Consider the following 227,299-nt stretch of genomic DNA (forward strand, 5'->3'; position numbering starts at 1 on the left):
CCAGGAGCATCGCAGCGAGGAACGAGCGAGGAGCGGACTGGGGCGCGGAAGCGGACCAGAGCCATCGTCCGCTGACAGCCCCAGGAGCATCGCAGCGAGGAACGAGCGAGGAGCGGACTGGGGCGCGGAAGCGGACCAGAGCCATCGTCCGCTGACAGCCCCAGGAGCATCGCAGCGAGGAACGAGCGAGGAGCGGACTGGGGCGCGCAAGCGGACCAGAGCCATCGTCCGCTGACAGCCCCGGGAGCGGCCGTCCGCCGCCGGCCCGGCATGTCGCCGGGGACACGCCGGTCACCCGCTCCCCGCGCGTGGGATGCCCTGGCCCACCGGCGCACGCCGCTGCCACGCTGCCGCCGCGACGGACCCGGAGGTCCCGTGGTCCGGCACCGAGGAGGTCGCGATGAGGACGAGGACGGTCCGGCGGGCTCTCGCCGTCGTGCTGCTGGCGCTCGTGTCCGGGGGGACGGCGACCGGGGCGGCCGCGGCCACCGAGGAGCGGATCGGGTTCGCCACCACGGGGCTCGACGGCGTGGACGCGCGGACCGGGTGGACGCTGCACAGCGCCCCCCAGGTGTTCGACCCGCCGGACGAGGAGCCGTTCGGCGTGACCGACTTCTTCGTCGCCGGCCCGTTGCCCGGCGGCGGGGAGGGCGTCCTCTACGAGTGCACCACCGAGGACCGGGTGCGGGCACGGCTGGACGGGGTGCGCTCCGCGGTCGCCAGCGGCGTCCTCCAGGTCGACTGCTCCTCCCCCGTCGGACTGCCGGACCGGCAGGGCTACGCCGTCGTGGACGTGGCCTGGCGCGGGACCGGGCCGGTGGAGCAGCACGTCTTCCAGCGTGGGGAGTGCACCGAGTACCTCGACGTCCGCGCCGCCCGGGTCGCCGGGGGCGCCCGACTGGTCGTGCGCGACGTGGCCGTGGGCCGGTTGGTCAACCTCGACCCCGCCGAGAACGACCTGCGCCAGCAGCGGATCGTCTGCGGCTGAGTCCTCGGGGCAGCTGGTCGAACGCCCGGACCGGTCTGCCGAGGCATCCGGGACGTCGGCCCTACTGCGGGTCGACGCCCGGATCCCCCGGGGTCCGCTGCCGGGCGGGGAGGCGCCCGCGGCCCGCCGGTCGGACGAGTGCGCCTCGCGTGGGGAGCTCGTCGTCCGGTCGCTCGCGGGGAACCGCCCGGGCGCTGCGCAGCACGAGCGCCACACCGACCGCGCAGACGAGGATGCCGGGCAGCGCCGTCGGGCCGGGGGCCTGCCCGAACATCGCCCACGCCCACAGCGCGGTCGCCGGCGGCGTCAGGTACAGCAGCGTGCTGGCAGTCGTGGCGCCCGACCGGCGCACCACGAACAGGTAGCTGCCGTAACCCCCCACGGTGGAGAGCAGGACCAGCCAGGCCATCGCCACCCAGAACGCCGGCTCGGCCGGCGGGGAGAGCTCCCCTCGCGCGCCGGCCACCGCACCGAAGACCAGCGCCGCCACGGCGGACTGCAGGGCGAGCGCGACGGCCAGCGACTCCGCCGGTGCCCACCGCCGCTCCAGCAGCGTGCCGGCGGAGAGACCGGCCAGGGCCACGACCGGGAGCAGGAAGGCCACGGGCGAGGCGCCGCCCGCACCGAGATCGCCCACGACCACGAGCGCGACGCCGCCCGCACCGACGAGCAGCCCCACCCGCTGGCGCGCCGTTGTCCGCTCCCCCAGCAAGGGTGCCGCGACGACGGCGACGACCAGCGGCTGGAGCGCCGCGACCAGCGCCGACGTGCCGGCCGGGACGCCCGCGCCCGCGGCGGCGAAGACGCCACCCAGGTAGACCGCCTGCACGAGGAGGCCGAGGCAGGCCTGGCGCAGCAGGGAGCCGGGCCGCAGGCGCTCGCCCCGCAGCAGCACCCAGCCGCCGAGGAGAGCCGCCGCGAGCCCGGTGCGCCAGGCGAGCACCGTCGCGACCGGAGCGTCCCGGGTGGCGAACTCCGCGCCGACGAAGCCGGACGACCAGCACACGACGAGGACGCCCGCGGCCACGGCGTCGGTACGGCGATCCCTCACCCGGCCGAGGTAACCACACCGGTCGGTATACTCGCAGTGCACCGATCGAGAGGAGCGGACATGTCCGACGTGATCGCAGCACCGACCAACCTGACCCCCGCCGCAGAGCGGCTGCTCGACGCCGCCTCGCGACTCTTCTACGCCCACGGCATCCGGGCCGTCGGGGTCGACGCCATCGCGGAGGCTGCGGGCACCACCAAGAAGACCCTCTACGACCGGTTCGGCTCGAAGGACGCGCTGGTCGCCCTGTACCTGGAGCGCCGGGCCTGGACGTGGCAGCAACTCCTCGAGGCCGAGATCGCGGCACGCGCCCCGGGCAGCGACCGGGTCCTCGCCGTCTTCGACGCGGCGCGCCGGTGGCGGGAGGAGCAGCAGCGGGGCTGCGCGTTCGTGAACGCCTACGCCGAGATCGGCGGCACGGACCACCCCGCACTCCCGGTGATCCGCGCCGAGAAGGAGTGGATGCGGCGACGGTTCACCCAACTCGCCACCGAGGCCGGGATCGCGCACCCGGAGGCGATCGCGGCGACGCTCCACCTGCTCTACGAGGGCGCGCTCGTCGCCTCCACCGCGGGCGACGACCCCGAGGCGCTGACGACGGCACGTGAGGCAGCCGCGCGCCTGGTCGGTTAGGTTCGCGGCCATGCTGGCTGCCTTCGTCTCCACCCCGAACCCGAAGGACCCGCTCTCCGTGCTGGAGATCGGCGAGCGCCCCGAGCCGGAGGCTCCCGACGGCTGGACGACCATCCAGGTCAAGGCGGTCTCGCTGAACCACCACGACCTGTTCAGCCTCCAGGGCATCGGCCTGCCCGCCGAGCGGATGCCGATGATCCTCGGCACCGACGCCGCCGGCATCGACGCCGACGGCAACGAGGTCGTCGTCCACGGGGTCATCTCCACCCCTGACTGGATGGGCGACGAGACCCTCGACCCGAAGCGCTCGCTGCTGTCGGAGGTGCACCAGGGCTCGATGGCGGAGAAGGTCGCCGTCCCGAAGCGGAACCTGCTGCCCAAGCCCGCTGAGCTCTCCTTCGCCGAGGCCGCCTGCCTGCCCACCGCATGGCTGACCGCCTACCGGATGCTGTTCGTGAAGTCCGGCCTGCGCCCGGGGCAGACGGTGCTCGTGCAGGGCGCCAGCGGCGGCGTGGCGACGGCGCTCATCGTGCTCGGCCGCGCCGCCGGCTACCGGATCTGGGTGACCGGCCGCAGTGAGGAGAAGCGGGCCGCAGCCCTCGCGCTCGGCGCCGAGCAGGCGTTCGAGAGCGGCGCCCGGCTGCCCGAGCGGGTCGACGGCGTCATGGAGACCGTCGGCGAGGCCACCTGGAGCCACAGCATCAAGTCGCTGAAGCCCGGCGGCGTGCTCGTCACCTCCGGCGCGACCACCGGGTTCAACCCCGGCGCCGAGCTCAACCGGGTCTTCTTCACCCAGCTCTCGGTCATCGGCTCGACGATGGGCACGAAGGCCGAGCTGGAGGCGCTCATCCAGATGTGCCGGGTCACCGGCATCCGGCCGCAGATCGACGTCGAGCTCCCCCTGGCGCAGGCCCGGGAGGGCTTCGCCCGGATGCTCGAGGGGCGCACCAACGGGAAGATCGTCTTCACGCTCTGAAGGGGCCACCGGTGATCGCTCGCATGTGGCGCGGTCGGGTCCGCACCGCGGACCGCGACGCCTACGTCGACTACATCGAGGGCACCGGCATGGCCGAGTACCGGCAGACCCCGGGGAACCGGGGCGCGCACATGCTCATCCGCGATCTGGGCGACGGGCACACCGAGGTGGTCACGCTCAGCTTCTGGACCGACCGGGACGTCATCCGCGGCTTCGCCGGCGAAGACATCGAGCGGGCCGTCTTCTACCCCGAGGACGACCGCTACCTGGTGGAGCGCGAGGAGACGGTCACGCACTTCGAGGTCGCTCCCGGCGGCTGACCGGGGTCAGTGCACGACCTTGAGCCCGATCACGCAGCCGACGATGCCCGCGAGCAGCAGAACCCGCACCAGCGACACGGGCTCGAGACCGGTCACCATCGCGTAGGCGACCGTCAGGACGGCGCCGATGCCCACCCACACCGCGTAGGCCGTGCCCAGCGGGAGCTCGCGCATGGCGTAGGCGAGCCCGCCCATGCTCGCGACCAGGGCGACGCCGAACACCACCGAGGGCACCGGCCGGGTGAGGCCGTGCGAGCGGTCGAGCGCCGCCGCCCAGACGGCTTCCAGCATCCCGGACACGACCAGCACCACCCACGACATCGCGGCCTCCTCTGGCGCCGTCTTGTCGCACACCGGGTACGGCACCGCTCGTCCGGGAGCCGGGGAGCGGCTCCCCTCCAGCCTCGCACGTGTCAACGTCAGTTGACACGGCGGCGGTGTGCAACTTAAGTTGACAGCCATGGCGGACACGGCACAGGTGGCTTCGGCAGCCAGCAGCAAGGACCCGGCGGTGGGGCTCACGGCGGTCCGGTCGCTGCGCGTCCTCGTCGAACGGCTGGAGGCGCTCCAGGTCGACAACGCCCGCGACCAGGGCTGGACCTGGGAGCAGATCGCCCATCAGCTCGGCGTCAGCCGGCAGGCGGTGCACAAGAAGTACTCACGCGGCCGCGGGCCGCTCCGACGGAGGGACTGACGATGTTCGAGAGGTTCACGCAGGACGCCCGGGACGTCGTCGTCGGGGCCCAGGCCGAGGCGCGCGAGCTCCGGCACCCGCGCGTCGGCACCGAGCACCTGCTCCTGGGCATGCTGGCCCGGCCGGCGACGACGGCGGCCCGCGCGCTCACCGGGCACGGGATCACCCACGACGACGTCGTGGCGGCGGTGCGGGCGAACCGGGGCGGCGACGAGCTGGACGCCGACGCGCTGAGCAGCCTCGGCATCGATCTGGACGCCGTCCGCGACCGGGTCGAGGAGGCCTTCGGGCCCGGCGCCCTGGACGGCCCGCGGCGGAAGGGGGCTGCGGGGCACATCCCGTTCACCCCGCGGGCGAAGAAGGTGCTAGAGCTCTCCCTGCGCGAGGCCATCGCGATGAAGTCGCGGACGATCACCGACGGGCACGTCCTGCTGGGGCTCCTCCGCGAGGGCGAGGGGCTGGCGGTGAAGGTGCTGCACGACCGCGGCGTCGACCTCCCGGCCCTCCGCGACGACCTCAGGCTCGGGCTGGACTCCTGACCGGCCCTCCGCGGAGCAGGACCAGCGCCGCCACCGCGGCCAGCGCGGAGGCGATCGCCGCGCCGGCGAAGACCGTGTGCAGCTGCGTGAGCACCGCCGCCTCCGTGGCGGCGTCGTAGGCGGCACAGTCGGCGGGGGTGGCAGGGCACAGCTCCATGGGGGTGCCGATCGCCGCCACCTCGGCGGTGAAGCGGCGCAGGGCGACGGCGGTGAGCAGCGACAGCCCCGCCAGCATGCCGACGGTGCGCGCCACGACCGCCAGCGAGCTCGCGCTCCCGTGCACCCGGGGCGGGGTGACCGCCAGCAGGACCGCGTTCACCGGCGCGATGGCGAGGCCGAACCCGAGGCCCGCGGCGACCAGCACGACGGTGGAGCCGACGCCGTCCAGCGACCGCTCGTCCCACCCGGTCATCGCGGCGAACGCCGCCGCGGTCAGCGCCATCCCGGCACCGGCGACGGCACGCGGCGGCACCACCCGGCACAGCCAGCCCCCGGCCACCGCCCCCACCGGCACGGCGACCAGCAGCCGCAGCAACACCAGCGCCGCCGCCAGCTGGTTCCCGGGCGCGGTCGTGGCCCGGGCGAACAGCGGGACGTCGACGAGCGCGGCGACCAGCGCGGCGCCCACGAAGACGTTGACCACCAGCGCGCCCCAGGCACCGACCGGGCGCAGCGCGGCCAACGGCAGCACCGGCTCGGGCGCCCGCCGCTCGTGCAGCACGAACAGCAGGCCGGCGACCGCGGCCACCGGCAGCAGCAGCCGGCCGTGCGCCACGACCTCGCGGGCCGGGTCGGCGGCGGCGAAGGCCCAGACCAGTGCGCCCAGCGACACCACGGCCAGCGCCGAGCCGACGACGTCGACCTCCCGGGCCAGCCGGCCCAGCCCGCGCAGCGGCAGCACCGCACCGGCGGGCCGGGCGATGCCGCGCGCCACCAGGGCGCCGGTGGCCAGCACGGTGAGCAGCAGCAGCGGCGCCGTCCACCCCCACCCGTCGGCCAGTGGGACGTAGAGCAGCCCGAGGGTGACGTCCTCGGCGAGCGCGGAGGGCTCGGCGAGCAGCAGCCCCAGGGCGGTGGCGGCGACGACGGCCAGCGCCACCCCGATCGGATCCGGTCGCCGCACCCGGCCGGTGACGACGACGCCGGCGGCCAGACCCACCCCCAGGAGCAGGTTGAGCCAGAAGATCGCCCGCCAGTCGGCGACGGCCAGCACGGCGGCCCCCGCAAGCGGCCCCAGGACGGCGCCCGCCTCCTGGACCGCGCCCACGATGCCGAGCGGGACCGCCCGGCGCTCGGGCGGCCACCGGTCGGCGACCAGCGCGAGCGTGGCCGGCACCAGGCCGCCGGCCCCGATGCCCTGGAGGCCGCGACCGGCCACGGCCGGGCCCAGCGTCTCCGCCGTCGCCGTCAGCAGCGAGCCCAGCGCGAACAGCAGCAGGCAGCCGATGAGCACGGGCGCCCGCCCGCGGAGGTCCGCCAGCCGGCCGAGCAGCGGCAGCGTGGCGGTGTAGCCGAGCAGGAAGCCCCCGACGATGGGGGTCGCCCGCTGCAGCTCGTCCAGCCCGACCCCGACCCCGGTGAGGATGTCGGGCAGCGCCAGGACGACGACGTAGGTGTCGGCGGCCGTGACCAGCACGGCGAGGGTGGCGAGGGCGATCGCGGCCGGCCCCGGGACCGGCCGGGAGGGGGCGACCGCAGCCTCAGCCGGTGGCCGGCGCGGTGATCTCGACATCGGCCCCGAAGTCGCTGAGCTCGAGGAGGTAGGTGGCGTCGGTGCCGGCTTCGAAGAAGGGGCCGGTCAGCTCCGCCCGGCGCAGCTCACCGCTGTCGGTGGCGATCGAGAACCGGGCCTGCACCGGCTGGGACGGGTCCTCGCTGGCGAGCACCTGCTCCACCAGGTCGCCGGGCAGCTCGGCGGTGACCTCGCGGACGACCTCGCCGTCGACCCGGCTCTCCTCGCCGAGTTCGGCCGAGGTGGCCTCGGCGAGCAGCTGCGAGATGCCCGTCTCAGGGTCGAGCAGCGCGCCGGGGTCGCCGAAGCCGAACTGGGCGGGGTCGATCACGCTGAACCCGCTGGTGAACGGCAGCTGCGCGTACACGGTCCCGTCGACGGAGACCACCTGCAGGTCCAGCGTGGAGCCCAGCGCCAGCACCTGGAGCGTGCCGTCGAAGGAGGCCGGGCGGGCGATGTCGCCCTCGCCGCCGACCAGCACCGTCCCGGTGGTCGGGGCGCCCTCGCTGGCCAGGTCGAAGTGCGCGCTCTCCGCCTCGTCCAGCGTCTGCTTGGCCCGCTCCAGCAGGCCGTCCGCCGACACCTCGGGCTCGTCGGACCCGCAGGCGGCGAGCACCGGGCCGACGACGATCACCAGCGCGAGCAGCGGCACGCCGGATCGGCGCAGCAGCATGACGTCCTCCCGTCGCGGCAGGGCTCCCCCGCCGTCGCGGCGGACACTAGCGCGCCGTCACGACTAGAGGATGGGCGTGACCCGCCTGGCGACCTTGCCAGCAACCTTCGCGCGGACCCTGTCGGGCAGATGGGGCAGCGCCGGCTCCAGCTCGGCGATCCGGTACTTCTGGGTCGTCAACGCCCGGAAGGCCAGTCCGACGGTCACCTCGTGGTCGGGTCGGAACACGAGCTCGACGGCGTCGCCGGCACCGACGTCCCCGTTCTCGAGCACCCGCAAATAGGCGCCCGGCGCCCCGTGCGCGGTGAACCGCTTGACCAGCTGCGGCTCGTCCCAGAAACGGGCGAAGTTGGCGCACGGGATCCGGGGCGCGGTCACCTCGAGCAGCGTCGTCCCGACCCGCCAGCGCTCGCCGAGGACGGCGTCGGTGAGGGCGAGCCCCGTCGTCCGCAGGTTCTCGCCGAACATGCCCGGCGGCAGCTCGCGGGCGAGTTCCGCGATCCAGAAGTCGGCGTCCTCCTGGGCGTAGGCGTAGAGCTGCTGGCCGTCCCCACCGTGGTACTTCCGGTTGACCTGAACGTCGCCGTCCAGCCCCCGCTCCCCGACGGCCACCCGACCGACCACCGGCCGCTTGGCGATCCCGCTGCGGTCGGGCCGACGACCGGGCAGCGGGAGGAGGTCGGTCCCGGACACGCAGACGGCGTCGACCCGCCCGGTCACTTGGGCTTGGCGGAGGCGGTCGACTCGTTGGTGGAGAGCGCGGCGACGAACGCCTCCTGGGGGACCTCGACGCGGCCGACCATCTTCATCCGCTTCTTGCCCTCCTTCTGCTTCTCCAGCAGCTTCCGCTTGCGGGTGATGTCACCGCCGTAGCACTTGGCGAGGACGTCCTTGCGGATGGCGCGGACCGTCTCGCGGGCGATCACCCGGGAGCCGACCGCGGCCTGGATCGGCACCTCGAACTGCTGCCGCGGGATGAGCTCGCGCAGCTTGCCGGCCATCATCACGCCGTAGCTGTAGGCCTTGTCCTTGTGCACGATCGCGCTGAACGCGTCGACCGCCTCGCCCTGCAGCAGGATGTCCACCTTCACCAGCGCCGACTCCTGCTCGCCGGCCTCCTGGTAGTCCAGCGAGGCGTAGCCGCGGGTGCGGGACTTCAGCGCGTCGAAGAAGTCGAAGATGATCTCCCCCAGCGGCAGGGTGTACCGCAGCTCGACGCGGGACTCGCTGAGGTAGTCCATGCCGCCGAGCTGGCCGCGCCGGCCCTGGCAGAGCTCCATGATCGCGCCGGTGTAGTCGCTGGGCGCGATGACCGTGGCGTTGACGATCGGCTCGTAGACGCGGTCGATCTTGCCCTCGGGCCAGTCGCTGGGGTTGGTCACCGTGTGCTCGGTGCCGTCCTCCATGATCACCCGGTAGACGACGTTCGGGGCGGTGGAGATCAGGCTGATGCCGGCCTCGCGCTCCAGCCGCTCGCGGACGATCTCCAGGTGCAGCAGCCCCAGGAAACCGACGCGGAAGCCGAACCCGAGCGCCGCCGACGTCTCCGGCTCGTAGACCAGCGCCGCGTCGTTGAGCAGCAGCTTGTCCAGCGCCTCGCGCAGCAGCGGGTACTCGCTGCCGTCGATCGGGTAGAGGCCGGAGTAGACCATCGGGCGCGGGTCGCGGTACCCGCCGATGGACTCCGCCGCCGGCTTGTTCGCCAGCGTCACGGTGTCGCCGACGCGGGACTGGCGGACGTCCTTCACGCCGGTGATGAAGTAGCCGACCTCGCCGACGCCGAGGGAGTCCACGGGCTTGGGCTCGGGCGAGATGACGCCGATCTCGAGCAGCTCGTGGGTCGCGCCGGTCGACATCATCTTGATCTTCTCGCGGGCGGAGATGCGCCCGTCGACCACGCGCACGTAGGTGATGACGCCGCGGTAGATGTCGTAGACCGAGTCGAAGATCATCGCCCGCGCCGGCCCCTCCGCGACGCCGGTGGGCGCGGGGATCTCCTCGACGATGCGGTCGAGCAGCTCGGGCACGCCCTCGCCGGTCTTGCCGCTGACGCGGAGGACGTCGTCGGGGTCGCAGCCGATGATGTGCGCGATCTCCGCGGCGTACTTCTCCGGCTGGGCGGCCGGCAGGTCGATCTTGTTGAGCACCGGGATGATCGTGAGGTCGTTCTCCAGCGCCAGGTAGAGGTTCGCCAGCGTCTGCGCCTCGATCCCCTGCGCCGCGTCCACCAGCAGCACCGCGCCTTCGCAGGCGGCCAGCGACCGGGACACCTCGTAGGTGAAGTCGACGTGCCCGGGGGTGTCGATCATGTCGAGGACGAACTCACCGCCGGCGTGCTCACCGGAGCGCTGGGTCCACGGCAGGCGGACGTTCTGCGCCTTGATGGTGATGCCGCGCTCGCGCTCGATGTCCATGCGGTCGAGGTACTGGGCGCGCATCTGCCGGGCCTCGATGATCCCGGTGACCTCGAGCATCCGGTCGGCCAGCGTCGACTTGCCGTGGTCGATGTGGGCGATGATGCAGAAGTTCCGGATGCGGGCCGGATCGGTGGCAGCAGGAGTCGTCACAGTGCCGCCATCGTCCCACGTCCCGGCCCGAGGCCCTAGCCCGGCGCGGCGAGGGGCTCGCGCGGGGTGTGCGGGAGGTCGCCGGACGGCGGGTTGGGGTGGCCGGCCGGACGCTGGTATCTTTGCAGGCCGGTCCTGTGGCGCATGCCCGGACGCAGATCTTCAGCACCATTGTCAGAAGTACTCCCTCCTGTCGAGACACCGAGGCTCACGCGTGGCGAACATCAAGTCCCAGATGAAGCGGATCAAGACCAACGAGAAGGCGCGTCAGCGCAACGTTGCCGTCAAGTCCGCCCTGAAGACGGCCGTCCGGCGGGTGCGCACCGCCGCCGAGTCCGGGGACGCCGCGGCCGCGACCGCCGCCTACCAGGCCGCTGCCAAGCAGCTGGACAAGGCCGCCAGCAAGGGCGTCATCCACAAGAACCAGGCCGCCAACCGCAAGTCGGGTCTGGCGAAGCTCACCGCCGGTCTCTGATCGGCCCGCGTCCACCCGGACGCGCACGCTCGACGACGAGCCCCCTCCCCTCGCGGGGACGGGGGCTCGTCGCGTTCCCTGCTGCCGCAGCACCCTCCTACCGCCCTCAAGGACTGCCCGTGACCTCCCCCGGACGCCGCTTCCTCGTCCTGCACGGGTGGCAGAACCGCCGGCCCGCGCACCACTGGCAGTGGCAGCTCGTGGAGTCGCTGCGCGCCGCCGGCGAGCAGGTCCTCTATCCCCAGTTCCCGGACCCGGACCGGCCGGTGGTCGGCACCTGGACCGAGCTGCTGCGCGCCGAGCTGGCCCAGCTGGGCGCCGGCGAACGCGTCGTCGTGGCGCACTCCCTCGCCGTGCCGCTGTGGCAGCACGCGGCGTCCCTGCTGACGCCGGCGGAGCGCGTGGACCGGGTGCTGCTGGTCGCCCCGCCCGCGCCCGAGGTGCTGGCCGGGTACCCGGAGGTGGCCGCCTTCGCCGCCTTCGGCCCTGATGCGCACCAGCTGAGCCGTGGGGCCGGCTCGGTGCGCCTGGTGGCGAGCGACGACGACCCGTACTGGCCCGGCGGCGGTGCGGTGCCCGTGTACCGAGCGCTCGGTGTCGACGTCGACCTGCTGCCGGGTCAGGGGCACCTCGACCCGGAGGCCGGGTACGGCCGCTGGCCCGCCGTCGAGGCGTGGTGCCGCGACCCGTCGACCCGCCTGGCCCGCGCTGATCCGCCGCGTCGGGCCGGTCACGGCCCGCCCCGGCCGGGAGGTGGAGGTCGCGCGGCCTCAGGTGCGCGGCACGAGAGCTGCCGGGACGACGACCGTGCGGGCGAGGCGGTCGTGCAGCGCCCGCCTCCGCGGATCGCGCCAGGCCATGCCGAGGCTGAGCAGCGGCAATAGCAGCGACAAGGCGTAGCTGACGCCCATGACCACCCACTCGTCGCTGCCGAGGATGGCTCGTGCGACGGCGAGGTGCGCCAGCTGCCAGGGCAGCCACTTCACCGCATTCCGCCAGGCCGCTCGCCCGATGCCGGGGCCGACCGGTTCCGCGGGCAGATCGGCCTGCGGCGTCGTGTCGTCGACCGCCACCCGCAGGCCGGCGCGCTCCTTGCCCGGACCGGCATGCCGGGCACCGGCTTCGCGGAGCGTGAAGTACAGCCACACGGGCAGCACGGTGGCCGCGAAGACGCCCAGGTCGGCGATCACCAGGTCGACCGGGTCGCGCTGACCTCCCTCCGGGACGAGACCCGACAGTCGCGCCCCCGCCGCCACCGCCGCGAGCACGGCGAGCCACCCGAGGATGACGACGTAGTCCCAGCCGGCCGCCCTCCAGCGCGCGACAGCCGACCACGTTCCGGGACCGTCGGGTTCCATGGGCGACAAGCTAGCGGTTCGTCCTCCGGAGCGGTCTCGACGCGCCCGCCTCGGCGCTGGGCTCAGCGGCCGGTGCGGGCCGGTCGGCCCCGACCCGTCTCCGCCCGGATGGTGACGATGCGGCGGATGGCCCGCTCGAGGGCGTAGTCCGCGCTGGCCGCGACACCCTTGACGTCGGCGTTGAGGTCGGCGGCCACGCCGAGGGCCAGCTGGAGGCCCTCGATGCTCCAGCCGCGCGCCTGCGCCTGCGCCTTCTTGACCTTCCAGGGCGGCATCTTCAGCGTGCGGGCGAGGTCGCCGGGGTTGCTGGAGCTCAGCGAGGCCACCCGGGCCGCGGTGCGCACGCCGTCGGCGATGGCGTCGGCGATCAGCACGTGGGCGACCCCGCGCTCGAGCGCCCAGCGCAGCATCTCGATCGAGCCCGCCCGGTCACCGGTCAGCACGCGCTCGGCCACGGTGAACCCGGTGACCTCGGCCTGCCCGCGGTGGAACCGGGCGACGTCGTCGGCATCGATGCTGCCGCCGAAGTCGGAGACCAGCTGACCGGCGGCCGCCGAGAGCGCGCGCAGGTCGGCGCCCACGGCGTCGACCAGTGCGGTGACCGCATCGGGGGTGATCCGGCCGCCGAGCCGGCGCACCTCGTTGCGCGCGAACGCGATGCGGTCGCCGACGGAGGAGACCTTGGGGCACTCGTCGACCGCCGCACCGGCGGCCTTGAACGCCTTGACCAGGGCCTCGTTCCGCTTGCCACCGGAGTGCACGATCACCAGCGTCAGGTCCGGGTCCGGTTCCTTCGCGTAGCCGGCCAGGGCATCGGCCAGCGCGCCGGCCGACTCCTGCACCCCGGTGACGACGACGAGCCGGTGCCCGCCGAACAGCGACGGCGCCAGCACGTCGGCCAGCTCCCCCACCGGCAGCCCCATGGCCGCCAGTTCGTGCACCTCGGCGTCGGGGTGGCGGGCGAGGATCGCCCGGCGCACGGCCCCGACGGCGCGGGAGCGCAGCAGCTCCTCCTCGCCGATCACCACGCGCAGGTGCGACGTGGGCTCGACGGGGGCGGCAGGCACCTCCGCATGGTGCCACGCGGGACCGACGCTCCGCGGTGGCCGCCCGGGAGCCCGGGACCGGGGCGTCGATGGCTCCGGGTCCGCCTGCCGCCGCCTGGCCGCCGGGGTCCGCGCCCCGGGCGGCGATCCCCCAGTTCCCGGCCCGGCCGACCACCGCGAGGTCGCCGTCCCGGTCGGTGCGGTGCACCCGCGTGCCGGCGTCGGCCAGCCACCCCAGCAGCCGCGGAGCGGGGTGCCCGTAGGTGTTGTCCGCCGCCACCGAGATGAGCGCGGCTCGCGCCCCGGTGGCGGCGAGGAACGCCGGGTCGGCGTCGCCGCTGCCGTGGTGGGGCACCTTGAGCACGTCGGCGCGGAGATCCGTGCCGTCGCGCAGCAGCGCGGCCTCCTCGTCGGCACCGATGTCGCCGGTGAGGAGCAGGCGCACCCCCGCGGCGGTGACCCGGACGACGAGCGACAGCCCATTGGGATCGGCCGCCGCGGTGGCCCGGCGCGGATCGGGCGCGAGCACCTCGATCTCGACCCCGGCAACGCTGCGGCGGTCGCCCGGCACGAGGAGCTCGCGGGTGCCGCCGGCGCGCCGCACCAGGGCGTCGATGCCCGAGGCCCGGTCGTCGGCCGGCGAGAGGGTGCCGCTCGCGACGACGCCCACCGTGCGACCGCCCAGGGCGCCGGCGAGGCCGCCCACGTGGTCGGCGTCCAGGTGAGAGAGCAGCACGAGGGGCAGGTGGTCGATCCCGAGGCGGTCGAGGCAGCGGTCGATCGGGGCGACGTCCGGGCCGGCATCGACCAGGATCCCCCGGCCGTCGCCCACGGGGAGCACCAGGCCGTCGCCCTGCCCCACGTCGCAGGCCACCAGCAGCGCTCCGGCCGGCGGCCAGCCGTCCAGCTGCTGGCGCAGCGGCCAGCCCACCGCGACCACCCCGACGAGAGCCGCGAGCGCGAGCAGCCGCGCCCGGGGGAACCGCCACAGCAGGTACCCCAGGGTCAGCAGGAGGCCGGTGAGCAGCAGCGCCCCCACCGTCCCGGCCGGCCAGCCGGCGACGGCGTCCGGCGCGGCCGCCGCCCGCTCCGCCACGAGCACGATCCAGCGCACCGGCCACCCGGCGAGCCAGACCAGAGCGTCGCCGGCCCAGGGCCAGGGCACCCCGAGGGGCGCGGCCAGCAACCCGAGGACGGTCGCCGGCGGCACGGCCGGGGCCGCCAGGAGGTTGGCCGGCACCGAGACCAGGCTGACCGTGCCGGTGAGCCCGGCGATCACCGGAGCGGTCGCCAGCCCGGCGGCGACGCTCACCGCCACGGCGTCGGCCGGCCACCCGGGCCAGCCGTGCCCGCGCAGCCGGCGCGCCCACGGCGGGGCCAGGAGCACGATGGCCGCGGTGGCCGCGACGGACAGCGTGAAACCGGCGTCCCGCGCCAGCCCCGGCTGGACCAGGAGCAGCACGGTCACCGCGGCACCGAGCGCCGGCAGCGCGGCCCGCGACCGCCCGGAGGCGAGTGCGAGCAGGGTGACCGCGCCCATGGCGGCGGCCCGGAGCACGCTGGCGCTCGGCCGGGCCAGCACGACGAAACCGACGAGCGCCAGCCCGCCCACCAGCGCCTGGATCCGGCGGTCGACGGCCCGGCGCCGCAGCGGCCGGAGGATGCCGGCGATCACGATCGCCACGTTGGCCCCGGAGACGGCGGTCAGGTGCGCCAGCCCGGCCTGCTGGAACTCCTCGTCCAGCACCGGGTCCATCCGGCTGGTGTCACCCACCACCAGCCCCGGCAGCAACCCGCCGGCCCGGTCGTCCAGCACGCGGTCCGCGGCGGCGGCCAGGGCGTGCCGCAGCTCGCCCGCCACGCGCTGGACGGCCCCGGGGCCGCCGACCGGCTCCGGCGGACCGCGGGCCGACAGCACCGCCACCACGTCGTCGCCCTCTCCGGGGAGTGCCAGCCCGGCGCGCACCCGGAGCTGCTGCCCGGGCAGGAGCCCGGACCAGCCGTCGGCGGGTGCGAAGACGAGGACGGCCTCCTCCAGCCGGTGAACCGCGCCGCCGTCGGCGAGCACCGTGACGTCCGCCTCGAGGAGGACGCGCGACGCACCGCCGCCGCCCGCCAGCGCCCGGGGATCGGTCCGCACGGTCACGGTCACCTGCGCGGTCCCGCCCTCCGCGGCGGCTGCGCGCAGCGGGGACGCCTCGCGCGCCGCGCCGCGCACCGCGCCGGCGCCGGAGGCCACCGCGAGGCCGGCCAGGACGACGAGGGCGACGCTCGCCGCGGGACCGCGGGCACGCGCGAGGAGGACCGCCGCACCGAGCGCGGCCCCACCCAGGGCGGCCAGCACCGGCCACCGCACCAGCGGCGCCCCCAGCGTCACCATCCAGACCGCGCCGGCGAGCGGCCAGAGCCGCAGGTCGAGGAAGCGCCAGCGGTCGAGCGCCGCGCTCACACCGACACCAGCTCGGCGAGCTCGGCCGCCTTCGCCGGGCCGATGCCCGGCACGTCGTCGAGCTCCTCGACGCTGCGGAAACCGCCGCTGCGGGTGCGGTGCTCGACGATGCGCTGGGCGAGGACCGGGCCGATGCCCGGCAGCGCGTCCAGCTCCGCCACCCCAGCGGTGTTCAGGTCGACGCGGCCCCCGCCGCCCGGGGGGCCGCCCGCGGGCGGCCCCTCCGCGCCCGCACCGGGCACACCCACGGCGACCTGCTGCCCGTCGGAGAGGAGCGCGGCCAGGTTCACCGAGGCCGGGTCGGCCTCGGGCAGGAGCCCGCCGGCCGCCTCGACCGCGTCGGCGACCCGGGCGCCCGCGGTGAGCGTGACCAGACCCGGCCGCGCCACCTGCCCCACCACGGAGACGACCACGGTGCCGGCGGTCTCGGCCACCTCCCCCACCGGGGGCTCGCCGGCTGCGGGGGTGGCCGGCGCGGTGGGCGAGGGCAGCGGCGCCGCCGCCGGCTCCACCCGGGGCCGCTGGGACCACGTCCAGACCAGCAGGAGCAGGACCGCCACCACCGCGGCGGCCCACACGGCGCGCCCACCGGCGCGGCCGGCGTCCCAGCGGGGCGTCGTGCCGGGTGCCCGGTGCCGCCCCACACCGGCGGGTGGGTCCGGGCGCCCCGCGACGTCGACCGGCACGGTGATCCGGTCGTCCGCCGGCCAGGGCGGGTCGTCGTCCTCGGGGACCCAGCCGTCGGCGGCGGGGCGCGGCTCGGCCAGGACGGCGCGCAGCCGGGCACGGATGACGTCGGCGTCGTCGTCACGGCGGGCAAGCAGGCGCACCCCGGCGACGCTAGGGAGCGCGGCCGCCCTCTCCCGCGGTCACGACGCCGGCTGTGGACGGCTGCCCGGGGTGTGGACGGCGCGCGGGCCCGCGCGGACGCCGGCTCGGGGGGGCTCGGGGGAGGTTCGGGGGGGGCGTGGCCTGCAGCTCCTGACGGCGACTGGGCCGCCGTCAGGAGCAGTTCCTCACGCTGCGCGGCGTCCAGGCAGACCCGAGAGGGAATGGGCGTGCGGGCCGGCTGCGGCGAAGGTGGCGGCGGTGACGACCAGCGGCAGGGTGCTCATCGGCAGCGTCCGCTGGTTGCCCCCGTGCCCGCAGGAACTTGCCCTGGGGCCGCTGCTCACGCGGTCAGAAGGTAGGGCCCGCCTCCGGTGTGCGCCAGTGGCTGCGCCGCGGCAGCGGAAAGGGGGAGCACCAGGGCCACCCAGGGGCCTTGGCGGAGGCCTCCGCACGCCGGAGACTGCGCTGGGACATCCAGGAGCGGAGGACAGATGCGGGTCGAGGTGACCGACGACACCGGGCAGCACCGGTACGAGGGGCGGATCAACGGGGAGCTGGCCGCGATCGCGGAGTACATCCGGACGGCACAGCTCGTGGTGTTCACGCACACGGAGGTGCTGCCCGGTCACGAGGGTCAGGGCGTCGCCTCGGACCTGGTGCGCCAGGCGCTGGACGACGTGCGCAGCCAGGGCCTTGCGGTGCTGCCGTTGTGCCCGTTCGTGGGCGCCTGGATCGGGCGCCACCGGGCGGAGTACGGCGACCTGGTCTACCACTCGCGCACCACGGTCACCCCGGAGGCCGACGCCGCAGCACGGTGACCGCGGAGCCCTCGCCGGCCGGGAGCCGGTGCCGAGGGCGTCGACGGCCGGGCGGTCATGGGCCGTATGGACAGCGACCGCTCTGCGGAGCGGCGGACGGGCCGTGGGACTGCCGCCCGGCACGCCGTCCGGTGAGCCCTGCCGCTCACCGCGGGTGCTGGTCCCCCACGTCCAGAGGCTCCCCGGCATGCCGGGACACGACCACGCCGACGGCTCCCGGGCCGACGTGCGCGCCGATGGCGGCACCGAGCTCGCTCACGTGTAGCTCCTGCACCCGGGGGACGCGGGCCCGCAGCTCGGTGACCAGCCGGTCGGCCCGCTCGGCGGCGGCGAGGTGGTGCACGGCGAGGGAGACCTCCCGGTCGCCGGCGTGCTCGACGACGTGCTGGACCAGGCGGGCGAGCGCGCGCGCCGAGGTCCGTACCTTCTCCAGCGGCACGACCCGGCCGTCGACCACGTGCAGCACCGGCTTGACGGCCAGCGCCGAGCCCAGGACCGCGGCCGCGGAGCCGATCCGCCCGCCCCGGCGCAGGTGCTCCAGCGTGTCGACGACGAACAGCGTGCGGGTGCGGGCGGCGGCGTCCCGGGCGACCTGCGCCACCGTGGCGCCGTCGGCCCCGCAGGCCGCTGCGCGGGCGGCCGCCAGGACGGCGAACCCGGTGCCCATCGCCGCCGAGCGGGAGTCGACGACGGAGACGATGTGCTCCCCCACCTGCGACGCGGCGACGCGGGCGGCGTCCCAGGTGCCGGAGAGCTCCGCGGACAGGTGGACCGAGACCAGCCGGTCGGCCCCCGCGTCCAGCGCGGCGCGGTAGGCGGCGACGAAGTCCCCGGGCGTGGGCCGCGACGTGGACACCCGCTGGCCGCGGGTGGAGAGCGCCTTCGCCACGTCCTCGGCGCTGATGTCCTCGCCCTCTCGCCCCGAGCGGCCGGCGAGGACGACGTAGAGCGGGACGACCCGGACGCCGTACTCGTCGGCGAGCGGGCGGGGCAGGTAGGCCGTCGAATCGGTGAGGACGGCGACGGGCACCCGGCGAGGCTAGCTGCCGACCGCGCGCCGTACGGAGCGTGGTGCTCGGGCCGGTCAGCCGACGGCGTCGGCGTCCTGGGCCGGGCCCGGGTCCGGCCGGTCACCGGCCGCTCCGGGAGCCCCCTGTTCGGGATCCGCGCGGAGCCGGTCCGCCGCGGGCGCGGCGAGCCCCTCCAGCAGCGGACCGGCCGACGCGTTGTGCCGGAGCAGCCGCCACCGGCCGCTCTGCCGGGCCAGCTCGCTCCACCCGCAGTTGTCCAGCGGACCGAACACGCGCCGGTGGTCCGGCCCGAGCTCCAGCAGCGCCTCGATCAGCCGGCCGCTCGTGCCCCCGTGGGTCACCACCACGGCCACGTCCGCCGGTGGCAGGTCGGCGAGCCCTGCGACCACCCGCGAGACGACCGCCGGGGCCTCCTCCCCACCGCGGCCCCGCACCGGCCGCCCGGCCAGCCAGTCCGCGTACTGCTCGGGGTACCGGTCGGCCACCTCCTCGCGGGTGAGGCCTTCCCACGCGCCCATCCCGTGCTCGCGGAACCTCGGGTCCAGCCGCAGCGGCACGTCCAGCAGCGAGGTGAGTGCCCGCGCGGTGTCCGCGGCGCGGCCGAGGTCGCTGGCGACCACCGCCGTCGACCGGGGCGTCAGCCCGGCCGAGGCCACGAGGTGCGGTGCGGCGTGGACCGCCTGCGCCCGCCCGACCTCGTCGAGCGGTGGGTCGAGCTGCCCCTGGAACCGTCCGGCCGCGTTCCACCCGGTGCGCCCGTGCCGCCAGACCACCAGCCGGGTCACCGGCAGCTCGGGCACGGCCGGGGAGGTCACTGGCCGGCCGTCTCCGCGACCGACGGGGAGCCGGCGTCCGCCGGGGCGCCCGGGGCGGACCCGGGGTCGGCCGCGTCGGTGAAGGGGATGGACGGGCAGTCCTTCCAGAGGCGCTCGAGGGCGTAGTAGGCCCGCTCCTCGGCGTGCTGGACGTGCACCACGACGTCGATGAAGTCCAGCAGCACCCAGCGCGCCTCGGCCACGCCCTCGCGGCGCACCGGCTTCACGCCGTGCTCCCGCAGCCGCTCCTCGACCTCGTCGACGATGGCCTGGACCTGCCGCTCGTTGGGTGCGGACGCGAGGACGAAGGCGTCGGTGATGGCGAGCCGCTCGCTGACGTCGACGATGGTGACGTCGGTGGCCAGCTTGTCCGCGGCGGCCTGGGCGGCGAGCAGCGCGGTCTCCCGGGCCTCGGGCGAGGCGGTCATTCGGGCACCTCCTGGAGGTGGGACGTCGTGGGTGGGGTGCGAGCACCGTCGGGGCCGGTGGTGTTCCCGGGCCCGGTCGGGGGTGGGCGGTCGTAGGTGGGGCGGTCACCCGCCGGGCGCCCGTCGCGGGCCTGCCCGGGGGCAGGGCGCCGCGCGGGCTCGCGGTAGAGGCCGCGCTTCTCGATGTACTGGACCACGCCGTCGGGCACGAGGTACCAGACGGGCATGCCGCGGCCCACCCGGTCGCGGCAGTCGCTCGAGCTGATGGCAAGCGCGGGGATCTCCACCAGGCTGACCCCGCCCTCGGGCAGGTGGCTGTCGGCCAGCGTGTACCCGGGGCGCGTGACCCCGATGAAGTGCGCCAGCTCGAAGCACCGGGCACCGTCGCGCCAGGTCATGATCTGGGCCAGGGCGTCGGCGCCGGTGATGAAGAACAACTCGGCCCCCGGACGCTGGGCCTGCAGGTCGGTGAGCGTGTCGAAGGTGTAGGTGGGCCCGCCCCGGTCGATGTCGACCCGGCTCACGGAGAACCGCGGGTTCGACGCCGTCGCGATCACGGTCATGAGGTACCGGTCCTCGGCCGGGCTCACCACCTGGTCGCTCTTCTGCCACGGCTCACCGGTGGGCACGAACACCACCTCGTCGAGCCCGAACAGCCCGGCGACCTCGCTGGCGGCGACCAGGTGCCCGTGGTGGATGGGATCGAAGGTCCCACCCATCACGCCGACTCGTCGTCCCGCCACCGGCCGAGCGTATCCGGGGGTGCCGACCCCGCGCCGCGAGGACCGGCCCGCGCACCCCACCGGGCCGACGGCGACGGCGACCGGCTCCCCCGTGCAGCCGGTCGCCGTCCGGCCGCACCGGTGCGGCCGGCGGGTGACGACACGTCGGCACCGCGTTGTCCAACGGAGCCGGCAGCGTGCGGTTACGCACCGACCCGGAAGCACCTCGGGGCCGCCGGCGCACCGGCACGTCGGTCCCTTCTCACAGGGTGGTGACGAAGTCGGCGAGCTGAGCGGCGTTGCGGCACTCGACCATGTCGATGACCTCGCCGTACCGGTCGGCGGCGGAGTCACCGCTCCCCCAGAGCCGGCGCGGCTCGGGGTTCAGCCAGTGCGCCGAGCGGGCCTTCGACACCAGGCCGGCCAGCACCGGGACACCCGGCTGCCGGTAGTTGGTCCGCCCGTCGCCGAGCACGAGCAGCGACGTCTTGGGACCGATGGCCGAGGCCCAGCGGTCGGCGAACACGTCGAACGCGGTGCCGTAGTCGCTGTGCCCGTCGAAGCCCACGACCTGGGCCTCGCGGCCGATCCGGGCGATGGCGTCGGCGACGTCCACACCCGGCCGGAAGAACCGGGTGACCTCGTCGGTGGAGTCGACGAACGCGAACGCCCGCACACCGGTGAAGTGCTCCCGCAGCGCCTGGGTGAGCATCAGCGTGAAGTGGCTGAACCCGGCCACCGAGCCGCTGACGTCGCAGAGCACCACGAGCTCGGGCTTGTGCACCTTGCGCGGCCGGTGGTGGGTGACCACCGGGACCCCGCCGGTGCCGAGCGAGGCCCGCACGGTCTTGCGGAAGTCCAGCCGGCCCTGACGCCCGAGGCGCCGGCGGGCGGAGAGCCGGACGGCGAGCCGGCGGGCCAGCGGGGCCACCGCCCGGCGCAGCTCGGCGAGGTCGGCCGACTGGGCGCGGAGGAAGTCGACCTGGTCGGCGAGCGGCCGCACGGCGTTCTTCGCGACCCGGTCGCGGCCCTTCTCCGCCGCCGTCCGCCGGCGGACCTCCGCCTCGACCGCGGTCCGGAAGGCCGCCAGCCGGTCGCGCACCGTCTGCCGCGCCACCTGCTCGGCCAGGCCACCACGGCCGGACTCCCCGAGCAGCCCGGCGAGCAGCTGGGCCACGAGCGTGTCCGGCGAGAGCGCCCGCATCACCCGGTAGCTGAAGTACGACTGCCCCGACGGGGTGGGCTGCCCCTGCCCCAGGAGGTCGACTGCTTCGCGGGCGAACCGGCGCAGGGCCTCGGGGTCGCCGTCCTGCAGCAGCTGGAGCAGCTCGTCCCGCATCTGCGCGGCGAGCGCGGCGTCGTCGGGGACGTCGAGGGTGGACTCCCCCGGCTCGCCCGGGCCGTCGCCGTCCCCCGCGTCGGGCACCGGGCGGTCGCCGAGCGGCCACCACAGGTCGAACAGGACGTCGTAGGCATCGCGTTGCGCGGCGCGCTGCAGCAGCACGGCCGCGAGCCCGTGGCGCAGCTGCTCGCGGTCGAGCAGGTCGATGACGGTCAGGATCTCCGCGGCGTCGACCGCCTGGCTGATGCCCACCGGGATGCCGGCCTCGCGGACCGCCCGCACGAACCCGTCCAGGTGCCCGGCCAGCCCGCCGGGCTCCCGCCCCGGTGCCACCGGCGCGGCCATCAGTTCAGCCGCAGCTCGGCCGCGGCCCGCGTCTGGTCGCTGGCGTGCTTGAGCACGACGCCGAGGGTCGCGGCCATCGCCGGCTCGTCGAGGGTGTCCAGCCCGAGCTCCAGCAGGGTCTGCGCCCAGTCGAGGGTCTCCGAGATCGACGGCGACTTCTTCAGCTCCAGCCCGCGCAGCGCCCGCACGGTGGCCACCAGCTGGTCGGCCAGCCCCGCGGCGAGGTCGGGCACGCGGGACAGCACGATCTCCCGCTCCCGCTCGGCCGACGGGTAGTCCAGCGCCAGGTACAGGCAGCGCCGCTTGAGGGCCTCGGAGAGCTCGCGGGTGGCGTTGGAGGTGAGGACGACGGTCGGCCGGCGGGTGGCCGCGATCGTGCCGAGCTCCGGGATGGTGACCTGGAAGTCGCTGAGCACCTCGAGCAGCAGCCCCTCGACCTCGACGTCGGCCTTGTCGGTCTCGTCGACGAGCAGCACGGTCGGCTCGGTGCGGCGGATCGCGGTCAGCAGCGGCCGGGAGAGCAGGAACTCCTCGCCGAAGATGTCGTCGTGCACGGTGTCCCAGTCGGCGCCGCCCTCGGCCTGGGACGCCTGGATGCGCAGCAGCTGCTTCTTGTAGTTCCACTCGTACAGCGCGCGTGCCTCGTCCAGGCCCTCGTAGCACTGCAGGCGGATCAGCTCCGACCCGGTGGCCGCGGCGAGCGCCTTGGCCAGCTCCGTCTTGCCGGTGCCCGCCGGTCCCTCGACCAGCAGCGGCTTGCCGAGGCGGTCAGCGAGGAAGACCGTCGTCGCGATCTGCGCGTCGGGCAGGTAGCCGGCGGTGGACAGCCGCTTGCTGACGTCCGCGACCGACGAGAAGTGGGGGGACTGCGACGGCGGGCGGGGCATGCGGCTCCTCGGGAGGCGGCAGGGTCAGCGCGTGTGGCCGGACCCCGTGACGACGTACGTGGTGGAGGTCAGCTCGGGCAGGCCGAGCGGGCCCCGGGCGTGCAGCTTCTGGGTGGAGATGCCGATCTCGGCGCCGAAGCCGAACTCGCCGCCGTCGGTGAACCGGGTGGAGGCGTTGACCAGCACGGCGGCGGCGTCGACCCCGGCGGTGAAGTCGGCGATGGCGCGGGCCGAGTCGGCCACGATGGCCTCGGTGTGGCCGGTGCTCCACCGCGCGATGTGCTCCAGGGCCTGCGGCAGGTCGTCGACGATCCGCACCGCCATGTCCATCGAGAGGTACTCGGTGCCCCAGTCCTCGTCGGTGGCTGGGACGACGCCGTCATGCGCGGACCGGGCGGCGTCGTCACCGTGCAGCGTGACGCCGGCGCCGGCGAGCGCGGCGAGCAACCGGGGCAGGAACGGGACGTCGCGGTGCACCAGCAGCGTCTCCGCGGAGTTGCAGACGCTCACCCGGTGGGTCTTGGAGTTGAGCACCACCGCCTCGGCGATCTCCGGGTCGGCGGAGGCGTCGACGTACACGTGGCAGTTGCCCTCCCCGGTCTCGATGACCGGCACCCGCGACTCGCGCACCACCCGCTGGATCAGCGAGGCGCCGCCGCGCGGGATCACCACGTCGACCAGACCGCGGGCGTTCAGCAGCTCCCCCACCGACGCGCGGTCGGCCGGGAGCAGCTCGACGAACCCGGCGGGCAGCCCGGCCTTCTCCCCGGCCTCGGTGAGGACGGCGAGCAGCGCGGCGTTGGTGCCGAACGCCGACGCCGACCCGCGCAGCAGCGCCGCGTTGCCGCTCTTGAGGCACAGGCCCGCGGCATCGACGGTGACGTTCGGGCGCGCCTCGTAGACGATCCCGACCACGCCGAGCGGGACGCGGACCTGCTTCAGCTCCAGCCCGTTGGGCAGCCGGGAGCCGCGCACCACGTCGCCCACCGGGTCGGGCAGCGCGACCAGCTGGCGCAGCGCGTCGGCGACGCCGGCGACGCGGCCGGCGTCCAGGCGCAGCCGGTCGACGATCGCCTCCGGCGTGCCGTCGGCCCGCGCGGCGGCGACGTCGGCCGCGTTGGCGGTCAGGATCTCGTCGGTGCGCTCGACCAGCGCGTCGGCCATCGCCGTCAGCGCGGCGTCCTTGGTGTCGGTCGGCAGGGTGCGCAGCACGCGGGAGGCGGCCTTCGCGCGCAGCGCGGCGGCACCGATCAGCGGCAGGCCGGAGACGTCGGACACGCCCGTGAGGGTACGCGGCGGGGCGCCCCGTCCCACGTCCGTCCGGGCCCCTGGACCACCCACGTACCCAGCGTGAGAGAATGATTCTCATGCGCATCGCCGCCTCCCGGGTCGCCCTCACCGCTCTCGCCACCACCGGCGTGCTCCTCGCCGCCGGGTGCGCCTCCGACGGCGGGGGCGGTGCGAGCGGCGACGAGGTCTCCGTGGTCGCGGGCTTCTACCCGCTGGAGTGGGCCGCGGCCCGCGTCGGCGGGGAGCGCGTCTCCGTCTCCTCGCTGACGCCGTCGGGAGCCGAGGCGCACGACCTCGAGCTGACCCCGCGTGACGTCGCCGCCGTCGGGGACGCCGACCTGCTCGTGTACCTGGAGGGCTTCCAGCCGGCGCTGGACGAGGCGGCCGCCTCCGAGGCCGGCGACGCCGCCTGGGACGCCGGCCAGGCCGCGGACCTCGTCGAGGGTGAGCACGCGGGGCACGCCGAGGACGAGCACGCCGAGGACGAGCACGCGGACGACGAGCACGCCGCCGAGGAGCACGCCGCCGAGGAGGAGCACTCCCACGGCGACGAGTCGACCGACCCGCACTTCTGGCTGGACCCGACCCGGCTGGCCGCCGTGGGCGACGCCCTGGCCGAGCGCCTGACCGAGCTGGACCCCGACGGCGCGTCGACCTACGAGGAGAACGCCGCCGCCCTGCGGGCGGACCTGGAGTCCCTCGACGAGGAGATGCAAGCCGGGCTCGCCGACTGCGCCGTCGACACCCTGGTCACCAGCCACGACGCCTTCGGCTACCTCGGCGAGCGCTACGGTCTGGAGGTGGTCGGCATCAGCGGGCTGAGCCCGTCCCAGGAGCCCAGCCCTGCGCAGCAGGCCGAGATCGCGGACCTGGTCCGGGAGCACGGGATCACGACCGTCTACACCGAGACCCTGGTCGACCCCGCGGTCGCCGAGACGGTCGCGGAGGAGGCGGGTGCGCAGGTCGCCGTGCTCGACCCGATCGAGGGGCTCACCGACGAGTCCGCGGGCGAGGACTACCTGCAGGTGATGCGCGCCAACCTTGCCACGCTGCAGGAAGGCCAGTCCTGTTCATGACCGCACGCTCCGGCGCCGCCGTCCGGCTGCGCGACGCCAGCATCGGCTACGACGACGTGCCGATCGTGACGGGCGTCGGGCTGACGGTGCGGCACGGCGAGGCGGTGGCGATCCTCGGGTCGAACGGTTCGGGGAAGACGACCCTCGCCCGAGGGCTGCTGGGCCTGGCCACCGTGCTCGACGGAGAGGTCGAGGTCCTCGGCGCGCCGGTGGGCCGGCTGCGCGAACGCGGGCGGATCGGCTACGTGCCGCAGCGGCACACGGTCAGCGGAGCGGTACCCGCCACCGTCCGCGAGGTCGTGTCGGTCGGCCGGCTGGCCAGGCTGGGCCTGTTCCGGCGGCTCGGAGCGGCCGACCGCGTGGCGGTCGGCGAGGCCGTCGCCGCCGTCGGGCTCGCGGACCGCATGGAGGAGCCGGTCGCCTCCCTCTCCGGCGGCCAGCAGCGCCGCGTCCTGGTGGCCCGGGCGCTGGCCGCCCAGCCCGAGCTGCTGATCATGGACGAACCGACCGCCGGGGTGGATGCCGCCAGCCAGCACGCGCTGGCCGAGGTGCTCGGCCGCGTGTCGGCGACCGGCACCACCCTGCTCGTGGTCACCCACGAGACCGCGCCGCTGGCCGGCGTGCTCACCCGCGCGGTCGTGGTCGACCACGGGCGGATCGCCTACGACGGGCCGCTGACCGGCGCGGAGCCGGCCACGGGCCACGATCACCACTGCGGGGAAGCGGCGGAGCCGGAACGGCCGGGGTACCGGCTCGACCAGCCGACCGTGACGGCGCGGACGGCGAAGGGGAGCCGCTGACGTGGAGATCCTCGAGTACGGGTTCATGCAGCGCGCCCTGCTCGCCTCGCTGATGGTGGGGCTGGTCGCGCCGGCGGTGGGGGTCTTCCTCGTCCAGCGCCGGCTCTCGCTGCTCGGCGACGGTCTCGGGCACGTCGCCCTGACCGGGGTGGCGATCGGGGTGCTCACCTCCACCGCCCCGGTGGGCGCGGCCCTGGTCGCGGCCGTCCTGGGCGCGGTGCTCATCGAACTGGTCCGCGCCCGCGGCCGCACCAGCGGCGACGTCGCGCTCGCCGTCCTCTTCTACGGCGGCATCGCCGGTGGCGTGGTGCTGCTCAGCCTCGCGCCGAGGGGCCAGGCCACGAACCTCGACGCCTACCTCTTCGGCGCCATCACCACCACCGGCGCCGGCGACCTGGTCGTCTTCGCGGTCATCGCGCTCACCGTGCTCGCCGCCGTCGCCCTGCTGGGCCAGCGGCTCTACGCGGTGAGCGACGACGAGGAGTACGCCCGGGCCGTCGGCCTCCCGGTCCTCGCCCTGAACGTCGTCCTCGCCGCCCTGGTCGCCGCCACCGTGGTGCTCTCCATGCGCATCGTCGGCCTGCTCCTGATCAGCGCGCTGATGATCGTGCCCAGCGCGGTGGCGCAGCTGCTGGCGCGCAGCTTCCGGCAGGCGCTCTACCTGGCGTGCGGCATCGGCCTGGTGGTCAGCGTCTCCGGGACGACGGCGTCGTACTACACCGGCACCCCCTCGGGCGGGACGATCGTGCTGCTGGCGATCGCGGTCTTCCTCGTCGTGTCCGGCGCGGTGGCGCTGCGGGAGGCCACCGCGCGCCGTCGGCACCGGCGGCGCGGCCCGGTCCACGGCGCCCATCCGCACGAGCACGGCGAGGGGTGCGGCCACCGGCCGGTACCGCACGGCGACCACGTCGACTACGACCACGACGGCCACCTGCACGCCCCCCACCTGACCGGCGCGGGAGTCCACTACGACGAGCACGGCACGGCGACGGTCCCCGGCGGGCCCGGGACGGGAGGTGCACGGTGAGCACAGCCGACCAGACCGACGGCAGCGCCCGGCGGCCGAGCCGCCAGCGCAGCGCGGTCCTCGCGCTGCTGGAGGAGCTCGACGGCTTCCGCAGCGCCCAGGACCTGCACGCACTGCTGCGCGAGCGCGGTGACTCGGTCGGGCTGGCGACGGTCTACCGGGCACTGCAGGCCCTCGTGGACGACGGCCAGCTCGACGTGCTGCGCAGCCCCGACGGTGAGGCGGCCTACCGCCGCTGCTCCCCCAGCCACCACCACCACCTCGTGTGCCGCTCGTGCGGCATGACGGTGGAGGTCGCTGACCCCCCGGTCGAGCGCTGGGCCGCCCGCATCGCCGCGGAGCACGGCTTCGCCGACGTGCAGCACGATCTCGAGGTGTTCGGGACCTGCGCCGACTGCGCGTCGTCCCGCGGCTGAGCCCCCTGCGCTCGACCCGTCGGACCGCGCCGGATCAGCGGTCGCGCAGGGCCCGCAGCGCGGCCTTCCGGGCGTCGCCGGTGAGCCGGTCGAGGAACACCTTGCCGTCGAGGTGGTCCACCTCGTGCTGGAGGCAGCGGGCCATCAGCCCTTCGCCCTCCAGCCGCAGCGGCTTGCCGTCGACGTCGAACCCCTCGGCGACGCAGCGCATCGCGCGCACGGTCGGCGCCCAGATCCCCGGCACCGACAGGCAGCCCTCGTCGCCGTCCTGGATCTCCTCGGACCGCTCGACGATGACCGGGTTCACCATGTGCCCGATGACCCCGTCGATGTTGTAGGAGAACGCGCGGACGCCTACGCCGATCTGGGGAGCCGCCACCCCGGCCCGGCCGGGGTGGTCGACGGTGTCCTCGAGGTCGCGGATCAACGCGGCCAGCCAGCCGTCGAAGGCCCGGACCGGGTCGGAGGGGGTGCGCAGCACCGGGTCACCGAGTTCGCGGATGGGGCGGATGGTCACCCGGGCAGTCTCTCAGCCGGGCTGCAGCCCTCAGCGCAGGCGTCCGACCAGGACCATCTCGTCGCGGTGCACGACCTCCCGGCGGTGCTCGGGCGGCAGGTCGCCGGTCTTGCGCCCGAGGAGCGACGGCAGCTCGCGGGCGTCGTAGGCGACCAGCCCGCGGGCGACGACCACGCCGTCCGGCCCGACCAGCTCCACCGGGTCGTCGGCGAGGAACTCCCCCACGACGCCGGTGATTCCCGCGGCCAGCAGCGAGGCGTGCCGCTCCCGGAGAGCGGCCACCGCGCCGTCGTCGAGGACCAGGCGGCCGCGGGGGCGGCTGGCGTAGCGCAGCCAGAACTGGCGGGCGCTGGGCCGCTTGCCCATGGGGGCGAACAGCGTGCCCACCCGGTTCCCACCGAGCGCGGGGGCGGCCTGGGGCGTGGAGGTCACGACGACCGGGACGCCGGCGTGCGCGGCGATGAAGGCCGCCTCCACCTTGGTCGCCATGCCGCCGGTGCCCACGCCGTTGCGGCTGGCCGAGCCGAGGGCGACGGCGGCGAGGTCCGCCGGGTGGCGCACGGTGTCGACCAGCTGCGCCGGGCCGATGCGCGGGTCGCCGTCGTAGACGCCGTCGACGTCGGAGAGCAGGACCAGCGCGTCGGCCCGCGCGACGTGGGCGACGAGCGCGGCCAGCCGGTCGTTGTCCCCGAAGCGGATCTCCTCGGTGGCCACGGTGTCGTTCTCGTTGACCACCGGGAGGACGCCGAGGCTGAGCAGCTTGTCGACCGTCTGCTGCGCGTTGCGGTAGTGGCTGCGCCGGGTCAGGTCGTCGGAGGTGAGCAGCACCTGGCCGACGGTGATCCCGTGCCGGGCGAACGCGTCGGCGTAGGTCTGCACCAGGCGCAGCTGCCCGACGCTCGCCGCCGCCTGCGCGGTGGCGAGGTCACGAGGGCGCCCGTCGAGGCCGAGCGGCGCCAGCCCCGCGGCGATCGCGCCCGAGGAGACCAGGACCACCTCCCGGCCCGACGCCCGGACGGCGGCGAGGGCGTCGACCAGCGCGGTGAGGCGTGCGACGTCCAGGCCCCCGGGCAGCGTGGTCAGCGAAGAGGAGCCGACCTTGACCACGACCCGGCCCGCGCCGGCGATCGAGGGCCGGGCCGCGGTCTCGGCGGCCGCGCGGGTCACCGGGGGTCCTTCCCGGGCAGGTCGTCGTCCATCCCCTCGAGGTCCTCGTCGGTCCAGCCGTCCTCGGTGACCTCGAAGGGCACCCGGCGGGCGCGCTTGGCCGCCAGTCGCTCGGCCGCCCCGATGCGCTCGGTGACCTCGAGCCGGTTGTCGGTCCCGCGGCCACCCAGGCCCGCGGACTCCTCGGCGGTGAGCGTGCCCGCCGGAAGCGTCGGCGCCCAGTCGAAGGTGACGTCGCCGATGGTCACGGCGTCGCCCTCGCGGGCGCCGGCACGGGCCAGCTGCTCCTCCACCCCGAGGCGGTTGAGCCGGTCGGCGAGGTAGCCGACGGCCTCGTCGTTGGTGAAGTCGGTCTGCCGGACCCACCGCTCGGGCTTGACGCCGCGGACGACGAACGCCTCCGGGTCGGCAGGGTCGCGCTCCACGGTGAAGCCGGAGTCGTCGACCGCGCGCGGGGTCAGCGTCACCCGCACCGGCTCGGGCGCCGGGAGCGAGGCACGGTGCTCCTCGACGGCCGCGGCCAGCGCGTACCCGAAGGCCGCCAGCCCCTCGCCGGTGACGGCGCTGATCGGGAACACCTGCAGGCCGCGCTCCTCGAGGGCGGGGCGGACCAGGTCGACCAGCTCGCGGCCGTCGGGGACGTCGATCTTGTTGAGCACGGCGATCCGGAGCCGGCCGACGAGGTCGAGCTCCTCCCCGCCGTACTCCGCGAGCTCGTGCTCCAGCGCGTCGATGTCGGTCTCGGGGTCGCGGCCGGACTCCATGGTCGCCATGTCGATGACGTGCACCAGGACGGCGCAGCGCTCGACGTGCCGGAGGAACTGCAGGCCCAGCCCCTTGCCGGCCGAGGCGCCCGGGATCAGGCCGGGCACGTCGGCCATCGTGTAGACGGTGTCGCCGGAGCGGACCACGCCGAGGTTGGGCACCAGCGTGGTGAACGGGTAGTCGGCGATCTTCGGCCGGGCCGCGGACATGGCGGCGACCAGCGAGGACTTGCCGGCCGACGGGTACCCGACGAGGCCGACGTCGGCGATGCTCTTGAGCTCCAGCACCGCGTCGAACGCCTCGCCCGGCTCACCGAGCAGCGCGAACCCCGGCGCCTTGCGGCGGGGGTTGGCCAGCGCGGCGTTGCCCAGCCCGCCCTTGCCGCCGTGGGCGAGCACCACGCGGGTGCCGGCGCCCACCAGGTCGGCGAGCACGCGGCCGTCGGGGGTGCTGACCACGGTGCCCTCGGGCACCCGCAGCACGCGATCCTCGCCCCGGGCGCCGTGCCGGTTGCTGCCCGCACCGGGGCGGCCGTTGGCCGCCTTCTGGTGGGGTCGGTGGTGGAAGTCCAGCAGGGTGTGCACGTTCGGGTCGACCTCGAGGACGACGTCGCCGCCGTCCCCGCCGTTGCCCCCGTCGGGCCCACCGAGCGGCTTGAACTTCTCGCGGTGCACCGAGGAGACGCCGTGCCCGCCGTTGCCGGCAGCGACGTGGATGGTGACCCGATCGACGAAAGCGGCCATGGGTGTCGAGCGGACGAGTCCGCGCCGCCTCCTACCTACCTGTCAAGCGCGACGAGCGCACGGGCCGGTCGGCCCGTGCGCTCGTCGCGAAGCGAACTGCTTGTCGGCCCCGTCCAGAGGAGGACGGGGTCCTCTTTCAGGCCTCGACCGCAGTGATGGAGACGGTCTTGCGTCCCCGTCGCGTGCCGAAGGTGACCGAACCCGGCGCGAGCGCGAACAGCGTGTCGTCGCCGCCGCGGCCGACGCCGAGGCCCGGGTGGAAGTGGGTTCCGCGCTGGCGGACGATGATCTCGCCGGCCTTCACGACCTGGCCACCGAAACGCTTGACGCCGAGGCGCTGCGCGTTCGAGTCGCGGCCGTTGCGGGAGGACGAGGCGCCCTTCTTGTGTGCCATGTCGGCGTCAGCCCTTCGAGATGTCGCGGACCACGACGCTGGTCAGGGGCTGACGGTGCCCCTGCCGCTTGTGGTAGCCGGTCTTGTTCTTGAACTTGTGGATGTGGATCTTCGGGCCCTTGCCGTGCTCGAGGATCTCACCGGTCACGGTCACCTTCGCCAGGGCCGCCGCGTCGCTGGTGACGGTGTCGCCGTCGACCAGCAGGATGGCCGGGAGGGCGACGGTGTCGCCCGCCGCGCCCTGCAGGCGGTTGATCGTGAACGTGTCGCCCACGGCCACCTTGTGCTGGCTCCCGCCGGCCTTCACCACTGCGTACACCACTGACTCCTCGTTAGCTTCTTCACGTCGAGCTCTGTGTCCGGCGCGCACGACCGGGGGGCGCCGGGTGCTTGGACGGGCTGCGCACGCCGTCCCGGCGGCACCCGGAGGCGCCTGCGCGGTGGCGCAGCAACCCGACCAGCGTACCCGAGGCTGCCCGCACCGGTCGACACGCCCCGGCTGTGGCCCTGGCGACCCCGCTCCCCCGGGCCCGCGCCCCCGTCCGGGGCCGCCGGACGGGGCCGCGGGGCACTGCCAGGGACTAGGACACCGGCGGACCGGCCGGCCGGCTGGCCGCCCGGCGGCGGCGCGGCCGGGCAGCCGCGGCCGGCGCCTCGCCGTCGCCGGCGGCCGGCTCGGCCGGTGCTGCCGGGGTCTCGGCCCCGGCGTCGGCGGCGTGCGCCACCCCGCCGGGGACGACGTCGGCCGTCGTCGTCGCCGGGGTGATCGGCTGCGCGGACTCGGCCGGCGCCTCGACGGCGCCGACCTCACCGGCCGGGAGCACGTCCTCGGCCTCGGTCTCCGCGACCGGCACCGGGGCGGGCGCGGTCTCGGGCAGCGGCTGGACCGTCGTCACCCGCGCGTCGACCCGCTGTGCGGGCGGCACGACCACCGGCGCCTCCGGACCTGCCGGCGCGTCGTCCGGGCCGGTCCGCCCGGGCTCCGGCGAACCGGCGACCGGGGCCGGGACGACCGGATCGACGTCCTCGACCGTCTCGGCCGAGCCGTCGGCCACGGGCTCACCGGCGGGGGTCCCGTCGTCGGCGCGGGTGCCGGCGAGCACGGCGGCGTCCTCGGCCGCGCGCTCCTCCCCCGACTGCCCGCGGTTGCGCCGGCCACGGCTGCGACGTCCTCCGCCGCGACCGCCCTCGACGGCCTCGCCGTCACCGGCGGGCGCCTCGGCCGCGCCCGCGCCGGTCGCCTCGACCTCCTCGGCCTCCTTCGCGACGGCGTCCTTGCCGCCGCGGCTGCGCCCGGACTCCTTGCCACCGGCGTCCTTGCCACCGGAGTCCTTGCCGCCGGAGTCCTTGCCGCCGGAGTCCCGGCCGGAGTCCTTGCCGCCGCCGGAGTTGCTCCCGCCGCCGTTGCCACCGCCCCGGCGCTTCTCGTCCACCGGGTCGAGGTGCACGACGATGCCGCGCCCGCGGCAGTGCTCGCAGGATTCGGAGAAGACCTCCAGCAGGCCCTGGCCCACGCGCTTGCGGGTCATCTGCACCAGGCCCAGCGAGGTCACCTCGGCGACCTGGTGCTTGGTGCGGTCGCGGCCCAGGCACTCGGTGAGCCGGCGCAGCACGAGATCACGGTTGCTCTCGAGCACCATGTCGATGAAGTCGATGACGATGATGCCGCCGATGTCGCGCAGCCGGAGCTGGCGGACGATCTCCTCGGCCGCCTCCATGTTGTTGCGCGTCACGGTCTGCTCGAGGTTGCCGCCCGAGCCGGTGAACTTCCCGGTGTTGACGTCGACGACGGTCATCGCCTCGGTGCGGTCGATCACCAGCGAGCCGCCCGACGGCAGCCAGACCTTGCGGTCCAGCGCCTTCGTCAGCTGCTCGTCGATCCGCAGGTCGTGGAAGACGTCGCCCTGGCCGGTGTAGCGGGTCAGCCGCGCGGTGAGCTCGGGGCTCACGTGCGCGACGTAGGCCTCGACGGTGTCCCAGGCGTCGTCGCCCTGGACCACGAGCTCCTTGAAGTCCTCGTTGAAGACGTCGCGGATCACCCGGATCGCCAGGTCGGGCTCGCCGTAGAGCAGGGTCGGCGCGTTCGACGTCGACTCGGACTTCTGCTTGATGACGTCCCACTGCGCCTTCAGCCGGTTGACGTCGCGGGTGAGCTCCTCCTCCGAGGCGCCCTCCGCGGCGGTCCGGATGATCACGCCGGCGTCCTCGGGGACGATCCGCTTGAGGATGTCCTTGAGCCGCTGGCGCTCGGTGTCGGGCAGCTTGCGGCTGATCCCGGTCATCGAGCCGCCGGGCACGTAGACGAGGAAGCGACCGGGCAGGTTGATCTGCTGGGTCAGCCGGGCGCCCTTGTGGCCGATCGGGTCCTTGGTGACCTGCACCAGGATCTTGTCGCCGGACTTGAACGCCTGCTCGATCGAGCGCTGCTTGCCCGAGAGCCCGACGGCGTCCCAGTTCACCTCACCGGCGTAGACGACGGCGTTGCGGCCCTTGCCGATGTCGACGAACGCCGCCTCCATGCTGGGCAGCACGTTCTGCACCCGGCCCAGGTAGACGTTGCCCGCGAAGGACGTCGCGGAGGCCTGGGTGACGTAGTGCTCGACGAGGATGTCGTCCTCGAGCACGGCGATCTGCGTCCGCTCGCCGCGCTGGCGGATCACCATCTTCCGGTCGACGGCCTCGCGGCGGGCGAGGAATTCCGACTCGGTCAGGATCGGCTGGCGACGGCGCCCGGTGTCCCGGCCGTCCCGGCGGCGCTGGCGCTTGGCCTCGAGCCGGGTGGAGCCGGCGATGCCGCGGACGTCGTCGTCGCTGGTGCTGCGGCCGTTGCGCCCGGCCCGCTCGGGACGGTCGTCGTCGTCGGTGTCGTCGGAGGACTCGTCCGCGCCGGAGCTCCCGCCACGGCGACGGCGGCGCCGCCGGCGGCGGGTGCCCGACCCGGTTGACCCCTCGTCCTCGCCCTCGTCCTCGTCGGTGTCGGTCGCAGCACCGGAGGTCTCGTCGTCCTCGGTGTCGTCGGCCTGCGGTCGCTCGTCGCCGCCGTCCTCGTCGGAGTCGGCGTCCGAGGAGTCCTCGCCGCTGCGGCCCCGCCCGCGGCCGCGCCGGCCCCGGCGGCGACGCCGGCTCGCCGACGAACCACCCTCGTCGCGGTCCTCGCCGGACTCGTCGCGGTCGTCGGTGTCCTCGGCCTGCTCGTCCTCGGTGTCGGCCTCCGCCCGCTCCGGCTGCTCCTCCGCGGGGCGGCGGCGGGACCGGCTGCGGCGGGAGCGGGGCGCCTCGTCGGCGGTCGCGTCCTCGCCGTCCTGGTCGCCCGCGGCGTCGTCGACGTCGGGTTCGGGGGACTCCGCCGGACGGCGGCTGCGCCGGCGGGGCGCGGGCGGTGCGTCGTCGGGCGGCGCCACGAAGCTCACGAACGCGGGGATCGGCGCGGCCGCGACGGGTCGGACGGCCTCGACGTGGTCGGGGTCGGCCGCGGCGGCCGGCCGGGTGGCCCGGCGGCGGGGGCGGGCCACGACGGCCGTGGGCTCCGGTGAGCTGAATTGGGCGCCGAACCGCGGTCCGGCCGGTTCGGGCTCGGGCGTCTCGGCCGCGGCGCCGTCCGGGGCATCCGCGGTGTCGTCGGCGGCCGCCGTCTCGTCGGCGTCCTCGGCGTCCGGCGCCCCTTCGTCGGGGGTGGCCGGCGTGCCGGTGACCTCCGCCTCGGCGGGCTGCGGTGTGTCCTGCGGGACCGCGGTCTCCTGCGTGTCGTCGTTCTCGGTGGTCGGGTGGTCGGTGTCAGCCACGAGGGCTCTCGCCTCCTGTGCTGCTCCCGGGCGCCGATCGAGAGGACTGGCGGCCGCGCAGGAGCACGGGTTGGGCGGGGCGGGCCGCCGCGCGGGGTACGGCGGACTGGCTCGCCCTGCGAAGTCTGTGGGCGGCTCCCGCGCGACGGTTGCCGCGGCGGGGAGCCGGATGTGGTGGTGCGCACCTCCGGTGACGCCGGGGGTGGTGGTGCGGGTCCTGCGGTGGTCTGGGCATCCGGGCCGGGTGGCCTGGAACGGGCGCGTCACGTCTGGCAGCCGTGGCGCTCGACAGCGCGCGGTCTCCGGGCGTCCGCCGGTCAGACCGTCGCGTGCTCCCCCTGGCAGCGGGTGCGCGCCGCACGGTCAGGACCGAACGGATCGGCCACGGTCCCGGTGTCGTCGAGCCGGCCCTGCGCCTCACGCACGGCCCGGGGGGGCAACGGCGGGCGCAGGTCGGCGACGGCAGCCAGGGCGGCCAACACGTCGTCGGGTCGTACAGCGGGCGTCACCTGCCGGACGACCATGTGCAGTATGGCACAACCTGCCTCCTCCGACGCTGACGCGCTGGCCACGGCGGGGCGCGCGTCCACGTCCTTGAGGCCGTTCTTGGTCCGCTTGGCGACGGTGACGACGTCGGCCGCGAGGAACTTCTCGACCGCCGGGGCGAGCTCCTCCAGGCGCACGCCGGGCAGTTCCACGCGCCAGACGGAGGTGTCGATGCGGTCGGCCAGCGACCCGGTCCCCTCCTGCGCCTCGACGACCTCCAGGACGGCGATGTCCGGCGGCAGCGCGGTGTCGAGCGCGACCCGCACCGCCTCGGGGTCGCAGCGGATCGCCACCCCGATCTCCAGGTACTCCGCCTCGCTGGCCGACCCGGTCGGCGCGGCCCCGATGTAGGAGATCTTCGGGTGCGGGCTGAACCCGGCGGAGAACGCCATCGGCACCTGCGCCCGGCGCAGCGCCCGCTCCAGGGCCCGGGCGAGGTCGCGGTGGGAGGCGAACCGCAGCCGGCCCCGCTTGGCGTAGCGGATCCGGAGCTTCTGGACGGTCGGCGGCGGCGGTGGGCCGTCGGGCTGGCGCGCCATCAGACGACGGTGAGCGGCAGCAGGCTGCGCCCCGTCGGCCCGATCTGGATCTCGGTGCCCATGGTGGGACAGACCCCGCAGTCGTAGCAGGGGGTCCACCGGCAGTCGGCGACCTCCTCCTCCGACAGGGCCTCCTGCCAGTCCTCCCAGAGCCACTCCTTGTCCAGGCCGGAGTCCAGGTGGTCCCAGGGCAGGATTTCGTGCTCGGTGCGCTCGCGGGTGGTGAACCAGTCGAGGTCGACCCCGAAGGCGGCCAGCTCCTCGGCGGCGGCCTGGGTCCAGCGCTCGTAGGAGAAGTGCTCGCTCCAGCCGTCGAACTTGCCGCCCTCGCGCCACACCCGCTCGATGACCCGGCCCACCCGGCGGTCGCCCCGGGAGAGCAGGCCCTCGATCACGCCGGGCTTGCCGTCGTGGTAGCGCAGGCCGATGGAGCGGCCGATGCGGCGGTCGGCGTTGATGGCCTGGCGCAGCACCCGCAGCCGGTGGTCGATGGTCTCGGCGCTCGCCTGGGCCGCCCACTGGAACGGCGTGTGCGGCTTGGGCACGAAGCCACCGATGGAGACGGTGCAGCGGATGTCCTTGCGGCCGCTCGCCTCGCGGCCGGCGCGGATCACCTCGACCGCGAGCTCGGCGATCTCCAGCACGTCCTCGTCGGTCTCGGTCGGCAGCCCGCACATGAAGTAGAGCTTCACCTGCGTCCAGCCGTTGGCGTACGCCGTCGTCACCGTGCGGACGAGGTCCTCCTTGGACACCGTCTTGTTGATGACCCGGCGGATGCGCTCGCTGCCGCCCTCGGGGGCGAAGGTCAGCCCGCTCCGCCGGCCGTTGCGGGAGAGCTCGTTGGCCAGCGTGACGTTGAAGGCGTCCACGCGGGTGCTGGGCAGGCTGAGGCTGGTGTTGGTGCCCTCGTAGCGGTCGGCGAGCTGCTTGGCCACCTGGCCGATCTCGGAGTGGTCGGCGCTGGAGAGGCTGAGCAGGCCGACCTCCTCGTAGCCGGTGGCCTTCAGCCCCTGCTCGACCATGGAGCCGATGCCGGTGATCGTCCGCTCGCGCACCGGGCGGGTGATCATCCCGGCCTGGCAGAACCGGCAACCGCGGGTGCAGCCGCGGAAGATCTCCACGCTCATCCGCTCGTGCACGCTCTCGGCGAGCGGCACCAGCGGCTGCTTCGGGTAGGGCCACTCGTCGAGGTCCATGACGGTGCGCTTGCCGACCTTCGCCGGGACGTCGTCGCGCGTCGGGGTCACCGCGGCGATCGTGCCGTCGGGGCCGTAGGAGAACGCGTAGAAGCGCGGCACGTAGACGCCGTCGACGCGGGCCAGGCGGGCCAGCAGCTCCTCGCGGCCGCCCGGGCGCCCCTGCGCCTTCCACGCCTTGACGACGTCGGTGATGTCGCCGACGGCCTGCTCGCCGTCGCCCAGGACCGCGCAGTCGACGAAGTCGGCGACCGGCTCGGGGTTGAAGGCGGCGTGCCCGCCGGCGACGACGACCGGGTGGGTCTCGTCGCGGTCGACGGCGTGGAGCGGGACCCCGGCGAGGTCGAGGGCCTCGAGCAGGTTGGTGTAGCCCAGCTCGGTGGCGAAGCTGACGCCCAGGAGGTCGAAGTCGCGCACGGAGCGGTGGCCGTCGACGGTGAACTGCGGGACCCCGTGCTCGCGCATCAGCGCGGCGAGGTCGGGCCAGACGGCGTAGGTGCGCTCGGCCAGGGCGTCGGGGCGCTCGTTGAGCACCTCGTACAGGATCATCAGCCCCTGGTTGGGCAGCCCCACCTCGTAGGCGTCGGGGTACATGAGCGCCCAGTGCACGTCCGCGGACTCCCACGGCTTGGTCTGGGCGTTGAGCTCACCACCCACGTACTGGATGGGCTTCTGGATCTGGGCCAGCAGCGGCTCGAGTCGCGGGTACAGCGACTCGCCGGCGGTGGTGCGGAGCTCTGCAGTCATGACCGGTCCAGGGTAGCCGCCGCCCCGCCGGGCCCGTGTTGATCAGGTGACCTGATCGTTAGGGGTCCTGGCTCAGCGTCGACCGTGAGCCAGGACCCCACACGGTGAGCCAGGACAACGACCCTTGCGCCGCCTCGTTGTATTTATGCTACGGTTTGTTGCATGGGAAGACAGCCGAAGGGTGAGGCGGACAAGGTCCACGACCGCATCGCCGTGCTCAGGGCCGACCGTGGCGTGAGCCGGAAGGAACTCGCGGACGCCGTCGGCGTCCATCCGCAGACGATCGGCTACGTGGAGCGCGGCGAGTACAGCCCGTCGCTGGCCCTGGCCCTGCGCATCGCCCGCTACTTCGACCTGCCGGTAGAGGCGATCTTCTCCCTCGACCCGCTGCCCTCGCTCAGCCAGGAACTCCTCAGGAGGACGTCGTGACCATCTCCCCCGAGCAGACCTACCTCGCCCGCACGTTCGAGGACGGGCGATACGCCTGGGCCCGTTCGCTGACGAACCGCCGCCGCGCCGTCGTCGCCGAGGCCGTCCTCCTGGTGGCGCTGATCGCGGCCACCCTCACCGCCGCGATCACCGGCACCGGGTGGTCGACGTGGTTCTTCGCCGCGTGGACGGCCGGGATGCTGGCGTTCATCCCGCTGCACTCACTGCTCAACCTGGGCATCCGCGGCGTCTTCGACCGCAGCACCCGGTCGCTCGACGAGCACCAGCAGCGGGTGCGCGAGCGGTCGTACAGCGCGGTGGGCTGGCCGAGCACCGCCCTGCACTTCGCCGCCTGGTTCGGTGCCGTCACGCTCGTCGCGCTCACCGAGCACGTGGACCTCGCGCTGTGCCTGGGCTTCCTGCTCTGGTTCTCCGCCGGGTTGCTGTCGTACTGGCACCTGGCCTGGACCGCCCCCGAGGAGCCCGCCGACGCCGACTCCTGACCCGCCCCCTGATATGCCGAGATCACGCGATCTCGGCACATCAGGCGCTCTCGCGCGCCGAGATCACGGGATCTCGGCGACGAGGAGAGATCTCAGCTCAGGTTCGGGAAGAAGAGCTTCACCTCGCGCTCGGCGGACTCGGGCGAGTCGGAGCCGTGCACGATGTTGTTCTGCACCTCGAGGGCGAAGTCGCCGCGGATGGTGCCGGGGCCGGCCTTCACCGGGTCGGTGGCACCGGCCAGGGCGCGGAACGCCTCGATGGCCCGCGGCCCCTCGACGACCAGCGCCATGAGCGGGCCGCTGGTGATGAACTGCACCAGGTCGGCGAAGAACGGCCGCTCGCGGTGCTCGGCGTAGTGGGTCTCCGCGGTCTCCCGGTCCAGGGTGCGCAGCTCGGCGGCGACCAGGCGCAGCCCCTTGCGCTCGAGCCGCGTGATCACCTCACCGACCAGGCCACGGGAGACGCCGTCGGGCTTGACGAGGACGAGGGTGCGTTCGGTCACGGGGCGGCAGCCTACGGGGTGGCCGCTCCACCGCCGTCGGCGTCGGTGCCCCGAGGCTCCTCGACCGGCCCGAACGGGGTGCCCACCAGCTCCTTGCGCACCTGCAGCAGGTAGGCCCAGATGAGCAGAAAGGCGCCCGCCACGAACCACATGACGCCGTTGAGCAGGCCGGTGAGCAGCAGCGGCACCTGCAGGACGGTGCCGATCAGCAGACCCCGCTCCCGGCGCTGCAGGCCGGACGCGAGGATCAGCACCACCGCCAGGACCAGCAGGACGGTCAACCGGACGGCGCCGAGCCCCTCCTCGGTCTGCGCGATGCCGCGGGGCACGAAGAGGACGGCGATGCCTTCCAGCACGAGGATCGCGGCCGCGGCCCCGCGCAGCGCCTTCGCTGCGCGCAGCGGGTCGGCCGCGGTCACCGCGAGCCCCGGGCCATCAGCGTGCGGGCCTCGCCGGCGGTGATCACGCTGCCGGTGACCAGCACGCCGGAGCCGCCCAAGGCGTCGTCCGGGCCGGCCTCGGCGAGCTCGATCGCCTCGGTGATCGCCTCACCCAGCTCTGGCTGGACGCTCACCCGGTCGGCGCCGAAGACGTCGACGGCCAACGCGCCGAGCTCGTCGGCGGGCATGGCGCGCGGCGAGCTGTTCTGGGTGACGACCAGCTCGGCGCAGATCTCCTCCAGGGCGGCCAGCATCCCGGCGACGTCCTTGCCGTGCACGCACCCGACCACGCCGACGAGCCGGGTGAAGTCGAAGGACTCCCGGAGCGCCTCGACGGTCGCGCGCATGCCGGCCGGGTTGTGCGCCGCGTCGACCAGCACCGTCGGGCTGGTGCGCACCCGCTCCAGCCGGCCGGGTGACCGGACGGCGGCGAAGGCGGCGCGCACCGTCTCCTGCTCGATCGGGCCGGTCGCCGCGCCCGCGCCGAGGAACGCCTCGACCGCGGCGAGCGCCGTCACCGCGTTCTGCGCCTGGTGCGCCCCGAAGAGCGGAAGGAAGACCTCCTCGTACTCCCCGCCGAGCCCCTGCAGGCGCACCTGCTGCCCGCCGACGGCGACCGTGCGCTCCAGCACGCCGAACTCGGTGCCCTCGCGGGCGACGACCGCCTCGACCTCCACGGCGCGACGGACCAGGGTGTCGAGCGCCCCGGGCTGCTGGTGGGCCAGCACCGCGATGGCGTCGGGCTTGATGATCCCCGCCTTCTCCCCCGCGATCGTGGCGACGTCCGGGCCGAGGTACTCGGCGTGGTCGAGGTCGACCGGGGTGACGACGGCGACGCGGGCATCGGCGACGTTCGTCGCGTCCCAGGTCCCGCCCATGCCGACCTCGATGACGGCGACGTCGACCGGGGCGTCGGCGAACAGCGCGTAGGCCATGCCGACCATGACCTCGAAGAAGCTCAGCGGGACCTCGCCCGCGGCGTCGACCATCTGCACGTAGGGCGCGATGTCCTCGTAGGTCTCGACGAACCGCTCGGCGCTGACCGGCTCGCCGTCGACGACGATCCGCTCGCGGATCGACTCCAGGTGGGGGCTGGTGAAGCGGCCCACGCGGAGGCCGAAGCCGCGCAGCAGCTCGTCGATCATCCGGGCCGTCGTCGTCTTGCCGTTGGTGCCCGCCACGTGGATGACCGGCATCGCCCGGTGCGGCGATCCCAGCAGGTCGACCAGGGCGTTGATGCGGGTGAGCGAGGGCTCCAGGCGGCTCTCCGGCCAGCGGGCCAGCAGCTCCTTCTCCACCCGGGCCATGTCACCGGTGCTGCTGTTGCTCATCCTGCTCAGGATGCCAGTCGTGCAGTTCCTAGGATGAGTGACATGGTTCCCGACATCGCGCCCCCGGACACGACTGCCCCGGCTGCGACCGTCGGCGTACCCGACCGGCCGACCGTCGACGGGCTCGAGGACAAGTGGATCGCCCGCTGGACGGAGCAGGACACCTACGGCTTCGACCGCGCCGCCGCGCTGGCCGCGCCGCGCGAGCAGATCTGGTCGATCGACACCCCGCCGCCGACCGCCAGCGGCTCGCTGCACGTGGGCCACGTCTTCAGCTACACCCACACCGACATCGTCGCCCGCTACCAGCGGATGCGCGGCAAGCACGTCTACTACCCGATGGGCTGGGACGACAACGGCCTGCCCACCGAGCGGCGGGTGCAGAACTACTACGGCGTCCGGTGCGACCCGGCGCTGCCCTACGACCCGTCCTTCGAGCCGCCCGCGAAGCCCGGCAAGGACCAGGTGCCGATCTCGCGGCGCAACTTCGTCGAGCTGTGCATGCAGCTCACGGAGGAGGACGAGGCCGAGTTCGAGAAGCTGTGGCGCCGCGTGGGTCTGTCGGTGGACTGGACGAACGTCTACCGGACGATCTCGGAGTCCTCCCGGGCCACCGCCCAGCGGATGTTCCTGCGCAACCTCGCCCGCGGCGAGGCCTACGCCCAGGAGGCGCCGACCCTCTGGGACGTCACCTTCCGCACCGCCGTCGCCCAGGCCGAGCTCGAGGACCGGGAGCGCCCCGGCGCCTACCACCGGATCGCCTTCTCCGGCCCCGAGGGCCCGGTGTTCATCGAGACCACCCGCCCGGAGCTGCTGCCGGCCTGCGTCGCGCTGGTCGCCCACCCCGACGACGAGCGCTACCAGCCGCTGTTCGGCAAGACGGTCCGGACGCCGGTCTTCGGCGTCGAGGTGCCGGTCGTCGCCCACCGCCTCGCCGAGCCGGACAAGGGTTCGGGCATCGCGATGATCTGCACCTTCGGCGACCTCAACGACGTCACCTGGTGGCGCGAGCTGCAGCTGCCGACCCGCGCGATCGTCGGCTGGGACGGCCGGATCCTGGCCGAGCCGCCGGCCGACGTCCCCGCGGAGCCGTACGCGGAGCTCGCCGGGAAGACCGTCTTCAGCGCGCAGCAGCGCATCGTGGAGATGCTCCGGGAGTCCGGCGACCTGGAGGGCGACCCGAAGCCGATCACCCACCCGGTGAAGTTCTTCGAGAAGGGCGAGCGCCCGCTGGAGATCGTCACCACCCGCCAGTGGTACATCCGCAACGGCGGCCGCGACGGCGACCTGCGCGACGCCCTCGTCGCCCGCGGCCGGGAGATCCAGTGGGTGCCCGAGCACATGCGGCACCGCTACGACAACTGGGTCGAGGGCCTCAACGGCGACTGGCTGATCAGCCGCCAGCGCTTCTTCGGGGTGCCCTTCCCGGTCTGGTACCGGCTCGACGAGGCGGGTGAGCCCGACTTCGAGAACCCGATCCTCGCGGCCGAGGAGTCGCTGCCGGTCGACCCGTCCTCCGACGTGCCGCCCGGCTTCGACGAGGCGCAGCGCGGGCACCCCGGCGGCTTCATGGCCGACCCCGACGTCATGGACACCTGGGCGACCTCCTCGCTGTCGCCGCAGGTGGCGTCGGGCTGGGACACCGACCCGGAGCTGTTCGCCAAGGTCTTCCCGATGGACCAGCGGCCGCAGGCGCACGACATCATCCGCACCTGGCTGTTCTCCACCGTCGTCCGCGCGCACTTCGAGCACGGCACGGTGCCGTGGACGCACGCCACCATCTCCGGCTTCGTGGTCGACCCCGACCGCAAGAAGATGTCGAAGTCCAAGGGCAACGCGACGACGCCGATCGACGTGCTGGAGCGGTACGGCACCGACGCGGTGCGCTGGCGCGCGGCCGGGGCGCGCCCGGGTGCGGACTCGCCGTTCGACGAGGCGCAGATGAAGGTCGGCCGCCGGCTGGCCATGAAGATCCTCAACGTCGGCAAGTTCGTCCTGGGCCTGGGCGCCTCGGCGGCGCTGACTGCCGACGACGTCACCGAGCCGATCGACCGGGCGCTGCTCGCCGGGCTGGCCGGCGTCGTCGACGAGGCGACCGCGGCGATGGAGGCGTTCAACTACACCCGCGCCCTCGAGGTCGCAGAGGCGTTCTTCTGGTCGTTCTGCGACGACTACGTGGAGCTGGTGAAGTCCCGCGCCTACCGGTCGGATGCGGCCGCGACCTCCGCGCAGGCGGCGCTGGCGATCGCCCTGGACGTCCAGCTGCGGCTGTTCGCCCCGGTGCTGCCGTTCGTCACCGAGGAGGTCTGGTCGTGGTGGCAGACCGGCTCGGTGCACCGGGCGCTGTGGCCGACCGCGACCGAGCTGCCGACCGGGGGCGACCCCGCGGTGGTCTCGGTGGCCGCGGCCGCGCTGGCCGGGGTACGCAAGGCGAAGTCCGACGCCAAGCAGTCGATGCGCGCCGAGGTGGAGACGGCGACCGTCACCGCCCCGGCCGCGCAGGTGCCCGCGCTTGAGGCGGCGCGCTCGGACCTGGTCGACGCCGGCCGGATCCAGACGCTGACCGTGCGCCCGGGCGAGGGTGAGCTCACCGTGGACGTCGTCCTCGCGCCGGCCCCGGAGGCCTGACCCCGCCGGCCGTCGTAGCGATGTGCGGCGGGGGCGCGTTCCGTCGGCTGGAACGCGCCCCCGGCGCACATCGGTAACCGCATCAGCGGGTCAGCTCGACCAGCTTCGTGACCGTGTTCCAGTTCCGGTTGGTGCCGACCTGGCCGAGGATGCGGTCCCACTTCCACCCGCCCATGGCGCTGCCCTGCATGCCTTCCGGCAGCCAGAGGTAGACCTCCCGGCCGCGGACCACGTACTCGCCCCCCTCGGCCGTCGGCGCCGCCGCCACGCGCTCGGGATCCAGCGGCTCGGGGAAGAACGTGACCGAGTAGCGAGCGTGGTCGTCGGCGAGGTGGCCCAGCGGATCGACGGCCAGGACCTCGGCGAGCTCGTCCGCCGTCCGCACCACCACGGGGACGTCGAGGGCGAAGTGCTGGGCGATGGCCGCGGTCAGGTCGGCGGCGAGCTCGGCCTCGGGCAGCGCGCTGTCGAGGATGACGTTCCCACTGGCCAGGTGCGTGCGGACGGCGCCGTACCCGCGTTCGGTGAGGACCTCGCGCAACCGCGGCATCGAGACCCGGCGCGTGGCGCCCAGGTTGATCGCCCGCAGCAGCGCCCCGTAGCGGGTGGTCACACCGAGACGCTACCGCTACCGCCGCCGCGGTCCGACAGGCAGCGGGCGCCGCGTCCGCGGCGGCTGACTCCACGGGCGTTGTCCCTCCGGCGGACATCCGGGCGGCCGCGACGCCCATCACGGGGCCAACGCTTCCGACGTCGTCCACAGGTTCGCCGGAGCTGCCCCGCGCCAGGACCACGGCCAGCAGGCTGGGCCGGTGCACGACATCCTCCGGCTGCTCGACCCGATGCGGGTGGCCTCGACCGCGGCCCTCGCGCAGCACGTCGACCCGCGCACGATCAGCCGGTGGCTGGCCTCCGGCCGGCTCGTGCGGCTGCACCCCGGCTGGGTCACCGTCCCGCAGCTCGCCGATGACTGGGCGGTGCGCGCCCATGCCGCCACGTCCTACTGCGGCGGGCCGCTCAGCCACTGGAGCGCGCTCGCGGTCCACGGCCTCGGGGAGGAGTACACGCAGCTGGACGTCACGGGGCCGGCGGGATCGAGGGTCCGGACCACCCGGTGGGTGCGCGTCCACCGGAGCCGGACACCGCTCGGCCTGACCGCTGCGCGCGGCTTGGTGACGACCCCGGTCCCCCGGGCTCTGGTCGACACCTGGGGCGATGCCCATTGCGCGACGGCGATGCGGGCCTCCCCCGGACTCGCCAGAGCCGCGGTGCTCCGTGCGGTGCAGCGCCGGAGCGTGGATGCGGCCGAGGTGACGGGCGAGCTGGCCCGTCACCCGAACCTGCCCGGGCGGTCCGCACTGCACGAGCTGCTGGCGCTCGTCGCGGGCGGTAGCCACAGCGAGCTGGAGATCTTCGGCCTCCAGCACATCCTCACCGTTCCCGGTCTCCCGGAGTGCCGGCGCCAGCACCGGGTCCTCCTGCCGGAAGGGCCGGTTCTCCTGGACGCGGCCTGGCCCGAGGTCCGGCTGGCGGTCGAGCTGGACGGGGCGGCGTTCCACGGGTCGGAGGACGCGCGCGAACGGGACCTCCGCCGGGACGCTTCCCTCGCCGCGCTCGGGTGGCAGACGCTGCGGTTCAGCTACCGGCGGGCCACCTCGGAGCCGGCCAGCTGCCGCGCGCAGATCGCTCAGATCTACCGGCAGCGACTCGGCGTCGTCCCGTGACCGGACATCTGGTCGTCCGGAATGCCGCGTACCGGGACAACGCCCCTGCTCCGAGCGGGAGGGCGGCGGGGCGGCGGGGCGGCGGGGCGGCGGGGCGGCGGGGCGGCGGGGCGGCGCGAGCAGACACCCGCGGCGAGGGCTGAACGGGGCGAGAACACCGCGAGCCCGCCCCTGATGTCGGGGACGGGCTCGCGGCGTCAGCTGCGGATCAGGCCGACTTCTCGCGGGGGGCGCGGGAGGGCTTGCGCGGGACGATCGTCGGGTTGACGTGCTCCAGCACGACCTCCTTGGTGATCACCACGGAGGCGACGTCCTCACGGCTGGGGATGTCGTACATCACCGACTGGAGCACCTCCTCCATGATCGCGCGGAGTCCACGGGCGCCGGTGCCGCGGAGGATCGCCTGGTCGGCGACGGCCTCGAGCGCGTCGTCGGTGAACTCCAGCTCCACGCCGTCGAGCTCGAACAGCTTCCGGTACTGGCGCACCAGGGCGTTCTTCGGCTGGGTCAGGATGTTGATCAGCGCCTGACGGTCCAGCTTCCGCACGCTGGTGATGACCGGCAGCCGGCCGATGAACTCCGGGATCATGCCGAACTTCAGCAGGTCCTCGGGCATGACCTCGGCGAAGGCGTTGGCGTCCTCGATCTCCTGCTTGCCGCGGATCTCCCCGGCGAAGCCGATGCCCTGCTTGCCGGCGCGCGCCTCGATGACCTGCTCCAGGCCGGCGAAGGCACCGCCCACGATGAACAGCACGTTCGTCGTGTCGATCTGGATGAACTCCTGGTGCGGGTGCTTGCGGCCACCCTGCGGCGGCACCGACGCCGTCGTCCCCTCGAGGATCTTCAGCAGCGCCTGCTGCACGCCCTCGCCGGAGACGTCGCGGGTGATCGACGGGTTCTCGCTCTTGCGGGCGATCTTGTCGACCTCGTCGATGTAGATGATGCCGGTCTCGGCCCGCTTGACGTCGTAGTCGGCGGCCTGGATCAGCTTCAGCAGGATGTTCTCGACGTCCTCGCCGACGTAGCCGGCCTCGGTGAGGGCGGTGGCATCCGCGATGGCGAACGGCACGTTGAGCATCCGCGCCAGCGTCTGGGCGAGGTGCGTCTTGCCGCAGCCGGTGGGGCCGATCAGCAGGATGTTGGACTTGGCCAGCTCGACGGCGTCCTCGCGGGAGGCGCGGTCACCGCCGGCCTGGATCCGCTTGTAGTGGTTGTAGACCGCGACCGAGAGCGTCTTCTTGGCCTTGTCCTGGCCGATGACGTACTGGTCGAGGAAGTCGTGGATCTCCTTGGGCTTCGGCAACTCGTCGAACTTCAGGTCCGACGACTCCGAGAGCTCTTCCTCGATGATCTCGTTGCAGAGATCGATGCACTCGTCGCAGATGTAGACCCCGGGGCCAGCGATGAGCTTCTTGACCTGCTTCTGGCTCTTCCCGCAGAACGAGCACTTGAGCAGGTCACCGCTCTCACCGATTCGTGCCACCTGCTGACCTCCACCTCGACAGTCGCCGGTCCTGGTGCCAGGTACCCGCGGGTTGGACCCTGCTGAAGATTTCTGCCCCGTTCGACCTCGCTGACAGGCTGCCCCGCGAGGCTCTCCTCCCAGCGCTTCCGGCCGGGGATCGGGCGTTCGCCGAACGTACCTGCCGCCGCGGACGAGGTGAGGCAATGACTCACCCGGTTCGTCCGTGGCCGTCCCTCATCTGTCCCGTCGTGCCCTTCGACCTCCGACGGTACGGGCCGAACACGCGCCTCGCGCGTCCCCGGCCCGTACCGGATCAGGCGGTGGGGAGGGCGTTGAGCTTGCGGCTCTGGATCACCTGGTCGACGATCCCGTACTCCTTGGCCTCCTCGGCCGTGAGGATCTTGTCCCGGTCGATGTCCTTGCGGACCTGCTCCTGGCTGCGGCCGGTGTGCCGGGCGAGGATCTGCTCCATCTGGGTGCGCACCCGCTCGATCTCGGCGGCGTGGATCTCCAGGTCGGAGACCTGGCCGCCGGCCTCGCCGGAGGGCTGGTGGATCAGCACGCGGGAGTACGGCAGCGCCAGCCGCTTGCCCGGCGTCCCGGCCGCGAGCAGCACCGCGGCGGCCGAGGCGGCCTGGCCCATGCAGACGGTCTGGATGTCGGGCCGGACGAACATCATCGTGTCGTAGATGGCCATCAGCGAGGTGAAGGAGCCACCGGGCGAGTTGATGTAGATGGTGATGTCGCGGTCCGGGTCGGCCGACTCGAGCGTGATCAGCTGCGCCATCACGTCGTTGGCCGACGCGTCGTCGACCTGCACCCCGAGGAAGATGATGCGCTCCTCGAAGAGCTTGTTGTAGGGGTTGGACTCCTTCATGCCGTAGCTCGTGCGCTCCACGAAGGAGGGCAGGATGTAACGGCTGGAGGGCATCTGGAAGCTCATGGGGTTCTCCTCCGAACCGTCAGTTGTCCGAGACCGGGTTGGCCGAGTCGGTCATCGTCGCGCGGCTGACCACGTGGTCGACGAAGCCGTACTCGAGGGCCTCCTGCGCGGTGAACCAGCGGTCGCGGTCGGAGTCCTCGATGATCCGCTCGACGGTCTGCCCGGTGAGCTGCGCCTGCAGCTCCGACAGCTCCTGCTTGGTCCGCCGGAACAGGTCGGCCTGGATGGCGATGTCCGAGGCCGTGCCCCCGACGCCGGCCGAGGGCTGGTGCATCAGGATCCGCGCGTGCGGCAGGGCGTAGCGCTTGCCCTTGGTGCCGGCGGTCAGGAGGAACTGGCCCATCGAGGCGGCCAGGCCCATCCCGTAGGTGGCGACGTCGCAGTCGATGAACTGCATCGTGTCGTAGATGGCCATACCGGCGGTCACCGAGCCACCGGGCGAGTTGATGTAGAGGTGGATGTCGCTCTTGGGGTCCTCGGCGGAGAGCAGCAGCATCTGGGCGACGAGCTGGTTGGCGATGACGTCGTCGACCTGGGTGCCCAGGAAGATGATGCGCTCGCGGAGCAGGCGCTCGTAGACCGAGTCGTTGAGGTTCATCCCCCCGGCCGCGGCGCGCAGCATCGGCGCGCCGGCCAGGTTCGGGTCGGTGGTGCTCACGGGTGCGGTGACCTCCGTAGGACGCGTGTCGTGGCAAGTCGGTCTCGGTGCGGTGCGGGCCCGGTTCGGCCCTCCGGGGGGCGGTACCCCTCGGCGATCGCCTGAGTCCTCTCGACCCTAACGCGGACCTGCGACGGGACAGTCCCCGTGGCGGCGGTGTTCGCCGTCGGCGCAGCGACCGGCCCCGGAACGCCGCGACGCCGCCCCGCCCAGGTGGGCGGAACGGCGTCGTCGGTGCACCGGCCCCCTCCCGAGACTCACCGCGAGCGTGCTCGTGGTGAGGAGGAGGGGGTCCTCTTTCAGGCCTTGGTGACGTCCTCGGTGTCCTCGGTCGCCCCTTCGGCGGCCTCGGTGGCGACGGCCTGGACGGCGATGTCGTCGTCCTCGGCCGGCTCCTCCTCGGCGGGGGTCTCCTCGGCGGGCGCCTGGACCGTCTTCGGCCGCAGGGCCTCCAGGTCGACGTTCCGGCCGGACTCGTCGGTGATCGTCGTCTGCTCGAGCAGCTGGGCCAGGGTCTTGGTGCGGCGGACGTCGGCGACGAACTCGGCGATGTTGCCGCTCTGCTGCAGCTGCTGCGCGAACTGCTCCGGGCTCATCCGGTTGCGCTGCGCCTGCGCCATGATCTGCGCCGAGAGGTCGTCGTTGTCGACGGTGACCTCACGGGCGTCGGCGATGGCGTCGAGGATGAACTGCGTCTTGACCGCCTGCTCGACGTTCTTCCGCTGGTCGGCCTCGTAGTCCTCGCGGCTCTCCACGCCCGACATCTGCAGGAAGGCGTCCCAGTCCATGCCGGCCTGCTGGAGCTCCCGCTCGAAGGCCTGGTTGCGCCACTGCACCTCGCGCTCGACCAGGTTCTCGGGGATGGGCACCTCGATGGTCTCGACCAGGTGCTCGACGAGCTTGTCGCGCGCCTGGGCGCCCTGCTGGATCACCTTGGAGCGGGCCAGCCGGGTGCGGACGTCCTCGCGCAGCTCCTCGAGGGTGTCGAACTCGCTGGCGGTCTGGGCGAACTCGTCGTCCAGCTCCGGGAGCTCCTTCTCCTTCACCGAGCGGACGGTGACGGTGACGTCGGCCTGCCGGCCGGCGTCGGGGCCCGACAGCAGGGCGGTCTGGAAGGTCGCCGACTCGTCGGCGGACAGCCCGCGGACGGCGTCGTCGAGGCCCTCCATGAGGTTGCCGGAGCCGACCTCGTAGGACATGCCGGTGGTGGAGCCGTCCTCCAGCACCTCGCCGTCGAGCTTGGCTTCCAGGTCGATGGAGACGAAGTCGCCGTCCTGCGCGGGGCGCTCGACGCCGGTGAGCATCGAGAAGCGCTCGCGCATGACGTCGACCTGCTGGTCGATCTCCTCGTCGGTGACCTCGACGTCGTCGACGGTCACGGCCAGGGAGTCGAGCTCCGGCAGTTCGAGCTGCGGGGCGACGTCGACCTCGGCGGTGAAGGCGAGGGTGTCGTTGTCGTCGAGGCGGGTGACCTCGATGTCGGGCTGGCCCAGGACGCGGACCTGGTTCTCGCGGATGACCTCGGAGTAGATCTCCGGAACGGCGTGCTGGACGACCTGCTCCAGGACGACGGGCCGGCCGAGCCGCTGGTCGAGCACGCGGTTGGGGACCTTGCCGGGGCGGAACCCGGGAACGCGGACCTGCTTGCCCAGCTCCTTGTAGACCTCACCGAAGGCGTGGTCCAGGTCCCCCCACGGCACCTCGATCGCCATCCGGACCCGCGTGGGGCCCAGTTCCTCGATGGTGCTCTTCACAGCGGCAGTGCTCCTCGGTGAGACAGTGGTGTGCAGGCGGCCACGACGACGGTGGCGCCGGGTCGACCCCCGAGTCTAGAGACGTCCGGGGCACGCGCGCGGTGGCGGGATGCGGGCATCGCGCTCGTCCGGTCGGGGTGACAGGATTTGAACCTGCGGCCCCCTGCTCCCAAAGCAGGTGCGCTACCAAGCTGCGCCACACCCCGTGGCCGCCCGAGTCTAGGCGTCGCCCGGCCGCCGGCCAGGGCTGGTCGGTCAGGCGGAGACCCGAGGACGGCGGTCGGCCCACGGCGCGGCCTGCTCGAGCGCGGCGGCCACCCGCACCAGCACGTCCTCCCGGCCGACGGCGGCGACCAGCTGGACGCCGACCGGCAGGCCCTCGTCGGTGCGGTGCAGGGGCAGGCTGATCGCCGGCTGACCGGTCACGTTGAACTGCGCGGTGCACGGCATGAGGCTGTTGATCCGCCGGCCCTCCTGCTTCGGCCCGGCCGCGGTGAACCAGCCGAGCTCCGGCGGCGGGGCGGCGATGGTCGGCGTCACCAGGAGGTCGAAGCCCTCCCCGCCCAGCTCCTGCGGCGCCCACCACCGGGCCATGCGGCGGGTCCAGGCGCCGAGCCAGGTGCGGGCGCCGAGGTAGTGCTCGGCGGAGAGCTTCCGGGCGACGGCGCGGTACATGACGTTGCGCGGCTCGAGCTCGTCGTCCTGGATCGGCCGGCGCAGCGCCGAGCGCTCGAGCGCGGAGAGGGTGAGCGCGACGTCGGCGGCGATGGTGGTGGTGAAGAAGCGCGGGAACTGCGGGTCGAACATCGCCCCCGGCGTGCCGGGCCCGACGTCGCAGCCGAGGTCCGCGAGCAGCCGGCCGGCGTGCTCCACCGCGGCCCGGCACGCGGGGTCGTCGAGGTACTGCTCCCCCGGGTCGGCGTCGAGCAGCCCCACCCGCAGCCGGCCCACCGGCGCACCCACCTCGTCGGCCAGCGGCCGGGGCAGCGGCGGGGCGGCGTACGGATCGCCGGGCATGGGCCCGGCGATCGTGTCGAGGACGGCGGCCGTGTCCCGCACCGTGCGGGTGACGACGCCGTCGATGGTGGCGCCGGCCCAGCTCTCCCCCACCTCCGGCCCCTGGCTGACCCGGGCCCGCGTGGGCTTGAGCCCGACCAGCCCGCACTCCGATGCCGGGATGCGGATCGAGCCGCCGCCGTCGTTGGCGTGGGCGACCGGCACCAGTCCGGCGGCGACCGCCGCGGCCGACCCGCCGCTGGAGCCGCCGGTCGACCGGCTGGGGTCCCACGGGTTGCGGGCCGGTGGGTTGGCGGCCGGCTCGGTGGTGATCGTCGTCCCGAACTCGGGCACGTTGGTGCGGCCGAGGACGACGAAGCCCGCCGCGCGGAAGCGTTGCGCGAGGTGGCTGTCGACGCGCCAGCGCACGTCGGCGTCCCGCAGGAACGACGTCCCGTAGTGCGTGGCCTCGCCGGCGACGTGGCAGCCGAGGTCCTTGAGCAGCAGCGGCACACCGCGGAACGGGCCGTCCGGGAGCTCGCCGCGCGCCTCGGCGCGGGCGGCGTCGAACCGGTCGCGGACCACGGCGTCCAGCTGCGGGTTCACCCGCTCGATCCGCTCGATCGCGGCGTCGACGAGATCGGCGGGGGTGGCCTGTCCGGTGCGGACCAGCTCCGCCTGCGCGGTGGCGTCCAGCCACGTGGTGTCGGTCACCCGGCGCACGCTAGCCGGACTGACCACGGACTTTGTAGCGACGGTCGAGCAGGAGTCATGGAACCGGCCTGTGCTGCACCGCCTCGCGCAGTCGATGATGGGGTGCGCGTCCGGCACACGACCACCCCGGTGCACACGGAGAGGGCCATGACGAGTCGTCGAGCAGCACTGCTGTTGGTTCCACTGCTGGCCGTCGGTGCCTGCACGAGCAGCGGCGACGACGACGCCGCGGGAGGTGACACGAGCCCCACCACGGCCGCCGAGGTCGAGATGGGCGCCTGCGAGTTCGACGTGCCTGCGGGGGTGGAGATCGACTGCGGCACGCTGCCCGTCCCGGCCGACCGCGACGACCCCGGCTCCGGGGAGATCCAGCTCGCCTTCGGCATCGTCCACAGCGACTCCGCCAGCCCGGCGGACGACCCCGTCGTCTACCTGTCGGGCGGGCCTGGCCAGAGCACGCTGGAGCTCGTGCCGCAGGGGTTCGGCCAGCTCTACGAGCCGCTCACCGCGAACCGGGACCTCGTGCTCGTCGACCAGCGCGGCACCGGGCTGACCGAACCGTCGCTGGCCTGCGACGAGTACAGCTCGTGGGTCCAGGAGTCACTCGGCTCCGACCTGCCCCCGGAGGAGCTGGAGGCCCAGGCCGTCGAGTCCCTGGAGGAGTGCCGCCAGCGCCTGGTCGACGAGGGCATCGACTTCGCCGACTACAACAGCGCCGCCTCGGCCGCCGACCTCGAGGACCTGCGCCTCGCTCTCGGCTACGACGAGTGGAACCTCTACGGGATCTCCTACGGCACGCGGCTGGCCCAGACCGTGATGCGCGACCACCCCGACGGCATCCGGTCGGTGGTGCTGGACGCCGCCTACCCGATCGACGCCGACCTCTACGAGGAGACGCCCGGCAACGCCGTCCGGGCGATGGAGGCCCTGTTCGCCACGTGCGCCGACGACGCCGGGTGCGCCGCGCAGTACCCCGAGCTCGAGCAGACGTTCCAGGGCCTGGTCGACGAGCTGAACGCCGCGCCGGCCCCGATCACCGTGGTCGATCCGACGAACGGGCAGCGCATCGAGGACGAGCTCGACGGGGACTCGCTGGTCGGCTTCCTCTTCCAGACCCTCTACTCCACGGAGCTGGTGCCGCACCTGCCGGAGATCATCGCCGCGGCGGACGACGGCGAGTTCGGAACGATCGGCCTGCTGCTCGGCGCGCTCTCCCAGCAGCTCGAGCTGGTCAGCATCGGGCAGCAGCTGGCCGTCCAGTGCCAGGAGGAGGTCGCCTTCGCCGCTGAGGAGGAGGTCGCCGCGGCTGCCGCCGAGCACCCGCTGGTGGAGGGCTTCTTCGAGGGCGCGCCGACGCTGGGCCCCGGCGTCTTCGACGTCTGCGCCTCGTGGGACGCCGGCGAGCCGGGCGCCGGCGCGAACGAGTCCGTGGCCAGCGACATCCCGGCGCTGGTGCTCGCCGGCGACCTGGACCCGATCACGCCGCCGCGGTGGGGCGAGGAGATCGCCGCGGAGCTGCCGAACAGCGTCTTCGTCCGGTTCCCCTTCACCGGGCACGGCGCGGTGCCCAGCCACGACTGCGCGGTGCAGATCGCCGAGGAGTTCCTGGACGATCCCCGCAGCGAGCCGGCGACCGACTGCGTCGACGACATCGAGCCACCGGCCTTCACCGCGGATGACGTCCAGATCGAGATGACGTCGTTCGAGAGCGAGGAGCTGGGCCTCACCGGACAGCGGCCGAGCGGCTGGACCGAGGTGATCCCCGGTGTGTGGCAGGACTCGGTGCTGGTCTCCCTGACCCAGCAGGTCGTCCCCGGGGCGACCGCCGACCAGCTTCTCCAGCAGTTGGCGGCTCAGCTCGGCACCGACCAGCCACCCCAGCCGGTCGAGCAGCTGTCGACGGAGGCCGCCACCTGGGACCTCTACCAGCTGGAGGACCTCGGGCAGCGCGTCGAACTGGCGCTCGCCGACACCTCGGACGGCCTGCTGGTGGTCCAGCTGACGACCAGTCCGGCTCGGGCTGACGTCCATCGCGAGCAGGTCTTCCTGCCGGCCGTCGAAGCGCTGGCCCCGCAGTCCTGAGCCGGGCGCCCGGTCCCCCACCTGTCGGTCGGTGACGCCCGCGCTCCGCTCGTCGCGGACCTGAGGCAGGTCTCGCACGACGGGCGGAGATACGGCCAGGCAGAGAGCCCGTTCGCCCCTCCGGCTGGATCCCGGTGACCACGACTGATCACGCGGAGGGCCCGAGATCGTGCCGGCGGCGATCCGCCGGCGCCTCCGCGACCGTCGACGACGTCGGCCAGGCGAGCGTCTACTGGGGCGCGCACCGGCCGCCAGCGGCGGTAGTTGGCGCGTCACAGCCCGAGACCCCACGTTGGCACGCTTGTCGATTCGTTGCGTATCCGCAACACTTCGTGCATGCCAAGCAAGAACGCGGTCGGTGAGGGTGGCAAGGGGCTGCACAACCGCCTCGCGGTGCTCCGCGCCGAGCGAGGCCTCAGCCGTCGGGAGCTCGCCGAGGCCGTGGGCATCAACTCTCAGACAGTCGGCTTCCTCGAGCGCGGCGACTACGGACCCTCGGTGGAGCTCGCCCTGCGCTTGGCCGGCTACTTCGACCTGCCGGTCGAGGCGATCTTCTCCCTCACCCCGTTCCCCGCCATGTCCGCGCAGCTCTACTCACCTCGCACGACAGGAGCGAACCCATGAGCACCTCCCGCCCCACCACGGCCCAGCGCAGCGCCGAGCTGCGCGCCGCGGCTCAGGCCCGCATGCAGCAGAAGCGCCAGCGCCCTCTACCCGGCTGGCTGACCGCCCCCGGCCGGCGCCGCGCTCTGGCCCTGGTGCCTGCGATCATCTTCACCGTCGGGGTGGTCGCCGCCGTCCTCGCCGACACCCTCGGCCTCCTGCTCATGATGCTCGTAGCCGTCCTCGGCATGGCCGGCGTCCTCGTGCTGCGCCGGGCGACGCAGATGCTCGATGCCGCGCCCGAGGTCCTGCTCGACGAGCGTGAGATCAGCCAGCGCGACCGCGGGTACCGAGACGCCTTCCATCTGACGCTGGCCTTCTTGTTCGTGCTGTGGGTGCTGGCCATCGCGGACGGGGTCGCCACCAAGACCGGGACCACCGGCCTGTTCGACGGGGACGGTTGGATCTACCTCACCCTCGCGTCCTTCTTCACGATCTCCACGCTCCCCGCCGCGGCCCTGACCTGGCGCTGGCAGGCACCCCTGGACGACCAGGACGACTGACCGACACCGCACCCCGACCACAACCCATGGCCCGCTCCGCACGCGGGTTCTGGCCGAAGACCACGGCCGCCGACTGCTTCCCGCGTCTCCGCGCGATCGAAGGCGCACCGCTATCCGAAGGCAGGGTCGTCGGCGTGGATGTCGACCGCGGCGTTGATCAGGTGCGCGTCGTCCCAGTCGAGCTCGCCCTGCGCTTGGCCTGCCACCAGCTCTGCCTGCGCGGTGGCGCCCATCCAGGTGCCCGCGGTCGCACCGGGCACCGTAGCGGCGGCCTCCGGATCCGATCCGCGGGAGGCGTCGCCGGCCGTTAGCCTGCCGGGGAGCGCACGGGCGGTCGGAGCGCGCCCCAGGGACGGAGGCCTCGCGGTGGAGATCGACGACGACGGCCTCGGCCCGGCCACTCCCCCGCCGCCGCCGGAGTTCGGCGTGCTGCCCGCGGCCGCGGCGCTGGTGCGTCTCCCGTTCGACCTGGTGGTGCTGGTCGGCTACGCCGTGCGCGAGCTCCCGCTGCTGGTGCAGGACGTGCGCAGCACGGTCAACGACGTCGCCCGGCTGGTGCACCACGGCGAGCGGGGCGGCGCGCTGCAGGAGCTGCTCGACAGCCTCGCGCGCGCGGCCCGGGCGGACAGCGCTGGAGCGCTCACGCACCTGCTGCGGTCGGCCGGCGACCTGGCCGCGGTGCGGGCCGAGGTCGAGCGGCAGCGCCTCGTGCTCGGGGACGTCGATCCCGCCCAGGACCGCGGAGACGGCTGACGCCGCCGGTCACCCGAACTGCTCGACCGGCGCCGTCTGCAGGCCGGTCGCGGTGGGCAGCCGCCGGCCGGCCGGGCGACGGCGGATCAGCCACTCGGCGACCGCCAGGTTGATCAGCCAGCCGGCGCCCATGGTGAGGGCCTCGGCCGTCGGGCCCGGTGCGCCGGCCACGACCAGCCAGAAGCCGGCGGTGAACACCTGCGTGCCGGCGCCGAGCCCGAGGGCGTAGCCGCGCAGCATCCAGGCCCGGTGCCGGCGGATGTCGCGGCGCAGGACGGCGGTGACACCGAGAACGATGGCCACGGCCATCCCGGCCCCGGCGGCCGCACGGAAGACCGTGAGCAGCCCGCTGTCGGCGCCGGTGATCACGGCGGTGAGCCAGAGCCCGCTGAGTGCGGCGACGAGGCCGACCGGGGCGACGATCCGCCCGGTCACCCGATGCCAGCGGGGTCGGCGTCCCCGCGTGCCCGGCACGAACTGGAAGGCGCCGACCACGGTGAACACCAGCGCGCTCATGATGTGCACCACGAGCGGCACCGGCGCGGCCGCCGAGCGCGGCGGTTCGGGGAGCGCTGCCGCACCTCCGGAGAGCTCGATGAGCCGGGCGGCACCGGCGAGGAGTGGCACGAGGGCCAGGGCGATCAGGGCGGCGGGCACCAGCCACCGCCGCCGGGGGCGGGGCGTTGTCCGGAGTGCTGCGGTCATGCACCCGATCCTCGGGACGGCGCCGCCGCAGGTCATCGCCGGAAAGACCGGTTCCCGGGTCCTCCTTTGGTCGGAGCCTGTCGGCGAGCGTCAGGTTTGCGGCGTGCGAGCAACCAACTTGCGGCGGCGTCCGTGCGTGAGAACGCGGTGGCGAGCGTCCTCGATGGGCTTCGCGCCGTCCGGGTTCCCACCGGGGTGGCGCTGGTTTCATCCGAGGACCGTCAGAAGCGCACCCCGGGGCATCGACTGAACGTGCCGGTGTAGCTGGCACCCTGACTGGGCTCGTGGCGGTCGCCCCGAGCCACCGCCGTCGAAGGAACGCCACATCCGTGCCCCGCCCCCTGTACCGCAGCGACACCGCCCACCAGGAGATCCGGGCGTGGTGCATCCGGCGCCTGACCGACTGGGACACCGCACACCAGCGGACCGTCGTGGACACCACACTGGGCCAGACCCATCTGCTCAGCGCCGGGAGCGGCGACACCACGGTGCTGTACCTGCCCGGAACCAACTTCAACGCAGCGACCAGCCTGCCGCTGCTGGCCGCGCTCGCCTCCGAGCACCGGGTCGTCGCCGCCGATGTGCCCGGGCAGCCCGGGCTCTCCGCCGGCGCCCGGCCCGGGGGTGACCGGATGGCCGCCTACGGCGCCTGGGTCGGCGAACTGGTCGAGCACCTGCGCACCGATCGCGCGGTGCTGATGGGCCACTCGCTGGGCGCTGCGATCGCCCTGGCTGCCCAGCCGGCCGGCGTCGCCGGACTGGTGCTGGTGGACCCTGCGGGGCTGGTCCGGCTGCGGGTGGGATCGGCGGTCCTCGCGGCTACGGTGCCCTGGCTGCTGCGGCCGACCCCGGCGCGCAGCGCCCGTCTGCTGCAGCACCTGCACGCTCCCACCCGGCGTCCTGCGGATGACGCCGTGGAGTGGATGACCCTGGTCGCCCGGGGCACTCGCACGGCCGGTGCACCAGCGCCCCTGCCGGCGGCGACGGTGCGGCGCTGGCGAGCAGTCCCCCGTCGGGTGCTCTCCGGAGAGAAGGACTGCTTCCTGCCGGTGCCGCGCCTGCGGGCCTCCGTACGCACCCAGCTCGACACCGAGGTCCAGCTGCTGCCCGACGCCGGGCACCTCGCCCCTGATGAGCAGCCGGAGCAGATCGTCGCAGCAGTGACGAGCCTCGTTCGGCGGGACGCCGGAGGCTGCTGACCGACCCACAGGGCGCAGGAAGCCGTTCTCCCGCACCGGCTCGCAGACCGGCCCGGGTCACCGAGGTGGCGCCATGCGGCGGGCTCCTGCCGGGGCTGAGACGGCAGCCGATGCCATCTGGCGCCGCCCCGAGGCAGCGTTCTCACGCACGCGGTCACAGCTCGATGCACGCGAAGACTGCGGTCGCGCTTGCGCAAACGCGCAAGTGACGCTCGCCGACAGAGCCGCCGGCCGGTCTACCGGCGCGGCACGCGCCGCGTCTCGTACGCCCAGATCGCGATCTCCACCCGGTTCCGGACGCCGAGCTTCGCCATGAGGCTGCCGACGTGCGTCTTCACCGTGCTCAGCGTGATGTGCAGCTCGCGGGCGATCTCGTCGTTCGACCGGCCGCGCGCGACGGCGGAGAGGACCTCCTCCTCCCGGTCGGTGAGCGGGTCGATCGGCTGGGCGGGCGAGGCGGCGGGGCCGGCGCCGGCGAAGGCGTCGAGCAGCCGGGCGGTGACGCTCGGGGCGATCAGCGCGTCCCCGCGGGCGGCGGCGTGCACGGCCTGGGACAGCAGGTCGGGCCCGGCGTCCTTGAGCAGGAAACCCCGGGCGCCGGCGCGCAGCGCGGCGTAGACGTACTCGTCGAGGTCGAAGGTCGTGATGACGACGACGGGGATCGGATCGGGAACGTCCGGGCCGGCGAGCCGGCGGGTGGCCTCGAGGCCGTCGGTGCCGGGCATGCGGATGTCGAGCAGGCAGACGTCGGGGCGCAGCCGGCGGGCCAGGTCGACGGCCGCCGCGCCGTCCGCGGCCTCGCCGACGACCTCGATGCCGGGCTGGGCGTCGAGGATCATCCGCAGGCCGGTGCGCACGATTTCCTGGTCGTCGGCGACGAGCACCCGCACGGTCACGCGGGCCCCCGCCGGGGCAGCTCGGCGCGGACGGTCCAGCCGCCGTCGGGCCTTGGGCCGGCGTCGAAGGTGCCGCCGAGCAGGGAGACGCGCTCGGCCATGCCGCGCAGGCCGAACCCGGGGGCGCCCGGCGCGGGCGCGCCGTCGCCGTCGTCGCTGACCAGCAGGTTCACCCGGGCATCGTCGACGATCACCCGGACGTCGACGCGGGTGGCGCGCCGGGCGTGCCGGCGCGCGTTGGTGACCGACTCCTGGGTCAGGCGGTAGACGGCGGCCGCCACGGACGGGGCGACGGCGTCCGCGTCGCCGGTCACCTGGACGTCGACGGGCAGGCCGTTCCCGTCGGCAAGGGGGGCCAGGTCGGCGAGCCCCGGGGTGGGCGCGAGCTCGGCGGGCCCGTCGCGGCGGAGCGCGCGGACCATGCCTCGCATCTCGGCGAGGGTGGTGGCCGCCTCCTTCTCGATGAGCTCGAGCGCGTCGACCGCGGCCTCCGGGCGCGTGGCCGCGGTGGCCAGGCCGGCCTGCGCGCGGACGGCGATCGCCGAGACGTGGTGGGCGACGGTGTCGTGCAGGTCGCGGGCGAGGTGCTCCCGTTCGCGCGAGGCGACCTGGTCGAGCTCGCGGGCCCGGGCACGCGCCCGGAAGCGGGCGGCCGCGCCGAGAGCCAACGAGGAGAGCAGGACGGCGGCGCCGCCGATGGCGTCGCCAGGTGTGGCCGAGCCGAGGATCAGCGAGACGACGGCGCCGGCCAGCAGGACGGCGAGCCCGGCCAGCGCCTGGGCGCCCGAGCCCCAGCGCACGACCGCGTACGGCAGCAGCAGCCCGAACGCGGCGGTGTACACGCCGTCGGGGTCGCCGGTGCCGGCGGCGAGCACGGCCAGCACGCCGAACCAGGCGATGAGCACGGGCACCGGCTGCGTGCGGCGCCAGAGCAGGAGCGGGGCGAGCGCGCAGAGGACGGCGACCTGCAGCCAGCGGGAGGGCAGGTCGGGCCGGAGCAGCCCCTCGAGCACGGCGGCGACCGGGACGAGGGCGGCCAGCAGCCAGTCCCGCCAGCTCCGGGCGGGGGCGTCCGGCGGCCTCGGCTCGCGCCAGACCGAGCGCAGCAGGGCGTTCACGCCGGTCACCGTACGAGCCCGGACGCCCCCCGTGATCACCCGGAAGTACGAGAGGACGGCGCCGATGGGGCACCATGGTCCGATGCCTCCCCGCACCCACGTCGTCCTCGGTGGCGGCGCCGCGATGGGAGCCTTCCAGGCCGGCGGCCTCCTGGCCCTGTTCGACGCCGGCATCCGGCCGGACGAGTTCCACGGCAGCTCCGTCGGCGCGCTCAACGCCGTCTTCCTCGCCGCCCGACCGGACGCTCCCCGGGCGCGCGAGCTGGCCGAGTGGTGGACCGGGCCGGTGGCCGCGCAGCTGCTCCGGCCCACCTGGCCGGCACGGGTCCGCGGCGTCGCCCGGTCGGTCCGCCGCGAGGGCGCGCTGCTGGACGCCCGCCCGCTGCGCCGGCTCCTCGCCGGAGCGGTGCCCGTTCGCGACGTCGCCGATCTGGCCGTCCCGGTCACCGTGACCACGACGTGCCTGGACTGCGCGGCCGCCCGCCGGCACGACGCGGGGGCCGTCGAGGACGTGGTGGTCGCGAGCTGCGCGCTCCCCGGGCTGTTCCGCCCGGTCCGGCTGGGCGACGGCCACCGGCACGTCGACGCCGGCATCCTCGACGGGGTTCCCGTGGGGGCGGCGCTGGAGCGGGCCCGCCCCGGCGACCGGGTGCTCGTCCTCGACTGCGGGCTGTCCCCGGTGACCGGCCGCACGGACGTGTGCGCCGCCACCTCGGAGGTGCTCGCCGGGCAGGCGTGCGGCGTCCCCGTGGACCCGGACCTGGCGCCGTACGTCCCGCCGGTCGAGGGGGCCATCGGCGCCCTGGGCACCGTCCTGGAGGCGTTCACCGTGGCGCGGACCGTGGCCAACCGGGCGGCCGTCCGCGAGGCGCTGGACGACCCGCGCGTGCACGTGGTCCCGCACATCGCCGACGCGTGGGCGGCCGGGCTGCTCCCGGTGCTGCCGGAGGGCCCGCGCGACGCCACCCGGTCCGCCGAGCTGCTCGAGGCCGGCCGCGCTGTCACGCACCGGTGGCTGGCCGCGCAGACCTGGGCCGGATCAGCCGCGGCGGAGCATCGCTGAGGCCAGCGGCCTGCCGATGTCGCCCAGGTGCGTGGCGGCGTAGGGCACCCCGTGCCGGGCCGCCCACCAGGCCCGGGCACGACGCGAGGCCCCGCGGGGCGTCTCCCCCTCGCCGATCGGGCCCACGGGGAGCCCGGCGCCCCGGAGGGCCTCCGCGGCGGCCATCGCCATGCCGCGGTGCCCGGCGGGGCTCGGGTGGATGCGGTCGACCGACCAGCCGCCGGGGTCGGCCAGCACCGGCACCGCACCGAGGTCCACCACGTGCACCCCGTCCAGCGCGGCCGCCCGGTCGACGGCACCGTTCACCGCCGCGAGCCGCAGCCGGCACGCGGCCGCGATCCGCGCCGGGAGCGGCAGCAGCGAGACGGCGTCGTGCAGCCGGCCGACGACGACGGTGCCCGCCCGCTCCCGCAGCGCGGCGACCACGGTGAGCAGGTCGGCCGCGGCGCGCCCGGCGTCGAAGCCGGACCGGCCGACGTCGTTGAGGCCGACCAGGACGGTGGCGACGTCGACCCGGCCCGGGACCAGCGGCAGCTGGCGGTCGCGGACGTCGGCGACCCGCGCTCCCGGCTCGGCCAGCCGGACCAGCCGGCCGTCGGGGAACGCCCCGGCCAGCAGCGCCACCCACGTGGCGTCGGGGTCCACCCGGACGCCGACGCCCTCGCCGCAGGTGAAGCTGTCGCCCAGCGCGGTCACCACGGTCACGGCACACCGACCCGCGTGCCGTCGTGGACGGCGAGGAAGCCGCGGACCGTCCGCTCCCAGGAGAACTCCTCCGCCCGGGCACGGGCCGCCGTCCGCCGGACGTCCTCGGGAACGGCGAGCAACTCCTGGACGGCGCCGGCGAGGGCCGCGGGACCCACCCCGGCGCGTCCCGGCCCGCCCACCACGCCGGGCAGCGCGGAGCGACCGTCCGCCACGACCGGTGTGCCGCAGGCGAGCGCCTCGAGGGCCGCCAGCCCGAAGGTCTCGATCGGCCCGGGGGCGAGCGCGACATCGGCGTCCGCCAGCAGACCGGCGAGCCGGGCCCGGTCGGGCACGAAGCCGAGCCACTCGACCGGCAGGTCCCGCGTCGCCGCCTCGAGGTCGCGCCGCATCGGCCCGTCCCCCGCGACGGTGAGCCGCGCCGGGATCCCCCGCGCGAGCAGCTCGCGCAGGGTCGCGACCGCCACCGCGGGGTGCTTCTCCCGCGAGAGCCGGCTGGCAAGGACGAGCGCGACCGGGTCGTGCGGCCGGCGACCGGGTCGCGGTGACGTGCGGGCGGGGAAGGTCGCGTGGTCGACGGCGAGCGGGATGACCTCCAGCCGCGGGGCGCGGAGGCGGACGAACTCCTCGGCCGCCCACTCCGTCGTGCAGACGACCGTGTCGAAGGTCCGCACCAGCCGGGCGTTGGAGCGATCGGCCAGGGCGTCCAGCCGCAGCGGGGCGGGCAGCCACTGGCCGAGCCAGCGGTCCAGCCGCTCGTGACTGACGACGAGCGAGGGCACGCCCCGGGCGCGGGCCCAGCGGCCGAGGCCGCGCAGCGTCGTCCGGTCGTGCACCTCCACCGCGTCGGGCGCCACCCGCTCGAGCACCCGGCGGACGGCGGCCAGGTCGACCAGCAGTCGGTAGCCCGTGCCCCCGACCAACGGCGCCCGCAACGTCAGCCGGCGGCCCCACGGGGTGGCCGTCTCGGCGGCGGCGTCGCCGGGCACGACCTGCACCACCTCGTGCCCGTGGTCCGCGTAGCCCTCGGCCAGGTGGCGCAGGGTGGTGCGGAGCCCGCCGGAGGTGGGGGTGACGAAGTTGGCGACCTGGACGATCCTCACGCGGCGTCCCGCTGCTCGGTGCCGCGGACTTCGTCGATCACGTCGCGGTAGTGCCGGAGGAGCTCTCCGGTCACCGCCTCCCAGGTGCGCCCCTGCACCGACCGCCGGGCCTGACGGCCCATGCGGTCGCGGAGGTCCGGGTCGTCCCGCAGGGCCAGGACGCGGTCGGCCAGGCCGGCCGCGTCCCCGGGGTCGAAGAGCAGACCGTTCTCACCCGGCTGCACGAGGTCGAGCAGCCCGCCGGCGGCCGGGGCCACGATCGGCAGCCCGCTGGCCAGGGCCTCCTGAGCGGCCTGGCAGAAGGTCTCGTGGGAGCCGGTGTGGACGAAGACGTCGAGGGAGGCGAAGGCGGCCGCCAGGTCGCCGCCCGACAGCAGGCCGGTGAAGACAGCCCTGCCGAGCCGGCGCTCCAGCTGCCGCCGTTGCGGCCCGTCGCCGACCACGACCAGGCGGATGCCGGGAACGCCCTGGAGCGCGTCCAGCAGGCCGACCTCCTTCTCGTGTGCCAGCCGGCCGACGTAGCCGACGACGAGCTCGCCCTCCGGCGCCCAGGCGCGGTGCAGCTCCGGGTCGCGACGGGACGGTGCGAAGCGCTCGAGGTCGACACCGCGCGCCCACCGCGCGACGCGGGGAACACCGTGCTCCTCGAGCTGGCGCACCGCGGCCCGGCTCGGCGCCAGGGTCCGGGAGGCGGACGCGTGCACCCTGGCGAGCCGCCGCCAGACAGCCGGCTCGGCGACCCCGAGCCGGTAACGGCCGGCGTACGCGGCCAGGTCGGTCTGGTAGACGGCGATGGAGGGGATGCCGAGCTGCACAGCCGCGCTCGCCCCCTGCGCCCCCAGCACCGCCGGGGAGGCGAGATGGACGACGTCCGGCCGGAAGGCCCGGAAGGTGGCGGCCATCGCGGGGAAGGGCAGCGCGACCCGGAAGCCGCGATAGCCGGGGACGGAGCAGGACGGCGTCCTGACGACCGGGAACCCGGCCCACTCCGTCGGGCCGGGGCCCGGCGCGACGACCAGCGCCTGCTGCCCACCCCGGCGGAGCTGCTCGCACACCCGCACGACCGAGTTCGTGACGCCGTTGACCTGCGGGAGGAAGGACTCCGTCACGATCGCTATGCGCATACCCGGCAGCGTGCTGGAAGCCGAGCACCTATTCGGCGGCCTGCGGGGAGAGGTCTGCTGAACCCATCGGGAAGTCTCAGCAACGGGGCGGTGCCGGACGCCGCGGTGGCGGCGGGTGCGGTCACCAGGCGGGTCTCCGGGGGAGCTACGCTGTCCTGGCACCTCCGCGGGTGTAGCTCAATGGTAGAGCCCCAGCCTTCCAAGCTGGCCATGCCGGTTCGATCCCGGTCACCCGCTCCACGAATAAGTGCAGGTCAGGCCGCCTGCCAGACCTTCTGGAGAAGCCGCCGAACGGCCCGTTTGACCCCTTTGGCGACCCCTGTTTTCCGCCCCATTGGTCATGGATTGGTCACGCCAAGGCGGCCTATACGGCCTGGGCGCAGCCCTCCTTCACCTCTCGGGGGGCTGCGTGACCACAAGCTGGTCACGCGGTGAGTTCGAACTCGCCGCCAAGCTGCGATCCGCCCGGCGATACCTACGGGTCTCAGAGCTGGCGGACTCGAGACCCAACCAACTGCCGGGCTGCGGCATGACCGCGTTTGCAGCGGTACGCGCACCCTAACGCAGAGCATCCGCCACGCCCGACGTTCGGGGCGACCCCGACCACTCCCGCGTGGCGCCGGCCTGGCGCAACCGGATACAGCACAGTCGGGTGCGACGCCTGAGATGACTCACGAGTGGAGCGCAGTGTGTCGGAAGTCGTAATCACGGCCTTTGCGATCGGCGGTGCCATTGGGGCATACCTGGGTTATCACGTCGGCAACTGGCGGGCAGCCGCTCGCGCGGCGAGAGCCACGTACCGGACGCAGCGCGGAGCGCGCTGAGGTTCTACTGGGTTCAGCCGGCCCGCGTCGCTCGACTCTGCGGTGTTCCACCGGCGCGTCCGGTCAGCCCTGGAATAGCACGCCTGCACTCGCACAGCGCCACCGGCATCCAGGCCTAGTAGGGCCATGCGAGGCGGGGCTATTGATCCGAGGCACGGCGCAAGCGGCCGATCAGGTCGTTCACCGACCCGACGTCAGCCCGGCCCATTGCTCCGGACTCAAGGAGGTCCGCGAGGTTCTCCAAGGTGGTGGCCGGCTCCCAGGATTCCCGGACGACAGCCAGCGCTCGGCGCAGTTGTTCCTCCGCCGCGCCATAGTCGCCTCGCAGCACCGCCAGTTCCATCAGGGAGGCGAAGGTCCAGTACGTGGGCCGTTCCGTGACCACGAGCCGCTCGACCGCATACTCGACGACGCACAGCAACCTGGCCAGCCGCGGCTCTTCTTGAGTGATCCCAATAGCGCGCATCAGCGTTGCGGCGTTAATGCCGGGGTAGGGATCGCGCGGATCCATCTGGAACCCGTACTCATACGCCCGAATGGCCTGCTCCAGGTGCATGCGCCGCTGATCGGGGTCGCGGGCCGAACGCCAGCGGTCCTTATGGATCCGCCCCATCAGCCCGAACGTCTCGCTGCTGCTGCGGTTCTGCTCATGCAACGCCAGCAAGACGGCCAGGGCTTCGTCTCTGTCCGCCTCGCCGGTGCGAGAGGCACGGCGATTGAGAGCGAATGCCAACTGCTCCTGAACGAGGGCACGTTCCCGAAGGTGGCCGGGCATCTCCTCGACCAGCGCAATCATCACGTCCCATTCTTCAAGGGCTCGATAGGTCAGGAGGAGGTCCACCAGGGATCCCGCCTCGGCTCCTTCCAAAGGCCTGAGCCCCTCATGGAGAGTGAAGACGTCGGTCAGCACGGACTGCCGGTTGTCGGGGGCCCGAAGGGCTGCCGCGCGCGCCCGGGACAGTCGCCGTTTGATGTCCTCGTTGTAGGCCACCCGTTCCGCGAACAGGTCGGTCTTAAGGCTCTCCGGCTGCTGAGGACGCCACCCCTCGACCAACTGAAAGAGAGGACTGTCGGCGAAGGTGGGCCGGGCGGCGACCCGCTGCTGGACTTCTCGCAGCTCCTGGCTAACACCATCCCGCAACTGCCGGGCCAATACATCCGTGAGCGCATTGTGCTTATCCAAGTGGTAACGCAGGGTCCGCAGATGGCGAACGTCGAAGGGGACGGCGTCCGGACGCGCCGTGATGGTAAGGGTGCTGGCCGGTCGGACGGCGTGCCGCACACCCAACTCGTAAAATACGTTCGCGTTCTCCAGGGTCAGATCCGCGATCGCATACTGCGACAAAAGCAGCGCCTCGTATATCTGCTTCTGCACAATCCCGCCAATGGCCGTCATGTCGTCCCGATATGCCTGCATTCCGACGGATTCGATGGCCGGCAAAAGAGCATCTCGGTAGATCGCGTCGAAGTCGATCGCCGCCCCGCCTGCAGGATCGGACCTTTTCCCGAACGGCATCAACACAAAGCAATACGGATCCTGCCGCATGAGGCCCTCCCCCTGACCGCATCGCGTGGGAGGCTCGCACCTCCGCGTCCAGCCTACGATGCGGCGGCTGTCGCGGAGGGCATCGAGAAGTGACCGGAGGGTCCGTGTCGGATGACGTGAGGGTTCGCGACTACGTTCGCGACCGGGTCGAGCAGTACCGCGGGTGGTACGACAATCGCGCGCGGAAATGCAAGAAGTGGTATCTCCGGCTGCGGGTCGCTGGTCTGGCCTCTGGGGCCGTGGTACCCGCGCTCATTGCGTTACCGGACCAGAGAGCAGACATGGCGGCAATCCTCGTCAGCCTAATTACCCTCGTGACCCTGGCCCTCGATGGGATGCTAAGGCTCCGGGAACAGTGGGAGAACTACCGCTACACGGAGCAATACCTCGACCGGGAGAAGCACATGTTTTTGGCCGCCGCGGGGCCGTATCGCAGTCTTGCGGGTGAAGCTGCATTCCTTCGCTTTGTCGAACGGATCGAATGGGCCATCGCCGCTGAGAACTCGACAACCCTTGCCACCTTGGCACTCGCCCCCACGGTCGAGGGCAAGGCTAACGGCGGAAACCGGCCGGCGCAGATGTCGCAGCACTGAGATTCCTCAACACAGGCCAGTCTGTACGCCGTCGCATCCGTAGTGGTGCCCACTCGGTTACCGCACGTAATTGGACGCGCGGCCGCGTGGCTCATCAAAGCCCGATCGGGGACCCCCCCCCGACTACCCGGGAGGCCACAGCGACTTCTGCCGTGAGCGGCGGGCTGTCGACCACTCAGTGCCCCGCCTCGGGCTGAGGATGCATCCATTTAAGATGGGCGAATGGTCGTCCGCAAGCTCACCGTAACACTTGAAGTGAACACTGTAGGCAGAGGGCGCACGAGATCCTCGGCGATGTTCTTAAAGGAGCCCGCCGAGCCGCTTATGCTGCGAGCATTTCAGCAGGCAGGTTCCTGTGGCAAGCGAGGCAGACAACGCCTGCTATCTAGCAGATTACGCTGCAGTTGCTAGCCCTCACAACTGTGAGCATGGGATTCCCAACGTCCCCCGGCGTCGCCAGTGGGTAAAGGCCGAACAGATCGTTGCTACCTAACGCCACGCTTATGTCCGCCCCTGTAGACGCGCGAGACCCAGGACAACCAGTGTGGCGATATCGCCGGGACGGTGCGTTACGGCGAGTTGGTGACGTTCGGCGTCTTCCAGGCCATCCTCGGTTGGGACCGCGTCCGCGGTGACCTCCGCTATCTGCTGAAGAGCGGCTGATGCTGCGTCCGCACCTTCGGGGAAGTTTGGCGGTGCCCAGTCGGGCACATCGCGACCAAGGGCTCGGGCGATGGCGGCGGCGGCTCCGCCGAAGCCTGCCGCGACGTAAAGCGGTCGACCGCTCTGCATGGACAGCAGCGCCTCTTCGATGACTCCGGGCATCGCACCCTGGTGGCCGGCGAGCCGCCCCCCAACCACCACGCGAGCGTCGGTGCGGGCGGTGATGTGTCGGCGGAGGGCCGTCAGCGCCTGCGCGGGATCGACGATGTCCTGTGTCCGAGGCCGATGCCGCGGCTGGATCTTCCTGCCCTCGGCGTCCAGGCAGTCGAGCGTGGCGGCGGTGCCGAGGCGACCGTCGATAGCGTCGAGCTGCTCGTCGGTGAGCTTGCGATGCTCGGTCTCCGCAAGACAGATGGTTAGGGCGTTGCGCCCGTCAGCATACCGGCGTACCTCATCCACGAGGATCTGGGTGAACCCCTCCGGCTGGATGCGGCCGCCGTAGGTCAAGCTGCCTCCGGCCAACAGGATGGCTCGAGCCAGTTCTGCGATCGCGAGGGCGCAGTGTTGCGGGGTCAGCCCCAGACGGCCGAGGTCGGCGCTGTCCGAAACGGAGATGCCGATGTCCAAGCCGGAGAGGGCTCCTACTGGCACCAGCGTGGGATCGCTCATGGCCGGATCGTGCCGCCGCGGTTCGCGAAGGTGCGGGGGGTGAGTATGTCGACGTCCTCGGTGAACCCGGCAAGGGCGCAGAGCTCGACGATCACGTCGGTTTCCCGCGGACCCAACGGCGGATCCGGGTGCATGATCCACACGTGCCGATCGGCGCTGTCCTCGTCACGGTGGCGACGCAGCCAAGGGACGACGGTGACCGGTTCGGGGGCATGACTGGGCAACCAGTCGAAGCCATCCCCGCGCAGGTACACCGACTGCTGTCGCCACAGTGCGCGCTTGAGCGACTCATCCACCAGCCGGTTCAGTGCTCGTTCGATCGCCGTCTGCGCGTCGTCGGGGTGACAGGGGATCACGGGGACGTGATCCATAAGAAAGGAGCCCCGGTCCTCCTGTTCCCGGACTGCGAAGAGCGCCACCACGGGGAGGTCTCCGCGCTTTGCGGCCAGCACTTCCCGCTGGGTCCATTCACGCCCGGAGTACAGGTCCGTCCGGACCATAAGCAGCGCGCTCCTGCCTGCGGCGGCGTCCAGTGCCCGCTCCCACTCAGACCCCGTCTGCAGGTCCTGTGCGTCAAAGAACTCGCCGAGCCGGGTGTGGCGCAGGACGTCACGGACTTGCTCTAGCAGCTGGGGGCCGTCCTCCCGCTGGCTGACCGTGTGGTGCTTGGTGTGGCTGACGAAGACGGTGATCCGCTCACCGGGCGCACCCGGTCCCGGCCCGGACTCGCCGGAACCGGTGTCCAAGCGCTGGGCGATAGCCTGGGACAGCTCACGTGCCAGCATCGCCGGGTTGTCAGCCGCTTCCCGCGGAAGAGCCTGCTGCCTGCCAGCCAACCCGGCCAGGATGCTGCCGGTGAGGTCAGCTCTCGGGTCACGCAGCGGGTACACCCCGACCAGCGTGCCGAGATGGGCCTCGTCGTCAGGACGTGCACGGTCGGAGGCGAATACCTCCTCCATATACGTCCGCCAGTCCGGGTCGTCCCGCACCGCCCGCGCCAGGCCGGTGCCGAGCACCGGAACCACCGCGGTGATCTGCGCGGCCGGCAGGCCGGCCGGCAGCGGCTGCATGAACGGCAGCGGCCGGGGTGGTGCCGACTGGGCCTCCCAGCCGACGCTGCGCAGGTAGACCTCCACGGCGCCGCCGGCCAGGCCGGCGTAGGCCGGGCCGTGGAAGTGCTTCGCCAGCCAGCCAGCCACCTCGTCGCCCAGGCCGTCGTCGGGATGCCAGAGGACGTACACCTCCAGGATCGGCGGCAGCGGCACGAGGTGACTGTAGCCAGCGATCCCGACGTCGGCGACGCTTGGACTGTCACCGGTACGAGTTACCGTCGGTGTGGAGAGATGGGAGTGTTCGTGTCGGACCAGCACAACGTGTTCATCAGCCACCGCCACGAGGACGACGCGCTGATCGCGAAACTGAAGGACCTGGTGGCCCGCTATGGCGCGGACGTGCGGGACTCGTCGATCAACGCGGCCAAGCCCAACCAGGCCAATGACCCCGACTACATCAAGTCGATCCTGGCCGAACGCATCCGGTGGGCCGGGAAGATCATCGTCATCGTCTCCCCGAAAACCAAGGACCATGAGTGGGTCGACTGGGAGATCGAGTACGCCAACAAGCAGGACGACAAGCGGATCATCGGCGTGTGGGCCCCCGACGCCGCCGGCTGCGAGCTGCCCGAGCCGCTGCAGCGGCATGCCGACGCCGTCGTCTCCTGGAACGGCGAGAAGATCGTCGATGCGCTCGACGGAACGGACAACTGGGAGGACCCGGACGGCTCCCCGCGCGGCGCCTACGCGGTCAACCGCATCGGCTGCTGACCGCCGGTGCGCCTCTACAGCTACGTCGTCCGCTACGACATCGGCTTCGCCCCGAACCCGTTTCCACGGCTGGTGCACCCTGGCCACCTGTAAGCAGGACATCCGCGCCAAGGCGCAGGTCGGAGACTGGATCGTGGGCACCGGGTCGAGGGAGCAGGGACTTGGCGACCGACTGGTTTACGCCATGCGCGTGGAAGAGACCCTGGGCTTCGACGCCTACTGGACCGATCCCCGCTTCCACCGAAAGCGGCCGAACCTTCGCGGCAGCCTCAAGTACGTCTACGGCGACAACATCTACCACCGCGGCCCCGACGGCGGCTGGGTGCAGGAGAACTCCCGGCACAGCTTCGAGGACGGCAGCCCTAACCCTGGGCACGTTACGCGCGACACCAAGGCCGACGCCGTCCTCGTCGCCCGCCAGTTCGTCTACTACGGCGGCAGCGGGCCGGTGATCCCGCACGACCTCCGCCACGGCTACGGCATGGACCTCGTGCATGGCCGGCAGTCCTACCGGGTGCGATTCCCAGACAATATGCGCGATGCGGTCATCGACTGGGTCTGCGGCGACCTGGAGCAGGGGCTGCAGGCCGATCCTCGCGACTGGTGACCAGCGGGCCCGGGGCCGACGGCCGCCCGTCGCCTGCCTGCCCCGGCGCGGGCAGATCGTCGGCCCCGCGCCGTACCCTCGCCCCGCCCCGCCTCTCCTCGGGCGGAGTCGCCGCCTCGCCGGTCGGCTCGGACAAAGACGGGAGCCCGCCGTGCGGCTCAACGATTACCAGGCCCGCATCGCCACGGCGGACGACGGAGACGCTCTCACCTCCCTCCTGGGGATCGGCGCACACGCCGGCGCGCTGCTCCAGGCGCACAGCCGCTACCTGCAGGACGCGCTCGACTTCGGTGCAAGCACCGCGCTGGTGGTCCGCGAACTGGGTGACCTGCTTCGCCACGTCGCGGTGATGGCAACGGTCAACAGCCTGTCCCTCGACGACATCGCCCGCGCCAACATCGCCAAGATCCGCCGCCGCGCCAAGGACCGGCGGCTGCCGGCGGCGCCAGCCGTCCCCGAGGGGCCGGTCGATGCCGGCACCTACCAGGAACTGGCCGCCGTTACCGACGAGGACGCCAAGGACGGAGTCGACCCGCTCGCCCTCGGCGTCCCGATGCTGGGCCTCGCCGGCGAAGCCGGCACCCTCCTCGTCGCGCAGAAGAAGGCGTACCGCGACCGCGACCCGGCGGCCACCGACCCGGAGTTCCTGGCCGTGGAGCTCGGTGACCTGCTCTGGTACGCGGCCACGGTCGCTCACCACTCCCAGATCGACCTTGAGAAGGTGCTCGAGGAGAGTGCGGTCCGTGCGGAGGGACGCCACCTCGAGCGCTTGGCGCTGGCCGAGTTGCCCGCCGACCTGCCGATCCTGGATGAGGGCTATCCCGACCAGGAGCGCTTCCCCCGCCGGCTGGTGATTCGCTTCCAGCAGCAGCACGTGTACGGCCGTGCCAAGGTGGCTCTCACGCTGCTGGCCGCCGAGCCCAACGCCTTCCCCGACGGTCCGGTCGACACCGGCCGCGAAGGTAAGGCGCAGGGCTTCGACCTGCCGCAATCGTTGGGCGACGCGCTAACCGACAACTCCCATCGGGTCGACGACTATCGCTTCCACGATGCCATCCACCTCGGGTTTTTGGCCGTCATGGGTTGGTCACCGCTGATGCGCATGCTGCTGCGGCTCAAGCGGCGCAGCAACTCCCTCATCGATGAGAACGAGGACGGGGCACGCGCCATCTTCGCCGAAGAGGGAATGGCCGCCGTGCTGGCCAAGCGGGCGGCGAACTCGCAGGGATTCCTCGCCGAGCGGTCGGTCGACGAGGACACGGTGGACATGCTCCGGACGGTGCTCGAAGACCTGGAAGTCGACCGGATGCCGGCGTGGCTGTGGCGGCGGGCGATCACCGAGGGCTTCTCGGCGATGCGATCGCTCGCGTCCGGTCCCGGCGGCTTCCTGGTCGTCGACCTCGACGCTCGATCGCTCACCTACCACAAGAGGCCGCCGCCAGGGATCCAGTGACCAGCCCGGAGCGCTCACCGTTTTGGCCGGTCGTCCTCACCCGCCGTTTGATTTTCGGCCTAGCGACCTCGCACCGGCGGCTCGGCAGGCTGCGGGAAGTCCAGCGTCAGGGTCTCCGGCTCCGTATTCGGCGATATCCCGTAGGAATCCGGCACTTGAAGCCGCCACTTCGGGGGGAAGAACGGACGCGGCAAGGGCTGCGGCAAGGGCCGCGTCCGGTATGCCTGCTTGATACGGGTACGGCCGGCGACTCCTACGGCCTCCGGATGGGCAACCCGGGAGTACTTGCTGATCTCGCAGTAGAGGTTTTGGCAGTCGATCAGCTTCAGCCGCCGACCGAACAAGCCGGGAAAACGCAAGCCTAGGCGAGCGAAGTGCTCGTCCTGTCGCCGCGCGGTCAACCGGATTAGGTCGGCTGCCTGCCGCAGATCCGCTCCGGGCCACGCCTTGGCCAGGCCGTCTAAGGCCCCTGGTCCGGCGACAACGAAGTCATCCTCGTCATGATCGATGACCGCGGAGTAGTTCAGATCGATCGCCATCTGGTACCCGAGGAACGCACCGACGCCAGGCCAGGCGGTGAACGACCGGTAGACCTCCTCGAGAGATCCCGCCGCGACCAGGTGGTCTCCCAACCCAGCTTCGAGCATCGTCATCGTCAGCCTGAGATGCCCGGCGTGCTTGGGTCCGGGCTCACCCGGAACCGGGGGAACGATGTACGCGGCCGAGTAGATGCGGCCACCCGAGGCGCGAGCCTGATCGAGCACGCGCTCAGCTGCCATGGGATCGAACGTGGCCAGACGGAGTGGGCCGAGCCGATCGGTGAGCAGCTCCCAAGTGCTGATCCGGTTGAACCACTTGAACAACAGGACCCTGAAGACGACCTCGTCCCGATTCTGGTCACCTGAGTAGATGACGTCTCGGAGAAGGTACTGACTGACGCGATCGGCGGCCCGGTAGACGTTGGTGAACCGCCACGACGCCAAGACTGCATCGTCGGTCCACGGCGGAGCCTCACCCCGCAGCCGCCGCAGATAGAGCTCGTGCCGTTCGGCCGCGAACCGCCAATACGAGTCGAACACCGGGCCAGGCAGCACCGTAACCATCGCCGCCAATCTGCCACGCCGACCGGCCAAGAGGTCTTCTTGACACGACCGCCGCACGTGAGCGGCCTCGTAGCCGCACGTAATCCGGCCCGCTATCCCCGACGCGCCACGAGCCCAGCCACTGAAGATCTCCCTGTCCTACCAAGATCACGAATCGGCACATCTCTTGCCTTGCGGCAGCGTCCGGATCGATCGGGGCCGACCGTCGGGTCGCCGACGACCGTCGTCGATGCACCGCACCGTGCCAGCCGGCCTGAGTGAGCTCCTATGTGTCAACACCTGTGAGGACGGGTCGTCGGGGGCGTAGGTTCTGGCTCGCGGTGGGTGCGGTGGACTGGCCGGAGCGAAGAGCAGGTTCGGGACTGGAAGCCTGTCGCGCAGCTGGCTGAGGCCGTAGAGACGCGTCCCGTTTGCCGCTGCCGCACTCACCGCCACCCTGCGTGGCGAGGTCCGTGTGCAGGGTCTTGTAGATCAGGTCGGACAGGCGTCGCTTGAGGCAGCGCAGGGCTTCCCGGTTGGTTTTCCCATCGGCGCGTTTGCGCTGGTAGTAGGCGCGTCCTTCGGTATCGGCGCGGATCTGCGTAATCGCGATCATGTAGAGCACGCGGTTGAGCGTGCGGCTGCCCGACCGGTTGAGCCGATGCCGGGTGGTCCGGCCCGACGAGGCCGGGATGGGCGCGGTGCCGTTGGCGGCGGCGAAGGCGTGCCTCGAGCGGTAGCGGCGCACGTCGGCGACCTCTCCCAGGATGGTGGCCACGCTGACCGGCCCGAGGCCGTAGACGTCGGTGAGGCCGGTCTTCACCTGCTCGACCGCAGCCGTGATGAGTCCAGTGACCTCCTGAATCTCTGCAGTCAGCTCGGGCAGCCGGACCAGCCGCCGGCGGGTCAGTTGCGCGCGCACGCTGGTGTCACCGTCGAGCAGGTCCTGCGCGGCAGCGATGAACGTCGGCCCGGTCAGCCGAGGGATCCGGGCGTGGTAGCCGGGCAGCAGGCCGTGCAGCTCGGCGTGCGTGCGGCTGGCCAGCGCGGTGCGCTCGGCGACCAGCTGGGCCCGGTAGTCGGCCAAGGCTCGCAGGTCCGCGGCCTGGCCGACGGCGAGGCGCACCGGAGGTAGGCCGGTCTCGCGGGCGGTGATGCGGGCGATCGCGACCGCGTCACCCGGGTCGGTCTTGCCCTGCCCGGGCCGGCCGGTGCGTTCCCGCGAGGTGAGGCTGGAAGGCACCTCCACGACCTCGGGTACGCCGGCCAGCACGCCGGACCGCGGCGCCGCGGCCGTAGTTGCCCGAGCCCTCGATGCCGACCCGGCGCACCTGGTGCTTGTCCAGGAGTTCCTCGAGGGCATCGAAGCCGGCCTCAGGGTTGGTCAGGTCGCGGACCACGACCGGTCGCCCCGCAGGGTCGATCACGGCGACGGCGAGGGTGTCCTTGTGGGTGTCGATTCCGGCGAGCACGCGACTCCTTGCAACCTTGGTCGAACTCGCGACCACCGGGTGTCCGGGCGCAGCGCATGCATTTGCGGGCTGCCGCAGCCCAGGCTCCTATCAGGCGTCAACCGCCCGGACCCCCGGAGACGTCACCGGCGGGCACTCACTACGAAAGCCACTCGAAGATCGCGACGGGCAGCAAGACGTCGAGCCTCGCCGGTGACGCCCGCGAGCACCTCGTCGATGGCGACGGGGCGGCCCCTATTACCGCAAATGCAAGAGGTGTGTCCCACTTGGTCTCGTGGCTCCTCCAGTGGCCGACGGAGCGGTCACAGGGCGGCGCCTGTACGCGTCGGCGCGGCTTGATGCGGGTGTCCCTAAGGGCGGCTTGTGGGACACGGGGCTGGTGTCCGATGCTGTGCGGGCGCACCCGTGGCCGGGCTCGTCCCCGCGTGTGGGTGAGCCGACTACGGCGTTACAGGCTGGCCCGCGGCGGGGTAAGCCTCCGCGATCGCCGCGGCCGCATGCGCCGCCGCGGCCACCGTGTGCTTGTCCGCACCGAATCCCCGAATCAAGTCCATCACGCGGTAGATGACATGGCGTACCGCCTCGTCCCGGGCCATGCCCGCGGCCAGGTGCTTGTGCATCTCCTCGCCGACTCGCTGCTCGAAGTCCGGTGTCCGGAACACTCCGTTGAACGTCTCCCGCCCCGCCGCGAGCAACTGCTGGAAACGGTCCATGACCGCCCGACCTAGCCGCGGGTCGTTCAACGTCATGCCGAGCACGAGGCCGCGCCCGAAGGAGACTGTCAAGAGCTCGTCGACGGGCAGGATCACCTTCTCGATGTCGACGAAGTTGAATTCCACAAGGTCCCGAACCCGCAGGGGGATGAGGAACAGGCGGTCGTCGGTGATCGCGAAATAGCCCTTGCTGCGCGCCCGTCCGGCGAACGCCTGCAGAGTGGGCCGGCCATTGTCGTACTCGCACAAGGTGAACCCGCGGACGACCTCACCGGGAAGCAGCTCGCGCTCCAGGGCTCGCCGGGCCTGACGTTCCACCATGCTCACCGCTTGCTCCTTTTCGTGGTCGGCGGCTCACGCTAAGCGGGCATGCGGTAGTTCCCGAACAGAACTCGCCCGGTCGGGTGGCTGCAGAAGTGCGGCTCGGACGACCCGGGACTCGCCCGCGCTGACCCCCGGTCATGACTCCGCGGCGTCGCCCTCGCAGGTCGGCACGCGCTGGAGGCTGACCGGAGGCTGGTGCAGAGGCTTTCGTCATGACGGCGCACCGGATGATCCAAGAGCGGCACTCCCCCGGCGGTCCGCTGCTGAGCGTTGCTGAAGCCGGGGAGTACCTGGGCACCGGTGAACGGTTCATCCGCCGGCTGATCACCGAGCGCCGGATCAGCTACGTCAAAGTCGGCAAGTATGTGCGCCTGGAGCGCGCGACGCTAGACGCCCTTGTGGACAGGGGACGCGTCCCCAGCCAGCGGTGATCGGCGAAGACGCCCACTGATCCGCCCGCCAGGGTCACGACGTGACCAAGCGGACGTTCGGCACCGTCGACGAGCTTCCGAGCGGTCGCTTCCGTGGCCGGTATCGCGGGCCGGACGGTCGGCGCCATGCCAAGGTCTTCAGCACCAGGGCCGACGCCTGGGCCTGGCTCGCCACCCAGCAGACGGACCTCCTCCGCAAGACGTGGCGGGCTCGGCCGCCAGCCGCAGGACGGTCGGGGACTACGCCGAGGACTACCTCGCTCGCAACGATCTCCGCGCGAGCACGCGGGTTCTCTACGCGGGGCTGTGGCGTCACCACCTCGCCGAGGCATGGGGGGACGTGCTCGTCGACGAGGTCACGCCGGCCGCCGTCCGCTCGTGGCACGCGAAGGCCGGCCGGACGACGGGCCCGACGGCCCTGGCGCAGTCGTACCGGCTCTTGCGCGCCATGCTTAATGTCGCCGTGGCCGACGAGGTCATCGCGTCGAACCCGTGCCGTCTGCGTGGTGCGGGCACCCCCAAGGTGTCCCGCCCCTCCCGCGCGCTCACCGCGACCGAAGCCCTGCAGCTGGCCGAGCAACTGGGGCGCGACCGGAGAACCGAGCGCTACCGGCCACTGGTGCTCGTCCTGGCCTTCGGCGGCCTCCGGTTCGGAGAGGCGACTGCTCTGCGCCGGTCCGACGTCTTGTCCGGCGGCCGCCGCCGTGTCGAGCGCTCGGTGCGACGCGTCGGCAGCGAGTGGGTGGTCGGCGATCCCAAGACCGACGCCGGGCGTCGCACCGTGACGCTGCCGGCTGCAGTCGCGGCCGTACTGGAGGACCACCTGGAGAAGCACGTCGCCGCTTCTCCGGACGCCCTCCTGTTCTCCACCAGTTCCGGCAGCTACCTCGCCCGCAGCAACTGGAACTCGACCTTCCGCCGCGCCGCTGACGCCATCGGCCTACCTGCGGTCCGACCACACGAGCTCCGCCACACCGGCGCAACACTGGCCGCGGCCACCGGTGCGACGACCAAGGAGCTCATGCGCCGGCTCGGCCACTCCTCCCCTGCCGCCGCGCTGCTCTACCAGCACGCCGCTGACGACCGCGACGCCGAGATCGCCCGTGCCCTCGACGCCATGCTGGGCGCAGCCAGCGAGTCATCAGACGACGATCCGAAGCTGGACGACTGATGCTCCGGCCGCCAACTTGCGTCCTGCCGCTGTGGCGCGGGCAGCAGCCTTGCGGTGTCCCTGCGCGGCCCACTAAGGGACAGCCAGCGGGCGTTGGTGCTGGTCCGAGAAGTACCCTGGAGCCAGGCTCCTGGAGTGTCGCGCTGCAGCGCCGATTGACGGCTTCCCGGGACGAGGACACACTCGACGAGTGGTGGGCCGACGAGTCCCAGGCCGTAGTGAACGCCGGCCGGTCGCCTGGCGGTGCCCGGCCCCTGGCTGCACTGCGAAGAAGCAGGCAACTTCGGTACCCATCTGCCCGAAGCACAAGGTTCCGATGAAGCAAGTTTGACATCTATCCTTATGCCAGGATTTCCGCTCACAGTCACAGAGTCCTTCTCCACGATAACCGCGAGCCTGACTGGTCAAGACCCTCGCTGACATCTGCGATGATTCGCAGGATGACGCCGTACCCCCGCGCGCTTGCTATCGCAGCCGAATAGCTGACATATGACATGGCAAGGTAACCAACCGATGTCCCGGCGGTCCACCATGCGTATTCTTGGCCACGTGTTAGCAGTAGGGGTGAGATGACTGCAAGCACCCCATAGACGAAAACGAGACTGCAGTACATGTCCAGTCGCGTTCTGTACTGGTCGTGTTCTTGTTGCAATGAATCTGGCAGGCTCTCCCAGCGACGGATGACCGCGCCCTCCAGCTCCGTCTCGCCCGCGCCTAATCTCGCGTCCTCGGAGGCCCGCAGAATGTTGCCTAGGCGCGTGGGGAGGAGTCGGTGTGGCTCGGGATACTCCGCTATTGCCGCCTCGACTGCATCGAGGCGCCGTACCAGTTGGGCGGCGGCATAAGGACGCCAGTCGAACCGCGCCGCCTCGCGGGCTATGCGCCTGGCACGCCAACCCTTCCTGGCGGTACTCGAATCTCCCTCTAGCTCCTTTTCAATCAAATCAACGAGGTAGCGCTTCTCCCCGGCGAGTATTCCTCGCTCGATCAGCTTTGCAGACCTGAACGCCTTCAACGTCAAAGTGTCCCGTTGTTCAATACGTCGATCAAATGCGCGGTGTTGGCGGCCGATGAGAACGCGGGCAAGAGGACGTAACGCGACGCTGTTTCCCCAGTAACCCTCCAGCAGTCGAATAATCTCAAACTCGAACGCCTGCGTGATCATGGTCGCTAGGACGAGCGCGAAGAGCGCAAGAACTATTAGGCCGAACGGTTGCTCGATAAGGTCGCGAACTGCGGAAGCTAAGTTGCGATCGCTTCTTGAATGAAGTTGAAGTAGTACGACTAGACTGCCGACGAGCATGGCAGCCGGAAGCCAAGCGCTTAGACTGAGTTGCTCAAGTACTCGGGTGACGAACTGAGAGAATCCTTGCTTCGCAGGCGCAGCGACAGGGCCGGACGAGAGCCTCGTGCGGTCTGCTTCCTCCCGTGGCACAGCAAGATGCGTAGCGCCCTAGTCAGTGCCGCCAGGAGCGACGCGCCGAGAAGTCGGACGGACCTCAAGCTCGTCCGCTACGTTTTGTCACTGCGTGAGCTCCGCATCACACCCTGATAGTAGATCCCGCCCCTTATGGTCCAGATCCCGTGGGTGGGACGGCGCGGTCCCCCCTATCAGGTGACGACCCACTTAGGCCGCTCGGGGCGCGAGGCTGGCTGGACTCCGCAGTGGCGGGGGTGATTCCTTGCGAAGCCAAGTCGTCGAGGAACCTGTTCAGTAGCCGGTGACAGGCGTGTCAATCACCTCTGCGGGATGGGCGGCCAATGACTCGTAAGCCGCCTTCAGGGCGAACGTTGTCGAGCGCCGCACGAGCATCCACCTGCCGCGGTGGGTCACGCGTGGGTCACGCCGAGACGCTGGGTCATGTGTGGGTCACGAGCACTGATGCGGAGCCCCATACAGGCCCCTGATCAGCGCAGACACCGTCGGAGGATCCCGCCTTCCAAGCTGGCCATGCCGGTTCGATCCCGGTCACCCGCTCCAGGCACTGACCAGCTCGTATACCCGTCTGTCCAGCTCAACTCGGCATCGGCGCCACTTTTGCGCCTCAGTGATCCGCCCCTTGTTGACCGCTGACGTCCGCTCTTGGCCGCTGCCTGGGGCACGCCTAGGCGCCGAGGCATGGCGCCAGTAGCGAGGACGACGACTAGGACGCACCTGCCGCGGCTGAACCATCAGCCGGTCGGACCGATGCGAGCATCTCAACGATGTGGGCGACGGCAGCGTCTCCGGCAGCGGCGACGGAGACCTCGGCGATCTTTGACGGCGCATACGCTGCCCAAGGTCGCCGAGCACCTCGAGGCCGCCCGAGCCGACGTGCTCGCCTTCACCGCCTTCCCCATGGAGGTCTGGCGGGAGATCTGGAGCAACAACCCCTCCGAGCGGCTCAACCGGGAGATCCGCCGGCGCACCGACGTGGTCGGCATCTTCCCCGACCGCGACTCGGTGATCCGCCTGGCCGGCGCCGTCCTCGCCGAGCAGCACGACGATTGGGCCGAAGGCCGCCGCTACCTCGGCCTCGACGTCCTCGCCCGCTGCCGAGTGCGCCCCGTCCCTGACACCGACGACAGCACCGAGGAGATGACCATCCCGGCGCTCAGCGCCTGACCAACATGAAGATCACGCGGTAGCCGTCACACACCACGCCACCGGGCTTGACCGCCTGGGCTTTCCCGGGGCTTGCCGCAGGACGCCGACCCCGCTAGGCGTTGAGGTGGATCGAACGATCGGTTCGCCATTTGCGTGCGATCAGCGTCGGCGGAAAGCGGAGTTCGGTCGTCGCGCCGGTCACAGCCCTCGTACGGTGCATCTCGGCGTTGTCGGTCACGGTGATGCCCGGTCGGCTCCGTCCTGTGCGGGTTGCCTTCCGGGTGTGCGGTGCCTACAGGTGTGAGGGCGCCGGGGGTGCCCCGCGCAGCTCGAAGGCGATCCGGTCCGGATAGCACCAGAACCATTCCTCGCCCGGTTCGAACGACCGCACGAGGGGGTGGCCGGTACCGTCGGCGTGCGCGGTCGCGTGCCGGTTCGGGGAGGAATCGCAGCATCCGATGTGCCCACAACTGGCGCACATCCGCAGGTGCACCCACCGCCCACCGGAGCGCAGGCAGTCCTCGCAGCCCGGCGCGCTGGGGGTCACCCCCAGGTCGATGTCGTCCAGGTGAGGGCACCCACCGCCGGTCCCGCTCATCCGTCCTCCCCGCTCTCGTCGGTCCTGCGCGTCATGGCAGCCGCCGGTCGACCGGCAGGGTGACGGTGAACGTCGTGCCCTGTGGTCCGCTGCTGACGAGCAGCGTTCCGTCATGGTGGTCCTCGACGATCCGCCGTGCGCTGTCGAGCCCGAGCCCGCTGCCGGCCCCGGGCGGCTTGGTGGTGTAGAAGGCGTCGAACAGCCGAGGGACGACGTCCTCCGGGATCCCCGGTCCGTCGTCGGTCACCTGCACCTGCACCTCGCCATCCGCAGCGCGGGTGCGCAGCAGCACGGAGCCGCTGCCAGCGAGGGCGTCGGCGGCGTTGTCGAGGAGGTTCGTCCACACCTGGTTCAGCTCGGCCCCGTACGCGGTCACCCTCGGCAGCTCGGCGTCGTAGTCGCGCCGCACGGAGATGCCGGCGAGCTTGTGACCCAGCATCGTGACGGTGTTCTCCAGACCCTCGTGCACGTCGACCTCGTGGGCCGTCGGACCGCCGGGGTGGGCGTACCGCTTCACCGACGCGACGAGCGCCGAGATCGCCCCCGTGGACGAGGCGATGTCGTCCAGCAGCGACTCCGCGGCCAGCGCGTCCACCAGCCAGTCCAGTGCGCGCGCGCCGGGACCGCCATCGAGCTCCTCGACGATGCCGTGGACGCGCCGAGCGTCCAGCCCGGCCGCGACGAGTACGCCGGCGGCCTCGTCGGGCTCCGTGGCCCCGGCGGCAGCGAGGAGATCGCGCGCCGCGTCCTCCTCGTCGGCCCGCCCGAGGGCGCCCGTGCTGGCCCTCCCCCCGGTGGCCCGGACCGCCTCGTGCAGCTCGTGCAGCCGCTGGAGGCTCGTAGTGTCGGCTCCGGCCCTAACCAGCAGGAGGGGGTGGCGGCGCAGCGCGTCGACGTGCCGACGCAACTGGTCCGCGGCGCGCACGGCGGCGGTGGCGGGGTTGTTCAACTCGTGTGCTAGTCCCGCGGACAGGGCGCCGAGGCTCGCCAGGTGCTCGCGGCGCCGTACGGTCGCCTCGCTGGCGCGCACACCAGCGAACAGGCCGTCCAGCAGGTGCACCGCCATGGGCATGTGCGCGCGCACGAACGCGGCGAAGTCCGCTGCGGGCAACCGGAAGAAGCTGCTCGCCACCGTGGTGCGCATGGTCTGCACGTACGTCCGCTCGGCCCCGGGGACGAACGCGCGCATGGCCCCGCCGTAGGCGCCGCGCTGGGTGGTCGCGCTGATCGTCACCTCCTGGCCCGCGGCTCGCTGCGACAGGCGCACCCCGCCGTCGAGGAGCACGTGCAGGTGGTCGGCGGGGTCGCCCTCGCAGAAGACCAGCGCGCCGGTCGGGTACGTCCGGCGGTCACCGCGCCGGGCCAGCCAGCGCAGCTGGTCCTCGGCGAGTTCCTCGAACAGGAACAGCGTCCGCAGCTCTTCCACCGTGACGGTGGAGTGGCCGCTCACAGGTCCCCCAGGTACCGGTGGACGAGGTTCACGGCGAGGGCGCCCTCGCCGACGGCGGAGGCCACCCGTTTCACGGACGCCGCCCGTGCGTCGCCGGCGACGAAAACCCCCGGCACGCTCGACTCCAGCAGGTACGGCTGCCGGTCCGGCGTCCAGCCCGCCGGCGGACGTCCCTGTGCGCCCAGCAGCTCCGGACCCGTCAGGAGGAACCCCTTCGGGTCGCGCGCGAAGGCCTCCCCCAGCCACTCCGTGCGGGGAGCGGCGCCGATGTACACGAACAGCCACGAGGCGGGGACGGCCTCCACCACACCGGTCGCGTTGCAGCGCAGGTGCAGCCGCTCCAGGTGCTCGCCGCCCTCGGCTCGGGTGATCTCCGTACCGGTGCGCACCTCGATGCGCTCCGACACCTCGATCCGCTGCACGAGGTACTCGCTCATGCTCCTGCGCAGTGAGCTGCCACGGACGAGGAGCACCACGCGCCCGGCGTGCCGGGCGAAGTGCAGCGCCGCCTGCCCGGCGGAGTTCGCCCCGCCCACCACGTACACCGTCTCCCCGGCACAGTCCGCCGCCTGGTGTGCGGCGGCGCCCTGGTGGACGCCCCTGCCGAGGAACGTCTCCATCCCGGGCGCCGGCAACGACGTGTAGGACACCCCGGTGGCCAGCACCACGGCGTGGCAGGCGACGGTGGAACCGTCGGCGAACTGCACGGTACGGCCCTCGCCGTGGGCCTCGACACCGGTGCACTCCACCGTCGTCAGGATCTCCACCCCGAACCTCAGCGCCTGGTGACGGGCACGCTCGGCGAGGTCCGCACCGGAGACGCCTTGCGGGAACCCGAGGTAGTTCTCGATCCGGCTGCTCTGCCCCGCCTGCCCGCCAGTGGCGGACCGCTCCACCAGGAGGGTCCGCAGTCCCTCGCTGGCCGCGTACACCGCTGCGCCGAGCCCGGCGGGGCCACCACCGACGACGACGACGTCGTAGAAGGGCAGGCCCGCCGTCGTCGAGAGCCCGACCCGGCGCGCCAGGTCGGCGGGCCGGCACGCCGGGACCACCTCGCCGTCCGGCAGTAACGCCACCGGGAGCTGCTCTGCACGTGGGTCGATGCAGGCGATGCGCAGGAGCCTCCCGGCCTCCGCGCCGTGCACGTCGTGGTACCGGTACGGGACTCCATTGCGCGTCAGGAACTCGCGGAGCTGCTGCGTCGGGGCCGACCACCGGTGGCCCACCACGGTGACCGCGACGGGGACACCCGGACGGACCTCGGCGGTCCACTGCGCGAGCAATTCGTCCAGCGGCGGGTACAGCCGTTCCTCCGGGGGGTCCCAGGGCTTGAGGAGGTAGCGGTCGAGGTCCACGTCGTTGATCGCCCGGATCGCGGCGTCGGTCTCCGCGTATGCCGTCAGCAGGACCCGCTTGGCGTCGGGGGCCAGGTCGAGGGATCTTTCGAGGAAGTCCACCCCCGTCATGCCCGGCATGCGGTGGTCGGCGAGCAGGAGCGCAACCCGGTCCCCGCGCAGCGCGAGCTTCTCGAGCACATCGAGGGCCTCCGCGCCCGAGCCGGTGCGCAGGACGCGGTAGGTCCCGGAGTAGCGCCGACGCAGGTCCCGGGTGATGGCGCGGCCCACCGCCGGGTCGTCGTCCACGCTGACGAGCACCGGGCGCGCGTCCGGTGCCGCACCGGTGGGCGGGGGCACGGGCAGGGCGGTCATCCGCCCACCTGCGGGCGCAGGGTGAGGACCTGGATCTCCCCGCCCTGCAGTTGCGCCGTCAGGCGGCCGCGGCCGTTGCGGCCTCCACCACCGATCTCCACGTCGGCTGCCGCGCCACCGGGCACCTCGGTGATCCCCAGCACGTGGAAGCGGGCGCGCACACCGATGACGGTGCGCAGGTTCCACTCCGCGATCTGCAGCAGCCCCTGGAAGAGGCGGCCGTCGTCGTCCACGACGGCGTCGGCGGCGAAGGAACCCAGGAACCCCTCGGTGTCCTCGGCGTTCGCTGCGTCGAGCAGGAGCCGGAGGCTGTCGAGGGCGGTCATGCGGCGAGCTTGCCCGGACCGGTGTGCGGGAGGGAGGCCCCCACAATCCCACCCTAGGCGTACTGGCGTTGCTCGAAGTTGAGGTCCAGGCGCGTGCGAACGCATCGAGGAGCTGCGGCGAAGGGGGCCGCTCGCGGCCCTGTTCCAGCCGTGTGCAGTAGTCGGTGCTGACGCCGGTGAGGCCGGCGACCCCGTCACGGCACAGCCCGGGAACCCGGCGCGTCCCCTAGGAAGAGATGCCCCGGGCCGCTGCCGAGGCAGCGGCCCGCCTGGCCCGCAGGAGGTTCGCCAGTTCGTCGTCCCTGGCCATCGACGGAGGTCAGGCAGCGGCGCAGGTGTCGGCAACGGTGGGCATCCCGTGTCATCCTCAGATGACCTGCTCGGTGGGCAGGATGGTGATCTCGGTGAGGTTGACGTGCCGGGGTGCGGCGGCGATGAACGCCACGGTCTCGGCCACGTCCTGCGCGGAGAGCACGTCGATGTTCTTCAGAAGGCCGGCCATGAGGTCGCTGGCCTCGGGGTCGGTGACGTGGTCGGGCAGTTCTGTGTCGACCATGCCGGGCTCGACGGTGGAGACGCGCACCTTCTTGCGGCCCAGCTCGGTGCGCAGCAGGCGGCTGAGCTGGGTCACGTAGGCCTTGGTGCCGGAGTACACCTGGAACCGCTCCAGGACGCGGACGGCTGCGATGGAGGACGTCGTGATGAGGTCGGCGGGACGGCCGTCCACGGCGGCCTGCTCCAGGTCGCGCACGAATGCGGCGATGGTGTTCATCAGGCCCTTGACGTTCAGGTCGATCTGGTCGTCCCAGTCCTCCACGCGCAGGTCCGTGATGGAGGAGATGCGCTGTCGCCCGGCGTTGGCGAACACCAGGTCCACCCGGCCGAACTCGTCGTGGATGCGTTGGGTCGTAGCGAGGAGGGCTTCCCGGTCGGTGACGTCCACGGGCAGCGGCAGGGCGGTCCCGCCGCCCGCGCGGATGCTGCCGGCCAGGTCCTCGAGGCGCTCGGCGCGGCGGGCGAGGAGCGCGACCCGCGCACCGAGGGCCGCCAGGCGCGCCGCGGTGGCGGCACCGATTCCGCTGGAGGCGCCGGTCACGACGGCGACACGGCCCGCGAGCGGGCTACCGGAGATCAGCGTGGTCTGCGTCAGCTCGGTCATGGTCCCACGGTGCCTCGCAGACGCGGGAAGAACATGGCCCTCTCGCACCCACCCACCACGGTGGCGACCGTGGTGGGGTCCTGGCGCACCCGCGCAGCGTCCCGCTCGCGCACGGCGGCCCGCGCACCGCCCTCGGCGGCGCGAGTCGGAGTTCCGCAGCACCGCGACGACACCGACCACAGCCCGGGTTGCGGTTCCCCGGGTACCCCGCCTCCCGGCCGGGGTGCGCGCTCGCCGCGGCGGCCGCGCTGGGGGTGACCGGCCTCGCCCCCGGACCGGCCGCGGCGGCACGGCCGACTAGAGCCGCGACACCGCTGCGGGCGGTGCAGGAGGGCCTGGAGGGCCTGGTCCGCGAGGAGGTTTCCCCGCCCTGGACGTGACGGGCGCCGCTGACTGGACGCTTCGGTCGCGCTCGCCACCGATCAACCCGAGGACGTGGAGATCGGTGACCTGGCCATCCGGCCAGCGCGTCGGGGTTGACCCACTGCAGGTTCAGCTACGACCGCGGAGAGCCACTACCGTCGACACGTCGTCCCACGCCGTCCGTGGACGTCGTGGGACGAGTCGTCAGACCGCGACGCCCGACCGGCGTACCCGGTGCAGCACCGCATCCCGCGAGGCCCGCACTTCCTCCCTCAGCGCGTCGAGGTCGACGTCCAGGACCCGGCCACCCCACTTGCGCACCTGCCCGGCGACGAACACCGGCGTGATGTTCCGGGCGTCCGCACCGAGCACCAGGGTCCCGACGCGGTCGTTGAGGGGCATGGTGTTGAGGTCCTCGGCGTCGACGACGAGCAGGTCCGCCTGCTTGCCGGGCGTCAGCGACCCCGTGACGTCCCCCAGGCCATTGGTCCGCGCACCCTGCAGGGTCGCCATGTCCAGCACGTCGTGCACGCCGATGCGCCGGGGGGCCCGGTCCGTGCCGTAGGCGGAACTCACCGCACGCATCCGCTGGATCGCGAGCAACGCGCGCATCTGCGTGAACATGTCGCTGGACAGCGCCACCTCCACGTCGATGCTCAGCCCGGGGCGGACACCCGCTTCGAGGGCCTCGTCGACGGCCGGGACCGCCGTCTCCAGGCCGATCTGCGCATCCGACGTGGGGGCCAGCGCAACCGTGGTCCCCGTGCGTCCGATCGCCTCCCACGCCGCGCCGGTCAGTCCGGTGCAGTGGATGAGCGTGACGTCAGGGGACAGCAGACCGGCGCGCTCCCACCCCAGGACCGCCTCGGAGCCGGATGCGCCGAACACCGCGGGCGACGACGACGAATGCCCCGCCGCCACGTCGAGGCGAGCGGGGCCGACCGGCCGGGCCGTGGCGCCGGTACACCACCACGCCCAGGCCCACGGCGACCGGCGCGTGCTCGCCCGTGCCATGCCGCAGGAGGACCCGGCACGTCCCGCCCGGCCTCCACCCGCACCTCACCTCCCGCAGCCGGCACACGGGAGCCCCTGACGTCCCCGTTCCCGGGACAAGCCCGCCGGCGGCCCGTTCCAGGCGCGCAGCAGCCGGTCCAGCACGGCCTCCGAGCCTGTTCCAGGCACGGGGGTGTGCAGGGCCAGGAACACGCCCTCACCGGGGAGCGGCAGCGCCTGGTAGTCCAGCAGGCAGGTCCCGGCCCACGGGTGCTCGACGGTCCACCGCCCGTGGAAGGTGCCGGTCACCTCCGGCACCGCCCACATCCGCGAGAACTCGGCGCTGCGGCCCGACAGCTCGGTGATCAGCGCGTCGAGCAGCGGGTCGTCCGGGTTTCGGGCCCGGTTCAGCCGCAGGCCCGCGACCGCCGCGGCGGCGCTGTCCCGCCACCCCGGCAGCAGGTCGCGTGCCCCGGGGTCCAAGAAGTGCCACCGCACGAGGTTCCCCACCGCCTCCGGGCGCCCACCCGGCCGCGCCAGGAGGAGCCGGAACGGCAGGTTGTCCGCCAGGACGTCCATCCGGTGGTTCACCACGGCCGCCGGGACGGTAAGCCACGCCAGCATCCCCGTGGTCCCGGGCCGCAGCCGTCCCTCCGAACGCGGCCTCGGCACCGAACGGGACGGGGCCCCCAGGCGGTGCAGCAACGCGGTTTCGTCCGCGCTTAGCCGCAACGCCTTCGCCAGGGCGTTGAGGACGGCCCCGGAGACCTCCCCGACCCGCCCCTGCTCGATGCGGGTGTAGTAGTCCAGGCTCACACCGGCAAGCTCCGCCACCTCCTGCCGGCGCAACCCCGGGACCCGGCGGTGGCCCAGCGAGGCCGGCAGGCCCACTTCCTGCGGGCGCAGCCGGCTGCGCATCGCCCGCAGGAAGTCGCCCAGCGGTGGCGGTGTGACCGCACCCGGCAGCACGTCGGTGGCGGTGCCTGCACGGGACCGCGACGGCGGCCCTGTCCGCAGCCCTCCTGCTCCACCCCTCAGCACGGGGACCTCACCGCAGCCGTTCGCCGGCCCCGCCGGGGCCGCTGCCACCCGGCGCGGGGTCGCCGTGCTCGGTGGCACGGGCCATCTCCGTCGCGATCTGCTCCGGCCCACGGTCCGCCAGGAGCGTGAACTCCGCCCAGCAGGCGCTCTCCCGGGCCCGCGCGGTGACGTGGTCGGTGGGGCGTCGGCCCGGCAGGTGCGGGCGGTTCACGGGTCGATCCGCTCGCCGCTGCCGACCGAGAACAGGCACTGCTCACCGTCGCGGATGCACAGGAAGATGCGCTCGCCCTTCTCTGAGGCCCGGGCCGGTGCGCCCCGGGCCACCACGTCACCGGACGCCACCAAGCTGTCCGCTGCGGCGGAACCGGCGTAGACGAATGCCTCGGCACCCGGTTCTCTCACGACCTGCACCACAACGGGAACGGCCCAGGGGCCTCCGCACCGGCCTTCTCGCCCGCCTCAGCGACCCGCCGGGCCATCGCGTGGATGGTTCCCGTCGGGGAGTAGTAGATGACTGCGAGTGTCACGTCGGTCACTGGTCTCCTCGGGGCTTTCGGGCCTGTCGGCGGGGGCCACCGGAGCGCCGCCCCCTGATGTGAGAACGCTCCCAAGCAGGGCGGCCGCTTCGCCTCGGTGGTCATCACCTACATGTGCCGCCCACGGTGCTCAGGGACCGTCGCGGTCGACGTACATGTCGATCCCCCTGGCGCAGGAGGTCGGCGGACTCCGCGCGCCTGCGGGTGGCCAGGACGAAAAGCCCGTCGAGCAGGAGGTCCGCGGCCAGGCGCAGTCTCTCCGCGACGGGAGGGACCGAACGCGGCCGCGATCCCGGCGACGACGTCCGGACCGGCGAAGCGCCCGGCGTACGTGGCCACGCCGAACGCCTCGAGCAGGGCCTCGCGGGCGGCCTTCGGGTCCTTCCCGGCGACGACGTGCGCGGCGTCCCGCGGGAGGCCGACTGCTCCGGCGTCCCGGCGCTGGTCCAGGGCCCCGTGCGGGCGTGCAACGCCACCGCCAACGCGCCCTGCTCAGGGTCCAGGCCGGCGTCCTCCGTCGGTGACAGCAACTGCAGCGCCGTCGCCGGTGCTCCCGCGGCGCGCTCGGCGGCCGTCGCCTCCAGCAGGCACCGGGTGCGGCTGACCGGGTGGGCCCGGCCCCGCCGACCGCTCGAGCTCGTCGGCTACCACCTCGTCGGGGCCCGCGCCCGCGCAGACCCGTACCGGGTGCGGCCGGCCCCGCGTCGAGCCCCAGGGCGCACCTGGGGGCGGCGGCCTGGGGCGCCGGCAGATGCTCAAGGTGCTGCAGCAGCGGTCGGCAGAGCTGGTGCAGCCCGGCGGACAGCAGCTCCAACTCGAACTCCATGCCGTTGGCCTCGAGGACCCTCAGCCCGGGCTCCGCGGCCGTGGTGGCCTCGGCGACGAGCACCGCCTTGCCGATCCCGGCAGGCGCCGCACGACGAGGACGCCACCGCGACCAGTCCCCGCCGCCTGCAGCAGGTCCCCGACCACCCTCAGCTCCGCCGCCCGTCCGCGCAGCGTCATCGGGTAGCCCTGCCTCCCCTCCACACGGGACGTGCGCCGTCGGGGACCGAACAGGGTGACCGGCGCCGACAGCTGGGCGGGGTCAGACGAGCTCCTCCACGCTGCCGTGCGCGTCCAGCAGCCCGGGCAGACCACGCAGCTGCCGGCGGGAGACGATCCCGAGCTTGGCGAAGATGCCGCGCAGGTGGGCGTCGACCGTGCGTGGGCTGAGGAACAACTCCGCGGCGACCTCCTTGCTGGTCGCGCCGCCCGCCACGAGCCGCGCCACGTGCAGCTCCTGCGGTGTCAGGCCCGCCGGTCCCGCAGCGGCGCGGATCCGGGCCCGCCCTCCCGCCGCGGCCAGCTCCCGTGTCGCGCGCGCGGCGAAGGCGGCGGCGCCCATGGACGAGAACCCGTCCAGGGCCACCTGCAGCTGCCCGCGCGCCTCGCGCGCGCGGCCCTCGCGGCGCAGCCACTCCCCGTACAGCAGGTGCGTCCGCGCCCGTTGCGACGCGGTCCCCGTACGCCGGAGGCGCTCCAGCGCCTCGAGGTAGTGCTCCTCGGCCGGTGGGCCGCCGCTGAGCAGGGCCGCGTTGCGGGCGGCCATCCCCAGACCCCAGTCGCTCCCGGCGGCGTCCGCGGCAGCGCTCAGCCGTTCATGCACGGGTACGGCCTCCTCGGGCCGGCCCGAGCGGACTGCCGCCTCGATGAACTCGGGTCCGATCCAGACCCCGAAGCTCTGCTCATCGAGCTCGACGGCCCGCCGACAGGCCTCGCGGGCCTCGGCGTAGCGCCCCTGCGCGTTGAGCAGCACCGCGGGGGCGTACTCCATCGCGGTCAGCATGCGGCCCTCCTGCCGCGCGAGGGCGTCGGCGGTGCCGGCGCGCACGAGCTCGGCCGTGCGGAGTTCGTCGCCCCGCCATGCGGCGATCGTGACGGCCACGGACTGCAGCGGCGGCGCCTCCAGCTCCGCGGCGACTCGCATCGCCTCGTCGACGAGGACCTGCGCCCCGCAGAGATCCCCCTCGTGGACGTGGACGAGCGCGCGGTAGTTCAGCGCCACCGGCAGGGACGCCACCGCCCCCGAGCGCCGGACCCGTTGCAGTTGCTGCTCGGCGATGGCCCGGAAGGACTCCTCGTCCCACAGCTCCTGTGCCGCGCTGCACGCCATCCACAGGCACCCCGAGTGGAAGAGCTCGTCCGCGGCCGTGCGACAGGCGTCGACCCCGCTGCGCAACAGCGGCGCAGCGGCGGCGCGGCCCCGGGTGACCTGCGTGAGCAGACCCGCGAACAAGTCCTCTCCGGGACGCCGTGGGCCCGGGGAGGCAGGCAGCGCCCGCTCCGCCGCCGCGAGCCCCCGCATCAGGTCCGGGTCGGCGAACCGGCCGGCGAAGACGGCGGCGGCGAACGCCTCGAAGAGCACCTCCTTCGCTGCGACGGGTCCCACCGCGGTTGCCGAACGTCCCGCCTCGAGCAACATCCGCACCGCGCCGGAATCGCGGCGCTGGTCGAAGGCGGCGCGGGCCCGGAGCACCTCCACGAGCGCCCGCTGCCGCCCGTCCAGCGCCCCGCCCTCCGCGACCGCGAGCAGCCCCAGCGCAGCCTCCGGCGCCCCGGCCGCTCTCTTGGCGTCGGCGGCTGCCAGGAGCCGGTCGGACCGGCGGGCCGGATCGGGTGTCAGGACGGCGGCGCGTTCGAGGAAGGCACCCGTTGCGGCCAGACCGCCCCGGGCCTGGGCACGGTCCGCGGAGCGCTCCAGCTCCACGGCGACGGCCTCATCCGGTCCGTCGGCGGCCAGCGCCAGGTGCCAAGCCCGCCGGTCGGGATCGGTGACCGCGTCGGTGGCCTGCGCCAGCGCCCGGTGGGCCGCACGCCGCTGACCCAGGCCGGCGGCGTGGTACACCGCCGAGCGGACCAGCGGGTGGCGGAAGCGCACGCGCGTCCCCAGGGACAGCAGCCCGGTGGCCTCCACCGGCAGGCCGGCCTCTGGCCCCAACCCGCAAATCTCCGCCGCCCGCCACAGCAGCGCCGGGTCCCCGGTCGGCTCGGCGGCGGCCAGAGTGGTGAACGTTCGTGACGGCGCGGGCAGCAGGGCCAAGCGGTGCTGGAAGCTGTCCTCCAGCACGCTGGACACCGACTCGTCGCCCGGCAGCGCGTAGCCACCGGCCAGTTCGGCCGGGCCGAAGGTCCGGGGCAGCTCCACCAGGGCCAGCGGGTTGCCGCGCGCCTCGGCGATCACCCGGTCGCGCACCCGCGGGTCGAGCGGGGCTCGCATCTCCGCGGCCAGCAGCGCACGAGCCTCCCGCTCGGGTAGGCCAGCCAGGTCCAGCGACGGAAGACGGTCGAGGGCGCTCGGGGTCCCGGGGCCGCCGGCGCCGTCGCGCACCACCAGCAGCAGCGCCACGGCCAATCCGTCGAGGCGCCGCGCGGTGAAGGCCAGGGCCTTGGTGCTGGCCGGGTCCAGCCACTGCAGGTCGTCGACCACGCACACCACCGGCTGCCGCCGTGCTGCCGCACCCAGCAGCGCCAGCAGACCGGCGCCGATCAGCAGCGCGGCCTCCGGCGCGGTCGGCTGCCCGGCCAGCCCGAGGGCGCTGCGCAGCGCGTCGGCCTGCAGGGTGGGCAGCTCACCGAGGTGCTCCAGCAGCGGCGAGCACAGCTCGTGGAGGCCGGCGAAGGGCAGGTCGGCCTCGAACTGGGTGCCGGTGGCGCGAAGTACCCGCACCCCGCCGGCTGCCCCGACGGCCTCTGCGACGAGCGCCGACTTGCCGATCCCGGCTGCCCCGCTCACGACGAGCGCGCCGCCGCGGCCCTCACCGGCCGAACGCAGCAGGTGATGCACGACTGCCAGTTCCTGCTCCCGCCCGTACAGCGCCACGCTCCCCCCTCCGATCAGCCGGTCCGCGCCCCCTACAGCTCGGCCCGCCGGGCACCGGACATGACGCTGAGCACACGTTCTCCGCACGTGTCGCGTCGCGAGGTCACGCTACGCGGCCCGTACCTGCTCCAGGGGAGAAATTGCGAGGACGAGGACGCGACGTCCCCGCGACGACCAGCCGCGCGAGCGCCTCCCACGCCTCCGGGGTGTCGGCCTGCTCCGGCCCGTCGGAGTGCACGCGTGCCCCGCAGCCTCCGGGGTCTCACGCCGGCGTGGGGGCCCTACCGCTCCTACCGTCCGGCCGACTGCATACGGGCTCACCCTCGCCACCCCGGCACGGGGACCGGCACCGCCGCCGACACGAGGTCAACGGTGCTCGTCAGCGCGTGCCGGTGCCGGACGTCCGCTCAGGGGCAGGTGAGGACCCGGCGACCGCCGGCGTCGGTCTCCTCCTGCACCCCGAACCGCCTGAGGTCGCGCACGAACCGCGCACGATCGACCGCTTCGCCGGCGTACTCGACCAGGTATTGGGCGTAGACGTCGCGCGTCAAGCGTGGTTCGTCCCAGCTCTGCTCGGTCATCCAGACCCGCACGGACGGCGCGACCGGGGAAGTGTCCTGATCCGTGTGGGTTCTCGGCAGCTGAGTGCCGCAGGAAGGGCACACGAGAGGACCATCGATGTTCTCGATATCACGCATGCCTGCACGCTAGCCATGCGAGCACGGTCTCTCGTCCCCTGACGGGAGGATCCGTGGCTGGTACCACGGGTGGACTCGCGCACACGGGCTCCGACGGCCCCCACGGCGGTCAGCACGCCCGGCACCGCTGGCAGCGCCCGGCGGATGCGCGCCTCCGGGGGCCGCCGGGTGGGTGCGGTGGCTGGAGTGCCTGCTGGGGCGTCATGGCGGCGCCTTCCTCGACGGAGGTCATGAGGGACGACCGCCCCCTCCCGGCTGCCCTTCCGGCGGGAGGCCCTGCCATTCCACCCGGCGGCCGCTCGGGAGCGCCCAGGGTGGGAGTCCCGGGACCTGGCTCGGCCGCGGCACCCACGCGACGCTGCCGGTCGATGGCAGTACTGCGCCGGCCTCGGTACCCACCCCGGCCGGCAGCTGCCCGCGACAGGAGGCCCTATGAGTACCGGCACGACCGGTCGGCCCGGAGCGGCCCAACTGCTGGAGCCGCGCCCGGGCACTTCCGCCGTGGAGTTGCGCGGCGTCAGCCGGACCTACGGCAGCGGAGCCGCCGCGGTGCGCGCCGTCTACGACGTCAGCGTCGCGTTCCCCCGCGGCAGCTGGACGGCGGTCATGGGCCCCTCGGGTTCGGGCAAGTCGACCCTGCTGCATTGCGCGGCGGGCCTGGAGCGGGTGGATTCCGGCCAGGTGCTCCTGGGCGACACCGACATCACCACCGCGGACGACGACGCGCTCACCGACCTGCGCCGCGACCGCATCGGGTTCGTCTTCCAGAGCTTCAACCTTGTCGCCTCCCTCACCGCCGAGCAGAACGTGGCGCTGCCGCTGCAGCTGGCTGGACGCCGCCCCGCGGGCTCGCAGGTCCGCGACGTCCTGGCCGCCGTCGGGCTGGGTGATCGCGCCGGGCACCGCCCCCGCGAGCTGTCCGGCGGCCAGCAGCAGCGGGTTGCGATCGCGCGGGCGATGGTCACCCGGCCCGACGTGCTCTTCGCCGACGAGCCGACCGGCGCGCTGGACTCCCGGGCCGCGCGCACGGTGCTCGAGCTGCTGCGGGAGGTGGTGGACCGCGGCCAGAGCATCGTCATGGTCACCCACGACCCGGCCGCGGCCGCCCGCGCCGACGCCACGGTGTTCCTGCGCGACGGCCGCATCGCCGACCGGCTCGTCGGCGCCAGCGCCGCTGCCGTGGCCGACCGCCTCGTCTCCCTGGAGGGCTGAGGTGCTGCGGTTGAGCTGGGCGGGACTGGCCGAGCGCTGGACGCTCTTCGTGGGAGCGGCCCTGACGGTGTGCCTGGGCGTGGCCCTCGTGCAGTCGTCCCTGCTGCTGCTGATATCCGCCGCCACCCTCGACGCCCCGGCTGGGCTGTCGCCGGTGGAGCAGATGCGGTTCGACGCGGCGAACGTGGTGGCGGTGACGGTGATCGCCGTGACGCTGGCGCTGTCGGCGTTCCTGGCCGTCTTCATCATCAGCACGACGTTCGCCTTCGCCGTCGCCCAGCGCCGCCGCGATCTCGCGCTGCTGCGCCTGGTCGGCGGCGGCCGCCACCAGGTCCGGCGACTGCTGCTCGGCGAGGCCGTGCTCCTCGGCGGCGTCGGCGCCGTCACCGGGGTACCGGTGGGCCTGGCGGTGATGGCCTTCCAGTCCTGGTCGCTGGCCGCGCTGGACTTCGTGCCCGACGGCTTCACCGGCGAGTGGCGCACCTGGGCACTGGGTGTCTCGGCCGCGGTAGGGGTCGGCCTCGCCGTCGCGGGAGTGCTCGTGGCCGCGCGCCGCGCCGCACGGGTGCAGCCCTTGGAGGCTCTGCGCGACACCGGTGAGGCAGCGGAAGTGATGACACGCGGGCGCTGGGTGAGCGGCCTGCTCCTGACCGCCGGGGCCACGGCCCTGGTCGTCCTGGCCCCGCTCGGCGGTCCCGCCGGGGGCCAGGCGATGGCGATGTGCGTGTCGGTCCTGGCCGCCCTCGCCCTGACCGCGCTCGCGCCGCTCGTGGTTCCCGCCGCGGCGAAGCTGCTGCCGGTGCGCTCGTCCGGCGTGCTCGCTCGGCTGGTCCGGGCGAACCTCCGCGACGACGTGCGCCGCAGCGCCTCCACCGCGGCGCCGCTGGTCGTGCTGGTCGGCCTCGTCCTGGGCCAGTCCGGCGCGCTCACCTCCTTCGCCGTCGCCGGCCAGGCCGAGCAGCGCAGGACCACCGCAGCCGACCTGGTGCTGGAGACGACCGGGGCAGAAGGCTCTCGGGCGGTAGCCCTCGACGGGGTGGCGACCGCCTCCACCGAGGTCGACGTCCCCGTGGCCCTGACCACGGGCACCGGCGAGACGGCCTTCACCGAGATCACTCGCGGCCTGGTCGTCGACCCGGCCGGCTACGAGGCCGTGCATCGCGGCAGCGGCTCGCTGGCCGCGCTGGAGGGTCGCGCCGTGGCCGCGGGCCCCGGAGCGCTCGGCGTCTCGCCCGGGGACACCGTCGGGGTGCGGGTCGGGGACGTGGACCTGGGGCGGCTGCCCGTCGTCGCCGCGGTGCCCGCAGCGATGGGCGGCGGCGCGAGCCTGCTGCTGCCTGCCGGCCTGGTGCCCGAGCAGGTGCTGGACAGCGCACCCTCGCGCATCCTCATCGCCCTCGAGGACGGCGCCGATGCGCAGCGCGTGAGCGCGTCCCTGGCCGCCCTCGGCACGGTCAGCGCTCTGGAGGCCTGGCTGGAGCGCAGCGCCGAGCGCGGCAGCGAGACGAACACCGCCATCCTGCTCGTGGTCACGGGACTCGGCGGGCTCTACGCCGTGATCGGCGTCGTCAACGCCGTGGTCATCGCCGGGAGCGCGCGCCGCCGGGAGTTCGCCGTCGCGCGGGCCACCGGGCTGCGGCGGGCACAGGTGCTGCGGATGGCCCTCGCCGAGTCCTGGGTCGTCACCGCGATCGGTCTCCTGCTCGGCGTCCTGGCCGCCGCCGGGACCCTGGCCGCGGTGGCCGCCACCACCGCCACGGTCACCGGGACGGTGACCGTGGCCCTGCCGTGGGCACTGGTGGCCGCGGTCGGCGTCGGTGCGTTCGTCGTCACCGGCATCACGAGCGCGCTCACCGCCTGGTCGGCCACGCGTCCCGCGCCGGTCTCCCTCCTGGCCGCCCGCGAGTAGCCACGCGGCGCCGCGGTCACCGCCCCGCGGCGTCGACCTCGACGGTGAGCGTGGTGCGCGAACGGTAGACCAGGTCGCCGTACTCCTCCCGGTGGCGCCCGATCCATGCGGCCACGAAGGGGCACAGCGGCAGCACTTCCAGGCCCCGGCGGCGCACGTCGTCCAGGGCCTGGCGCACCAGGTCCGAGGCGGCGCCCTGGCCCTCGTAACCGGGCAGCACCTCCGTGTGCGTGAACACCTCGAGCTGCGCCGTCCGGATGTACTCCGCGACTGCGGCCAGCCCCCCGTCGGCCCGGCCCTCGTACCGGTGCTGCCTGCTGTCGTCGGTCATCTCGACCTGCCTGTGCCCTCCGCTCCTCGACGCTCCCGCGAGGTCTCAAGCGTGCAGGGCGGTCTGCCAAGGCCCCGGGGTGGCCCTGGCGTTCCTCCCTTTCACCGTCGGGGGTGCAGCCCTGGCGCTCACCGGAGGTCTAGCTCTACCTTCTCAGGCTGTGAGCAGCAGCCTCCTGGGAGAGTTCCTGAGGGCGCGACGCGCCGCCGTGCGCCCCGACGACATCGGGGTGTTCTCCTACGGGCGGCGCCGGGTCCCGGGCCTACGGCGCGAGGAGGTCGCCACCGCCGCGGGCGTCAGCGTGGACTACTACGTCCGGCTCGAGCAGGGCCGTGAGGGCCGACCGTCGGACCAGGTGCTCGACGCGGTCGCCACCGCGCTCCAGCTGGACCACGAGGCCCGCGCGCACCTGTACCGCCTGGCGCGCCCGGTGCCCCGGCAACGCTCCTCCGGCAGCGCCGCCGCCGAGCTGGTGGCCCCCGAGCTGGTGCAGCTGCTGGAGCGCTGGAGCGAGACCCCCGCGTTCGTGCTCGGCCGTGCCCTGGACCTCTTGGCCCGCAACGCTCTGGCGGACGCGCTGTTCAGCTCCTTCACCCGCAGCGACAACCTGCTGGAGATGGTCTTCCTCGACCCGGCGGCCACGGAGTTCTACCGCGACCCGCGCAGGGAGGAGGTGGCCGTGGCCCACCTGCGCCAGGCCGCCGGGACATGGCCGGGCGATCCCCGGATCGCCGCGCTGGTGGAGGACCTGGCCGCCCGCAGCCCCGGCTTCCGCGAGCTGTGGGCGCGTCACGACGTGCGCGGCAAGACCAGCACGGTCAAGCTCCTGCACCACGACCAGGTCGGCGATCTGGACCTGCACTACTCCTCGTTCACGGTCAACGGGGCGCCCGGCCAGCAGCTGGTGGTCTACCAGGCCGCTCCCGGCAGCCCCTCGGCTTCCGCGCTGGCGCTGCTGGGCTCCCTGCACGCCGAGCGCGCCGGCGCCACCGGCGACCGTCCCGGCTGAGCCCACCACCGAGACGGACGGTCAGACCCGGCCGTGGCGGACGGGCCGGCTCAGGCGTGCAGGGTGGGCACCACCACCACCTCGGCGAGGTTCGTGCCCGGCGGGAGGGTCGTGCTGTAGACCACCGCCCGCGCCACGTCCTCGGCCGTCAGGGGCTGGGCCGCGGCGCGCAGGGAGGCGAGCCGCTGGCGGGCCACCGGGTCCGTGATGCCCGCACCCAGGTCGGTGAGGGTCACCCCTGGCTCCACGTGCCGCACCCGGACCCCGCGCTCGCCGAGCTCGGCGCGCAGGGTACGGGAGAGCTGCGCGGTCGCCGCCGCGGCGGCCGAGTACACGCTGAACGCGGGGAACAGCCCGCGGGCGGCGACCGACCCCATCAGGACCAAGTCGGTGGCGCGCCCCCGCGCGGCGGCGGCCAGCAGGTCCTCGACGAAGACCCGCGCGGTGCCGAGTGCGCCGCCGACGTTCACGTCCACCACGGCCGCCCACTCCTGCGCACTCGATCGCTCGAAGGGGCCACCGAGCAGGACGCCGGCGTTGGCCACCACCAGGTCCACCGGGCCGCTACGAGTGTGGACCTCCTCCCTGGCGCGCTCGAGCTGGGCCTGGTCGGTCACGTCGGCGACCAGGCCGAGCGTGAGGGCTCCGGGGGCGACCGGGTGGTCGGCCGCAGCGTGCACCTCCTCGCGGCGGTCCAGGAAGGCCACCGAGGCGCCGGCGTCCAACAGGCCGCGGCCGATTGCCCGTCCGATGCCCGCGGCCGCGCCGGTGACGACGGCGCGGCGGCCGAGCAGCGGCCACGTCGAGGGCTGCGCGGTCACGGCGCCGCCGCCCTCAGGTCATCCAGCGGCTCCACCAGCTCCGGCTCACCGCGCCGACCCTGCTGCCCGTCCTGCCCGCTGTTCGGCCGGATGCCCTCGCGGTCCCGCTCGCCCGGGACGCGCGGCTCCTCGTCCGGCGGCTCCTCGTCCCGAGGATCCCGTCCCGGCGTCCCGGTCCGGTGAGCCGACTGCAGCAGCGCCGCTCGCAGCGGCTCGGTCTCGAGCGGCCCGCCGTAGAGCTGCCCGTTGACGAAGAAGACCGGCGGGCCCTCCAGGCCCATCGCCTCCGCGTCGCGCTCGTCTTCCCGCACCCGGTCCTCGTAACGACCGCGGCGCAGGTCGTCGTCGAGACGAGCCAGGTTGAGCCCGGCCTGCACCGCGCACTCGCGCACCGTGCGGACGTCCACGCGGCCCCGCCGAGCCGCCATCGCGTCGTGCATCGGCCAGAACCGGCGCTGGGCCGCAGCGGCCTCACTGGCCTGGGCCGCCTCGTGGGCTCCGGGCTGCGCCGTCGGCAGGTGGCGGAAGGCGAAGACGAGGTCCTCGCCCAGCTGCTCGTGCAGCTCGTCGACGACCTCCACCGCACGCCCCGCCGTGGTGAAGGTGAAGGAGGCGTACACCACCAGCTCCAGCGGTGCACCCACTGACCCGCGCACGTGGTCCCGCCCGGGCGTGACGGCCCGCACGAGCCGCTGACCGTCCCTCCCGCGCGTCCGGTCGACGACCCTGACGACGGCGAAGGCCGCCAGGGCCAGCACCGCCGCGAGCATCGAGGCGGTCAGCACGCCAATACGGGCACGGGACTGCTGCGTGGGGTCGGCCAAGGCCAGGTCGACGATGAACAGGGAGATCGTGAAGCCGACGCCGGAGAGCAGGCCGGCGGTGACCAGGTGCCGCCCGAACAGGCCCGGCGGCAGGTGGCCCAGGCCGGTCCGCACCGCCACGGCGGCGGACCCGGCGATGCCCACCGTCTTGCCCAGCACGAGCCCAGCGACGACCGCCCACGTCAAGGCGGAACTGAACGCGTCGGTCAGCGCGGGCACGTCGACCCGCACCCCCGCATTGGCCAGGGCGAAGACCGGGACGACGAGGAAGGAGACCCAGGGCCGCATGAGCCGCTGGAGCCGCTCGTTCACCGACACGGCGCGGGTCAGGCTCAGCACCGCGGTGCGGGCGCGCTCCGGCGTGGGCGACTGGCCGTAGGCGCGGGCCCGGCGCTCTGCTTCCTCCACCTCCGCCACGCTCGGCGGGTGGACCGGCATGAGGAGGCCGATGAGGACACCGGCCACGGTGGCGTGCACCCCCGAGGCCAGCACGCCGCCCCAGACGAGCACGGCCGCGAGCAGGTAGACCGGGCCCCTCCACACGCGCAGCCGCCGGAGCGCGGCGATGGCGACGAGGCCCGCGGTGGCCGTGAGCGCAGGCGCGAGGCGGATCTGGTCGGTGTAGACGACCGCGATGACCCCCAGCGCCCCGACGTCGTCGATGATCGCGAGCGTCAGGACGAAGACCCTCAGGTTGACCGGCGCGGCCCGTCCCGCCAGGGCGATCAGGCCGAGCACGAAGGCGGTGTCGGTGGAGATGACCACGCCCCACGCCCCGGTGACTGCGGAGGACTCGGAGGCGGCCGTGGTGATCGCCCAGAAGACGACGGCGGGCACCAGCAGGCCCAGCACCGCGGCGACGGCCGGCACGCGCACCCGCTGGTGGTCGCGCAGCTCGCCCAGGACGAGTTCCCGCTTGACCTCCAGGCTCACCAGGAAGAAGAACAGGGCCATCAGCGCGTCGTTGACCCAGTGCCTCAGGTCGAGCTCCAGGGCGTCCCCCCCGACTGCGAGGCTCACCGGGGTGTGCCAGAACGACTCGTAGCCGTCTCCGGGCAGGTTCGCCCACACCAGCGCCACCACCGTCGCGGCGAGCAGCATCGCCGCGGCGCCGGTGTCCGAGCCGCTGAGCCGCCGGACTCCGGCCGCCAGCGCCGTCTGCGTCGCGGCCGTCACGCCAGCGCCCCGTCCTTGCGGGTGGGCAGGTACCGGTCCTGCAGCGTGGGCAGCACGACCACGTCGGCGACGTTGACGTGGGCCGGCATCGCGGCGCCGAAGACGACCGCGCTGGCGACGTCGGCGGCGTCGATCGGCGGCACCCGTGTCTTGAGCTCCTCCCAGGCGCGCGCGGTCACCTCGTCGCTGATGTCGCTGCCGAGCTCGCTGTCGGTCAGGCCCGGCTGGACGGTGCGCACCCGCACCCCCCGCGGGGCGTACTCCGCGCGCAGCGTCCTGGCGAGCTGCGCCACGGCCGCCTCCACCGCCGAGAACACCGCGTAGCCGGGGAAGGTGATGTCGCCGGCGATGGCGCCGACGAGGACGAGATCGGCGCTGCCCCCGGCCGCGGCAGCGGCGAACAGGTCACGGCTGAAGGTCTGGGCGGTGTGCAGCAGCCCGCGCAGGTTGACGTCGATCATCGCGCCCCACTCGGCCGGGACGCCGTCCTCGAACGGCGAGCCGGTCATGACGCCGGCGCCCACCACCACCAGATCCACGCCGCCGAAGCAGCCGTGGACGACGTCGAGGGCGTCGGCCAGCTGGAGCGGGTCGGCGACGTCGGTGGGCACGGCCACGACGCGCTGTGGTGCACCGACCTGCTGGGCGGTCGCGGCCAGCCGGGCGGCGCGCCGGCCGAGCAGGGCGACGTGCGCTCCGGCGTCCAGGAGCGCTCGCGCCGTGGCCGCGCCGATGCCACTGCTGGCACCGGTCACCACGGCAACGCGCCCGGAGAGGGCGGGGGTCTGGTCGATCGTGGCCACGTCCAGGACGCTAGGGGTGGTGCCGCAGGCCGTGCCTGGGTGTGCTGCACCCAGGAACGGGGCGGTCACCGTCCCAGCCGGCGACGGCGCGCGCTCCGGTGGTGGTCCGCGCTCACGCCGCGGGCCATCGCCAGGAGCCACGGCAGCGGGAAGGCCGGGACTTCCACGATCCGCCGCCGGGCGCGGGCGAACGTCTCGACCACCACCGCCTCGACCTCCACCGGCGGCACGCGGCGTTGGGCGTAGCGGGTCACGGCCGGCCCGTGCTGGGCGCGCAGCGCGTCCAGGCTCCAGGGCGCGCGCTCGTGGGGTGGTGAGGTGGAGGCGCAGGTGGCTGACACGGTGGTGCTCCTCGGGGCGCGGACGGTCGCGAGATCGGGGGGGCTGGACGCCGGTGCGGCGGGGCGCTGGTCGCACCCATGCTGGCGCGCTTTCCCCTCGCGAGGCAGGCACTCTGGGTCCTAGGTGTCGTGCCCAGGCAGGTTGTTCACGCGGCGAGTCGGCTGACCGGCGGGTGGCCTCCGAGGGGCGGAGCGCGCTCCGCGCACGTCCGTGGCTGCGGGCAGCGTTGTAGTGCTCCAGCCAGCTGTCCAGGGTGACGGTGCGCTGGTCGTTGCTGGTCCAGCCGGTGGCGTCTGCCCATTCGGTCGGCAGGGTGCGGTCACCACTCGGCCTTGCCGTTGCTCCACGGCCGTCCGGGTTGGATGAACCCGCGGCCGATGCCGAGATCCGTGCAGACGGCGATCCGAGCGCGCCGTGGCGGTAGCTCATCGCGTTGTCAATCAGCACCGGACGACGGTGACGCAACGGCGGCGAACCAGGTCACCGCGCGATTCGGGAAGCCGTCGCAGGCGTGCACCCGCTCGTCGGGCGGGACCTCGACATGTGGGCACCGCCCTGTGCCGGGTGGTCGACGGTGGCCGCTCGGTCGTGCACCCGCCAATCCCCGCCGTCAGCTTGCGGGCAGACAGGGTCGTGTCGGCATCAGCGTGGGCCGCAGAGACCTCCGGTTGGGACGGCGACGTCCTGCACCGCCACTCCTCCCGGAGGCCTCCCTCGTGCCCAAGCCGCCGCGCCGCCTGTCGACAACGTCTCTGGTCGTGACACCTAGGACCGTCAGGGCCTGGCTCGCCAGCGCAGGCGGCGCCAGGCTGGGCGCCGGCGCGCGACCCCCGCTCGCCGGGACGGAGTCACCAGTGGCAGGGCACGAACAGGTTGAGACCGGCGCGGCGACACCGGCGCGGGCGGTGAGGTTCCGCCAGTACGGCGGACCCGAGGTTCTCGAGGTCGTGGAGATCGAGCGCCCCCGGCCGGGTGCCGGGCAGGTCCTGGTGCAGGTGGTGGCCGCCGCGCTCAACCCCGGGGAGATCGGCATCCGCGAGGGCGTTTTCGCGCAGGTCTGGCCGGCGACCTTCCCCGAGGGGCAGGGCAACGACTTCGCTGGCCACGTAGCCGAGCTCGGCCCGGGGGTGAGGGGCTTCACCGTGGGGCAGGAGGTACTCGGGTTCGCCCCACGGGCCGCGCAGGCCACGTTCGTGGTGGTCGGCACGGGTGCCCTGGCGCCCAAGCCGCCCGAGCTGGCTTGGGAGGCGGCCGCGTCCATCGCCGGCGCCGGAGCGACGGCGTGGGCGGCGGTGGAGGCGGTCTCGCCCCGGGCCGGCGAGACGGTCGTGGTCTCCGGGGCGGCCGGAGGCGTCGGGGTATTCGCCATCCAGCTGGCCCTACTCCGAGGGGCGCGCGTCCTTGGCACCGCGAGCGACGCCAACGCCGACTTCCTGCGCTCCCTGAGCGTGGTCCCGGTCCGATACGGAGCGGGGCTGACCGAGCGGCTGCGGGACCTGGCCCCCTCGGGCGTGGACGCGTGGGTGGACACCTTCGGCGCGGGGAACGTCGATGTCGCGATCGGCCTGGGAGTCAGCCCGGCGCGGATCAACACCACCGCGGACGGGGCGGCGGTGCGCCGGTACGGCGTGCGCTCGGACGCGCAGGAGGAGGCGGACGACCCCGCGGTGTGGGCAGAGCTGGCGCAGATGGTCGCCGACGGCCGCATCAGCGTCCCCATCGCAGGCGTCTACCCGCTGGAGCGCGTGCAGGAGGCCTACCGCGACGTCGCCGCGCGCCACACCCGCGGCAAGCGGGTGCTCCGCCTCACCGGCACCTAGGCGCCTACGGAACTGATGACGTGATCAGTGCATCGGGCCCTGACGCGACCAGATCTGCTTGAGCAGCATTTTGACCACCGTTGGCCCCGATTTGCTGGAGTCCGCACTGGTAGCTCATGCCGCCTGGACTGCGGAAACGGACGTCGTGGGACGCAGATGGACACGCTGCCGACGGCTGGGGGTCAAGGGCTGCAGGCTTCGGATCATGTCAGGCCGACAATGTGCAAGGTGCAGCCCAGGAACCGTTACCGAGATGCCCGAGAGGGCCTCCGAGCGAGGAACTCCGGACGGGCGGGCAGCGCTGGTCGAGGCGCTGCGGGCCTGGGCGGATGCACGGTCGGTCGTGGAGGGCCCCAGCCCCGCGTACGCGCCCGGGCCGTCGACCTCGTCTGCTGCCGGAGTGGCCGGGGGACGACGTAGAACTCGTGCGATCCGGCCGTGATCCGCTCCTGGACGGCCCGGCTCAGCGTGCCGCCACGCTGAGCCGGGCCACCTCGTCGAAAGCGAGCCCAGTGATAAGGCAACCGGAAGGCACGAACACTGCCCGACAGGCTTCTGACCAGGAAAGACATCACTCAGAGGACCAAGCCTTCCAAGCTGGCCATGCCGGTTCGATCCCGGTCACCCGCTCCACGCTGGCTGATTGCAAGTCTCAGGCGCTCGTGAGGACGACGAGCTGCTGGATCGCCCGCGTCATGGCGACGTAGCGGTCGACCGCTCCCCCGACGCCGGTGCCGAACCGCTCCGGGTCGACGAGCACCACGAGGTCGAACTCCAGCCCCTTCGCCAGCGACGGGTTCAGCGAGCGCACCCGCGGCGTCTCCGGGAACGCCGGGTCGCCGATCACGCAGGCGATCCCCTCCGCGTGCGCGCCCAGCCACTCGTCGACGATCCGGGGCAGCGACGACAAGGACCCGTGCACGACCGGGACCCCGGTGCTGCGCACCGACGTCGGCACGTTGGCGTCCGGCAGCACCGCCCGGATCACCGGCTCGGCATCCGCCATGACCTCCGCCGGCGTCCGGTAGTTCACGGTCAGCGACATCCGGCGCACCTCCGCCAGCCCGACCCGCCGCAGCCGCTCCTCCCACGACTCGGGGAACCCGCGCCGCGCCTGCGCCCGGTCCCCCACGACCGTGAAGCTCCGGGACGGGCAGCGGCGCAGCAGCATCGACCACTCCGCGTCGGTCAGCTCCTGGGCCTCGTCGACGACGATGTGCGCGAACGTGCCGGCCAGCGGGTCGGTGGCCGCCGCGGGCAGCGCGGCCTGGTCGACCAGCGCGTCGCGCAGGTCACCGTGCCGCAGGCTCGTCATCAGCAGCAGCTCCGAGTCGTCGGCCGCGATCACCTCGTCGATCACCGCCGACATGCGCTCCCGCTCCGACGCCACGACGGCGGCCTCCCGCCGCGCCCGCCGGGCCGCCCCCGGGTCGCCCAGCCGGAGCCGCGCCGCGTCGAGCAGCGGCAGGTCGGCTCCCGTCCACGCGCGCGGGTCCGGGCGCTGCAGCCGGCGCACCTCCTCGGCGCTCAACCACGGGGCGCACCGCCGCAGGTAGGCCGGCACCGACCACAGGTCACCGACGAGGTCGGCCGGGTCGAGCATCGGCCAGGCCCGGGCGAACACCGCCCGCAGCGCCCGGTCCTCCGCCAGCGCGGCCCGGACCAGCGAGGGGTCGACGTCGGCGTCGTGGGCGTCCACCACGATCTCGAGCAGCGCCGCCCACACCTGCTCGCGCGCCTCGTTGTGCGGGGTGCCGGGCTCGGGCGCCTCGAACGCCTCGGCCCAGTCCTCCGCGGTCAGCCGGACGTCGTCCCACGGCGTCGTCACCGTCGTCCCCCGGGCCGGCGGCTCCTCGTAGAACCGGACGGCCGCCTCGATCGCCGCGACCATCTCCACGGACGACTTCAGCCGGGCCACCTCCGGATCGTCCTCGGCCACCGCGGCCGCCCCCTCGGGCACCAGGTCGCGCAGGGTGCAGGTGCGCACGCCCTCCTCCCCCAGGCCGGGCAGGACGTCGGCGACGTAGGCGAGGTACGGCTCGTGCGGGCCCACGAACAGCACGCTGCCGCCGTGGTGCCCGACGCGCGGGTCGGCGTAGAGGAGGTAGGCGGCGCGGTGCAGGGCGACGACGGTCTTGCCGGTGCCCGGCCCGCCGTCGACGACGAGGCCGCCGCGGGAGCCGGCGCGGATGATCGCGTCCTGGTCGGCCTGGATGGTGGCGAGCACGTCGCGCATGCGGTCCGACCGGGTGGCACCGAGGCTGGCGAGGAAGGCGGACTGGTCGTCGAGCGCGGCGTGCCCCTCGAGCCCCTCGGGGGTGAACACCTCGTCCCAGTAGTCGGTGATCCGGCCGCGGGTCCAGCGGTAGCGGCGGCGGCTGGCCAGGCCCATCGGGTCGGCGTGGGTGGCGGCGAAGAACGGCTCCGCCGCCGGCGACCGCCAGTCGACGAGCAGCCGGCGGCCGGCGCCGTCGGTGAGCCCGAGGCGCCCGACGTACACCGGCTCGCCGCCGTCGGCGGGCACCACGCGCCCCAGGCAGAGGTCCAGCCCGAACCGGCGCAGGGTGCGCAGGCGGGCGGCGAGCCGGTGCACCTCCAGGTCGCGTTCCAGCGCCGCCTGGCCGGCGCCGCCGGGGGCCGCGCGCTCGGCGGCCAGCCGCTGGGAGAGCTCGGCGATCGATCGTTCGAGGCTCTCGGCGACGGCCGCGAAGTGCCGCTCGTCGGCGGCGATCAGCGCCGGATCGGCCTTGGCGGCCAGGCGCTCGGGGAGGTCGAAGGGACGGGTGGTCACGGGCACGGCAGCAGCTCCGATCCGGGGCTGCCGCCGGGTGCGATCGCACCCGGTCAGCGGCCTCGGCGGGCGAGTGTGCGGCCCTCCCGGGGTCTTGCCGCAAGCCCCGGGGTGCGCTATACGTTCGAGTGGGACGAGGGCTCGACCTCCGGGGCCGCCCCGGACGGCGCCGGCACCGTCACGTCGTCGACGAAGCAGTACGCCCAGCTCTCCCCCGGCTCGGCCGAGGCGGCCAGCGGGTGCTCCTCCCCCGTCGCATGCGCCCGCGCGTGCCGGCCCGGCGAGGAGTCGCAGCACCCGACGTACCCGCAGCTCAGGCAGGTGCGCAGGTGCACCCACTCGGTGCCCTCCCGCAGGCACCCCACGCAGCCGGAGGCCTGCGGCAGCACCGGCCGGGACGCCGCGCCGTGGTCGCAGCCGCTGCCCTCCGGCCACGCGTAGCGGACCACCCGGGCCGTGTCGACGACGGTCCGGCCCCGCCCCGGGTGCCCGTCGGGGTGACCCAGCTCGGCCAGCACCGAGCGCAGCAGCGCCTGGGCGGAGAGCCGGTCCCGGTCGAGGATGTGGTCGGCGCCGGCGTCGGCCAGCTCGGCGACGTCGACCGCACCCAGCGGGCGCGTCATGATCGGCGCGGTGGTGGCCGCGCGGGCCGCAGCGACCACCCGCACCGCCTGCTCGGGGTCGTCCTCGGCGACGACGGCGAGGCGCGCCGCGGGGACCCCGGCCACCCGCAGCACCTCCCCCTTCGTCGGGTCGCCGCGCACCACGGTGTGCCCGGCGGCCTCCGCCTCGGCCGCCCCGTCGGGGTTGAGCGTCGTCATCACCACGCCCACCTCCCGGTCGCGCAGCGTGGCCGCGAGCTCCAGCGCCGTGGGGCCCCACCCGATGATCGCCACGTGGTCCCGCGGGCCGTCGTCGTCGGGCGCCGCCTCCTCCGTTGAGGCGGGCGCGGCGCTGCGGGGACGGTCCAGCCGCGCCGCCGCCGCGGCCAGCTGCGGGGTGACCAGCATGAGCAGCACCGTCGCGGCGACGGCGACCTGCGCGCCGTCGTCGGCCAGCCCGAGCGGCGCCAGCCCTGCAGCCGTGCCCACGGTGAGCAGCACGAAGGAGAACTCCCCGACCTGCGCCAGCAGCAGCCCGGTCGCGCCCGCGGTGCGCAGCCGGATACCGACGGCGGTGGCGGCGACGGTGGTGGTCAGCGTCTTCAGCACCAGCGCCCCCGCGGCCACCCCCAGCACGAGGGACAGGTTGGCGAGCATGAAGCGCAGGTCGAGCAGCATGCCCACCGAGACGAAGAAGACCGCGCTGAACACGATCTGCAGCGGCAGCACCTCCGCGAGGGCCTGCGTGCTGGCCCGGCTCTCGCTCACCACCAGCCCGGCCAGGAACGCCCCGAGCGACACGCTCACCCCGGCCAGCGCGGTCAGGTAGGCGGTGCCGAAGCAGATGGCGACGATCGCGAGGAGGAACACCTCCGGCGAGCAGGTGCGGGCCACCACGTCCAGCAGCGCGGGCATCACCCGGCGGGCCAGCACCAGCACCGCGACGATGACCCCGACCGCGGTGAGCACCGCCCACACCAGCGAGCCGCCCGCGGAGCCGCCGCCGTCCGCGGTCGGGCCGAGCAGCGGCACGACCAGCACCATGGCCACGACCGCGAGGTCCTGGGCGATGAGCACCGCCAGCGCCAGGCGGCCGCGGACGGCGGAGCTCTCCCGCCGCTCCCCCAGCAGCTTGAGCACGATGGCCGTGGACGACAGCGCCAGCAGGAACCCGGTGAACAGTCCGTCGCGCCATCCGCCGCCCAGCGCCAGGGTCAAGCCCAGCCCGGCTCCGGTGGCGAGCACCAGCTGCAGCCCGCCGGCGACGGCGATCCACGTCCAGACCCGGGCCAGGCGCTCCAGCGAGAACTCGATCCCGATGGTGAACAGCAGCAGGATGACGCCGATGTCCGCGGCGGCCTCCACGGCCTCGCTGCTGTCCACCACGCCCAGCTGGGCCGGGCCGATCAGCACGCCCGCCACCAGGAACCCGACGATCGGGACGACGCGGGCCCGGGCCGACAGGTACCCGATCACCGCGGCGGCGACCACCAGCGCCGCGGTCGGACCCAGGTAGCCCGGCACCTCGCCGGCCGCGATGACGAGGTCTGTCTCGGGCGCCATGCCCGACATCATGCGCGCCGCCGCGGCATCTTCCCAGGCCGGCCGGTCGGCGGGAATCCGTGGTCGGCGGCGGCGTTGCACAGCGGCGGACAGCACGCAGCCGGCGGAGGGAGTCGCCCGTGACGTCACCTGCCGCCGCGGCGACCGGCCTGCGCATGGGCACGGCCCAGGGGCGCTGGGTCCTGCTCGCGACCGTCCTCGGCTCGGGCGTGGCGATGCTGGACGCCACGGTCGTCAACGTGGCCCTCGAGCGGATCGGCGCCGACCTGGGCGCGGACTTCGCCGGGCTGCAGTGGACGGTCAACGCCTACACGCTCACCCTCGCCGCGCTGATCCTGCTGGGCGGATCGCTCAGCGACCGGTACGGGCGGCGCCGAATCTTCGTCGTCGGCGTCTGCTGGTTCGCCCTCGCCTCGCTGCTGTGCGGCCTGGCCCCGGACGTCGGCACGCTCGTCGCCGCCCGCGCCCTGCAAGGAGTCGGCGGGGCTTTGCTGACGCCGGGCAGCCTGGCGATCATCTCGGCGTCGTTCTCGGGGCCCGACCGCGCCGCCGCCGTCGGCGCCTGGTCGGGGTTCTCCGGGATCGCCGCGGCGGTCGGGCCGTTCGTCGGCGGCTGGCTGGTCGAGTGGAGCTGGCGGGCCGTCTTCCTCGTCAACCTGCCGGTGGCGGCCGTGGTCATCGCCGTCGTCCTTCGGCACGTCCCCGAGTCCCGCGACCCGGCAGCCGCCCCGCGGCTGGACTGGGGCGGGACGGCGCTGGTCGTCACGGGGCTCGGCGCCCTGACCTACGCCCTCACCGCCGCCGGGGACGCGGGGGCGAGCGCGGGCACCTGGCTGTGGGCCGCGGTCGGGGCCCTCGCCCTGGCGGCGTTCGTCGGGGTCGAGCGCCGGTCACGGCACCCGCTGGTCCCCCCGGCGCTCTTCGCCGACCGGCAGTTCACGGCCGCCAACGCCGTGACCTTCTTCGTCTACGCCGCGCTCGGTGCGCTCTTTGTGCTGCTCGTCCTGCAGCTGCAGGTGGTCTCCGGTTTCAGCCCGCTGCTGGCCGGCACCGCGCTGCTGCCCGTCACCGTCCTCATGCTGCTGTTCTCCGCCCGCGTCGGGGCGCTGGCCCAGCGGATCGGGCCGCGCGCCCTGCTCACCGGCGGACCGGCCGTGGCGGCGGCCGGAGTCCTGCTGATGCTGCGGATCGGTCCGGACGCCTCCTACCTGCGCGACGTGCTCCCGGCCGTGGCGCTCTTCGGCGCGGGCCTCACGCTGCTGGTGGCCCCGCTGACCGCCACCGTGCTCGCCTCCGCCGCCGACCGCCACGCCGGCGTGGCGTCGGGGGTCAACAACGCGGTGGCCCGCGCCGCCGGCCTGCTCGCCGTCGCGATCGTCCCCGTCGCCGCCGGGCTCGGCGGCGCCGACTACGCCGATCCGCTCGTGTTCGCCGACGGCTTCCGCACCGCGATGCTCATCCTGGCCGGGCTGCTGGCCGCCGGCGCCCTGCTGGCCGCCGCGTACGTCCGCCGTCCGCTCGGCGACTCCCGGTCCCCGGCGTCGTCAGGCTGACGGCCGACGTGGGCGATGAGTCCGGACGTCGGCGTCGGCGACCGTGACCGGCTGTGCGGTGGAGAGGAGAGCGATGACCGACGGCGCTCTGCTCAACGGGCGCGGGTTGGTCGGGCCCTGCCCCGCCGCTGACGGGAGTCGGCACCTCGACGACTCCGCCCCGCGAGCCGTACGGGACGGAGTCGTCGGATCCGCGCCGGATCAGCGCGGCCGGCGCGCGGCCTGCCGCACCGCCCAGCCGCCGGCCGCATCGGCGGCCCGGCGCCACAACGGCGCCCGCTGCTGCTCCAGGCGGGCCAGCCTGATCTCCAGCTCGACGACCCGGGTCGCGTCCGGACCGACGACCCGGGGGCGCGCGGCCAGCGTGGTCAGCCCCTCGACGAGCCCGGTGACCAGCTGGTTGACGTCCTCCGGCCCCAGCCGGGCCGTCCCGACGCAGGTCTCCCCGCGCCAGAGGCTCAGTTTGACCAGGCCGTTCTCGGTGTGCGTCGAGACCCGGACCGCCCGGCCCTCACCGCGCGCATCCCACGCCCATCGCCCGTTCACGGGTGGCACCGCCGTCATCGCCCCAGGGTGGGCACCGGGCAGGACCGGGTCAATCGGACGCTGAACGTGTCGGACTCGTCGGTCGCCCGCTCTCTCGCCGCGACCGTCAACGCGTGGCCCTCGCGGCGAGCTCGTGCGACGGTCGGCACGTGGACCTCGACTGGTGGGCGTTCGTGGGCGTGGCCCTGCTGGCCTACGTCATTCCCGGCCCGGACATGGCCGTCGTGCTGCGAGCGGCCACCCGAGGCTTCCGGCCCGGCGCGGCCGCCGCCCTGGGGGCGCAACTCGGCCTGTGCGTGCACCTGATCCTGGCCGTGGCCGGGCTGTCGGTCGTCCTGGCTCGGCATCCGGACCTGCTGACCACGCTCCGCATCGCCGGCGGGATCTACCTGCTCTACCTGGGCGGCCGGCTGATCCTGCCGACTCTTCGCCGAACGCCCGCGGCTGACCACCCGCGCCAGGCCGACGTCTCCGCCCGGTCGGCGTTCGCCCAGGCGCTGTTCACGAACCTGCTCAACCCCAAGGCGGTGCTCTTCTTCGCCGCCGTCCTCCCGCAGTTCCTGGTGCCCGCCGCGGCCCCCGTGTGGTTGCAGGTGGTGGCCCTCGGCGCCCTGGACGTCGCGCTCGGCTTCCTCGCGTGGGCGGCGGTGATCGCGCTGGGCGTCCGGCTGTCGTCGTTGCTGCGTCGCGACCGGGTACGGCGGTGGTGGGACCGCACGACCGGCGCGCTTCTCGGGGGTGTGGGCGCAGGCCTGGTGGCCACCCGCTGACCCCGACCTCCCCGACCGGCGATGGCCAGTGCGGTTCACACGCTCCCGGCGGCTACAGCTTCGTCGGCAGCCCGAGCGCGGCGAACAGCTCGCAGTCGAGGTTCAGGAAGCTGGAGATGTGGGCGATCCGGCCGTCCTCGATCTCCAGCACGTGCAGGCCCCACGGCACGTGCCCACCGCCCTCGGCCGGGCGGTACTGGGCGAAGGCCGGCGTGGCGTTCGCCGAGGTCTCGATCAGCCGGGAGCCCTTGCACCCCGCCCCGGGCCCCAGCATCCAGGTGCCGATGTCGTCGCGCCCGCGCAGCCACATCTCGAACGGCGGCATGTGCTGGGTGGCGTCCTCGTGCAGCAGCTGCACGAACGCGTCGATGTCGTAGCGCTCGAAGGCGTCGAGGTAGCGGGCCAGCAGCGCGCGGTCCTCGTCGTCGAGGGTGCGCGGCGCGGGGCGCCCACCCACGTCGGCGAGCGTCGCCCGGGCGCGCTGCAGCGCGCTGTTCACCGAGGCCACGGTGGTGTCGAGCAGCTCGGCCACCTCGTCGGCCTTCCAGCGCAGCACCTCGCGCAGGATCAGCACCGCCCGCTGCCTGGGCGGCAGGTGCTGCAGGGCGGCGACGAAGGCCAGCCGCACCGACTCGCGGGCCACGGCCTGCTCGGCCGGGTCGCCGTCCTCGGGGAGCACCTGGCGGTCGAGCACCGGCTCGATCCACGCCGACGCCGGCTTGCGGCCGGCCAGCGACGCCGGGACCGGCGGATAGGGCGACCCCGCGAGGTCCATCGGCAGGGCACGGCGCGACCGGCCGTTGAGCGCGTCGAGGCAGACGTTCGTCGCAATCCGGTACAGCCACGAGCGGACCGCCGAGCGGCCCTCGAAGTCCCCGAGCCCGCGCCAGGCGCGGACCATCGTCTCCTGCACCGCGTCCTCGGCGTCGAACACCGAGCCGAGCATCCGGTAGCAGTAACCGGTGAGCTCACGGCGGTGCTCGAGCAGCCTCGGGTCGAGCTGGTCGGCGGGGCCGATGACGGCACTGGTCACAGGAGGTCACTCCTCGCGGGGTCGATGTGTACGTCAGCACACCACAGGCCCCCGACAGAACGGGAGCCCCGGCGCGACGAGCGCTCCGGGGCTCCCGACCGCTCCCACCCGGGTCGGGCGGTCGGTGTCAGGGCGTCACGGGATCAGCGGCTCACCGTCGCGGACGAGCTGCCAGTTCTCGACGAAGAACTCCGCCGGGTCGATCACGCCCTCCTGCTGGGCGCGCTCGATGAGCAGCTGCCGGATCTCCAGCTGCTCGTTGTAGACCACCGGCGCGGTGCTGATCGCGGGGAAGTTGCCGCCCCCGCTGCGGCGGTAGTTGTTGACCGCCACGACGAACCGGTCGTCGTCGCCCACCGGCGCCCCTTCGTAGGAGAGCCCGACGATGCGGGAGCCGGCCGGCTGGGACACGTCGATGTCGTAGTCGACGCCGGAGAGGACGTCGTAGTTGTAGTCGGGGATCCCGTTCGGGAAGCCGTCCACGACCGCGTTGGTGATCGTCTCCGGGTCGACGTCCCCGGTGGCCGGCACCTGCTCGAAGTACCGGGCGGAGAACTCCAGGTACTCCTTCAGCTGGGCCCCGGTGAGCTCCACGGCCTCGAGCGTGTTGTCGTAGATGTAGAGCCCGGCGATGTCGCGGACGGTGACGTCACCGGCCGGGAACACGGCTTCCCGGCTGAACGGCGCCGCGATCGACAGCACCGGCAGGTCGGCCCGGTCGGTGCCCTCCAGGGCGGCGGCCACGGTGTCGGTCTGCACGTCCTGGATGAAGTCCAGGATCGCGGTGTCCTCGTACCGGCTGGTCGCCGCGGAGAGCTCTTCCGCCGAGGTGGCCACCACCTGGTTGACGTACTCCACCGTCTTCTGGTGCGCCTCCGCCGTGGCGGCCAGCACCTCGGGCGACTCCTCGACCCCCGCGGTGCTCAGCGCCTGTGCGGACGCGCCCACGACGTCCCACTTCCCGCGGACCTGCTGCAGCTCGATGTCGACCTGCGAGACGGTGGCGCCCCAGCGGTAGGGCTGGGTGAGCAGCACGTCCTCGCCGGTGACCTCGTTCGTCACGACCTGGGAGGGGGCGTTCTGGTGCGTGTGGCCGACCACCATGGCGTCGATGCCCGGCACGGTCCGGGCGATGACGTCCGAGGGGTTCTCGGTCGGCACCTCGGGGCCGTAGGACGACGTCCCACCGACCCCGGCGTGCGACAGGACGACGACGACGTCGGCCTTCCGGTCGACGACCGGGACCCAGCGCTGCGCCGCCTCCACCATGTCCTGGAACGCCACGCGGCCCTCGACGTTGTTCTTGTCCCAGATCGCCGAGCCGGGGGTGGTCAGGCCGATGATGCCGACCTTGACCGGCTTGTGGCCGGGCACGCGCATCTGCTTGATCGTGTACGGCGGCAGGTAGGGCTGGCGCGACGGCTCGTGCAGCACGTTGGCCCCGAGCACCGGGTGGTCGACGTCGCGGGCGTAGCGCCGCAGCAGGTCCAGGCCGTAGTTGAACTCGTGGTTGCCGACGACCTGCGCGTCGTAGCCGATCACGTCGAAGGCGGCCGCCATCGGGTGCTCGACGCGGGTCCGGGTGACCGGCTCCTGCTTGGCGTAGTAGTAGGTCAGCGGCGTGCCCTGCAGGAAGTCGCCGTTGTCGACCACGAAGACGCTGTCCTCGCCGCGCTCGGCGCGCACCGAGTCGACGACCGTGGCCACCTTCGCCAGCCCGGTCTCGAAGCCGGCCCGCTCCGAGTAGGGCCGGTCGGCGAAGTAGTCCCAGTTCTGCACGCGCCCGTGCAGGTCGGTGGTGGCCAGCATGGTCAGCGTCAGGTCGTCCGCCGTGCCGGGCGCCGCCGCGGCGGGGCTCATGGTCGCCATGGTCAGCGCCGCCGCGGCAGCCGCCACGGACAGCGTGGTCCGCCGTCTCATCCGGTCGTTCCTCTCCATCGATGGTCCCCGTGACCGTGCGCAGGGGATCCGGGAGGGGACGCTAAGGACCGGTGCTGACAGCCGAGCGAACGGTCTGCGGCCTACTGGTAACTGATCAGCTGCGGATCGGGCTCCACCTGCTCGATCGTCTGCTCCGGCGTGAGCATCGGGATGTCCTCGTCGTAGAAGTTCTTCCAGCCCCACCACAGGCCCTCGGGGGCGTCCCGCCGCAGCGTCGCCCACGTGCTCTGCTTGGCGCCCTGCCCGCCCTGGCCGTCGGCGTGCACCATCACGGCCAGCTCGTCGCGGCTGAGGTCCACCCGCTCACGGCCCGGGATCATGTCGAGCCGGAACTGGTGCAGCACCAGCAGCTTCTGCGGCAGCTGGTTGTCGCGGGTGAGGTCGGCCAGCCAGTGCACCACCCGGTTGACCTCCTCGACGTCCACCGACCCGATCTGCCGCAGGTGCACCTCGTTCGGGCCCAGCCGCCACTCCGGGTCCAGGGCCAGGCCGACGTGCGGCTCCTCCAGCAGCGACCGGTAGAGCTCCGCCTGGGTGACGAAGTCGGTGCGCCCCGGCTGCAGGTCGAGGACGACGTACAGCCCGGCCTCACCGGCCGCGTCCACCCACGGCCGCAGGAACTCCGGATCGGCCTCCGCGGAGTAGTCGCCGTCGGGCCCGGCCGAGGCCGAGGCGATGGTCGCGATGATCTCGAAGGCCGGCACCACCGTCTCCTCGACCAGCGGCTCGTAGGGCGCCGCGTGCGCCCGCGCCCGCTCGACGGCGGCGTCGACCGGCTGCTCGCCCATGAGACCGAGCGCCGCGGTGCCGGGGTGCCCGTAGAGGGCCACGAGGAGCTTGCCGGGGAAGAGCGTCTGGCCGCCGCCGGGGAGCTCCACCCCGGTGGCGGCGGTCTCCACCTTCCAGTCCAGGCCGTCCTCGGCGGCGAACCCCGCGCCGAGGGCGACGACCGCCTCGGGCTGCGCCTCGCCGAGGGCGCCTACGACGTCGGCCGAGGCCCGGGGGTCGGTGCTGCCCCCGGTCAGCAGCACCTGGGCACCGGCCGCGCGGGCCGTCGCGATGCCGGCCACCGAACCGGGCTCGCCCGAGGCGAGCACGACCGTGTCCTCGAGCGGTTCGGGGCGGGCCGTCTCGGGGAGCTCCGCGTCGGAGCCCTCCTCACCGGTCTCCTCCGCGGTCTGCCCCGCCGACCCGCCGCTGCCGCCCTCCGGCTGCAGCGCGGCGGGTTGCTCGGGGTCCAGCCCCGCCACGGCCGCGGCCTCGCCGTCGGCCGGGACGGGATCGCCCTCGGCGAGGTCGACGCCGGTCGCGGCGGCGACCGCCTCGGCGTCCGCCTGGACCGTCACCACCTCCGGCCCCGCACCCTCCGGCAGGGCAACGTCCCCGACGGCCAGCACGGTGCCCGTGCCCAGCCGCTCCAGCTCGCCGGTCACCGGCTCCGGCGCCTCGGCGCCGCCGGTGACCAGCAGCGGGACACCCAGCGCTACCGCGGCCGACGCGCCCAGCAGCAGGCCCGCCGAGTCGTCCTCGTCCGCGAGCACCGCGACGTCGGAGGAGTCGAACAGCGCGCGGCTCGCGCTCACCGCCGTCCCCACCGGATCGGCGTCCGCGACGACCGTCAGCCGTTCGTCGGGTGCCGAGGTGACGGCCTCGGCCACCTGGGCCTCCTCGGCCTCCTCGTCGCCGGACGAGGTGCAGCCGGCCAGCAGGACCGCGCTGAGTGCGAGCGGAACGGCGCGAGAGCGCACGAGGAGCCTCCGTCGGTCGGGGCGCCGGCGACCGGGGCGCACGTCGACGCCGGCGTGACGCCCCGACCCTAGCGGGGGACCCACCTCGGCCGCGGCGCTGGACACCGCGGCGGCGGGCGGAGGAGCATCTCGCGCCGAGATGACCGCAGCACCGCAGTCGGGACGGCCCGACCACGAACCGGCCAGCCAGCGGGATGGGGCCGGGCACCTCGTCGCAGCAGGCTCGACGGCATGACCGCAGACACCCTCGTGCTCCCGCCCGCGAGCGACCGGCTCCCGGTGACGCGCCGCCCCGGCCGTGTGCGGCAGCTGGGCATCGACACCGGGTACTCGCTGGCCGGTTTCCCGGTCGGCGTGGCTGCGTTCGTCGTCGTGATCACCGGCCTGGCACTCGGCGCCGGACTGCTCGTCGTCTGGGTCGGGGTGGCGGTGCTGGCTGGCACGCTGCTGGCCGCCCGCGGTTTCGCCACCGTCGAGCGGGCGTGGCTGCCCGCGGTGCTCGGCCGGCCGGTGCAGCGGCCCGCCTACCGCCGCGCCGAGGGTCGCCCGGTCCGGCGGATGATCACGCCGCTGCGCGATCCGCAGACCTGGCTGGACGCGCTGCACGCGCTGGTCCGTCTGCCCGTCGCGACCCTGTCGTTCGTCATCACGGTGACGTTCTGGGCGATCACCCTCGGCGGCCTGACCTACGCGGCCTGGGACTGGGCCCTGCCGGACGCCACCCTCGACCCCGACAACCACGACCTGCTCGAGACCCTCGGCTTCGAGACCAGCCCGCTGCGCCGGATCGCCCTCTACACCGCGATCGGGCTGGTCTTCGGCCTCCTGCTCCCGTTCGCCGTGCGCGGCAGCGCGCTGCTGCAGGCTCTCCTCGGAAAGGCGATGCTGACCTCCCGCGCGGCGGCACAGGCCGAGATCGACCGGCTCGCCGGCGGCCGGGACGCGGCTGTCGCCGCCGAGGCGGTGGCGCTGCGCCGACTGGAGCGCGACATCCACGACGGCCCGCAGCAGCGACTGGTGCGGCTGGGCATGGACCTCGCCCGCGCCCAGCGGCAGCTCGACCGGGACCCGGGCGCCGCCCGCGAGACGCTCGGCGAAGCCGCCGGGCTGGCGCGGGAGACGCTGGAGGAGCTGCGCGCACTCTCCCGCGGGATCGCCCCGCCGGTGCTCGCCGACCGAGGGTTGGCCGCTGCGCTGACCGCCCTCGCCGCCCGCTCCCCCGTGCCCGTCGACCTCGCCGTCGACCTGCCGAGCGAGCGGCTGGCCCCGGTCACCGAGAACACCGCCTACTTCGTCGTCAGCGAGGCGCTGGCCAACGTGGCCAAGCACAGCAGCGCGACCACCTGCCGGGTCGAGGTGAGCTGCACCGGCGACCGGCTGCGCGTGGTGGTCGAGGACGACGGCACCGGCGGCGCGGTGGCGGCACCGGGGCACGGTCTGGCCGGGCTGGCCGACCGGCTGCAGGCCGTCGACGGCGTGCTCGTCGTCGACAGCCCCCGGGGTGGGCCGACCCGGCTGACCGGGGACCTGCCGTGCGGGTAGTGCTCGCCGAGGACTCGGTGCTGCTGCGCGAGGGCCTGGTCCGGCTGCTGGAGGAGGCGGACGCCGAGGTGGTGGCCGCGGTCGCCGACGGGCCGTCCCTGGTCCGCGCGGTCGGCGAGCACCGGCCCGACGTCGCCGTCGTCGACGTACGGATGCCGCCGACGCACACCGACGAGGGCCTCCGCGCCGCCGTCGAGGCCAGGTCCGCGGTGCCGGGCACCGCCGTCCTGGTGCTGTCCCAGTACGTGGAGGTGGCCTACGCCGACGAGCTGCTGGCCGACGGCGCCGGCGGCGTGGGCTACCTGCTCAAGGACCGGGTGGCCGACGTCGACACGTTCCTGACCGCGCTCGAGGACGTGCGGGGCGGGGGCACGGTGCTCGACCCGCAGGTGGTCGCCCAGCTGTTCGCCCGCCGCCGGGCCGACGACCCGGTCCGCCGGCTCACCCCGCGGGAGCGCGAGGTGCTCGGGCTGATCGCCGAGGGGCACTCGAACACCGCGATCGCCCGGGCGCTCGTGGTCACCCCGGGGGCGGTGGAGAAGCACACCCAGCACATCTTCGCCAAGCTCGGGCTCACCCAGGACGAGGACCAGCACCGACGTGTGCTCGCCACCCTGGCCTACCTGCGCGCCTGAGCCGAACTCGCTGGCGGCCTGTCGGAGCCGCCCGGTAGACACAGCGCTGTGAGCGACCTCGACGCCCGGTTCCGTCCGGTGACCCCCGACGAGTGGCCGGTCTTCAGCCGGGCCATGCACGACGTCTTCGCCGACGAGGCGCCGGCCGACTTCATCGAGCGGCCGTCGTCGGTGGCGGAGCTGGACCGGTCGCTGGCCCTGTGGGAGGGCGACCGCGTCGTCGCCACCGCCGGCATCTACAGCCGGACCCTCGCCGTCCCCGGCGCGCTGGTGCCCTGCGCCGGCGTCACCTGGGTGACCGTCGCCCCGACCCACCGCCGGCGCGGCCTGCTCACCGCGATCATGCGCCGCCAGCTCACCGAGCTGCACGAGCAGCAGCGCGAGCCGGTGGCCGCGCTGTGGGCGGCCGAGTACCCGATCTACGGCCGGTTCGGCTACGCGCCGGCGACGGTGGAGGCGCGGTTCTCCGGCCGCACCGAGCGCCTGCGGCTGCGCCCGGACGTCGACCTCGGCACCGGCCGGGTGGAGCAGGTGCCGGTCGAGCAGTACCGCCCCGCCGCCGTGGACGTGCACCGGGCGGTGCACCGCTGGGTGCCCGGCAACATGGTGCGCGACGACCGCTGGTGGGACCGGCAACTGCGCGACGACCCGTCCCGGCGGCACGGGGCCACCGAGCGCCGCTACCTGCTGCACCGCGAGGCCGACGGCACGGTCACCGGGTACGCCGCCTACCGGGTGAAGGGCGCCTGGAGCGACACCGGCGAGCCCGACGGCACCCTGACCGTCGAGGAGGTGCGGGCGACCGGCACCCCGGCCTACGCCGCGCTGTGGCAGGTGCTGTTGTCGGTCGACCTGGTCCGCACGGTGAAGTACCCGGCGGCCTCGCCCGACGACCCACTGCGCTGGCTGGTCACCGATGCCCGGGCGCTGCACAGCACGCCGGTCGACGGCCTGTGGGTGCGGCTGGTCGACGTCGACCGGGCGCTGGCGGCCCGCCGCTACCCCGCCCCCATCGACCTCGTGCTGGAGGTGCGGGACGCGTTCTGCCCGTGGAACGAGGGGCGCTGGCGGCTCTCCGGGCACCCGGCCGGTGGCTACTGCGGCCGTACCGATCGCGACCCCGACATCGTGCTGGGCATCGAGGAGCTCTCGGCCGCCTACCTGGGCGGCGTCTCGCTCGCGTCCCTGCAGGGCGCCGGCCGGGTGACCGAGATCAGCCCGGGCGCGGTCACGCTCGCGTCCACGGCGTTCGGCTGGCCGGTCACGCCGTGGTGCCCCGACGGCTTCTGAGCTGACCGCCCTCCCCGCGCGTGCGGGGAGGGCGGTCGGGCCTCGTCCCGGGACCCGCCGCGAGCGTGCGAGCGGTGGGGAGGACGGTCAGGCCTCGTCCCGGGACCCTCCGCGAGCGTGCGAGCGGTGGGGAGGACGAGGTCCTTCTTCAGTCGGTGCCGGACTCCATCGCGGCCCGGTCCAGCAGCTCGTCGTGCGCCGACACCTTGCCGCGGGAGGCGATCGCCTCGGCGCCGCCCTCCTGGGAGGCGTCGATCAGCCCGGTCGCCGCGGCCTGCGCCGCACCGACGGCCACCGGGGTCGGCCCGCCCCCGACCATGCCGATCCGCGCGTACTGCTCCAGCCGGGCGCGCGAGTCGGCGATGTCCAGGTTCCGCATGGTGAGCTGGCCGATCCGGTCCACCGGGCCGAACGCGGAGTCCGACGTGCGCTCCATCGACAGCTTGTCCGGGTGGTAGCTGAAGGACGGGCCGGCGGTGTCGAGGATCGAGTAGTCCTCCCCGCGCCGCAGCCGCAGCCGGACCTCGCCGGTGACCGCCATGCCGACCCACCGCTGCAGCGACTCCCGGAGCATGAGCGCCTGGGGGTCCAGCCAGCGGCCCTCGTACATCAGCCGGCCCAGGCGGCGGCCCTCGGAGTGGTAGGTGGCGAGGGTGTCCTCGTTGTGGATGGCGTTGACCAGCCGCTCGTAGGCGATGTGCAGCAGCGCCATGCCCGGCGCCTCGTAGATGCCGCGGCTCTTCGCCTCGATGATCCGGTTCTCGATCTGGTCGGACATGCCGAGGCCGTGCCGGCCGCCGATCGCGTTGGCCTCGTTCACCAGGTCGACGGCGGAGTCGAACTCCCGCCCGTTGATCGTGACCGGCCGGCCCTGCTCGAAGCCGACCGTGACCGTCTCCGGCGCGATCTCGACGGCCGGGTCCCAGAACCGCACGCCCATGATCGGCTCGACGGTCTCGATGCCGGTGTCCAGGTGCTCCAGCGTCTTGGCCTCGTGGGTGGCGCCCCAGATGTTGGCGTCGGTGGAGTAGGCCTTCTCTGCGCTGTCGCGGTAGGGCAGGCCGTGGGCGACCAGCCACTCCGACATCTCCTTGCGGCCACCGAGCTCGGCGACGAAGTCGGCGTCCAGCCACGGCTTGTAGATCCGCAGCCCTGGATTGGCCAGCAGGCCGTAGCGGTAGAACCGCTCGATGTCGTTGCCCTTGTAGGTCGAGCCGTCGCCCCAGATCTGGACGTCGTCCTCGAGCATCGCCCGCACGAGCAGGGTGCCGGTGACCGCGCGGCCCAGCGGGGTGGTGTTGAAGTAGCTGCGCCCACCGGAGCGGATGTGGAAGGCACCGCAGGTGAGCGCGGCCAGGCCCTCCTCGACCAGCGCGGCGCGGCAGTCGACCAGCCGGGCGAGCTCGGCGCCGTAGGCCGTCGCGCGGCCCGGGACCGAGGCGATGTCCGGCTCGTCGTACTGCCCGATGTCGGCGGTGTAGGTGCAGGGGACGGCGCCCTTGTCGCGCATCCACGCGACCGCTACGGAGGTGTCGAGACCACCGGAGAAGGCGATGCCGACGCGTTCGCCGACGGGCAGGGAGGTGAGCACCTTGGACACGAGGGCAAGTATGCACGACGCTGCATAGTCATGCAGAGCCGCCCTCGCGAGACGGGATCAGCCGGGCGGCGTCGCCGTTCCGGCCGGCCGCGTCACGGGTGCTGGGTGCGCGTGGGCAGCCCGCCCGCGGGACGGTGCCGGTCTCGCTCGTAGTCGCTGATCAGCCCGATCCGGCGCACGTGCCGCTCGTCGCCGCTGAACTCCGTCCCGAGGAACTCCAGCACCAGCGCCGTGGCCTCGTCGTCGCTGTGCTGGCGGGCGCCGATGGAGACGACGTTGGCGTTGTTGTGCTGGCGGGCCAGCTGGGCGGTCGCGGTGTTCCACACCAGAGCGGCCCGGACGCCGGGAACCTTGTTCGCCGCGATCTGCTCGCCGTTGCCGGAGCCGCCGATGACCACGCCGAGCGACCCCGGCTCGGCCACCGTCCGCTCCCCCACCTCGAAGCAGAACGGTGGGTAGTCGTCCTGCGCGTCGTACTCGAACGCGCCGCAGTCGACCGGCTCGTGGCCGGCCTCCGCCAGCGCCCGCTTGAGGTGCTCCTTGAACTCCAGGCCCGCGTGGTCGGTGCCGATGAAGACGCGCATGCCGGGGAGTCTGACAGGCTCGCCGGCGTGGCTGTGCTCGGGCTGGACGGCTGGCGCGGCGCCTGGGCCGGGGCGCTGCTGGACGACGGCGCGGTGACACTGCTGGCCCTCCCCGACGCCCCGGCCGCCCTCGCCCTGCCCGGGGTGGACGTCGTCGCGGTCGACATGCCGATCGGGCTGGCGGAGAACCGGCCACGCGTGTGCGACGTCGCCGCCCGGCGGCTGCTCGGCCGGGCCGGCAGCTCCGTCTTCCCCGCACCGCTGCGGCCGGTGCTGGGCGCCGCCGACTACGCCGACGCCTGCCGGATCTCGGTGGCGGTGTCCGGGAAGGCGCTGTCGAAGCAGGCCTGGTTCCTCGTGCCGTCGATCCGCTCGCTGGACGAGGCCCTCGGCGACCCGCCCGACCCGCGGGTGCACGAGGTCCACCCCGAGCTGGCGTTCCGGGCGCTCGACGACCGGGTGCGCGACCCGAAGGCCACCGCCCGGGGGCTGGCGCAGCGGCTGGCCGCCCTGCGCCCGGTGATGGACGTCGACCGCGCGCTGGCCGAGGCACCGCCGCGGCTGCCCGCCGTCGACGCCCTGGACGCCTGCGCCGCGGCCTGGTCGGCCCGGCGGATCGCGGCGGGGAGTGCGGAAACCGTCGGCGGTGACGAGCCCGACGCCCGGGGCCGGCCGATGGAGATCAGCTGGTGAGGCTCACGAGCCGGTGACGCGGCGGACCACCGACAGCGGCAGCACCCGCAGCAGCCGTGCGACCGCCGTCCAGGGCCAGCCCGGCACGTAGGCCGTGACCGGCTCCCGTTCCACCGCTGCGGTCAGCGCGTCGACGCCCTTGTCCAGGCCAACGGTGAGCGGGCCGCGGCGGCCGACGTTGATGTCGGTGGCGATGTAGCCGGGCAGGATCGTGGAGACGACGATCCGCGAGCCGTACACGTCGGAGCGGATGCCCTCGGCGAGCGAGTTGAGCGCCGCCTTGCTGGCCCCGTAGGCGGTGCGGCTGCCCGGCATGCCGCGCACGGAGGCGACCGAGGAGATGAGCACCAGGTGGCCCATGCCCTGGCGGCGGAACAGCTCCATCGCCGCCTCGCACTGCGCATGCGAGCCGAGCACGTTGGTGTGCAGGACGGCGCGGTTCTGCGCCGCCCCGCCGGTGCCCACGGACACGCCCTTGCCGATGCCGGCGTTGACGATCACGCGGTCGAAGCCGCCCAGCCGCTCGGCCAGCTCCGCGAAGACGGTCGGCACCGAGGCGGCGTCGTCGACGTCCATCGCGGCGACCTCGACCCGGATGCCCGGGTGCGCCGCCCGCAGCTCGGCCTGCAGCGCCTCCAGCCGCTCGACGCGGCGGGCGCACAGGGCGAGGTCGCGCCCCATGGCGGCGAACCGGCGGGCCATGCCCTCGCCGAGGCCGGAGCTGGCGCCGGAGATGAAGATGCGCTGGCGGGTGGGGTGCGGCATCCCGACAGCATGCCGCACCCCCACCCGGAACTCATCGGAACGGCCCCCGTCCAGAGGCTCGTCCCGAGCGTGCAAGGACGAGGGGGGGTCCTTACCGGGTGAGCTTCAGGGCGTCGGCCGGCACGGAGTCCATGTCCGGGCCCGAGGTGCGGGTGCGCTTGAGCTCCCAGAAGTCGGGCAGGTTCGCCAGCAGGACGGCCCCGTCGAAGGCCTTGCCGGCGTCCTCACCGGTCGGCACCTTGCTGATCACCGGCCCGAAGAACGCCACGCCGTCGATGTGCATGACCGGCGTGCCGACGTCGTCGCCGACCGGGTCCATGCCCGCGTGGTGGCTCTTCTCCAGGGCCTCGTCGTACTCGGTGGAGCCGGCGGCTTCGGCCAGCGACGCCGGCAGCCCGACCCGCTCCAGGGCCGGCGCGATGAGCTCGTCGAGCTCGAGCTCCTCGTGGTGCCGCAGGGTCCCCATCGCGGTGTAGAGGTCGCCGAGCACCTCGTCACCGTGCTGCTGCGCCGCGGCCATCGCCACCCGCACCGGACCCCAGGCCTTGGCCATCATCTCCTGGTACTCCTCCGGCAGGTCGCGCCCGCGGTTGAGCACCGCCAGCGACATGACGTGCCAGTGCAGGTCGATGTCGCGCACCTTGGCCGCCTCCAGCACCCAGCGGCTGGTCAGCCAGGCCCAGGGGCACAGCGGGTCGAACCAGAAGTCGACGCGGGCCTTCGTGGGGGCGCTCTGCACTGCCTCGGTCATCCTTGCTCCTTGCTCCTCGCTCGGGTGCCCGGGGCGCCGAGCGCCCGGGCCGTCTCCCGCAGGCAAGCCCCGCCGAGGGGTGGTTGTTCCCTGCCGCGGGCCGCCGACCGGCAGACGGCGGGCGCACCGTCGTCCCCGCATGACAAGCTCTCCGGCGTGGCCGTACCCAACCTGACCCGCACTGATGCCGCCGCCCGCGCGGAGCTCCTCGCCGTCCAGAGCTACGACATCGCCCTCGACGTCACCGACGGCGCCGGGCACCCCGGCGAGCGCACGTTCCGCTCGACGACGACCGTCGAGTTCGCCTGCCGCCGGCCGGGCGCGGACACCTTCATCGACCTGGTCGCGGAGACGGTGCACTCCGCGACGCTGAACGGCACCGAGCTCGACGTGAACTCCTACACCGAGGAGGGCGGGCTGCCGCTGCCCGGCCTCGCCGAGTCGAACACGCTGGTGGTGACGGCGGACTGCCGGTACTCCAACACCGGCGAGGGCCTGCACCGCTTCCTCGACCCCGAGGACGGGCAGGTCTACCTCTACACCCAGTTCGAGCCGGCCGACGCGAAGCGGATGTTCACCTGCTTCGACCAGCCCGACCTCAAGGCCACGTTCACGATGCACGTGACCGCGCCCTTCGACTGGCAGGTCATCTCCAACACCGGCGACCGCACGATCGAGGCGGGCGAGGGCGGCTCGCAGCTGGCCCACTTCGCGCCCACCAAGCGCATCTCCACCTACCTGGTGGCGCTCATCGCCGGCCCCTACGCCAGGGTCACCGACCTGCACGAGGGCATCCCGCTGGGGCTGTACTGCCGAGCGTCGCTGGCCCAGTACCTCGACCCGGAGGAGATCTTCCGGGTGACCAAGCAGGGCTTCGACTTCTACCACCGGGTGTTCGACTACCCGTACCCGTTCGACAAGTACGACCAGCTGTTCGTGCCGGAGTTCAACGCCGGCGCGATGGAGAACGCCGGGGCGGTCACGTTCCTGGAGGACTACGTCTTCCGGTCGAAGGTCAGCCGGGCCCGCTACGAGCGGCGCGCGGAGACGATCCTGCACGAGCTCGGGCACATGTGGTTCGGCGACCTCGTGACCATGCGCTGGTGGGACGACCTGTGGCTCAACGAGTCCTTCGCCACCTACATCAGCACCCTGTGCCAGGCCGAGGCCACCGAGTACCGGACGGCGTGGACGACGTTCGCCAACACCGAGAAGGCGTGGGCCTACGCACAGGACCAGCTGCCCTCGACCCACCCGATCGCCGCCGACATCCCCGACGTCGCAGCGGTCGAGGTCAACTTCGACGGCATCACCTACGCCAAGGGCGCCTCGGTGCTCAAGCAGCTGGTCGCCTACGTGGGCCGCGACGAGTTCCTCGCCGGCGTGCAGCGCTACTTCCGCCGGCACGAGTACGGCAACACCACGCTGGCCGACCTGCTGGGGCCGCTGTCGGAGAGCTCCGGCCGCGACCTGTCGGAGTGGGCCGACCAGTGGCTGCGCACCAGCCAGGTCAACACGCTGCGGCCGGTGTTCGAGCTCAGCGACGACGGCCGGTACACCAGCTTCGCCATCGAGCAGACGGCGGTGACCGAGCACCCGGTGCTGCGCAACCACCGGCTGGCCGTGGGCCTCTACAGCGAGGGCCCCGAGGGGCTCACCCGCACCCACCGGGTGGAGCTGGACGTCGCCGGCGCCCGCACCGAGGTGCCCGAGCTCGTCGGCCACCCGGCCGCGGACCTGGTGCTGGTCAACGACGACGACCTCACCTACGCCAAGCTGCGGCTCGACGAGCGCTCGCTGGCCACCCTGCGCACGCGGATCGGCGCGATCCCCGACCCGCTGCCGCGCGCACTGTGCTGGTCGGCGGCCTGGGACATGACCCGCGACGCCGAGCTGCCGGCCCGCGAGTGGGTGCAGCTGGTGCTGGCCGGCATCGGCGCCGAGACCGAGAGCAGCGTCATCCAGTCGCTGCTGGCGCGGGTGCAGAGCGCCCTGTCCTCCTACGCCGACCCGGCGTGGGCGCCGACCGGCTGGGCCCAGCTGGCCGACCACGCGCTCGCCGCGCTGGAGGCCGCGCCGGCCGGGAGCGACCAGCAGCTGCTGTGGTCGCGCACGCTGGCCAGCGCCGCGCGCACCGAGGAGCACGCGGCGGCGCTGCGCGGCCTGCTCGACGGCTCGCGCAGCTACGAGGGGCTGGTCGTCGACGCCGACGCGCGCTGGGCGTTCCTGCACGGGCTGGTCGCCATCGGCGCGGCCGGCGACGCGGAGATCGACGCCGAGGCCGAGCGGGACGCCACCGCGACCGGCATCCGGCGCACCGCGACGGCGCGGGCGCTGCGCCCGACGGCGGTGTCGAAGGAGCAGACCTGGCAGCAGGCGTTCACCGACGAGTCGGTGCCCAACGCCGTCCACGAGGCGATGCTGCAGGGCTTCTGGCACCCGGCCCAGCGGGAGCTGACCGCCGGCTACGTCGGCCGCTACTTCGCCGACATCCGGCCGCTGTGGGACCGCCGGCCCGGCGAGATCGCCAAGAACGCCGTGCAGTACCTGTTCCCGCCGGTGGTGGAGCCGCGCACCATCGCGGCGGCCGATGCCTGGCTCGCCGACGCCGAGCAGCCGCCGGCGCTGCGCCGGCTGGTGTTCGAGGGCCGCGACGGCATCGCCCGGGCACTGCGTGCCCGCGAGCGGGACGCCGACGCCGGGCACTGACCCGCGGACGACGAGGCCGGCGGTCACCAGTGGTGGCCGCCGGCCTCGTCGTCGCTGCCCCGCCGCCGCTTGATGATCGGGTCACCTGATCGTTAGGGGTCCTGGCTCAGCATCGGTCGTGAGCCAGGACCCCTAGTGATCAGGTCACCTGATCAACAGGGAGCCGTGGACATGACGAAGGCGCCGCACTCCCGAGGGGGTGCGGCGCCTTCGTCGTCGTTCAGCGGGGGCGGAGCCCCGAGGGGTGCCCGGCCTGGTCGGAGAGCTGGCGCAGCCCGTTGACGATGCCGCCGACCAGGTCGCCGTTGGCGAAGGCGCTGGTCATGGAGAGCACCGCCAGGGCACAGGCGCGGTCGGGCAGCCGGCGCGCGGCCCCGGCACCGGTGACCACCTCCACCACGCGCTGCCCCGGCGAGACGGCGATCAGCACCGCGTCGGAGGGGTTCTCGCCCGAGCGGGCGTGTAGCTCCTCGGCGTGCGCGCGGGTCGGCGTGCGCAGCTCACCCACGTAGAGGGTGAAGCGCAGCCCGGTCTCGCGGGAGGACATGGTGAGCGCCTCGTCGAGGCGGGCCAGCTCCCGGAAGCTGAACACCTCGTCGAGCCGGCCTTCGTCGGTGCGCGCCGGGAGGGTCGCCTCGGTGGCGGTGTCGTGGGAATCGACTTCGAACACGCTGGTCATGGCCGGCCTCCGGGGCAGGTCGTCGGAACGTCGGGAACAGTCACCGGGGGTCCGTCACCAGGTCCCGCGGGCGCCGCCCAGCGGGCCGGCCGGCTTCGGGCTGTGGGCGGGGTTCGTGCCGGCGGCGTGCGCGCCACCGGTGCCGACGCCCACCTCGGGGCCCGCCCCGGCCTTCGCGTCGAGGGCGCGCTCGCCCGGCTGCTCCGGGTACATCGACGAGCCCAGGGCGGCGGTGCCGCCGCCCGGGACGGCGGCCGGGCCGTGCGCCGGCGCGGGGCCGTGGCCACCGACGTGCGCGGGGTGCGGCTCGTACCAGACGGGCGCGTGGTTCCAGGGCTGGCCCGGCTTGTACCGGGTACGCCGGCCGCTGCCGGGCTTCAGGGTCAGCAACGCCAGCACCAGCACGACGGCGAGCGGGATGGCGGCGTAGACGAGGAGGGTCTCGGCGACGGTCACACCCGACAACTTACCGGGAGGCGGTCGCCCTCATCGGCTGTCGGCCCAGACGGCGGGGCGCCGGTGGTGCCACGGGCGGGCTGCCTCCAGCTGGGCGGAGAGCGCGACGAGGGTGGCCTCGTCAGCGGGGCGGCCGACGAGCATGGTGCCGATCGGCAGGTCGTCGGCCGTCCAGTGCAGCGGGACGCTGACCGCGGGCTGCCCGGTGACGTTGAACAGCGCGGTGAACGCGGCGTAGCGCTTCTGCCGCTCGAAGTCCGGCCCGCCCTCGCCGTCCTCGCCGAACCAGCCGATCGGTCGGGGGGTCATCGTGAGCACCGGGGCGAGCAGCACGTCGTAGCCGGCGGTCGCGCGCAGGAACTGCCGGGAGAAGGCGCGGAGGGCGAACATCGCCTCCATCGCGTCCCGAGCCGACAGCGCGAGGCCCCGGTCCTGCATCCAGCGGGTCAGCGGCTTCAGCAGCTCCTCGCGCCCGGGTGGGACCGGCAGGGTGGTCGCGCTCAGCGCCCAGACCCGCTCGAAGGACGGCAGCACCGCGGCGTCGAGCAGGCCGGTGGGCACGTCCTCGACGTCGTGGCCCAGGTCCGCCAGCAGCCGCGCGGCGTCGTCGAAGGCCCCGGCCACCTCCGGTTCCAGCTCTGCCCCGGGCATGGCCGACTCGGTGTATCGCCCGATGCGCAGCCGGCCCGGCTCCCGGTCGGCCCAGCCGAGGAAGGTCTCACCGGCCGGCAGCGGCGGGGCCCAGAACGGATCACCGATCTCGGGCCCGGCCATCGCGTCGAGCATCGCGGCCGCGTCGCGCACGGTGCGGGCCAGCGGACCGCTGGTGCCCAGCCCGGTCACCTCGCTGCCGTAGGGGGCGTTGCTGATCCGGCCGCGGGTCGGCTTGATGCCGACCAGGCCGTTGATGCTGGCGGGGATGCGGATGGAACCACCGCCGTCGCTGCCCTGCGCGAAGGGCAGGAAGCCGGCGGCGACGGCGACCGCCGCTCCCCCGCTGGAGCCGCCGGCGAGCCGGGAGGTGTCCCAGGGGCACCGGGCCGGCCCGACCAGGTCGTTGTCGGTGTAGCAGGGGAAGCCGAACTCGGGCGTGTTCGTCTTGCCCACGCTGATGGTGCCCGCGGCGGCCAGCCGGGTGACCACCGCGTCGTCGACGGCGGGCACGAAGTCGGCGAGCGCCGCGGAGCCGAACGTCGTCCGGACACCCGCGGTGTTGTTCAGGTCCTTGATCGCGGTGGGCACCCCCAGCAGCGGAGGCAGGTCGCCGCCCTCCCGCAACCGGGCCTCGGCCGCGGCCGCGGCGGCGTGGGCCCGCTCCGGCGTGACGGTGACGAAGGCGCCCAGGCCGGTGTCGTGGGCGTCGATCCGCGACAGCGCGTGAGCCACGAGCTCGGTGGGGCTCACCTCCCCCGACCGGACGGCGGCGGCCTGCTCCAGTGCGGTGAGGTCGTGCAGCTGGGTCACGCTCCCGGACGCTAGTCCCCCGGTTCGGGGACGCCGATCGGGTTGCCCGCCGGCCAGTCCCCGGCGTCCACGACGGCACGCCGCAGCGGGTCGAGCAGCTCGGCCAGTCGCCGGCACCCGGACTCCCCGAGCGCCCGCCAGGGACCGGCGGCCAGGCGGTCGGTGTCGGCCTCGATCCCGGCGACCGCGTCCTGCCCGGCAGCGGTGAGCCGGTCGCCGGCCAGCCACCCGCGGTCGGCCAGCGCTGCCGCCGCTCCCTCCCACGCCGGGTCGTCCCAGCCGCGCGCCTTCTGCAGCCACGCCCGGTCGGCGCGACCGGCCGCGGCGGCCAGCACGTGGCTGCCCAGGCCGTCGACCTCGTGGGCCAGCAGGACGGCGGTGTGGCCGTCCCCGCGGTGCTCCCGCAGCGTGGTGAGCGCCTGCCAGAGCACCAGGTGCGGCTCCGGGGGCACGGTCAGCCCGGCGTTCGCCGCGGCGAGCGGACGCCCGGGCGGGTCGACGGCGGCGGCCGCGGTGGCGGCCAGCTCCATCGCCTCGATCGCCGCGGACGAACCGACCCACTCCTGCCCCAGCACGCGGCGGACGGCGGCGTCGACCCCGCTCAGCCGCGCCGCCAGCGCGGCGGCCGGGGTGACCGTCGTCCACACGCCGGGGACCCGGCGGGCGACGAAGGACGGCTCGAAGTTGACGAACGTCGCCGTCACCACCTCGGCGCCGACCGGGCCCAGGGGCGCCGCGCGGAAGGCGAAGTAGCCGTTCCAGAACCCGCGCAGGCCGACCTCGGCCGCCGCGGCCTGCGACTCCGGGGCGAAGTACGTGAGCGCGTGCAGCGGCTCGGCGAGCGCCCACAGCCGGCGAGCGTCGTTCACGCGCTGACGCTCTCCGGGACGCCGAGCCACTCCCGCCACCGGGGGTCGACGGTGCGGTGCCCGAGCAGCCGCCAGGCCGCGCCGCTCGGCGTGCTGGGCGGGCGCGGCAGCTTCCAGCCGAGCTCGGCCAGCGAGCGATCGGCCTTGGTGTGGTTGCACCGGCGGCAGGCGGCCACCACGTTGTCCCACGTGTGAGTGCCGCCGCGGCTGCGCGGCACCACGTGGTCGATGCTGGTGGCCGAGCCGCCGCAGTACACGCAGGTCTGCCCGTCGCGGGTGAACACGGCCCGGCGCGACAGCGGGACCGACGCGGGATAGGGCACCCGGACGTAGCGGGTGAGCCGCACGACCACGGGCACGGGCAGGCTCAGGCGCTCGGCGTGGACGACGTCGGCGGTGACGTCGACCGGCTCGGCCTTCCCGGTGAGCACCAGCACGATCGCCCGCCGGCTGGAGACGACGCACAACGGCTCGTAGGTCGCGTTCAGCAGCAGAGTGGCCCCCGTGGTGGCGGGCGCGGGCAGGGGGACGAGCGGCGGGACGGGGTCGCGACGCGGGCCTGGGTGACCCGCCGACGTCGACCCGGGCGCGGAACGCGGCACGGATCACCTCCGGACGCCCCGGACCGTCGGGTGCTGCGCGACCCGCGGGCAGCCCCATTCTGACCCGAGGACCGCCGCTCGGCGCACTGGAAATCCCCGCGGCCCCGGCGGATGTCGGTGCCCGCCACTAGCGTTCCGGCCATGCGTTACCCGGAGGCCCCGCGCCTGGACCTGGTCGAGGAGCTGCACGGCCACCGCATCGCCGACCCCTACCGCTGGCTCGAGGACCCCGCGGACCCGCGCACGCGGGAGTGGTCGGCGGCGCAGGACGGGCTGGCCGCCGAGGTGCTCGGTGCGCTCCCGGCCCGTGATCGGTTCGCCGCGCGGCTCGGGGAGCTGGTGCGGGCGGGCGCCGTCGGCGTGCCGGTGTGGCGCGGCGGGCGGGCCTTCTCGACCCGCCGCGACCCGGGCCAGGAGCACGGCGTGCTCCGGGTGCGGGAGGCCGACGGCACCGTGCGGGTGCTCGTCGACCCGATGGAGCTCGACCCGGAGGGGACGACGACGCTCGACGCGTGGTCGCCCTCCTGGGAGGGCGACCGGCTGGCCTACCAGCTCTCCACCGGTGGCGACGAGGAGTCGCGGCTGTACGTGCTCGACGTGAACACCGGTGAGCTGCTGGACGGCCCGATCGACCGGTGCCGCTACTCCCCCGTCGGCTGGCTGCCCGGTGGCGAGGAGCTGTTCTACGTCCGCCGGCTTCCGCCGGACCAGGTGCCGGCGGGCGAGGAGCAGTACCACCGCCGGGTGTGGCGCCACCGCGTCGGCGCCGACCCGTCCGGCGACCTGCTCGTGCACGGCGACACCTTCGACCCACCCACCCTGGACCCCACCAACTACTACGGGGTCCGCACCAGCGCGGACGGGCGCTGGCTGGTCGTCTCGGCGTCGGCGGGCACCGCCCCGCGCGACGACGTCTGGCTGGCCGACCTGGGCGGGTCCGGCGACCTGCGCGAGCTGCAGCGCGGCGTCGACGCCCAGACCGCCGCGTGGGTCGCGCGCGACGGCCGGCTGTACCTGCTCTCCGACCGCGACGCCCCGCGCTGGCGGCTCGCGGTCGCCGACCCCGAGGACCCGGCCACCTGGGCGCCGGCGGCGTGGACCGACGTCGTCCCGCAGCAGGAGGGCGCGGTGCTCTCCGACGTCGCGCTCGTCGATGCGCCCGACGGCGACCTGCAGGTGCTGGCGGTGCACGCCGTGGACGCCACCGACCGGCTCTCGCTCTGGGCGGGGGACGGCGGCGGCCGGATCACCGAGGTGGCGCCGCCGGGCCCCGGCAGCATCTCGGGGCTGAGTGCACCGCCCGAGGGCGGCACCACCGCGTGGGTCGGCTACACCGACTACGCGACGCCGCCGTCGGTGCTGCGCTGGGACGCCACCGCCCCCGGTGGGCTCGAGGCCTGGGAGCAGGCGGATGTCGCCGGCGACGTGCCACCGCTGACCGTCGTCGAGACGCACGCGCGGTCGAAGGACGGCACGCCCGTGCACCTGTTCGTGCTCTCGGGCACCGGTGCACCCGACCGCCCCCGCCCCACGGTCCTCTACGGCTACGGCGGGTTCAACGTCTCGCTCACCCCGGCCTACACGGCACAGGCCCTCGCCTGGGTCGCCGCGGGCGGCGTCTGGGTGGTGGCCAACCTGCGCGGCGGGTCGGAGCACGGCGAGGAGTGGCACCGCGCCGGGATGCGGGAGCGCAAGCAGAACGTGTTCGACGACTTCGCCGCCGCCGCGGAGCACCTGGTGGCCGAGGGGTGGACGACGCACCCGCAGCTGGCGGTCATGGGCGGGTCGAACGGCGGCCTGCTCGTGGGCGCCACGCTGACCCAGCGGCCCGAGCTCGCCGCCGCCGTCGTCTGCAGCGCCCCCCTGCTGGACATGGTGCGGTACGAGCGCTTCGGCCTCGGCCGCACCTGGAACGACGAGTACGGCACCGCCGACGACCCGGTGCAGCTGGGGTGGTTGCTGAGCTACTCCCCGTACCACGCGGTGCGCCCGGGCACGGCGTACCCGGCGGTGCTCGTGACGACGTTCGAGTCCGACACCCGCGTCGATCCGCTGCACGGCCGGAAGCTCGCCGCCGCGCTGCAGCACGCCACCTCGGCGGACGCCCCGATCGTGCTGCGGCGGGAGACCTCCGTCGGCCACGGCGCGCGTGCGGTCAGCCGGACCGTGGGGCTCGCGGCCGACCAGCTGGCGTTCCTGGCGGCGCACACGGGACTTCCCGGATCACCAGGCGATCGGTAACGGGATGGACACGCCCATTCGACGATGCTGACGGCACGCGTTGCGCCTGAAATGATTCCGGTAATGACCGGATCACCGACCGTGCTCGGCGCTGACGCCGGACCGGCCGCCGCCGACCGCGGCGGCTCGTGGGCTGCGGGAACGGGGCTCAGCTGAGCGCCGAGGCACCGGACGACCCCGGCGACGACGCCACCGTCCGGCAGGCCACGTTCCGCGAGGTCTTCGCCGTCCGCGAGTTCCGGCCGTTGTTCGGCACCTACCTGCTGTCCGCGGCCGGCGACGAGCTGGCCCGGGTGGCGCTGACCGTGCTGGTCTACGCGCGCACCGACTCCCCGCTGCTGGCCGCCCTCACCTTCGCCATCAGCCACCTGCCCTGGCTGCTCGGCGGGCCGCTGCTGTCGGCGTTCGCCGACCGGCTGCCGCGCCACCGGGTGCTCATCGCCACGGACCTCGCCCGAGCCGGGCTGGTGGCCCTGATGGCGATCCCGGGCATGCCGCTGCCGCTCCTGCTCGGCCTCCTGTTCGTGGTCGGCCTGTGCGCGCCCCCGTTCGAGTCGGCGCGGTCGGCGCTCATGGCCGACGTGCTCGACGGCGACCGGTACGCCGTCGCCACCTCGCTCACCGGGATCACGCTGCAGCTGGCCCAGGTGGCCGGCTTCCTCGCCGGCGGCGCGCTCGTGGCGGTGCTCAACCCCTCCGCCGCGCTGCTGATCGACGCGGCCACGTTCGTCGTCTCCGCCGTCTGGTTGTGGGCCCGGCTGAAGCCCCGGCCGGCGCCGGCGACCGACGGCGCCGGCGCGCCCGGATCGCTGTGGCGCGACGCCTCGGACGGCCTGCGGTTCATCCGGCGCAGCCCCCGCCTGCTGGCGATCGTCGCCGTCCTCTGGGTCACCACGGGCTTCGTCTACGCCTCCGAGGGGATCGCCGCGCCACTGGTGGACTCGCTCGGCCAGGGCGCGACGGCGGTCGGCATCCTGCTCGCGGCCAACCCGCTGGGGGTCACCATCGGCGGGCTGGTCATCGCGCGCCTGGTCCCGCCGGCGCGACGGGAGCGGCTCGTCGCCCCGCTGGTACTGGTCTCCCTCGCCCCGGTGCTGGTCGGCGGCGTGGTCGCGGCGGTGGCCGGCCCGGGGGCGGTGCCGTTCTGGATCCTGGTCGGGATGCTCTTCCTCTCGGGGCTCGGCGCCGCCTGGTCCATCCCGCTCAACGTCGCCTTCGTGCAGGCGGTGCCCAGCGCCTACCGCGGGCGCGCGTTCGGGGTCGCGGCCAGCGGGCTGGCCGGGGTGCAGGGCATCGGCGCGCTCGCCGCCGGCCTGGCCGCCGAGGGGCTCAGCCCGGCTGTCGTCGTGGCCCTCTCGGGCGCCCTCGGAATGATCGCGGTCGCCCCGGCGCTGAGGGCCTATCGGCGGACGCGGAACCGGGCGGACGTCGTGGTCGAGGCCGAGGGGGCTACCGGAGCATGAGCGAGTCGAGGCGGTCCCTGCCGTCGGGGCGGACCTTCTACGACGAGGTCGGGGGCGAGGAGACCTTCCGCCGGCTGGTGCAGCGCTTCTACGCCGCCGTCCGCACCGACCCCGTGCTGCAGCCGCTGTACCCCCAGGACGACTGGGAGGGCGCCGAGACGCGGCTGCGTGGCTTCCTCGAGCAGTACTGGGGCGGGCCGACGACCTACTCCGAGCAGCGCGGGCACCCGCGGCTGCGGATGCGGCACGCGCCCTTCGCCATCGGCCCGGTGGAGCGGGACGCCTGGCTCACCCACATGCGCGACGCCGTCGACTCCCTCGGGCTCCCGCCCGAGCAGGACGCGACGCTGTGGGGTTACCTGGAGATGGCCGCCCGCAGCATGCAGAACCGCTTCCCCGCCGACGCCGAGGGCTGATCCCCGGCTCCCGCCGGTCCCCGTCCGGGGACGCGAGCGCGCACCGACACTGCACGTACCGACATCGAGGAGCCCGGTGAGCCCGGCTGAAGGACCCCCTGCCCCCCACCACTCGCCCGCTCGCGGCGGGCCCCTGCAGGAGGCCGCACGCACCCTGCGCCCCGGCGCCGACTGGTGGCGCGAAGCGGTCTTCTACCAGGTCTACATCCGCAGCTTCGCCGACGGGAACGGCGACGGCGTCGGCGACCTGGCCGGCCTGCGGTCGCGCCTGCCGTACCTGCGCGACCTGGGCGTCGACGCCCTGTGGATCACGCCCTTCTTCCCCTCGCCGATGGCCGACCACGGCTACGACGTCGCCCACCCCCGGGACGTCGAGCCCGTCTTCGGGGACCTGCCGGAGTTCGACGCGATGCTCGGCGAGGCCCACGCCCTCGGCCTGCGGGTCACCATCGACCTGGTGCCCAACCACAGCTCCCACGAGCGCGAGTGGTTCCAGGCGGCGCTGGCCGCCGGCCCCGGGTCCCCGGAGCGGGCGCGCTACCTGTTCCGCGACGGGCGCGGGCCCGACGGCAGCGAGCCGCCGAACAACTGGCCGTCGGTGTTCGGTGGCCCGGCGTGGACCCGGGTGCCCGACGGGCAGTGGTACCTGCACATCTTCGCCCCCGAGCAGCCGGACCTGAACTTCGCGAACCCCGAGGTCGTGGCCGACCTCGAGGAGACGATGCGCTTCTGGCTCGACCGCGGGGTCGACGGCTTCCGGATCGACGTCGCCCACGGCATGGCCAAGCCGGACGGGCTGCCCGACATGGTCCCCATGGACGACACCGGGCTGCTCGACGACCACGGCCCCGGCGACCACCGGTTCGACCAGGACGGCGTGCACGTGGTGCACCGCCGCATCCGGGCGGTGCTCGACCAGTACCCGGGCACCATGGCCGTCGGTGAGGTGTGGGTCTCCGACGACGACCGGCTGGCCCAGTACCTGCGCGAGGACGAGCTGCAGCTGGCGTTCAACTTCAAGCTGCTCACCGCCGAGTGGACGCCGGACGGGCTGCGCGACGCGATCACCCACTCCCTCGCCGCGGTCGAGGGCACACCGGCGCCCGCGTGCTGGGTGCTGTCCAACCACGACCGCCCGCGGCACGTGACCCGGTACGGCGGCGGGGAGGTCGGCACCCGGCGAGCCCGCGCGGCCGCGCTGCTGCAGCTGGCCCTGCCGGGAGCGGCCTACCTGTACAACGGCGACGAGCTCGGCATGCCCGACGTCGACCTGCCCGACGAGGTGCTGCAGGACCCCATGTGGTTCCGCTCGGGCGGCACCGAGCGCGGGCGCGACGCCTGCCGCATCCCGGTGCCGTGGTCGGGTACCGAGCCGCCCTACGGCTTCTCGTCCGCGGCCGATACCTGGCTGCCCATGCCCGACGGCTGGGCGTCCCTGACGGCCGAGGCCCAGCGCACGGACGACGGTTCGATGCTGTCGCTGTACCGAAGCGCGCTCGCCCTGCGCGCCTCGTCCCCGCTGTTCCACGGCGAGGATCTGCAGTGGTTGCAGTCACCCGACCGTTGCGTCGCCTTCCGGCGTCCCGGCGGGCTGGTCTGCCTGGTCAACCTGTCCGGCGCCCCCCTGCCGCTGCCCGAGGGCCGGGTGCTGCTGAGCAGCGCGCCGGTCGACGACGGCAAGCTGCCCGACGACGCCGCGGTGTGGCTGCAGGCCTGAGCCGACCGGCCGGTGCCCGGGCGCCCCGCGGCGCTCGGGTACCTTGCCGCAGGCGACGCCGGGCCGGCGGCGCCCACCTACCGGTCCGATGCAGGAGCTGACATGAAGACCCGGGACCTGGCCTACATCGCTCTCTTCGCGGCGATCATCGCCGTGCTGGGCACCCTGCCCGCCGTGAACATCGGCCCGGTCCCGATCACCGCGCAGACGCTCGGCGTGATGCTCGCCGGCAGCGTGCTGGGTGCCCGCCGCGGCTTCCTGGCCGTGCTGCTGTTCCTGGTGCTGGTCGCGATCGGCCTGCCGCTGCTGGCCAGTGGCAGCGGCGGCCTCGCCGTCTTCGCCGGCCCGACCGCCGGCTACCTGATCAGCTGGCCGTTCGCCGCGTTCGCCACCGGCTGGCTGACCGAGCGGTTCTGGGCCCGCTACAACGTCGCCTGGGGCGTGCTGTTCAACATCGTCGGCGGCATGGTCGTCATCTACCTGATCGGCGTGCCGGTGCTCGCCGCCGTCGGCAACCTGTCGCTGGGCGCGGCGATCGTCTCCGGCGCCCTGCCGTTCCTGCCCGGCGACGCGGCCAAGGCGTTCATCGCCGCGGCGATCGCCGTCCAGGTGCGCCGCAGCTACCCGGTGATCGACCGACCGCAGCGGGCGCTCGCCGGCCGGTGAGGTTCCGCAGGTCGGAGCCGCGGGCCGACGCCGTCGCCGACCCGGCCCGCGGGATCGAGCTGCGGGGCGTCTCGCACCGCTACGGCGACCGCGCCGTGCTGAGCGACGTCGACCTGCACCTGACCGAGGCGCGCATCGGCGTCGTCGGCGCCAACGGCTCGGGCAAGAGCACCTTCGCCCGGTTGCTCAACGGGCTGGTCGTGCCGACGTCCGGGCAGGTGCTGGTCGACGGCCTGGACACCCGCAGCTCCGTGCGCGAGGTCCGCCGCCGCGTGGGCTTCGTCTTCCAGGACCCCGACGCGCAGATCGTCCATCCCACCGTCGCCGAGGACGCCGCCTACGGGCTGGAGAACCAGGGCGTGCCGGCCGCCGAGCGGGCGGCGCGGGTCGCCGAGGTGCTGGCGCGGTACGGGCTGGCCGGGCACGCCGACCACCCCGCGCACCTGCTCTCCGGCGGGCAGAAGCAGCTGCTGGCGATCGCCGGAGTGCTGGTCATGCGGCCCGCCCGCGTGGTGTTCGACGAGCCGACGACGCTGCTGGACCTGGTCAACGCCCGGCGCGTCGCCCGCGTGATCGACGAGCTGGAGCAGCAGGTGGTCGTGGTCACCCACCAGCTGGACCTGCTCGACGGCTTCGACCGGGTGCTCGTCGTCGACGGCGGCCGGATCGTGGAGGACGCCGCCCCGCGGGTGGCGATCGCGGCCTACCGGGCGCTGATGGAGCACCGATGACCCTCGCCCTGTACGTGCCCCGCCGCAGCCCGGTGCACCGGCTGCCCGCGGGCGCGAAGCTGCTCACGCTGGCGGCCCTCGCGGTCGCCCTGTTCGTCGTGCCGACGGTGCCCGTGGTCGCCGGCGCTCTGCTGGGCGTGCTCGCCGTCGGCATCGGACTCGCGCGCGTGCCGGCGGCGGCGCTGGCCCGGCAGGCGCGCACGGTGCTGTGGTGGCTGGTCGGCCTGCTGGTCTTCCACACCGTGTTCAGCGACCCGACCACCGCCGCGGTCACCGTCCTGCGGTTGCTGACCCTGGTGCTGGCCGCCGGCGTGGTGACGGCGACGACGCGGGTGACCGAGATGGTGGCCGTGATCGAGCGGCTGTGCGCCCCGCTGCGGGTGGTCGGCGTGCGTCCCGCGCGGATCGGGCTGGTCGTGTCGATGGCGCTGCGGTTCATCCCGGTGCTGGCCGAGCGCGCCGCGCGCATCCGGGAGGCGCAAGCGGCACGCGGCGGGTCGGCGCGCGGGATCCGGGGCGTGCGGACGACGGTGGCCCCGCTGCTGGTGCAGCTGCTGCAGATGGCGCACACCGTCAGCGAGGCGCTGGACGCCCGCGGCGCCGACGACGTCCCCCCGGCCCGGGGACGCCGCTCCCCCGCTGCCGCCGCCTGACCCCGTGGAGGCCCCCGTGCACACCGGTTCGCTGCTGGAGATCTGGACGACGCCCGCGGCCGCGGGACCCATGAGCCGGAGGCCGTCGGCACGGCTGGTGCCGGGGATGGGGCTGGACGGCGACCGCTACGCCCTGGGCGGCGGCACGTGGGCGCAGTACCCGGACCTGGAGAAGCAGCTGACGCTGATCGACCGGGACGACGTCGCCGCCGTGGCCGCCGAGATGGGCGGCGCGTTCTCGACCGCGGACACCCGGCGGAACCTGGTGACCACCGGCGTGGACCTGTCCTCGCTGGTGGGCCGGTGGTTCGCGGTGGGCGACGCACTGCTGTTCGGGATGAAGCGCTGCCCGCCGTGCACGCACCTGGAGCGGCTGACCGGGCTCAAGCTGGTGAAGGCGATGGTGCACCGCGGCGGCATCAACGCGGCCGTGTTCGGGGGCGCGGTGATCGCCGAGGGCGCCGTCGTGCGGCCGGTCCCGGAGGAGGAGGCCGCCCGCCGCGGTGCGCCGACAGGTGCCGACCGCCCCGTGCCCCGGGTCGTCAACGGCTGACCCGCCGACCGCCACGGGTCTTCGCCTGCGCTCTGCCTCTGAGTGCCACGGGGAGCAGAGGCAGAGCGTCCGTCGACCTGCTCCTCGCCGAGCTCCCGGGTGCGTGGGAGCTCAGGTGCCGGCGGGCTCGTCGGTCCAGCGGGCGAGGAACTCCTTCTCCTCCGCGGTGATCCGGCGGGGCCGGTTCAGGGCGAAGTCGAACGGCACGAGCAGCGTGCTGCCCGTGACGGCGAGCGCCCCGTGGTCGAAGAGCTCGTAGTGGCAGGTGAACGCTGCGGCGCGGATGCCGGACACCCAGACCTGCACCTCGAGGGGCTCGGCGTCGTAGACGACCGACCGCTTGTAGGCGATCTCGTGCGATGCGACGACGAGCCCGCGGCGCATGCCGGTGCTCTCGTCGTGCGTCGGCTGCTCGAAGAAGAGGTTGACCCGCGCCATCTCGAAGTAGCCGAGGAAGGCGACGTTGTTGATGTGCTGGTAGGCGTCCATGTCCGACCAGCGCATGGGGACGTGCACCGTGTGCCTCACGCCGCCACCCTGCCCTACGCCGACGGGCGAGCCGTGCCGGGGCGGCTGCATCGGGGGGCACCGGGGATCTAGCGTCGTCGATGTGGAGCCGTGGGCGGCGGATGCGCCGGGCGTGCTGACGCTCCCCTCGGGGCGGCGCGTCCGCGGGAGGTCGCTCCGGCGGGTGGCAGCGGGGCCGCAGCCGACGTTCGGGGTCTACCTGGGCGGTCGCCGGCCCCGCGTCCCGTGGGAGAGCCGCTGGGTGCGCTGGCGCGACTTCTCGCTGCCGGCCGACCCGGCGGCGCTGCGGGAGGCACTGCGGGCCGCGCTGGAACGCACCGTCGATGGTCGGGTCGAGGTCGCCTGCCGGGGCGGGACCGGGCGCACCGGTACGGCGCTGGCCTGTCTCGCGGTGCTGGACGGCGTCCCGTCCGACCGGGCCGTGGCGTTCGTCCGTCGCGGCTACCGACGTCGCGCGGTGGAGACGCCGTGGCAGCGCCGCTTCGTCGAGGGGTTCGGCTGACACGCCGGTGGCCGGCAACCGATGCCGGGGGTCATCCGCGGAGGCGCCGGGCCAGCCGCTCCTGGCCGGGTCCGGACAGTTCCCCGACCACACCGCGGCGCCCGGCCACGGTCATGAGGAGCGCCTCAGCCGTGCCCGTGACCTCGGGGCCGCGCCCGAACGTCCAGTCGACGTCCGTGGCCACCAGCCGCACGCCGCGCACGCGGAGCACCCCCAGCAGCGTCGGGGCGAACAGCGCGGTCCGCAGCGCCGGCACCACCCGCTCGGCCGGGATGGACCGGGGCACACCGAGGGGACGGCGGATGTCCTGCTGGTGGATCATCCCGTCGGTCAGCGCGATGGCTCCGCCCATCCCGGCGGTCAGCCCGGAGGGCGTGAGGTGGTCGTCCAGGAGCCGGACCAGCTCAGCAGGTGTCCGGGTGCCGTACTCGCGCAGCCCCACGGCGTTCGTGCGGTCCACCGTGAAGCGGCCGCGGAGGAACCGCTCGGCCAGCTGCCGTGTGCCGAGCTCCTCGTAGCTCAGCACGTGCGCCACCACGTCGCGGACCGACCAGCCCTCGCACAAGGACGGGGCAGCCCACTGCTCGGGGGCGAGACCCACCAGGAGCGCGCGGAGGTCCTCGCGTTCGGCCCGGGCCAGGTCCAACAAGTCCATGCGCACCCCGCGGATCGCGGTCGTGCCGGTGCACGACGAGGACGACGCGAGGCTAGGAGGCCGGAGCGCGGTGGACCAGGGGGCACGGAGCCGGACGTCCCCGGTCCCCGCCCCGGAACGCCGACGGCCGGTCCGGGCAGATGCTCCGGACCGGCCGAGGGTGCGGCGATGGAACGGCCCCGCTGCGGGGACCCGCACCGAACGTGCGAGGCGTGTGGGGCAGCGGGCGGAAGGACCCTCTTCCCCCTCGGCCCTCGCAAGCTCGGGCCGAGCCTCCGAAGAGGGCCTCAGTCGCGGGTGAGCTTGCGGTAGGTGGCGCGGTGCGGACGGGCCGCGTCCGGGCCGAGCCGCTCGACCTTGTTCTTCTCGTAGTCGGCGAAGTTGCCCTCGAACCAGAACCACTTCGAGTCGCCCTCGTAGGCGAGGATGTGCGTCGCCACGCGGTCGAGGAACCACCGGTCGTGGCTGACGACGACGGCGCAGCCGGGGAACTCCAGCAGCGCGCCCTCGAGGCTGGTCAGCGTCTCCGTGTCGAGGTCGTTGGTGGGCTCGTCGAGCAGCAGCAGGTTGCCGCCCTGCTTGAGGGTCAGCGCCAGGTTCAGCCGGTTGCGCTCACCGCCGGAGAGCACCCCGGCCGGCTTCTGCTGGTCCGGGCCCTTGAACCCGAACGCGGCGACGTAGGCGCGCGAGGGCATCTCGACGTTGCCGACCTTGATGTGGTCGAGGCCGTCGGAGACGACCTCCCACAGGGTCTTCTTCGGGTCGATGCCGCTGCGGTTCTGCTCCACGTAGGAGAGCTGCACCGTCTCGCCGACCTTGATCTCGCCGTCGTCCGGCTTCTCCTCGCCGACCAGCATCTTGAACAGCGTGGTCTTGCCGACGCCGTTCGGGCCGACGACACCGACGATGCCGTTGCGCGGGAGGGTGAAGGTCAGGTCGTCGATGAGGACGCGGTCGCCGAAGCCCTTGGTGAGGTTCTTCGTCTCGACCACGACGCTGCCCAGCCGCGGGCCCGGCGGGATCTGGATCTCCTCGAAGTCCAGCTTGCGGAACTTCTCGGCCTCGGCGGCCATCTCCTCGTAGCGGGCCAGACGCGCCTTGCTCTTGGCCTGGCGGGCCTTGGCGCCGGAGCGGACCCACTCCAGCTCCTCCTTGAGGCGCTTCTGCCGCTTGGCGTCCTTGGCTCCTTCGACCTGCAGGCGCGCGGCCTTGGTCTCCAGGTAGGTGGAGTAGTTGCCCTCGTAGGGGTACGCCCGGCCCCGGTCGAGCTCGAGGATCCACTGGGCCACGTTGTCCAGGAAGTACCGGTCGTGGGTGACCGCGACGACGGTGCCGGCGTACTTCTCCAGGTGCTGCTCCAGCCAGGCCACGCTCTCGGCGTCGAGGTGGTTGGTCGGCTCGTCCAGCAGCAGCAGGTCGGGCGCCTCGAGCAGCAGCTTGCACAGCGCGACACGGCGGCGCTCACCACCGGAGAGCACGGTGACGTCGGCGTCGCCCGGCGGGCAGCGCAGCGCGTCCATCGCCTGCTCGATGCGGGCGTCGAGCTCCCAACCGTCGGAGTTCTCGATGACCTCCATGAGCTCGCCCTGCTCGGCCATCAGCGCGTCGAAGTCGGCGTCGGGCTCGCCCATCGCCGCGCTGACCTCCTCGAAGCGGCGCAGGGCGTCGCGGAGCGGCTTGACCGCCTCCTCGACGTTGCCGCGGACGTCGAGCTCCTCGTTCAGCGGCGGCTCCTGCAGCAGGATGCCGACGGTGGCGTCGGGGGCGAGCGTCGCGTCACCGTTGGAGGGCTGCTGCAGGCCGGCCATGATCTGGAGCACGGTCGACTTGCCGGCCCCGTTGGGACCGACCACGCCGATCTTCGCGCCGGGCAGGAAGGACAGGGTGACGTTGTCGAGGATCACCTTGTCGCCGTGCGCCTTGCGCGCGCGGACCATCGTGTAGATGTACTGAGCCACTGGCTTGCCGAGCCTTCCGTCGTCTCGCGAGCGGGGGCGGGGCCGCGGGTCGCGACCCCACCCCGTACGTTCTCGCCTCCGATCCTCCCAGCCCGGGCAACTAGATGTGCGCGGGCTCCTCCGAGGGATCGAGGTCGTCCACCGAGGACAACGTCTCGTCGTCCCCCACGTAGTCCCGTCCCGCCCGCAACTCCTCGGTCGTCGGGTACGCCTCGGCCGGTTCGTCGGCCTCCGGGTGCAGCTCACCGGTCGCGGTGTCGACGCCATCCCTGCCCTCCAGGGCTCGCTCCGACCGGTCGCGCCGGAACACGGCCCTGCCCCGGGTGAGGTCGTGGCCGACCTCGAAGGCCTTGATCTGCGGCTTGCTCCGGCGACCCGTGTCGGAGTCCCAGCTGTGCGTGGTGATCGCGCCCCGGACGATGACCGGGTCGCCCTTGCTCACCGAGGCGGACACGTTGCCGCTCAGCGTGTTCCAGCACTCCACGTCGATCCAGAACGTGCCGGAGTCGACGTACTGCCCGCTGCCGGAGTCGTAGCGGCGGGCGGTGGAGGCCATGCGGAAGTTGGTCACCGCGCCGTTCTGCGTGGTCTTGCGGCGCAGGTCGTCGGCGACGTTGCCGACGACGGTGACGATGGTGTCGTTCACGGTGCTCCTCGGAGGGTGCTGCGCCGGGTGGCGCGACCGGCGCGGTGCCGGTGTGCCGTCGACCCTCACCGCCCGCCGGGGACCGGAGCAGGCCTTTCCCGGAACTGTGGACACGCCTGCCCCTTGTGGACGACCCCGCACCCGGGCGCGGTCCCCCGCGAGCGGGGCGGTGCGATGATCGGTCGCGAGCGCCCGTAGCTCAGCGGATAGAGCAGGTGCCTTCTAAGCACTGGGTCGCAGGTTCGAGTCCTGCCGGGCGCGCCTTCTGGGCGTTGACCTGCAGCGATGCGTCGAGACTTGCAGGACGTTTGAGCGCGTTACCAAAACCGTTACCCGTCAAGGGCCTCGGCCACCGCATGGCGGTCGCCCATGAGGTCACGCCCGAGGTACACCCGGGCGGTCATCGCGGGGTCGGCATGACCGAGCTGGTCAGCGATTTGCACGAGGGGAACCCCGGCCTCATGCAGCAGCGTGGCGACAGTACGACGGAAGGTGTGCGGCACTGCCCACGACAACCCCGCGTCGGCGAACAACGAAGCCAACGCCTTGGCGCAGTTGGACTGATCCCACATGCGCTCCGCGTCGGTGAGGTGCGGCGACGCGAACGCGTAGCCGGTCCCGCCGGTTCGCTCCACCCGCCGACGCAGTCGGGCGGCCAGAGTAGGAGGGAGAGGAAGGCGCCGCCGCGAGGTCTTCGACTTCGTGCCCCGGATCAGGACACTCGGCCGAGCCTCGCTGTCGGCAGGCCAGAGGTCGAAGTCTTCCCAGCGGACAGAGCGGGCCTCCGTGATCCGAACCCCAGTGAACGCCATGAAGGCCGCCAGGTCTGCCACGGCCTGACGCTTCCGGGCCGTCTGCGGCAGGAGGTTCTCCGCCGTGGCGAGCTTGTCGGCGTGTTCGATCAGCGCGGCCCGCTGTTCCCGGGTGAACGCGCGGGTCGTGTCGCGGGGTTCGCGCCCATCCCGCAGCGCCTTCGCAGCCTGCGACCGGACGACTCCCACCTGACGCAGCGCGTTGGTCGGCAACGTGCCGTTGTTCACGGCCAGGCTGAGGATGCCCATGAGTACGGAGCGGGTCGCATGAGCGGCCCCGGTTCCGTGATGATCGGCTACGCCCTGCAGGAAGGCGCGAAGCCTTTGCGGGTTGTTGGCCTCGGTGAGCGTGAGCCCTCGAAGACTTGCGCCCGCTTTGTCGACGTACCGAGCGAAGGTGCGCCCGTAGTCCTGCACCGTGCGTGGAGCGAGTCCCGAGTCAGTGCGGCGGATGCCGGCCAGCCATACCTCCCCAGCAGCCACCAGCGACATCGTGGGCGTCATGGGGACGTCGCCGACGCTGTTCAGTCGTTCGGCGAAGGCTGCCTCCAGGGCAGCTACTGCATCACCCTTGACGCGAGCCACCCGGGTCAGGTCACGCTGCACACCGTCGAAGCCCCGGTAGTAGCAACGCGCACGCCACCGCTCCGCGCTCCGACCGGAGACCGCGCGCTTCCACTTCCCTTGCTCATCACGCTTCTGAGGGGTCACGTCGATCTCGCCGCGCTCTCCCAGGCCGAGTGCTCTACCCATGACCCGGACGCTACACGGGTAACGGGAAGTAAGGTAGCAACACGTTCCTTCTCACGCCCCACGCCCCTTTGCGAGCGGCGCGGAACCGCGTCGACCCGAGGTCCGCGCGGGCAAAGTGTCGGGCTGGGGTGCCAGGGTGGGCCCGGACCGAGCCGGATGTTCGACCAGCCGGTGTTGACTGAACCAGAAGGGAGGTGCCTGTGACTTCACTGCTTCCAACACCGGCAGACGCTGCACTGCCTCCGACGGAGCTAGCCGAGTGGGCGATGTCGCGCGTAGACGGTGTCCGAGCGTTGATGCTCTACGGCAGCTATGCGCGCGGAGACGCAACGGATCAGTCCGACATCGACCTGCTCGCGCTGACCGATGGACCGCCTGGAGCCTGGCAAGAGAACCACCTCAGCCTTACCGCCTACGCACCCGGACACCTGAGAGTTCTCGCCCAGCGGGGGAGCCTCTTCGTGCTCCACCTTTGCCGCGAGGGAAAAGTCCTGCTCGACCCACACGGCACGCTGAGAGCCGCGCTTTCCAGCTATCGCCCCCCGCGCGACACGATGCGCCTGGCGTCCGAGCTCGTCGCCGCCGCTTCGGGTCTTCTTTCCGCGTCGGAGGAGGAGCGCAAGGCGCACGGTCCGGCCATGCGCGCTCTGGCTTACTACATCGTTCGAAGCTTGGCCTACGACGCTTGCGCCCGGCAGGGCGCGACAAGCTTCAGTCTGACTACCGCCTTAACCAACATAAATCGAACAGACTTACTGAAGCCTTTGAGCCGTCGGCGCCTCCCTTACTCCCCTGGACGTCTCGCCGAGGCTCTCCGCGCGACGGCAGACTTCTGCGACCTCTCTGCACCCCTCCCCTGGCCCAGTCTCACGGCGGCGGCGGTTGACTTGGCCATCGACCGTCCACTGGCCAGCTCACTCTTGTCCAGCGTGCTCATCGGTGACTCCGTCCCGTATACGTCCATCACGCTGCCCCCTTCGTGACATGAGCGGACTGCTTCTTGGCGAAGACGAGCCAGTCGCCGTAGTTGGGGATGTCCACGGCCGGCCGGATCGCCTTCAGCTTGCTTTGGCGGATCTCACACTCCTTGGGCGGCGGATCATCTTCGTGGGCGATTACGTGAACCGGGGCCCCGACTCTAAGACGGTCCTAGAGATACTCGCCGCTTGCAAGGAAGCGCTTGGTGACTCATTGGTCCTCCTGCGGGGTAACCATGAAGTCGCGTTGTTAAGAACGCTCTCCACCGGAGACGCCCGAGATCTTCTGCGTCACCGGGGCGCAAGTACAATCAAGTCTTACGTGGGGGACGTGAGCGCCGATGTGCTAGAGCGGTTCATTCGCGATTATCCGAAGGATCATCTTCGCCTGCTTGAGAGCATGCCGCTTTACGCGGAGAACTCCACGCTCCTGATCTCTCATGCTGGCTACAACCCTGCGCGACCTAGCAGTCGGACACAGGAAGATTTAACAACTGGACACTGGCCGACCCTGCTTACAGACAGCTCGGGGCGGACCCCTCGGCCATCAGTAGTGTTCGGCCACTATCCGCAGTACAGCGGTGTTCCTCTTGAGTTCGGGGCCGCGATCGCCATCGACACCGGCTGCGGCACGATCGCCTCCAATCCACTCACTGCCGTACTACTGCCCGAGCGAAGTTTTCGCCAGTACTGAGGACCGATATGCCTGACGACTTGGACGTGCTCCGCACGGCAAAAGCTACGCGCGAAGCCATCTACACGGTGCACTACGCCTGCCAGAACCTGACCGAAGTGAAAGAGGGGCCTGCCCAGGTCTACTGCGTGGCGTTCTGGGACGTGAACTCTGGCGCCTCGACCGCCTTCAGTTCATCAACGGTCGGGGCGGCTGACACCACTCCTACCGAGCGCGAAAAGCTCATCCTCGCTGGAGCTTTGCGCTTCATGCGCGAACAGGCGGGCGCCCGGTGGGTTCACTGGAAGATGAGTCGGCCAGAGTATGGCTTTGAGGCTTTGAGCGATCGCCTGCGGTGGATCGCTCCGGAGGAAGCACTGAGTCCCCCACCTGCCGATCGCCGGTACGACTTGGACGCGATCGTCGCCGACCGCTACGGGCGCGATTACGCTCCACATCCACGGCTACCAAACCTAATCGCCCGTAACGGCCTAGCTACTCGTAACGCCAGGTGGGCGGCTGACGAGCCGGCGCTCGCTACACAGGGACAGCACCTAGCTATACAACAGAGCGCAACCGAGAAGGTTCGGCTTCTCGCCGAACTACTAGATCGGCTTCTACAGGGACGCTTGCAGACTGAGAATAGCGCTGGCGAGGTGAGCTTTGCTGGAGCTCACCTCGATGCGGTCCGCGTCGTCCTCGCACTCGGAGACAAGTTCCTTCTCGTCAGCCGTGCCATAAAACGGAGGCACGGTGGTCGACCCACACTGGAACTCAACGATGAGTACGACACGCAGGACTTGATGCGGGGCCTGCTGGTTCAGTTTTTCGATGATGTCCGAGATGAAGAGTGGTCGCCGTCGTACGCGGGCGGAGGGAGTCGCATTGACTTCTTGCTGCCGCAGACCCGACTGGCGGTCGAACTTAAGATGACTCGCGCGTCGATGTCCGCGAAGGAACTCGGAGAACAGCTAATCGTTGATCGAGAGAAGTACGAGCGCCATCCTGACGTCGGCCACTTGGTGTGCCTGGTGTTCGACCACGAAGGCCGACTTCCTAATCCGCGAGGCATCGAACAGGATCTTGATCGGACGGCCGGGGGCCAAGGCCTCTCGACAACCGTCAAGATCATCGATCGCTGAGCCTGCTGGAAGCGCCCAACCACCCTGGCCCTAAGGCCCATTCGTGCCGGCGTGTTGAGCGTCAGGGCGGCCCACAGGTGCACACAGGCACAGAGGTCGAACCAGCGTGCGGGGCACGTTATGGCGCTCAGGGACGGGAGGGTGGGGGGCTGACCCCTTTAGCTCCTCGAAGGGCACCGCCTGTAGATAGCAACCCGGAAGTTGCCACGGTTCCAGGGTCGTTGGTGGCACAACGACAACCGCCCCCGGACAGTGATCGTCCGGGGGCGGCAGCGTGTGTGGGTCAGGCGGTCTTGACGGTGACGGCGTTGTGCGACGACACGAGGCGGTAGCCGAGAGACCCGGCGGCACGGGTCAGCACGTCCAGCATCGCTTCCGACGGCGAGACGATCGGCACGCGCTCACCACGGACGAGGACGGCGGTGGGGCGGTTGCCGATCCAGTGCGTCTCCCAGCCGAAGGGCATGCCCGCGCCCATCGGGACTCCGACGGCCCGAGCGTCGGCGATCGCCTCGGCCATGAGTCGCTGACGGCTGTTGACGCCTTCTGTCAGCTTGGTCAGCGCGGCGGTCACCTCGTCGACGGCGACGTCCTCGGCGCCGATGCCAGGTGTTGCCACGCGGTCGGCCAGTACCTCCGCCCAGTGCTCGGCCAGCGCGGGTGCCTCAGCGGCGCGTGCGGCCGCGACGGCATCGGCGGCAGAGGCAGCGAGTCCCCGACGCACGGTGACGTCTGCGTCAGCGGACAGAAGATCCATGCCAGTGACGGTGGTATCGCCGTTGCGGTTCCGCTTGATCAGGTCGGCGTGGTGTTCCTCCGCCGCTGCCAGCGCGGCGACCGCGTCGGCGTGAGCCCGTTCTGCTGCCTCGCGGTTCCGGCGGGCAGCCTCGTACACGGCGGCGGCGGCGTTGGTCTTGGTCTTACGGGGTGTGGTCACGGGGACCGGTCTCCTGTTCTGCTCCGCCCCCTGGCGGAGCTGTTGAAGGCATGCCCGAGAGGGCCCCCGGAGGGGGCCTGTTCACGGGTCATGGGATGCGTGCCGCCGGGATGGCCCTCGGGATGAGGCGCAGACGGTTCCCGGCGTTCCTCGTCTCCTACGTCGCCGTTGACCTAGAAGACTTAGAGAGGGCGGACACGTAAGCGCAGGTCAAGGGCGTGCGACCTTGCACTGAGTGCCAACCGAGATGGCAGTGAGTGGCAGCTATCGCCCCGAAGCGGGGCACTGAGTGCGAAGTGCCTCAGCCTGTGACGGCGCGCAGGTGGCGTCCCGCGCGTCGTTCCGGGTCGTGGACGGGGCAGGGCGTGTGCTCGGTGGAGAAGCCCCCGCGCCCACCCTCGATAGCGTGCCCAGGGACGATGAGGCAGCGCGCCCCCGACCCCTCGGCCAGCCATGCGTTCCGTACGGCGGTCTTGATTGCGCGGGTGACGTCACTGCTGGCCGGCTGGCGCAGGACGCCGTTCGCGTCGATCGTGCTGAGCGCCAGGCGCACCTCTCCCGGCCCGAAGTTCGCGTGCCCATTCCCGAGGTGGTGGCCATAGGCCAGGCACGCCACGCGCAGCCACAGCGGGAGACGAGGGCTGCCCGCCTTCTCTGCCCACGCGTGCTGGAAGTGCTTGGCCCACGCAGGCTGACGGGCTCTCACGCGCCCGCCTCCGGTTCCTCGACGTCCCCGACTCGGACACGAGGCGCGGTGGCCAGCCCCGCCAGCGCACGGGACGGCACCTGCGTCCGCGCCAGCACGGTCCACCTCGGTCCCCGTCGCAGCGCGGTCAGGTGCAGCGAGTCCCCGGCGGTGAAGGCCAGCCGCGTCCCGTCGGGCATGGCCTCGTACTCGTCCACCGTGGGGGTAGACCAGTCCTCGACCGTCGTCCACTTGGACTCGTAGCTCGGCGCACGCTTGGGCCGGTCGATCTTGCGGCGGAACCGCGAGGCGTCGGGGGTCGGGGATGCCTCCGTGGTGGTCACGAGGACACCGCTGGCGGCTCGCAGGACGTGCCCACACGGGCGGGGCACCCGAGGACACGGGCGAAGCTTGCGGGCCTGCCTGACCGGGCGCTCACGCGCCCACGGGTGTACGCCCGCCACGAGGGGTGAGACGTCTCCTCGGGGAAGGTGGCGACGATGGGCGCGCACAGCTCGCACGGCGGGTGCGGCACGCGCGTCCAGCCCAGCGCGTGCCCCCACGAGGCGGAGGCGGCGCAGCGGTCGCAGAGGCCGGCGAGGTACGCGTAGGCATCACGACGGCGATCCCACGCGGCCGCCTGGCCGATGTTCTCGGGACCGTCTGCGCCAGACGTCGCGGCGCTCACGCGGCGCTCACCGTCTGCACGAGACGTGCAGCCTCGTAGGCCTCCACGTCTGCCAGGCGGTAGAGCACACGACGCGAGCTGAGAGAGATGTACGGAACCCCGCGCCGCTCCATGCGCAGATTGGCGAGGTGACCCGTCGACGTGTGGTGGCGCTGTGCCAGCTCACGGGTGGTCAGGAAGACCGCGGGGGTCTCAGACGGGTTGGTACTGAACAATTGAACGGACCTCCGGATACACGTTCCCTGCGAACTGGCGTATCGCCAGGAACCGGGCGATGCCCGGCTGCAAGGTCGGTGTGTGCATGTATGTGGTCACGCAGCGCGGCGCGCTACGCGGCCTGCCGGGTGGCCCCGGCGAGACATGTCGTCCTCGGTCTCTCTGCTCAGTGATCAACGCACCGTGTGGGCGTTCCTCCCCATCATGACCCACGAACGGGTCTACGCCGAGGGTCTGACGGAACGTGTCTCCCACGCGAGCATCGATCCGTCACAGGCAGAGATGTGCCGGCTGAGCTGCCTGGCGGCGTTGAGACCTGCTCACCGACCTCAGCGAAGAGTTTCCTGCACTGTTACCCGTCACATCGGTAACGGCACCTGACGCTGCCTGATCCATACTGACCCGACAGAGCTGCTTGAACCGGGAGAACCGCAGCTAACAGTGGGTTTAGCGTGACCTACGTGATGCCAGCTGAGTGGTGCGACTACTAAGCACTTGGTCGCAGGTTCGATCCCTGCCGGGCGCGCCGCCGGTCGGCCTTCTCGTCACTCCCCTGCTGCAGGATGCGCGCTGCCGGCACCCCCACCGGGTGCCCGACCCGCAGGAGATGGTGACCATGGCGCCTCCCGACCACCGCACCGAACCGCCGCTAACGGGCGGGGAGGCGACGCTGCTGACCGGCTTCCTGGAGTTCCACCGGCAGACGCTGGAGTGGAAGTGCGCCGGCCTGACCCCCGAGCAGCTGGCCACGCGGGCCGTCCCGACCTCCGAGCTCACGCTGCTGGGCATGGTGCGCCACCTCGCGGCGGTGGAGACCGGCTGGCTCGTCGGCTTCGGCGGCCTCCCCCACGACCTGTGGCCCGACGTCGTCCGCGACCGCGACGAGCAGTGGCGGGTCGACCCCGGCACCGTCACCGCGGACGACGTGACCCGGGCGTGGGCGACCTGGCGGGCGGCGGCCGACGCGGTCGGCGGGGTGGCCCGCCGGCTGCCGCTGGACACCGAGGACCGACCGTGGGGCCGCGAGGACGCGTTCTCGCTCCGCTGGATCCTCCTCCACCTGATCGAGGAGTACGCCCGGCACAACGGCCACGCCGACCTGATCCGCGAGGCCCTGGACGGCGCCACCGGCGAGTGACCCGACCGCGGGGCTCCGAGGAACGGGCACCCCGTGCGGCGGGCTGTTGGAGCGCCGGGCGGCCGGGTAGGGGGGCGGGCATGGCGACGAACGGGACGACGACGCTGGAGGTCCACGAGGCCGGGTTCGACGGGACCGTGACCATCGAGCACGGCACCGTCCGGGTGACCGGGACCCGCCCGCAGGACGGGGCCGCCGTGGTCAAGGACGTGCCCGCCGACCGGGACCCCGAGCTGACCCGGCTGGTCGAGCGCGCCATCGACGGGGACACCGGGGTGGCCGGACAGCTGCTGGCCCACGTCGGCGTGACCGACCCGGCCTGAGCCGGCCGGTCAGCGGGGCGCGGGCGGCTTCAGGACGGCGAACGGATCGGTGACCTCCAGCCCCGACGTGACGAAGCGGTAGAGCGCCGCGGGGCGGCCCCCCGCCCGGCCGGGCGCCGCGAGCTCGCCGGTCGGCTCCAGCACGCCGCGGCGCAGCAGCACCCGCTGCAGGTTGGTCGCGGTCACCTCGTAGCCGAGCGCGGCGACGTAGATCTCGCGCAGCTCGGCGACGGTGAACGTCGGCGGGGCGAGCGCGAAACCGACGTTGGTGTACGAGAGCTTCGCCCGCAGCCGCTCCAGGGCCGATCCGACGATCGAGCCGTGGTCGAAGGCCGTCCCCGGCAGCGCGTCGACCGGGTGCCAGGCGGTGTCCTCGGGCAGCACCGGGTCCAGGTCGCCCGGGATCAGGCCGAGGTAGGCGGTCGCCACGGTGCGGCTGCGCGGGTCGCGGTGCGGGTCGCTACGGGTCTCCAGCTGTTCCAGGTGCGCGAGCTGGGCGACCTCCACCTTCGACGCGAGCTGCCGACCGACCGATGCGCCGAGCGTCTCCTCCGGCAGCAGCGGCCCGCCTGGCAACGCCCAGGAACCGGCGAACGGCTCCTTGGCCCGGTGCCAGAGCATCACGTGCAGGCGCGCGCTCCGGACCTGCAGCACCACCGCGAGCGCCTGGTGCGGATAGGCCGGCCGCTCGGGCGAGGACCAGACGGACGTCACGGATTCCATGCTAAGTTTCTCGGCAGAGGTTTTCGCCTGATAGTCCGAAACCCCCACTCCTCCGGAGGTCCCGGTGACCGCAACGCTCCCCGCTCCCACCACCGCGCAGTGGACGCCGGAGCAGTGGCAGGACTGGCGCGACGAGGTCCGCCGGCTGGCCGCCGAGCGCGACGCCGTCGTCCTCGCGCACAACTACCAGGCCGCCCCGATCCAGGACGTCGCCGACCACGTGGGCGACTCCCTCGCCCTGTCCCGCATCGCCGCGGCCAGCACCGCGAGCACGATCGTCTTCGCCGGCGTCCACTTCATGGCCGAGACGGCGAAGATCCTCAGCCCCGAGAAGACCGTGCTGGTGCCCGACGCCGCCGCCGGCTGCTCGCTGGCCGACACGATCACCGCCGACCAGCTCCGCGCGTGGAAGGCCGAGCACCTGGGCGCCGCCGTCGTCTCGTACGTGAACACCACCGCCGAGGTGAAGGCGGAGACCGACATCTGCTGCACCTCCTCCAACGCCGTCGAGGTCGTGGACTCGATCCCCGCCGACCGCGAGGTGCTCTTCCTCCCCGACCAGTTCCTCGGCGCGCACGTCCAGCGGGTCACCGGCCGGCAGAACATGCGCATCTGGATGGGCGAGTGCCACGTGCACGCCGGCATCTCCCCCACCGACCTGCGGCAGAGCATCGAGGACGCGCCCGACGCCGAGGTGCTCGTGCACCCCGAGTGCGGCTGCGCCACGAGCGCGCTCTGGATGGTCGGCCAGGGCGACCTGCCGTCGGACCGGGTGCACGTCCTCTCCACCGGCGCGATGCTCGACCAGGCGAAGCGGACGACGGCGAAGCGCGTGCTGGTCGCCACCGAGATCGGCATGCTCCACCAGCTGCGCCAGGCCAACCCGGCCGCCGCCTTCGAGGCGGTCAACCCGCGCGCCGAGTGCCCCTACATGAAGATGTCGACGCCGGAGAAGCTGCTGCGCGCGCTGCGCGAGGGCCGCGACGAGGTCACCGTCGACCCGGAGATCGCCGCCCGCGCGCGGTCGGCCGTCGAGGCGATGATCGCCCTCGGCACCCCGTCGCTGGTCGGCGAGTGACGGTGGGGCCCCGCCGCACCGCGCCGGTCGCCCCCGCCGTCGTCCCGGCCCTCGCCCTGCCGGCACCGGGCTGGTCCCGCACCACGGAGGTCGCGGTGGTCGGCAGCGGCGCCGCCGGGCTGATGACCGCGCTCGCCCTGGCCGAGGCAGGACGCCGGGTTGCCGTCGTCACCAAGGGCCCGCTCGGCGCCGGCAGCACCCGCTGGGCGCAGGGCGGCCTGGCGGCGGTGCTCGGTGCCGACGACGACGCCGCACTGCACCTGCAGGACACGCTCACCGCCGGGGCGGGGCTGTGCGACGAGGCGGCGGTGGCCGCGCTCGTCGCCGAGGCCCCGGCCGCGGTCCGGCTGCTGCAGCACCTCGGGGCGCGGCTCGACGTGGATGCGCACGGCGCCCCGGCGCTGACCCGGGAGGGCGGGCACAGCCGTGACCGGATCGTGCACGCCGGTGGTGACGCCAGCGGCGCCGAGGTCACCCGCACGCTCGTCGAGGCGCTGGGCGCGGCGGGCGTGGAGGTGCTCGAGCACACGGTCGCGCTCGACGCGCTGCGCGCCGCCGACGGCACGGTGGTCGGACTGCGGGTCGCCCGGGTCGCCGCCGACGGCACCCTCGCCGACGCCGGGGACCTGCGCTCGCACGCCGTCGTCCTCGCGACCGGCGGCTACGGGCAGGCCTACGCCGCCGCCACCAGCCCCGCGGGCACGACCGGCGACGGGCTGGCGCTCGCGCTGCGCGCCGGCGCCGAGGTCGCCGACGTCGAGATGGTGCAGTTCCACCCGACCGTGCTCTGGCAGGGGCCGGGCGCCGCCGGGCAGCAGGTGCTGATCTCCGAGGCGGTGCGCGGCGAGGGCGCGGTACTCGTCGACGGCGACGGACGGCGGATCATGGCCGGCGCGCACCCGCTGGCCGACCTCGCGCCCCGCGACGTCGTCTCGGCCACCATCGCCGCCCACCTGGCCGCCACTGGCGAGGACTGCGTCTTCCTCGACGCGACGGACCTGGGGGCCGGCTTCCTGGAGCGCCGGTTCCCCGGCATCCTCCGCGCCTGCCGCGCGGCCGGGTTCGACCCGGCCACCAAGCCGGTGCCGGTGGCCCCGGGCGCCCACTACACCTGCGGCGGCGTGCTCGCCGACCTCGACGGCCGCACCAGCGTCCCGGGGCTCTTCGCCGTGGGCGAGGTCGCCTGCACCGGTGTGCACGGTGCGAACCGGCTGGCGTCGAACTCGATCACCGAGGGGCTGGTCGCCGCCCGCCGCTGCGCCGACCTGCTGGACGCCACGCTCCCCGCGGGCACACCCGCCACCCCCGCCTCCCCCCGCGCCCTGGCGACCGGTGCGGTGGACCCCGCGTCGCGTGCGGCCATCGGTGCGGCCACCAGCCGGCACGCCGGGGTCGTCCGCACCGCCGACGGCCTGACCGAGCTCACCGGCACGCTGGCCGCCGCGCCCCGCCTGCCCGCCGGCCGGCCGCTCGACCTGGCCGCCGTCGAGGCGACCGCGGTGCACACGGTCGCCACCCTGCTGGCCACCGCGGCGCTCGCCCGCCCGGAGAGCCGCGGCTGCCATCGGCGCGCCGACGCCCCCGGCACCCGGCCCGAGTGGCAGCTGCGGCTCGCCCACCGCATCGACGCCTCCGGCCACCTGCACACCCGCACCGTGCCGCTGAGCGCGCGCGGCACCCGGCAGACCCAGGGAGTGGCATGACCGGCACCGAGTGGCACCCGCTGCGACCGGAGCTGGCCGATGTCCTCCGCGACGGCGGCCTGGACCCGGCGGGCGTCGAGCGGGTGATCCGCCGGGCGCTGGACGAGGACCTGGCGCTCGGCCCCGACGTCACCACGGCCGCCACGGTGCCGGCCGACGCCCGCGCCTCCGGTGACGTGGTGCCGCGTTCGCCCGGCGTGCTGGCCGGTGTCCCGGTCGCCGCGGCGGTGTTCGCCATCGTCGGCGGGGACGACGTCGCCGTGACGGTGCAGGCCGCCGACGGGATGGCGGCCCGCACGAACGCCCCCGTGCTCACCGCGACGGGGCCGACGCGGTCCCTGCTGACGGCGGAGCGCACCGCGCTCAACCTGGTCGGTCACCTCTCCGGCATCGCCACGTTGACCCGGCGCTGGGTCGACGCCGTCGAGGGCACCGGCGCCGCCATCCGCGACACCCGCAAGACGCTGCCCGGGCTGCGCGTGCTGGAGAAGTACGCCGTCCGCTGCGGCGGCGGGGTCAACCACCGCATGGCCCTGGGCGACGCCGCCCTGGTCAAGGACAACCACGTGGCGGCAGCAGGCGGCATCGCAGCGGCGGTGGAGGCGGTGCGAGCGCACTCCCCGCAGATCCCGCTCGAGGTGGAGTGCGACACCCTCGACCAGGTGCGCGAGGCGATCGACGCCGGCGTGCAGCTGGTGCTGCTCGACAACTTCTCGCTCGCCGACACCCGCGCGGCGGTGGAGCTGGTGGGCGGCACCGGCGTTCGGCTGGAGGCCAGCGGCGGGCTGTCGCTGGAGCGGGCCGCCGAGGTGGCGGCGACCGGCGTCGACTATCTCGCCGTCGGCGCGCTCACGCACAGCGCTCCGGTGCTCGACCTCGGCTTCGACCTGCGCTGACCCGCTGCCCGGCCGCCGCTCTGGGGGTATTCCTCGCGCCTCGGGAGTCCTGCAGCACCCCCAGAGCGCGGGCAGCACCCTTAGAGCGGCTCGCGGGCGGGGCGCTCAACGAGGAATCGGCGGGCCCGCCGCTCGTTGCGGAGCACCAGCGGGAGGAGCACGGCCATGCCGAGGGCCATCACCACGACCAGGCCCAGGCGCCAGGGCGACGGCGAGCCGATGAACTGCCCGACGAACATGAGCAGCAGGCCGAGCTGGAGGATCAGCAGCCACCGCTGAGCGGTCAGCCGCTCGGCCAGGTGGCGTACCAGGGGCACGTGCGTCGGATCGACCGGCACGCTGCCGCGCAACTCCTGCAGGAGCAGCTTCTGCTGTCGACGGTCCAGCACCGTCAGGGGGCTGCGCAGGCCGCCGAGCCGACGGGTGGCACGCCACTGCCCGATCGCGCCGACCGCCACAAGCACCCACGCGGACATGGCGGCGACGAGCGCTGCGATCTCCTGCCAGAGCGGTTCGTCCTCCGTCGCGGACGGCTCGCCGCCCGCCCACGCAGCCACCGCGAAGGCGATGGCCACGCACAGCACGAGCAGGCCCGCCACCAGCAGGACGACGAGCCGGCGTCCCCGGCGGACGCGCGCCTCGAGCGCCTCGGACGGCAGCCCGTCGAGAATCCGCCGGGCTTCAGCCCAGGCCTCGGCATCGGTGGTGGGCACCCGCAGAGTCTGGTGTGGAACCGGCACCGACGCGCCCGCCTCCAGCGGATTCCACCGGGCGGGTGACGCCGCCCGACGTCAGCAGTTGTCGACACGTGGTGGTGTCGACAGGCCGGAAGACGACGACGAGTCGACACGGACGCCGCCGGGGCGGGCCCGCGGCGCTACCGCGAGTCCGGGTGCACCCAGCCGATCGCGGGCGCGACGTGCTCGACGATGGTCCGCAGCAGGTGGGCGTTGTACACGACGCCCAGCATGTTCGGCACGGTGAGCAGAAGGCTGTCGGCCTCGCGGACGGCGGCGTCCTTGGCCAGCTCCTCGGCGAGCACGTCGGGCTCGCCGGTGTAGCTCTTGCCGAAGCGGGCCCGCACGCCCTCGAGGATGCCGACCTGGTCCTCACCCTCGCGGCCGCCGCCGAAGTACTGCCGGTCCAGGTCGCTGGTGATCGGCAGCACGCTGCGGCTCACCGAGACCCGCGGCTCGCGCTGCCACCCCGCCTCGGCCCAGGCGGCGCGGTAGCGGGCGATCTGCTCGGCCTGCAGCTCGTCGAAGGGGACGCCGGTGTCCTCGACCAGCAGGGTGGAGCTCATCAGGTTCAGCCCCTGCCGCGCCGTCCACTCCGCCGTCGCGCGGGTGCCCGAACCCCACCAGATGCGGTCGGCCAGCCCCGGCGACTGCGGCTGGATCGCGAGCTTCCCCGTCGCGCCACCGGTCATCCGCGGGTCGGCGTCCACCACCGGCTGCCCGTTGATCGCCGCGAGGAAGAGGGCGGTCTTCTGCCGGGCCAGCTCGGCGTCGGTGCTGCCCTCGCCGGGCACGTACCCGAACGCCTCGGACCCGCGCAGCGCCGTCTCCGGTGATCCCCGGCTGACGCCCAGCTGCAGCCGGCCGTCGGCGAGCAGGTCGGTCGCCGCCGCCTCCTCGGCCATGTAGAGCGGGTTCTCGTAGCGCATGTCGATGACGCCGGTACCGAGCTCGATCCGGCTGGTGCGGGCCGCCATCGCGGCCAGCAGCGGGAAGGGGGAGGCGAGCTGGCGGGCGAAGTGGTGCACCCGCACGTAGGCGCCGTCGAGCCCCAGCTCCTCGGCGGCCACCGCGAGCTCCACGCTCTGCACGAGGGCGTCCCGCCCGGTGCGCACCTGCGAGCCCGGGATGGGCTGCCAGTGCCCGAAGGACAGGAAGCCGATCCGCTTGTCCACGACTGGTCCTTTCGTCGATGTCTGCTCCAGCAGCACCCGGGGACCGGCCCGGATTCCCGTGCCCTGTGGCAGATCACCGCAGCGGACGCGATGGGTGGGACGGGTGAGGTCTCCTGCGACGGAGTGTGACGGGACGATCACGACTCTCCGTGAACCGGTTCCGTCACTTCTCGCCTGCGATGCGTGACGCTGTCCGGGTGAGCCTCCCCGCACCCGAGATGCCCCGTTCCCCGGGCACGCCCGGCGGTGGCGCCGGGCAGCGCTTGCGGGCGATCGACACGCTGCTCGCCGACCGGGGCCAGCTGTTCCAGGCCCTGTTCCTCGGCGCTCCGATCGCCAAGGCCCTCGTCGACCTCGACGGGCACGTGCTGGTCGCCAACCCGCGGATGTGCGCCCTCACCGGCCGCACAGCCGAGAACCTGGCCGGCCGGCACATCGACCTGCTGGCCCACCCCGACGACCCGCCGGTGGGCGACCTCGGCCTGGAACCAAGCCCGGGTGAGCCCGCGCTCGATCCGAACCTGCTGCTCGACGGCGAGCGCCGGCTGCGCCGCTCCGACGGCACGGAGCTGTGGGTGGTCCAGTCCCACGAGGTGGTGCGGCAGAACAACGGCACGGCGCAGTTCGTCGTCCTCTCGCTGGTCGACGTCACCGACCGCCGCCGCGCGGAGGAGGACGCCGTCCGCCGCGCGTTCATGGACCCGCTCACCGGCCTGCCCAACCGCCGCGCCCTCACCGACCGGCTGCGGCACGCCGTGGCGCTCTCCCGGCGCCGGGGCCTGCAGGTCGGCCTGGTGCACCTCAACATCGACCGGTTCCAGGCGGTCAACGACGCCCTCGGCCACGAGGCCGGCGACCTGCTGCTCAGCCAGTTCGCCGACCGGCTGCGGTGGAGCACCCGCGTCGAGGACACCGCCGTGCGCCTGGGCGCCGACGAGTTCCTCGTCGTCGCCGAGGACGTCGAGGACCTCGACGGGCTGCGCGCCCTGGCCGACCGCCTGCTGAGCGTGCTCGACGAGCCGTTCGTGGTGAACGGCCGGGAGATCACCCTCTCGGCCAGCGTGGGCCTCACGCTCGGCGCCGACATGACCCCCGACGACCTGCTCCGCCAGGCGCAGAGCGCGCTGACGAAGGCCAAGGCCGACGGCCAGCGCGCCCGCATCGAGGTGCACGAGGGGGCGCTCAGCCGCAGCGACGTCGACGCGCTGCAGCTGGAAACCGAACTGCGGCACGCCCTCGACCACGACGAGCTGCGACTGTTCTACCAGCCGATCGTGCACCTGGCCGACGAGACGCTGCTCGGCTACGAGGCGCTGATCCGCTGGCAGCACCCCACCCGCGGCCTGCTGCCGCCCGGCGTCTTCCTGGACGTCGCGGAGAACAACCGGCTGACCTCGAAGCTCGGCGCGTGGGTGCTGCGCCGCGCCTGCCTGGACGCCGCCACCTGGGCCGACGACCTGCGGGTGCACGTCAACATCTCCGCCCGCCACCTCGCCGAGGACGGCTTCAGCGAGCTGGTCGCCGCCGCGCTGGAGGAGTCCGGCCTGCCGCCGCACCGGCTCGAGCTGGAGATCACCGAGTCGACCGCGCTGTTCGCCGCCGAGGCGACGCTGCACTCGGTCGCCGTCGTCACCGAGCAGGGCGTGACGCTCGCGCTGGACGACTTCGGCACCGGGTACTCGGCGATCACCGCACTGCACCGGCTGCCCATCCACACGGTGAAGATCGACCGGTCGTTCGTGGCCGACGTCGTCACCGAGCCCTCGACGGCGGCGCTCGTGCACGGGCTGCTGCAGCTCGGCCGCGGCATGGGCCTGCAGGTCATCGCCGAGGGCATCGAGGACCTCGACCAGGCCGCCTGGCTGCTCGACCACGGATGCGCCATGGCGCAGGGCTACGCGTTCGGCCGCCCCGCGCCGCTGCCCAGCCCGGCGGAGGTGCTCATCGGCGAGGTCACCGAGACCCCGGCCGAGGACGTCGCCGGCAAGCTGCTGCCCGAGCCGCCGGCGCCGCTCCCGCTCCCCCGCCAACGGCCGCCCTCGACCCCGCGGGGGCACGACGTCACCGACACCGGCCGGTTGTCGGCCCGCACGCTCTTCGACGAGCTCGCCGACCCCGACGAGGACTAGGTCCTCACTGCTTCATGGCGGCGAGCTGGATCAGGTTGCCGCAGGTGTCGTCGAGGACGGCGGTGACCACCGGCCCGAGGTCGGTGGCGTCCTGGGTGAACTCCACACCCAGGCCCTTCAGCCGCTCGACCTCGGCGTGCACGTCGTCGACGGCGAACTGGGTGAACGGGATGCCGTCGGCGACCAGCGCCTCCTTGAGCGGGCGTGCCGCGGGGTGGCCGTCGGGCTCCAGCAGCAGCTCGACGCCGTCCGGGTCGGCTGGCGAGACCACGGTGAGCCAGCGCGCCTCGCCGGCGGGCACGTCGGTCTTCTTCACGAACCCCAGCTTCTCGGTGTAGAAGGCGAGCGCCTTCTCCTGGTCGTCGACCCACACGCTGGTGAGGTGGATGCGCATCACGGTGTCGGTTCCTCTCGCTGGATCGGCCACCGCTCGACGATCGAGCGCAGCGGGCCCGTGTCGAGGTGGTGGAACTTGTACCGGCCCTGCCGCCGGGTGCGCACCAGACCGGCCTGCTCCAGCACCGCGAGGTGCTGGGAGATGGCCTGGCGCGAGGAGGCCAGCCCGTGCTTCATGGCCAGCCGGCCGCAGATCTCGAACAGCGTCTGACCGTCCCGGTCGTGCAGCTCGTCGAGGATCGTGCGTCGGGTCGCGTCACCGAGCGCCTTGAACAGCTCCGGGTCCGTGTCCACGGCTCAGTATCAGGCAAGTACTCACTTGCCTATCAAGGTGTTTCGTCGTCCGTGCCGGTACGGGGCGTCAGGGACGCGGGAGCGCCAGGGGCACCGGACGCTTGGGCGCCCGGCCGTCACCGGAGGACCGGCCGCGCAGCCGCCGGCCGATCCAGGGGGCCACGAAGCCGCGCACCCAGGCCGCCTCCTCGGCCAGGGCCGCCCGCAGCTCGCGCGGCGGCTGCGGCGGGAGCGGGGTGCGCCAGTCCTCGCCGTCGGCCCCGGGAAGGCCCAGCGCCGCAGCGGCGGCCAGCGCCATCCGGCGGTGCCCCTCGTCGGTCAGGTGGATGCGGTCGGTGTCCCAGAGCCGGAAGTCCTGGAGCCACTGCGCCCCCCACTGGTCCAGGACGACGGCGCCCTGGCGGGCGGCGATCGACCAGATGTTGGCGTTGAAGACGGCGATCTTGCCGCGGACCCGCCGCAGGATCGGGGTGTTGCGGGTGTCGACCGCGGTGGCCAGCAGCACGTCGGCGCCCGCGGCGCGGAGGCCGACGACGGCCGCCTCCAGCGTGGCGGCGAGCTGGTCCGGGTCGGCGCCGGGGCGCATCAGGTCGTTCCCGCCGGCGACCAGGCTGACCAGGTCCGGCTCGGCCTCGAGCGCCACCGACACCTGCTCGTCGACGACCTGGTGCAGCAGCCGGCCACGGATCGCCAGGTTCGCGTACTCGACGTCGGCGTGCGGCGCCGCGGCCACGAGGTGCTCGGCCAGCCGGTCGGCCCAGCCGCGGAACTCTCCCGGGCGCTCGGGGTCGGGATCGCTCAACCCCTCGGTGAACGAGTCGCCGAGAGCGATGTAGCGGTGCCACGGGGAACGCGACGAACGGTCGAACTGCACGACGCAACTCCAGCACGGGCGCCGGCGCCGCCGTCGCGGGGGTGCGGCCGCCGCGACCTCCCGCCCCTGCACCGCGGTCGCGAGCCCAGCCGTACGCGCACGGGGCGGTGGCCACGGGGCTGGGGTGACGGGCCGCTCAGCCGCGGTAGGTCTCCAGCAGCCGCAGCCAGATCTCGCTGATCGTCGGGTAGGCCGGAACGGCGTGCCAGAGCCGGGCGATCGGCACCTCGCCGACGACGGCGATCGTCGCCGCGTGCAGCAGCTCGGCGACCGCCGGGCCGACGAAGGTCACGCCCAGCAGCACCTCACGCTCGGTGTCGACGACCGCTATCGCCGTCCCGGTGTAGCCGTCGGCGAACACCGAGGCGCCCGCGACGCTGCCGATCGGGTACTCGACGACGCGGTGCGGCAGGCCGGCGTCCCGCGCCTCGGCCGCGGTGCGCCCGACGCTGGCGACCTGCGGCGAGGTGAACACCACCGACGGCGTCGCGACGTCGTCGGCGGTGGCCACGAACGGCGACCACGGTGCGGTGTCCACCTGCTCGCCGCGGGCCCGTGCGACGATCGCCGCCCCTGCCTGGCGGGCCTGGTACTTGCCCATGTGGGTGAGCAGCTGCCGGCCGTTGACGTCGCCGATGCCGTAGAGCCAGGGCACCCCCTCGACCTGCAGCGTGGCGTCGACGGGCAGGTACTCCCCCGGCTCCAGCCCGACGGTCTCCACCCCGAGGTCGGTGGTGCGCGCGGCCCGGCCGATCGCGACCAGCACCTCGTCCCCGCGGACCTCGCCGTCCGCCGTCGTCAGCACGACCTCGGTGCCGTCGCGGCGGGCGGCGGTGACCTCCGTGCCCAGCCGCACGTCCACGCCGGCTTCCCGCAGCGCGCCGGCGACGGCGTCCCCGGCCTGCGGCTCCAGCCGCGGCAGCAGGCGGTCGCCGCGCTGCAGGACGGTGACCTGCGAGCCCAGCGCCTGCCAGGCCGTGGCCATCTCGCAGCCGACGTAGCCGCCACCGAGCACGAGCAGCCGGCCCGGCGCCTCCTTGGCGCTGGTGGCCTCGCGCGGGCCCCACGGGTCGACGTCGGCCAGCCCCTCGATCGGCGGGGTCGCCGCCGCCGACCCGGTGCACACGGCGACCGCGTGGCGGGCCGTCAGTCGGATCGCGGTCCCGTCCTCGGCGGTGACGACGACAGTCCGCTCGCCGTCGAGCCGGCCGGCGCCCCGCAGCAGGTCGATGCCGGCGCCCTGCACCCACTCGACCTGGCCCGAGTCGTCCCAGTGCGAGGTGAAGGAGTCGCGGCGGGCGAGGGTGGCCGCCACGTCCTGGTCACCGGTGACCGCCTGGCGGGCGCCGTCGACGGCGCGCGCCTCGGCCAGCACCTCGGTGCCGCGCAGCAGCGCCTTGCTCGGCATGCACGCCCAGTACGAGCACTCGCCGCCCACCAGCTCCGGTTCCACCAGGACGGCCGACAGGCCGCCCCGGACGACGATGTCGGCGACGTTCTCCCCGGTGGACCCGGCCCCCAGGACGACGACGTCGTAGGTCCGCTCCGCTGCATCGCTCACCGGCTCATCCTGGTCATGTGGTCGACTGGCCGCCATGCCGGTCGACGCCCGCGAGTTCACCGCCGCCCTGGCCCAGTACGCCGCCGGGGTGTGCCTGCTGACCGTGCAGGACGACATCGACGACGTCGGGACGACGGTCAGCTCGGTCATGAGCGTCTCGGCCGCCCCCCCGCTGGTCGCCGTCGGCCTGACCGCGGGCGGCTACCCCGCCGAGGTGCTGGAGGCGGTCGGCCGCTGCGCGCTGACCGTGCTGGCCGCGCCGCACGCCATCGTGGCCTCCCGGTTCGCCACGGCGGGGCGGCCCAGCGCGCGGCACCTGCTGGAGACCGTGCCCTGGACCCGGGCCGCCGGCAGCGGCGCCATCATCCTGAGCGAGGCGCCGGCCGCCCTGGACTGCCGCCTGGAACGGCTGGTCGAGGCCGGCGACCACGTGCTGGCGCTGCTGACCGTGGACGACGTGCCGGTGCTCAACCCTGACGCCCGCCCGCTGCTGCGACTGCGCGGGCGGTTCGTCGACGAGACGGGGGCCGCCGCCGGGCGCGGTTGAGCGACTGGTCGGATGTCTCCGGGGCCGGTTGTCACATCCGCGGGCCCGGCGGTGCTATCCGTACATGGACCTCGTACGGCACGGACGGCCGGCACCGGCAGCCGTCCTGACTTTTCCCGGCGCGCTCGGCCGGGTCGGAGGGGCGGGCAGCGTGCCGGCAGCAGCGACCCGCGGTGCGGTGCGGCCCGACCTCGAGGAGGTCTTCCGCCGCGACTACCAGCGGGTCGTCGGGGTCGCCGCGAGGGTGCTCGGTTCCCGCGACCAGGCGGAGGACGTGGCGCAGGAGGTGTTCCTGTCCTTCGGCCGCTCGTCCGTGCCCGCGGCCGAGGCCGCCGGCTGGCTGTCGGTCGCCGCCGCGCACACCGCGCTGAACCTGATCCGCTCGGGTCGCCGCCGCGCCGCCCGGGAGGAGACGGTGGCCTCGGCCGCCGACCCCACCACCCCCGACGTGGCCGACGCGGTCCTCACCCTCGAGGACCGCAGCCGCGTCCGGGCGGCCCTCGCCCGGCTCCCCCGCACGCAGGCGACCGCGCTCGTGCTGCGCCACAGCGGCCTGAGCTACGCCGAGGTCGCCACCGCACTCGATCTGTCCCCCGGCAGCGTCGGCACCACCGTCCGCCGCGCCGAAGCCGCACTTCGCAAGGAGCTGAACCGCCATGCGTCATCCGAATGAGGGCGTCCTCCGCCGGCTGATCGACGAGCCGGCCGGGGTCTCCGACGCCGACCGCGCGCACGTCGCCGGCTGCCCGGTCTGCCTGCGCGCCCTCGACGACGCCCGCGCGGACGCGCAGCTGGTCGGTGCGGCGCTCGGCGGGTCCGACCCCGCCTCCGGCGCCGTCGACACCGACGCCGCGTGGGCCCGGTTCTCGGCCGCCTCGGCCCCGTCGACGGTGACCGCCTTCCGCCCGGCGCGCACCGCCGGCCGCAACCGCTGGGGCACGGCCGTCCGCCGTCCCGCCGTGGCGGCGCTCGGCGCGGTGGTCCTGCTGACCGGCGCCGGGGTCGCGGCCGCGAACGACTGGCTGCCGATCTTCCAGACCGAGCGCGTCGACCCGGTCGAGGTGAGCGCCACCGACCTGGTGCAGATCCCGGACCTCTCCGCCTACGGCGACCTCGAGTTCGCCGAGGAGCCCGCGCCGGAGCCGGTGACCGACGCCGAGGCGGCGCGGGAGCGCACCGGCCTCACCGTCCCGGAGGTCGCCGAGCTGCCCGCGGGCGTGACCGGCGAGCCTGCCTACCTGGCGGCCGACGTGGCCCGCGCGACGTTCACCTTCTCCGCCGCCAAGGCCGCGCAGGCCGCGGCCGCCGAGGGCGAGGTCCTGCCTCCCCCGCCGCCCGGGCTCGACGGCGCCCAGCTGCGGCTGGAGGCCGGCCCCGGGGTCGCGGCGGTGTGGTCGCAGCCGACCGGCGTGCCCAGCCTCGTCGTCGCCCGGGCGAACGCGCCGACGGTGCTCTCCTCGGGGGTGCCGTTCGAGACGGTCCGCGACTACCTGCTGTCGCTGCCCGGCCTCCCCGACGGCCTGGCCGACCAGCTGCGCGACCTCTCCACCGACGCCGCGACGCTGCCGCTGCCGGTTCCCGCGGAGATGGTGACCAGCTCGACGGCCGACGTCGACGGGGCGGAGGCGACGGTGCTCACCTCCCGCAACGGGCTCTTCGCCGGCGTGGTCTGGGTGGAGGACGGCGTGATGACCGGCGTCGCCGGAACGCTCAGCGCCGACGAGCTCCTCGACGTCGCCCGTGACCTCCGCTGACGCCGCTACCGTCCGCGGGGTGACCTCGAACGCTCCCGCGGCGGGCGGGCTCGACGGCCTGCCGCCGTCGCCGGCGGTCTGGTGCTCCGGGCTGCGCAAGCGGTACGGACGCCGGACCGCCGTCGACGACGTCTCCTTCACCGTCGGCCGCGGCGAGGTCGTCGGCCTGCTCGGCCCCAACGGCGCCGGGAAGACCAGCGTCATCAAGATGCTGCTCGGCCTCGTGCGACCGGACGCCGGTGAGGTGCTGCTGCTCGGCCGGCCCGCGTCGGACCCGCGCAGCCGCAGCGCCGTCGGGTACCTCCCCGAGCTGTTCCGCTACCAGCCGTGGCTGACCGCGGCGGAGGTGCTCGACCTGCACGTGAAGCTGGCCCGCCTCGACGTCCCCGCCGAGGAGCGCCGCGCGTGCCTGGCGGCGGTCGGGCTGGCCGAGCGGAGCGGCGACCGCGTGGGGAGCTTCTCCAAGGGCATGCAGCAGCGGCTGGGGCTGGCGGTCGCCCTGGTCGCCCGGCCGCAGCTGGTCGTCCTCGACGAGCCCACCAGCGCGCTGGACCCGCTGGGCCGGGTGGACGTCCGCGACCTCGTGCTGGCGCTGAAGTCCCGCGGCGTCGCCGTCCTGCTCAACTCGCACCTGATCGGCGAGGTGGAGCGGGTGTGCGACCGGGTGGTGATCCTCGACAAGGGCCAGGTGGCGGCGTCGGGCACGCTCGCCGAGCTGCTCGGCCAGCGCGAGGTCCGGCTGCGGCTGGCCGACGTCGACGAGCGGGTCGAGCAGCGGCTCCGGGCGGCCGGCTCGCTGACCCGCAGCGGTGACTGGTTCACCGTCGCCCTGGCGTCCGAGGACGACGGCGTCACCGTGCCCGACCTGGTGCGCGACCTCGTCGGGCTCGGGGTCCGGGTGCACGCGGTCGAACCGGTGCGGATCAGCCTCGAGGAGCGGCTGCTCGCCGTCCTCCGGCACGACGAACCCATGCACCAGGAGCCGGCCCCGTGACCGTGCTGACGATCGCCGGCCTCACCCTGCGCGAGGCGTTCCGGCGCAAGGTCGTCTGGGCGCTGCTGATCCTGACCGTGGCGCTGCTCGCGCTCAGCGGCTGGGGCTTCTCCAGGCTCATCGGCCTGGACACCGAGCTCGGCACGCTCACCAGCGGCGAGGCCCGACTGGTCGCCTCCATGCTGATCAACCTGATCATGTTCGGCTTCAGCCTGATCGCGGCGATCGGCACCGCGTTCCTCGCCGGGCCCACGCTCGCCGGCGAGGTCGAGTCGGGCCAGGCGCTGGCGATGCTCGCCCGGCCGGTCCGCCGCTCGTCGATCCTGCTCGGGAAGTGGCTCGGCCTGCTCACCTTCGGCTGCGGGTACGTGGTGCTGGCCGGCCTGGCGCAGCTGCTCATCGTGCGCGGGGTGGTCGGCTACTGGCCGCCGTCACCCGCGGCAGGGCTCGCGCTGCTGGCGGCCGAGACGATCGTGCTGCTGACGCTGGCGCTGCTGCTCTCCAGCGTCGTCTCGCCGATGGCCTCCGGCATCATCGCCGTCGGGCTCTTCGGCGCCACCTGGGTCGCGGGCGTCGTCGGCGGCATCGGCGGCGCGCTGGGCAACGAGGGTGTGGAGCGGGTCGGCAGCGTCTCGCGGGTGCTGCTGCCCACCGACGGCCTGTGGCGCGGCGCCATGAACGCCTTCCAGGACCCGTCGGCGCTCGTCCAGCTGGGCCCCGAGGGCGGTTTCCCGTTCCTGGCCGATGCGCCCCTCACGCCGGTCTACCTGGCGTGGGCCGCGGTGTGGACCGCGGTGATCCTCGGGCTGACCGCGATGTCCTTCCAGCGCCGCGACGTCTGAGCAGTCCCACGACGGGACCACCGGATCACCCGCGCAAGCCAGTGCCTTGCCCACGCCTGTGGGCAGGGCACTAGCTCGCGCGGAAGGCCCCCCGGCCGGGGCGGCCCGACACCTCGTGGCCGGCGGGGCTAGCGTCGGACGCGCTATGAGCGCTGTGCCTGCACCCACCGAGTCCGCCGTCCGCCGCGCCCTGGTTCGCGCCGAGCGGGGCGTGACCCTGGACGCGACCGAGGCGGAGACCCTCCTGCACGCCCGCGGCCTGGGCGAGGGCGAGCCGCTGGACCGGCTGCTCACCGCCGCCGGCCGGGTGCGCGACGCGGGGCTGACCAGCGCCGGGCGGCCCGGCGTCGTCACGTACAGCCGCAAGGTGTTCATCCCGCTCACCCACCTGTGCCGCGACCGCTGCCACTACTGCACGTTCGTCACCACGCCGGGGCAGCTGCGCGCCGAGGGCAAGGCCCCCTACCTCTCCCCCGACGAGGTGCTCGACATCGCCCGCGCCGGCGCCGCACTGGGCTGCAAGGAGGCGCTGTTCACCCTCGGCGACCGCCCGGAGGACCGCTGGCCGGTCGCGCGCGAGTGGCTGGAGGCGCACGGCTTCGACTCGACGCTGGGCTACCTGCGCGCCATGGCGATCCGGGTGCTCGAGGAGACTGGGCTGCTCCCCCACCTCAACCCCGGCGTGCTGTCGTGGGAGGAGATCCAGCGACTCAAGCCCGTGTCGGCGTCGATGGGCATGATGCTGGAGACGACGGCGACCCGGCTCTGGTCCGAGAAGGGCGGCCCGCACTACGGCAGCCCCGACAAGGAGCCCGCCGTCCGGCTGCGGGTGCTGGAGGACGCCGGGCGCTCCGCCGTCCCCTTCACCACCGGCGTGCTGCTGGGCATCGGCGAGGACTACACCGAGCGGGTGGACGCCATCGGCGCGATCCGGGCCGCGGCGGCGCGGCACGGGCACGTGCAGGAGGTGATCGTCCAGAACTTCCGCGCCAAGCCGCGCACCGCGATGGCCGCGCACGACGACCTGGAGCTGCAGGAGTACGTCGCCGCGGTCGCCGTCACCCGGCTGCTGCTCGGCCCGAAGGCCCGTGTGCAGGCACCGCCGAACCTCAGCGACTCCACCGAGCTCGGGCTGCTGCTGCGCGCCGGCGTCGACGACTGGGGCGGCGTCTCCCCGCTGACCCCGGACCACGTGAACCCGGAGCGGCCGTGGCCGAACATCGACAAGCTGGCGGCGCTCACCGCCGAGGCGGGGTTCGAGCTGCGCGAGCGGCTGGCCGCCCAGCCGGGCTACGTGCTGCAGCCCGAGCCGTGGCTGGACCCGCGGGTGCGCCCGCACGTCGCCGCGCTGGCCGGGCCGGACGGGCTGGCCGTCGAGGGGCGCCTGCCGGCGGGCCTGCCGTGGCAGGAGCCCGACGAGTCGTGGACCTCCTCCGGCCGGGTGGACCTGCACGTCGAGGTGGACACCGTCGGGCGGACGACGGACCGGCGCAGCGACTTCGACGCCGTCTACGGCGACTGGTCGGAGCTGCGCGACCGCACGACGGCCGCCCGGGACGGCCGCTCCACCGCGCTGGCCGCGGGCGACCGGGAGGTGCTCGCCGCGCTGCTGCACGCCGAGCAGGACCCGGCTGGACTCACCGACGCCGAGTACCTGGCGCTGCTGGGCGCCGACGGCAGCGACCTCGAGAACCTCTGCGCGCTCGCCGACGCCGTCCGCGCCGACGTCAACGGCGACGACGTCACCTACGTCGTGAACCGGAACATCAACTTCACCAACGTCTGCTACACCGGCTGCCGCTTCTGCGCCTTCGCCCAGCGGCGCACCGACGCCGACGCCTACACGCTGTCGATGGAGCAGGTCGGCGACCGGGTGGACGAGGCGTGGGCCGCCGGCGCGACCGAGATCTGCATGCAGGGCGGCATCCACCCGGACCTGCCGGGCACCGCCTACTTCGACCTGGCCCGCGAGGTGAAGCGGCGGCAGCCGGGTATCCACCTGCACGCGTTCAGCCCCATGGAGATCGTCAACGGGGCGGCCCGCACCGGGCTGTCGTTCCGCGAGTTCCTCACCGGGCTGAAGGAGGCCGGGCTGGACTCGATCCCCGGCACGGCGGCGGAGATCCTCGACGACGACGTCCGCTGGGTGCTGACCAAGGGCAAGCTGCCGACGGCGAGCTGGCTGGAGATCATCGGGACGGCCCACGAGGTCGGCATCCCCACGACGTCGACGATGATGTACGGCCACGTCGACACCCCGGCGCACTGGGTCGGGCACCTGCGCACGCTGTCCGCGCTCCAGGACCGCACCGGCGGGTTCACCGAGTTCGTGCTCCTGCCCTTCGTGCACCACAACTCGCCCATCTACCTGGCCGGCGTCGCCCGCCCGGGGCCGACGGTGCGGGAGAACCGGGCGGTGCACGCGGTCGCGCGGCTGCTGCTGCACGGCCGGGTCGGCAACATCCAGACCTCGTGGGTGAAGCTCGGCGACACCGGCACGCAGGCGGTGCTGCAGGGCGGGGCGAACGACCTCGGCGGCACGCTGATGGAGGAGACGATCAGCCGGATGGCCGGCAGCGAGAACGGCTCGCTGAAGACCATCGCCGAGCTGGAGGCGATGGCCGCCACGATCGGCCGGCCCGCCCGCCAGCGCACCACCGAGTACGGCACGCCCTCGGCCGAGCGGATCGCCACCGCCCGCTCCGAGGAAGGCCGCGCCCGGCTCACCCTGTCGATCAGCCCGAGCTGAGCGGCGGGTGGCGGGGTTCCCCGCCACCCGCCTGCTCCGGGGCTACATCGTGTTGACGATCAGCCCGATGTGGGTGAAGTAGTTGAGCGCGCCGAAGAGCAGGAAGGCCAGGCCAGCAAGACCCCACGCGACGCTGACGACGGTCGCCACCGCCCCGACGCGGCGGGCGCGGAGCGCGAGCGGGAAGAGCACCGCACCCACCCCCACGAGGACGTAGAGCCCGGAGATGAAGACCGCCTCGACCATCGGGTGGTCGGCGAACTGACCGGAGATGGGCTCCTCCGGCGGCGCGGCGAACAGCGTGTAGCGGACCCCGGCGGCGGCGATGCCGAAGGAGGCCAGGCCCATGCCGACCACGAAGACCGACACGGGCAGGTAGGCCCGGCTGAAGGCCACGAGCGCGTCCGGCGCCTCGCGGAGCGCCGTCCCCCGGCGCCACAGGTGCACCGCAGCGACCAGCATGAGGACCCCGAACGCGAGGGCCGGCTCCCCGAAGATGATGTTGTCGAAGGGGAAGTCGGGCGCCAGCGGCCAGGTCAGCGTCATGTGGGCGCCGGTGAGCGTGAGGATCAGCCCCAGCACCGCGAAGGCGAGCGCGTACCCCTCGGTGGGGGCCTCGCGCGGGTCCTTGAGCAGCTGGCGGCCGAGCAGCACCACCAGCAGCAGCCCTGCTCCCGCCGCCACGGACATGATCGTGTTGTAGGTGGGCAGCTGTTCCCAGTCGATGGTCAGCGTTCTTCCTCCCGGTCGGGGAGGCCGGCCCCGGCTGCTGGGGGCCGGCCGTGGGCGATGGGTGCACCAGGCAACCGTCCACCTCCCTAACCAGCGAGGATGCCGGGAAACGATCTCCGCTGAACAAGATCGCTAGGGTCTCGCGCGTGCGCCTCGCCGCGGTCTCCGATATCCACGGCAACCTCCTTGCGCTGGAGGCGGTGCTCGCCGACCTCGCACAGCGATCGGTGGACGTCGTGGTGAACCTCGGCGACCTGCTGTCGGGCGCCGTGCAGCCACGCGAGACCGCCGACCGGCTGGTGGAGCTCGGCCTGCCCACCGTCCGCGGGAACCACGAGCGCCAGCTGCTGACGTTCCCCCGTGCCCGCATGGGCGCCTCCGACCGGCTGGCGCACGACACCATCACCGACGACCACCGGCGGTGGATGGCCGGTCTGCCGCTCACCCTCGCTCCGGCGCCGGGTGTCCTGGCCTTCCACGGCTCCCCCACCGACGACCTGGTCTACCTGCTGGACACCGTGACCGCGGAAGGGGCGCGCCCGGCCACGGAGGCCGAGGTCCTCGACCGGCTCGGCGGCTCCGCCGCGACCCCGCTGCTGCTGTGCGGTCACACCCACCTGCAGCGAGTGGTGCGGCTGCCGACCGGTGCCGTCGTCGTGAACCCGGGCAGCGTCGGCTGGCCCGCCTACGCCGACGACCACCCCTACCCGCATGTCATGGAGTCCGGGACCCCGCACGCCCGGTACGCCATCGCCGACGACTCGGGCGGGCAGTGGTCGGCCGAGTTCCACGCCGTCGAGTACGACTGGGATCAGGCAGCGGCGCTCGCCGCGGCCAACGGCCGACCGGACGTCGCCAGGCAGCTGCGCACCGGCCGCGGCTGAGGACCGGCGGACCCGGGGGGGCGCCGGCGCCCGCAGCACCGAGCACCTCGACTGGTCTTCGGTCGGTGGCCCGATCGACCTATGGCCGATGTGCCGGCGGTCCCTGCGGCGGTTGGCTGTCCGGCGTGAGCAGCACCGACCGCCCCCGCGCCCGCTGGCGCCCCGTCCTGTCCTGGCTCGTCGGGTTCCTGACGCTCTACCAGGGCGTGGTGCCGCTGATCGTGCGGCCGCTGTTCGAGGCCGACCAGCGCTTCGCCGTCGCGCTCGCCCTGCCGTCGCCGTGGTGGTGGCTGGCCTGCGTGGGGATCATCGTCCTCGGGGTGGGTCTGCTGGCCCTGCTGCACCGGGGCGAGGAGCCCCCGCCGGCGGCCGCGCAGCCGGAGAAGCCTCGGGAGGAGACGGGCACCGAGCGCTACGACGTCCTGAGCGCCCTGGTGCTGCTCGCCGGCATCTACAACGGCCTCGCGCCGTTCGTCAGCCGCCTGCTCTTCGACGGCGAGCTGTTCCTCGCCTTCACCCTCCGCCTGCCGGCGCCGTGGTGGTGGATCGCCTCGCTCGCCGTCCTGGTGCTGACCGTCGTGCTGCTCGCGGCAATCGACCGGGTGAAGGAGCGGGCCACCGGCAGCCGGTAGCCGGTGGCCTCACCCCTCCCCGCACCGCCTGGGGTCAGCGGCTGGTACCACCGGTGGTCGGGTCGTCGTCCCGGCGTCCGGCGGCCGTGGCGCCCTGGGTGGTGTCCCCGACCTCGGATCCCTCGAGCCGCGCGTCGGCCGCCGGCACCTCCTCGACGACGGTCACCGGCGGCGAGGCAGGCACCTGGCGCGACTGCTCGGTCTCCGAATCGCTCGTCGAGGTCCTCGAACCGGCCACGGCCGCACCGGCAGCGGCGACCCCGGCCACCGCGGCGGCGCCGGCGGCGACGCCCTTCGCCGAGAGCCCGGCCTTGCCGCTGTCGCCGCGCGACAGGGCCGCGTCCTCGACGCCGGGGGTGCCGGCGCGGACGCCGTGCTCGATCGACCCGCGCCACGCACCGCTCGCGTAGCCCTCGTCCTCGATGAGGGACTTGAACCGCTGCAGGTCCGACTTCACCTGGTGGCCCACGATGCCGAGCTTGTCGCCGGCCTGCTCCACCAGCCCCTCCGGCTCGTACTCCAGGCTCAGGTGGACGATCGTGGAGCCGGGACCGGCGGGTTCGAACCGGACGGCGCCGGCGTTGGTCGCGCCGTCCGTCGCCGCCCAGGCGATCTTCTGGTCGGGGACCTGCTCGAGGATCGCCGCATCCCACTCCCGCCGCACCCCGGCGATCTCGGCCACCCAGTGCAGCCGCCGGTCACCGCGCTGCTGGACCTCCTTGACGCCACTCATGAAGTGCGGGAAGTCCTCGAACTGCGTCCACTGGTCGTACGCCGTGCGTACTGGGACGTCGACCTGGATCGACTGCTCGACCTTGGTGCTCATCGTCGGTTGCTCCTCCGTCGTGGGACCTGCTCCGGCCCACCACCTACCCCGTCACGTGGTCGATGCACCTGTCGCCGCCCCCGGCGGACCCGGCGCCGACGGCTAGCCTCGGGCCATGGGCTACTTCGGCACGCTGGTGTACAGCGAGGGGCGCTGGCGCACGGGACGGCCGACCGCGGTGCCGTTCCTGATGGTCGACGTGCACGACAGCGACATCGCGACCGTCGACTACCGGGCGGCCGACGCGACCGGTGGCCGCTTCTTCCTCGGCTACGAGCCGCGCGTGTACTTCGACGAGCCGGATGCCTCCGCCCCCGTGGACGTCGACGCCGAGGCCGAGGGCTTCGCCCGGTGGGTGCGCGACGCCGTCGGCACCGAGGTCGAGCCGGCCGAGGTGCGTCGGCTGATGGCCTCCCCCGGCGGCGTGCCCCCGACAGACGAGGTGGTCGAGCAGACCGTCGAGCGGCTGCTGGCCGTCTCGGGCCTGCCGATCCCCGAGTGGCCCACCGACGACGACGCGCCGCCCGGCTGAGCCCGCGCACCACCTCCCGGCGCCGTGCCGAGTGAGCCGCCCCTCGTCGGGTAGGAGCCGCGGCGTGCGAGCGATCTCCTACAGCGAACCCGGTGGCCCCGACGTCCTCCAGTTGATCGACCGGCCGGTGCCCGACCCCGGCCCGGGCGAGGTGCGCGTCCGCGTCGCGTTCTCCGGCGTCAACCCCACCGACTGGAAGTCCCGCAGCGCGGCGCAGCCCGGCCCGGACGGCCAGGTGCCGAACCAGGACGGCTCGGGCACCGTCGACGCCGTCGGCCAGGGCGTGGACCCGGCCATGCTCGGCCAGCGGGTGTGGATCTGGGAGGCGGCGTGGCAGCGGCCGTGGGGCACCGCCGCCGAGTTCACCGTCGTCCCGGCCCGGCACGTCGTCCTGCTCGGCGCGGACCCGTCCTTCGAGCTGGGTGCGGCCCTGGGCATCCCCTTCCTCACCGCCCACCGCTGCCTGACCGTCGCCGAGTCGCTGCCCGACCGGCTGGGCCCCGGCTCGCTCACCGGGCACGCCGTGCTGGTGCAGGGCGGCGCGGGCGCCGTCGGCAACGCGGCGATCCAGCTGGCCCGCTGGTCCGACGCCACCGTGATCGCCACGGTCAGCAGCCCCCGCAAGGCGCAGCTGGCCGCGGCCGCCGGCGCCGACCACGTCGTGAACTACAAGGACCAGGACGTCGTCGCCGAGGTGCGGAAGATCGCGCCGAAGGGCGTCGACGCGATCGTGGAGGTGTCGGCCGCGGTGAACGCGCCGGTCGACGCCCAGGTGATCGGGATGCACGGCGCGGTCGCCATGTACGCCGACGACGGAGGCGCGGAGGTGACCGTGCCGGTGCGCGCGCAGATGGGACCGAACGCCCGCTGGCAGTTCGTGCTCGTCTACACCGAACCCGAGCGGGCCAAGGTGCTCGGCATCGAGGACGTCTCCACCGCCGTCGCCGACGGCGCCATCCGGGTCGGGGACGACGCCGGGCTGCCGCTGCACCTCTTCCCGCTGGCCGAGACCGCAGGCGCCCACCAGGCGGTGCAGGACGGCGCCGTCGGCAAGGTGCTGATCGACGTCACGGCGTGAGCGGGTGGCGGGCGGCGGGCGGGCGCCCGGATAGCGTGACCCCGGTGACCGACTCCCCCGCGCGCCCGCCGTCCCCGCTGGACCAGCTCGCCGACGGCTTCGTCGAGAGCTACGCCGCGGCGCAGCCGGTGGTCGCCACCTACATCGGGGTGCCCGGCCACGACGACCGGTGGCCGGACCTGAGCACCGACGGGCACGCCGCCCACGCCGAGCTGCTGCGGCGCACGCGCGCGCAGGCCGACGCGCTGGAACCGGTCGACCGGCGCGACGAGATCGCCCGCAGCGCCATGCTGGAGCGGCTCGGCGCCGAACTGGACCGCTACGACGCCGGCTACGCGCAGGCCGACCTGAACACGGTGGACAGCCCGCTGCAGGGCTTCCGCGAGGTCTTCGACCTGATGCCCACCGCGACCGACGAGGACTGGTCCGCGGTCGCGGTGCGGCTCGCCGCGATGCCCAAGGCCCTGCTGGGGTACGCGCGGGGGCTGGACGACGCCGCCGACCGGGGCCGGGTCTCGGCCGCTCGCCAGGTCCGGCTGGCGGCGGAGCGGGCGCGGCAGTGGGCCGGGACGCCGGAGCGGCCCGGCTTCTTCACCCGGCTGGCGCGCGAGGCCCCGGCCGACCCCCGCAGCGCGCTGGGCCGCGACCTGGCCGACGGCGCCGAGCGGGCGTCGGGCGCCCTGCTCGGGTTCGCCGGGCACCTCGAGCGGGTGCTGCTGCCGCTGGCGCCGGACGCCGACGGCGTGGGCCGTGACCGGTACCTGGTCGAGTCCCGCTACCACACCGGCGCGCGGCTGGACCTCGACGAGACCTACGACTGGGGCTGGGCGGAGCTGGCCCGCATCGTCGCCGAGAAGGAGCGCCTCGCCGAGGAGATCGCCCCCGGGCAGGGGGTGGCCGGCGCGATGGCGGTGCTCGACGCCGACCCGGCGCGGATCCTCCGCGGTCGGGAGGCGCTCCAGGCCTGGCTGCAGGAGACCGCCGACCGCGCGGTGGCCGCGCTGGACGGGGTCCACTTCGACATCCCCGAGCCGGTGCGCCGCATCGAGGGCCGGCTCACCCCCACCGCCGGCGAGGGCGTGTACTACACCGCGCCCAGCGAGGACTTCAGCCGGCCGGGCCGGATGTGGTGGTCCCTGCCCGAGGGCGTCGAGGACATGACGACCTGGCGGGAGGCCACGACGGTCTACCACGAGGGCGTGCCCGGCCACCACCTGCAGATCGGGCAGACGGTCCACGACGCCCAGCGGCTCAACCGCTGGCAGCGACTGCTCTGCTCCTGCTCGGGGAACGCCGAGGGGTGGGCCCTCTACGCCGAGCGGCTGATGGGCGAGCTCGGGTTCCTCGAGGACCCGGGCGACCGGCTCGGGATGCTCGACGCCCAGGAGCTGCGGGCGGCGCGGGTCGTGCTGGACATCGGGCTGCACCTCGACCTGCCGATCCCCGCCGGGGCGGCCGCCGGCTCGCGGTGGGACTACGACGTCGCGCTGGCGTTCCTCCGCCGGCACGTCAGCATGGAGGACGCGATGCGGGTCGACGAGCTGCACCGCTACCTCGGGTGGCCCGGGCAGGCGCCGGTCTACAAGGTGGGCGAGCGGGTGTTCCTCACCTGCCGGGAGGAGGCCCGGCGGCGAGCCGGGGACGCCTTCGACCTGGCGCAGTGGCACCGCGACGTGCTGGCGCTCGGCCAGCTCGGGCTCGACCCGCTGGCCGCCGAGCTCGCCCGCCGCTGAGTCCGGCGGGTCGACTCCCGCGGGTGTGCGCTCGTCGGGGCTACGGGCACCTCGATCACCCCGGGAAGCGCACACCCGCGCGTCCGGCGTCGGATCAGCCGACGCCGAGGTCTCGGGCGATGAGCATCCGCTGCACCTCGCTGGTGCCCTCGCCGATCTCCAGGATCTTCGCGTCGCGGTAGAACCGGCCGACCGGGAACTCGTTCATGAAGCCGTACCCGCCGTGCACCTGGGTCGCGTAGCGGGCGTTGTCCATCGCCACCTCGGAGCTGTACAGCTTCGCGATCGAGGCCTCGCGCTTGAACGGCTCGCCGCGCAGCATCTTCTCCGCCGCCCGGTAGTAGGCCAGCCGCGCGGTGGAGGCCCGCACCTCCATGTCGGCGATCATGAACTGGACCGCCTGGTTGCGGCCGATCGGCTGCCCGAACGCCTCCCGCTCCCCCGCGTACTTCACCGACTCGTCCACGCACCCCTGGGCCAGCCCGACCGAGAGCGCGGAGATCGCGATCCGGCCCTCGTCGAGGATGGAGAGGAACTGGGCGTAGCCGCGGCCGCGCTGCCCGACGAGGTTCTCCTCGGGCACCCGGCAGTCGTCGAAGGAGAGCTCCCGGGTGTCGGAGGCGTTCCAGCCGACCTTCGAGTACCGCTGCCCGACGGTGAACCCCGGCGTGCCCGAGGGCACGATGATCGCCGAGATCTCCTTCTTGCCGTCGGGCTTCGTGCCGGTCACCGCGGTCACCGTCACCAGCGACGTCAGGTCGGTGCCGGAGTTGGTGATGAAGGCCTTCGAGCCGTTGATCACCCAGTGCCCGTCCTCCAGGCGAGCCGTCGTGCGGGTGGCCCCGGCGTCCGAGCCGCCGCCGGGCTCGGTGAGGCCGAACGCACCCAGCGCCTCCCCGGTGCAGAGCCGGGGCAGCCACTCGCGCTTCTGCTCCTCGGTGCCGAACCGGTAGATCGGCATGGCGCCGAGCGAGACGCCCGCCTCCACGGTGATCGCCATGGAGCTGTCCACGCGGGCCAGCTCCTCCAGCGCCACGCAGAGGTCGAAGTAGGTGCCGCCCGCGCCGCCGTACTCCTCGGGGAACGGCAGGCCGAACAGCCCGAGCTCCCCCATCTGCCGCACGATGTCGGTCGGGAACTCGTCCCGCTCGTAGAACTCCCCGATCTGCGGGGCGATGACCTCGCGGGCGAACTCCCGCACGGTCGTCCGCAGGGCTTCGGTCTCGTCGCTGAGCCGGTAGTCCAACATCAGTTCTCCTGCTGCTCGGGCCCGGCCGCCGGGGTCACCAGCGCCAGCCGCTCGTCCAGCGCGACCGTCTGGCCCGCCGTCACTCCGAGCTCGGCCACCGTCCCCGCGATGGGGGCGGTGAGCACGTGCTCCATCTTCATCGCCTCGACGACGAGCAGCGGGGTGCCCGCCTCCACCTCGTCGCCGACCGCGGCCCGCACCACCGTCACCGTGCCCGGCATGGGCGAGGTGACGACGCCGTCGCCCCCGGCCGACCCGGCCGACGACGACAGCCGCTCGTGCTCCCGCAGTGCCGTCACGTGCCCGTCGGCGGCCAGCCACACCGTCCCGCCGGAGTGCACGACGGCGTAGCCGGCGGTCTGGTCGCCCACGGTCACGGTCAGCCGATCCCCGTCCCGGATCGCCCGGGCCGGCACCACACCCCCCGCCACCTGGATCTCGGCGGCCGACGAACGGCCGCGCAGCCGCACCTCGACCGGCTCACCGCCGGCGGCCTGCAGACGGCGCACGGTCCACGCGGGCTCGCCCAGCCGCCAGCCGTCGGGTACGTCCCACCGGTCGACGACGGGGCCGGTCGGCTCGCTCTCGACGAGCAGCGCCAGGGCTGCCGCCGCGTAGGCGATGAACGGCACCGGGTCGGGGGTGGTCAGCGCGTCACCCCGCCGCTCGATCAGCCCGGTGTCGAGCGTCCCGGCGACGACGTCGTCATCGGTGAGCAGCGCCCGCAGGAAGGCGGCGTTGGTCGTCACCCCGAGGACGGCGGTGCGGCCGAGCGCGCCGACGAGCCGGGCCCGGGCGGTCTCCCGGTCCGGGCCCCAGGCGACGACCTTGGCCAGCATCGGGTCGTAGTCGGTGCCGACGACCGTGCCCACGGCCAGCGAGCTGTCCACCCGGATGCCGGCGCCGTCGGGCTCCACCAGCCCCAGCACCGTGCCGGCCTGCGGGAGGAAGCCGCGCGCCGGGTCCTCGGCGTAGAGCCGCCCCTCGATCGCGTGCCCGTCGAGGGAGACGTCGTCCTGGTCCACGGGCAACCGCTCGCCCGCCGCCACCCGCACCTGCAGCTCGACGAGGTCCAGGCCGGTGACGCACTCGGTGACGGGGTGCTCGACCTGCAGCCGGGTGTTCATCTCGAGGAAGAAGAAATCGCGCGGCCGGTCGGCGTCGACGATGAACTCGACCGTGCCGGCGCCGGTGTACCCGACGGCCTTCGCCGCCTCGACCGCCGCCCGGCCCATGGTGGCGCGCATGCCGGTGTCCAGCAGCGGCGACGGCGCCTCCTCGATCACCTTCTGGTGCCGGCGCTGGAGCGAGCACTCGCGCTCGCCGAGGTGGATGACGTTCCCGTGGGCGTCCCCCAGCACCTGCACCTCGATGTGCCGCGAGTTGCCGACGTAGCGCTCCACGAGCAGGGTGTCGTCGCCGAAGGAGCTCCTCGCCTCGCGGCGCGCCCCGGCGATCGCGTCGGACAGCTCGTCGGCGGAGCGGACGACCCGCATGCCCTTGCCGCCACCGCCCGCGCTCGGCTTGAGCAGCACCGGGAAGCCGACGGCGACGGCGGCGTCGGCGACCTCGGCGTCGGTCATCCCGGGCTCCGTGCGGCCCGGCACGACCGGGACCCCGGCGGCCATGACCGTCTGCTTGGCGCGGATCTTGTCGCCCATGGCCTCGATCGCGGCTACCGGCGGGCCGATGAAGACGATCCCCGCCTTCTCGCACGCGCGGGCGAACTCCACGTTCTCCGACAGGAAGCCGTAACCGGGGTGGATCGCCTGGGCGCCGGTGGCGGCCGCGGCCTGCAGCACCCGCTCGACCGACAGGTAGCTCTGCGCCGCAGGAGCCGGCCCGATGTGCACGGCGACGTCGGCCACGCGGGTGTGCAGCGCCCCGGCATCGGCGTCGCTGTAGACGGCGACCGACCGGATGCCCATCTCCCGCAGGGTGCGGATGACCCGGACGGCGATCTCGCCGCGGTTCGCGACCAGGACGGTGTCGAACATGCCTCGCCTCACTGCTCCCTCGCCGACGCTCTGACAGTGAGTGCCTGTGCACTCAGCGGACGAGCGCCGCCGAACCAGGGGAACTCGGTGCCGGGGTTCACGCCGGTCACATCCGGAAGACGCCGTAGCCGACGTCCTCGAGCGGCGCGTTGGCGCAGGCGGACAGGGCGAGGCCGAGCACGGTGCGGGTCTGGGCGGGGTCGATGACGCCGTCGTCCCAGAGCCGCGCCGTGGCGTAGTAGGGGTGGCCCTGGGACTCGTACTGGTCGCGGATCGGCGCCTTGAACGCCTCCTCCTCCTCGGCCGGCCACTCCTCCCCGCGGGCCTCGATGCCGTCCCGGCGGACCGTCGCCAGCACCGACGCCGCCTGCTCCCCGCCCATCACCGAGATGCGGGCGTTGGGCCAGGTGAACAGGAAGCGGGGCGAGTACGCCCGGCCGCACATCGAGTAGTTGCCGGCTCCGAACGAGCCGCCGATGACCACGGTCAGCTTCGGCACCCGGGCGCAGGCGACGGCGGTGACCATCTTGGCGCCGTGCTTGGCGATGCCGCCGGCCTCGTAGTCGCGGCCGACCATGAAGCCGGTGATGTTCTGCAGGAACAGCAGCGGGATCTTCCGGCGGTCGCACAGCTCGATGAAGTGCGCGCCCTTGAGTGCCGACTCGGCGAAGAGCACGCCGTTGTTGGCGACGATCCCGACGGGGTGCCCGTGCAGCCGGGCGAAGCCGGTGACCAGCGTCTGCCCGTAGAGCGGCTTGAACTCGGCGAACCGGCTGCCGTCGACCAGCCGGGCGATGACCTCGCGGACGTCGTAGGGGGTGCGCGGATCCGGCGGCACCACCTCGTAGATCGACTCCGGCGGGTGCTGCGGCTCCTCGACCGGCTCCAGGTCCCACGGCCGGGGCTCCCGCGGCCCGAGGGTGGACACGATCTGCCGGACGATCTGCAGGGCGTGCGCGTCGTCGTCGGCCAGGTGGTCGGTGACCCCGCTGACCCGGCTGTGCAGGTCTCCCCCGCCGAGCTCCTCGGCGGTGACCACCTCGCCGGTCGCGGCCTTCACCAGCGGCGGGCCGCCCAGGAAGATCGTGCCCTGCTCGCGGACGATCACCGCCTCGTCGCTCATCGCGGGCACGTACGCGCCCCCGGCGGTGCAGGAGCCCATCACCGCCGCGATCTGGGCGATGCCGGCCTTGGAGAGGTTCGCCTGGTTGTAGAAGATCCGGCCGAAGTGCTCGCGGTCGGGGAAGACCTCGTCCTGCATCGGGAGGAAGGCGCCGCCGGAGTCGACCAGGTAGATGCACGGCAGCCGGTTGTGCAGCGCCACCTCCTGGGCGCGCAGGTGCTTCTTCACCGTCATCGGGTAGTAGGTGCCGCCCTTGACGGTGGCGTCGTTGGCGACGACGACGCACTCGCGGCCGGAGATGCGGCCGATACCCGTGATGATCCCCGCCGCCGGCGCCTCGCCGCCGTAGAGGCCGTGCGCGGCCAGCGGCGACAGCTCGAGGAAGGGGCTCCCCGGGTCGAGCAGCGCGTCGACCCGCTCGCGGGGCAGCAGCTTCCCGCGAGCGGTGTGCCGCTCGCGGGCCCGCTCGCCGCCGCCGAGAGCCACCGCGCGCAGCTGGCCGGCCAGATCGGCGACGAGCTCCGCGTGCGCCGCGGCGTTGCGGGCAGCGCCCGCCGGGTCGGGCGACAGGGCGTGGGAGAGCACCGGTGCGTCCACGGGGCAGAGGTTAACCACGGTTCACGGTGAGGTCCAGCCCACTCGTCGTGGGGTTAACCGGAGTTCACCGGCGGGGCTAGCATCCGTCGCATGACGTCGGCCGGCACGGATCTGGGCGCGGGCGCCCCCGCGCAGGACGCCGCCATGCACGCCGATGCCGCCCGCCCGTCCCGGCGGGAGCAGATCCTGCAGGCGGCCGCCCGGCTGTTCGCCGAACGCGGGTCCCGCGCGGTGGGGGTGGACGACGTCGGCGCGGCCGTCGGGGTGACCGGGCCGGCGATCTACCGGCACTTCGCCAGCAAGGACGCGATGCTCGCCGAGATGCTGCTGCGCATCAGCGCGCGCCTCGCCGACGGCGGCCGCGACCGGGTGGCGGCCGCGGGCAGCGACCCCGCCGCCCAGCTGCGTGCGCTCATCGACTTCCAGGTCGACTTCGCGCTGGACAACCCGGCGCTGATCGTCGTGCACGACCGGGACCTCGGTTCCCTCCCCGAAGCCGAGGCCGCGCAGGTGCGCCGGCTGCAGCGCCGGTACGTCGAGGTGTGGGTGGCCGTGCTGGCGCGGGTGCACCCGGGCGCCGAGGCGGCCGCCTGCCGGGCCCGCGCGCACGCCGTCTTCGGGCTGATCAACTCCACCCCGCACAGCGCCGGCCGGCTGACCCGCCCCGCGATGGCCGAACTCCTCAACGCGATGGCCTGGGCGGCGGCCACCACCTGAGGTGCGGGCGCCGGGAAGGACCTCAGCCCTCCGGGAGAGGTGGCACCGGCAGCGCGAGCCCGTCCGAGGCCACCTTGTCCACCGCCGCCGCACCACCCGGCCCCGGCGCACCGGCCCACGCGCTCTCGACCACGGTGACGGTCGACCCCGACACCGCGCTGGCGTACTCCGCCGACCGCAGCCCTACCGGGCCGCCGTCGTAGGTGACCCCCTCGCGCAGCAGGTCGTTGACGTTGCCGCTGCCGTCGCGGTCGGTGAGAGCACGCAGCTCCCGGGCCGCGGCGGGGTCGGACATGGCGACCCGCGACACCGAGACCACCACCGGGGCGCCGCCGATCTCGGCCGAGTAGAGCGCCCGGGAGAGCCCGGTGCAGTCGGTCGCGGCGAAGAAGCCGGCCACTTCCCCGTAGGCGTGCCCGGCGCAGGTGTCGTCCACCTGCACGGCCTCCACCGTGTAGGCGGTGCCGTTCACCTCCCGCACCTCGCCGATCGTGGGACCCGCCGCGACGGCGTCGGACGGCGACCCGTCGTCGCCCGCGGCGCCCTCGCCCCCGGAGCCGTCGCCGCCGAGCAGCAGGGCGGCGATCGCGCAGACGGCCACCAGGGCCACCACCGCCGCGATCAGCGCAGCGGCCCGCCGGCGGTCGCCCGGCCCCCGCGCCTCGCCCCGACCGGATGCGGTGGCACCCCACGCCGGGGACAGCGGCGGGCGCCCGGGCGGCTCCGCGGCCCGGGGCACTGGCGGCTCCGCGGCCCGGGGCGCGGCCGGGAGCACCGCCGTGCGGGGCCCGGGCGGGGTGGCCGCGTCGTCGTCCTCGGGCACGGTGCGTCCCGCGACGTCGTCCTCGCGCTCGGTGCGTCCCGCGTCGCCGTCCGCGGCGCCGACGAACCCGGCGGCACGCGGCGGTGCCGGCGCGCCCCCCACCTCGACGGTGTCCCGCTGCACGGCGACGCCCGGCGCGGAGCCCGTGGGCGCCGCCGCCGCCACTGCGGCGGCGTGCGCGGAGGCCACCGAGGCGGCGACCGCGCGGGCCACGGCGGTGGCGCTCAGCGGATCGCCGTCGTACGCCGCGCCGGCGGCGCCGTCGCGCGGCTCCCTGTCGGGCGTGCCCGGCGGGGTGACCGCCGGGGAGGCGGCCATCGCGGCCGGGGTCAGCAGCTCGGGGCGGCGGAGGACGTACGGCGAGTACGGGAAGGCCTCGCCGTTGAGCTCCTCGACCGTGGGCCCCCGGCCGGGCAGCTCCAGCGCCGCGAGGGCCGCCCGCACGTCGGCGGTGGTCCACAGCCGGGGGTTGTCGACCCCGGCGTGCCGTGCGGCGCGGGCGAACGCGAGCAGGAGGGAGCGGGGGTCCAGCGTGGCCACCAGGTCGCCCTCGCCCAGGTCGCCGTCGGCCGGGACCAGCCCGGTGATCTCGCCGACCAGGACGGTGAGACGCGCGATCCGCCCGGGCTGCAGGCCGGCGCGCCGCAGCTTCACCGCGGTGTCCATGCCCGCTCGCATGAGCCCGTCGAGCGGCGTCGAGCCGCCCCCGGCCTGGTGCAGCACCTGCTCGGGCCCGTCCCCCGGGGCGGCGATCGTCCACGGGCCTTCGGGCTTCGCCGTCACCACACCGGACTGCCGGGGGACCTCGACCACGCGGATGACGGCGAGACCCTCGGGCACCAGCAGCACCGCGTCGGACTGCCGGCGGCCCAGCGGCTCGTCCACCAGCGGCAGGGAGGCCACCACGGCCGCCCGCACGGAACCACCGGTGCCCCACCGCTCGAGCTCCCCGAAGAACGCGCGCTCGCCCGCCGTCTCCAGCGGCGCCGGGGTCAGGACCAGCACGTCGTCCTCCGGGCGGTCGGGTTCTGCGGTCAGGAGATCCGTCGGCTGGGTCCCGGCGCGGGGCACCGACGGCGACCCCGCGGGGCAGCCGCCACCGACGCTACGTCATCGCCGCGACCTCTCCCGTCGCGCTCGGCGTGGCCCGGCGGGTTCAGGCGGGGACGGGTTCGGCGGCCGCCGGCTCGTCCGGGACGCGCCACCGCGCCAGCCAGGTGCTGGCGGCCAGCACGTCGACCGCCGCCCACAACGCGCCGAACGCGACGGCCACCGGCAGCGCCGACCACCAGTTCCAGGGCGGGAGCAGGCCCAGCGACTCCAGCGGGAAGGCGACGGCGTAGACCGCCGCGGCGACCGCCGGACCCGCCACCCAGCCGGGGACCCGGCGATCGGCGGCGACGTCGACGAGCAGCGCGCCCACGACGAGCACCACCGGGAGCACCGACGGCGGGAAGCCCGTCGCCACCAGCCCGAGCCACATGACGCCGCGGTAGCCGAGGTAGACGACGGCGATCACCGTCGCCGTCCAGCGCAGCGCGACGACCCGGCGGGCCACCACGAGCGCCAGCAGGCCGGCGCAGATCAGCCACGCCGGGTGCACCCACGACGGCACCGGGAGCATGAACATGGCCGGCGACTGGCCCTGCGAGGCGGCGAAGTCCAGCAGCTGCGGCTCGGCCGTCGTCCGGCCGGCGTCGTAGGCCTCCAGCGACAGCACCCCGTACTCCTGGTGCTGGTTGGGGAAGACCACGTTCTCGACGAAGAACAGCCACAGGCCCAGCGAGACGAGGTCGCGGGTGCGCCCCGGCGCCGCGTACAGCCACCACCCGCGCAGCGCGCCGGCCAGCATGATCGCCGTCCCCAGGTACAGGAGCGCGTGGCTGGGGCTCCAGCTGGTGATGTCCAGCCCGTTGATCCGGTGGTTGACGATGTCGACCGGGACCGCGACGAGGAACGTGGCGGTGCCCACCTGCATCAGCCGCAGCGCACGCCGGTCCACGCCGTACCCGCTGTAGCTGTGGAACAGCACCAGCACGACGACGACGACGGTGCCCACCGTGTTGAGCAGGTGCGGCGGGGCCAGGTCGTCACGCAGCCACATGAAGTGCCAGGAGACGTCCCAGGACGACCCCAGCATCTTCAGCAGGAAGGCCGCCAGCCACGCGGTGTAGACCCAGCGCAGCTCGGTCTGGGTGGTGGGCCGCCCGGGCCGACCGGGGGTCACGTACGCCGTCCACAACCACCGGAGCAGGGCGATCGGGTGGGCCAGGCCGGCGCGGAACGTGCCCGGCGCCTGTGGCACGGGCGTCGCGACGGGAGCGGGTGCAGAGGACACGGGGATCTTTCTGACGGCGGGCGTTCGGGCGACCCTAACGGTGATCAGCGCCGTTTCCGAGCCTTCCGATCGCGCGTCCGCGGCGGCTGGGATGCGCGTGGACACGAGGGGTGATCGGGGCGGCCGGGGCGCGCGGTGCGTACTGTCGGACGACGTGGCGGAGAACGGCGGGCACCTGGTCTGGATCGACTGCGAGATGACCGGGCTGGACCTCACCAAGGACAAGCTGATCGAGGTCGCGGTGCTGATCACCGACTCCGAGCTGAACGTCCTCGACCCGGGCCTGGACCTCATCATCGCCGCCGACGACGCCGACCTCGACGGCATGACCGACTTCGTGGCCGAGATGCACGCGAAGTCGGGGCTGACCGACGCCGTCCGCGCCGCCACGCTCACCCTGGCCGAGGCCGAGCAGCAGATCCTGGCCTACGTGAAGCGGTTCGTCCCCGACCGGCGCACCGCCCCGCTGTGCGGCAACTCGATCGGGACCGACCGTGGTTTCCTCGCCCGGGACATGCCCGAGCTCGACGACCACCTGCACTACCGGATGGTCGACGTCTCCTCGGTGAAGGAGCTGGCCCGCCGCTGGTTCCCCCGCGTCTACTTCGCGCAGCCGCCCAAGGGGCTGGCTCACCGGGCACTGGCCGACATCATCGAGTCGGTACGGGAGCTGGCGTACTACCGGCGGACGCTGTTCGTGGCCGCACCCGGGCCCAGCGGCGAGCAGGCCAAGCAGGCCGCCGACGAGGTCATCGGCTCGTTCGCCGAGCTGCTGTCGGCGGGAGACGCCGGCGCCGCCTGACGACGGCGACTCCCCCGGCGGGCCGCCGCGGGGGCTCCGGTATCGTTGGCGCGTTCCCCCGGGCCGTCGCGCCCGGACGGATGCACGGTGGGTGTAGCTCAGCTGGTAGAGCACCAGGTTGTGATCCTGGGTGTCGCGGGTTCGAGCCCCGTCACTCACCCCAGCGGTGGAGGCCCTGGTCAGGCGACTGACCAGGGCCTTCGTCCGTACCGGCGCCTCGATGCTGCGGTCGAGCGTGGCCGCGTCGTAGCCGAACACGTCGATCAGCCGCGCGTTCACGATCAGGGTTCCGGTGGTCAGATCCCGATCGAAGGAATCGATGCCCGCAGCCGCCACGGCCAGGGCCGGCGTCGACCTTCTCGCTGCCGCCGGCGGGCCCCGCGGACCGGCCGTGACGGTGCCCGTGCCGGGGCCGACCTCACTGCAGGTCCACGAACCGCTCGACGTCGGTCGGACGGCCGGCGACGACGATCTCGCAGCCGTAGGTGAGCACGGTGTCGGTGGCCGCGTGGGTGTAACCGCCGCCGAGCTCGGGCTTGACCGAGACAACGGTGACACGGTGCTTCTTGCGCAACCCGGACTGCCCCAGCGGCACTCCCACCAGCTCGCGCGGCGGTTTGGTGGTGGCGAGCGCCCACTCCTCGTCCAGCCAGACCCAGTCCAGCAGGCGACCGGAGACCACGTGGGCCACCCGTTCCCCCATCTCGTGCTCCGGGAAGACGACGTGGCGGGCACCGATGCGCTCGAGGATCTTGCCGTGCTGGGCACTGAGCGCCTTGGCCCAGATGTGCGGGACGCCGAGTTCCGCCAACAGCGAGGTGGCGAGGATGCTGGCCTCCACGCCGGTGCCGATGGCGACCACGACGCGGCGGAACTCGCCGAGGCCCAGCTCGTTGAGGGTCTCCAGATCGGTGGCGTCGGCGACGACGGCGTGGCTCAGCTGCCCGGACAGTCGCTGCACGACGTGCGGGCGGCTGTCGACGGCCAGCACCTCGGTGCCGCTGCGGGTCAGCTCCAGCGCTATGGCGGTGCCGAAGCGGCCCAGCCCGATGACGGCGACCGGGTCCTTGCGACTAGCCAACGATGATCCTCTCCTCGGGCAGCTGGAAGCGGCGGCCGCGCTCGCGGAGGGCGAGGGCCGAGGCCAGGGTGAGCGGGCCGATCCGGCCGATGAACATGAGCAGCACCACCACGAGTTGCGCGGCAGGTGGCAGGTCGGCGGTGATGCCGGTCGACAGGCCGACGGTGGCGACCGCAGACACCGCCTCGAACAGCGCCCGGTCGAGGGCGACGTGCGTGAGCGCCTCCAGCGTCAGGGCAGCCAGGATCACCAGCCCCATGCCGAGCAGAGCCACGGCCAGAGCCTGTCGTTGGTTGGTGCCCGGGACCCGGCGTCGACCGACCTCGACATCAGCGTCACCACGCAGTTCGGCCCAGAGCACGTACGCCAGGAGCCCGAACGTGGTCACCTTGATCCCGCCCGCCGTGCCGGCAGACCCGCCGCCGATGAACATCAGCGTGTCCGTGAGGAGTAGCGTCTCCGGCTGCAGCGCGGCGATGTCGACGTTGTTGAACCCCGCACTGCGCGGCACCACCGCGGCGACGAATGCGGCCATCACCGTGGCGCCCGGGCACAGCGGACCCAGCGTGGCGGGGTTGCGCGCCTCGGCGGCCAGGTAGCCGAGCGTCCCGATCACGAGCAGGGCGACCGTCACGACCACGGTGACGCGGGTCAGCACCGACCACGTGCCCGGCCGACGCCACGAGCGGGCCAGCTCGAACACCACCGGGAAGCCCAGCCCGCCGACGATGACCGCGACGGCCATGGTCAGGCTGATCCACGGGTCGGCCACGTACTGCACGATGCTGTCGGCGTTGAGAGCGAATCCGGCGTTGTTGAACGACGAGATGGCGTGGAACACGCCGGAGTAGGCAGCGGACGGGAGTGGTTCGGCGTACTCGGTCGCGAAGCGGACCGCCAGCACGACGGCCACCAGTACCTCGGAGGCGAGGCTGAAGAGCACCACGTTGCGGATGACGCGTCGGACCTCGGACGCGGAGAGCGATTTCGTCTCGGCCTGGGCGACCAATCGGGCCCGCAGTCCCAGGCGCTGGGACAGGAGCAGCACGAGCAGGCTGGCCACCGTCATGATGCCGAGCCCACCGGCCTGGATCAGGAGGAGGAGCACTGCCTGACCGAAGCCTGACCAGTAGGTGCCGGTGTCCACGGTGACCAGACCGGTGAGGCTCACCGCCGAGGTGGCCTGGAAGAGGGCGGCGAGGACATCAGCCCGCCCCGGCCCGGCGGTGGCGACAGGCAAGGAGAGCAGCCCGGTGCCGGCAGCGACGGCCACGGCGAATCCGAAGGCGATCATGCGGCCCGGATGGCGTCGGCCGACGGTGCGCACGCTCACGAACGACACCACGGCAGCGGCAACCGGCGGCTACGCCGACCGACCGACCCGCTGACGCGGCCCCGCATCTCCCCCACCTCTGCCCGAGCGCGAATGATCCACGAAGAGGATAGCAGTACGATCGGTAGGCTCTAAGTATCGTTCGGAATGTCACCCGCTCCGCCCTCGGCCGGCCCGTCCGCCATGCGGCCTCCCGGTTGTGAGCCCCGCCGCCCGCCCCTCTGACCGCACCACGACTGAGAGCCGCTCGTGTCTGCGCCCACCACCGACCAGCCGTACCGCTGGGAGAATGCCCGCGTCCTGTGGACGTTCGTCAGGCCTCACCGACGGACGCTGCTCGGCGCCCTCGTACTGGGTTTCGGCGCTTCGGCTGCCGCCCTCGCCACGCCACTGGTCACCAAGCAAGTGCTGGACAACCTCGGCGCGCCGCAGGACCTGCTCCCACCCATCGCCCTCCTTCTCGGGCTTCTGCTCGTCGGCTCACTCCTCGGCCTGTCCCAGTGGACGCTCCTCGGACGCGTCGCCGAGCAGATCGTGCTGGATGCCCGGACGTCGCTGGTGCGCCGCTTCTTCAGCGCCGTCGTCCCAACCTTGCGCGAACGGTCCGCCGGCGAGCTCGTCACCAGGGTGACCAGTGACACGGTCCTGTTGCGCGAGGCTGCCTCGGGGAGCCTCGTCGGCATCGCCAACAGCGCCGTCACCCTGATCGGTGCGGTGGTCCTCATGGGCGTCCTGGACCTCGTGCTGCTGTCGGCCGTCGCCGTCGGGGTCCTGGTCATCGGGATCGTCGTCGCGCTACTCATGCCACGCATCACCGAGGCGGAGCGGAGCGCGCAGGCGTCGGTGGGTCGCCTGGGCGGCGTGCTGGAAACCGGGCTCCGAGCGTTGCGGACCGTCAAGTCCAGCGGTGCAGAGACGCGGGAGAGCGAGCGGGTCATCACCGAGGCCCGCGCATCGGCGGAGCACAGCATCCGAGGCGTCCGCATTTCGGCCATCGCCTGGACGATTGCCGGAAGCGGCATCCAGTTGGTGATCATCGGCATCCTCACCCTCGGCGCCTGGCGGGTGAGCACCGGCGCGCTGGCCGTCTCCACCCTCGTAGCCCTGCTCCTGTACGCCTTCCAGACCGTCGACCCGATCAGCGAACTCACCATGAACGTCACGCAGCTGCAGGCCGGAATGGCCGCCGCTGCGCGGATCCGCGAGGTGGAGGACATCCGGATCGAGGACGTGACGGCGGGCGACGACGTGCCGGCGCGAACGGGCACCACCGCTGACAACGGGCCGATCCTGACACTCGACGGCGCGAGCGTGACCTACCCCGGCCGGTCGCGCACCGCCGTCTACGACCTTTCCCTCACCGTGCCCCGGACCGGGCACATCGCTCTCGTCGGACCGTCCGGCGCCGGCAAGAGCACCGTCATGTCACTGATGCTGCGCTTCATCGCACCGGACCGCGGCTCCTTGACCATGGAGGGAGTTCCGTTCGACCAGCTGAGCATCGGCGCCGTCCGTTCCCGGATCGCCTACGTGGAGCAGGAGTCCCCGCTGCTGACCGGGACCGTGCGGGACAACGTGCTGTTCCGCCACCCCGACGCGGCCGACGACGAAGCCTGGGCGGCGCTGTCGGCGGTCCAGCTCAGCGACACCGTCGCGCGACTGGACCGCGGGCTCGACCACCCGGTGAGCGACACCACGCTGTCCGGCGGGGAACGTCAGCGCCTCGCACTGGCCCGTGCCATCGTCCGCCCACCGGCGATCCTGCTCCTCGACGAGGCCACCGCTCAGCTGGACGGGTTGACCGAGGCAGCGATCCAGGAGGTCATCCGTCAGGTGGCCCGGCACGGAGCTGTCGTCACCATCGCGCACCGGCTCTCCACGGTGCTCGACGCCGACCAGATCCACCTCATGGAGGACGGTCGGATCCGCGCGACCGGCACGCACCAAGAACTCTTGGGCGCCGATGAGATGTACCGAGGCCTGGTCGAGGCGCTCCGCATCGCCGGCTAACCCACGACAGTCCGCCGCGACCTGACTCGCGTGTGACTCCGTCCACATGGTTGGCTGTGCGTACCGTTTGGTATGTACAGTCGGAGCGTGAGCAGCTCCCCTTCCTCGACCCCCGCCTCCATCCCTAGCGGGCAGGCGGCCGATCCGACCGCAGGCGGAGGGGCCCGGCGCTGGGCCGCCTTGGCCGGGCTGACCCTGGCCGTCACCCTGCTGGCCGTCGACGGAACCGTTCTAGCCCTGGCCGCACCCGCACTCACGGCCGATCTCAACGTGACGTCGACGCAGCTGCTGTGGATCGGCGACGCCTACTCCTTCGCGCTGGCCGGCCTGCTGATCACCATGGGCACACTGGCCGACCGCATCGGCCGCAAGAAGCTGCTGCTCATCGGGGCCACCGGCTTCGGCCTGGCCTCGCTCCTCGCTGCCTTCGCCCCGGGCGCCGGCTGGCTGATCGTCGCCCGCGTCCTGCTCGGGGTCGCCGGCGCCACCCTGATGCCCTCGACCCTTTCCCTGGTCCGCAACCTGTTTCCCGAGCCCCGTCTCCGTACCCGTGCCATCGCCATCTGGGCGGCCGGTGGCACCGGCGGAGCCGCGCTGGGCCCGCTGGTCGGCGGCGTCCTGCTGGAGCACTTCTGGTGGGGCTCGGTCTTCCTCATCAACCTGCCGGTGATGGCCGCCGTGCTGGTCGTGGTCGCGCTCTTCGTCCCCGAGTCCCGCAACCCCCGCCCAGGAACCTTCGATCTGGGCGGCGCCGTGATGTCGCTCGTGGGGATCGTGTCACTGGTGTGGGCGGTCAAGCACACCGCTCAGGACGGCATTGATGTCCTCGGCATCGCCTCGGCGATCCTGGGAGCGGTCGTCCTCACGCTGTTCGTCCGCCGTCAGCGGCGACACCCCTCGCCACTGGTCGACGTCAGCCTCTTCGCCCGTCCGGCATTCACCGGCACTGTCGTGGCGAGCCTCCTCGCCGTCTTCGCGTTCAGCGGCCTGTTGTTCTTCTTCTCCCAGTACCTCCAGCTGGTCAAGGGCTACTCCCCCCTCCAGGCCGGCATCCGCGAGCTCCCGCTCACCATCGCAGCGGTGGTGGTGATCGTGATCATCGCGCCACTGGTGAGCCGTCTGGGCTTGGGCCGCACGCTGGGCGCGTCCCTGTTCGTGGCCGCTTCCGGCCTGGTTGTGCTGGCCGTGGCCGAGGGCGGAACGAGCTACGCAGGCCTGGCACTCGGCCTGGTCATCGTCGGGCTGGGCTTCGGGGTCACCTTCACCACCGCGACCGACGCCGTCCTCGGGGCCGTCCCACCGCAGCGCTCCGGTGCGGCGTCGGCCATCTCGGAAATGTCCTACGAGTTGGGCATCGCCCTGGGCATCGCCCTGCTGGGCACGCTGCACACCATCGTGTATCGCGCTTTCCTGCCGGACCTCTCCGGCCTCACCGCGTCCGCACGGGACGCAGTCAGCGAATCCCTGGCGTTCGGCACCTCCGCTCTCATGAATGGCGGCGACAACCGACTGCTCACCGCGGCCCAGGACGCCTTCAGCCACTCGATGCAGATCACGTCAGTGATCGCAGCCGTGCTGCTCGTCGTCGCCGGCGCGGTGGCGTGGAAGGTGGTGCCGGCGTCGCAGACCCAGCTCACCGACGACAGCTGAGGGTCGGCGTCCGTCATGCGACCCGCATGACGGACGCCGACCTCCCGCGGCTCTACTGCTCCCCCGTGTCCTCGTCGGCCAGGTCCAGCAGTTGCGCCCTCACGGCATCGGCCACGGATCTGGCGTGCTCGGCATTGACCACAGCGAGGGCCGCCAGCCCGTCGACCGCCAGGCTGACCAGCCGCACACGGTCGGGATCGAGCCCGTCAGACGTGAGGTTCTCTGTCCACCACTCCGTGTCCTCCGCGAAGATGCGGGCGACCCCCGGGCTGCCGTGCAGTGCCAGGCTGATGCTCCAGTACTCGTCGTCGGCAGTGGCAGTCCCGTCGGGGCTGGAGACGTCGTCACAGAGCACGTTGACGTAAGCACGCAGCAGCTTGCCCGGCCGGTTCTCCGAGAGGTCCACCCGATCGAGGACCCGCCTGCGAAACCTCTCGACCGAGTCTGCGGCAAGCGCCTCGAAGAGAGCCTCCCGAGAGGCGAAGTGGTGCGTGAGAGCACCCTTGGTCACCCCAGCCCGTGCGGCGATCGTGGCCAGCGATGTTGCAGTGGCGTCCTCGGCGAGAACCGCAGCCGCCGCATCCAGCAGACTGCGACGCGTCCTCACAGCATCACGGCCCGACCTGACCCCTTCGGAGCTGTTAGCTGGATCCATAGCCACCAGGATACCTTCCGTTCAGTCTGCTCAAGAAAACGAGTGGTACTATCGGGTAGCCGGTACAGCGTTGGTGCTGCCCCGGCGGGCCGGCGGCTCCCCTTCAGAGGGGCCTAGAACGTCCCACACCCTGCCCCCCCCCCCCCGTCGCTGCTACGGATGAGGCTTGAACGGCTCCGCTCGCAGGAATGGCGACAAGCGCGTGCACGACCGCATAGCGGAGCTGCGGGCTGAGCGAGGGATCAGCCGTAGGGAACTGGCGGATGGTGTCGGCGTACACCCTCAGACGATCGGCTACCTGGAGCGCCAGGAGTTCAACCCCTCGCTGCCACTGGCAATGCGCATCGCCGACTTCTTCGACCTACCCGTCGAGGCTGTCTTTTCCCTACGCCCCCTGCGAAGGTCGTCGAGCACTCCGCCGAGGCCGTAGCCGGGAGGGGTGCGCACTCCCGACCTCGCGGCTTCAGACCGTCGGACGATCGGGCCTGCGCTGGTGCGCTGCCAGCTGCGCCCGCTCGCCACCTTCTGAGCCGAGACCTCTGCCTGCACCGTCACCGTTGCCATGCCGCCGTGCCGCTCGCCGTCCGCGCAGCCCGGCCTCGGTGTTCATCTGGCGACGCGACATCAGCTCCGGCAGCATCTCGCCGATCTTCGAGACGACTTCGGCGGTGAACCACACCCCCTTCGTCGCACCGGTGCGCTGGTGCGGGACCCGGCGGTCGCGCACCAGGTCCTTGAGCCACTTCTTCTTCATGTTGAGCATCTGAACCACCTCGGCTGACGTGTAGCAGCGGACGGCGGCGAGCTGTTCGTCGGTCATACCCGCACCTGTCCGGCGTCGTGCGGGCACCGCAATCGCCAACCGACGGGTCGGGCCGACAGGCCAGCCAATGTGGGGGGCAGATTGGGGGGCAACGAGGACGATGAAGGCCGGTCAGGGACGATCGGGGACGATCGGGGACGCCCGAGAAGCCCGGCATCCTGCGGCGTCACCGGGCCACCAGGCCCGGGACCGGCTTCACTCGCGGGTTCGAGCCCCGTCACTCACCCAGCGGTGGGGGGGGGGGGGGGGGGGGGGGGGGGCGGGCGCGGGGCGGGCGGGGGGGGGGGGGGGGGCCGCGGGCGGGGGGGGGGGGGGGGGGGGGTGGGGGGTGTGGTGGGGGGGGGGGGGGGGGGGGGGGGGGGGGGGGGGGGCGGGGGGGCGCCCCCGCCCGCCCCCCCCCCCCCCCCCCCCCGGGCCCGTGGAGCCGGGCCCGGCTCCCGGTGGTCAGCGGGTGGCGATGGCGGTGAGCACGTCGAGCCTCGCGGCCCTGCGGGCGGGCAGCAGACCGGCGGCCAGGCCGGCGAGCACCGCCGCGGCGGTGACGGCGAGCAGCCTGACCACGGGGACCTCCATGACAAACGGGTTGTCCCCGGACAACCCGGCCAGGGTGGCCGCGGCCAGACCGAGACCCAGACCGACGCCCACGACCGCGGCGACGGCGGCGATCAGCGCCGCCTCGGCGCGGACCATGCCGGCCAGCTGCCCGCGGGTCATGCCGACCGCGCGCAACAGGCCGATCTCGCGGGTCCGCTCGACGATGGACAGCGCCAGGGTGTTGGTGATGCCCAGCAGCGCGATCAGCACGGCGAACCCGAGCAGCACGGTGATCAGACCGAGCACCTGGTCCACGGCGGCGGCCCGACCGGCCGCGGCCTCGGCCTGGTCGAGCACCTCGGCGTTGGGGAAGTCGGCGACCGCTGTGCGCAGCGCCGTCCGCGCGTGGGCCGGGTCCGTGCCGTCGGCGAGGGCGACGTAGACGGTGGCGTCGACGTTCTCGCTGAAGTGGGCGGCGTAGGTGTCCAGGGAGATGACGTAGCTGGTGGACAGCGCGCGGGCGGAGTCGTCGGCCATCAGCCCGACCATCCGCAGCCGCTGGTCACCCTCGCGCGGGAGGGTCAGCGCGAGAGTGTCGCCGACGGACAGGCCGCGCTCGGCAGCAACGCTGTCGGCGAGCACTATGCCGCCGTCGGTGAGGGCGGCCAGGTCGCCGGCGGTCATGTCGATGTCGGCGACACGGGGCAGGGTGGCCGGGTCGACCGCGGTGAGCGCGCTGGTCGTGCCGGCGTCGAGCCAGTGGCCGTAGCGGACCGCGGAGACGGTGGCGACCTCGGGCAGGGCGGCGACGCGGGCGGCGATCTGCGGGGACAGTCCGCCGAGCATCTCGTCGCGGCTGCTCTGCACCAGCAGGTCGGCGGTGATCGCCTCACCGGTGGTCGCTCCGATGGCCTTCACCGAGCTGCCGAGCACCGTGACGAAGCCGATCAGCGCCAGGCTCAGCGCCAGGGCCATCGCGGTGGCTGCGGTACGCCGCGGGTTGCGCACCACGGACTCCCGGGCCAGCTGGCCGGGCACGCCGAGGCCGGTGAGCGGCCGGCCGACCGCGAGCGCGAGCCGCGGCGTCAGCACGGGGCTCAGCACGATCAGGCCGAACAGCAGCAGCACCGCGCCCAGCGCGACGCCGGCGATGTCGCGCAGCAGCGCGGCGGCAAGCAGGCCCGCCAGACTGAGTGCGGAGGCCGCCCAGCCGGCGATCAGCCGGCCGCGTCGGGGGGTCGTCGGCACGGGGTCGGAGCTACGCATGGCCTCCACCGGCGCGGTGCGGGCAGCCCGTCGGGCCGGACCCAGCACGGCCATCAGCGTGATCACCGTGCCGGCGGCCAGCCCGACGACGATCGTGCGGGCGGTGACGGTCAGCGGGCCGTCGGGCAGCGCCAATCCGACGCCGGAGGCCAGCCCCCGCAGGGCGTAGGCGGCGCCGACTCCGGCGGCGGTGCCGCCCGCGGCGCCGGTGACGCCGACCAGCAGCGCCTCACCGAGCACGGAGGCGAACACCTGCCGGCCGGTGCCTCCGGCGGCACGGAGCAGCGCCAGCTCCCCGGCGCGCTGGGTGAGCACGATGCCGAAGGTGTTGGCGATCAGGAACCCGCCGACGACGAGACCGGCGGCGGCCAGCGCCAGCAGCACGATGCGCAGGTAGTCGATGCTCTCCTTGGCGGCGTCGGCGCTGGCGGCGGCGGCGTCCTGGGCGTTGGCCACGGCGTAGTCCTCGCCGAGGGCGGAGGCCAGATCGCCGCGCAGATCGGTCACGGCGACGTCGTCGGCGGCGAGCACGTCGAGCGAGGTGACTCCGGCGCCGAGGTCGAGCAGCGCCTGCGCGGTGGGCAGGTCGACCAGCGCCACCGTGCTGTTGGCCAAGCCGTCGCCGTCCCCGACGCCGGTCAGGCCGACCACGCGCAGCTGCCGGCTGGCGGTCGCCGACACGGTGACGGTGTCGCCGAGAGCGATGCCGTGCTCGGCGGCGGTCGCCGAGTCGAGCACCACCTCCCCGTCACCGGCCGGGGCGCGGCCGGCCCGCAGGCTGTAGGCGGTGAACGGGGCCTCGGCCCAGGAGGCGAGGATGGTCGGCCCCGCCAGTCCCACGGACTGCCCGTCGACCTGCAGCTGCCCTGGACCCGAGACCACCGCCCGGACCCGGTCGACACCGGGGGTGGCAGCGATGCGGTCGGCGAGGCCGACCGGTAGCGGGTCGCGCTGCACCTCGACCCCCATCGCGGCGTCGAAGGCGGCCGCACCCCGGACGGTGAGGTCGACGCCGGCGGCGGTGGCGCGGAACTGCTCGTCGAGCAGTCGACTGCTGGTGTCGGTGAGCACGAGGCTGCCGGCGGCGAACGCGACACCGAGCGCGACGGCCAGCCAGGTCAGCGCGAGCCGGGACCGGTGCGCGAGCGCGTTGGCGAGAGCCAGACGGAACATCTCGGCTCACACCCCCGCTCGCGTGTCGAGGCCGGCCATGCGGGCGAGCACCGTCTCGGCGGTGGGGTCGGGCAGCTCGTCGACGATGCGGCCGTCGGCGAGGAAGACGACGCGGTCGGCGGAGGCGGCCGCGACCGGATCGTGGGTGACCATGACGATCGTCTGGCCCAGCGTGCGGGTGGCGTTGCGCAGGAAGGACAGCAGCGCGGCGCCGGCGCGGGAGTCGAGGTTGCCGGTCGGCTCGTCGGCGAAGACCAGCTCTGGGCGGGCGATCAGCGCCCGGCCGACGGCGACGCGCTGCTGCTGCCCCCCGGACAGCTGCGCCGGGCGGTGGTCGAGCCGGTCACCCAAGCCCAGCATCGCCACCAGCTCCTCCTGCCACGCCGGGTCGGGGCGCTTGCCGGCGAGCGTGAGCGGCAAGCTGATGTTCTCGGCGGCGGTCAGCGCCGGGATGAGGTTGAAGGCCTGGAAGACGAAGCCGATCCGCTCGCGACGCAGCAGGGTGCGGTCGCGCTCGGACAGGGTGGTCAGGTCGGTGTCGCCGAGGAGGACCCGGCCGGAGTCGACGGCGTCGAGGCCGGCGAGGGCGTGCACGAGGGTCGACTTGCCCGACCCGGAGGGACCCATGACGGCGGTGAACTCACCGGCGGGGATCGCGACCGAGGCGCCGTCCAGGGCTCGGACGGTGGCCTCGCCGCGGCCGTAGGTCTTGACCAGGTCGATGGCGCGGGCGGCGATCGGCGGCTCGTCTTCCGTCGTCGCGGCGGCCGGGACGGCGGAGGAGCGGGTCATGGTCTCTCCTGCAGAGGCGGGCCGAGGGTGCGGTGGGAGAAGAGGGCGGGCGGGCATGGCGTCTCCAGGGGGCGTGTGAGGCGGGTGGTCAGCGGGTGCGGCGGCGCAGGGAGCGGGCCACGGCCGCCCGCGCGAGCTGGTGGGTGCGGGCGTCGTGGAGCAGTTCGGCCTGGCGGGCGTGGAAGAGCTCCTCGTGGAGCAGGTTCACGGCGGGTGTCCCTTCGTGCGGGCGGTGCAGGGAGTGGGGGAGCGCCGGCGGCGGAAGCATCGCGGGCTTCCGCCGCCGGGCGGTCAGGGCAGGACGCGGTAGCCGGCCGCCTCGATCGCGGCGGCGATGTCGGCGCGGTCCACCGGCCGGGTGGCGGTGACGGTGGCCATGCCGCTGGCCAGGTCGACGGTGACGGTCTCGACGCCGTCGACGGCGGCGATCTGCTCGGTGACCGCCTGGCGGCAGTGCGCGCAGGTCATCCCGGTGACGCGGAAGGTGGTGGCGCCGATGAAGGTGCGCGGGGTGCCGGACAGCATGGGGAGCTCCTGGTGCGTGGGTGCGGCGTCGGTCGGGAGGAGCCTCGGCGCCGGGGTGGGTGCCTCTCACCGGGGAAATCGCCGGTATCTGTGCTGGGATCGGCCGGGTCAGTGCCCGTGCCCGTGCCCGTGCCCGTGCCCGTGCCCGTGGCCGGCGGTGCCGGCCGGGGGCTTGCCGCCGGGAACGGCGAGTGCGGTGAGCACGAACAGCGCGGCGAGGACGGCGGCGGTGACGGCGAACGCCCGGCCGTAGCCGTCGATGAGCCCGGCGGAGGTGGCGAGGTTGCCGGCGACGGCGGTGAGCGCGGCGACGCCGAGGGCGGCGCCGATCTCGTGGCCGGTCATCATCAGCCCCGAGGCCAGCCCGGAGCGCTCGGCGGGCACGTCGCTCATCGCGGCGACGGCGATGGCCACGAACATCGGGCCGACACCGGCACCGACGAGCAGGAAGCCGGGCAGCACGTGGGCGGCGTAGGAGGTGCCGCCGGCGCTCGTGGCCAGCAGCAGCACGCCGGCGGCCAGCACGACCAACCCGCCGAGGATGAGGGTGCGGGCGCCGAGGTGGCCGATGACCTTCGACGCAGCGGCGGCGGCGAGGGTGATCGCGGCGGCCAGCGGCAGGAACTGCAAGCCGGCCACGACCGGCGTCGAGCCCACGATGGCCTGCAGGTACAGCGAGGTCAGGAAGATCGCGCCGACCACCACACCGGTGACACCGGCCATCACCGCCGAGGCCGAGACCAGCGACCGCATCCGCCAGGTGGCCGGCGGGATGAGCGGATCGGCGGCGCGCCGCTCGAGCCGGGCGAACGTCGTGAGCAGGGCGGCGGCGGCGACCAGCGCGAGCCAGGTGCGCGGCGCGGCCCAGCCGGCCGAGCGGGTGGCCTCGATGCCGAACACCAGGGCCAGCAGCCCGCCGACCAGGGTGAGCGCACCGGGCACGTCGAGGCGGCGCAGCGCACCGGTCCTCGCGTTGCCGCGGGTCACGGTGCGCAGGGTGCCGAGCACGACGGCGATGCCGATCGGCACGTTGATGAAGAAGACCGCCCGCCAGCCCAGCGCGCTGGTCAGCGCCCCGCCGAAGAGCACGCCGGCGGCGATGCCGAGGCTGCCGACGGTGCCCCACACCGCGAGCGCGGTCTGCCGCTGCTTTCCGGCGTAGGCGGTCATGATGATCGACAAGGCGGCCGGGGTGAGCAGTGCCGCACCGGCACCCTGCGCCGCCCGGGCTCCGATGAGCGTGAGCGGGGTCTGCGCCAGACCGCTGACCAGCGACGCGGCGGTGAACAGGGCGATACCGGCGAGGGCCGCGCGGCGCCGGTCGAGCAGGTCGGCGATCCGGCCGCCGAGCAGCAGCAGCCCGCCCGACAGCAGCACGTAGGCGCTGATCGTCCACTGGTAGTCCGCGGCCGACAGGCGCAGGGACTCGCTGATGGACGGCAGGGCGACGTTCACCACCGACACGTCCAGGATGACCATGAACTGGGCGGCGATCATCAGCGCGAAGACCGTCCACGGCCGGCGCGGCTCGTCCGCGGCAGGTGCCGCGTGACCGTGGCCGCAGGCGTGCGGGTGCTGGTGAGCGGGCGCCGCCGGTTCGATGGTGGGGTGGGCCGACATGGCTCCTCCTCGAGGTGGGTCTGCGGGTCTGGCTGCCACGCTCGCCGCCGTCGAGGGCCCTCACGCCGGGAAAACCACCGGGATCGCGATCACGGGACCTGTCCGCTGCGGTCGGTACGGTCCCGTTCGTGCTGGCCGGACGGGATGCCGAACGCGCGGCGATCGCTGCGCTGCTCGGCGCCGCCCGCGCCGGGGCCGGCGGATCCCTGGTGATCCGCGGCGTGGCCGGGTCGGGCAAGTCGACGCTGCTGGCCGACGCGGTCAGCGCTGCGGCCGGCATGCAAGTGCTGCGCACGTCGGGGGTGGAATCGGAGTCGCCGCTGGCGTTCGCCGCGTTGCAGCGGCTGCTGTGGCCGCTGCGCGCCCGCCTGGACGCGCTACCGGCGCGGCAGGCCGCCGCGCTGGGCGCGGCACTGGGCGAGGCCGACGGCGAGGGCGATCGGTTCCTGGCGTTCCTGGGAACGCTGAGCCTGCTCGCCGACGCCGCCGAGGAGGCCCCGGTGCTGGTCGTGGTCGACGATGCGCACTGGCTCGATGACGCCTCGGCCGCGGCGCTGCTGTTCGTCGCTCGCCGGCTGCAGGCCGAGCGCGTCGCGCTGCTGTTCGCCGCCCGCGAGGGCGAGGGCTACGGCTTCGAGGCGCCCGATCTTCCCACCGCCGTGCTCGGTGGCGTGAGCGGTGCCGACGCCGAGGAGCTGCTGACCGCCCAGGGCAACGGTGAGGTCGACCCGGCGGTGCGCGACCGGCTGGTGACCGCGACCGGTGGCAACCCGCTCGCGCTCGGTGAGCTCGCCGCCGCGCTGACCGGTGACCAGCTGGCCGGGCGGGCGCCGCTGCCGACCCGGCTTCCGTTGACCGGCGGGGTCGAGCGCGGGTTCCTCGACCGGGTCCGTCGCCTGAGCGCGCCGGCCCAGCGGCTGCTGCTCCTGGTCGCAGCCGACGACACGGGCCGGCTGACCGTGGTCCGCGACGCCGCCTCGCGTCTCGACATCGCCGACGACGCCCTGGACGAGGCGGAGGGGATCGGGCTGCTCCGCGTCGACGGCGACACCCTGGCGCTGTACCACCCGCTGGTCCGCTCGGCGGTGTACCGGGCGGCCACCAGCGCGCAGCGCCGCGCTGCCCACCGAGCGCTGGCCGACGTCCTCGGCGCCGACCCCGACAGGCGCGCCTGGCACCTGGCCGCGGCGGCCGATCGGCCCGACGAGACGGTGGTCGGCGCGCTCGACGGCGTCGCCGAGCGCGCCGCCGCCCGCGGAGGACACGAGGCCGCCTCCGCCGCCTGGGCCCGCGCGGCCGAACTGACCGTCGACAGCGCCGCCCGCGGCCGGCGGCTGTTCTCCGCTGCCTCCTCGGCCTGGCTCGGCGCCCATCCGTCGCACGCCGCCGGGCTGGCGGCCGCCGCCGCGGCCGACCTCACCCACCCGGTGCAGCGCGCACGGCTGCTGCTGCTGCAGGGCCAGATCGAGTGGAACACCCACTCCCTCGACGACGGCTACGACCTCGTCCTGGAGGCCGCCACCCTCGCCGCCACAGCCGACGAGGCGATCGCGCGGCCGCTGGCGATGCTCGCCGCGGCGCTGTCGGCGTTCGGGGCGCGCTCCCCGCGCCCGGTCGACCCCGCCACGCTGGTCGGCCAACCTCCCGCCGACGCACCGGCCACCGGCCGGGCGGCCTGGGAGCTGCTGCAGGGGTTCGCCGCCGTCGGCCGGCGGGACTGGGCGCACGCCGCGGCCGCGTTCCGGCGCGCGTTCGACCTGACCGACGCCGAGCCGCTCGACGGCGACCACGTGCTGCAGCCCAACCTCGGCATCGCCGCCTGGCTCATCGACGACGACGAGCGCAGCCTGCGGCTGCACGCCGAGCAGCTGACCGCCGCCCGCCGCGGCGGCGCGCTCAACATGGTCGAGCACGCCCTCACCCGCGGGTTCCCCGCGCAGCTGGCGACCGGGGCGTGGACGAGAGCCGCCGCAGCCGCCGCCGAGGCGCTGCCGCTGACCGCGAGCACCGGCTCCACTGGGCTGACCGCCCTGCCCACCGCGCAGCTGGCGGTGATCGCGGCCCTGCGCGGGGACGATGCCGCCAGCCGTCACCTCGCCGACGTCGCCGCGGTCCGCGCGGCGCACCCGGTCGGAATCACCGACAGCCTCGTCACCGACCTGGCGCACTGGGCGCAGGCGCTGCGCGGCGCCGACCGGCCCGCGCCCGCGCTGCACCACCTGGAGCAGCTGCAGAACCCGATGCTGCGCCGCATGGCCGCCCTGGACGTCTTCGACATCGCCGTCCGCGCCGGCCGGACCGACGTCGTGCGCACGTGGCTGGCCGAGGTCGAGCAGTTCGCCGCGGCCACCGGCATCGCCTCGGCGGTCGCCGTCACCGAGCACGGCCGCGCGCTGCTCGCCGACGGCCCGGACGCCGAGAAGCACTTCCTGGCCGGCCTCGATGCGCACGCCGCCTCACCGCGGCTGCCCGACCGGGCCCGCACCCAGCTTGCCTTCGGTGAGCACCTGCGGCGCACCCGGCGGCGGGTCGACGCCCGCGAGCACCTGCGGGCCGCGCTCACCGTCTTCGAGGAGCTCGGCGCCGCGCCCTACGCCGAACGGGCCGCCCAGGAGCTGCGCGCCTCCGGGGAAACCGCCCGCCGCCGCGACGTCACCACCACCACCGAACTGACCGCGCAGGAGCGCCAGGTCGCCGCACTCGTCCGGCAGGGCCTGTCGAATCGGGACGTCGCGGCGCGGCTGTTCGTGTCCCCCCGCACCGTCGACTTCCACCTGCGCAACGTGTTCAGCAAGCTCGGCGTGGCCTCCCGGGCGGAGCTCACCGCTCTTCCGGTCGACTAGCCGCAGGGCTCGGGCCTGCTCCGGCGCCGTGCGGGCGTCCGGAACCGACCTGGAGGTTCTCCCCGGGTGCCCGGACCGGCCGGCGCGACGTTCCCGGCCGGCACGTTCCCGGCCTGCCCTGGCAGACCTGCCGCGGCTCCGCTCTGCTCGCCTCCTCGGCGCTCACGCCCGGGCGCTGGCCGCCCGGCTCATCGCGGACGCCGCCGGGCCGCAGCAGCCCACCGGCCCGGCCCCGGCAATCCCGGCGGTTCTCCCGGCGTGACGCCGGCGGTCCGTTCCTAGCGTCGGCCTCAGCCCACCGAGCCACTGATCCGCGACCGACCGCGCACCCGAGGAGCCCTGGATGGCCCACCACCCCACCCCTGCTGCACGTCCCGCGCGGACCGGCCTGCTCGCCGGGCTGCTCGCCGCCGCGGCCGGTGAGATCGCCGCCTCCGCCACGCGCCGTGGCCGCTCACCGTCCTCCGGCCTGGCCCGCGGCCTGGTCGACGCCGCCCCCGCGATGCTCGTCGACGGCGGCGTCGCCCTCGTCGGCCGGGCCGACAAGCCCGGCCTGGCCGTGCTCGCGGCCGGTGCCAGCGGCCTCGCCGCCGCCGCTGGCGGCACCGTGGCCGGCCGTCGCCCGCTGCTCGGTGCCGCCGTGGCCGCTGCTCCGCACGCCGTCGGCGGCTACCTCGCGCTGCGCCGCGGCGACGCCTCGGCCCGGGACACCGCAGCCGCCACGGCCGCCGGCATGTTCACCGCCGCGGCCGCGGTCGCGGTCGCCCCGCTGACGGTACCGCCGTCGGCGGTGCTGGCCGCCGCCGCGGCGGCCACGGGCGCGGTCGTCGCCACGGACCGCCGCGCACGTCGCCGTGGCGCCGCCGCGCTGCGCGACCAGGTGGCGTTGCCGACCCCCGTCCGGTCGCTGCCGCCGGTGCCTGCCGCCGACGCGGCACCGCAGCCGGGCGTCGCCCCGCTCCTGGCCGAGCCCGGCGAGCTGGTCGTCATCGACGTCACCGTCCCCGAGCCGCGCACCGACCTCGGCACCTGGCGACTCGAGGTGGACGGCGAGGTGGAGCGGCCGCTGTCCCTGACCCTCCGCGAGCTCCTCGCCCTGCCCCTGGAGGAGCGCGACCTGCTGGTGATCTGCGTGCACAACCCCGTCGGCGGCGACCGGATGGGCTGCGCCCGCTGGACCGGCTTCGGCCTGGCCGACCTGCTCGAGCGGGCCGGCGTGACTGACGACGACGGCTGGCTGGTCGCCGAGGCCGTCGACGGCTACGCCAACGTGCTACCGCTGGCCGTGGCCCGCCGGCACGGCTTCCTCGCCGTCGGGATGGCCGGGCAACCACTGCCCCGCGAGCACGGCAGCCCCGCCCGCCTGCTCGTCTCCGGCCGGCACGGGCAGGACGGCAACCTCAAGTGGTTGCGGCGCCTGACCGTCACCGCGACACCTCCGCCGTCCTACTGGGGCTCGCGCGGCTGGACCGACGGCACCTACCCGGTGCACCCGGCCTCCCGCATCGACGCCCCCGGCCCGCATGCCCACATCCAGCCCGGCGAGGTCACCATCCGCGGCTACGTCTGGGCGCCGCCCATCGGCGTCGATCGCGTGCAGTTGCAGATCGACGGCGGCCCGTGGACCGAGGCCACCCTCGGCGTCGACCTCGGCCCGGACGCCTGGCGGCCATGGGCGGCCCGATGGGCGGCCACGCCCGGTACGCACCGGCTGCGCGTCCGGTGCCGCACGACCACCGGCCAGTGGCAGGAGGAGGAGACCACAACACCCTTCCCGCACGGCGTACGGGGCCTCCACGCCATCACCGTCCACGTCGGCGGCAGTCCCGCCGGTCCGGCGCTGCGCCGGCTGGTCGGCCTGGGCGTCACCCGTACGAGCTGGGCGGTGCGGAGTGTCGCCGCATGGCGTCATCCCGAGCCCAGCGGTCCGGCCGCAGCCCGGCCCGCCGACCCAGCCAGCTGACCACACGCATCGCCACCCACCCACACCTCTCACTCCCACCGTTCTGCGCCGATCGCAGGAAGGGTGTTCCGATCAGCGCTCTGTCCCTGACCTCACAGGAACTCGCCATCGAGACGCTGCCCCTTGTCCGAGGGTGATTGCGGCAGGACCGCTCTACGGCACCATCTCCGACGTGACCACCTTGCGCATCGCCCAGGACGACGCCGCCGACGAGCTGCTGAGCCGAGACCCGCTCGCGCTGCTGATCGGGATGCTGCTGGACCAGCAGTTCCCCATGGAGCGGGCCTTCGGGGCCCCGCGCCTGCTGGCCGACCGGCTCGGCGTGGACAGCCTCTCGGCCGAGCAGCTGGCGGCGATGGACCCCGAGGAGCTCGTGCGGGTGTTCCAGGGACCGCCGGCGTTGCACCGCTACCCCGGTTCGATGGCCGGCCGCGCCCAGGAGGTGTGCCGGACCCTCGTCGAGCGCTACGACGGCCGCGTGGAGGGGCTGTGGGCCGACGCACCCGACGGCGCCACGGTGCTGAGGCGGCTGAACCAGCTGCCGGGCTTCGGGGCGCAGAAGTCGAAGATCTTCCTCGCGCTGCTCGGGAAGCAGTACGACGTCACCCCGCCCGGCTGGCGGGAGGCGGCCGGTGACTACGGCGCCGACGGCTCCCGGCGCTCGGTCGCCGACATCACCGGCCCGGAGACCCTGGCCGAGGTGCGGGCGTTCAAGCAGGAGCAGAAGCGGGCCGCGAAGGCGGCGAAGCAGGTGACGACGGGCTGACCGGGGCCCCTGCACCGGGCCCCGCCCGGTGGCACCATGGGGGTGGTCCGGGGAGCCGGCGGGGCTGATCCCCCGCGGCCACCGGCCAGCGGAGGGAAGGGTGCCCGTGGCCTCGAGCCAGCAGTTCCCGCGGTCGCGCAAGCCGGAGCCGGTGCTGATCACCGAGGCTGCGCCGAGCCTGACCGACCAGCAGGCCGCCCGCAGGCGGCGCTACGTGATCACCATGGCGATCCGCGGTCTGGCGCTGATCCTGGCTGCCGTCTTCTACAAGATCGTCTGGCTGATGATCATCCTGGCGATCCTCGGCACGGTGCTGCCGTGGGTCGCGGTCGTCATGGCCAACGACCGGCCGCCCAAGAGCCGGACCCGCCTCGCCGGGGTGGATGCCCGGCCGGACCGGGTGCTGGAGAACCCCGCCCGGACGGGGCGCGTCATCGAGGGATAGCCGGTGAGGGCGGGCCGGCGCGCTCCGGGCTGACCGACCACCCCGGCCGCGCAGGTCACGACCGCGCCGGTGCGGAGCGCCGCTGCGACGGCGGCGGCCGCCGGCCGTCGGCGACCTCGGGGGACAGGACCGGGCGGGGAGCGGTGTTCGCGGCCGGCACCCTGTCAGAATGGTCGCCGGGTGCGCCGAGCACCGCGGCGATCCCGGCCGCGCGGCCGTCGCACGACTGCACCGTCGAACAGGGAGACCGCATGAGCAGCAGCGACATCCTCGAGCGGCCGGACGTCCGCGACTCCGACACCGGCAACGCCAACGAGGTCTTCCACTACGTCAAGAAGAACAAGATCGCCGAGAGCGCCGTCATGGGCACCATGGTCGAGGCGCTGTGTGGCGAGGTCTTCCCGGTGACCAAGAGCCCCAAGCCCGGTAGCCCGGTGTGCCCGGCGTGCAAGGAGGTCTACCAGCAGCTCCGCAAGGAGTAGCGCTACCGCAGGCCGAGCCGGCGGGCCTCCTCGTCGAGCTTGGCCTGCCGCCGCTCCCGGCGGCGGCGCTCGTGCCGGCGCAGCGGCGCCGGCCAGCGGGCCTGGATGGTGGCGTTGAGCTCCGCACCCAGGAGCACCGCCATGCCGAAGAAGAAGCAGAACAGCAGGGCGCCGATCGGTGCCGCCAGCGCTCCGTAGGGCAGGGCGGTGGTGAGGAAGCTGCCGACGTAGGCGCGCAGCAGCAGCGCGGCCACCAGGAAGAACCCGAGGCTGAGCAGCGCGCCGGGCAGGTGCCGACGCCACGGCAGCCGGTTCGGCAGGGTCACGTGGAAGAAGCTGGTGAGCGCCAGCAGCAGGCCGATCACCACGAGCGGCCAGTACACGGCGTTGATCAGCATGTCGGTGGTGCTCCGCCAGTCGGCCGGGACGAGGCCGACCAGCGTGCCGCGGCCGAGCACCAGGAGCGGGAGCGTCAGCACCGCGAGGAGAAGCCCGACGACGAACAGCCACAGCGCCTTCAGCCGGGTGCGGATCGGGCCACGCACGTCGCGCTGGTCGTAGGCGATGACGATGGTGTTCATGAAGGTCGCGGTCGCCGAGGACCCCGCCCACAGCGAGACCAGGAAGCCGACGCTGACCACCTCCAGCCGGCCCGAGCCCAGGATGTCGGCCAGCGTGGGGCGTACCAGGTCGTCGACGACGTCGTCGGTCAGCACCTCGGACGAGGCGTTCAGCAGTTGTTCCTCGATCATCGTGACCGCGTCGTCGCCGATGAGGGAGCCCAGGTAGCCCAGCGAGCCGAGCAACCCGATGAGCAGCGGCGGTACCGACAGGATCTGCCAGAACGCCGCCTCGGCCGACAGGCCGATGATGCGGTCCTGCCAGGCCTTGGCCAGCGTGCGCCCGAGCACCTGCAGCGGCACCCGTAGCGGGGTCGGCCACCGGCGCAGCCGGGAGGGCGGTGGCACATCGGCCCGGGTTGCGCCGGATGCGCCGGGAACGGGGGGCTCCGGCTCGTCCGCGCCGGCCCGGGCGGGCGAGCCGCTGGGGAGGACGGCGCTCACCTGCACAGTGTGCACGCCGCGCCGGCGGGGACCGGCGGGACTCCCGGCGCCGGCGCCCCGCGGAACGCCTCGGGCGGCCGGCGTCAGGCCGCCCGCGGACGCGGCGGGCGCCGGCCTCCGGGCGCGGGCGAGCCGCCCGGTGCGGTGCCCTCGGGGCCCGGCGGGGCCGGCTCCTCGGCGGGGACGCAGTTGATCACGGGTTCGGCGGCGTAGCGCGTGCGGAAGGGCTCCCGCTTGATCTCCGCACCCGTGTCCAGGTCGCGGAAGACGCGGGTCACCGTGATGTCGAACCCGGTCGAGCCGGACTGGGGCTCGCAGGTGGGGCTGTCCGGCTTGTTCTGCACGACCGGCTGGCGGATGTTGTAGCGCTCGCTGCTGATCGACTCGATCTCGTAGCGCGGGGTCCCGTAGAAGGTGACGGTGATGGTCCCCGGCGTCCAGGCGGTGTCGATGTAGACGCCCGTGTCCCCGTCGTTGCGCCACTTGAGGTCGATCGAGTCGTAGTAGACCGTCGCCTCGCGGCCGGCCGGGTAGCGGCTGATGTAGTAGCTGTGCGGCTTGTGGAAGACGTCCTCGAGACCGGCGAAGAAGACGGCGTTGAACATCGTCGTGGCGAACTGGCTGATGCCGCCGCCCACGGCGGTGGTGAACTCGCCGTTGTTGATGACGCCGGCCTCGACGTAGCCCTGCGCCAGACCGCGGGGTCCGGTGAAGCCGTTCAGGCTGAACGTCTCCCCGGGCATGACGATCGCGCCGTCGACCTCTTCGGCCACCACCCGGATGTTCGTCCCGCTGGCCGGGTTGCCGATGTTGGTGGTGAAGCTGGAGATCTCCTCCCGGATGCCGAGGGCCTCGGCCTCCTCGGTGGTGAAGTCCGCGGGGACAGGGCCCAGTTCGGCGGTGACGGTCCGGGGCGCGTCCTCGGTCAGCACCGGCAGCAGCTGCTCGGCCAGCCGAGCCGGCGCGATACCGGTGCCGTCGACCGACGGGACGACGCGCACCGAGCCGCCGGAGACGTCGAAGGTGGCGTCCTGCGCCGGGGCGCCGAAGACCGACAGCTCGTCGCCGAGCGCCGCCTGCAGCGACCCGGGGTCCAGCTCGACGGCGAGCTCGCCGTCGTCCTCGGGGGTGAAGGCGAGCGCGTCGGCGATCGCCGTCACCGGCACCTCGGCCGAGGTGGTGCCGTCCTGGCTCACGACCTGGACGGGCGCGGAGAGCGCGGGGGTGACCGTCTCCTCGAGGACGCGGCGGGCCTCCTCGGCGTCGACCCGGACGGGGGTCTCTTCCACGGGCAGCTCGATCGGCGTGCTGGGGTCCCCGCCGGAGGCCAGGGCGTCGGTGATCGCGTCGGCGGCGCCCTCCCGGTCGAGGGTCCGGCCGTCCACCGGCTCCACGACCGACGGCGTGGTGCCCTCGATGGCGATCGTGGCGTCCTGCGGAGCCCGGTCGACCTGTGCGGCGATGGCCTCGATCTGCGCGTTCAGCGCCGTCTCCTCGCCGGTGATCACCGGCTCCACCTCGCGGTCGGAGACGAGGGTGACCAGGCGCGTCCAGGGGTTGAGCGGCTGCTCCTCGGCCGCGTCCACGGTGCGGGGGACGTCGAGGGTGATCCCCGCCGTGGCGGGGGAGAGGGTGGCCGTCACGTCGGCGGCGGTGACGGGGTGGTCGGCCACGACCCGGGGGGCGAGCTGCTCCTCCAGCCGCTGGGCCGCCATCGCGGGGGAGAGCCCGCCGACGTCGACACCGGCGACGACGGTGTTCCGCGGCACCTCGCCGGAGGACGCGACCAGGTCGATGCCGTAGAGGGCGGCCAGCGCGGCCAGGACACCGGCGGGGACCAGGGCGGCGCGGCGCCGCCACCAGGGGCCGCGAGGGCCGCCGTGGTCCTCCTGTCCCGGCGGCGGGGGACCGGCGGCATCGGCGTCCTGGGTGGCCGGCTCGGGGGGCGCGGCGTCCGTGGCGTCCGTGGCGTCGCGGTCGTCGACGGGAGGGATGACGCCGGTTCGCGCGCTGTCGTCGTCCGCGGCGGGTGCCTCCGCGTCCACCGGGATGCGGCGGGTGCTGGCGGCGTCGTCGTCCACCGGGTCCGACCCGGTGGCGGCGTTCTCCGCGGTGACCGGGGACGCAGCGGGCGTGCCGGGCTGCCAGTCCCGGCCCACCGGACGGGTGTCGTCCGCCCCGGCCTGGTAGGCCGGGACCGAGCCCGTGGGCGGTGGTGGCCCGTCGCCGGCGTCGGGACGCATGCGCACCGTCTCGTCGGATGCGGGGTGGTGCTGGGACATGGGGGTTTCCTCCGGTCGCCGCCGACCGGGGGTCCCCACAGACGACGGAGCCGCCGGCCCGGCGCCCGCACGAGGCGGGACGTCGGACGCGGCGGCGTCGTCGGGTGAGGCGGTCATCGCGGGCGCGACGATAGCGCCTCTCTCACGCAGTTACGCGCTGCTCGCCCTCAGTGTCGATGATGTCGACGGCGATGTCACGCAGCTTGCCCTCGTACTCGCGGGCGTGGTGTCCGCAGAACACGAGGTCGCTGCCGTTGGCGAGCACGACACGGACCTTGGCAAGTGCGCCGCAGCGGTCGCAGTGGAAGGGCACGACCAGGTCGTCGGCGGCGGGGGTCGTCGTCAGCGTCTGGGTCATCTGGGTCATCACTCGCTCTCTACCGCACGGACCCGCGGCTGCGGATCGGCCTCCTGCACAGCGCCAGGATGGCCCCTCGGATTCCCGTTCCCGCCCGGTTCATCCCGGACTCGCCGAATGAGATGAGTCCGTAACACGCCGGGCGTGGGTGGAGCGGGTTCAGCAGGGGACGTCACTGGCTGGGACGGGTGGTGCACGTGCTGGTGATCATCTGCCGGGCCGTCGGGTGACCGGTCCGGCCGTGGGTCCGCTGCTGTTCTGACGGGCCCCACGCTACGCCGTCTACCCGACAGGTGTCGGCGTACACCGCCACCGGCACTCCGTGACCCCGTCCGGGTCATGGCGCTGCGCGAGGCCGACGGCGGTGTCCGGGACCGGTGCCGGCGTCCTAGTCCAGGTAGTCGCGCAGCACCTGGGAGCGGCTGGGGTGGCGCAGCTTCGACATCGTCTTCGACTCGATCTGACGGATCCGCTCACGGGTCACGCCGTAGACCTGGCCGATCTCGTCGAGGGTGCGCGGCTGGCCGTCGGTGAGGCCGAAGCGCAGCCGGACCACGCCGGCCTCCCGCTCGGAGAGGGTCTGCAGCACGCTGGTCAGCTGGTCCTGCATCAGGGTGAAGCTGACGGCGTCGACGGCGACGACGGCCTCGGAGTCCTCGATGAAGTCGCCGAGCTGGCTGTCGCCCTCGTCACCGATGGTCTGGTCGAGGCTGATCGGCTCCCGGGCGTACTGCTGGATCTCCAGCACCTTGTCCGGGGTGATGTCCATCTCCTTGGCCAGCTCCTCCGGGGTGGGCTCGCGGCCCAGGTCCTGGAGCAGCTCGCGCTGGATGCGGCCGAGCTTGTTGATGACCTCGACCATGTGCACCGGGATGCGGATGGTGCGGGCCTGGTCGGCCATGGCGCGGGTGATGGCCTGGCGGATCCACCAGGTCGCGTAGGTGGAGAACTTGTAGCCCTTGGTGTAGTCGAACTTCTCGACCGCGCGGATCAGGCCGAGGTTGCCCTCCTGGATCAGGTCCAGGAACGCCATGCCGCGGCCGGTGTAGCGCTTGGCCAGGGAGACCACGAGGCGGAGGTTGGCCTCCAGCAGGTGGTTCTTGGCGCGCTCGCCGTCGCGGACGATCCAGTTGAGGTCGCGGCGCATCTGCGGGGAGAGCTTCTGGCCCTCCTCCTCGGCCTGGCGCAGCCGCTCGGCGCCGTAGAGGCCGGCCTCGATCCGCTTGGCGAGGTCGACCTCCTCCTCGGCGTTGAGCAGCGCGACCTTGCCGATCTGCTTGAGGTAGGCGCGGACCGAGTCGGCCGAGGCGGTGAGCTCGGCGTCCTTGCGGGCCTGGCGGAGGGCCTCGGACTCCTCCTCCTCGTCCCACTCGAAGTCGGTGCCGCCCTCGGCGGTCTCCTCCTCGGCGGCGACCTCGACACCGTCCTTGCCGGTGACGACCGTCTCGTCGAGCTTGAGGCCCTCGGAGCCGGCGTCGACGACCGCGACCGCGCCGTCCTCGCTGGCCACCGCGGTGAGGACCGTGCCCTCGCCGGCCGCCGTGGACGGGGTGATCGCCGGCTTTGCGCGGCCCTTGGCCGCGGTCGTGGTACCGGCGGCCTTGGCCGGTGCCTTCTTCCGCGCAGCGGCCGGCTCGCCGGCCGGCTTCTTGGCACGGGTACCGGCTGCGGCCGTCCTGGCGCGCGGGGTGCTCGCTGCGGCTGCTTCCGGTGCTGGCTGATCGGCGGGCACTCAGGTTCCTTCCCGTGCTGGGTGCGTTCCCCGGGGGACCGTGTGGCCCGCGGGCAGCGGCTCCGGCCCTGTGCTCGGAGCGGGAGGGGACCCCACGGACCGGCGCGGCGTTTGGCCACGATCGGGTATGGGAATCCCTCCCGGCTGGAGCGCGGCGGGCTGGGGCTCCACCATTGTAACGACGTCGCCGGGTGAAACCAGCGCCTCGCACCCCGGCCCCTCGCTCCGAGGGGGCGGTCGGCTCACCCCGGGAGGGTCACTCGGCGCCGGGACGCCGCGGTCAGGCCTCGCCGCGCTCGGCCGCAGCCAGCGCGGCCCCGACGATCCCGGCGTCGTTCTGCAGCTCCGCGGGCACCACCGGGGTGCGCGTGGACAGCAGCGGGACCCACTTGTGGGCCTTCTTGCTGACCCCGCCGCCCACGATGATCAGGTCCGGCCAGACGCCGGCCTCCAGGACGTCGAGGTAGCGGTCGACGCGCTGCGCCCACTCGGGGTAGCTGAGCTCCTCCCGCTCCCGGGCGGCCGCGGAGGCGCGCTTCTCGCCGTCTTCGCCGTCGACCTGGATGTGACCGAACTCGGTGTTGGGCACCAGCTTCCCGTCGACGAACAGCGCGCTGCCGATGCCCGTGCCGAACGTGAGCATGAGCACCACCCCGCGCCGGTCGCGGCCGGCGCCGTAGCGCATCTCGGCCAGCCCCGCGGCGTCGGCGTCGTTCAGCGTCTCCACCGGGCCGGGGACACGCTGGGCGACCCCCGCGGCGAGGTCCGTGCCCAGCCAGGTCTTGTCGACGTTCGCGGCCGTGTGCGCGACGCCCGACTTGAGCACCCCCGGGAAGGTCACCCCCACGCGTCCGGACCACCCGAACGACCCGACGATGCGAGCCACGACGTCGAAGACGGGCTCGGGCAGCGACGGCTGCGGCGTCTCGATGCGCAGCCGCTCCCCGATCAGCCGTCCCTCGTCCAGGTCGACCAGGCACCCCTTGATGCCGCTGCCGCCGATGTCCACCCCGAAGCCCTGCACGCCGACAGGCTAGTGGAAGGCCCCCCTCGCCCCTTGCAGCTCGCATGCTCGCAGCGGGCCCCGACGAGGGGTCCCCTCCCTGCGGCAGGATCGCCGCATGACCTCTGCGCACGCACTTCCCTCCGACCGGCCGGCACCGGGCGCGCTGCTGGAGCTCGCGGTGACGGCCGCACGGGAGGCCGCCGCCCTGGTGGCCCGCGGGCGGGAGTCCGCCGGCGAGCACGTCACCACCAAGTCCAGCCCCGTCGACGTCGTCACGGCGGTGGACACCGCCAGCGAGGAGCTGCTGGTGCGGCGGCTGCTCGCCGCCCGGCCGGCGGACGGGGTGCTGGGGGAGGAGGGGGCCGCACGCGAGGGGACGAGCGGGGTGCGGTGGATCGTCGACCCGATCGACGGCACCGTGAACTTCCTCTACGGCATCCCGGCCTACGCCGTCTCGGTGGCCGCCGAGGTCGACGGGGTGGTGCGGGCCGGCGTGGTGCTCAACGTGGCCACCGGGGAGCTGTTCTCGGCGACGTCCGGCGGCGGCGCGTGGCTGGAGTCGCCCGGGCGGCCGCCGCGCCGGCTCACCGTTCCGACGCCGGAGGCGCTGGACCGGACGATGGTCGCGACCGGCTTCGGCTACCGGGTCGAGCAGCGGAGGGCCCAGGGCGCGGTGGTGGCGCAGCTGGTCACGCGCGTGCGGGACATCCGGCGGTTCGGCAGTGCCGCGCTGGACCTCTGCGCCGTGGCAGCCGGCCGGGTGGACGCCTACTACGAGCTCGACCTGAACCCGTGGGACCACGCGGCCGGCGCGCTGGTGGCCGCCGAGGCGGGCGCGGTGGTGACGGGCCTCGACGGCACGCCGGTCGGCGAGCCGATGGTCGTCGCGGTGGCGCCCTCGGTGGCCGAGCCCTTCCTCGCGCTGGTGTCCGAGCTGCACCGCTGACCGGCAGTGCGGCTCAGCAGTCCTCGGCGGCGCTCTCCGGCGCGGTGAGCGCCGTCTCGACCTCCTCGGGGGTGGCCAGGCTGTCGGGGAAGGTGAACTCGGGGCCGAGGACGAGGTCGACGACCGCGGTGGCCCGGGTGTCGCGGTAGTCCCCGACGCCCGGCGCGTGCACCGCGAGGAAGCGTGCGGCGTCGTTGCCCGGCGAGCCGTGGCGGACCTCCCCGACGCCCTCCACCTCGCGGCTGCTCGGGTCGTTCGCGACCTCGCTCACCGTGAAGCCGCGTGCGGCGAGCTCGTCGGCCACCGTCTGCGCGAGCCCGCCCTGGTCCGTGGCGTTGAGGACCCGCACCGAGACGGCTGCCGGGTCCAGCGACGGGGGCGCCGCCTCCGCGGTGGCGCACGCCCGCGCGTCCGCGGCCTGCTGCTCCCGGTCCTGCCGGACCACCGTCCACCACACCGCTCCGGCGGCCAGCGCGAGGACCAGCAGGAAGATCAGCGGGGGGAGCGGGCGACGGCCACTGCGCGGGCGCACCGGAGGCTGGACGGTGCGCTCGGTCACGGGAATGCTCCTCGGGCGGGATCCGGCAGGCGGGGGGCCGACCGGCCGGGACGGGACGGACGGCGCCGACGACTGGTGCGGACGGCTGTCAGCAGCGAGCTTAGGGGCGGACGGCGTACCTAGATCGCACCGTCGTCCAGCGCGGCGCGTCCCCGCTCGACGCAGGGGTCGATCCGGTCGGCGTAGCCCGCCGTGTCCTTGCCCGCCATGGCTCCGGCGGCCGAGCGGGCGACGATGCCGGCGACGATCGCCGCGAACTTGAAGTAGGCGAAGCCCACGTACCAGGGCAGGTCGGAGAGGTCCAGGCCGCTGCGCTCGGCGTAGCGTGCCGCGACCTCCGCGCGGGTGGGGAAGCCCTCCAGGGCCGTCACCGTGCTCTGCCCGGCGACGCTCCGCTCCCCGGCCTGCGGCCAGTAGACGTGGAGCATGCCCAGGTCGGCCAGCGGGTCGCCCAGGGTCGACATCTCCCAGTCCAGCACCGCCCGGACGCGGCCGGGAACCTCCGGGTCGAGGAGGCAGTTGTCCAGCCGGAAGTCGCCGTGGACGATCCCGTGCCGCTGGGTGGTGGGCACGGTCTCCGCCAGCCGGGCGGCGAGGGCGTCCAACCCGGGACGCTCGCGGTCGCGGGTCGCCTCCCACTGCTGGGTCCAGCGGCGCACCTGGCGGGCCATGAAGCCCTCCGGGCGGCCGAAGTCGCCCAGGCCCACCGCGACGTGGTCGACCGAGTGCAGATCGGCCAGGACGTCGACCAGGCCCTCGCCGATCGCGCGCCGCCGGGCGGGATCGTCGGCGTAGCCCTCCGGGATCCGGTCGATGACGTGCAGGCCGACGACACGCTCCATCACGTAGAACGGCGCGCCCAGCACGCTCGTGTCGGTGCACAGGTGCAGTGTCCGCGGCACCGGCACCGGCGTGGGGACCAGCGCGGAGATCACCCGGTGCTCGCGGGCCATGTCGTGCGCGGTGGCCAGCACGGCGCCCGTCGGTGGACGCCGGAGGATCACCGCGTCGTCCGCGGACCCGCCCTCGGGCGTCACCACGTAGGTGAGGTTGGACATGCCCGCGGCGATCAGCTCGACGTCCACCGATCGCCATCGCTCCTCCCCGAAGACGGAGGCCAGGTACGGCCCGACGACGGCTGGATCAGCACCCGGGGGAGTCGCCACCGGCGCAGGGTAACCTCTGGCGCTCCGCCGCCCGCCCGGCCCTTCCCGGGCCCGATGTGTCACCTCCGCGGAGTCGGGCACAAATCGGGGCCGGACGGCGTTGGGCGGCTGCTGGCCACTCCGCGAGGGGAGGCCGGCGCAGTGGACGGGCGCCCGGTGAGGGACGCCCCACACCGACCCACCGGTCGCCCACCGGCGATCGGCCAGGACGACGGCGCGCACCCCGCGCCGCGTCAGACGAGCGGGCACGACGCCCGCGAGAACCCCGGAGGAGGGGCACACCCCATGGCCACCGACTACGACGCCCCGCGCCGCAACGAGACCGACGAGCTCGGCGAGGACTCGCTCGAGGAGCTGAAGGCTCGCCGGGCCGAGGCCCAGTCCTCGTCGGTCGACGTCGACGAGACCGACTTCAACGAGAACCTCGAGCTCCCCGGAGCGGACCTGTCGAACGAGGAGCTCACCGTCCGCGTCCTGCCCAAGCAGGAGGACGAGTTCACCTGCTCGCGCTGCTTCCTGGTGCAGCACCGCAGCCGTCTGGCCTCCACCCGCGGCGACCAGCTGCTCTGCCGCGACTGCGCCTGAAAGGACCCCCGTGCCCCCCGCCACTCGCAGGCTCGCGGCGGGACCCTGCACGGGGGCCGTTCCAGTACCTCACCTGGGGGACCGATGACCGAGGGGCCGCGGACCGGGGCGCCGCGTGACGTCCCACCGCCACGACCGGTGGCGCCGTCGGACGGCGCCGCGCCGGTCGAGGAAGGCCCCCTGGCGCGCGCCGGGCGGGCCGTCGCCGACGCCGTCGCCGGGCTGACCGGGAGCGGCGCCGACCGGGCGGCCGGAGGCGGCCTGCGCGACGTCGTCGGTGCCGTCGCCGGCGCCGTGGCCGGAGCGTTCGGCGGAGGGGGCAGCGGCCCGCCGACGCCCGGCCCGGCCGACGCCCGGGTTCCCGGCGGGGACGGCCGGGCACCTGGCGCCCTGCTGGGCGACCTCCTGGCGGCCGCGGTGCCCCGGCTGCCGATCCGTGACCGGGAGCGGCTGCGCGCCGCCCATCCCGGTCTCTCGGACGACGAGATCGCCGAGGCGCTCGTCCAGCGTGCCGGCCGGGCCACCTCCGGGATCGGCGCGGCCACCGGCGGGCTGTCCGCCGCGCACTGGTTCGCGCCGCCGTCGCTGCTCGCCGTGCCCCTGGAGCTGGGGGCGGAGACGGTGCTGGTGGCCGCGGTGGAGGTCGTCCTCATCGGTGAGCTGCACGAGCTGCACGGCCGACGACCCCCCGGGGACGCCGCCGCGCGTGCCCAGGCATACCTGGCCGGCTGGTCGCAGCAGCGGGCCGTGGCCGGCGTCGGCGCCGCGGGGCTCGGCTCCGTCCTGGGCACCGCCGGTATGCGCGCCCTGCGCCGGCGCATGACCCGCCGGCTGGCCGGTGCCGTCCCCGGCGCGGCCCCCTTCCTCGTCGGCGCCGCGCTCTCCGGCCGGGTCAACCGCCGGGCGACCGAGGGCCTGGCGCGCCGTGTCCTGTCCGACCTGCGCGGGCCCGGAGCGTGAGGGCGGGGACCTTATAGGGTCGCCGACGTGCCCGATCCCTCCGCCGAGCTGGACGTGCCCGTCCTCCTCACCGCACCCGACGCGACCGTCCCGCGCTACGCGCTGGCCGGTGACGCGGGCGCCGACCTGGCGGCAGCCGAGGACGTCGAGTTGGCCCCCTTCGAGCGGCGGCTGGTGAGCACCGGTGTCGCGGTGGCCATCCCGGAGGGCTACGCCGGTTTCGTGCACCCGCGGTCCGGGCTGGCGCACCGGGTCGGGCTCAGCATGGTGAACGCGCCCGGCACCATCGACGCGGGGTACCGGGGCGAGATCATGGTCAACCTCATCAACCTCGACCCGGCCGCCCCGCTGCGCCTGTCGCGCGGCGACCGCATCGCGCAGCTCGTGGTGCAGCCGGTGGTCCGCGCGCGGTTCGTGCCGGTCCCCGAGCTGCCGCCCAGCGAGCGCGGCGGGGGTGGGCACGGCTCCACCGGCGGGTACCAGGCCGGTGCGGCCGGGTCCTCCGACACTCCAGCACCCGAGGGGAACTGACATGCCGTTCGGACGACGGCGCAACCGCATCGACCGCAGCCTGCGCGAGCGGGGCGTCCCCCCGGAGCCGCAGCAGCGCATCCGGGACGTCCCGCCCACGAGCGGTCCCTGGGACGAGGCCGACGCGCCCGACGACGGTCTGGCGCGCATCGACCTGGGGGCGATCCGGCTGCCCGCACTGCCCGGCATGGACCTGCGGGTGGAGCTCAACCAGCAGCAGAAGGTGATCGGCGCGACCCTGCGCCACGGGGACTCGCTGCTGCAGATCGCGGCTTTCGCCGCGCCCCGCGCGGCCGGCATCTGGGACGACGTCCGCGCCGAGCTGGCCCGCAGCGCCTCGGGTCAGGGCGCGTCGCTGCGCGAGGTGGAGGGCCCGTTCGGCGCGGAGCTCGTCGGCACCGTCGTGGCGGCCCCGCCGGCGCAGCCCGGGCAGGCCGCCCAGCCGCCGGTCCGGCGACCGGCCCGCTTCCTCGGCGTGGACGGACCCCGCTGGTTCCTGCGGGGGCTGCTCAGCGGTTCCGCGGCCGCGGGCGCCGAGGCCGAGGCGGCGGCGCTGGAGGCGGCGTTCCGCGGCATCGTCGTCGTCCGGGGCAGCGAGCCCATGCCGGTGCGCGAGCCGCTCCCGCTCGCCCTGCCCCCGCAGGCCGCGGCCCAGCTGGCCGCGCAGCGGCCCGCCCCGGGGACGGCTGCGGGCCCGCGGTCGCCGGACGGCGGGCCGGCTGCCGGCCCGGCCTGACGACGCGATGCAGGGAACACCCGCGCGCGTCCCCGTGGGCACCGTGGCGCACTACGCTGGAACCGTGACGGAGACCCGACCGGCGGGCTGGTGGTCGCGCACGTTGCAGCGACTCACCGCCGACGACCACACCATCGACGCGCAGGAGCTGCGCGCGGGAACGGCCACCGCCGGCTGCGAGCCGGTCAGCACCTGCCGCAAGGGCGCGGTGGTCACCGTCACCGGTCGGCTGAAGTCGGTCGTCTACACCCCGCGCGAGACGGTGCCCACGCTCGAGGCCGAGCTGTTCGACGGATCGGGGTCGGTGACGCTGGTGTGGCTGGGCCGGCGGCGGATCGCGGGCATCGAGCCCGGTCGGTCGCTGACCGCGCGGGGGCGGTTCGCCTCCTTCGACGGCCGGCAGGTCATCTACAACCCCTGGTACGAGCTGAGCGCCGGCTGACCACCGCACAGCGGCGGGGAGCCGTCATGCGTGGGCCGGGCAGCGATCGGGGGAGACGAAGGTGACCGCAGCGGGCCGGCCGGGCGACGGCGAGCACGTTCCCGAGGCGGGCGCGCCGGCCTCCCCGTTCGACCGCGAGCAGCTGCTGGCGCAGCTCGGTGGCTGGCGCGGCATGCTCGACGCCACGCTGCCCACGGTCGCCTTCATCGTGGCCAACGGCATCGCCGGGCTGCGCACCGGCATCTGGGCGGCGGTGGTCGCGGCGGTCGCGGTCTTCGTGCTGCGGCTGAGCCGCCGGCAGAGCGTGCAGCAGGCGGTGAGCGGCCTGGTCGGGGTCGGCATCGCGGTGGCCATCGCCGCCAACACCGGTCAGGCCCGCGACTTCTTCGTGCTCGGCATCGTCCGCAGCCTGGTGGTCGGGGTGGTGCTCCTGGGCTCGATCCCGCTGCGCTGGCCGCTGGTCGGGGTGGTGGCCGAGTTCCTGGCACCGAGCCACCTCGGCGCGATGGCCACCCACTCGCTGCCCTGGAGTCGTCGGGCGGCGCGCGAGGACGCGCCCGCGCCCGCCACCGCGCCGCCGGTGCCCGACCCGGCGGCGGTGCCGCAGCTGCACTGGCGCCGGGAGCCCCGGCTGCTGCGCGCCTACTCCTGGCTGACCGCGCTCTGGGCGGCCTCGTTCTTCCTGCGGGCAGGGGTGCAGTGGGTGCTCTACCGCGCCGACGAGGTGGAGCTGCTCGGCACGGCGTCGGTCGTGCTCGGCCTGCCGCTCACCGCGGTCGTGCTGGTGGTGACCCTGTGGGTGGTCGCCCGGCTGCACCGGCACCGCGCGCCCGGCCCGCCCGTCACCTGATCACGACTCCGGTGCAGGGGCACGCTGCGGCCCCGTGCAGAGGCTCACCCCGAGCCTGCGAGGGGTGAGGAGGACGGGGTCGCTCGTTCAGCGGTCGGTGCGGCCCGGGCCGTCCGGCGCGAAGACGTGCTGCAGCTCCTCCTCGGTGTCGCCGTGCGACACGAACAGCAGCTCGTCGCCGGACTCCAGCGGTTCGTCCGGCGACGGGGTGATGACCCGGTCGCCGCGGAGGATCGTCGTCAGCACCGTCTCGCGGGGCAGCGGCACCTCGCGCAGGGCGTGGCCGACCCAGGGGGTGTCGTCGCCCAGGGTGATCTCCACCAGGTTGGCCGCGCCCTTGCGGAAGCTCATGAGCCGGACGACGTCGCCCACCGACACGGCCTCCTCGACCAGGGCGGCCAGCACCCGGGGGGTGGAGACGGCGACGTCGACGCCCCACGCCTCGGTGTAGAGCCACTCGTTGCGCGGGTCCTTGACCCGGGCGACCACGCGATTGACCGCGAACTCGGTCTTGGCCAGCAGCGAGACGACGAGGTTGGCCTTGTCGTCGCCGGTCGCGGCCACCACGACGTCGCAGGTGGCCAGCTGCGCCTCCTCCAGCGAGGAGACCTCGCAGGCGTCGGCCTGCACCCACTCCGCGCCGGGCACCGACCGGGTGCGGACCTTGCGGCTGTCCTTCTCGATGAGCATGACGGTGTGGCCGTAACCCAGGAGTTCCCCCGCGATGGACCGTCCCACTGCGCCGGCCCCGACGATCGCGACCCGCATCAGTGACTCCCCTCCTGGGGGCCGCGCTCGACGACCTCGTGCACGCGTGCGGTCAGCTCGTCGGTGACGGCGACGACGAGCTGGTCGCCGTCCTGGAGCACCGTGACCGGCGTGGGCAGCTGGGCTTCACCGAAGCGGACCAGCCAGGCCGCGCGGGCCCCGGTGGCCGCCTCGAGGGCGGCGAGCTTGCGCCCCACCCAGGCGTCGGTGACCGTCACGCGCACCAGCAGCACCTTGCCGGTGGGCTCGCGCCACAGCTCGCTCACCTTGACCGAGAGGAGTTCGCGCAGCAGCCGGTTCACCGTCCAGGGGACGGTGGCGACGCTCGGGATGCCCATGCGCTCGTAGACCTCGGCCCGCTTGGAGTCGTAGATGCGGGCCACGACGTGCTGGACGCCGAAGGTCTCCCGCGCCACGCGGGCCGAGATGATGTTGGAGTTGTCGCCGCTGCTGACCGCCGCGAAGGCGCCCGCGGAGTCGATGCCGGCGTCCAGCAGGGTCTGCCGGTCGAATCCGAGGCCCTTGATCTGGCGCCCGGTGAACTCCGGGCCGAGCCGCCGGAAGGACTCGGGGTCCTGGTCGATCACGGCCACGCTGTGCCCGATCTGCTCCAGGCGCCGGGCGATGGCCGAGCCGACACGGCCGCAGCCCATCACGACCACGTGCACGCGCGTCACTCCCGCAGATCTCCGGCGGCGCCGGCGCCGACCGCCCGCGCATCACCGGCCGCGAAGCTACACCCGCGCACGGTCCGCCAGCGGGCAGGACGCCGGTATCCCCCCGTCGGGGCGAGGTGCGCCGAGTCACGCCCGCGGGCCTCCCGCACGTCCGTACCATCGCGCCGTGCCAAGCCTGTCCGACCTCGGACAACTCCCGAAACGCCTCGTCCTCGGCCGCCCCGTGCGCAGCGACCGGGCGGGGGAGTCCCTGCTGCCCAAGCGGCTCGCGCTGCCCATCTTCGCCAGCGACCCGCTCTCCTCCGTGGCCTACGCCACCCAGGAGATCCTGATCGTGCTGACCCTGGCGGGCACGGCGTTCCTCTACCTGGCCCCCTGGCTCGCGCTGCTCGTCGTGCTCCTGCTGATCACGGTGGTGCTCTCCTACCGGCAGGTGGTGCGCGCCTACCCCTCCGGTGGCGGCGACTACGAGGTCGCGATGAAGAACCACGGCCAGTTCGCCGGCCTCGTCGTGGCCAGCGCGCTGCTGGTCGACTACGTGCTCACCGTGGCGGTGTCGGTCTCGGCCGGCACCGACAACATCATCTCCGCCTTCCCCGCGCTCAACGAGCACCGCGTGGCCATCGCGCTGGGCCTGGTGGCGATCCTCGCGGCGGCGAACCTGCGCGGGCTGCGCGAGTCGGGCCGGACCTTCGCGCTGCCGACGTACATGTTCGTGGCCGGGATCATGATCATGATCGTCACCGGCCTGATCCGGGACTTCTTCACCGACAACCCGGTCGTCGCCGAGAGCGCCCAGTACTCGATCACCCCGGAACCCGGTTACGAGCAGGTGGCGGGGCTGGCGCTGGTGTTCTTCGCGCTCCGCGCCTTCGCCTCCGGCTGCACCGCGCTGACCGGGGTCGAGGCGATCGCCAACGGCGTTCCGGCGTTCCGGCCGCCGAAGAGCCGCAACGCCGCCACGACGCTCGCGCTCATGGGCGGGCTGGCCGCCTTCATGTTCGCCGGGGTCACCGCGCTGGCCCTGCTCGGCGACGTCAAGTACACCGAGTTCCCCTGCGACCTGGTGGGCTTCACCGCCTGCGAGACCGAGCCGCAGCGCACGGTCATCGCCCAGCTGGCCGCGGCGACCTTCGGCGGCGACACCTCGGTCGGCTTCTACTACATCCAGGCCGCCACCGCGCTCATCCTCATCCTGGCCGCCAACACCGCGTTCAACGGCTTCCCGCTGCTGGGATCGGTGCTGGCCCAGGACCGCTTCCTGCCCCGGCAGCTGCACACCCGCGGCGACAAGCTGGTGTACAGCAACGGCATCCTGCTGCTGGCCGGCTTCGCCGGGCTGCTGATCGTCGTCTTCGAGGCCGACGTGACCCGGCTGATCCAGCTCTACATCATCGGGGTGTTCACCAGCTTCACCATCGGCCAGTGGGGGATGGTGCGGCACTGGAACCGGGAGCTGCGCGCGGAGGACGACCCCGTCACCCGCCGGCGCATGCGCCGTTCCCAGGCGATCAACTTCGTCGGCGGGTCGCTCACCACCGTCGTGCTGCTGATCATCGTGGTCACCAAGTTCACCCGCGGCGCCTGGCTGGTGCTGCTGGCCATGCCGGTGCTGTTCCTCCTGATGAGAGCCATCAACCGGCACTACTCGAACGTGTCGCAGCAGCTGGAACCCGACACCGACGCCCGCACGCTGCCGAGCAAGGTGCACGCCGTCGTCCTCGTCTCCAGGGTGCACAAGCCGACGTTGCGCGCGCTGGCCTTCGCCCGGGCCACCCGTCCCGACGCGCTCACCGCGCTGACGGTCAACGTCGACGACGCCGAGACCTGGGCGCTGCAGGCCGACTGGCAGCGCTACGACATCCCGGTGCCGCTGACCGTGCTGGAGTCGCCGTACCGGGAGATCACCCGCCCGGTGCTCGACTACGTCAAGAGCATCCGGCGGGACAGCCCGCGCGAGCTCGTGGTGGTCTTCGTGCCGCAGTACGTCGTCGGCCACTGGTGGGAGAACATCCTGCACAACCAGAGCGCGCTGCGGCTGCGCGCCCGGCTGCAGTTCCAGCCGGGGGTCATGATCACCACGGTGCCGTGGCAGCTGGAGAGCACCGCCGGGCACGACGACGACGCCGACGGGCGGCGCGGCGGGCCCGCGCCCGGTGACCTCCGGCGGGGCTACACCGACGACGAGATGGACGTGACCCCGTATGGATGAAGGACCCCGTTCTCCTCACCCCTCGCAGGCTCGGGGCGGGGCCCTGCAGCGGGGCCGTAGGCGCTCCGCGGCCAAGGCGCCCGACGCTCCCAAGGGCCTGGGATGGACCGGGCGGGAGTTCGAGGTCGAGGTCGGTCCGGTCGCGCACGGCGGGCACTGCGTCGCCCGGCACGAGGGCCGGGTGGTGTTCGTCCGGCACACCCTGCCGGGCGAGCGGGTGCGGGTGCGGGTGACCGAGGACCGGCACCCCGGCTTCTGCCGCGCCGATGCCGTCGAGGTGCTGGTGGCGGCACCGGGGCGGGTCGAGCGCCCCTGCCCGTACAGCGGCCCCGGGAAGTGCGGCGGCTGCGACTGGCAGCACGTGGAGCCGGCCGAGCAGCACCGGCTCAAGGCCGCGGTGGTGCGGGAGCAGCTGGTCCGGCTTGGCAGGCTCGACCCCGAGGACCCCGTGGTGGCCGGCCTCGCCGTCGAGGAGCTGCCCGGTGGCGCCCTGCGGTGGCGCTCGCGGGCCCGCTTCGCCGTCGACCACGGCGGCGCGCCCGGCCTGCGGCGGCACCGGTCGCACGACGTGGTGCCCCTCGACGACTGCCCGATCACCGTGGAGCCGGCGGCGCGGGCGGTCCTCGGACGGCGCTGGCCGGGGGCGGGCGCCGTCGACGTCTCGGTCGACTCGGCGGGCACGGTGACCACCGCGCGGCTGGATCGCCGGGGCCGGGTGCAGGCCACCGAGGTGCTGCGGGCGGGGGAGGAACTGCCCGCGGAGCCGGCCGGCCGCGCCGAGCGGCGGGCGGGCGGGCGCGACTGGGAGGTCGAGGGCACCGGCTTCTGGCAGGTGCACCCGGCCGCGGCCGACGCGCTCGTCGCGGCGGTGACGGAGTTCGCCGCGGCGGCTCCGGGGGAGCTCGTCCTCGACCTCTACGCCGGCGCGGGCCTCTTCGGCGGTGCTCTCGCCCCCGCCGTCGGCGAGCAGGGCCGGGTGGTGTGCGTGGAGCAGGACCCGGGCGCCTGCGCCGCGGCCGACGCCAACCTGGCCGCGCTCCCGCAGGCCGAGGTGTGGCAGGGCGAGGTGGACGCCGACGGGCTGGGGGGCCTGCTCGCCGAGCTCGGCGCCGCGCCCGACGTCGTCGTCCTGGACCCGCCCCGCGCCGGTGCCGGGACGGCGGTGAGCCGGCTGCTGGCCGGCAGCGGGGCCCGCGCCGTCGTCTACGTGGCCTGCGACCCGGCCGCGCTGGGCCGGGACGTCGCGGCGTTCGGGGAGGCCGGCTACCGGCTGGCCGCGCTGCGCGGGTTCGACGCCTTCCCGATGACCGCCCACGTGGAGTGCGTGGCGCTGCTGGTGCCGGCCGGCCGGTGACCGCGACGGAACCGCCTCCCGTCCTGCTGCCGTCACCCGCCGGATGCCCATTGGATACCGTCTCCCTGTGCCCACGTGGGAATACGCCTCGGTCATCACCGCGAACGACGCCGAGTCGCAGCGGGCCGGAGTGAGCGTCAAGCTCCCCGGCGGTCAGTCGGAACGGCAGCAGGGCGACACCAGCTCGGTGCTCAACAAGCTCGGTGCCGAGGGGTGGGAGCTCGTCAGCTACCACTCCAGCGGTGCCGGTACCTGGGGGTTCGAGCAGTTCTGGCTCAAGCGGCAGGTCGGCTCCTGACGACGGCGCCGCCCGCCGGCTGACGCGGGCACCCAGGCACCGGCACGCCGTCGAACGGATGTTCGACCGGTGCGGCAGACTGGCGCCGTGGACAGGACGCTGCCGCCGGGCTGGCCGGAGGAGGTGCGCCCACCCGGCGCGCCGGACTGGGAGCGCACCGCCGTCGCCTGGCTGTTCGACCTCGTCCCGCCGGACTACCGCGCGCACGAGGTGCTCCGCCGGTACCCGGTGCTGCTCGCCCGGTTCGCCGGGGACCACGTCGCGGCCGGCCTGGAGGCCGCGCGCGCCGGCTGGCGCACGCTGCGCGTCGAGCTGGCCGACCAGCTCCCGCCCGAGGCCATCGAGGCGGCGATGGGGGCCTACGAACGGGAGGGCGCCCGGCTGGCCGCCGCCGCCCGCGGGGTGGAGGTCGTCGGCGGTGCGCTGCGGGGTGAACGGTGGGTTCCCCGGCTGTGAGCTGCATCCGCAGCACCCGCTCGACCGGAAGTACCCGTGAAGCGCAGCTACAGTGGGTCGGCGGCTGCTCAGCAGCCTCCGCCCGACCGAGAGGACACCGCCGCACCGTGCCGCTCCTGCGATCGCTGCGGGGTCCGGAGGACCTTCGGGTCCTTCCCCCCGAGCAGCTGCCCGCCCTCGCGGCGGAGGTCCGTGACGCCCTGGTCACCAGCGTGGCCAGGACCGGGGGTCACCTCGGCCCGAACCTCGGGTGCGTCGAGCTCACGATCGCCCTGCACCGGGTGTTCGACTCCCCGCGCGAGCCGATCGTCTTCGACACCGGCCACCAGTCCTACGTGCACAAGATGCTGACCGGCCGGGTCGAGGGCTTCGAGCGACTGCGCCAGCGAGGTGGGCTCTCCGGATACCCCAGCCGCGCCGAGAGCGAGCACGACTGGGTGGAGAACAGCCACGCCTCGACGTCGCTGTCCTACGCCGACGGCCTGGCCAAGGCCTTCGCCATCCGCGGTGACTCCCGCCCCGTCGTCGCGGTGATCGGGGACGGCGCGCTGACCGGAGGCATGGCCTGGGAGGCGCTGAACAACATCGCCGCGGCCCAGGACCGCCCGGTCGTCATCGTGGTCAACGACAACGGGCGCTCCTACTCGCCCACGATCGGCGGGGTCGCCGACGCGCTGGCCACCCTGCGGCTGCGCCCCGGGTACGAGGAGGCGCTCGCCGCCGTCCGGCAGGCGCTGCACCGGGCCCCCGTCGTCGGCACCAAGCTCTACGACGCGCTGCACGCGATCAAGAAGGGCCTCAAGGACGTCCTGTCACCGCAGGGCATGTTCGAGGACCTCGGCATGAAGTACGTCGGCCCGGTCGACGGTCACGACGTCGAGATGATGGAGTCCGCGCTGCGGCGGGCCCGCTCGTTCGGCGGCCCGGTGATCGTGCACGCCGTCACCACCAAGGGCTTCGGCTACCCGCCGGCCGAGACCGACCAGATCGACGCCTGGCACGCCACCGGCGTCTTCGACCCCGACAGCGGCGCGAGCGTCCGCAAGACGGGCCTGGCCTGGACCGACGCCTTCGCCGACGAGCTGGTGCGGGTCGGCGCCGAGCGTCCCGACGTCGTCGCCATCACGGCAGCGATGCTGCACCCGACGGGGCTGGCGCCGTTCGCCGAGCGGTTCCCCGAGCGCACCTTCGACGTCGGCATCGCCGAGCAGCACGCGCTCACCTCCGCCGCCGGGCTGGCGATGGCCGGGATGCACCCGGTGGTCGCGGTCTACTCCACCTTCCTCAACCGGGCGTTCGACCAGCTGCTCATGGACGTCGCGCTGCACCGCCAGCCGGTGACGGTGGTGCTCGACCGCGCCGGGGTGACCGGTGAGGACGGCGCCTCGCACAACGGCATGTGGGACATGTCGATCCTCTCGGTCGTCCCGGGGCTGCGGCTGGCCGCGCCGCGCGACGAGGCCACCCTGCGCGAGGAGCTGCGCGAGGCGGTGGAGGTCTCCGACGGGCCGTCGGTCGTGCGGTTCCCGAAGGGCTCCCTGCCGCCGGACATCCCGGCGGTCGAGCGGCGCGGGCCGGTCGACGTGCTGCGCCGTGGCGAGCGGCGGGACGTGCTGCTGGTCGCCGTCGGTTCCATGGTGCCGATGTGCCTGGCGGTCGCCGAGCGCGCTGCCGACCACGGCATCGAGGTGACCGTCGTCGACCCGCGGTGGGTGCTGCCGGTCTCCGAAGAGCTGCTCGAGCTCGCCGCCGGCTCCCGCCTGGTCGTCACCGTCGAGGACGGCGGCCGCGCCGGGGGGGTGGGGACCACGCTCTCCCAGGCGCTGCAGGACCGCGACGTCGACGTGCCGGTGCGCACCCTCGGCCTGCCGCAGCAGTTCTTCGAGCACGGCAGCCGTGGCCAGGTGCTGGCCGACGCGGGGCTGACCGAGCAGGACGTCGCCCGCCGGATAGCCGAGTGGACGGCCCGGCTCGCCGAGTCCCGCGACGAGCACGTCGTCGAGTCGGTCGAGGAGGGCCGGCGATGACCGTCGTCGCCGAGATCCAGGTGGCGCCGTCGCCGCCCGGCACCGCGGAGGACCCGCACGCCCACGTGGAGGCGGCGATCGCCGTCATCCAGGCGTCGGGGCTGCGCTACGAGGTCGGGGCGCTCGGCACGACCCTCGAGGGCGAGGCCGACGAGGTGTGGGCGACGCTGCGGGCCGCGCACGAGGCGATGCTCGCGGCCGGCGCCGCCGGTGGGCTCTCGCACATCAAGGTCGCGTCGGTGAACCGCACGATGGAGAGCCTGACCGCCAAGTTCCGCTGAGTCCGTCCGGCGGGGCCGGCGGTCATGCAACCTCCGCGACGCCGGTTCCGTCTTCAAGTCATGCACGGAACGGACATGCCGTGAGGACGGCTCGGGACGAGGCGTTCCACGACTTCGTGGTCCGCCACCGCGGTGACCTGCTGCGGACCGCGACCATGCTGGCCGCGGGGGACACCCATCTCGCCGAGGACCTCGTGCAGATCGCCCTCACCCGGCTCTACCTGGCCTGGCACGGGGTCCGCGCGCCCCAGGCCCGCCTGGCCTACGCGCGACGCATCCTCGTCAACACCCTGGTCGACGAGTCACGACGCCCGTGGCGGCGACGCGAGCGCTCCCACGGAGAGCTCCCCGACGTGCCGGCCGACCACGCGCACACCGAGACCGACGACCGGCTGGGCCGCGTGGGGGCGGCGCTGGCCGAGCTCCCGCCGCGGATGCGGGCCGCCGTCGTCTTCCGCTACCTGCACGAGCTCAGCGTCGCGGAGACCGCGGACGTCCTGAACTGCTCGCAGGGCACGGTGAAGAGCCAGACCGCGCGCGCGCTGGAGCACCTGCGTCGCGCGCTGGGTGCGGCCCCGGTGCCGGATGCCACACCCGATCGGGCGGG

General features: G+C 73.7%; 211 protein-coding genes, 4 tRNA genes, 3 pseudogenes and 1 riboswitch (1 of these 219 cut by a window edge). Of the genes and pseudogenes, 98 read left to right on the forward strand and 120 right to left on the reverse strand.

The window, feature by feature from the left end:
- Nucleotides 1-400 precede the first annotated feature (400 nt).
- The gene (locus tag ACI8AP_RS01550; protein WP_456587568.1) at nt 401-988 is read left to right on the forward strand and encodes a hypothetical protein; all 588 of its coding nucleotides are present in this window, start codon (nt 401-403) and stop codon (nt 986-988) included.
- A gap of 61 nt (nt 989-1,049) precedes the next feature.
- Here ACI8AP_RS01550 and ACI8AP_RS01555 read toward each other — a convergent pair whose 3' ends face one another.
- Complete coding sequence (locus ACI8AP_RS01555; RefSeq protein ID WP_456587569.1) at nt 1,050-2,039, reverse strand: DMT family transporter; 990 nt, start codon at nt 2,037-2,039, stop codon at nt 1,050-1,052.
- Between the two features lie 60 nt (nt 2,040-2,099).
- Between ACI8AP_RS01555 and ACI8AP_RS01560 the strand changes: the two genes are divergently transcribed.
- Genes ACI8AP_RS01560 through ACI8AP_RS01570 form a run of 3 tightly spaced genes read left to right on the forward strand, consistent with a single transcriptional unit; the run spans nt 2,100 to nt 3,968 of the window.
- Nucleotides 2,100-2,672: a TetR/AcrR family transcriptional regulator gene (locus tag ACI8AP_RS01560; protein ID WP_456587570.1), complete on the forward strand. Its 573-nt coding sequence runs from the start codon at nt 2,100-2,102 to the stop codon at nt 2,670-2,672.
- Nucleotides 2,673-2,682: 10 nt separating this feature from the next.
- Complete coding sequence (locus ACI8AP_RS01565) at nt 2,683-3,648, forward strand: zinc-binding dehydrogenase (RefSeq protein ID WP_456587571.1); 966 nt, start codon at nt 2,683-2,685, stop codon at nt 3,646-3,648.
- Nucleotides 3,649-3,659: 11 nt separating this feature from the next.
- A complete protein-coding gene (locus ACI8AP_RS01570; protein WP_456587572.1) occupies nt 3,660-3,968 on the forward strand; it encodes a hypothetical protein in 309 nt (102 codons plus the stop codon).
- A 6-nt stretch (nt 3,969-3,974) separates the two neighbouring features.
- Here the strand turns inward: ACI8AP_RS01570 and ACI8AP_RS01575 are convergent, their stop codons facing one another.
- On the reverse strand, nt 3,975-4,289 hold the full coding sequence (locus ACI8AP_RS01575) for a DMT family transporter (RefSeq protein ID WP_456587573.1): 315 nt from the start codon (nt 4,287-4,289) through the stop codon (nt 3,975-3,977).
- A gap of 11 nt (nt 4,290-4,300) precedes the next feature.
- Nucleotides 4,301-4,365: riboswitch (guanidine-III (ykkC-III) riboswitch) on the reverse strand.
- Between the two features lie 63 nt (nt 4,366-4,428).
- On the opposite strand from ACI8AP_RS01575, the gene ACI8AP_RS01580 reads away from it, so the two are divergent.
- Nucleotides 4,429-4,662: a helix-turn-helix transcriptional regulator gene (locus tag ACI8AP_RS01580; RefSeq protein WP_456587574.1), complete on the forward strand. Its 234-nt coding sequence runs from the start codon at nt 4,429-4,431 to the stop codon at nt 4,660-4,662.
- 2 nt (nt 4,663-4,664) lie between these two features.
- Nucleotides 4,665-5,201 (forward strand): Clp protease N-terminal domain-containing protein, encoded by a 537-nt coding sequence (locus ACI8AP_RS01585; RefSeq protein ID WP_456587575.1) that lies wholly within the window; start codon nt 4,665-4,667, stop codon nt 5,199-5,201.
- Here the strand turns inward: ACI8AP_RS01585 and ACI8AP_RS01590 are convergent.
- From ACI8AP_RS01590 to lepA, 4 genes are all read right to left on the reverse strand, one after another.
- On the reverse strand, nt 5,179-6,837 hold the full coding sequence (locus tag ACI8AP_RS01590) for an MFS transporter (RefSeq protein ID WP_456587576.1): 1,659 nt from the start codon (nt 6,835-6,837) through the stop codon (nt 5,179-5,181). The two genes, ACI8AP_RS01585 and ACI8AP_RS01590, sit on opposite strands and share 23 nt — an antisense overlap.
- A 64-nt stretch (nt 6,838-6,901) precedes the next feature.
- Entirely contained in the window at nt 6,902-7,606 is a 705-nt protein-coding gene (locus tag ACI8AP_RS01595) for an LppX_LprAFG lipoprotein (RefSeq protein WP_456587577.1), read from the reverse strand.
- A 63-nt stretch (nt 7,607-7,669) separates the two neighbouring features.
- On the reverse strand, nt 7,670-8,299 hold the full coding sequence (locus tag ACI8AP_RS01600) for an MOSC domain-containing protein (protein WP_456587578.1): 630 nt from the start codon (nt 8,297-8,299) through the stop codon (nt 7,670-7,672).
- Nucleotides 8,300-8,322: 23 nt separating this feature from the next.
- On the reverse strand, nt 8,323-10,173 hold the full coding sequence (lepA, locus tag ACI8AP_RS01605; protein ID WP_456587579.1) for a translation elongation factor 4: 1,851 nt from the start codon (nt 10,171-10,173) through the stop codon (nt 8,323-8,325).
- A 214-nt stretch (nt 10,174-10,387) separates the two neighbouring features.
- Here lepA and rpsT point away from each other — a divergent pair, with 214 nt between their 5' ends.
- Nucleotides 10,388-10,648, forward strand: a complete 261-nt coding sequence (gene rpsT / locus ACI8AP_RS01610; protein WP_236826314.1) for a 30S ribosomal protein S20 — start codon at nt 10,388-10,390, stop codon at nt 10,646-10,648.
- Nucleotides 10,649-10,767: 119 nt separating this feature from the next.
- Nucleotides 10,768-11,532 (forward strand): RBBP9/YdeN family alpha/beta hydrolase, encoded by a 765-nt coding sequence (locus ACI8AP_RS01615; RefSeq protein WP_456587580.1) that lies wholly within the window; start codon nt 10,768-10,770, stop codon nt 11,530-11,532.
- On the opposite strand, the gene ACI8AP_RS01620 is transcribed toward ACI8AP_RS01615, so the two are convergent.
- The 5 genes and pseudogenes from ACI8AP_RS01620 to ACI8AP_RS01640 form a co-directional block, all read right to left on the reverse strand.
- A complete protein-coding gene (locus tag ACI8AP_RS01620; RefSeq protein ID WP_456587581.1) occupies nt 11,419-12,006 on the reverse strand; it encodes an RDD family protein in 588 nt (195 codons plus the stop codon). The two genes, ACI8AP_RS01615 and ACI8AP_RS01620, sit on opposite strands and share 114 nt — an antisense overlap.
- Before the next feature lie 62 nt (nt 12,007-12,068).
- Nucleotides 12,069-13,535 carry a DNA polymerase III subunit delta gene (gene holA / locus ACI8AP_RS01625; RefSeq protein WP_456587809.1) on the reverse strand — a complete coding sequence of 489 codons (1,467 nt, stop codon included), beginning with the start codon at nt 13,533-13,535 and terminating at the stop codon, nt 12,069-12,071.
- Nucleotides 13,450-15,432 (reverse strand): annotated as a pseudogene (locus tag ACI8AP_RS01630) (ComEC/Rec2 family competence protein); the annotation flags it as partial. The gene holA and the pseudogene ACI8AP_RS01630, both read right to left, overlap by 86 nt.
- Before the next feature lie 65 nt (nt 15,433-15,497).
- The gene (locus ACI8AP_RS01635; protein ID WP_456587582.1) at nt 15,498-16,331 is read right to left on the reverse strand and encodes a helix-hairpin-helix domain-containing protein; all 834 of its coding nucleotides are present in this window, start codon (nt 16,329-16,331) and stop codon (nt 15,498-15,500) included.
- Between the two features lie 186 nt (nt 16,332-16,517).
- Entirely contained in the window at nt 16,518-16,676 is a 159-nt protein-coding gene (locus ACI8AP_RS01640) for a hypothetical protein (RefSeq protein WP_456587583.1), read from the reverse strand.
- Between the two features lie 147 nt (nt 16,677-16,823).
- Between ACI8AP_RS01640 and ACI8AP_RS01645 the strand changes: the two genes are divergently transcribed.
- Entirely contained in the window at nt 16,824-17,150 is a 327-nt protein-coding gene (locus ACI8AP_RS01645; protein WP_456587584.1) for a GNAT family N-acetyltransferase, read from the forward strand.
- A gap of 145 nt (nt 17,151-17,295) precedes the next feature.
- Here ACI8AP_RS01645 and ACI8AP_RS01650 read toward each other — a convergent pair whose 3' ends face one another.
- The 7 genes from ACI8AP_RS01650 to ACI8AP_RS01680 all read right to left on the reverse strand — a co-directional run bounded on the left by ACI8AP_RS01650 (nt 17,296) and on the right by ACI8AP_RS01680 (nt 23,998).
- Nucleotides 17,296-18,180 (reverse strand): DegV family protein, encoded by an 885-nt coding sequence (locus ACI8AP_RS01650; protein ID WP_456587585.1) that lies wholly within the window; start codon nt 18,178-18,180, stop codon nt 17,296-17,298.
- A 54-nt stretch (nt 18,181-18,234) separates the two neighbouring features.
- Nucleotides 18,235-18,996: a histidine phosphatase family protein gene (locus ACI8AP_RS01655; protein ID WP_456587586.1), complete on the reverse strand. Its 762-nt coding sequence runs from the start codon at nt 18,994-18,996 to the stop codon at nt 18,235-18,237.
- The gene (gene rsfS / locus ACI8AP_RS01660; protein WP_456587587.1) at nt 18,993-19,424 is read right to left on the reverse strand and encodes a ribosome silencing factor; all 432 of its coding nucleotides are present in this window, start codon (nt 19,422-19,424) and stop codon (nt 18,993-18,995) included. The genes ACI8AP_RS01655 and rsfS overlap by 4 nt, the downstream gene beginning before the upstream one ends.
- A complete protein-coding gene (gene nadD / locus ACI8AP_RS01665) occupies nt 19,421-20,167 on the reverse strand; it encodes a nicotinate-nucleotide adenylyltransferase (RefSeq protein ID WP_456587588.1) in 747 nt (248 codons plus the stop codon). The genes rsfS and nadD overlap by 4 nt, the downstream gene beginning before the upstream one ends.
- Before the next feature lie 241 nt (nt 20,168-20,408).
- The gene (locus ACI8AP_RS01670; RefSeq protein ID WP_456587589.1) at nt 20,409-21,833 is read right to left on the reverse strand and encodes a vWA domain-containing protein; all 1,425 of its coding nucleotides are present in this window, start codon (nt 21,831-21,833) and stop codon (nt 20,409-20,411) included.
- Nucleotides 21,833-22,720: an AAA family ATPase gene (locus ACI8AP_RS01675; RefSeq protein WP_456587590.1), complete on the reverse strand. Its 888-nt coding sequence runs from the start codon at nt 22,718-22,720 to the stop codon at nt 21,833-21,835. Before ACI8AP_RS01675 ends, ACI8AP_RS01670 begins: the two co-directional genes overlap by 1 nt.
- A 24-nt stretch (nt 22,721-22,744) precedes the next feature.
- Complete coding sequence (locus ACI8AP_RS01680) at nt 22,745-23,998, reverse strand: glutamate-5-semialdehyde dehydrogenase (protein WP_456587591.1); 1,254 nt, start codon at nt 23,996-23,998, stop codon at nt 22,745-22,747.
- 80 nt (nt 23,999-24,078) lie between these two features.
- On the opposite strand from ACI8AP_RS01680, the gene ACI8AP_RS01685 reads away from it, so the two are divergent.
- From ACI8AP_RS01685 to ACI8AP_RS01700, 4 genes are read left to right on the forward strand one after another with little or no spacing between them, the layout of a single operon-like run.
- A complete protein-coding gene (locus ACI8AP_RS01685) occupies nt 24,079-25,086 on the forward strand; it encodes a metal ABC transporter substrate-binding protein (RefSeq protein WP_456587592.1) in 1,008 nt (335 codons plus the stop codon).
- Nucleotides 25,083-25,886, forward strand: coding sequence for a metal ABC transporter ATP-binding protein (locus ACI8AP_RS01690; RefSeq protein WP_456587593.1), 804 nt, complete (start codon nt 25,083-25,085; stop codon nt 25,884-25,886). Before ACI8AP_RS01685 ends, ACI8AP_RS01690 begins: the two co-directional genes overlap by 4 nt.
- Nucleotide 25,887: 1 nt before the next feature.
- Nucleotides 25,888-26,913, forward strand: a complete 1,026-nt coding sequence (locus ACI8AP_RS01695; RefSeq protein WP_456587594.1) for an iron chelate uptake ABC transporter family permease subunit — start codon at nt 25,888-25,890, stop codon at nt 26,911-26,913.
- Complete coding sequence (locus tag ACI8AP_RS01700) at nt 26,910-27,329, forward strand: Fur family transcriptional regulator (RefSeq protein ID WP_456587595.1); 420 nt, start codon at nt 26,910-26,912, stop codon at nt 27,327-27,329. Before ACI8AP_RS01695 ends, ACI8AP_RS01700 begins: the two co-directional genes overlap by 4 nt.
- 34 nt (nt 27,330-27,363) lie before the next feature.
- Here ACI8AP_RS01700 and ACI8AP_RS01705 read toward each other — a convergent pair whose 3' ends face one another.
- The 8 genes from ACI8AP_RS01705 to ACI8AP_RS01740 all read right to left on the reverse strand — a co-directional run bounded on the left by ACI8AP_RS01705 (nt 27,364) and on the right by ACI8AP_RS01740 (nt 37,725).
- Nucleotides 27,364-27,846 carry a peptide deformylase gene (locus tag ACI8AP_RS01705; RefSeq protein ID WP_456587596.1) on the reverse strand — a complete coding sequence of 161 codons (483 nt, stop codon included), beginning with the start codon at nt 27,844-27,846 and terminating at the stop codon, nt 27,364-27,366.
- A 30-nt stretch (nt 27,847-27,876) separates the two neighbouring features.
- Nucleotides 27,877-29,013: a glutamate 5-kinase gene (gene proB / locus ACI8AP_RS01710; RefSeq protein WP_456587597.1), complete on the reverse strand. Its 1,137-nt coding sequence runs from the start codon at nt 29,011-29,013 to the stop codon at nt 27,877-27,879.
- Nucleotides 29,010-30,521, reverse strand: a complete 1,512-nt coding sequence (gene obgE / locus ACI8AP_RS01715; RefSeq protein ID WP_456587598.1) for a GTPase ObgE — start codon at nt 30,519-30,521, stop codon at nt 29,010-29,012. The genes proB and obgE overlap by 4 nt, the downstream gene beginning before the upstream one ends.
- Before the next feature lie 136 nt (nt 30,522-30,657).
- Entirely contained in the window at nt 30,658-30,915 is a 258-nt protein-coding gene (rpmA, locus tag ACI8AP_RS01720; protein WP_014375373.1) for a 50S ribosomal protein L27, read from the reverse strand.
- A gap of 7 nt (nt 30,916-30,922) precedes the next feature.
- The gene (rplU, locus tag ACI8AP_RS01725; protein WP_092195728.1) at nt 30,923-31,234 is read right to left on the reverse strand and encodes a 50S ribosomal protein L21; all 312 of its coding nucleotides are present in this window, start codon (nt 31,232-31,234) and stop codon (nt 30,923-30,925) included.
- 262 nt (nt 31,235-31,496) lie between these two features.
- Nucleotides 31,497-34,697 (reverse strand): Rne/Rng family ribonuclease, encoded by a 3,201-nt coding sequence (locus ACI8AP_RS01730; RefSeq protein WP_456587599.1) that lies wholly within the window; start codon nt 34,695-34,697, stop codon nt 31,497-31,499.
- Nucleotides 34,698-35,014: 317 nt separating this feature from the next.
- Nucleotides 35,015-35,782 carry a TIGR03936 family radical SAM-associated protein gene (locus ACI8AP_RS01735; protein WP_456587600.1) on the reverse strand — a complete coding sequence of 256 codons (768 nt, stop codon included), beginning with the start codon at nt 35,780-35,782 and terminating at the stop codon, nt 35,015-35,017.
- The gene (locus ACI8AP_RS01740) at nt 35,782-37,725 is read right to left on the reverse strand and encodes a TIGR03960 family B12-binding radical SAM protein (protein WP_456587601.1); all 1,944 of its coding nucleotides are present in this window, start codon (nt 37,723-37,725) and stop codon (nt 35,782-35,784) included. Before ACI8AP_RS01740 ends, ACI8AP_RS01735 begins: the two co-directional genes overlap by 1 nt.
- A 162-nt stretch (nt 37,726-37,887) precedes the next feature.
- On the opposite strand from ACI8AP_RS01740, the gene ACI8AP_RS01745 reads away from it, so the two are divergent.
- Together ACI8AP_RS01745 and ACI8AP_RS01750 are read left to right on the forward strand one after the other, a co-directional pair.
- Nucleotides 37,888-38,154 carry a helix-turn-helix transcriptional regulator gene (locus ACI8AP_RS01745; protein WP_456587602.1) on the forward strand — a complete coding sequence of 89 codons (267 nt, stop codon included), beginning with the start codon at nt 37,888-37,890 and terminating at the stop codon, nt 38,152-38,154.
- A complete protein-coding gene (locus tag ACI8AP_RS01750; RefSeq protein WP_456587603.1) occupies nt 38,151-38,657 on the forward strand; it encodes a hypothetical protein in 507 nt (168 codons plus the stop codon). The genes ACI8AP_RS01745 and ACI8AP_RS01750 overlap by 4 nt, the downstream gene beginning before the upstream one ends.
- 92 nt (nt 38,658-38,749) lie before the next feature.
- Here ACI8AP_RS01750 and ndk read toward each other — a convergent pair whose 3' ends face one another.
- The 3 genes from ndk to folC are packed head-to-tail and all read right to left on the reverse strand — an operon-like array spanning nt 38,750 to nt 40,931.
- Nucleotides 38,750-39,160: a nucleoside-diphosphate kinase gene (ndk, locus tag ACI8AP_RS01755; protein WP_456587604.1), complete on the reverse strand. Its 411-nt coding sequence runs from the start codon at nt 39,158-39,160 to the stop codon at nt 38,750-38,752.
- Between the two features lie 11 nt (nt 39,161-39,171).
- A complete protein-coding gene (locus ACI8AP_RS01760) occupies nt 39,172-39,579 on the reverse strand; it encodes a DUF4233 domain-containing protein (protein ID WP_456587605.1) in 408 nt (135 codons plus the stop codon).
- Complete coding sequence (gene folC / locus ACI8AP_RS01765; protein ID WP_456587606.1) at nt 39,576-40,931, reverse strand: bifunctional tetrahydrofolate synthase/dihydrofolate synthase; 1,356 nt, start codon at nt 40,929-40,931, stop codon at nt 39,576-39,578. Before folC ends, ACI8AP_RS01760 begins: the two co-directional genes overlap by 4 nt.
- A 42-nt stretch (nt 40,932-40,973) precedes the next feature.
- Between folC and valS the strand changes: the two genes are divergently transcribed.
- Entirely contained in the window at nt 40,974-43,559 is a 2,586-nt protein-coding gene (gene valS, locus ACI8AP_RS01770; protein ID WP_456587607.1) for a valine--tRNA ligase, read from the forward strand.
- 82 nt (nt 43,560-43,641) lie between these two features.
- On the opposite strand, the gene ACI8AP_RS01775 is transcribed toward valS, so the two are convergent.
- Nucleotides 43,642-44,172, reverse strand: coding sequence for a DUF1697 domain-containing protein (locus tag ACI8AP_RS01775; protein WP_456587608.1), 531 nt, complete (start codon nt 44,170-44,172; stop codon nt 43,642-43,644).
- A 199-nt stretch (nt 44,173-44,371) separates the two neighbouring features.
- Between ACI8AP_RS01775 and ACI8AP_RS01780 the strand changes: the two genes are divergently transcribed.
- Nucleotides 44,372-45,283, forward strand: coding sequence for a DUF559 domain-containing protein (locus ACI8AP_RS01780; RefSeq protein ID WP_456587609.1), 912 nt, complete (start codon nt 44,372-44,374; stop codon nt 45,281-45,283).
- A gap of 208 nt (nt 45,284-45,491) precedes the next feature.
- Here the strand turns inward: ACI8AP_RS01780 and clpX are convergent, their stop codons facing one another.
- The 6 genes from clpX to ACI8AP_RS01810 form a co-directional block, all read right to left on the reverse strand.
- Entirely contained in the window at nt 45,492-46,766 is a 1,275-nt protein-coding gene (gene clpX, locus ACI8AP_RS01785; RefSeq protein WP_456587610.1) for an ATP-dependent Clp protease ATP-binding subunit ClpX, read from the reverse strand.
- A gap of 295 nt (nt 46,767-47,061) precedes the next feature.
- Nucleotides 47,062-47,691 (reverse strand): ATP-dependent Clp protease proteolytic subunit, encoded by a 630-nt coding sequence (locus tag ACI8AP_RS01790; RefSeq protein WP_456587611.1) that lies wholly within the window; start codon nt 47,689-47,691, stop codon nt 47,062-47,064.
- A gap of 19 nt (nt 47,692-47,710) precedes the next feature.
- Nucleotides 47,711-48,349, reverse strand: a complete 639-nt coding sequence (locus ACI8AP_RS01795) for an ATP-dependent Clp protease proteolytic subunit (RefSeq protein ID WP_456587612.1) — start codon at nt 48,347-48,349, stop codon at nt 47,711-47,713.
- 299 nt (nt 48,350-48,648) lie between these two features.
- Nucleotides 48,649-50,103, reverse strand: coding sequence for a trigger factor (tig, locus tag ACI8AP_RS01800; protein ID WP_456587613.1), 1,455 nt, complete (start codon nt 50,101-50,103; stop codon nt 48,649-48,651).
- Nucleotides 50,104-50,235: 132 nt separating this feature from the next.
- Nucleotides 50,236-50,309: transfer RNA gene (locus ACI8AP_RS01805), tRNA-Pro, on the reverse strand.
- A gap of 49 nt (nt 50,310-50,358) precedes the next feature.
- Complete coding sequence (locus ACI8AP_RS01810; protein ID WP_456587614.1) at nt 50,359-51,813, reverse strand: amidase; 1,455 nt, start codon at nt 51,811-51,813, stop codon at nt 50,359-50,361.
- A 147-nt stretch (nt 51,814-51,960) separates the two neighbouring features.
- On the opposite strand from ACI8AP_RS01810, the gene ACI8AP_RS01815 reads away from it, so the two are divergent.
- From ACI8AP_RS01815 to ACI8AP_RS01825, 3 genes are all read left to right on the forward strand, one after another.
- On the forward strand, nt 51,961-53,895 hold the full coding sequence (locus ACI8AP_RS01815; protein WP_456587615.1) for an alpha/beta hydrolase: 1,935 nt from the start codon (nt 51,961-51,963) through the stop codon (nt 53,893-53,895).
- Between the two features lie 336 nt (nt 53,896-54,231).
- Nucleotides 54,232-54,519: a helix-turn-helix transcriptional regulator gene (locus ACI8AP_RS01820; protein ID WP_456587616.1), complete on the forward strand. Its 288-nt coding sequence runs from the start codon at nt 54,232-54,234 to the stop codon at nt 54,517-54,519.
- Nucleotides 54,516-55,061 carry a hypothetical protein gene (locus ACI8AP_RS01825; protein ID WP_456587617.1) on the forward strand — a complete coding sequence of 182 codons (546 nt, stop codon included), beginning with the start codon at nt 54,516-54,518 and terminating at the stop codon, nt 55,059-55,061. The genes ACI8AP_RS01820 and ACI8AP_RS01825 overlap by 4 nt, the downstream gene beginning before the upstream one ends.
- Before the next feature lie 110 nt (nt 55,062-55,171).
- Here ACI8AP_RS01825 and ACI8AP_RS01830 read toward each other — a convergent pair whose 3' ends face one another.
- A complete protein-coding gene (locus ACI8AP_RS01830; RefSeq protein WP_456587813.1) occupies nt 55,172-55,321 on the reverse strand; it encodes a hypothetical protein in 150 nt (49 codons plus the stop codon).
- A gap of 106 nt (nt 55,322-55,427) precedes the next feature.
- Between ACI8AP_RS01830 and ACI8AP_RS01835 the strand changes: the two genes are divergently transcribed.
- Entirely contained in the window at nt 55,428-55,814 is a 387-nt protein-coding gene (locus ACI8AP_RS01835; protein WP_456587618.1) for a hypothetical protein, read from the forward strand.
- A gap of 9 nt (nt 55,815-55,823) precedes the next feature.
- Here ACI8AP_RS01835 and ACI8AP_RS01840 read toward each other — a convergent pair whose 3' ends face one another.
- Nucleotides 55,824-56,519, reverse strand: a complete 696-nt coding sequence (locus ACI8AP_RS01840; protein ID WP_456587619.1) for a DUF2306 domain-containing protein — start codon at nt 56,517-56,519, stop codon at nt 55,824-55,826.
- 329 nt (nt 56,520-56,848) lie between these two features.
- Here ACI8AP_RS01840 and ACI8AP_RS01845 point away from each other — a divergent pair, with 329 nt between their 5' ends.
- Nucleotides 56,849-57,718, forward strand: coding sequence for an alpha/beta fold hydrolase (locus tag ACI8AP_RS01845; RefSeq protein WP_456587620.1), 870 nt, complete (start codon nt 56,849-56,851; stop codon nt 57,716-57,718).
- 236 nt (nt 57,719-57,954) lie between these two features.
- Here ACI8AP_RS01845 and ACI8AP_RS01850 read toward each other — a convergent pair whose 3' ends face one another.
- A complete protein-coding gene (locus ACI8AP_RS01850; protein ID WP_456587621.1) occupies nt 57,955-58,614 on the reverse strand; it encodes a response regulator in 660 nt (219 codons plus the stop codon).
- The gene (locus ACI8AP_RS01855; RefSeq protein WP_456587622.1) at nt 58,611-59,732 is read right to left on the reverse strand and encodes a sensor histidine kinase; all 1,122 of its coding nucleotides are present in this window, start codon (nt 59,730-59,732) and stop codon (nt 58,611-58,613) included. Before ACI8AP_RS01855 ends, ACI8AP_RS01850 begins: the two co-directional genes overlap by 4 nt.
- A gap of 82 nt (nt 59,733-59,814) precedes the next feature.
- On the opposite strand from ACI8AP_RS01855, the gene ACI8AP_RS01860 reads away from it, so the two are divergent.
- A complete protein-coding gene (locus tag ACI8AP_RS01860) occupies nt 59,815-60,795 on the forward strand; it encodes a patatin-like phospholipase family protein (protein WP_456587623.1) in 981 nt (326 codons plus the stop codon).
- Here ACI8AP_RS01860 and ACI8AP_RS01865 read toward each other — a convergent pair.
- From ACI8AP_RS01865 to ACI8AP_RS01875, 3 genes are read right to left on the reverse strand one after another with little or no spacing between them, the layout of a single operon-like run.
- Nucleotides 60,772-61,500: a GDSL-type esterase/lipase family protein gene (locus ACI8AP_RS01865; protein WP_456587624.1), complete on the reverse strand. Its 729-nt coding sequence runs from the start codon at nt 61,498-61,500 to the stop codon at nt 60,772-60,774. The two genes, ACI8AP_RS01860 and ACI8AP_RS01865, sit on opposite strands and share 24 nt — an antisense overlap.
- The gene (locus ACI8AP_RS01870) at nt 61,497-62,603 is read right to left on the reverse strand and encodes a glycosyltransferase (RefSeq protein WP_456587625.1); all 1,107 of its coding nucleotides are present in this window, start codon (nt 62,601-62,603) and stop codon (nt 61,497-61,499) included. The genes ACI8AP_RS01865 and ACI8AP_RS01870 overlap by 4 nt, the downstream gene beginning before the upstream one ends.
- Complete coding sequence (locus ACI8AP_RS01875) at nt 62,600-63,727, reverse strand: glycosyltransferase family 4 protein (RefSeq protein WP_456587626.1); 1,128 nt, start codon at nt 63,725-63,727, stop codon at nt 62,600-62,602. The genes ACI8AP_RS01870 and ACI8AP_RS01875 overlap by 4 nt, the downstream gene beginning before the upstream one ends.
- A 166-nt stretch (nt 63,728-63,893) precedes the next feature.
- Between ACI8AP_RS01875 and ACI8AP_RS01880 the strand changes: the two genes are divergently transcribed.
- Nucleotides 63,894-63,967 (forward strand) — tRNA-Gly (locus ACI8AP_RS01880).
- A gap of 723 nt (nt 63,968-64,690) precedes the next feature.
- Here ACI8AP_RS01880 and ACI8AP_RS01885 read toward each other — a convergent pair.
- Complete coding sequence (locus ACI8AP_RS01885) at nt 64,691-66,097, reverse strand: TRAFs-binding domain-containing protein (RefSeq protein WP_456587627.1); 1,407 nt, start codon at nt 66,095-66,097, stop codon at nt 64,691-64,693.
- 104 nt (nt 66,098-66,201) lie between these two features.
- Between ACI8AP_RS01885 and ACI8AP_RS01890 the strand changes: the two genes are divergently transcribed.
- The gene (locus ACI8AP_RS01890; protein ID WP_456587628.1) at nt 66,202-66,690 is read left to right on the forward strand and encodes a DUF4231 domain-containing protein; all 489 of its coding nucleotides are present in this window, start codon (nt 66,202-66,204) and stop codon (nt 66,688-66,690) included.
- A gap of 501 nt (nt 66,691-67,191) precedes the next feature.
- Here ACI8AP_RS01890 and ACI8AP_RS01895 read toward each other — a convergent pair.
- Both ACI8AP_RS01895 and ACI8AP_RS01900 read right to left on the reverse strand, forming a co-directional pair.
- The gene (locus tag ACI8AP_RS01895) at nt 67,192-68,022 is read right to left on the reverse strand and encodes a hypothetical protein (RefSeq protein ID WP_456587629.1); all 831 of its coding nucleotides are present in this window, start codon (nt 68,020-68,022) and stop codon (nt 67,192-67,194) included.
- Nucleotides 68,019-69,287, reverse strand: a complete 1,269-nt coding sequence (locus tag ACI8AP_RS01900) for a toll/interleukin-1 receptor domain-containing protein (protein WP_456587630.1) — start codon at nt 69,285-69,287, stop codon at nt 68,019-68,021. The genes ACI8AP_RS01895 and ACI8AP_RS01900 overlap by 4 nt, the downstream gene beginning before the upstream one ends.
- A 90-nt stretch (nt 69,288-69,377) precedes the next feature.
- On the opposite strand from ACI8AP_RS01900, the gene ACI8AP_RS01905 reads away from it, so the two are divergent.
- The 4 genes and pseudogenes from ACI8AP_RS01905 (at nt 69,378) to ACI8AP_RS01920 (ending at nt 71,905) form a co-directional block, all read left to right on the forward strand.
- Nucleotides 69,378-69,845: a TIR domain-containing protein gene (locus tag ACI8AP_RS01905; RefSeq protein WP_456587631.1), complete on the forward strand. Its 468-nt coding sequence runs from the start codon at nt 69,378-69,380 to the stop codon at nt 69,843-69,845.
- A gap of 6 nt (nt 69,846-69,851) precedes the next feature.
- Complete coding sequence (locus ACI8AP_RS01910) at nt 69,852-69,938, forward strand: Nmad2 family putative nucleotide modification protein (RefSeq protein ID WP_456587810.1); 87 nt, start codon at nt 69,852-69,854, stop codon at nt 69,936-69,938.
- Nucleotides 69,916-70,452: pseudogene (locus tag ACI8AP_RS01915) on the forward strand (Nmad2 family putative nucleotide modification protein); the annotation flags it as partial. The gene ACI8AP_RS01910 and the pseudogene ACI8AP_RS01915, both read left to right, overlap by 23 nt.
- 151 nt (nt 70,453-70,603) lie before the next feature.
- Nucleotides 70,604-71,905: a hypothetical protein gene (locus ACI8AP_RS01920; RefSeq protein WP_456587632.1), complete on the forward strand. Its 1,302-nt coding sequence runs from the start codon at nt 70,604-70,606 to the stop codon at nt 71,903-71,905.
- Between the two features lie 59 nt (nt 71,906-71,964).
- On the opposite strand, the gene ACI8AP_RS01925 is transcribed toward ACI8AP_RS01920, so the two are convergent.
- The 4 genes from ACI8AP_RS01925 to ACI8AP_RS01940 form a co-directional block, all read right to left on the reverse strand.
- Nucleotides 71,965-73,008 (reverse strand): nucleotide kinase domain-containing protein, encoded by a 1,044-nt coding sequence (locus tag ACI8AP_RS01925; RefSeq protein ID WP_456587633.1) that lies wholly within the window; start codon nt 73,006-73,008, stop codon nt 71,965-71,967.
- A 265-nt stretch (nt 73,009-73,273) separates the two neighbouring features.
- On the reverse strand, nt 73,274-74,230 hold the full coding sequence (locus tag ACI8AP_RS01930) for a transposase (RefSeq protein ID WP_456587634.1): 957 nt from the start codon (nt 74,228-74,230) through the stop codon (nt 73,274-73,276).
- Nucleotides 74,163-74,459 (reverse strand): IS110 family transposase, encoded by a 297-nt coding sequence (locus ACI8AP_RS01935; protein ID WP_456587635.1) that lies wholly within the window; start codon nt 74,457-74,459, stop codon nt 74,163-74,165. Before ACI8AP_RS01935 ends, ACI8AP_RS01930 begins: the two co-directional genes overlap by 68 nt.
- A 440-nt stretch (nt 74,460-74,899) precedes the next feature.
- On the reverse strand, nt 74,900-75,499 hold the full coding sequence (locus ACI8AP_RS01940) for a hypothetical protein (protein ID WP_456587636.1): 600 nt from the start codon (nt 75,497-75,499) through the stop codon (nt 74,900-74,902).
- A 209-nt stretch (nt 75,500-75,708) separates the two neighbouring features.
- Between ACI8AP_RS01940 and ACI8AP_RS01945 the strand changes: the two genes are divergently transcribed.
- Both ACI8AP_RS01945 and ACI8AP_RS01950 read left to right on the forward strand, forming a co-directional pair.
- Nucleotides 75,709-75,927 carry an excisionase family DNA-binding protein gene (locus ACI8AP_RS01945; RefSeq protein ID WP_456587637.1) on the forward strand — a complete coding sequence of 73 codons (219 nt, stop codon included), beginning with the start codon at nt 75,709-75,711 and terminating at the stop codon, nt 75,925-75,927.
- Between the two features lie 202 nt (nt 75,928-76,129).
- Nucleotides 76,130-77,098: a site-specific integrase gene (locus tag ACI8AP_RS01950; RefSeq protein WP_456587638.1), complete on the forward strand. Its 969-nt coding sequence runs from the start codon at nt 76,130-76,132 to the stop codon at nt 77,096-77,098.
- Nucleotides 77,099-77,462: 364 nt separating this feature from the next.
- Here the strand turns inward: ACI8AP_RS01950 and ACI8AP_RS01955 are convergent, their stop codons facing one another.
- Nucleotides 77,463-78,401 carry a hypothetical protein gene (locus ACI8AP_RS01955; RefSeq protein ID WP_456587639.1) on the reverse strand — a complete coding sequence of 313 codons (939 nt, stop codon included), beginning with the start codon at nt 78,399-78,401 and terminating at the stop codon, nt 77,463-77,465.
- 969 nt (nt 78,402-79,370) lie between these two features.
- On the opposite strand from ACI8AP_RS01955, the pseudogene ACI8AP_RS01960 reads away from it, so the two are divergent.
- Nucleotides 79,371-79,703 (forward strand): annotated as a pseudogene (locus tag ACI8AP_RS01960) (transposase); the annotation flags it as partial.
- Nucleotides 79,704-79,977: 274 nt separating this feature from the next.
- On the opposite strand, the gene ACI8AP_RS01965 reads toward ACI8AP_RS01960, so the two are convergent.
- The 11 genes from ACI8AP_RS01965 to ACI8AP_RS02015 form a co-directional block, all read right to left on the reverse strand.
- Nucleotides 79,978-80,397, reverse strand: coding sequence for a UBP-type zinc finger domain-containing protein (locus tag ACI8AP_RS01965; RefSeq protein WP_456587640.1), 420 nt, complete (start codon nt 80,395-80,397; stop codon nt 79,978-79,980).
- The gene (locus tag ACI8AP_RS01970; protein ID WP_456587641.1) at nt 80,315-81,733 is read right to left on the reverse strand and encodes an ATP-binding protein; all 1,419 of its coding nucleotides are present in this window, start codon (nt 81,731-81,733) and stop codon (nt 80,315-80,317) included. Before ACI8AP_RS01970 ends, ACI8AP_RS01965 begins: the two co-directional genes overlap by 83 nt.
- The gene (locus ACI8AP_RS01975; protein WP_456587642.1) at nt 81,730-83,442 is read right to left on the reverse strand and encodes an FAD-dependent oxidoreductase; all 1,713 of its coding nucleotides are present in this window, start codon (nt 83,440-83,442) and stop codon (nt 81,730-81,732) included. The genes ACI8AP_RS01970 and ACI8AP_RS01975 overlap by 4 nt, the downstream gene beginning before the upstream one ends.
- Nucleotides 83,439-83,768, reverse strand: coding sequence for a hypothetical protein (locus ACI8AP_RS01980; RefSeq protein ID WP_456587643.1), 330 nt, complete (start codon nt 83,766-83,768; stop codon nt 83,439-83,441). Before ACI8AP_RS01980 ends, ACI8AP_RS01975 begins: the two co-directional genes overlap by 4 nt.
- A gap of 367 nt (nt 83,769-84,135) precedes the next feature.
- Nucleotides 84,136-84,927, reverse strand: coding sequence for an SDR family oxidoreductase (locus tag ACI8AP_RS01985; protein WP_456587644.1), 792 nt, complete (start codon nt 84,925-84,927; stop codon nt 84,136-84,138).
- 567 nt (nt 84,928-85,494) lie between these two features.
- Nucleotides 85,495-86,178 carry an amidohydrolase family protein gene (locus ACI8AP_RS01990; RefSeq protein WP_456587645.1) on the reverse strand — a complete coding sequence of 228 codons (684 nt, stop codon included), beginning with the start codon at nt 86,176-86,178 and terminating at the stop codon, nt 85,495-85,497.
- A 171-nt stretch (nt 86,179-86,349) separates the two neighbouring features.
- Complete coding sequence (locus ACI8AP_RS01995) at nt 86,350-87,252, reverse strand: helix-turn-helix domain-containing protein (protein ID WP_456587646.1); 903 nt, start codon at nt 87,250-87,252, stop codon at nt 86,350-86,352.
- A gap of 79 nt (nt 87,253-87,331) precedes the next feature.
- The gene (locus ACI8AP_RS02000; RefSeq protein ID WP_456587647.1) at nt 87,332-87,535 is read right to left on the reverse strand and encodes a hypothetical protein; all 204 of its coding nucleotides are present in this window, start codon (nt 87,533-87,535) and stop codon (nt 87,332-87,334) included.
- A complete protein-coding gene (locus ACI8AP_RS02005) occupies nt 87,532-87,726 on the reverse strand; it encodes a hypothetical protein (protein ID WP_456587648.1) in 195 nt (64 codons plus the stop codon). Before ACI8AP_RS02005 ends, ACI8AP_RS02000 begins: the two co-directional genes overlap by 4 nt.
- A gap of 1,221 nt (nt 87,727-88,947) precedes the next feature.
- Nucleotides 88,948-91,722, reverse strand: coding sequence for an ATP-binding protein (locus ACI8AP_RS02010; RefSeq protein WP_456587649.1), 2,775 nt, complete (start codon nt 91,720-91,722; stop codon nt 88,948-88,950).
- Between the two features lie 407 nt (nt 91,723-92,129).
- A complete protein-coding gene (locus tag ACI8AP_RS02015; protein ID WP_456587650.1) occupies nt 92,130-92,420 on the reverse strand; it encodes a hypothetical protein in 291 nt (96 codons plus the stop codon).
- A gap of 432 nt (nt 92,421-92,852) precedes the next feature.
- On the opposite strand from ACI8AP_RS02015, the gene ACI8AP_RS02020 reads away from it, so the two are divergent.
- Nucleotides 92,853-93,632, forward strand: coding sequence for an ABC transporter ATP-binding protein (locus ACI8AP_RS02020; protein WP_456587651.1), 780 nt, complete (start codon nt 92,853-92,855; stop codon nt 93,630-93,632).
- Between the two features lie 10 nt (nt 93,633-93,642).
- Nucleotides 93,643-95,541, forward strand: a complete 1,899-nt coding sequence (locus tag ACI8AP_RS02025; protein WP_456587652.1) for an ABC transporter permease — start codon at nt 93,643-93,645, stop codon at nt 95,539-95,541.
- Between the two features lie 16 nt (nt 95,542-95,557).
- Here ACI8AP_RS02025 and ACI8AP_RS02030 read toward each other — a convergent pair whose 3' ends face one another.
- Nucleotides 95,558-95,872: a GNAT family N-acetyltransferase gene (locus tag ACI8AP_RS02030; protein WP_456587653.1), complete on the reverse strand. Its 315-nt coding sequence runs from the start codon at nt 95,870-95,872 to the stop codon at nt 95,558-95,560.
- Nucleotides 95,873-96,032: 160 nt separating this feature from the next.
- On the opposite strand from ACI8AP_RS02030, the gene ACI8AP_RS02035 reads away from it, so the two are divergent.
- Nucleotides 96,033-96,881 (forward strand): helix-turn-helix transcriptional regulator, encoded by an 849-nt coding sequence (locus tag ACI8AP_RS02035; protein ID WP_456587654.1) that lies wholly within the window; start codon nt 96,033-96,035, stop codon nt 96,879-96,881.
- 50 nt (nt 96,882-96,931) lie between these two features.
- Here the strand turns inward: ACI8AP_RS02035 and ACI8AP_RS02040 are convergent, their stop codons facing one another.
- The 4 genes from ACI8AP_RS02040 to ACI8AP_RS02055 all read right to left on the reverse strand — a co-directional run bounded on the left by ACI8AP_RS02040 (nt 96,932) and on the right by ACI8AP_RS02055 (nt 100,846).
- On the reverse strand, nt 96,932-97,702 hold the full coding sequence (locus ACI8AP_RS02040; RefSeq protein ID WP_456587655.1) for an SDR family oxidoreductase: 771 nt from the start codon (nt 97,700-97,702) through the stop codon (nt 96,932-96,934).
- Nucleotides 97,699-99,702: a Na+/H+ antiporter NhaA gene (gene nhaA, locus ACI8AP_RS02045; protein WP_456587656.1), complete on the reverse strand. Its 2,004-nt coding sequence runs from the start codon at nt 99,700-99,702 to the stop codon at nt 97,699-97,701. Before nhaA ends, ACI8AP_RS02040 begins: the two co-directional genes overlap by 4 nt.
- A complete protein-coding gene (locus ACI8AP_RS02050; protein WP_456587657.1) occupies nt 99,699-100,505 on the reverse strand; it encodes an SDR family oxidoreductase in 807 nt (268 codons plus the stop codon). Before ACI8AP_RS02050 ends, nhaA begins: the two co-directional genes overlap by 4 nt.
- 65 nt (nt 100,506-100,570) lie before the next feature.
- Nucleotides 100,571-100,846, reverse strand: coding sequence for a sigma factor (locus tag ACI8AP_RS02055; protein ID WP_456587658.1), 276 nt, complete (start codon nt 100,844-100,846; stop codon nt 100,571-100,573).
- Between the two features lie 855 nt (nt 100,847-101,701).
- Between ACI8AP_RS02055 and ACI8AP_RS02060 the strand changes: the two genes are divergently transcribed.
- Nucleotides 101,702-102,667, forward strand: a complete 966-nt coding sequence (locus tag ACI8AP_RS02060) for an NADP-dependent oxidoreductase (protein WP_456587659.1) — start codon at nt 101,702-101,704, stop codon at nt 102,665-102,667.
- A gap of 652 nt (nt 102,668-103,319) precedes the next feature.
- On the opposite strand, the gene helR is transcribed toward ACI8AP_RS02060, so the two are convergent.
- Together helR and ACI8AP_RS02070 are read right to left on the reverse strand one after the other, a co-directional pair.
- On the reverse strand, nt 103,320-105,458 hold the full coding sequence (gene helR / locus ACI8AP_RS02065; RefSeq protein ID WP_456587660.1) for an RNA polymerase recycling motor ATPase HelR: 2,139 nt from the start codon (nt 105,456-105,458) through the stop codon (nt 103,320-103,322).
- A gap of 116 nt (nt 105,459-105,574) precedes the next feature.
- Nucleotides 105,575-107,623, reverse strand: coding sequence for a cation:proton antiporter domain-containing protein (locus ACI8AP_RS02070; RefSeq protein ID WP_456587661.1), 2,049 nt, complete (start codon nt 107,621-107,623; stop codon nt 105,575-105,577).
- Between the two features lie 119 nt (nt 107,624-107,742).
- Between ACI8AP_RS02070 and ACI8AP_RS02075 the strand changes: the two genes are divergently transcribed.
- Nucleotides 107,743-109,176: an MFS transporter gene (locus ACI8AP_RS02075; RefSeq protein WP_456587662.1), complete on the forward strand. Its 1,434-nt coding sequence runs from the start codon at nt 107,743-107,745 to the stop codon at nt 109,174-109,176.
- Between the two features lie 201 nt (nt 109,177-109,377).
- Here the strand turns inward: ACI8AP_RS02075 and ACI8AP_RS02080 are convergent, their stop codons facing one another.
- Nucleotides 109,378-109,722 carry a hypothetical protein gene (locus tag ACI8AP_RS02080; RefSeq protein WP_456587663.1) on the reverse strand — a complete coding sequence of 115 codons (345 nt, stop codon included), beginning with the start codon at nt 109,720-109,722 and terminating at the stop codon, nt 109,378-109,380.
- Between the two features lie 149 nt (nt 109,723-109,871).
- Between ACI8AP_RS02080 and ACI8AP_RS02085 the strand changes: the two genes are divergently transcribed.
- The gene (locus ACI8AP_RS02085; protein ID WP_456587664.1) at nt 109,872-110,492 is read left to right on the forward strand and encodes a LysE family translocator; all 621 of its coding nucleotides are present in this window, start codon (nt 109,872-109,874) and stop codon (nt 110,490-110,492) included.
- A 52-nt stretch (nt 110,493-110,544) separates the two neighbouring features.
- Here ACI8AP_RS02085 and ACI8AP_RS02090 read toward each other — a convergent pair whose 3' ends face one another.
- The 3 genes from ACI8AP_RS02090 to ACI8AP_RS02100 form a co-directional block, all read right to left on the reverse strand.
- Nucleotides 110,545-111,525, reverse strand: coding sequence for a sigma-70 family RNA polymerase sigma factor (locus ACI8AP_RS02090; protein ID WP_456587665.1), 981 nt, complete (start codon nt 111,523-111,525; stop codon nt 110,545-110,547).
- Between the two features lie 135 nt (nt 111,526-111,660).
- Nucleotides 111,661-113,445, reverse strand: coding sequence for a bifunctional metallophosphatase/5'-nucleotidase (locus ACI8AP_RS02095; RefSeq protein ID WP_456587666.1), 1,785 nt, complete (start codon nt 113,443-113,445; stop codon nt 111,661-111,663).
- A 101-nt stretch (nt 113,446-113,546) separates the two neighbouring features.
- The gene (locus ACI8AP_RS02100) at nt 113,547-115,214 is read right to left on the reverse strand and encodes a hypothetical protein (RefSeq protein WP_456587667.1); all 1,668 of its coding nucleotides are present in this window, start codon (nt 115,212-115,214) and stop codon (nt 113,547-113,549) included.
- 231 nt (nt 115,215-115,445) lie between these two features.
- Between ACI8AP_RS02100 and ACI8AP_RS02105 the strand changes: the two genes are divergently transcribed.
- The 3 genes from ACI8AP_RS02105 to ACI8AP_RS02115 are packed head-to-tail and all read left to right on the forward strand — an operon-like array spanning nt 115,446 to nt 118,681.
- Nucleotides 115,446-116,756 (forward strand): sensor histidine kinase, encoded by a 1,311-nt coding sequence (locus ACI8AP_RS02105; protein ID WP_456587668.1) that lies wholly within the window; start codon nt 115,446-115,448, stop codon nt 116,754-116,756.
- Nucleotides 116,747-117,391 carry a response regulator gene (locus tag ACI8AP_RS02110; RefSeq protein WP_456587669.1) on the forward strand — a complete coding sequence of 215 codons (645 nt, stop codon included), beginning with the start codon at nt 116,747-116,749 and terminating at the stop codon, nt 117,389-117,391. Before ACI8AP_RS02105 ends, ACI8AP_RS02110 begins: the two co-directional genes overlap by 10 nt.
- 48 nt (nt 117,392-117,439) lie before the next feature.
- Nucleotides 117,440-118,681, forward strand: a complete 1,242-nt coding sequence (locus ACI8AP_RS02115) for a GNAT family N-acetyltransferase (RefSeq protein WP_456587670.1) — start codon at nt 117,440-117,442, stop codon at nt 118,679-118,681.
- Nucleotides 118,682-118,829: 148 nt separating this feature from the next.
- Here the strand turns inward: ACI8AP_RS02115 and argG are convergent, their stop codons facing one another.
- Both argG and ACI8AP_RS02125 read right to left on the reverse strand, forming a co-directional pair.
- Nucleotides 118,830-120,281 carry an argininosuccinate synthase gene (gene argG, locus ACI8AP_RS02120; protein WP_456587671.1) on the reverse strand — a complete coding sequence of 484 codons (1,452 nt, stop codon included), beginning with the start codon at nt 120,279-120,281 and terminating at the stop codon, nt 118,830-118,832.
- 92 nt (nt 120,282-120,373) lie between these two features.
- Nucleotides 120,374-120,865 (reverse strand): ribose-5-phosphate isomerase, encoded by a 492-nt coding sequence (locus ACI8AP_RS02125; protein WP_456587672.1) that lies wholly within the window; start codon nt 120,863-120,865, stop codon nt 120,374-120,376.
- 27 nt (nt 120,866-120,892) lie between these two features.
- Here ACI8AP_RS02125 and ACI8AP_RS02130 point away from each other — a divergent pair, with 27 nt between their 5' ends.
- On the forward strand, nt 120,893-121,558 hold the full coding sequence (locus tag ACI8AP_RS02130) for a DUF429 domain-containing protein (protein WP_456587673.1): 666 nt from the start codon (nt 120,893-120,895) through the stop codon (nt 121,556-121,558).
- A 3-nt stretch (nt 121,559-121,561) separates the two neighbouring features.
- Here ACI8AP_RS02130 and ACI8AP_RS02135 read toward each other — a convergent pair whose 3' ends face one another.
- Together ACI8AP_RS02135 and ACI8AP_RS02140 are read right to left on the reverse strand one after the other, a co-directional pair.
- The gene (locus ACI8AP_RS02135) at nt 121,562-122,323 is read right to left on the reverse strand and encodes an SDR family oxidoreductase (protein WP_456587674.1); all 762 of its coding nucleotides are present in this window, start codon (nt 122,321-122,323) and stop codon (nt 121,562-121,564) included.
- Nucleotides 122,324-122,414: 91 nt separating this feature from the next.
- On the reverse strand, nt 122,415-123,074 hold the full coding sequence (locus ACI8AP_RS02140) for a mycothiol-dependent nitroreductase Rv2466c family protein (RefSeq protein ID WP_456587675.1): 660 nt from the start codon (nt 123,072-123,074) through the stop codon (nt 122,415-122,417).
- Nucleotides 123,075-123,230: 156 nt separating this feature from the next.
- Here ACI8AP_RS02140 and pepN point away from each other — a divergent pair, with 156 nt between their 5' ends.
- The gene (gene pepN, locus ACI8AP_RS02145; RefSeq protein WP_456587676.1) at nt 123,231-125,783 is read left to right on the forward strand and encodes an aminopeptidase N; all 2,553 of its coding nucleotides are present in this window, start codon (nt 123,231-123,233) and stop codon (nt 125,781-125,783) included.
- A gap of 220 nt (nt 125,784-126,003) precedes the next feature.
- Here pepN and ACI8AP_RS02150 read toward each other — a convergent pair whose 3' ends face one another.
- Genes ACI8AP_RS02150 through ACI8AP_RS02170 form a run of 5 tightly spaced genes read right to left on the reverse strand, consistent with a single transcriptional unit; the run spans nt 126,004 to nt 129,853 of the window.
- Nucleotides 126,004-126,462 carry a DUF5130 family protein gene (locus ACI8AP_RS02150; RefSeq protein WP_456587677.1) on the reverse strand — a complete coding sequence of 153 codons (459 nt, stop codon included), beginning with the start codon at nt 126,460-126,462 and terminating at the stop codon, nt 126,004-126,006.
- Between the two features lie 54 nt (nt 126,463-126,516).
- A complete protein-coding gene (ctaJ, locus tag ACI8AP_RS02155) occupies nt 126,517-126,918 on the reverse strand; it encodes an aa3-type cytochrome oxidase subunit CtaJ (protein WP_456587678.1) in 402 nt (133 codons plus the stop codon).
- A 30-nt stretch (nt 126,919-126,948) separates the two neighbouring features.
- Nucleotides 126,949-128,382: an amidase gene (locus ACI8AP_RS02160; protein ID WP_456587679.1), complete on the reverse strand. Its 1,434-nt coding sequence runs from the start codon at nt 128,380-128,382 to the stop codon at nt 126,949-126,951.
- 11 nt (nt 128,383-128,393) lie between these two features.
- On the reverse strand, nt 128,394-129,251 hold the full coding sequence (locus tag ACI8AP_RS02165) for an SCO6745 family protein (RefSeq protein ID WP_456587680.1): 858 nt from the start codon (nt 129,249-129,251) through the stop codon (nt 128,394-128,396).
- Nucleotides 129,248-129,853: an HNH endonuclease gene (locus tag ACI8AP_RS02170; RefSeq protein WP_456587681.1), complete on the reverse strand. Its 606-nt coding sequence runs from the start codon at nt 129,851-129,853 to the stop codon at nt 129,248-129,250. The genes ACI8AP_RS02165 and ACI8AP_RS02170 overlap by 4 nt, the downstream gene beginning before the upstream one ends.
- A gap of 141 nt (nt 129,854-129,994) precedes the next feature.
- On the opposite strand from ACI8AP_RS02170, the gene ACI8AP_RS02175 reads away from it, so the two are divergent.
- The 8 genes from ACI8AP_RS02175 to ACI8AP_RS02210 all read left to right on the forward strand — a co-directional run bounded on the left by ACI8AP_RS02175 (nt 129,995) and on the right by ACI8AP_RS02210 (nt 138,293).
- On the forward strand, nt 129,995-132,094 hold the full coding sequence (locus tag ACI8AP_RS02175; RefSeq protein WP_456587682.1) for a prolyl oligopeptidase family serine peptidase: 2,100 nt from the start codon (nt 129,995-129,997) through the stop codon (nt 132,092-132,094).
- A gap of 128 nt (nt 132,095-132,222) precedes the next feature.
- The gene (locus ACI8AP_RS02180; RefSeq protein ID WP_456587683.1) at nt 132,223-133,557 is read left to right on the forward strand and encodes an MFS transporter; all 1,335 of its coding nucleotides are present in this window, start codon (nt 132,223-132,225) and stop codon (nt 133,555-133,557) included.
- On the forward strand, nt 133,554-133,973 hold the full coding sequence (locus ACI8AP_RS02185) for a globin (RefSeq protein WP_456587684.1): 420 nt from the start codon (nt 133,554-133,556) through the stop codon (nt 133,971-133,973). Before ACI8AP_RS02180 ends, ACI8AP_RS02185 begins: the two co-directional genes overlap by 4 nt.
- Nucleotides 133,974-134,049: 76 nt before the next feature.
- Entirely contained in the window at nt 134,050-135,690 is a 1,641-nt protein-coding gene (locus tag ACI8AP_RS02190) for a glycoside hydrolase family 13 protein (RefSeq protein ID WP_456587685.1), read from the forward strand.
- Between the two features lie 102 nt (nt 135,691-135,792).
- Entirely contained in the window at nt 135,793-136,356 is a 564-nt protein-coding gene (locus ACI8AP_RS02195) for a biotin transporter BioY (protein WP_456587686.1), read from the forward strand.
- Nucleotides 136,353-137,087 (forward strand): energy-coupling factor ABC transporter ATP-binding protein, encoded by a 735-nt coding sequence (locus tag ACI8AP_RS02200; protein ID WP_456587687.1) that lies wholly within the window; start codon nt 136,353-136,355, stop codon nt 137,085-137,087. Before ACI8AP_RS02195 ends, ACI8AP_RS02200 begins: the two co-directional genes overlap by 4 nt.
- Entirely contained in the window at nt 137,084-137,740 is a 657-nt protein-coding gene (locus ACI8AP_RS02205; protein ID WP_456587688.1) for an energy-coupling factor transporter transmembrane component T family protein, read from the forward strand. The genes ACI8AP_RS02200 and ACI8AP_RS02205 overlap by 4 nt, the downstream gene beginning before the upstream one ends.
- 16 nt (nt 137,741-137,756) lie before the next feature.
- Entirely contained in the window at nt 137,757-138,293 is a 537-nt protein-coding gene (locus ACI8AP_RS02210; RefSeq protein ID WP_456587689.1) for an MOSC domain-containing protein, read from the forward strand.
- 111 nt (nt 138,294-138,404) lie between these two features.
- On the opposite strand, the gene ACI8AP_RS02215 is transcribed toward ACI8AP_RS02210, so the two are convergent.
- A complete protein-coding gene (locus ACI8AP_RS02215) occupies nt 138,405-138,821 on the reverse strand; it encodes an acyl-CoA thioesterase (protein ID WP_456587690.1) in 417 nt (138 codons plus the stop codon).
- A 163-nt stretch (nt 138,822-138,984) separates the two neighbouring features.
- Here ACI8AP_RS02215 and ACI8AP_RS02220 point away from each other — a divergent pair, with 163 nt between their 5' ends.
- The gene (locus ACI8AP_RS02220; RefSeq protein WP_456587691.1) at nt 138,985-139,323 is read left to right on the forward strand and encodes a protein-tyrosine phosphatase family protein; all 339 of its coding nucleotides are present in this window, start codon (nt 138,985-138,987) and stop codon (nt 139,321-139,323) included.
- A 31-nt stretch (nt 139,324-139,354) separates the two neighbouring features.
- On the opposite strand, the gene ACI8AP_RS02225 is transcribed toward ACI8AP_RS02220, so the two are convergent.
- From ACI8AP_RS02225 to ACI8AP_RS02235, 3 genes are all read right to left on the reverse strand, one after another.
- Nucleotides 139,355-139,978 (reverse strand): maleylpyruvate isomerase family mycothiol-dependent enzyme, encoded by a 624-nt coding sequence (locus tag ACI8AP_RS02225; RefSeq protein ID WP_456587692.1) that lies wholly within the window; start codon nt 139,976-139,978, stop codon nt 139,355-139,357.
- A gap of 287 nt (nt 139,979-140,265) precedes the next feature.
- A complete protein-coding gene (ettA, locus tag ACI8AP_RS02230) occupies nt 140,266-141,936 on the reverse strand; it encodes an energy-dependent translational throttle protein EttA (protein WP_456587693.1) in 1,671 nt (556 codons plus the stop codon).
- A gap of 100 nt (nt 141,937-142,036) precedes the next feature.
- On the reverse strand, nt 142,037-142,582 hold the full coding sequence (locus ACI8AP_RS02235; RefSeq protein ID WP_456587694.1) for a single-stranded DNA-binding protein: 546 nt from the start codon (nt 142,580-142,582) through the stop codon (nt 142,037-142,039).
- A gap of 188 nt (nt 142,583-142,770) precedes the next feature.
- Here ACI8AP_RS02235 and ACI8AP_RS02240 point away from each other — a divergent pair.
- A tRNA-Arg gene (locus tag ACI8AP_RS02240) sits at nt 142,771-142,843 on the forward strand.
- 68 nt (nt 142,844-142,911) lie between these two features.
- On the opposite strand, the gene ACI8AP_RS02245 is transcribed toward ACI8AP_RS02240, so the two are convergent.
- A complete protein-coding gene (locus ACI8AP_RS02245; protein WP_456587695.1) occupies nt 142,912-144,147 on the reverse strand; it encodes a tyrosine-type recombinase/integrase in 1,236 nt (411 codons plus the stop codon).
- 266 nt (nt 144,148-144,413) lie between these two features.
- Here ACI8AP_RS02245 and ACI8AP_RS02250 point away from each other — a divergent pair, with 266 nt between their 5' ends.
- From ACI8AP_RS02250 to ACI8AP_RS02260, 3 genes are read left to right on the forward strand one after another with little or no spacing between them, the layout of a single operon-like run.
- Complete coding sequence (locus tag ACI8AP_RS02250) at nt 144,414-145,130, forward strand: nucleotidyltransferase family protein (protein ID WP_456587811.1); 717 nt, start codon at nt 144,414-144,416, stop codon at nt 145,128-145,130.
- A gap of 1 nt (nt 145,131) precedes the next feature.
- A complete protein-coding gene (locus ACI8AP_RS02255; RefSeq protein ID WP_456587696.1) occupies nt 145,132-145,818 on the forward strand; it encodes a metallophosphoesterase in 687 nt (228 codons plus the stop codon).
- Between the two features lie 8 nt (nt 145,819-145,826).
- Nucleotides 145,827-146,939, forward strand: coding sequence for a PD-(D/E)XK nuclease domain-containing protein (locus ACI8AP_RS02260; RefSeq protein ID WP_456587697.1), 1,113 nt, complete (start codon nt 145,827-145,829; stop codon nt 146,937-146,939).
- A gap of 283 nt (nt 146,940-147,222) precedes the next feature.
- Here ACI8AP_RS02260 and ACI8AP_RS02265 read toward each other — a convergent pair whose 3' ends face one another.
- A complete protein-coding gene (locus tag ACI8AP_RS02265) occupies nt 147,223-147,876 on the reverse strand; it encodes a hypothetical protein (protein ID WP_456587698.1) in 654 nt (217 codons plus the stop codon).
- A gap of 702 nt (nt 147,877-148,578) precedes the next feature.
- Nucleotides 148,579-148,905, reverse strand: coding sequence for a hypothetical protein (locus ACI8AP_RS02270; protein ID WP_456587699.1), 327 nt, complete (start codon nt 148,903-148,905; stop codon nt 148,579-148,581).
- A gap of 1,149 nt (nt 148,906-150,054) precedes the next feature.
- On the opposite strand from ACI8AP_RS02270, the gene ACI8AP_RS02275 reads away from it, so the two are divergent.
- Together ACI8AP_RS02275 and ACI8AP_RS02280 are read left to right on the forward strand one after the other, a co-directional pair.
- Nucleotides 150,055-150,603, forward strand: coding sequence for a DinB family protein (locus ACI8AP_RS02275; protein WP_456587700.1), 549 nt, complete (start codon nt 150,055-150,057; stop codon nt 150,601-150,603).
- A gap of 80 nt (nt 150,604-150,683) precedes the next feature.
- Nucleotides 150,684-150,926: a hypothetical protein gene (locus tag ACI8AP_RS02280; protein WP_456587701.1), complete on the forward strand. Its 243-nt coding sequence runs from the start codon at nt 150,684-150,686 to the stop codon at nt 150,924-150,926.
- A gap of 9 nt (nt 150,927-150,935) precedes the next feature.
- Here ACI8AP_RS02280 and ACI8AP_RS02285 read toward each other — a convergent pair whose 3' ends face one another.
- Entirely contained in the window at nt 150,936-151,649 is a 714-nt protein-coding gene (locus ACI8AP_RS02285) for an NUDIX hydrolase (protein WP_456587702.1), read from the reverse strand.
- A 64-nt stretch (nt 151,650-151,713) separates the two neighbouring features.
- Here ACI8AP_RS02285 and nadA point away from each other — a divergent pair, with 64 nt between their 5' ends.
- The 3 genes from nadA to nadC are packed head-to-tail and all read left to right on the forward strand — an operon-like array spanning nt 151,714 to nt 155,326.
- A complete protein-coding gene (gene nadA, locus ACI8AP_RS02290; RefSeq protein WP_456587703.1) occupies nt 151,714-152,727 on the forward strand; it encodes a quinolinate synthase NadA in 1,014 nt (337 codons plus the stop codon).
- Nucleotides 152,724-154,430: an L-aspartate oxidase gene (locus ACI8AP_RS02295; RefSeq protein WP_456587704.1), complete on the forward strand. Its 1,707-nt coding sequence runs from the start codon at nt 152,724-152,726 to the stop codon at nt 154,428-154,430. Before nadA ends, ACI8AP_RS02295 begins: the two co-directional genes overlap by 4 nt.
- A complete protein-coding gene (gene nadC / locus ACI8AP_RS02300) occupies nt 154,427-155,326 on the forward strand; it encodes a carboxylating nicotinate-nucleotide diphosphorylase (RefSeq protein ID WP_456587705.1) in 900 nt (299 codons plus the stop codon). The genes ACI8AP_RS02295 and nadC overlap by 4 nt, the downstream gene beginning before the upstream one ends.
- Nucleotides 155,327-155,406: 80 nt before the next feature.
- Here nadC and ACI8AP_RS02305 read toward each other — a convergent pair whose 3' ends face one another.
- Both ACI8AP_RS02305 and ACI8AP_RS02310 read right to left on the reverse strand, forming a co-directional pair.
- Nucleotides 155,407-156,039 (reverse strand): hypothetical protein, encoded by a 633-nt coding sequence (locus ACI8AP_RS02305; RefSeq protein WP_456587706.1) that lies wholly within the window; start codon nt 156,037-156,039, stop codon nt 155,407-155,409.
- A 164-nt stretch (nt 156,040-156,203) separates the two neighbouring features.
- Complete coding sequence (locus tag ACI8AP_RS02310; protein ID WP_456587707.1) at nt 156,204-157,238, reverse strand: LLM class flavin-dependent oxidoreductase; 1,035 nt, start codon at nt 157,236-157,238, stop codon at nt 156,204-156,206.
- Between the two features lie 197 nt (nt 157,239-157,435).
- Between ACI8AP_RS02310 and ACI8AP_RS02315 the strand changes: the two genes are divergently transcribed.
- A complete protein-coding gene (locus ACI8AP_RS02315) occupies nt 157,436-159,367 on the forward strand; it encodes a putative bifunctional diguanylate cyclase/phosphodiesterase (RefSeq protein WP_456587708.1) in 1,932 nt (643 codons plus the stop codon).
- Nucleotides 159,368-159,371: 4 nt separating this feature from the next.
- On the opposite strand, the gene ACI8AP_RS02320 is transcribed toward ACI8AP_RS02315, so the two are convergent.
- The 4 genes from ACI8AP_RS02320 to ACI8AP_RS02335 form a co-directional block, all read right to left on the reverse strand.
- On the reverse strand, nt 159,372-159,761 hold the full coding sequence (locus tag ACI8AP_RS02320; protein WP_456587709.1) for a VOC family protein: 390 nt from the start codon (nt 159,759-159,761) through the stop codon (nt 159,372-159,374).
- A complete protein-coding gene (locus ACI8AP_RS02325) occupies nt 159,761-160,057 on the reverse strand; it encodes an ArsR/SmtB family transcription factor (protein WP_456587710.1) in 297 nt (98 codons plus the stop codon). The genes ACI8AP_RS02320 and ACI8AP_RS02325 overlap by 1 nt, the downstream gene beginning before the upstream one ends.
- A gap of 67 nt (nt 160,058-160,124) precedes the next feature.
- A complete protein-coding gene (locus ACI8AP_RS02330; protein WP_456587711.1) occupies nt 160,125-160,931 on the reverse strand; it encodes an SGNH/GDSL hydrolase family protein in 807 nt (268 codons plus the stop codon).
- Nucleotides 160,932-161,067: 136 nt separating this feature from the next.
- A complete protein-coding gene (locus tag ACI8AP_RS02335; RefSeq protein WP_456587712.1) occupies nt 161,068-162,492 on the reverse strand; it encodes a dihydrolipoyl dehydrogenase family protein in 1,425 nt (474 codons plus the stop codon).
- A gap of 34 nt (nt 162,493-162,526) precedes the next feature.
- Here ACI8AP_RS02335 and ACI8AP_RS02340 point away from each other — a divergent pair, with 34 nt between their 5' ends.
- From ACI8AP_RS02340 to ACI8AP_RS02365, 6 genes are all read left to right on the forward strand, one after another.
- Nucleotides 162,527-163,039 (forward strand): flavin reductase family protein, encoded by a 513-nt coding sequence (locus ACI8AP_RS02340; RefSeq protein WP_456587713.1) that lies wholly within the window; start codon nt 162,527-162,529, stop codon nt 163,037-163,039.
- Between the two features lie 64 nt (nt 163,040-163,103).
- Nucleotides 163,104-163,712: a sigma-70 family RNA polymerase sigma factor gene (locus ACI8AP_RS02345; protein WP_456587714.1), complete on the forward strand. Its 609-nt coding sequence runs from the start codon at nt 163,104-163,106 to the stop codon at nt 163,710-163,712.
- Nucleotides 163,696-164,793 (forward strand): hypothetical protein, encoded by a 1,098-nt coding sequence (locus ACI8AP_RS02350; RefSeq protein WP_456587715.1) that lies wholly within the window; start codon nt 163,696-163,698, stop codon nt 164,791-164,793. The genes ACI8AP_RS02345 and ACI8AP_RS02350 overlap by 17 nt, the downstream gene beginning before the upstream one ends.
- A gap of 19 nt (nt 164,794-164,812) precedes the next feature.
- Nucleotides 164,813-165,787, forward strand: a complete 975-nt coding sequence (locus ACI8AP_RS02355) for an ABC transporter ATP-binding protein (protein ID WP_456587716.1) — start codon at nt 164,813-164,815, stop codon at nt 165,785-165,787.
- On the forward strand, nt 165,784-166,629 hold the full coding sequence (locus ACI8AP_RS02360; RefSeq protein ID WP_456587717.1) for an ABC transporter permease: 846 nt from the start codon (nt 165,784-165,786) through the stop codon (nt 166,627-166,629). Before ACI8AP_RS02355 ends, ACI8AP_RS02360 begins: the two co-directional genes overlap by 4 nt.
- Nucleotides 166,630-166,774: 145 nt before the next feature.
- Nucleotides 166,775-169,378 (forward strand): bifunctional FO biosynthesis protein CofGH, encoded by a 2,604-nt coding sequence (locus ACI8AP_RS02365; RefSeq protein ID WP_456587718.1) that lies wholly within the window; start codon nt 166,775-166,777, stop codon nt 169,376-169,378.
- 42 nt (nt 169,379-169,420) lie between these two features.
- On the opposite strand, the gene ACI8AP_RS02370 is transcribed toward ACI8AP_RS02365, so the two are convergent.
- Nucleotides 169,421-170,068: a DUF981 family protein gene (locus ACI8AP_RS02370; RefSeq protein WP_456587719.1), complete on the reverse strand. Its 648-nt coding sequence runs from the start codon at nt 170,066-170,068 to the stop codon at nt 169,421-169,423.
- 188 nt (nt 170,069-170,256) lie between these two features.
- Between ACI8AP_RS02370 and ACI8AP_RS02375 the strand changes: the two genes are divergently transcribed.
- Nucleotides 170,257-170,994, forward strand: coding sequence for a metallophosphoesterase family protein (locus ACI8AP_RS02375; protein WP_456587720.1), 738 nt, complete (start codon nt 170,257-170,259; stop codon nt 170,992-170,994).
- Between the two features lie 125 nt (nt 170,995-171,119).
- The gene (locus tag ACI8AP_RS02380) at nt 171,120-171,626 is read left to right on the forward strand and encodes a hypothetical protein (protein ID WP_456587721.1); all 507 of its coding nucleotides are present in this window, start codon (nt 171,120-171,122) and stop codon (nt 171,624-171,626) included.
- 34 nt (nt 171,627-171,660) lie between these two features.
- Here ACI8AP_RS02380 and ACI8AP_RS02385 read toward each other — a convergent pair whose 3' ends face one another.
- Entirely contained in the window at nt 171,661-172,452 is a 792-nt protein-coding gene (locus ACI8AP_RS02385) for an SRPBCC family protein (RefSeq protein WP_456587722.1), read from the reverse strand.
- Between the two features lie 115 nt (nt 172,453-172,567).
- Here ACI8AP_RS02385 and ACI8AP_RS02390 point away from each other — a divergent pair, with 115 nt between their 5' ends.
- From ACI8AP_RS02390 to ACI8AP_RS02400, 3 genes are all read left to right on the forward strand, one after another.
- Entirely contained in the window at nt 172,568-172,984 is a 417-nt protein-coding gene (locus ACI8AP_RS02390; protein WP_456587723.1) for a hypothetical protein, read from the forward strand.
- Between the two features lie 64 nt (nt 172,985-173,048).
- On the forward strand, nt 173,049-174,062 hold the full coding sequence (locus ACI8AP_RS02395) for an NADPH:quinone reductase (RefSeq protein WP_456587724.1): 1,014 nt from the start codon (nt 173,049-173,051) through the stop codon (nt 174,060-174,062).
- Between the two features lie 44 nt (nt 174,063-174,106).
- Complete coding sequence (locus ACI8AP_RS02400; protein WP_456587725.1) at nt 174,107-175,795, forward strand: DUF885 domain-containing protein; 1,689 nt, start codon at nt 174,107-174,109, stop codon at nt 175,793-175,795.
- A 94-nt stretch (nt 175,796-175,889) separates the two neighbouring features.
- On the opposite strand, the gene ACI8AP_RS02405 is transcribed toward ACI8AP_RS02400, so the two are convergent.
- From ACI8AP_RS02405 to ACI8AP_RS02415, 3 genes are all read right to left on the reverse strand, one after another.
- Nucleotides 175,890-177,044: an acyl-CoA dehydrogenase family protein gene (locus ACI8AP_RS02405; protein ID WP_456587726.1), complete on the reverse strand. Its 1,155-nt coding sequence runs from the start codon at nt 177,042-177,044 to the stop codon at nt 175,890-175,892.
- Nucleotides 177,044-179,041, reverse strand: a complete 1,998-nt coding sequence (locus ACI8AP_RS02410; protein ID WP_456587727.1) for an ATP-binding protein — start codon at nt 179,039-179,041, stop codon at nt 177,044-177,046. Before ACI8AP_RS02410 ends, ACI8AP_RS02405 begins: the two co-directional genes overlap by 1 nt.
- A 106-nt stretch (nt 179,042-179,147) precedes the next feature.
- Entirely contained in the window at nt 179,148-180,761 is a 1,614-nt protein-coding gene (locus ACI8AP_RS02415; protein ID WP_456587728.1) for a carboxyl transferase domain-containing protein, read from the reverse strand.
- 90 nt (nt 180,762-180,851) lie between these two features.
- On the opposite strand from ACI8AP_RS02415, the gene ACI8AP_RS02420 reads away from it, so the two are divergent.
- Nucleotides 180,852-181,478, forward strand: a complete 627-nt coding sequence (locus tag ACI8AP_RS02420) for an SACE_7040 family transcriptional regulator (RefSeq protein ID WP_456587729.1) — start codon at nt 180,852-180,854, stop codon at nt 181,476-181,478.
- A 22-nt stretch (nt 181,479-181,500) separates the two neighbouring features.
- Here the strand turns inward: ACI8AP_RS02420 and ACI8AP_RS02425 are convergent, their stop codons facing one another.
- Together ACI8AP_RS02425 and ACI8AP_RS02430 are read right to left on the reverse strand one after the other, a co-directional pair.
- A complete protein-coding gene (locus tag ACI8AP_RS02425; RefSeq protein ID WP_456587730.1) occupies nt 181,501-183,306 on the reverse strand; it encodes a hypothetical protein in 1,806 nt (601 codons plus the stop codon).
- A gap of 151 nt (nt 183,307-183,457) precedes the next feature.
- Nucleotides 183,458-184,606 (reverse strand): hypothetical protein, encoded by a 1,149-nt coding sequence (locus ACI8AP_RS02430; protein WP_456587731.1) that lies wholly within the window; start codon nt 184,604-184,606, stop codon nt 183,458-183,460.
- 187 nt (nt 184,607-184,793) lie between these two features.
- On the opposite strand from ACI8AP_RS02430, the gene orn reads away from it, so the two are divergent.
- Both orn and ACI8AP_RS02440 read left to right on the forward strand, forming a co-directional pair.
- A complete protein-coding gene (orn, locus tag ACI8AP_RS02435) occupies nt 184,794-185,441 on the forward strand; it encodes an oligoribonuclease (RefSeq protein WP_456587732.1) in 648 nt (215 codons plus the stop codon).
- A gap of 87 nt (nt 185,442-185,528) precedes the next feature.
- A tRNA-His gene (locus ACI8AP_RS02440) sits at nt 185,529-185,604 on the forward strand.
- A 255-nt stretch (nt 185,605-185,859) separates the two neighbouring features.
- Here the strand turns inward: ACI8AP_RS02440 and ACI8AP_RS02445 are convergent.
- Nucleotides 185,860-186,522 carry a potassium channel family protein gene (locus tag ACI8AP_RS02445; protein ID WP_456587733.1) on the reverse strand — a complete coding sequence of 221 codons (663 nt, stop codon included), beginning with the start codon at nt 186,520-186,522 and terminating at the stop codon, nt 185,860-185,862.
- Nucleotides 186,515-187,855 carry a TrkH family potassium uptake protein gene (locus tag ACI8AP_RS02450; protein WP_456587734.1) on the reverse strand — a complete coding sequence of 447 codons (1,341 nt, stop codon included), beginning with the start codon at nt 187,853-187,855 and terminating at the stop codon, nt 186,515-186,517. Before ACI8AP_RS02450 ends, ACI8AP_RS02445 begins: the two co-directional genes overlap by 8 nt.
- A gap of 249 nt (nt 187,856-188,104) precedes the next feature.
- On the opposite strand from ACI8AP_RS02450, the gene ACI8AP_RS02455 reads away from it, so the two are divergent.
- A complete protein-coding gene (locus tag ACI8AP_RS02455) occupies nt 188,105-189,865 on the forward strand; it encodes an ABC transporter ATP-binding protein (protein WP_456587735.1) in 1,761 nt (586 codons plus the stop codon).
- An 87-nt stretch (nt 189,866-189,952) separates the two neighbouring features.
- On the forward strand, nt 189,953-191,515 hold the full coding sequence (locus ACI8AP_RS02460) for an MFS transporter (protein ID WP_456587736.1): 1,563 nt from the start codon (nt 189,953-189,955) through the stop codon (nt 191,513-191,515).
- 52 nt (nt 191,516-191,567) lie between these two features.
- On the opposite strand, the gene ACI8AP_RS02465 is transcribed toward ACI8AP_RS02460, so the two are convergent.
- On the reverse strand, nt 191,568-192,170 hold the full coding sequence (locus ACI8AP_RS02465) for a TetR/AcrR family transcriptional regulator (RefSeq protein WP_456587737.1): 603 nt from the start codon (nt 192,168-192,170) through the stop codon (nt 191,568-191,570).
- Nucleotides 192,171-192,372: 202 nt separating this feature from the next.
- Between ACI8AP_RS02465 and ACI8AP_RS02470 the strand changes: the two genes are divergently transcribed.
- Nucleotides 192,373-192,600, forward strand: a complete 228-nt coding sequence (locus tag ACI8AP_RS02470; RefSeq protein ID WP_456587812.1) for a helix-turn-helix transcriptional regulator — start codon at nt 192,373-192,375, stop codon at nt 192,598-192,600.
- 33 nt (nt 192,601-192,633) lie between these two features.
- On the opposite strand, the gene ACI8AP_RS02475 is transcribed toward ACI8AP_RS02470, so the two are convergent.
- The 5 genes from ACI8AP_RS02475 to ACI8AP_RS02495 form a co-directional block, all read right to left on the reverse strand.
- Entirely contained in the window at nt 192,634-192,990 is a 357-nt protein-coding gene (locus ACI8AP_RS02475) for a hypothetical protein (protein WP_456587738.1), read from the reverse strand.
- A gap of 447 nt (nt 192,991-193,437) precedes the next feature.
- The gene (locus ACI8AP_RS02480) at nt 193,438-195,966 is read right to left on the reverse strand and encodes an FtsX-like permease family protein (protein ID WP_456587739.1); all 2,529 of its coding nucleotides are present in this window, start codon (nt 195,964-195,966) and stop codon (nt 193,438-193,440) included.
- 6 nt (nt 195,967-195,972) lie between these two features.
- Nucleotides 195,973-196,758, reverse strand: coding sequence for an ABC transporter ATP-binding protein (locus ACI8AP_RS02485; protein WP_456587740.1), 786 nt, complete (start codon nt 196,756-196,758; stop codon nt 195,973-195,975).
- Between the two features lie 291 nt (nt 196,759-197,049).
- Nucleotides 197,050-197,283 carry a heavy-metal-associated domain-containing protein gene (locus ACI8AP_RS02490; protein ID WP_456587741.1) on the reverse strand — a complete coding sequence of 78 codons (234 nt, stop codon included), beginning with the start codon at nt 197,281-197,283 and terminating at the stop codon, nt 197,050-197,052.
- 108 nt (nt 197,284-197,391) lie between these two features.
- Nucleotides 197,392-198,903, reverse strand: a complete 1,512-nt coding sequence (locus ACI8AP_RS02495) for an MFS transporter (RefSeq protein ID WP_456587742.1) — start codon at nt 198,901-198,903, stop codon at nt 197,392-197,394.
- 128 nt (nt 198,904-199,031) lie between these two features.
- On the opposite strand from ACI8AP_RS02495, the gene ACI8AP_RS02500 reads away from it, so the two are divergent.
- The 5 genes from ACI8AP_RS02500 (at nt 199,032) to ACI8AP_RS02520 (ending at nt 205,402) form a co-directional block, all read left to right on the forward strand.
- Nucleotides 199,032-201,746: an AAA family ATPase gene (locus ACI8AP_RS02500; protein WP_456587743.1), complete on the forward strand. Its 2,715-nt coding sequence runs from the start codon at nt 199,032-199,034 to the stop codon at nt 201,744-201,746.
- A 343-nt stretch (nt 201,747-202,089) separates the two neighbouring features.
- Entirely contained in the window at nt 202,090-203,709 is a 1,620-nt protein-coding gene (locus ACI8AP_RS02505; protein ID WP_456587744.1) for a molybdopterin-dependent oxidoreductase, read from the forward strand.
- A 172-nt stretch (nt 203,710-203,881) separates the two neighbouring features.
- Nucleotides 203,882-204,475: an HhH-GPD-type base excision DNA repair protein gene (locus tag ACI8AP_RS02510; RefSeq protein WP_456587745.1), complete on the forward strand. Its 594-nt coding sequence runs from the start codon at nt 203,882-203,884 to the stop codon at nt 204,473-204,475.
- Between the two features lie 100 nt (nt 204,476-204,575).
- On the forward strand, nt 204,576-204,920 hold the full coding sequence (locus ACI8AP_RS02515) for a DUF3099 domain-containing protein (RefSeq protein ID WP_456587746.1): 345 nt from the start codon (nt 204,576-204,578) through the stop codon (nt 204,918-204,920).
- Nucleotides 204,921-205,171: 251 nt separating this feature from the next.
- On the forward strand, nt 205,172-205,402 hold the full coding sequence (locus ACI8AP_RS02520) for a DUF3039 domain-containing protein (RefSeq protein WP_456587747.1): 231 nt from the start codon (nt 205,172-205,174) through the stop codon (nt 205,400-205,402).
- Between the two features lie 2 nt (nt 205,403-205,404).
- On the opposite strand, the gene ACI8AP_RS02525 is transcribed toward ACI8AP_RS02520, so the two are convergent.
- The 5 genes from ACI8AP_RS02525 to ppgK all read right to left on the reverse strand — a co-directional run bounded on the left by ACI8AP_RS02525 (nt 205,405) and on the right by ppgK (nt 211,862).
- On the reverse strand, nt 205,405-206,466 hold the full coding sequence (locus ACI8AP_RS02525) for a YihY/virulence factor BrkB family protein (RefSeq protein ID WP_456587748.1): 1,062 nt from the start codon (nt 206,464-206,466) through the stop codon (nt 205,405-205,407).
- Nucleotides 206,467-206,549: 83 nt separating this feature from the next.
- Nucleotides 206,550-208,748: a VanW family protein gene (locus ACI8AP_RS02530; RefSeq protein ID WP_456587749.1), complete on the reverse strand. Its 2,199-nt coding sequence runs from the start codon at nt 208,746-208,748 to the stop codon at nt 206,550-206,552.
- 142 nt (nt 208,749-208,890) lie between these two features.
- Nucleotides 208,891-209,115, reverse strand: coding sequence for a DUF7455 domain-containing protein (locus tag ACI8AP_RS02535; protein WP_091930645.1), 225 nt, complete (start codon nt 209,113-209,115; stop codon nt 208,891-208,893).
- Between the two features lie 379 nt (nt 209,116-209,494).
- Nucleotides 209,495-210,838, reverse strand: a complete 1,344-nt coding sequence (locus tag ACI8AP_RS02540) for an RNA polymerase sigma factor (protein ID WP_456587750.1) — start codon at nt 210,836-210,838, stop codon at nt 209,495-209,497.
- A gap of 280 nt (nt 210,839-211,118) precedes the next feature.
- Nucleotides 211,119-211,862 (reverse strand): polyphosphate--glucose phosphotransferase, encoded by a 744-nt coding sequence (gene ppgK, locus ACI8AP_RS02545; protein WP_456587751.1) that lies wholly within the window; start codon nt 211,860-211,862, stop codon nt 211,119-211,121.
- A 97-nt stretch (nt 211,863-211,959) separates the two neighbouring features.
- Between ppgK and ACI8AP_RS02550 the strand changes: the two genes are divergently transcribed.
- The gene (locus ACI8AP_RS02550) at nt 211,960-212,790 is read left to right on the forward strand and encodes an inositol monophosphatase family protein (RefSeq protein ID WP_456587752.1); all 831 of its coding nucleotides are present in this window, start codon (nt 211,960-211,962) and stop codon (nt 212,788-212,790) included.
- A gap of 13 nt (nt 212,791-212,803) precedes the next feature.
- Here the strand turns inward: ACI8AP_RS02550 and ACI8AP_RS02555 are convergent, their stop codons facing one another.
- Both ACI8AP_RS02555 and ACI8AP_RS02560 read right to left on the reverse strand, forming a co-directional pair.
- Nucleotides 212,804-213,349 (reverse strand): LytR C-terminal domain-containing protein, encoded by a 546-nt coding sequence (locus ACI8AP_RS02555; protein WP_456587753.1) that lies wholly within the window; start codon nt 213,347-213,349, stop codon nt 212,804-212,806.
- A 119-nt stretch (nt 213,350-213,468) separates the two neighbouring features.
- Entirely contained in the window at nt 213,469-214,515 is a 1,047-nt protein-coding gene (locus tag ACI8AP_RS02560; RefSeq protein WP_456587754.1) for a phosphotransferase family protein, read from the reverse strand.
- Nucleotides 214,516-214,800: 285 nt separating this feature from the next.
- On the opposite strand from ACI8AP_RS02560, the gene ACI8AP_RS02565 reads away from it, so the two are divergent.
- From ACI8AP_RS02565 to ACI8AP_RS02590, 6 genes are all read left to right on the forward strand, one after another.
- Nucleotides 214,801-215,100 (forward strand): DUF4193 domain-containing protein, encoded by a 300-nt coding sequence (locus tag ACI8AP_RS02565; RefSeq protein ID WP_456587755.1) that lies wholly within the window; start codon nt 214,801-214,803, stop codon nt 215,098-215,100.
- 138 nt (nt 215,101-215,238) lie between these two features.
- Nucleotides 215,239-216,060: a hypothetical protein gene (locus tag ACI8AP_RS02570; RefSeq protein ID WP_456587756.1), complete on the forward strand. Its 822-nt coding sequence runs from the start codon at nt 215,239-215,241 to the stop codon at nt 216,058-216,060.
- A 27-nt stretch (nt 216,061-216,087) separates the two neighbouring features.
- Nucleotides 216,088-216,591, forward strand: coding sequence for a dUTP diphosphatase (gene dut, locus ACI8AP_RS02575; RefSeq protein WP_456587757.1), 504 nt, complete (start codon nt 216,088-216,090; stop codon nt 216,589-216,591).
- Between the two features lies 1 nt (nt 216,592).
- On the forward strand, nt 216,593-217,327 hold the full coding sequence (locus ACI8AP_RS02580; RefSeq protein ID WP_456587758.1) for a DUF3710 domain-containing protein: 735 nt from the start codon (nt 216,593-216,595) through the stop codon (nt 217,325-217,327).
- Nucleotides 217,328-217,391: 64 nt separating this feature from the next.
- The gene (locus ACI8AP_RS02585) at nt 217,392-217,769 is read left to right on the forward strand and encodes an OB-fold nucleic acid binding domain-containing protein (protein ID WP_456587759.1); all 378 of its coding nucleotides are present in this window, start codon (nt 217,392-217,394) and stop codon (nt 217,767-217,769) included.
- 61 nt (nt 217,770-217,830) lie between these two features.
- Nucleotides 217,831-218,619: a DUF3159 domain-containing protein gene (locus tag ACI8AP_RS02590; protein WP_456587760.1), complete on the forward strand. Its 789-nt coding sequence runs from the start codon at nt 217,831-217,833 to the stop codon at nt 218,617-218,619.
- 87 nt (nt 218,620-218,706) lie between these two features.
- Here ACI8AP_RS02590 and ACI8AP_RS02595 read toward each other — a convergent pair whose 3' ends face one another.
- Both ACI8AP_RS02595 and ACI8AP_RS02600 read right to left on the reverse strand, forming a co-directional pair.
- Nucleotides 218,707-219,387, reverse strand: a complete 681-nt coding sequence (locus ACI8AP_RS02595) for a potassium channel family protein (RefSeq protein WP_456587761.1) — start codon at nt 219,385-219,387, stop codon at nt 218,707-218,709.
- Nucleotides 219,387-220,055: a potassium channel family protein gene (locus ACI8AP_RS02600; protein ID WP_456587762.1), complete on the reverse strand. Its 669-nt coding sequence runs from the start codon at nt 220,053-220,055 to the stop codon at nt 219,387-219,389. The genes ACI8AP_RS02595 and ACI8AP_RS02600 overlap by 1 nt, the downstream gene beginning before the upstream one ends.
- 175 nt (nt 220,056-220,230) lie before the next feature.
- Here ACI8AP_RS02600 and ACI8AP_RS02605 point away from each other — a divergent pair, with 175 nt between their 5' ends.
- The 7 genes from ACI8AP_RS02605 to ACI8AP_RS02635 form a co-directional block, all read left to right on the forward strand.
- Nucleotides 220,231-222,276 carry an APC family permease gene (locus ACI8AP_RS02605; protein WP_456587763.1) on the forward strand — a complete coding sequence of 682 codons (2,046 nt, stop codon included), beginning with the start codon at nt 220,231-220,233 and terminating at the stop codon, nt 222,274-222,276.
- The gene (locus tag ACI8AP_RS02610; protein WP_456587764.1) at nt 222,269-223,630 is read left to right on the forward strand and encodes a class I SAM-dependent RNA methyltransferase; all 1,362 of its coding nucleotides are present in this window, start codon (nt 222,269-222,271) and stop codon (nt 223,628-223,630) included. Before ACI8AP_RS02605 ends, ACI8AP_RS02610 begins: the two co-directional genes overlap by 8 nt.
- 67 nt (nt 223,631-223,697) lie before the next feature.
- Nucleotides 223,698-223,928, forward strand: coding sequence for a DUF4177 domain-containing protein (locus ACI8AP_RS02615; protein WP_456587765.1), 231 nt, complete (start codon nt 223,698-223,700; stop codon nt 223,926-223,928).
- Between the two features lie 87 nt (nt 223,929-224,015).
- Entirely contained in the window at nt 224,016-224,384 is a 369-nt protein-coding gene (locus ACI8AP_RS02620; RefSeq protein ID WP_456587766.1) for a hypothetical protein, read from the forward strand.
- Between the two features lie 107 nt (nt 224,385-224,491).
- The gene (dxs, locus tag ACI8AP_RS02625) at nt 224,492-226,411 is read left to right on the forward strand and encodes a 1-deoxy-D-xylulose-5-phosphate synthase (protein WP_456587767.1); all 1,920 of its coding nucleotides are present in this window, start codon (nt 224,492-224,494) and stop codon (nt 226,409-226,411) included.
- A complete protein-coding gene (locus ACI8AP_RS02630; protein WP_456587768.1) occupies nt 226,408-226,692 on the forward strand; it encodes a thiamine-binding protein in 285 nt (94 codons plus the stop codon). The genes dxs and ACI8AP_RS02630 overlap by 4 nt, the downstream gene beginning before the upstream one ends.
- A gap of 80 nt (nt 226,693-226,772) precedes the next feature.
- Nucleotides 226,773-227,299: the 5' portion of a SigE family RNA polymerase sigma factor gene (locus ACI8AP_RS02635; protein WP_456587769.1), read on the forward strand. Its footprint extends 55 nt past the window's final position; 527 of the gene's 582 nt are visible here — the first part of the coding sequence; its start codon is at nt 226,773-226,775; its stop codon lies off the right edge, out of view.

This window comes from Blastococcus sp. SYSU DS1021, assembly GCF_054050995.1.

Excerpts from the sequence above, each read along its gene's own strand:
- ACI8AP_RS02580 (WP_456587758.1), top strand. The coding sequence starts at position 216,593 with ATGCCGTTCGGACGACGGCGCAACCGCATCGACCGCAGCCTGCGCGAG.
- ACI8AP_RS02420 (WP_456587729.1), top strand. The coding sequence starts at position 180,852 with ATGACGTCGGCCGGCACGGATCTGGGCGCGGGCGCCCCCGCGCAGGAC.
- ACI8AP_RS02150 (WP_456587677.1), bottom strand. The coding sequence starts at position 126,462 with ATGACCAGCGTGTTCGAAGTCGATTCCCACGACACCGCCACCGAGGCG.
- ACI8AP_RS01560 (WP_456587570.1), top strand. The coding sequence starts at position 2,100 with ATGTCCGACGTGATCGCAGCACCGACCAACCTGACCCCCGCCGCAGAG.
- ACI8AP_RS02485 (WP_456587740.1), bottom strand. The coding sequence starts at position 196,758 with ATGACCCGCTCCTCCGCCGTCCCGGCCGCCGCGACGACGGAAGACGAG.
- ACI8AP_RS02535 (WP_091930645.1), bottom strand. The coding sequence starts at position 209,115 with ATGACCCAGATGACCCAGACGCTGACGACGACCCCCGCCGCCGACGAC.
- ACI8AP_RS02255 (WP_456587696.1), top strand. The coding sequence starts at position 145,132 with ATGAGCGGACTGCTTCTTGGCGAAGACGAGCCAGTCGCCGTAGTTGGG.
- ACI8AP_RS01985 (WP_456587644.1), bottom strand. The coding sequence starts at position 84,927 with ATGACCGAGCTGACGCAGACCACGCTGATCTCCGGTAGCCCGCTCGCG.
- ACI8AP_RS01820 (WP_456587616.1), top strand. The coding sequence starts at position 54,232 with ATGCCAAGCAAGAACGCGGTCGGTGAGGGTGGCAAGGGGCTGCACAAC.
- ACI8AP_RS02630 (WP_456587768.1), top strand. The coding sequence starts at position 226,408 with ATGACCGTCGTCGCCGAGATCCAGGTGGCGCCGTCGCCGCCCGGCACC.
- ACI8AP_RS01645 (WP_456587584.1), top strand. The coding sequence starts at position 16,824 with ATGCGGGTCGAGGTGACCGACGACACCGGGCAGCACCGGTACGAGGGG.
- ACI8AP_RS01550 (WP_456587568.1), top strand. The coding sequence starts at position 401 with ATGAGGACGAGGACGGTCCGGCGGGCTCTCGCCGTCGTGCTGCTGGCG.
- ACI8AP_RS02610 (WP_456587764.1), top strand. The coding sequence starts at position 222,269 with ATGGATGAAGGACCCCGTTCTCCTCACCCCTCGCAGGCTCGGGGCGGG.
- ACI8AP_RS02390 (WP_456587723.1), top strand. The coding sequence starts at position 172,568 with ATGGGCTACTTCGGCACGCTGGTGTACAGCGAGGGGCGCTGGCGCACG.
- ACI8AP_RS02530 (WP_456587749.1), bottom strand. The coding sequence starts at position 208,748 with ATGTCCCAGCACCACCCCGCATCCGACGAGACGGTGCGCATGCGTCCC.
- ACI8AP_RS02345 (WP_456587714.1), top strand. The coding sequence starts at position 163,104 with ATGGACCTCGTACGGCACGGACGGCCGGCACCGGCAGCCGTCCTGACT.
- ACI8AP_RS02140 (WP_456587675.1), bottom strand. The coding sequence starts at position 123,074 with ATGACCGAGGCAGTGCAGAGCGCCCCCACGAAGGCCCGCGTCGACTTC.
- ACI8AP_RS02280 (WP_456587701.1), top strand. The coding sequence starts at position 150,684 with ATGGCGACGAACGGGACGACGACGCTGGAGGTCCACGAGGCCGGGTTC.
- ACI8AP_RS02030 (WP_456587653.1), bottom strand. The coding sequence starts at position 95,872 with ATGACCGACGACAGCAGGCAGCACCGGTACGAGGGCCGGGCCGACGGG.
- ACI8AP_RS01585 (WP_456587575.1), top strand. The coding sequence starts at position 4,665 with ATGTTCGAGAGGTTCACGCAGGACGCCCGGGACGTCGTCGTCGGGGCC.
- ACI8AP_RS02505 (WP_456587744.1), top strand. The coding sequence starts at position 202,090 with ATGGCCCACCACCCCACCCCTGCTGCACGTCCCGCGCGGACCGGCCTG.
- ACI8AP_RS01925 (WP_456587633.1), bottom strand. The coding sequence starts at position 73,008 with ATGGTTACGGTGCTGCCTGGCCCGGTGTTCGACTCGTATTGGCGGTTC.
- rpmA (WP_014375373.1), bottom strand. The coding sequence starts at position 30,915 with ATGGCACACAAGAAGGGCGCCTCGTCCTCCCGCAACGGCCGCGACTCG.
- ACI8AP_RS02565 (WP_456587755.1), top strand. The coding sequence starts at position 214,801 with ATGGCCACCGACTACGACGCCCCGCGCCGCAACGAGACCGACGAGCTC.
- ACI8AP_RS02250 (WP_456587811.1), top strand. The coding sequence starts at position 144,414 with ATGTCGCGCGTAGACGGTGTCCGAGCGTTGATGCTCTACGGCAGCTAT.
- ACI8AP_RS01895 (WP_456587629.1), bottom strand. The coding sequence starts at position 68,022 with ATGAGCGATCCCACGCTGGTGCCAGTAGGAGCCCTCTCCGGCTTGGAC.
- ACI8AP_RS02550 (WP_456587752.1), top strand. The coding sequence starts at position 211,960 with ATGACCTCTGCGCACGCACTTCCCTCCGACCGGCCGGCACCGGGCGCG.
- ACI8AP_RS01675 (WP_456587590.1), bottom strand. The coding sequence starts at position 22,720 with ATGCCCCGCCCGCCGTCGCAGTCCCCCCACTTCTCGTCGGTCGCGGAC.
- ACI8AP_RS01735 (WP_456587600.1), bottom strand. The coding sequence starts at position 35,782 with ATGGCGCGCCAGCCCGACGGCCCACCGCCGCCGCCGACCGTCCAGAAG.
- ACI8AP_RS01825 (WP_456587617.1), top strand. The coding sequence starts at position 54,516 with ATGAGCACCTCCCGCCCCACCACGGCCCAGCGCAGCGCCGAGCTGCGC.
- ACI8AP_RS02410 (WP_456587727.1), bottom strand. The coding sequence starts at position 179,041 with ATGTTCGACACCGTCCTGGTCGCGAACCGCGGCGAGATCGCCGTCCGG.
- ACI8AP_RS02520 (WP_456587747.1), top strand. The coding sequence starts at position 205,172 with ATGAGCAGCAGCGACATCCTCGAGCGGCCGGACGTCCGCGACTCCGAC.
- ACI8AP_RS02095 (WP_456587666.1), bottom strand. The coding sequence starts at position 113,445 with ATGAGACGGCGGACCACGCTGTCCGTGGCGGCTGCCGCGGCGGCGCTG.
- ACI8AP_RS02340 (WP_456587713.1), top strand. The coding sequence starts at position 162,527 with ATGCCGGTCGACGCCCGCGAGTTCACCGCCGCCCTGGCCCAGTACGCC.
- ACI8AP_RS01620 (WP_456587581.1), bottom strand. The coding sequence starts at position 12,006 with ATGGAACCCGACGGTCCCGGAACGTGGTCGGCTGTCGCGCGCTGGAGG.
- ACI8AP_RS01595 (WP_456587577.1), bottom strand. The coding sequence starts at position 7,606 with ATGCTGCTGCGCCGATCCGGCGTGCCGCTGCTCGCGCTGGTGATCGTC.
- ACI8AP_RS01815 (WP_456587615.1), top strand. The coding sequence starts at position 51,961 with ATGACGAGTCGTCGAGCAGCACTGCTGTTGGTTCCACTGCTGGCCGTC.
- ACI8AP_RS02475 (WP_456587738.1), bottom strand. The coding sequence starts at position 192,990 with ATGACCGACGAACAGCTCGCCGCCGTCCGCTGCTACACGTCAGCCGAG.
- ACI8AP_RS01955 (WP_456587639.1), bottom strand. The coding sequence starts at position 78,401 with ATGCTCGTCGGCAGTCTAGTCGTACTACTTCAACTTCATTCAAGAAGC.
- ACI8AP_RS02070 (WP_456587661.1), bottom strand. The coding sequence starts at position 107,623 with ATGGCGCCCGAGACAGACCTCGTCATCGCGGCCGGCGAGGTGCCGGGC.
- ACI8AP_RS02405 (WP_456587726.1), bottom strand. The coding sequence starts at position 177,044 with ATGTTGGACTACCGGCTCAGCGACGAGACCGAAGCCCTGCGGACGACC.
- ACI8AP_RS02495 (WP_456587742.1), bottom strand. The coding sequence starts at position 198,903 with ATGTCGGCCCACCCCACCATCGAACCGGCGGCGCCCGCTCACCAGCAC.
- ACI8AP_RS01575 (WP_456587573.1), bottom strand. The coding sequence starts at position 4,289 with ATGTCGTGGGTGGTGCTGGTCGTGTCCGGGATGCTGGAAGCCGTCTGG.
- ACI8AP_RS01790 (WP_456587611.1), bottom strand. The coding sequence starts at position 47,691 with ATGAGCTTCCAGATGCCCTCCAGCCGTTACATCCTGCCCTCCTTCGTG.
- ACI8AP_RS02020 (WP_456587651.1), top strand. The coding sequence starts at position 92,853 with ATGAGTACCGGCACGACCGGTCGGCCCGGAGCGGCCCAACTGCTGGAG.
- obgE (WP_456587598.1), bottom strand. The coding sequence starts at position 30,521 with ATGGCCGCTTTCGTCGATCGGGTCACCATCCACGTCGCTGCCGGCAAC.
- rsfS (WP_456587587.1), bottom strand. The coding sequence starts at position 19,424 with ATGACCGCCTCGCCCGAGGCCCGGGAGACCGCGCTGCTCGCCGCCCAG.
- ACI8AP_RS02260 (WP_456587697.1), top strand. The coding sequence starts at position 145,827 with ATGCCTGACGACTTGGACGTGCTCCGCACGGCAAAAGCTACGCGCGAA.
- ACI8AP_RS01690 (WP_456587593.1), top strand. The coding sequence starts at position 25,083 with ATGACCGCACGCTCCGGCGCCGCCGTCCGGCTGCGCGACGCCAGCATC.
- ACI8AP_RS02135 (WP_456587674.1), bottom strand. The coding sequence starts at position 122,323 with ATGCCGCACCCCACCCGCCAGCGCATCTTCATCTCCGGCGCCAGCTCC.
- ACI8AP_RS01685 (WP_456587592.1), top strand. The coding sequence starts at position 24,079 with ATGATTCTCATGCGCATCGCCGCCTCCCGGGTCGCCCTCACCGCTCTC.
- folC (WP_456587606.1), bottom strand. The coding sequence starts at position 40,931 with ATGAGCAACAGCAGCACCGGTGACATGGCCCGGGTGGAGAAGGAGCTG.
- ACI8AP_RS02225 (WP_456587692.1), bottom strand. The coding sequence starts at position 139,978 with ATGGACTTGTTGGACCTGGCCCGGGCCGAACGCGAGGACCTCCGCGCG.
- ACI8AP_RS01975 (WP_456587642.1), bottom strand. The coding sequence starts at position 83,442 with ATGACCGCCCTGCCCGTGCCCCCGCCCACCGGTGCGGCACCGGACGCG.
- ACI8AP_RS01965 (WP_456587640.1), bottom strand. The coding sequence starts at position 80,397 with ATGACGGAACGCTGCTCGTCAGCAGCGGACCACAGGGCACGACGTTCA.
- ACI8AP_RS01740 (WP_456587601.1), bottom strand. The coding sequence starts at position 37,725 with ATGACTGCAGAGCTCCGCACCACCGCCGGCGAGTCGCTGTACCCGCGA.
- ACI8AP_RS02350 (WP_456587715.1), top strand. The coding sequence starts at position 163,696 with ATGCGTCATCCGAATGAGGGCGTCCTCCGCCGGCTGATCGACGAGCCG.
- ACI8AP_RS02015 (WP_456587650.1), bottom strand. The coding sequence starts at position 92,420 with ATGCGTGATATCGAGAACATCGATGGTCCTCTCGTGTGCCCTTCCTGC.
- ACI8AP_RS01945 (WP_456587637.1), top strand. The coding sequence starts at position 75,709 with ATGACGGCGCACCGGATGATCCAAGAGCGGCACTCCCCCGGCGGTCCG.
- ACI8AP_RS01875 (WP_456587626.1), bottom strand. The coding sequence starts at position 63,727 with ATGCGCATAGCGATCGTGACGGAGTCCTTCCTCCCGCAGGTCAACGGC.
- ACI8AP_RS01670 (WP_456587589.1), bottom strand. The coding sequence starts at position 21,833 with ATGGCCGCGCCGGTGGCACCGGGGCGGGAGCCCGGCGGGCTGGCCGGG.
- ACI8AP_RS02595 (WP_456587761.1), bottom strand. The coding sequence starts at position 219,387 with ATGCGGGTCGCGATCGTCGGGGCCGGCGCAGTGGGACGGTCCATCGCG.
- ACI8AP_RS01565 (WP_456587571.1), top strand. The coding sequence starts at position 2,683 with ATGCTGGCTGCCTTCGTCTCCACCCCGAACCCGAAGGACCCGCTCTCC.
- ACI8AP_RS02370 (WP_456587719.1), bottom strand. The coding sequence starts at position 170,068 with ATGTCCGTGGCGGCGGGAGCAGGGCTGCTGCTGGTGGTGCTGCTCGGC.
- ACI8AP_RS02245 (WP_456587695.1), bottom strand. The coding sequence starts at position 144,147 with ATGGGTAGAGCACTCGGCCTGGGAGAGCGCGGCGAGATCGACGTGACC.
- ACI8AP_RS02365 (WP_456587718.1), top strand. The coding sequence starts at position 166,775 with ATGAGCGCTGTGCCTGCACCCACCGAGTCCGCCGTCCGCCGCGCCCTG.
- ACI8AP_RS02105 (WP_456587668.1), top strand. The coding sequence starts at position 115,446 with ATGACCGCAGACACCCTCGTGCTCCCGCCCGCGAGCGACCGGCTCCCG.
- ACI8AP_RS01745 (WP_456587602.1), top strand. The coding sequence starts at position 37,888 with ATGGGAAGACAGCCGAAGGGTGAGGCGGACAAGGTCCACGACCGCATC.
- ACI8AP_RS01840 (WP_456587619.1), bottom strand. The coding sequence starts at position 56,519 with ATGACCGCAGCACTCCGGACAACGCCCCGCCCCCGGCGGCGGTGGCTG.
- ACI8AP_RS02175 (WP_456587682.1), top strand. The coding sequence starts at position 129,995 with ATGCGTTACCCGGAGGCCCCGCGCCTGGACCTGGTCGAGGAGCTGCAC.
- ACI8AP_RS02465 (WP_456587737.1), bottom strand. The coding sequence starts at position 192,170 with ATGGATCCAGCTAACAGCTCCGAAGGGGTCAGGTCGGGCCGTGATGCT.
- nadC (WP_456587705.1), top strand. The coding sequence starts at position 154,427 with ATGACCGGCACCGAGTGGCACCCGCTGCGACCGGAGCTGGCCGATGTC.
- ACI8AP_RS02205 (WP_456587688.1), top strand. The coding sequence starts at position 137,084 with ATGACCCTCGCCCTGTACGTGCCCCGCCGCAGCCCGGTGCACCGGCTG.
- valS (WP_456587607.1), top strand. The coding sequence starts at position 40,974 with ATGGTTCCCGACATCGCGCCCCCGGACACGACTGCCCCGGCTGCGACC.
- ACI8AP_RS02185 (WP_456587684.1), top strand. The coding sequence starts at position 133,554 with ATGAGCGAGTCGAGGCGGTCCCTGCCGTCGGGGCGGACCTTCTACGAC.
- holA (WP_456587809.1), bottom strand. The coding sequence starts at position 13,535 with ATGGGCTGTCGCTCGTCGTCCGGGTCACCGCCGCGGGGGTGCGCCTGC.
- ACI8AP_RS01580 (WP_456587574.1), top strand. The coding sequence starts at position 4,429 with ATGGCGGACACGGCACAGGTGGCTTCGGCAGCCAGCAGCAAGGACCCG.
- ACI8AP_RS02320 (WP_456587709.1), bottom strand. The coding sequence starts at position 159,761 with ATGCGCATCCACCTCACCAGCGTGTGGGTCGACGACCAGGAGAAGGCG.
- ACI8AP_RS02490 (WP_456587741.1), bottom strand. The coding sequence starts at position 197,283 with ATGCTGTCCGGCACCCCGCGCACCTTCATCGGCGCCACCACCTTCCGC.
- ACI8AP_RS01885 (WP_456587627.1), bottom strand. The coding sequence starts at position 66,097 with ATGCGGCAGGATCCGTATTGCTTTGTGTTGATGCCGTTCGGGAAAAGG.
- ACI8AP_RS01860 (WP_456587623.1), top strand. The coding sequence starts at position 59,815 with ATGCCTCCCCGCACCCACGTCGTCCTCGGTGGCGGCGCCGCGATGGGA.
- ACI8AP_RS02285 (WP_456587702.1), bottom strand. The coding sequence starts at position 151,649 with ATGGAATCCGTGACGTCCGTCTGGTCCTCGCCCGAGCGGCCGGCCTAT.
- ACI8AP_RS02385 (WP_456587722.1), bottom strand. The coding sequence starts at position 172,452 with ATGAGCACCAAGGTCGAGCAGTCGATCCAGGTCGACGTCCCAGTACGC.
- ACI8AP_RS02125 (WP_456587672.1), bottom strand. The coding sequence starts at position 120,865 with ATGCGCGTCTTCATCGGCACCGACCACGCGGGCCTGGAGTTCAAGGAG.
- ACI8AP_RS02480 (WP_456587739.1), bottom strand. The coding sequence starts at position 195,966 with ATGTTCCGTCTGGCTCTCGCCAACGCGCTCGCGCACCGGTCCCGGCTC.
- ACI8AP_RS02195 (WP_456587686.1), top strand. The coding sequence starts at position 135,793 with ATGAAGACCCGGGACCTGGCCTACATCGCTCTCTTCGCGGCGATCATC.
- ACI8AP_RS01980 (WP_456587643.1), bottom strand. The coding sequence starts at position 83,768 with ATGACCGCCCTCGACAGCCTCCGGCTCCTGCTCGACGCAGCGAACGCC.